The sequence below is a fragment of the Mesorhizobium sp. YC-39 genome (assembly GCF_025753795.1).
Taxonomy (GTDB): Bacteria; Pseudomonadota; Alphaproteobacteria; order Rhizobiales; family Rhizobiaceae; genus Mesorhizobium.
This window is the reverse complement of sequence record NZ_JAOWPS010000001.1, coordinates 1,656,355-1,887,040: the sequence shown is the minus strand read 5'-3', so window position 1 is coordinate 1,887,040 and position 230,686 is coordinate 1,656,355. Positions and strand designations below refer to the sequence as shown.

Below are 230,686 nucleotides of genomic sequence, written 5' to 3'. Positions count from 1 at the left end.
AGCCCGCAATCGGTCAGCATCACCGGCGATATCTCGCCGGTCCAGGCGCCGGCGTCTGCCCAGTGCATGTTCTGGGCGCCGACCTTGATCCGCGTCGGCGAGAGCGCCCGCTTGACCTCGCGGACCGCCGTGAACGGCGGAATGACGAACGGCTGGATACGATCGTCGAAGCCCGGCACGAAGCCGGCCAGTGCTTCAGCGAAGGCCAGCGCTTCAGCGAGCGTCTTGTTCATCTTCCAGCTTGTACCGACCCAGTAAACCACGCGTCTCTCACTCCCTGATCCTAGTCCTTGTTGTCGACAATCGTTAGCGAAACGCCGGCGGCATCCAGCGCCTCGCGCATGGGCGGCTCCAGTTGGCGACCGGTAAAGACGGTGTCAAACGCCTTGAGATCGGTCAGGAAATGCAGCGCCGTGCGACCGAACTTGCCGTGATCGACCAGCAGATATTTGCGCGCCGCGGCGGCCATCATCAGACGCTTGGTCTGGACCACTTCCTGGTCCTGATGGAAGGCGGAGGCGCCGTGGATGGCCGATGACGACAGGAAGGCCACATCGGCGCGCAGCGACTTCAACGTGTCCTCGGCAAGCAGGCCGAAAAAGCCGTGGAACTTCTTGCTGTACTGGCCGCCGAGCGCGATCAGCGTGATGCCGCCGACGCCGGCCAGCTCCTGGATGACGGCCAGATTGTTGGAAATCACCGTCAGCGGGCGCAGATCGGCCAAATATCCAGCAATGCCGCCCGCCGTCGAACCGTCATCGATGATCACCGTCTGGCCCGGCTCGATCATCATCACCGCCGCTACGGCCAGGCGTCTCTTCTCTTCGCCTGCCTGTTTCTGGCGGTAGCGAAAATCGCTCTCGAACAGGCCGCTCGGCTGGATCGAAGCCCCACCACGCACCTTGCGCAGGAAGCCGCTTTCCTCGAGCTCGTCGAGGTCGCGATGAACGGTCATCTTCGACACGCCGAAACGCGAGGCAAGGTCGTCGACACTCGCCGTTCCCGCGTCCATCAGAAAGTCCATGATGCCTTGCCGCCGGCCGTCGCTCTTCATGCGCAGCTTTCTCCGGGCGACCCTGTGCGCCTCGAATTCCTCACAGGGATTATAACACAGAAAATCGCAATCACATCAAAGTCTTTGTGATAATGTTATATTTATATGAGATATTATCGTTCTCCAGATCGCTTTCCTGTAACAAGAATTGCTCCGGCCGGGGTGTCCAAAGGTTGCGGTCCGGCGGAAATCCGGCCAGAAGCATCGGCGGGCCGAACGACGACCGGGCGGCTCGCAACCACAGGCCTGAAACCAGACACGGGAGACTATTGGGTGGCTCGCATCACATTGAGACAATTGCTCGACCATGCCGCTGAACACGGCTATGGCGTGCCCGCCTTCAACATGAACAACATGGAACAGGGCCTCGCCATTATGGAGGCCGCCGAGGAGACCAAGTCACCGGTCATCCTGCAGGCGAGCCGCGGGGCGCGGGCCTATGCCAATGACGTCGTGCTGGCCAAGCTGATCGATGCGCTCGTCGAAATCCACCCCGACATCCCGGTCTGCATGCATCTCGACCATGGCAACAACGAAGCCACCTGCGTCACCGCCATCCAGTACGGCTTCACCTCGGTGATGATGGACGGGTCGCTGAAGGAAGACGGCAAGACGCCGGCCGACTACGCCTATAATTCCGGCATCACGCGGCGCGTTGTCGACATGGCGCATTGGGGCGGCGTGTCCGTCGAAGGCGAGATTGGCGTGCTCGGTTCGCTGGAGATGGGCGGCGGTGAGCAGGAAGACGGCCATGGCGTCGAAGGCGCCGTCAGCCATGACCAGCTTTTGACCGATCCGGAACAAGCGGTGGAGTTCGTCAGGGACACGCATGTCGATGCGCTGGCGGTTGCCATGGGCACCAGCCATGGCGCCTACAAATTCTCACGCAAGCCGGACGGCGCGGTGCTGGCGATGAACGTGATCGAGGAGATCCACCGCCGCCTGCCGAACATGCACCTGGTCATGCACGGCTCGTCCTCGGTGCCGGAAGAGCTGCAGGAGATCATCAACAAATATGGCGGCCAGATGAAGCCGACCTGGGGCGTGCCGGTCGAGGAAATCCAGCGCGGCATCAAGCACGGCGTGCGCAAGATCAACATCGATACCGACAACCGCATGGCGCTGACCGGCGCCATCCGCAAGGTGCTGACCGAGAACCCGAGCGAGTTCGATCCACGCAAATATCTGACGCCGGCGATGGCGGCGATGCGCAAGCTCTGCAAGGAGCGCTTCGAGCAGTTCGGCACCGCCGGCAACGCGCCGAAGATCAAGCCGCTGCCGGTTTCGGAAATGGCCAAGCGCTACAAGTCTGGCAGCCTCGATCCGAAATTCGGCTGAGAGCTTTCTCGGGCAGGAGCTGTTTCGGCTCCCGCCCGATTATCCTGCTCGCGGCAGAATTGCGGCCCTGCCCGCGTCGATGAACGGCGCCCAGTAGTCGACCGACTCGCGGATCATGGCGACGACTTGGTGATCGACCGGCTCGCGCTCGCGAAACGACAATTCCAGGCAGATCTCATTGTCGGTGCCGCCGCCGCGCCGGACCGTCTCCAGGAATTTTTCCGGCGTGATGCGCCCATCCCTATTGTAGGCGGCGATGAATGGCCAATGGCCGCCCTTGTTCATCGACGACTGCTTGATGTGGATGATCGGCGACTCCCGTGGGAAGGCCCCGGCCCAGGCGTAAGGATCGATGTCGGCGGGGTTGCTCGAGGTCACGTCGCCATGATCGATGTCGACCATCATCTTCAGCGGAATGGCCATGCCGGCCGCCTCGATCTCCTTGTGCAATGCCCGGCAGCTCTCGATCGTGTGGCCGAATTCGCGGCCGACCGACATCGGCTCCCAGAACAGATAGGTCAGTCCGGCGGCTTTGGCGTGCTCAGCGACCCCGCGCCAGCATTCCATGGCGATGTCGAGAAGCCGGGCGCGGCGCTCGGCATCGTCATAGTCCCGGTGGGTGAAGATCGCGAATTGCGTGCCCATGCCGCCAGCGCCGAGTTCCGCCGAAATGTCGGCGAAGGTCTTGAACCAATCGATGTAGTAGCGGCGCACATCGGCGTCGGGATGGCCGAAATGATTGAGCCGGCCATAGGGGCCGGTCATGCCCGAAGTCACCCGGACGCCGGTGCGGTTGAGCGCACTGCGGAACAGCCGGATGAATTTCGCGATCGTCGCCGCCGGCCAGCCGGGATTGACGAATTCATGCGTCAGCTGCACGTCCCTGATGCCGATGTCGTAGGCGATCGTGTCGATCAGATCGTCCGGATCGGCAAAGCGGTTGACCAGCGGATTGGTGTTGAGGGACAGCGTGAAGCTCATCAACCTGCCTTTGCCAGCCGGCCGACGCACCAGTCCTCGAAGGCGGTTCTTTCCGCGGCCGACAGATGCAGGCCATGCTTGGTGCGCCGTTCCAGGATATCGGCTGATGTCAGCGCCCATTCGTGTTCGAACAGGTAATTGGCTTCGCGCTCGAAGAAATCCTTGCCGAAGCGCCGTCCGAGATCGGCAAGTGAACGCGCCGAGCCGACCAGAATACGCGTCCTCGTGCCATAGAGCCGGCCATAGTGCTTGACCAGGGATGCCGGCATCCAGGGATAGTCGCGACCGAGGTCGCCGAGGAATTGCTCGAAGTCGGCATTGGCGATGTCGCCGCCAGGCAGATGGCCTTTCGATGTCCAGGGCTTGCCCATCTTCGGAAAGAACGGAGCGATCCGGTCCAGCGCGTGTTCGGCCAGCTTGCGGAAGGTGGTGATCTTGCCGCCGAAGACGGAGAGCAGCGGCGCCTGCCCCGCCGATGCGTCGAGCTCGAAAATGTAGTCGCGGGTCACCGCGCTCGGATTGTCGGCGTTGTCGTCATAGAGTGGCCTGACCCCGGAAAACGAGTAGACGACATCCTCGCGGGCAAGCCCGCGCTTGAAGTAGCGATTGACGACCTTGATCAGGTAATCGATCTCGCTGGCGTCAGCCTTAACGTCTTCCGGTCGCCCGTCATAGGGAATGTCGGTGGTACCGATCAGGGCCAGGTCGTTCTGGTAGGGATTGATGAAGATCACCCGCTTGTCGCTGTTCTGGATGAGATAGGCCTGCCGTCCTTCCCAGAATTTCGGCACGACGATGTGGCTGCCCTTGACCAGGCGGACGTTGCGCCTGGAATTCTGGCCGGCCACGCGGTTGATGATATCGTTGACCCAGGGCCCGGCAGCATTGATCAGCCCTCGCGCTCGCACTGTGGTTTTGACACCGGTCCTGCCGTCGCGCATTTCCACCGACCACAGGCCGTTTTCACGGCGGGCGGCGGTGCAGGCGGTTCGAGTCAGGACCCTCGCACCTCGTTCCGCGGCGTCGAGCGCATTGAGGAGGACGAGGCGGGCGTCGTCGACCCAGCAATCCGAATATTCGAAGCCGCGTTTGAACGCATCCTTGATCGGCGCACCTTCGGGCGCGGTGTGCAAGTTCAGCGTGCGCGTGGCCGGCAGCCGCTTGCGGCCGCCGAGATGGTCGTAGAGAAACAGGCCGAGCCGAACCAGCCAGGCCGGCCGGTCATCAGGACTGTGCGGCAGCACGAAGCGCATCGGCCAGATGATGTGCGGCGCCGATTCCAGCAGAACTTCGCGCTCGATCAGCGCCTCGCGCACCAGGCGGAACTCGTAATATTCGAGATAGCGCAGGCCGCCATGGACGAGCTTGCCCGACCGCGAACTGGTGCCTTCGGCAAGATCGTCCTTTTCGCACAGGATGACGGAAAGGCCGCGGCCGGCGGCGTCGCGCGCGATGCCGGCACCGTTGACGCCGCCGCCGATGACGAAGAGGTCGACGATTTCGGTATCGCCGCTCATCTCACTAGGCCCTCGATGCGTAGCAAATACTTCATGACTCCTGCGGCTTTCAGCACGGATTGACCGGTGGCAGACCGGCGATGTAGCGGCGCACCTCCTCGGCGGCCTGTTCGGCGGCATAGGTGACGGTACGCACCGAGGCACCGGCGATGTGCGGCGTCAGGGTCACGTTCGGCAATTGCAGCAGCGGCCAGTCAGCCGGCACCGGCTCGACCGCGAAGGTCTCCAGCATGGCGCTGGCGATCTGACCGGACACCAATGCCTCGTACAGCGCGTCATAGTCGACCAGCGGCCCGCGCGCGGTGTTGATGAAGATCACTCCGGGCTTCATCCTGGCGATGGTGTCCCTGTTGATCAGGCCACGGGTTTCTTCGGTCACTCGCGGGTGGAGCGTAACCACGTCGGCGCGCGACAAGAGGTCGTCGAGCGCGACGAGCTCGACACCGGAGTTGTGGTCATCGGCGCTCAATTGCACGTAAGGGTCAGTAACCAGAACGCGGCAACCGAAGGCGCGCAACAGGCGGACGACCTTGGTGCCGATATTGCCGTAACCGATGACGCCGACGGTCATTTCGCTGAGCTCGCGGCCGGTGCGGTCGGCGCGGTAGAGATCGCCGCGCCATTCGCCCTTGCGCAAGGCTTCGTGCCCGACACGGATCAGCCTGGTCTCGGCAAGGATGGCCCCGATGGTGAACTCGGCCACCGCACTCGCATTGCGGCCCGGCACGTTGACCACGGTGATGCCGTGCGTTTTGGCCGCGCCCATGTCGATGTTGATCGGGCCGCCGCGCGACACTGCAACCAGCTTGAGGGCCGGCAAGCGCCGCATCATGGTTTCGGAGAGCGGCGATAGCTGAGTGACGAAGATTTCGGCGTCGCCGATGAAATCCACCACCTCGTTCGGGTCGCCAAAGTACTCCTTGACCTTGTCGAGGCCGAGGGCGGCGTTGCCGAACTGCATAGGCTCGTCAGGCCAGGCGGTCTCATGGGTGCGGATGTCGAGATTGTCGCCGCAGGCTTCCTCGATTTTTGCGCGGAACACTTCGGGAAGCATGAAACGGTCGCCAATGATCGCTATCTTACGCATACTCGACTTCTCAGTTCGTCAGGTCGGTTTTGGTCACGTCGGTTTTTGTTCTGGGCGCGGCCATCGAACGCCAGACCGGCCGCAGCGCCTCATGCGCCAATGTGTAGGATGGAACAAGCCGCTCGTAGATGGCGGCAAGTTTTTGGTCGCTCGGCTCGGCCGCGCCAAGCAGCGGCGTGACCCACTCGCCGACGCATTCATCCATCGATGCGTATTGGCCAACGCACACCGCCGCGATCATCGCGGCGCCCGCCGCGCCCGCCTCCTCGCGCTCGCTGGTGCGGATGTCGGCGCCGACCGCGGCGCCCAGGATCTTGCGCAGCGCCGGGCTTCTGGCCGCGCCGCCGGTCAAGCGGATCTCCTTGGGCAGCGGACCCATGGCGGCGTAGCAATCGCGGGCCGCGAAGGCCAGCCCCTCGAAAACGGCGCGGACCAGGTCGGCATAACCATGCCGGGACGAAATGCCGACGAAGCCGGCCCGGGCATTGGCATCGACGAACGGCCCGCGCTCGCCGGCTTCCGATACATAGGGCTGATAGAGCAGCGAGGCCGGCTCGGATACAGATATCCATTCGTCGACCAGCGCGATCATCTCGCCATTGCTGCGCGTGATGCCTTGTGAGGCGAGAATGCCGGAGGCAATGCCAAGCACCCAGTCGATGTTGAGCGTCGCCGCCATGTTCGACTGCATCTGCGCAAAGACGCCCGGCGCCGGCATGGTCATGGTGTAACCCGTCGCCGCCTCGTTCAGCAGCACTTCGTCCGGCGTCTCGGCCAGCCGCATGTGCATACCGGTAGAGCCGATAATGGAACAGCCGGGCTTGTGCTTTCGATCGAACAGGCCGGCACCGAGCGCCGTGCAGACCACGTCGACATAGGCGAGCACGACAGGCGTGCCGGTGATGAGCCCGGTGGCATCGGCCGTCGCTTGCGACAGGCCGGCACTATGCCTGGTGCCATCGACGATCGGCGGTAGCAGATGCCGGAGATCGGTGACGCCGAGCACGTCGAGCACCTCGTCGCTGTAACCGCGCGTGCGGAAGTCGCCGAAGGTAAAGGTCCCTTCTGACGGGTCGGTGGCGCGCTCGCCGGTCAGCCTGAAATAGAGCCAGTCCTTGCAGTGAAACGCCGTCGCCGCCTTGGCAAGGATTTCTGGCATGTTGCGCTTCATGAAGGCGAACTGCGATCCCTGCTGGCAAGCAGCGAGACCGCTGCCGGTCTTTTCGAAGCGCAATCGATCCTCAGGCCGGGCGCGGATTTCCTCGACGACCCTTGCGGCGCGCGCGTCGAGCCACAGCCAGCCCTTGGCGACCGGCTCGCCCTCCCTGTCGATCAGCCAGGTGCCATCGCCCTGCCCGGTTACGGCGATCGCAATGGTCCGGCTGGCGAGGTTGGGCACCTTGTCGGCGAGCTGGTGCAAGGTAGCAGCGGTATCGAGCCAGGTGCGCGCCAGATCCTGCTCGGCGCCGCCGCCCGGCAACGTCTCATATTTGTTCGGCAGCGCGGCGGCCGCGATCTGCCGGCCCGCCGTGTCGAAAGCGACGGACTTGATGACAGACGTGCCGGCGTCGATGCCGATCAGCACATCCCGCATCAGGCCAGCTCCATGCCATGCGAAATGGCGTTGCCGCTGGCCTGGTCGAAGACGTGCAGGTTCTTCGGATCGATGCTGACCTTGATCGGCGCGCCAAGCTCCAGGCGGGTTCGGTCATGTTCGACCAGCACCAGCGATCCGCCGGCGAAATCGGCGGCGATATGTGTCTGATCGCCGAGCCACTGGTTGGCCGAAACCGTGGCCGGCACACCGTCTTTCGAGCGGCGCACCGCATAGGGCCTGACACCGATCACCACTCGTTCGCGGTTGAGCAGCTCATCACGCACAGGGGCGCTGAAAGCCTCCTTGTCATAGTCGAGCGAGAGCCCGTCGGGGAGCCGCAGATTGATCTTGCCGGCAGTGGTGCCGACATAGGCTTCGAAGACATTCATCGGCGGCTCGCCGACAAAAGTGCCGGTGAACAGGTTCGCCGGCCGCTGCTTGATCCTGTCAGGCGTATCGAACTGCTGCAGCACGCCGCCTTCCATCACCGCGATGCGGTCGGCCAGCGCATTGGCCTCGGTCTGGTCGTGGGTGACCAGGATCGCGGTCAGCCCGCGTTCCTTGATGAAGTGCTTGATGCGGCCGCGCAGCACCGCGCGAAGCTGCGGCTCGAGCTGGCCCATCGGCTCGTCGAGCAGATGCAGATCGGCCTCGCGGATCAGCGCCCGGCCAAGGCTGGCGCGCTGTTGCTGGCCGCCCGAGATAGAGCTTGGATAACGCTCAAGGATGTCCTCGATCTCGAGCAGTTTGGCGATGCTGGCAACCTTGGCGTCGACCTCGCTTTTCGGCAGCCTGGCCGCCTTCAGCGCGAAGGCCATGTTCTCGCGCACCGTCAGCGGCGGATAAAGCGAATAGCCCTCGAAGGCCATCGCCACATTGCGCTTGACCGGCGGCAGCTTGTGCACCTGTCTGCCGGCAACCGAGATGCTGCCGCGCGAAACCTCCTCGAAGCCGGCAATCATGCGCAATGTCGAGGTCTTGCCGCAGCCCGACGAGCCAAGCAGTGCGACGATCTCGCCCTTGCCGATTTCCATCGTCAGGTTCTGGACGGCGTGCACGCCCCTGTCGATCGGGCCATAGAATTTGTCGACGCCGGAAATGATGAGTGCGCTGGCGCTCATGCCGCTTCTCCATTGCGCAGACTGACGACGTTCTTCGAACCTATCCGCTCGCCGCTTGCATGATCAAACAAAAGCGCGCTTTTGCTGTCGACGGCGATATGGGCCTTGCCCTCGGTCTCGCCCGGCGTTCCGGCCGGACGCGACACCAGGATCTCGCGCCCGCGCACGGTGCGCACCAGCGTGACGATCTTTTCGTTGAGCGGCGTCTCGGCCTCGACCGTCACGGGAATGGCGCCGGGTTCATTTTCGCCCACGAAATGCAATGCCTCCGGCCTGAGCCCGATAATGCAGTCACGGCCGATCGCGGTCTCAGGGGCTCCTGCCAAATGGACCTGTACATTCGATAGGCCGACATAGATTCCCCTGGCATCACGCGCGGGCTTGACGTCGAGCAGGTTGATGGTCGGGTCGCCGAACAGCCGCGCTATCTCTATGTTAGCCGGCTCGCGATAGATCTGCTCGGGCGTGCCGAGCTGCTTGACGACGCCTTGCGACATCACCGCGATGCGGTCGCCGAGGGCCATCGCCTCCTTGTAGTCCTGGGTGACGTAGACGACCGTGGCGCCACGGTCGGCCAGAAGCCTTGGCAGTTCGAGCCGCATCTCGAAGCGCAGTTTGGCATCGACGTTGCGCAAGGGATCGTCGAGCAACAGGAGCGGCGGCGCGCCGACCAGGGCGCGGGCGAGCGCGGTGCGCTGCTTCTGGCCGTTGGACAGCGCGCGCGGCTTGTGGCTGAGCACATGGCCGATCTTGAGCAGCTTGGCGACGCTCTCGACGCCCGCCTTGATCGTGCCTTGCGACGAGTGTCTGGCCTGCAGAGGCGTCGCAATGTTGTCGAAGGCGGTCATATGAGGGAACAGCGCGAAGTTCTGGAAGGCCATGCCGACGCCGCGGAACTCGGCGTCGACGTCGGTCATGTCCTCGCCGCCGATCAGGATCTTGCCTTCGTCGGGGTCGATGACGCCGGCCACCAGTCGCAGCAGCACGGTCTTGCCGGCTCCCGAGGGGCCGAACAGGACCAGTGTCTCGCCATCGGCGACGGTCAGCGACAGATTGTCGAGGACGGTCTGGCTCTTGTAGCGCTTGACGATGTTTTTCAGTTCAAGGCTTGCCATCGGACTATCCTTTCACCGCGCCGAGCGACAGGCCTTCGACGAGATAGCGCTGCGCGTAAAGCGCGAGCGCCAGCGTCGGCGTGATCGACAGCACGATCGCAGCCGAGATCTGTCCGTACTGGATGCCTGAAGAGGTGATGAAGGCGAGCGCGCCGACCGTCACCGGCTGCTTGTCGGCGGAGGCGAGCACCAGCGCAAAGACGAAATTGTTCCAGGCGAAGATGAAGGCGAGCAGGCCGGCAGCGGCGATACCGGGGCCAGCGAGCGGCAAAGCGATCTTGCGGAAGGTGGCGAACCAGGAATGGCCGGCGATGCGATAGGCGTATTCGATGTCGGCCGGAATGTCTTCGAAATAACCACGCACGATCCACAGGATCAGCGGCAGGCAGATCAGCTGGTAGACCCAGATCAGCCCGATATAGGTGTTGGCCAGCCCGAGCTTCTGGAAGTAGAGGGTTAGCGGCAACAGCACCAAGAGCGCCGGCGCGAAGCGGAATGACAACAGCGTGAAAGCGATGTCCTCCGAGCCGCGGAATTTGTGCCGCGCAAAGGCATAGGCCGCCGGAACGCCCAGCAGCAGGGCGACGGCGACCGAGGTGACCGACAGGAACACAGAATTCCACAGGTTGCGCATGAAGGCGATGTCGAGCGTGCCGGCCGCCGTCGTCAGCTTGCCGGTGATCAATGCCGTGTAGTTGGCGAGCGTCGGTTCGAAGACAAGCTGCGGCGGAATGCGCAGTATGGTCTCGTTGGTCTGGAACGACATCATGAAGATCCAGACGATCGGGAACATGAAGAAAATGACGACCAGCGTGAGTGCTATGCCGCGCAAGATGCGTTCGAGAAGCGAGGTGTGTTGCATCCCGGCCTCCTATGCCAGGCCACGGGCGCGCTCGCGCAGGCGCAGCCAGTTCTTGATGAAGATGTTGGACAGGAAATAGGTGATCGCCCACAGGATGATCATCAGCGCCGCCGAGCGGCCGACATTGGTCGACTGGAAGAAGTTGAGATAGGCCTCGACTTGGAAGACGGTCAGCGTGTCGCCAGGCCCGCCTTGAGTCATGGCGTAGATGATGTCGAACTGCTGGATGGAATCGAGCAGACGAAACAGCGTCGCCGTCAGGATATAGGGCGTCAGCATCGGCAGAGTGATGCGAAAGAACACGAAGCTCCTGGGCACGCCATCAAGTGCCGCCGCCTCGAAGGGCTGCGTCGGCAGGCTGCGCAACCCGGCAAGCAGCAGGATCATGATGAACGGCGTGTAGACCCAGATATCGACCAGCACGACGGTGAAAAGTGCGGTCGACGGCGACGAGGCCCAGCGGAAATCCTGCAGGCCGATGAGGCTGGCCAGATAGCTCAGCACGCCGAAGCCGGGATTGGTCATCAGCTTCCACATCAGGGCGGCAAGTGCGGGCGCCGTCATCAATGGCATCAACAGCATGATCGAGATGAAGTTGTTCAGCGTCGAGCGCTTCTGCAGCAGCATGGCGATGGCAAGGCCGAGCAGCAGTTCGAGCAGGACGGTGATGCCCGCATAGAGCAGCGAGACCTGGAGCGTGTTCCAGAACTTCGGATCGGTGAAGAAGGAGATGTAGTTGTCGCCCCAGTTGAACTGCCGCGCCCAGGGCTGGCTCAGCCGGTAGCGCTGGAACGAATAGACCACCGAGGTGAAGAACGGGATCAGGATGCCGATGCAGACGAGCAAGGCCGGCAGGCTGAGCACATAGGGCAGCACCCGCTTGCTGATCCTGAAGCCGGACGGTCTGTTTCTTTGCATTGTCGCCGCAGTCATCGTGGCTCACCCGTCATCCCTGTGCTTCGCCCTGCCGGCCGCCCAAGGGAGCAAGGCGGCCGGTCGGGCGAATGGCGGCGCCGCTCGGCACCGCGTCGCAACCATTCAACATCGTGAGGCTGGCCAGCAGGCAGGCCAGCCTCGCAGTGGCTTGTTGTTAATGCATGTCGTTGTCGCAAAAGCGCTGCGCACTTTTGCGCGACATGCATTAGCCGAGGCCGGCTTCCTTGAGCTGGCCGTTGATGCTCTCGGCCAGCTTGTCCAGGCCTTCGTCGACCGGCACTTCCTTGGCCACCATTTTCTGCAACGTCGCCGCCCATTCGGTGGTGAGGTCGAAGAACAGCGGCTGCGGCGTGAACTTGATGCTGGCGCCGGGCGCCGAGACGTCGAACATCTCGACATAGCCCGGGTAGCTCTTGTTCAGCTTCTCGCGGAACACCTCGTCCTTCCAGACCGACTGACGGACCGGATTGACGAAATCCATCTTGGTGGCGCCGAACAAGGCATGCTCTGGTCCGGATGCCCATTGCATGAAGTACCAGGTAGCGTCCTTGTCCTTGGAGAAGTTGGACATCGACAGCGACCAGATCCAGATGTTGGGCGTCGGCGCCTTGGCCGCGGGATTGGCCTTGAAGGCGGCGAAGGCCAGCTTGCCGGCCATCTTGTTGTCGCCGCCATTCATGAAGTAGCCGAGGATGTCGGCGTCGAAGATCATCGCCGAGGCGCCGGCGCCGAGATCGGTGCCGACCTGATACCAGGTGTAGGTCGACCAGTCCTTCGGGCCGCTTTCCTGGATCATCTGCACCCATTGCTTGTGGAAGGCCTTGGATTCGGTGGTGTTCATGGCAGCCGACAATTTGCCGTCGGCCGACAGGTTCAAATCCTTCTGGTCGAAATTGGCGTAGGCCGACAGGAAGCCCGGGTGGATCGTCGCCCAGGAGCGCGAGCCGCGCACGCCGATGCCGTAGACACCGCCACCGACGTCCTTGGTGAGCTTGGCCGCCGCGGCGACCATCTCGTCCATATTGCCGGGAACGGCGACGCCGGCCTTGTCGAACATGCCCTTGTTGTAGGTGATGTTGTTCTGTTCGAAGCCCCACGGAATGCACCACTGCTTGGCGTCCTCGGAACCGAGCGCGCCGCCAGGCTGGCCGTTCCAGGCGCAGGACTTCCTGACGCCGGGCAGGAAGTCGTCCCAGGCATAGTTCGGGTTGGTCTTGGCCGGGTCCTTGATCCACTCGTTGAGGTCGGTGATCCACCCGGCCGGGCCGTATGTCCAGGTCATGTAGGCGCCGGTCATGAACGCATCATATTCGGGCGAACTGGCCGATAGCGCGGCGGTGACCTTGTCGAAGTAGACGTCCTCCGGAAACACGTCATAGACGACTTCCATACCGGTCAACTTCTTGAAGTTTTCGAGGTTGGCGATCATCGCATCCGCATAAGGATGCTTGTTGAGCAAGAGCTTGATGGTCTTGCCCTTGTGCGCCTGCCAGTCGAAATCCGCGGCAAGCGCGCGGGTCTGCCCCAGATTGAGCAGCGTGCCGGCCGTGCCGGCGGCAAGGCCCATTGCGCCAAGGCCCTTGATCAGCCCACGACGATCGACTTGTCCGCGCAGGAACGCGTCGATCAGGTCTTTTTCTTTCTCATGCATTTTTCTTCTCCTCCACAGGGTAGTTTCAACTTGGATGTTGCCGGCTACCCGACCGGCGTTTCTCCCACGAGCGCTCGCGCCGTCCGCTCATCGGTGACCAGGCCCTTGAGATAGCGGCCCTCCAACACCGATTTGATGGCACGAACCTTCACCTTGCCGCCGGCAACGGCGACAATCCTGCGATTGCTGATATCTTCGCGCGCCAGCGCCAGCGCCCGGCTGGAAACCGTCGTTGCCACCGGCCTGCCGCCCTCGTCGAAGAAATGACCGAGCAGTTCGCCGACGGCTCCGTTGCGACGGGTCTCTTCCATCTCGCCCTTCTCGATCATGCCGGTGGCGACCAGCGAGGCCTCGCGCTCGGCGGTGCCGATGCCGGCAATGAGCAGGTCAGCCGATCTGGCGAGATCGAAGACCTCGCTGATGCCCTTCTGCCCGAGCAGCACGGCGCGATCCTCGACCGTGTTGGCGAACATCGGCACCGGCATGACATAGGCTTCCGCGCCGGTGCGTTCGGCCAAACGATGAATGACGTCGTGAGGGTTGGCCGAGAACTTGCGCGTCAAGCCGCCGAGCAGCGAAACGAAGCGGATCCCGTCGGCCGCTATGCGCGGCAGATATTCCACGCAGGCGGCCAGCGTGCGGCCATGGCCGACGCCGATCAACGTGTTCCCGCCGCGCTCGATCTCACGCTTGAGAAACTGCGCGCCGGCGATGCCGAGCGCCTTGAGCGGCAATTCTTCCGCATCGAAATCCGGGACGACTTCGCAATAGTCGAGGCCGTATCGTCCGGACAATTCGTCTTCGAGCGCGACGCATTCCGACACTTCGCCGTCGATATAGACTTTGACCAGGCCTTCCTGATTGGCCTTGGTGATGAGGCGATGCGCCTTGAGGCTGGTCAGACCGAGCCGCTTGGCGACCTCCGACTGGGTCAGCCCGCCGGCGTAATGAAGCCAGGCGGCCCGTGTCGCCATGCTGGTTTCATCGTCGCGCAGGAGACCGTTGCCAAAACCAACCATTTCCGCCCTATGATATTTTTATCAGTTAATGCAAAATTTTTCATAAGGTTTCGCTGAAGTCAAGCGCCGTGTGTGTGGCAAGCGGCTGGTTCCCTTCGCATACGTCGGGTTGAATTTGCCAAGCCACCCGAACGACGTCAGCCTGGCGGCCTTCCTTGCCGCAGGGAAGCCTAGCTGGTTGCCCGCTCGAGGATCGGCATCATCAGCGCAAAGAGCTCCGCCTGCGAGGACAGGCTGCACTTGTTGTAGAGCTGCTTGCGGAAGACCTTCACCGTCTGCGGGCTCACACCGAGATGCAGACCGATCGACGGCGAGGAGTGCCCCTGGAGAATGAGCAGTGCGACTTCCGCCTGGCGTTTGCTCAGCAACACGCCGTGGTGCCGGCGCATCGCGGCGATGAGACCGTCGGTGATCGACATGGAGCGCGCCTCGATCGCAGGCGGGGCCTCGGAAGCGACCCAATGGGCTCTCAGCAGCGACATGATCACTGGTTCATGCGATCGCAGACATTCCTCGACCTTCTGGGAAAAGACCTGGCCGGAAGAGCCGTCCTTACCCATCGAGATCGTGATCGTGGCGCTCTCGCCGATCGGCAGAACCACGGAAATCTCATCGGTTATGCCGATCCGTCCGTAATACCATTTGAAGTATCGGCTGCGGCGGAACTGATCGGGCGCGACATCAAGCAGGCGATAGAGCCCGGGCTCTCCGCGCCTCAGATGAAAATGGTAGATCGGGTCAAGCAGATAGGCTGCCGGCAAATATTGCTCGGCGAGGTAACGAAACACGTCCGGCCCGTAGATCTTCTTGTACAGCACGGCCGGCACGGCGGCGCCTGAGAAGACGATCACGATCACATTGTCGTAGTTGAGGCAACGGTGGAGGTACTCGGTGACGGCGGGATAGAAATCACGCTTGCCGATCGTGCCGATCACATGCGCCAGGCTTCCGAGAACGGTATTTGTCACCAATCATACCCCAATGGGGGTATATACCCCCGAGAAACGATACCAGTAGAGTAAATCAAAAAGAACAGGGGTATGATCAATTTGTCGAACTTGCCACGAAGAAGGTTGTGCCGACCGGCATCAATGCGGAGAAACCCGCAAGGATGAGGCGTCCGGTCGACCATGCCGCGATGACCGTCGTGGGATATACGGTGCCCTGGAGCGCGCCTGCGGGAATGCCGGTCAGCCTTCATCTTTCGTCGGCGGCACTTGTACGCAACGTGCGTATGGTTCGGCTGGATACGCCGGCGCCCCAATTCCTGGACTGGCGCCTGGAAGCGACCGCGGAAGCGCCCTGTCCGCGTGATTTCGAGCAGGGATCGTTCCTCAGGATCGCGGCTTCGGAGCTTGCCAAGGCCGCCCCGGTCAAGGGCATCGCCTTCGAAGTCTGCCTGACACGCAACGACGGCTTCAGGGTGCTCGTGGAAACCAGCGCCTTCCGGCTTGGCCTGCGGGACGGCAGCCTGACCTTCGAGCACGGCGGGCAACAGATTCCGATCGCCGAGACTTTGCCGGCAAACATCTGGTTGCAAATTGAGATCCTTTCGAATGGCGACGGGACCATTCTTCGCATCGAGGCGGATGATCTACTCGCGCCCTTGCGCATGGATCGTCAATTCGATCTGCCCTGGGAACATCTGACGGGCGACGTGCTCTTCGGAATGAGCGCGTCGAACGATATCAGGGCCTTGAACGCCAAGTTCTCGTCTATCGCCCTACAGACTGGAAACGGGCGGGTTGCCTGGACGTTTCCCACGCGCCTGCCGTCAGGTGCGCTCGCTTCCTCGGACGCGGACCTGCTCATGGAAGCGGTCAATCAGCCTGCTTTCTGCATGACTTCACGCCGCTGGGATGGATCAAGTTTCGATCCCAGGTTGGTGCCGTCGCATTACGATGCCGTCCATTGCCATGACGACGACATGGGACCGCTGCAATGGCCCGCCTCCTATAGCGTGCAGATACCCCCGGAGACGGAAGCCGGCGTCTATGCGTTCGAGGTCGAGTACGAGGGCGGAGCGGAGCGGATCGTCTTTTTCGTCGCTTCCTCCAAGCAGTGCTCGCCGCTGCTGTTCCTGGTGCCGACCGCCACCTATCTCGCCTATGCCGACGAGTTCCTGCCGGCGCATCTCTATGAATGGATGTGCGAGGATCGCGGTCACCGCTTCGTGATCGACAACAATCTGAAGTCGCTCTACGACTATCATAGCGATGTGAGCGGCGTATCGATTGCTTCCTACAAGAAGCCGAAGGCGACACTGCGAGACGACTACAATTATCCGCTCTGCGGCTGCCCGCACAATCTGCCGGTCGACCTGCATCTCCTCCGCTTCTGCCACAATAACGGTATCGCCTTCGACCTCGTCACCGATCACGATCTGCACGAACGCGGCCTCGCCGGCCTTGAGGGGTATGCTGCCGTCGTCACCGGCAGTCATCCGGAATACATGTCAGCCGAGATGGAGCATGCGCTGCGCCAGTTCGCAGCGCAGGGCGGCGGCATCGCCTATCTCGGCGGCAATGGTTTTGCCGGCAAGGTTGCGTTCCAGGACGATCTGATGGAACTGCGGCGCTCGCCGCTCGAAGCGGGCCGCACCTGGGACGGGCGCATCGCCGAACAGTCGCTGTCGATCACCAACGAGCCGGGCGGCCATCTTCGTGCCAGCGGGCTCGGCGAATTCTCGCTGACCGGCGTGGCCATCTCGCTGATGGGCTTCGACGGCGCGCGCCCCTTCACGCGCACGCCGCAGAGTTTTGAACCATCAGCGGCATGGTTGTTCGACGGCGTCACCAACGAAACCTTCGGCACCGAAGGCATCGTTCTGGGAGGCGCCGCGGGCTATGAGGTGGATGCCACCGACCCGCATCTGGGCACATCCCCGGATACGATCATCATCGCGCGCGCCACGGGCTTTCCCGACAGCTTCGTCCACGACGCGACGCGCTGGTATGAGGGCGGAGTGGCCGAGCGTGAGGGGCGTCGTTGCGCGGAGATGACATTGCGCTACCTGCCCTCTGGAGGGCTGATCTTTTCAGCGAGTTCGGTCGCCTGGTGCGGCGCGCTGCCAAGCGGCGGCGCCATGAACGACGTCGGAAGGATCACGTTGAATTTGCTGACGCATCTGGCGGCGGCAAAGAGCCAGCCGAACCCGGCTGGGCAACAACAACAAGACGGGAGCCACCCCGCGGCTACACCGGGTTCGACGGCGTAATTACAGTTCAGCAACGCACTATGGGAACAAGGATCAGTATCATGGGAATCATCAGAAACAGTTTCGTCGGCGCCGCAGCGCTGTTGGCCATTGCAACCGCGGCGCAGCCCGCCATGGCGCAGGACCTGCCGGTCGAGCCCGGCGTGTTCAAGCTCGCAATCTCGCCTTGGCTTGGCTACGGCATGTGGTACGTCGCGCAGGAAAAGGGCTTCTTCAAAGCCAACGGCCTGGAAGGCGTCGAACTGACCAACTTCGTCGAAGACAAGGACATGGGCGCGGCGATTGCCGCCGGACAGGTCAATGGCGGCAATGAATCGATCCAGCAACTGCTCGCCAAGGTGCAGGCCGGCCTTCCGGTCAAGGGCGTGCTGCTGCTCGATGCCAGCACCAAGGCCGATGCCATACTGGTCAACAGCGAGATCAAGACGGTGGCCGACCTGAAGGGCAAGCAGGTTGCCTTCGAACGGGGCTCAACCAGCGATCTTTTGTTGAACTACATCTTGCAGAAAAACGGCATGACCATCGATGACGTGAATGTGCTGCCGATGCCGGCCGCAAGTGCTGGAACGGCCATCATTTCCGGCACCGTGCCGGCGGCCGTAACCTATGAGCCGTACATTTCCGCAGCCGTCGCGGCCGACAAGACCATCAAGGTGCTGGCCGAAGCCGGCGAAGCGCCGGGCCTGATCAGCGACGTGCTCTCCATCCCCGACGAAACGCTCAAGACCAAGCCCGGCCAGGTGCAGGCCATGCTGAAAAGCTGGGACCAGGCTCTCGAATATTACCGAGCCCACACCGAGGAAGGCCGCGCTATCATCGCCAAGGGCGTCGGCGCCGAACCGGCGGATCTCGCGACTGCCTTCGACGGCGTGTCGTATTATTCGGTCGCCGAGAGCCAGGCGGCGCTGAACGGCGTGTTCAAGTCGGACACCTATCCCGGCATCGTCAAGGCAGCGCTGGCGGCCAAGCTGATCGAAAAGGACATACCCTACGAAGCCGCCATCGACGCGAGCGTGGCGAAGTAGCGGTTGCTCGATACGAGGCGGGCCTCCTCGGAGAAACGAGGCAGCCCGCCTTTTTAACAGCAACAGCAAGGATTCGGGACATGTCCGGCACCGAAGTTCACGTGGCGTTGACCTTCGATTTCGACGCTTATTCGACATGGATCGGCAGCCATCGGGCGACGTCGCCGAGCATGCTTTCGCGCGGCGAATTCGACCCGATCGGCGCCCGACGCATCCTCAAGCTTTTGGATCAGACCGGGATCGCGGCAACCTTCTTTGTGCCCGGCCACTCCGCTCTCGCCTTCCCGCCCGTCGTGCGCGCCTTTCACGATGGCGGCCACGAGATTGGCCATCACGGCTGGGTTCACGAAAACCCAGTGCTTTTATCGCGCGAAGAGGAGCGCACGGTGCTGCTGAGGGGCCTTGAGGCGCTGGACAAGGTCGCCGGCATACGGCCGTGCGGATACCGTTCGCCGGCCTGGGACAACAGCCCGTCCACCGTCGAACTCCTGCTCGAACTCGGCTTCGAATATGAAAGCTCGATGATGGGCAACGATCACGAACCCTATTGGTGCCGGGTCGGCGATGAATGGTCGACCACGGAGGAATTCCGCTTCGGCATCCCTGTCGATCTGGTCGAACTGCCGGTTGCCTGGCACCTCGACGACTTTCCCCAATTCGAGTTTCTGGCAACGGACAAGGGCTATCTGCCCGGCGGCCGCGCACCATCGACGGCGCTCGAAATCTGGAAGGCGGAATTCGACTTCCTCTACCAGCGGATCGGCAGCGGCGTCATGGTGGTGACGATGCATCCACAGATCATCGGGCGCGGTCACCGGCTGCTGATGCTGGAAGACTTCATCGGCCATGTCGCGTCGCATGAGCGCGCCGGTTTCACGACTTGCCGCGACTATGTGCGGCAATGGCGCAAGGGACGCTCGCCGTCGCTGCCGGCGGATGCAGGCCTCAACAGGTTGCAAGCCAAATGAAGACAGCAATCGTCACCGGTGCCGCCGGCGGGATCGGCGCGGCCATTGCCACGCAGTTTGCATCGACCGGGGCCACTGTGGTCGCTCTCGACCGGTCGTTCACCGGCATGAGCGAACAGGCCAGTGAAGCCGGCCATATCCTGTCGGCATCCTTCGATGTCTCCAACGAGGGGGATTGGGACAGGATCTCCCGCATGGTTTCCGAGAGATTCGGCCACATCGACGCGCTCGTGAACAATGCCGCGATTTTCAATCCGGTGCCGTTTCTGGACGAGAGCGTTGCCGGCTTCCAGGCTGTCACCGAGGTCAACCAGCTCGGCACTTTTCTCGGCATGCGCGCCGCCGTTCCGCTGATGCCGGCCAATGGCGGCGCCATCGTCAATGTCTGCTCGACCGGCGGGTTGCGCGGCTTCAGCGGTGCCTTCGCCTATTCGACGTCGAAATGGGCCATTCGCGGCATGACCAAGGTCGCGGCGCGCGAACTTGCCGGCCGCAAAATCCGGGTCAACGCCGTCCATCCCGGGCTGGTCGACACGCCGATGCTTGGCGAAAACACCGCGGAAAACCTGGCGGAGATGGCGGCCGCTGTGCCGCTGAACCGGCTCGCCAGACCGGAAGAGATCGCGCGGCTGGTGATGTTTCTGGCGTCCCCCGGCAGCGAATACATCACCGGATCGGAATTCACGATCGATGGCGGGCAGACGATATAGGCCCCGCCAGGGAGGTTAGCGATGGAACGGCGATTTCAGGGAAAGACCGCGGTCGTGACGGGCGCGGGCAACGGCATCGGCCTAGCCACCGCCACACGCTTGCAGGCGGAGGGCGCCGAGGTGCTTTTCGTCGACTGGAACGCGGATTACCTGGCTGATATCGCGGCGCCGAAATTGACGATCGATCTCGCCGCCGACGATGCGCCGGCCAGGGTTGCCGCGGCCGCCACAGCGCATTTCGGCACAGTCGACATATTGGTGAACAATGCCGGCGTCGCCGGCCCGAAGGCGCTCGCCGACAGCGATGACGATTTGATCGATCATGTCCTGGGCATCAACATCCGCGCTGTCATGCGCCTGACCCGGGACATGCTCCCACATATCTCGCGACCCGACGGCTCGATCGTGAATGTCTGTTCGGTGTTCGGCGAAGTCGGCTTTCCCAACACGGCCGCCTATGCGGCGTCCAAGGGGGCGCTCTCGCAGCTCACACGGCAACTGGCCGCCGACCTGTCGGCCGACGGTATTCGGGTCAATGGCGTGGCGCCCGGCGTCATCAACACGCCGATCGTCGCCGAACGGATCGCCGCGGATGCCTGGTACCGGCGCGCCATGATCGAAACCACGCCGATCCGACGCGTCGGCACGGCCGAGGACGTCGCCGGCGGCATCCTGTTCCTGTGCAGCGACGACGCCCGGTTCATCACCGGCCACATCCTCAACATCGACGGCGGCTGGCTTGCCGCACGCGTTTCGCCGTGAAGGCGATCGACTAGAAGACGAAGGATACAAAATGCCACCTGTCACGATCCACGAACTCGCCAGCATGTCGGCAGACGCACGAGCGCAATTGCTCGAGCGGACGGAGACGGATCTGACAGGCTTCAAGGAAAAGGTCGAACCCATCATCGCTGCCGTGCGGGAGCAAGGCGACAGCGCCCTGATCGACTTTGCGGCGCGATTTGACGGCGTGACCCTGACCGCCTTGAAGGTGCCCGCAAGCCAGATTGCCAATGCCGAGCAGGAACTCGATGCCGAGATCGTCGAAGCCATACGGCTTTCGGTGGCGCAGGTGACGCGCTTTCACCAGGCGCAGATGCCCGACCAGCTCTGGCTCAGCGAAGAGACGCAAGGGGCGCTGATCGGCGACCGCTGGACATCCATCGATTCCGTCGCCTGCTACGTGCCGCGCGGCAAGGGGTTTTTCCCGTCAAGCGCGATCATGACCGCGGTGCCGGCCAAGGTCGCCGGCGTGGCGCGCACGATCATCGTGACGCCGCCCGGGACCGACGGCACCGCCGACACCGCAACCCGGTTCATCGCTTCGCTGATCGGCATAGACGAGATCTATCTGTGCGGCGGCGCGCAAGCGGTGGCGGCTGTCGCCTACGGCACCGAGACCGTGCCGAAATGCGTGAAGATCGTCGGCCCGGGCAGCCCATGGGTGAGTGCGGCGCGCCAGCTTCTGTCCAACCGGATCGATCCGGGAAGCCCGGCGGGACCGAGCGAATTGCTGGTCTATGCCGACGGCTCGGTTCCCGCCGAACTTGCCGCACTCGAACTGGTGGTCGAATCGGAACATGGCGCCGACTCGTCGGCCTTCGTCGTGACGGCCGACCGCGCGCTGGCAAATGCCATTGCTGCCGCCGTGCCCGACATGTGGTCGACACTGGGAGACTACCGCGCGGGATTTTCGCGCGCCGTCCTGACCGGTCAGAAAGGCGGCATCGTGCTTGCTCCCTCGGTCAAGGCGGCCTTCGACTTCATCAACGACTATGCCGCCGAACATCTGGCGGTGCTGTCGACATCGGCTTTCGAATTGCTGCCGAGGATCCGCAACGCCGGCGAGATCCTGCTCGGTCCGCATTCGGCCATTCCGATCGCCAACTTCGTGCTGGGGCCGAGCCACGTCCTGCCGACCGGCGGTCGCGCCACCACCGCATCGCCGCTTTCGGTCTTCGACTTCATGAAACGTTCGTCGATAGCCTATCTTTCGCGCGCGGCCTATGAACGACTGGCGCCCGCCGCTCACGCCTTCGCCCGCTATGAAGGGTTTGTGGCGCACGCAAATTCGGTATCGGAGATGCGGGAGCGTATCCTGTCGAACAGCCCCACCAGCCCGTGAGCGAGATGACCATGACCACTCAAACGGCAGTCCCGAAACAGGCGCAACAGCGCAGGAGCAGCCGAGGATCGGTTCTCAGCATGGCCGCGGAGCTGTCCGGGCCGACCTATCTGTTGATCGCCGTATGCGCGTTCCTGCTCTTCCTCGCGGCCTGGTTTCTGGCGACAGGCCTTGGCCTGGCCAAACCCATCTTCCTGCCCTCGCCTTTTGCCGTCGTCGCCCGCCTTATGAAACTGGCGGCGGATGGGACGCTGGCCAGCGATATCGGCAACAGCGTCTACCGCATCATGGTCGGCTTCCTGATCGCTTCGGTGATGGCGCTGGCGACGGCAATCCTGATCGGCGCCTACCGCTTCTGGGAAGCGGCGATCGAGCCGTTCCTCGATTTCGTCCGTTACATGCCGGTCGTGGCTTTCGTCCCGTTGACGATCCTGTGGAGCGGTACCGGCGACGTGCAGAAATTCCTCATCATCTGGATCGGCACCTATTTCCAGCAGGCGCTGATGTTCAAGGACAACATCAAGCGCGTGCCCGCCGATTTCGTCGGCTTCGGTAGGACATTGGGGATGAGCGACTTTCGCGTGCTGATGCGCATCGTCGTGCCGTCGGCGATGCCGCAGATCTGGGACACGCTGCGCATCTCGCTTGGCTGGGCCTGGACCTGGGTGACGCTGGCCGAACTGGTGGCGGCCAATTCGGGGCTTGGCTACCGGATCACCGTCGCCCAGCGCTACCTGCAGACCGACATGGCCATCGGCTACATACTGGTGCTTGGCATATTGGGCCTGACGACCGACCAGATCATGCGTTTCCTCGGCCGGCAGTTCTTCAAATACGAGAGAAAATCCTGAGATGCAGACGCAGCCCAAGCTCAAGATCTCGAACCTGCACAAATCATTTTCGAATGGACGTTCGACGATCAAGGTGCTCGACGACATCAATATCGAGGTCGGCGACAATGAGTTCGTTTCGCTGGTCGGCGCATCCGGTTGTGGCAAGAGCACGCTGTTGTCGATCATCGCCGGGCTTCAGGATTTCGAGGAGGGCGAGGTGCTGGTCGATGGCGCGTCGATCACCGGACCCGGCCGAGACCGCGGCGTCGTCTTCCAGACCTATACTTTGCTGCCCTGGCTGACGGCGCTGCAGAATGTCGAGTTCGCGCTGCGCGAGACCGGGCACGATCCGAAGGAAATCACCGACGTCGCCCGCCGGCACCTCGACCTGGTGAAACTCTCGCGCTTCGCCAACAGCTTTCCGAGCCAGCTTTCCGGCGGCATGAAACAGCGCGTGGCGATTGCGCGCGCTCTGTCATACCGCCCGAAGATACTGTTGATGGACGAGCCTTTCGGGGCGCTCGATGCGCTGACGCGCGGTCAGATGCAGGAACTGCTCATGCAGATCTGGCAGGAGCACCGGCTGACGGTGATCTTCGTCACCCACGACGTGGAAGAAGCCGTCTATCTGTCCGACCGGGTCTTTGTCATGGGCCTCAATCCCGGACGCATCAAGGAATGTATTGCCGTGCCTTTCGCCAGGCCGAGACAGACCGGAATACAGCATGACCGCGGCGTGCTGGAGCTGCAGGCAAGGGTGCTCAAATCCATCCGCGAGGAAACCAGCCGCGCCGAATTCGAGTGAGCGATACAGTTCGTCGCACCGTATGCGATCGTCCTGACCGCGCAATGGCGATCGGGTTCTCAAACGTTTGACAAATAGCAGGCCGCGCCTATGGTCGATCCGTTACAGGAGCGACGCATGGCGAAGACAACCGGCTGTATTCTTGGCGGGTTTTCCCCACATTTGCCGGACGGTAGAAATCAGCCGCGACCGCTTTCGCAGCCCTTCCCTCTCCCGGCCGCGTGCCCGGGCTATTCGTGTCCTTGAGCCGCATGTCCCAGAGAATTGCCGAGCTTCTGTCGCGGCTGGAAAAGCGGCTGGACAGGTCCGCTGTCGTCTCGGCCGACGAGGCCGGGCCACGCTATCAGGAGGACCCCGACGGCAAGGCCGGCGCACGGCCGGAGTTCGTCCTGCGTCCGCGCACGACCGGCGAGGTGTCGGATATTTTGCGTCTGTGCAACGAGGCCGGGCAGCGGCTTGTCGTCCAGGGCGGCCGGACCGGGCTTGCCGGTGCGGCGCGCATCCAGCCCGGCGAAGCGGTGCTGTCGCTGGAGCGCATGACGGCGGTCGCGGCGCCCGACCGTGAGGCGGCAACGATCATTGCCGAGGCCGGCGCGCCGCTGCAGCTGGTGCAGGAGGCGGCGGACGCTGCCGGCTTGCTGTTCGGCGTCGACATCGGCGCGCGCGGCACATCCACCGTCGGCGGCAATATCGCCACCAATGCCGGCGGCATCCGCGTGCTGCGCTACGGCATGTACCGCGCGCAGGTGCTCGGGCTGGAAGCCGTACTTGTCGACGGCAGTATCCTCACGTCGCTCAAGGGCTTGCCGAAAGACAATTCCGGTTATGACCTCAACCAGCTCTTCATCGGCAGCGAAGGCACGCTCGGCGTCGTCACGCGCGCCTGCCTGCGGCTGCATCCGAAACCGGCCACCGAGGTCAACGCCTTCTGCGCGCTTGCCTCGCTCGATGCGGCCATCGCGCTGCTTGCGCTGCTCAGGCAGAAGCTCGGGCCGTTGCTGTCGGCCTATGAAGTGAATTTCGCGCCGCTCTACGGCGCCATGGTCGCCGGTATGGACGCGCCGGCGCCGCTGCCGGTCGGCTCGCCCGTCTATGTGCTCGCCGAGATACAGGGCAGCGAGCCCGACCGCGACGGCGAGCGTTTTGGCGCTGTGCTGATGCAGGCGGTCGAGGACGGTGTGATCGACGACGTGGTCGTCTCGCAGTCGCCGCGCGAATTCCGCGCGCTGTGGGCGGTGCGAGAAGACGCCAATCGTTTCCTGTTTTCGATTAAAGGCCTGATCGGCGTTGATATCAGCATCCCGCTGGCGCGGATGGGGACTTTCCTTCGCGAAGCGGAAGCCGCGATCCAGGCCATCGACCGCAACGCCGACATCTATGTCTTCGGCCATCTCGGCGACGGCAATCTGCACTATCAGGTCCGCACCGTAGATCCGGCGGCAGCGCACGCTATCGTCTATCGAGGCGTCGCTGCCGCCGGCGGCGGCGTCTCGGCCGAACATGGCATAGGCCTCGACAAGAAGCAGTGGCTGCGCCTGGCGCGCAGCGATGCCGAGATCACCGCCATGCGGCGCTTGAAAGCAGCCTTCGACCCGAACAATATCCTCAATGCCGGTCGCGTCTTCGACCTCGCCCCGGTGGATGTTGCGCGTGAAGGAGTGTCCCAATGACGGCTGCCGCTCTCCCGAAAAGCGGACGAGCGAATGCGGTTCCGGCCAGCCTTGACGACCGCTATGTTCTGGAACGCGGCCGCATCCTGGTCTCAGGCACGCAGGCGCTGGTGCGGCTGCCGCTGGTCCAGCGCCAGCGCGACCTTGCCGCAGGCCTCAATACCGCAGGCTATGTCTCGGGCTATCGCGGCTCGCCGCTGGCCGGCTTCGACCGCGAGATGCAGCGCGCCGGCAAATATCTGAGAGCCAACCATGTCGTCTTCCATCCCGGCCTCAACGAGGACATGGCCGCAACCGCGGTCTGGGGCACGCAGCAGACCGGCATGTTTCCCGGCTCGCGTTATGATGGCGTGTTTTCCATGTGGTACGGCAAGGGTCCGGGCGTCGACCGCACCATGGACGTCATCCGCCACGCCAATGCCGTCGGCACCAATCGCCATGGCGGCGTGCTGCTTTTGGTCGGCGACGACCACGGCGCCGTCTCCTCGACGCTGCCGCACCAGAGCGAGCACAATCTGATCTCGGCCATGGTGCCGCTGCTGTCGCCGGGCGGCGTCGGCGAATATATCGACTATGGCCTGCTCGGCTGGGCGATGAGCCGTTATTCCGGCGCCTGGATCGGCTTCAAGTGCCAGACCGAGATCGTCGAATGCACGGCCACCGTCGATGTCGACCCAATGCTGCTCGGCATCGTCATGCCGGAGCTGGCGCTGCCCGCCGACGGTCTGTCCCTGCGCTGGCCGGACGGTCCGCATGCGATGGAGCGCCGCATCGAACACAAGATGGCGGCGGTGCATGCCTTTGCCCACGCCAATGGCATCGACCGCATCCTGCATGGCGGCGGTAAGGCGCGGCTCGGCATCGTCTCGACCGGCAAGTCATGGCTCGACCTGTTTGGCGCGTTGGCGGCGCTGGGCATCGACGAGAAGCGCGCGGCCGAACTCGGCATCCGGCTTTACAAGGTCGGCATGGTCTGGCCGCTCGAGCCGCGAGGGCTCAGGGCTTTCAGCGAGGGACTGGAAGAAATCCTCGTCGTCGAGGAGAAGCGGCCGGTGCTCGAGGACCAGATCAAGGCGCTGCTGTTCAACGCGCCGGGTCGCCCGCGCGTCTTCGGCAAGACGGACGAGCGCGGCGCACCGCTGCTGCCTTCCATCGGCGAGATCAGCGTTGTTTCGGTCGCCCGCGCCATCGTCTCGCGGCTCGGTGAGCCGGACGCAGAGCTTGGCCGGCGCATCAAGACGATCGAGACCGTCGCGGCGTCGGCACCCGGCGAGGTGATCGCACTGAAGCGCGAGCCTTATTTCTGCTCCGGCTGCCCGCACTCGGTCTCCACCGTGGTGCCAGACGGCAGTCGCGCCTCGACCGGCATCGGCTGCCACATGATGGTCATCGGCATGGAGCGCGAGACCTCCACCTTCACCCAGATGGGCGGCGAAGGCGGCTCGTGGATCGGCCTGTCGCCTTTCACCGACGAGAAGCACATTTTCGTCAATATGGGCGACGGCACCTATTTCCATTCCGGACTGCTCGCCATCCGCGCCGCCATCGCCGCCAAGGTCAGCGCCACCTACAAGATCCTCTACAATGACGCCGTCGCCATGACCGGCGGCCAGCGGCATGACGGCGAGGTTTCGGTTCCCTCCATCGTCGAGCAGACGCTGGCGGAGGGCGCGAAACGCGTCGTCGTCGTTTCCGAAAAGCCCGAGGCCTGGGCGGGGCTCTTGCCGCGATCCGTGACCATCCACCACCGCGACGAGCTCGACGCCGTGCAGCGCGAGCTCAGGGAGATCGCGGGCGTGACGGTGCTGGTTTTCGACCAGGTCTGCGCCGCCGAAAAACGCCGCCGCCGCAAGCGCGGCGCCTATCCGGTCTCACCAAAACGCGCCTTCATTAACGAGCTGGTCTGCGAAGGCTGCGGCGATTGCTCGGCCGTCTCCAACTGCATTTCGATCGAGCCTGTGGAAACCGAGTTCGGCCGCAAGCGCAGGATCAACCAGTCGAGCTGTAACACCGACCTGTCCTGCATCAAGGGCTTTTGCCCGAGCTTCGTGACGGTGGAAGGCGGCACGATCCGCAAGCCGAAGGTGCGTGCGGTAGCGGCTGGCTCCGACGACCTGCCGATGCCGGCACTGCCGGCGCTCGATCGCCCCTACAACATGCTGCTGGCCGGCATTGGCGGCACCGGCGTCATCACGGTCAGCGCCATCCTGTCCCAGGCAGCGCATCTCGACGGGCTCGGCCTGCTAACCCTCGACCAGACCGGGCTGGCGCAGAAGAACGGCGCGGTGGTCTCGCATATCCGGCTGGCGCGCGATCCCGAGTTGCTCAACACAGTCAGGATCGGCCCCGGCGAGGCCGATCTTGTGCTTGGCTTCGACATCGTCGTGTCGGCGGCCGCAGCTTCGCTTGCGACCTTCGCGCAAGGCCGCACAAGAGCCGTGCTCGACGATCATTTCGCGCCGACCGCGTCCTTCGTGCAGAACACCGCGATCGACTTCGGCCAGGAGGCGACGCTGAAGCAATTGCGGCGGGCGGCCGGCGAGGAGGCGATCACGCTGATCCCGGCGACGCGGCTCGGCCTCGCGCTGTTGGGCGATGCGATTGCCGCCAACATGTTCCTGCTCGGCAATGCCTGGCAGCGCGGCCTGGTGCCGATCAGCCTCGCATCGATCGACAGGGCGATCGAGATGAACGGCGCCGGCGTAGCCATGAACCGCGCCGCCTTCGGCTGGGGCCGCCGCGCCGCGATCGACCTTGCGGCGGTGCTGGACGCTGCGCAAACAGGCAGCGTAGAAGCGCCGAAACCGGAGACGCTCGATGCCATGATCGCGCGCCGGATGGCATTCCTGACCGGCTACCAGGACGCCGCGTATGCGAACCGCTACCGCAAGCTGGTCGACACAGCCCGCGCGGCCGAAGCCAGGGTCTCGGCCGGCTCCGAGGACTTCGCCAAAGCCGTGGCAATGGGGGCGTTCAAGCTGATGGCCTACAAGGACGAATATGAGGTGGCGCGGCTGCATCGCGACCAATCATTTGGGAAAAAGCTGGCCGAACAGTTCGAGGGCGATTTCAAGATCAAGCATCATCTTGCGCCGCCGATGATTTCACGCATCGACCCGCGCACCGGCCATCCCGGCAAGATCGCCTTCGGCGCCTGGATCAATCCCGTCTTCGCGATGCTGGCGCGATTGAAGGGCCTGCGCGGAACACGTTTCGATCCATTCGGGCGCACCGAAGAGCGGCGGATGGAACGGCGGATGATCGCTGATTATGAAAACCTGATATCGGATCTTTCGGCGCGGCTGACGCAGGGCAATCATGCCGTGGCGACCGAGCTTGCCCGATTGCCGGAAGAGGTGCGCGGCTTCGGCCACGTCAAGGTGGCGGCGGTCGAACGCTTCGAGAAGAAGAAGGCGGCGCTTCTGGAAAGGCTGGGCAAGGAAAGCCGTCTGGAAACAGCGGCTTAGCGTTTCCACTTCAGAAGCAGATTCAAGGCGCAGCCGTGCCCTTTGGGCATCCTATCGAGTATTGTTGGCCGGGATCACCAATGCATCGAGAACGCAGGCGCCGTTCTCGAACACGACGACCGGATTGAGGTCGACGGCCTCGATCAGATGGCCGTAGCGGCTGGCGAAATTCGACAGCGCCATAATCGTCTCGACAAGCGCTTCCCGGTCGGCTGGCGGCGCGCCGCGATAACCCCCAAGCAGAGCGGCCAATCGCGTCCGGTCGATTAGCGCATCGGCAGCGTCGCGGTCGACCGGCAGCAGATCGAAAGCGGCGTCCTTGACCAGCTCGACCAGAACGCCGCCGACGCCGACGACGATCCCCAGGCCGAACGGCTCGTGCCGGACCAGGCCGACCAGCGCTTCGACGCCGCGCCCAGCCATTTCCTGCACCACGACGCCGCGCAATTCGGCATCCGGGGCGTGAGCGCGAGCACTTTGCATGATCGCCGTGAAGGCTTCAGCCGCTTCTGCGGCATTGGCTATGCCGAGCCGCACGCCGCCGGCTTCGGTCTTGTGGGGAATATCGGGCGATTCGATCTTGAGCACGACCGGAAAACCGATCGCCTCGGCCGCCTCGACTGCCTCTTGCGCGGTGACGGCCAGCCGCTCGCGGGTCACTCTCAGACCGTTGTCAGCCAGCCATTGCTTGGCCTCCCGTTCGGTCAAGTTCCCACCGGTGGCGAGGCGCTTTGACCAGGGATCGTTTTCGTCGGCTGGTTCGATCGCCGGGGCGTTCGGTATCGTGGCGCCGGTGGCGTCCAGCGCCCCTCGCACGGCATTGAGCGAAGCGCGCGTGCCGTTGAGCACCGGGACGCCGGCAAGGCGTTCACGGACCGCGGGATGATGCCCGGAGGACAGGTTGCTGATGAAGGCAACCGGAACGGTCGCGTGCTTCGCGTAGGAGGCGACAGCATCGGCAATGCCGACATATTCAGCAGCGCCATCAGCATCGAGGCCGACAGGCGCGTCCTGCGCGGCGACGATCAGGCCGACCGAGGCATCCTGCGCTAGGATGGCGAGCACGCTGCGATAGACCCCGCTATCGGCGAAAACCACGCCCGTGGTGTCGACCGGATTCTGCGGCGTCGCGAAAGGCGGCAGCAGGGCCTTCAGTCGCGCGATGGTATCTTGTGAAAATTCCGGCAGCTCGATGCCGACCTGCTCGGCGATGTCGGAGACATGGGCAACACCGCCACCGCTGACGCCGACAACAGCGACACCCTTGCGCGCCGGCCTCGCCTTCAGCGACAGGCAGAGCGTCGCGGTTTCGACGAACTCGTCCATGTCGGCGACCTCAATGATTCCAGTCCGCCGAAAGAAGGCTTCATAGGCCTCGTTCGCGGCAGCGAGCGAACCGGTATGCGCCGCGGCGGCTTCCGCGCCCTTGCTCGACTTGCCGGCGCGCAAGGCAATCACCTGCTTGCCCGCGACATGCCCCGCCTGCATCGCGGAGGTGAAGGCGGCGGGATCACGGATGGCTTCCACGACAAGTCCAATGACACGTGTCGCCTCGTCACCGGCGAGATAGGAGAGATAGTCGGGAAGATCGGTCGCCGCGCTGTTGCCGCAGGAGACGATGTGGCTCAAGCCGAAGCGCCCGCTATTGGCGAGTGCAATGGCGCTGGCGCCCGAATGCGACAGAATGGCGAGCGCGCCCCTCTTCAGGTTGGGCGACAGCGTCGAGGAATAAAGCGCTGCGCCGCTTTGCAGATTGAACAGGCCGAGGCAGTTTGGCCCGCAGATCGCCATGCCGTATTTTCGCGCGATCGCGACCAGCGCCTGCTGGCGCGCCTTGCCCTCCCCGTCGGTCTCGGCAAAGCCGCTGGCCAGCACGACAGCCGCCTTGACGCCGGCCTTGCCGGCATCTTCGAGCGCGGTCAGAACGTGCGCCGCGCCGATGCCGATCACCGCAACGTCCGCCGGCGCATCGAGCCGGTCGAGCGAGGGAATGGCGGGAATACCGAACACCGTTTCGGCCTTCGGATGTACCGGGACGATGGCGCCGGAAAATCCGAACGCCAACAGATTACGCATGACGTAGCTCGACGACGCATCGGCGCGTTCGGTCGCGCCGATGACGGCGACCGAGCGCGGCGCCATCAGCGCCCGCATCGCCTCGTGCGAAGCGGCAGAGCCGGTCACGGCTCAGTCGAGGCCCTTGAAAGGATCGTCGCGGAAAGCGAGATATTCCTTGAGGCTCATCTTGGCGAGATTGGCCATCCATTCGCGGCCTTGCCTGGTGACGTGCAGTGCCGCGATCGCCTCGATATTGTACTGGAAGGACGGCAGCAGCCCGGCCACCATCTGCTGGTTGTTGATCGACGCCTTGGTGAATTTCAACGCCGGCACCGGCATGCGCGCCAGCTTGCGGGCGAGGTTTTCGGTCTTTTTCTTCAACTGATCGGCCGGCACGATCCTGTTGATCAGATGCATGCGCAGCGCCTCCTCGGCGTCGACCAGGTCGCCTGTATACATCAGCCAGCGCACGTCGCGGGTGGCGAGCAGCCAGGGCATCATCAGCGCCGGCGGGCCGGAATTGTGGCGCACCTCGGGTTCGCCGAATTTTGCATTGTCGGCGGCGATCGCCAGGTCGCAGCACATCATCAATTCCAGCGCGCCGGCCAGCGCATAGCCGTTGACCGACGCGATGACCGGGATCGGCGCGCGCCAGATGTTGAGCAGCGCCTCGGCGTTCTCGCCCATGTCCGCGCGCCAGAAATCGATGTCGACATCGAAGTCGCCGCCCTGCAGGTCGTAGCCGGAGGAGAAGGCGCGGCCAGCGCCGGTGATCACCAGCGCGTTGACATCCGGATCGGCGACGGAGGCAGCGAGCGCCTTGTCGATCTCGCGGATCACCGTCTTGTTCATCGCATTGAGCTTGTCGGGACGATTGATGGTGATCGTCGCGAACTTGTCGGTTGCATCCTTCTCGTAAAGGATCGTCTCGTAGCTGGCCTGTGCGCTCATGCGGTTCTCCTGGGAACTTCGAAAATCAGAGGAAGTGGACCTCTACGCTGCCTCGCGCTTCGATTCCGCATGCGCCACGGCGATCCTGGCGGCGAGCGCGGCGTTGTTGCGGACCAGCGCGATGTTGGCCTTCAGGCTGCGGCCTTGCGAGAGCTCGTTGATGCGGGCGAGCAGGAACGGCGTCAATTCCTTGCGCCCGATGCCGCGTTGCTCGGCTTCCGCCACCGCAGCCGCGATCGTGCCGTCGATGAAGGCCGGGTCGAGCGCGTCAGCCTCCGGAATGGGATTGGCGACGAGGATGCCGGTGCCCGAGCCCATCTGCTCGTGCAGCAGCATGGCCTGCGCAATCTCTTCCGGCGTATCGAGGCGATGATCGGCCTTGAGCCCGCTGGATCGGGTATAGAAGGCCGGAAAATCGTCGCTCTGGTAAGCAATCACCGGCACGCGCTGGGTCTCCAGATATTCCAGCGTCTTGGCCATATCGAGGATCGATTTCACGCCGGCGCAGACGACGGTGGTGCCGGTCTGGCCGAGTTCGGTCAGGTCGGCCGAGATGTCGAAAGTGGCTTCGGCGCCGCGATGCACGCCGCCGACGCCGCCGGTGGCGAAAATGCCGATGCCGGCAAGGGCGGCAATCCGCATCGTTGCCGAGACCGTGGTTCCGGCCGAGCCGCCGCGCACCATGATGGCGGCGAGGTCACGCCCGGATGCCTTGACCACGTCCTTTGCCGCCGCCAGCTTTTCCAGCTCGGTGTCGTCGAGCCCTGCCTTGATCTTGCCCGCGACCACGGCGATCGTCGCTGGCACCGCGCCGTTCTCGCGCACCACGGCTTCGACGCCTCGCGCGGTCTCCAGATTTGCGGGATAAGGCATGCCGTGGGTGATGATCGTCGATTCCAGCGCCACCACCGCACGGCCCTCGCGAAGGGCTGCCGCAACCTCATCATTCAGGTAAACAAGGGAAGAAGGTTTCATGGTCTCGCTTTCAGGGTCGTCCCGCTTTCAGGCGGGGATGCGGTACATGCCGGCGGTGAGGAAGCGCGGCGACAGATCGGGATGAACACTGGATTCGCTCTCGGTGGTCAGCGTGGCGAGCAGCGCGCCGGTGCGCGCGGCATGCGGCACGGGATCTCCCGAAAGCACCTTGTACATAGTGCCGGCAATCATCGCATCACCGGCGCCAGTGATGTCGACAGCCCTGGCCGGAACGGAGCGCATCGTCGCCACGCCGCTCTCGGTCGCCACCGCAAATCCGTGCGCGCCCATGGTCACGATCACTTCAGCAGCACCTGCCGCGCGCAGCGCCGCTGCCGCCTCCTTCGGCTTCAGCCGCTTGTCGGCATCGGTGATGCCGAGCATCGAATTGGCCTCGTCGTGATTGGTGAACAACAGGTCGATGCCGGTCAGGTCCTTCGGCAAGCGCGCCGATTTCGGTGACGATACGGTGTCGACGGCGAGCTTGAAGCGCGCGCCCTGCTTGCGTGACATCAGCGCTTCGATGGTGGCTGCCGGCAGGTTGCAGTCGATGAACACCCAGGTCGCCGATGCCAGATGCGGCCAGAAGCGGTCGAGATAGGACGGCGAGAACAGATCGAAGATCTCCATGTCGGCAATGCCGAGCACGAGATCGTTGTTGAGATCGAGGATGGCCGCATATTCGGCCGTCGGCCGCTCCGTGGTGGTGATGACCTGGCTGACATCGGCGCCGAGGTCGCGCAGATGCCGCACCAGCGAGCGGCCGGTTTCGTCATCGCCGACAATCGAGACGAAGCTGACGTCGACGCCGAGGCGGACAAGGTTCTCGGCGACGTTGCGGGCGACGCCGCCGAAGCTGCGATAGCCGTCGACCGGGTTCGACGTCTCGAAGATCAGATCCTTCTTGGCGTGGTATTTGCGGTCCAGGACCGCGCCGCCGATGCAGATCATGCGCTTGGAGGCCGGCAACACGTAGCCGCGGCCGAGAATGTAGCCCTTGTTGACAAGTTGCACGATGTGGGCGGCGACGGTCGAGCGGGCGATGCCGAGCGCGGTTGCTATGTCCTGCTGGCCGGCGAACGGGTTCGCGGCGATGAGATCCAGAACCGCCTGTTCCTGTGCTCCAAGGTCGTCCATCGTCCCACCCGGCCCGTGCAAATTCGTGGCTGAATATTTTCGATATGGACAACAACAGATGATCTTGTCAACATTCGTTTGTAACGATAACGTTTCGTTCAACCGGCGTTTCCCCCGCCTCTTTCGAGGCCGGACAAGGCACAAGGGAAGGCATAGCGATGCGCATGCGAGGTCATCCGCCCTGCCCGCTTTCACTGCTTCAATACTCTGAAGCGGCCATGCCTGGTTTTCGCCTTCTGCGTATGACAGTTCCAACAGGAAGGTGATCGCGATCATGCAGCCCGCGCCTCAAGTCGAAGCAACAGATCAGGGAATTCCCGTCATCGATGTCGGGCCCTTCATTCGCGGCGAGGCCGGCGCCGACGCTGTCGTCAGGGCTATCGAGACCGCCTGCCGGGATACCGGTTTCTTCCTGGTCACCGGCCATGGCGTGTCGCCGGAAAGGACGATGCGGCTCTACAATCTGGCGCGCACCTTCTTCGATCTGCCCGAGGATTACAAGCGTAGCCATGGTCGCGGAACCGCCTTGGCCGGCGGGATGGCCTTTTCGCCGATCGCCGACGAGGCGCTGGCCGCCACCAAGGGCATCAAGACGCCCGGCGACTACAAGGAAAGCCTGAATTTCGGCCTGCGCCTCAAGGGCGACGCATGGCCGAACCAGCCCGAAGGCATCGAGAGCACCTTTCGCGACTATTTCTCCGAGATGGAGACGCTGGCGAAACATTTGCGCCGCATCTTCTGCCAGGCGATCGGCCTCGAACCCGACTATTTCGAGCCGGCCTTCGAGAACCATCTGTCGGCACTGCGGGTCATCAATTATCCCGAGCAAGATGTGGATCCCCTGCCCGGCCAGCTTCGCGCCGGCGTTCACACCGACTATGGTTTCATGACCATCCTGCGGTCGGAGGCCTCGTCCGGTGGCCTGCAGGTGCAGACCCGCGACGGCCGCTGGCTCGATGCGCCGTCGATCGACGGCGCCTACGTCGTCAACATCGCCGACGCCTTCATGCGCTGGAGCAACGACGAATGGGTGTCGACGCCGCACCGCGTCGCCAACCCGCCCCGCAACAAGAAAGGCAGCTCGCGCCGCCAGTCGATCCCGTTCTTCGTCAACCCCAGCAAGGAGACGCTGATCTCCTGCCTGGAGCCGTTCTGCGCGGATGGCAAGCAGGCCAAATACGAGCCGATCACCTATGGAGACTATATCGAGCTGAAGACCCGACAGGCTTTCGGCCGCTGACCGAAACCGGCGCGGGCGCAGATTTGCCCTCGCCAAATTCAGATGGAGGGCTTCGGCCGTCCCAAAGAACGAATTGATTGAAAGAAATCAACAAGGGGAATTGTGATGACGAAACTGACCAGACGACAGACGCTTGCCGGAATGGGCGCGCTCGGTGCCGCCGGGCTCATCGGAATGCCTGCTATCGCCCAGGAAAAGACGCTGATCGTGCCGACGCTCGGCGGGGTCTGGGAGCAGTTCTGGCGCTCGACCATCGCGCCAGCCTTCGAGAAGGCCTCCGGCGCCAAGGTGACGCTCGACGTCGGCAATGGCCGCGTCTTCGGCGCCAATCTGCGCGCCGCCGGCGTCGACAAGCCGCCCTATTCGATCATCATGACCAATGAGGTCTTCGCCTCCGGCCTGCGCAAGGAGGGCTTTTTCGAAAAGCTCGACCTGGCGAAGCTGCCGAACTACAACGACCTCTATCCGCTGGCCAAGATCGCCGATGGTTTCGGCGCCACCGGCGCCATCTCACCGATCGGCATTGGCTACCGCACCGATCTGGTGAAGACGCCGCCCAAGGCCTGGAAGGACCTTTGGAACAACGAGGAATTCAAGGGCAAGATCGGCCTCTACAATTTCGCCAACAGCGCCGGCAAGATGGAGCTGCTGCTGGCCTCGAAGATCTTCGGCAAGGACCAGTACGATGTCGACGCCGGCTTTGACGCCCTCGCCAAGCTGGGCCAAGTGATCCAGGTCGACTTCAACCTGTCCACGGCCCTGTCCTCGGGCGAGATCGTCGTCGCGCCGTTTGATTTCGGCGAGATCGCACGGCTGCGCAAGCAGGGCCTGCCGGTCGATTGCGTCGTTCCCGAGGAAGGCATGTTCATGTTCGACCAGACAGTCTCGATCCTGGCCAATGGCCCGGAAAAGGAGCTGGCCTATCAATATGCTGACTTTCTGCTGTCGCCGGAAACCCAGATGCTGATGGCGAAGGAATTCTTCGTGTCGCCGACGAACTCGAAGGTGATCATTCCCGACGACCTCAAGGCCGACGTGCCGGTGTCGGGCGAGGCAATGACCAAGATCCTCACCTGGGATTGGGATTTCGTCAACGAGAAGCAGGGCGAGCTGGCCGAGCGCTGGGCCAAGACGATCCTCTAAGGCTGATATTGAACCGGGATGGCGCGTCTCGCTTTTCAGGCGCGCCTCCGCCCGCCGCGCCGCAACTGCGGTGGCGGTCGATCGCCCGTGAAGTGGAGCATTCATGACCGAGGTTAGCATCGAGCGGCTGACCAAGACCTTCGGCAGCGCGCGCGCGGTCGACTGCATCTCGATCCGCATCGCCGATGGCGAATTCATTTCGCTGCTCGGTCCGTCGGGCTGCGGCAAGACGACGACGCTGAAGATGATCGCCGGCTTCGAGGAGGCGAGCGAAGGTGCGATCCGCTTCGACGGCAAGGATGTCGTCAACGTGCCGGCCGAAAAGCGCGACATCGGCATGGTGTTCCAGAATTACGCGCTTTTTCCGCATATGACGGTGGACCAGAACCTCGCCTTCGGGCTGGAGATGCGCAAGATCGCCAAGCCCGAGATGCGTGAGCGCATCGCCAAGGTGCTCGACATGGTGCAGCTCGGCGGCTATTCCGACCGCTATCCGAACCAGCTTTCCGGCGGCCAGCAGCAGCGTGTGGCGCTTGCCCGCGCGCTGGTCATCGAACCGAAGATCCTGCTGCTCGACGAGCCACTCGCCAATCTCGACGCCAAGCTGCGCGAGGAAATGCGCGTCTTCATCCGCGACCTGCAGCGGCGTGTCGGCATCACCACCGTCTATGTCACGCATGATCAGGCCGAGGCGATGACCATGTCCGACCGGGTCGTGGTCATGTTCGGCGGCCGCATCGCCCAGATCGGCGCGCCGTCCGACATCTATGAGCGTCCCGAGAACCTTGAGGTGGCGCAATTCGTCGGCCAGGTGAACCTGGTCAAGGGCACGATCACTGCGGCGGCCGGAGCCGGCAAGAGCCGCGTCGCATCCGTCTTTGGTGAAGTCGCCGTCGACAGCCGCACGGACCACGCGCCGGGCGCCACTGTCACGCTGTCGCTGCGCCCGGAGGCGATCGAGCTCAAAGCAGCGGGCCAAGGCGGAGCGCAGGGCAAGGTCACGGCGCGCTACTATTCCGGCAGCATCATCGACTATCGCATCGCGCTGGATTCGGGCGAGACGCTGCACGTCCAGACCTTTCCCAACATCAGGATTGCCGAGGGCGACCGTGTCAGTGTGCATGCGCCAGCCGACGGATTCTGGCTGCTCGGGGCGGCAAAATGACGGCGGCGCGCCGCAAGGGCCTTGGGCCGCTTGTCCTGATCGCGCCGGCGGCCGTGCTGCTCGGCGTATTCCTCGTTCTGCCCTATCTCAACATCGTGGTGATGAGCTTTCGCACGCCGGGGCAAGGCACGCCTTACGGTCCGGGCTTCACCACAGGCAACTACACAAAGTTCTTCGCCGACAGTTTCTACCTGCTGCAGGTCGCCAACACGCTGTGGATCGGCCTCATCACCACGGCCATCTGCCTCGTCGTCGGTTTCCCCGTCGCCTGGCAACTGGCCCGTGGCGCCATGCGCTTTCGCGCCCTGGCCTATGGGCTGGTGCTGTCGCCGCTGCTGGTCGGCATCGTCATCCGCTCCTATGGCTGGACGATTCTCCTGGGCAATGCCGGCCTCATCAACCGCACGCTGACCGGCATGGGCCTGATCGATCGCCCGCTGCCGCTGATGTACAATGCGCTCGGCATCGTCATCGCGCTGGTGCATGTCTTTTTGCCCTTCATGATCCTGCCGATCATGGCGGCGATCCAGGGCGTCGACCCGGCGCTGGAATCGGCGGCGCGCTCGCTCGGCGCATCGCGTTTCACCGCATTCCGCCGCATCGTGCTGCCGCTGTGCACACCAGGCATCCAGGCCGGCTGCATCCTCGTCTTCGTCTTGTCGCTCAGCGCCTATGTGACGCCGTCGCTGATCGGTGGTCTCAGGGTCAAGACCATGGCCGTCACCGTCGTCGACGCGCTGATCGACACGTTCCAGTGGCCGTGGGGCTCGGCGCTGGCGCTGATGCTGTCCGTCACCGGGGCGCTCTGCGTCGTCATCTTCGCACGGCTGACGCGCATGAAATGGAAGGTGGCGCGACCATGAAGCGGCCGGTGTTCACGCTCTACTGCCTGCTGGTCTACGCGTTTCTGCTGGCGCCCATCCTGGTGGTCGTCGGCGCCTCCTTCAATGCCGGCAATTTCCTGACATTCCCGCCACAGGGCCTGTCGCCGCGCTGGTATGTGACCTTCTTCCACAATGACGTGTTCATGCGCGCGATCCGCACCTCGCTGTGGGTGGCGGCTGTGGCAACCGTCATTTCCGGAACCATCGGCACCATGGCAGCGCTCTATTACGTCCAGCACGCCGGCCGCTGGAAGGAGGCGGTGCGCATCGCCATGCTGGCGCCGCTGCTGCTGCCGGAAGTGCTGACGGCGATCGCGCTGCTGTTCTTCGTCTATGCGATCGGCATCGGCACCACGACCATGATCGGCATGATCGCCGGCCATGTGCTGATCACTTTGCCCTTCGTCTTCATCAACGTCTCGGCCTCGCTGGAAAGCTTCGATCCGTCCTGGGACATGGCGGCGCGCTCGCTGGGCGCCGACCGCCTGACCCGCTTCCGCCGCATCATGCTGCCGCTGATCAAGCCCGGCGTCATCGGCGGCGCGCTGTTTGCCTTCATCATCTCCTTCGACACCTTCACCATCTCGTTCATGCTGAAGGGGATCGGCACGTCGACGCTGCCGATCCAGCTCTTCGACTACCTGCGCACCAATTTCACGCCCGAAGCCGCAGCCGTCTCGACCGTGTCGATTGTGCTGACGCTGGTGGTGGTGATCGTGTCGGAGAAGGTACTGGGGCTGCGCATCCACCGCTTCTGACGGAAACGCGCAGCGGCGCCAGCGGCGTTGAGCAGGGCAAAACTCACAGCGGCACTTGCGGGCGCGTTCGCCCTCTGATTCCTTGGTGGTGGGGAGCATGGCCTGATTCGCGCGCTAGCCGCATCGGATCCCGTACGGTTTTGGAAAGCATCTGATTGCTCGCAGCACCCGATATTTTCAATGGAGAGACGGCAGTGAACGTCAAGAAGAGGCCGGAAATCTCCGAGATGAGACCGAAGATAACGGTTATCGGCGTCGGCGGCGGCGGCGGCAACGCCGTCAACAACATGATCGCCGAAGGCCTGCAGGGCGCGGAGTTCATCGTCGCCAACACCGATGCCCAGGCGCTTACCATGTCCAAGTCATCCCGGCTGATCCAGCTGGGAGCCCATGTGACGGAGGGCTTGGGTGCCGGATCCCTGCCCGAGGTCGGCCGTGCGGCAGCCGAAGAAACGATCGACGAGATCATGGATCACCTTGCCGGAACGCATATGTGTTTCGTGACGGCCGGCATGGGCGGCGGAACCGGTACCGGCGCCGCACCTGTTATCGCGCACGCTGCACGGGCAGCAGGAATTCTGACGGTGGCGGTTGTCACCAAGCCCTTTACCTTCGAAGGGAAACGCCGGATGCAATCGGCCGACGAAGGCATCGAACGGCTGCGCGAGAGCGCCGATACGGTGATCGTCATCCCGAACCAGAATCTGTTCAGGGTCGCCGATGCCAAGACGACGTTCGCGGACGCGTTCATCATGGCGGACCGCGTCCTCTATGCCGGTGTCGGCTGCATCACCGACCTTATCGTCAAGGAAGGGCTGATCAATCTCGACTTCGCCGACGTGAAATCCGTGATGCGGGACATGGGCCGCGCGATGATGGGCACAGGCGAAGCCACGGGCGAAGACCGTGCCAAAAAAGCGGCCGAAGCGGCAATCGCCAACCCGCTTCTCGACGAGGCCTCCATGGCTGGGGCCAAGGGTGTGCTTGTCTCGATATCGGGGGGCACCGACATGACGCTGTTCGAGGTCGATGAAGCGGCTACCCGTATACGCGAGGAAGTCGACACCGACGCCGATATCATCGTCGGCGCCATTTTCGATAAGGCGCTGGCAGGAAAGTTCAGGGTCTCGGTCGTCGCGACGGGGTTGCGCCAGGGGGTGGAAGTGTTTCAGCAGGGGCGGATGACCGCCTGAACATTTGCGCCGTTGCGCACCGATTGCCTCGAGCCTGGCGATGCGACGCTACGAGGTTCGGTCCGCCTTCAGCACCGACACGGCCATTTCGCTGTTGTGGACATAGTCATTGGCGTCGGGTTGCTTTTGCACCAGCAGGATGAACAGCAGGTCGGTCAGCGTCAGCTGCGCATCGCGCGCGGTGATCGATGAGGAGCGCGCGCGCTCTTCGTCGGCGATGGTGTAGAGGCGGATGTCGGCGACGCGGCTCAGCGGATTGTCGTGCAGGCCGGTGACGGCGATCACCGTCGTGCCGCGCTTGCGCGCAAGCTCGGCAATGCGCAGGGTTTCGATGCTGGCGCCGGAATAGGAGAGCGCGAACAGCACGTCGCCGGGTCCGAGCGTCGAGACATTGGCCATCTGCACATGGCTGTCGCTGTCGTGCAGCACGTTGCGGCCGAGCTTCATCAGCTTGTAGGAGAAGTCGCGCGCCACCAGCGAGGACGCGCCGACGCCGACCAGATGGATGCGGCGCGCGCCATCCAGCATTTCCAGCGCCCTTGAGATGATCCGTTCGCTGTTGGCGGCGACGGTCTGCTGCATCGATAGAAGCTTGCTGCCGATCAGTTTCTTCAGAATGACCTGATAGCCGTCGCCGACCTCGATCGAGCCGTGGATCACGCCGACCGGCACCTGCCATTCCTGCGCCTTGGCCTCACTGACCGCGAGCTTGAGTTCCTGGTAGCTGGCATAGCCGAGCTTCTGGCTGAATTTGACGACGCTCGACTGGCTGCGGCCGATCTCGGCGGCGAGTGCGGCCGTCGACAGGCGCAGCATTTGGTCGGGATTGCCGACGATGTATTGGCCGATCTCGCGATCGCCGGGCGCCATCGTCTCGAGCTTGGCCTCGATCTTCTTCAGGACGGACATGCATTCCCCTGCGGCGTTGACGATGCCGGCTAATGGCCGGCGATCGGCGATGCGATTTTAAGGAATAAATTATTCCAAATCCAATTGACAGCCAAGAATGATCGATCGACTGTCAAGCGCGTGCAGGTTCGGTCAGGAATCGACATCGAAACTGCGCTTGGATTGAGCACGTCGGATCAGGTTCAGAGCCATGGACAAATTGCGGATTGTCGGCGGACGACGGCTTGAGGGCGCGGTTACGATCTCCGGCGCCAAGAATGCGGCGTTGCCGCAGATCGCGGCCGCCCTGCTCAGCCCCCTTCCGCTGGAACTGACCAACCTGCCTGACGTGACGGATGTCGCAAACATGCTTGGCGTGATCGGTCTTCACGGCGCCGTGGTCACCCGGTCGACCCATGCCGCGACGATTGACACCAGTACGGCCGTTTCCAAGGAGACAACTTACGACACCGTCAGAAAAATGCGTGCGACGGTGCTGGTGCTCGGGCCGCTGCTTGCCCGCTTCGGCCATGCCAGGGTCTCGCTGCCCGGCGGCTGCGCGATTGGTGCGCGGCCGGTCGACATGCATGTCGCGGCGCTCGCCGCGCTCGGCGCCGACATCGCTATTGAAAACGGATTGATCGTCGCTTCTGCTCCCGGCGGATTGCGAGGCGCGCGCATCGTGCTGAGCTCGCCATCAGTCGGGGCGACCGAGACCGCGATGATGGCGGCGACGACGGCAAAAGGCGAGACGGAGATCCTCAACGCGGCGCGCGAGCCGGAGGTAGCCGACCTTGCCGCTTGCCTCAACGCCATGGGGGCGCGGATCGAAGGCGCCGGCACGCACCGCATCCTGATCGAGGGTGGCTCGAGCTGGCGCGCCGCTACGCACCACATCATTCCAGACCGCATCGAGGCCGGCACCTACGCTGTCGCGGCTGCCATCACCGGCGGCCAACTCGAACTGACCCATGCGCGGCTCGAACACATGGCATCGGTGGTGCAGCTTCTCGAGGCGACCGGCGTGAAGATCTGGCCGAGTGATCGCGGCCTGATCGTGTCGAGGGATGGGCCGCTCAAGGCGGCCGACCTGACGACGGAACCCTATCCTGGTTTTCCGACCGATCTCCAGGCCCAGTTCATGGCCTTGATGTGCTGCGCCGAGGGCGCTTCGCTGCTGCGCGAGACGATCTTCGAAAACCGCTTCATGCATGTGCCGGAACTGATGCGGCTCGGCGCCAACATCAAGCTGCAGGGCACCACGGCGCTGGTGCGCGGCGGCGAGAGGCTGAAGGGCGCACAAGTGATGGCGACCGATCTGCGCGCCTCGGTCTCGCTGGTGCTGGCGGCACTGGTTTGCGAAGGCGAAACGACGATCAACCGGGTCTATCATCTCGACCGCGGCTATGAGCAGCTCGACCGCAAGCTGCGCCTCTGTGGCGCCGAGATCGAGCGGATCAGCGCATGAGCGACGCGGCATCCGCGCCCTATTTTCTCGGCGTCGATGGCGGCGGCACCGGCTGTCGCGCCCGCATCGAGGACGAGGCGGGCACCGTGCTTGGGCAAGGCCTGTCAGGCCCGGCAACGACACGGCTCGGCATCGACGCGGCCTGGGCGTCGGTTGCGAGAGCTTTCGGCGCGGCAATCGAGGAGGCAGGTTTCGGCAAGCGAGAGATCGCCCGGATCCACGCGGGCGTCGGTCTTGCCGGTATCGGCCGCAAAGGCGCGCTGGAGGCGTTCAAGGCGATCGCGCATCCCTTCGCCAGCATCGCCTTTGTCAGCGACGGCGTCGGCGCCTGCCTTGGCGCGCATTCTGGTCGCGACGGCGCCATCGTCATTGCCGGCACCGGCTCGATCGGCCTCGGCTTCGCCGACGGGCGCGATTTGCGTGTCGGCGGCTACGGCTTTCCAATCTCCGACGAGGGCAGTGGTGCCGATCTCGGCCTGAGGGCGGTGCAACTCGCTTTGCGCGCCCATGACGGAAGGCATGAGCGGACAGCGTTGCTGAGCGAAGTCATGCAGCGTTTCAAGGACGATCCGATGGAAGCCGTCGCCTGGATGGACCGCGCCACCGCCACCGACTACGCCGCCCTCGCCCCGATGGTGATCCGCCATGCCGACCAGGGCGATGCGGTCGGGCGGCGCATCGTGCAGAGCGCCGCCGAACACGTCGACACATTCGTACGGCTGTTGTTCGAGAAAGGCGCGCCACGGGTGACGCTGCTCGGCGGCCTTTCCAGCCCGCTCGAACCATGGCTTGCGCCCGACGTGCGCCGCCGGCTGAAGCCCGCCGACGGCGATGCCGTTTCCGGCGCGATCATCCTGGCCAAGAAGTCGCTTGATGCTACTTAGCGCCCATCAGCAATAGGAATATTTTATTCCAGTATCTCGTTGACACCATGAATATCCAATTCTAGAAAGTTAACGAGACGGAAACCAAACCGCCGGCACGAGAAGCCAATGTCTCGCCGGTACTGGTCAAGGTCGCGCTTTGCGTCACATTCCTGCTGACGGCATGAAGTTTGAAAGCAAGTGGATGAGCGAACAAGCGTTGATGTCGGAGCTGGAGCGGCTGGTTTCCGAAGACCGGAACCCAAGGACGATGGATATCGACCTGCTGCCGACCATCGACGTGCTGCGCAGGATCAATGACGAAGACAAAGGCGTTGCAGCCGCCGTCGAGAAGGTCATCCCGGAGATATCGGCAGCGGTGGACCGGATCGTGCTCGCGTTCCAGAAAGGCGCGCGGCTGATCTATCTGGGCGCAGGCACCAGCGGCCGGCTTGGCGTTCTCGACGCTTCGGAATGTCCGCCCACCTTCGGTGTGCCCGAGACCATGGTGGTGGGGCTGATCGCCGGCGGCTCCGAAGCGCTGATGCGGGCCGCGGAAGGCGCGGAGGACGATCCGAAACAAGGAGTCCGTGACCTGCAAGACATCAGGCTGACCGCCGACGACGTCGTGGTCGGCATCGCCGTCAGCGGCCGCACGCCCTATGTTATCGGCGGCCTGAATTATGCCAGAGAAGTCGGTGCGACGACCGTGGCGCTGTCCTGCAATCCGCGCTCGACCATCGCCGGCATTGCCGACATCGCCATCTCGCCGGTCGTCGGCCCCGAAGTCCTCACTGGCTCGACCCGGCTGAAGTCGGGCACAGCGCAGAAGCTGGTGCTCAACATGCTGACGACCGCCAGCATGATCCGCATCGGCAAGAGCTTTGAGAACCTGATGGTGGACCTGAACCCTTCCAACAAGAAGCTGGTCGCCAGGGCGGTCCGGATCGTCATGCAGACGAGCGGCTGCACGGCGCAACAGGCCCGCCATGCACTGGAAGTGACCGGCAAGGATGTGAAGCTGGCGATCCTGGTGCTCATCACTGGCATGGAGGTTGAGGAAGCGCGCGAGGCACTCGGCAAGGCTGGAGGGTTCCTGCGCAAGGCAATCGGCGAAAAGACGGTGTGAAGCCGCGCGGAAATTCTGGGCCGACATTCCGGGGTGCCGTGTCCCTGTGAAGCGGTCCGGGGAACTGCAAATCAAGTTCGACAAGAATGGGAGACGACAATGGTACAGCATCTCACGAGGAAACTGCTTTCCGGCATGGCGTTGCCTGGCATCGCCCTGGCGGCCATGCTCGGCATCGCCGCCGTTCCGGTCCAGGCAAGTGCCGCGACGCTGCACATGGCCTGGTCGCAGGACGCCACCGGGCTTGATCCGCACAAGCAGACGGCCTTTTCGTCGCTCAGGCTGCTGGAGCTCATCTACGAACCGCTGGTCAGGGTCGATGCCAGCCTGCAGATCGTGCCGGCCATCGCCACGTCCTGGCAGTTCTCTCCGGACGGCAAGGAATTGACCTTCAAGCTCGATCCGAAAGCCAAATTCCAGAATGGCGCCACCGTCACCTCGGCTGACGTCAAGGCCTCCTTCGAACGCATCCTCGATGAAAAGACAGGTGCGGCCGCCCGCGCCAATTTCCTGTCGATCGCCAGCATCGACACGCCCGATCCGGCCACCGTCGTCTTTCATTTGTCGCAGCCGGACGTGCCGATCCTGACGGCAATGAGCGACGTCAACGCGGCCATTGTTCCGGCCAGCGAAATCGCCGCCGGCTCGGTCGGCACCAAGGCGATCGGCTCAGGCCCGTTCAAGCTCGACAAATGGGATCCGAACGCCAAGGAGGTGCTCAGCGCCAACAAGGACTGGGCCGGCGGCGCGACCGGTGTCGACGGTATCGAAATCTCGGTGCTACCGGATGAAACGGCGATCCTGGCGGCGATGCGCACCAAGCAGATCGATTTCGCGCTGCTCAACGACCCGCTGGTCGCCACGCTGGTGCCGAAGGAGGCCAGCCTGCAGCTCAACCGCGTGCCGGTGCTTGCCTACCACGTTCTGCAGCTCAATCCGTCGCGCAAGCCGATGACCGAACTCAAGGTGCGGCAGGCGATCTCCTGTGCCATCGACCGGCAGGAAGTGCTGGACACCGCCTCGCTCGGCGAAGGCAAGGTGACGGGGCCGCTGACCATCCCATCGCTCGCCACCGATCCCAGCCAATTGTTCTGCTACAAGCGCGATGTCGAGAAGGCCAAGCAATTGATGTCTGAAGCCGGGTATGCCGACGGTTTTTCGGCGACGGTGATCGGTGCCACCGGCGAGCCGCCGACGGCGGCGGCGGAAGCCCAGGTGATCCAGTCGCAGCTCGCCGAAATCGGCGTCAAGCTCGACATCAAAATGATGGAGCTCAACGTCTATGTCGACGCCTGGCTGAAGGGCGATTTCGACATGGCCATCGCCTTGAATGGCGGCAGGGCCGACCCCTACACAATGTACAATCGTTACTGGACCAAAGCGGGCAATCTGCAGAAGGTGGCGAACTATATCGACGACACGCTGGACAGCCAGATGCAGCAGGGCCGCGCCGAAACCGACCCGGCCAAGCGCAAGGCGATCTTCGCCGATTTCGAAAAGCATCTCGCCGAGGTTTCACCGTGGATCTGGCTCTACACCTCCTACAGCTATACGGCGCAGCAGAAGAACGTCAGCGGATTCGTGCCGACGCCGACCGGCACGCTGTTCAGCCTGAGCAAGGTGACGATCCAGTAGCCGTTTCTGCCGCCAGACGGGAGGTGTTCTTCGCGTGACCTATCTGCTGCGACGCCTGGCGGTGTTTCCTCTCGTTCTGATCGGCGTCTCCATCGTCGTGTTCGTGGCGATCCGGATGGTTCCGGGCGATGCGATCACGGCGATGCTGGGGACCGAGGCCGGCCTGCTGACGCCGGCGCAGCGTGAGGCGCTCGCCGCCTATTTCGGCATCGACCAGCCCTGGTTCGTCCAGTACGGGCGCTGGCTCGCCGGCCTGCTGCACGGCAATCTCGGCATCTCCTCCACCTATGGCAAGCCGGTGCTCGACGTCATCCTTGAACGCTTCCCGCTGACGCTCGAGCTGGCGTTGCTGTCGATGATCATCGCGCTTGTCGTCGGCGTGCCGGCGGGCGTCTTTGCCGCCACGCACAATGAGAAATTCTCCGATCTCGGCGTGCGCGTTGCCGCCATGATCGGCCAGTCGACGCCGAACTTCGTGCTGGCGTTATTGATCATCTACACGCTGTCGGCAGGCTTTGGCGTGCTGCCGGCAATGGGGGAATTTTCGCCGCTATGGCAGGATCCCCTGCGCAATCTCGGCCAATTGATCCTGCCGGCCATCACGCTCGGCTTTGCCTTCGCCGCCTCGGTCACCCGCGTATCGCGTTCGGCCATGCTCGATGTGTTGAGCGACGACTATGTCCGCACCGCCCGCAGCAAGGGGGTCTCGGCACGCGGCGTGATCTGGCGCCACGCCTTGCCCAATGCGCTGATCCCCGTCGTCACGCTGAGCGGCATCGAGTTCGGCTATCTCCTGGGCGGCGCCGTCATCGTCGAGCAGATCTATGCGCTGCCGGGCCTCGGACGGCTGGTGCTGGACGCGATCCTGCAGCGTGACTATGCGCTGGTGCAGGGATGCGTGCTGTTCATTGCCTTCAACTTCATGATCGTCAATCTCCTGGTCGATCTCACCTACGTCGCGCTCGACCCGCGCATCCGGCTGGGGGAACAGTGATGCGCATGCTGCGGGCCGTCTTCGCGCATCCCAGCGGCCGCATCGGCGGCGTCATCGTCGCGCTCTATCTGCTGCTTGCCGTGCTTGGCCTGCTCGGGCTGACGCCGCACAACCCGCTGATGCAGTACCGCATCGACCGGCTGCATGCGCCTGACAGCACCTACTGGATGGGCACCGACCTGTTTGGCCGCGATGTGGCGAGCCGGCTAATGATGGGCATTGGCCAGTCCTTCACCGTGGCTTTCTTCTCGGTCGCCTTTGCCGCGCTCGCCGGGACTGTTTTGGGCCTCGCCGCGGCCTGGTTCGGACGCCGCTGGGATGGCGTCCTGATGCGCCTCATGGATGTGCTGCTCGCGTTCCCGGCGATCCTTCTGGCGCTGCTGATCGTCGCCGTCGCCGGGCCGGGAACCCGGACGAGCATTGTCGCCATCGCCATCGTCTACACGCCGATATTCACGCGCGTGGTGCGCGGCCCTGCTCTGTCGCTCAAAGCACGTGAATTCGTCGACGCCGCGCGCACTTTCGGCAGCAGTTCGAGCTATATCCTGACCAGGCATCTGCTGCTCAATCTGGTTGCGCCCTTGACCGTCCAAATTACGCTGGCGCTGGCCTGGGCGCTGCTGACCGAAGCCGGCTTGAGCTTTCTCGGGCTCGGGACGCAGCCGCCCGCGGCGTCGCTCGGACTGATGCTGAGCGACAGCCGCAACCTGATGGAAACGGCGCCCTGGCTGATGATCTTCCCCGGCGTGGCGATCATGATCAGCATCCTCGGCTTCAACCTGCTTGGCGATGCCTTGCGCGACATATTCGACCCCAGAATGCGGAGGGCGATCGCGTGATCCCGCTGCTTTCCGTATCCGATCTCAGCGTCGGTTTCGGCCGCACGCCGCAAGCCAACGAAGTGGTGCGCGGCGTCAGCTTCGAGCTTGCCGACGGCGAGACGCTGGCCATCGTCGGCGAAAGCGGTTCGGGCAAGTCGGTCACCGCGCTGTCGATCAACCGCCTCGTTGATTTTGGCGGTGGCCGCATCACCGGCGGCGCGATCAAACTCAAGCGCGCCGACGGCGGCGTCCTCGACCTGACGGCGGCGTCCGAGCCGCAGCTGACAAGGATCCGCGGCGCCGAGATCGGCATGATCTTCCAGGAGCCGATGACCTCGCTCAATCCAGTGCTGACCATCGGCACGCAGATCGAGGAATCGTTTCGGCTGCATCGCGGCCTGACCGGCCGGCAGGCGACCGCGGCGGCGAAGGACGCGCTCGACCGCGTCCGCATTCCCGATGCGGCGCGACGCCTGAAATACACGCCGAACCAGCTCTCCGGCGGCATGCTGCAGCGGGTGATGATCGCCACGGCGCTCGCCTGCAATCCGCGCCTGCTGATCGCCGACGAGCCGACGACCGCACTCGATGTCACGGTGCAGGCGCAGATCATGGCGCTGCTCGCCGAGCTGAAGCGTGAAACCGGCATGTCGATGATCTTCATCACCCACGATATCGGCCTCGTCGCCGGGATCGCCGACAAGATCATGGTGATGCAGAACGGCGAGGGCGTCGAGCAAGGCGAGCTGAACCAGATCCTCGACCAGCCGCAGCACCCTTACACCCAGCATTTGCTGCAGGACGTGCCGCATTTCGCCAGCGGCCGCGCCACGCGTTCGGACGGACGGCGCGACAAGGCGACTGACACCGAGCCGGCGCTGAAAGTGAACGACCTCGTGGTGCGGTTTCCCGTCAAGTCCGGTTTTTTCGGCCGCGCTACGGGCGCCGTGCACGCCGTCGATGGCGTGGATTTCGACCTGATGCAAGGCGAGACGCTGGCCATTGTCGGCGAGAGCGGTTCGGGAAAATCGACCACGGCGCGCGCGGTGCTTGGGCTGGTGCGCTCGACGCGTGGCAGCTTCTCGGCCAGTGTGCGCAAGGCGGCCGCCGGACAGAGCGCACTGCCGATCCAGATGGTGTTCCAGAACCCCTATGCCTCGCTCAATCCCAGGCTCACCATCGAGAGCATTCTCGCCGAGCCGGTGATCGCCACCGGCGGCCGCGTCGATGCGGCGACGCGGGCGAAGATGGCGACGCTGCTGAAGCGCGTCGGCCTGCCGGAAAACAGCCTCGAGCGCTATCCGCATCAATTCTCGGGGGGTCAGCGGCAAAGGCTGTGCATCGCGCGCGCGCTGATGCTCAACCCTTCCGTCGTCGTGCTGGACGAAGCGGTTTCGGCGCTCGACGTTTCGGTCCAGGCCCGGGTGCTGGAGCTGCTGGTCGACCTGCAGCGCGAGTTCGGGTTGGCTTATCTGTTCATCTCGCACGACATGGCGGTCGTGGAGCGCATCGCGCACCGGATCGCTGTCATCTATGCCGGCCAGATCGTCGAGATCGGCGATGCGAAATCCGTGCTGTCGGCGCCGAAGCATGCCTACACGAAGAAGCTTATCGCGGCTGTGCCGACCATCGATCGGAGGCGCGAGCATTTCGAGGTGGATACCCGGCAGGTGCCTTCGCTGGTGCGGCCGCTGGGATTCGAGCCGGGTCCGGCACGGTGGGAGCAGTTCGGGGCGGATCACAGAGTGAGGGTGGAGGCGTGATGCGTAATGCCGCCCAAACGTCTCCAAACTCGGCGGGACAGCACCCCCCTCTGTCCTGCCGGACATCTCCCCCGCAAGGGGGGAGATTGGCAGCTTTGCCGATGGCGCTCCTCCTGCAACGTGGGCGATTAGCGAAAGCGGTCGCGACAGCCGATCTCCCCCCTTGCGGGGGAGATGTCCGGCAGGACAGAGGGGGGTGGGAAGGATCGCCAGCTTTTCAGATTGATGACACGGGGAGTTGGAATTGACTGCCCTCACCCAACTCTTCGGCCGCGCCTTCGCCCCTCTCGAAGCGGCGGTGAACGAAGGCCGCATTCCCGGCGGCGTGCTAGGCATGGTCGAGCGCGGCGGTGCCTGCATCGTCCGGGCAATCGGCTCTGCCCAAATCGTGCCCAATGCCAGGCCGATGCATGAAGATACCTGGTTCGACCTGGCGTCGCTAACCAAAGTCATCTTCACCACGCCGCGCATCCTGGCATTGGCGGAAGAGGGCGTCATCGACCTCGATGCGCCGCTGATCTCGGTGCTGCCGGATCTTCGCCAGTATGACGAAAAGGCCTGGGAGCGGAAGGTGACGTTTCGCCAGTGCCTCGGCCACCAGACGCCCTTCCCCGCCGTCGCACCGATCTACACTTACGGGCGAGACGCGGATCTGCTGCGCGCCTTTATCCTGCAGCGCGAATGGCAGCGCGGTGAGCCGGTCTATTCCGACATCAACTTCATCCTGCTCGGCTTCGCGCTGGAGCGCCTGTCGGGAAAGACCCTTCGCGACATTGACCCCGGCCCGGGCTTTGCCTTCTCCGCCGAGCCGGATCAGGCGGCGGCAACGGAGGACTGCACCTGGCGCCACCGCGTGCTCTCAGGCGAAGTGCATGACGACAATTGCTCGGCTCTGCAGGGCGCCGGCCACGCCGGCCTATTCGGCACCGCAGCCTCTATCCTCGATTTCGCGCAAGGGCTGCTGGACGGAACCGGCGCCTCGCCGGCCTCGATCGCGCTGATGCGTACGCCGCTGTCGGCCACCCGCACCCATGGCTGGGAGCGCCCTTACGAAAACTGGTCCGGCGGCAGGCTGTGCAGCCCCGCCACGATCGGCCATACCGGCTTTACCGGCACCGGGCTATGGATCGATTTCGACAAGGGCAAGGCATGGACCTTACTCACCAACCGGATCCACCCGACACGTCATTTCAACAGCGGGATCGCTACGCTTCGCCAGGCGGTCGGCGATCTCGTCAATGGAGCTTAGGAGCTAGATGATGCAACCAATCTGGGCCGTCGGCCTGATGACCGGCACCGTGCTGGACGGCAATATCGACGTCGCGCTGATCAAGACCGATGGCGAGCGCATCGCGGATTTCGGCACCTATACGCTGGCGCCCTACCCGCAATCGATCCGCACCTTGCTGGAGGAGACGCTGCGCCAAGCAAGGGTCTGGAATTTCACCGGACCGGAGCCGGCGATCTTCCACGAGGCCGAGGACGCGCTCACGCGCGCGCAGTCCGCGGCGGTCAAGGACCTCGTCGAGAGCTACGGGCTGACCATGGCCCACATCGGTGTCGTCGGCTTCCATGGCCAGACCGTGCTGCATCGCGCGCCGCAGGCCGGCCGGCTTGGTGAGACCCGCCAGCTCGGCGACGGCGAGTTGATGCACGCCATCCTCGGCACCAAGGTCGCCTACGACTTCCGCTCGGCCGACATGCGCGCCGGCGGCCAAGGTGCGCCACTGGCGGCCGCCTATCACACCGCGCTCTTGCGTGCGGCGGACGCCAGCGGCGACATGGCGGTGCTCAATCTCGGCGGCGTCGCCAACATCACCTGGTGGGATGGCAAGGATAATGTGATCGCCTTCGACACCGGGCCGGCCAATGCGCCGCTCAACGATTTCATCAAGTCGAAAGGGCTTGGCGACATGGATCACAACGGCGAGCTGGCAAGCGCCGGCACGGTGGATGAGGCCCGGCTGGCCAAGCTGCTGCAACATCCTTACCTGACCAAGCCTTATCCGAAATCGCTCGACCGCTTCGACTTTGGCGCGGCGATGGCCGACGGCCTGAATGCAGAAGATGGTGCGGCAACGCTGACGGCCTTCACCGCCGCCGCTGTCGGCAAGGCGCTCGATCTTCTGCCGCATCGGCCCCGGAGATTGGTGGTCAGCGGTGGCGGCCGGCATAATCCGACGATGATGGCGATGCTCGCGAGCCGCGCCGGCGTGGAAGCCGTGCCGGCCGAGACGCTTGGCTGGAAAGGCGACGCGGTCGAGGCGGAGTGTTTTGCTTTCCTGGCGGTGCGTGTGCTGCGCGGCCTGCCGATCAGCTTCCCCAGCACCACCGGCGTGCCACAGCCAATGCGCGGCGGCCGGCTCGCCGGTTGATCAAGACAGCAGCTTCTTCTGCAGGAAGAGGCGGCCGCGGCCGACGGGGAAGTCGGGAAGAATGCCGAAGGGCCGATAGCCCTGGCGCTCATAGGCTTTGGCCGCCTTGGGATTGAACGTGTCGATCCAGGCACCATGGCAGCCGCGAGCGATCGCCTCCTGCTCGGCCGCGTCCAGCATCTGGCCTGCCATATGCTGGCCGCGCAGCCTTTCGTCGACCCAGAGCCATTGCACATAGAGCCAGCCCCAGGCGGTATAGCCCGAAATGCCGGCGACGACCTTGCCCTTCTCGTCGCGCACGAAGACGGCGAGTGCCTTCCTGCCCGATGCGCCGACATCGCTGTCGTTGAAGGATGAAAGGCGCTCGGCCAGAAAGGCGAGCTCTTCCGGCAGGGGATCTGCGGTGGTCTCAAGCGTCGTCTTCATCGCACCTCGGCTCGGTTGTCGGCCAAGCCTTATCCATGGACGGGATGAGGACGCAAGCTTTACGGCAGCACGGGTGGTGGCGAACGCCATGCCGCCGCCGAGGCCGAGACCAGCATCAGCAAGGCCGCTGCTATCGCGCAGGCGGCAAAACCAAAGCCGGTGTAAAGCGGTCCGAAGCCGGTCGTGCCGACAAAGACCGCAAGATAGGTCACCGAACTGTTCAGGCCCATGATGGTACCGCGACGCGACGGATCGAGCGCGGTAAGGCGCATCACCAGCACGTTCAGCCCGAAATGGTTGGCGAGGCCCCAGATGGCCACCATCGCCAGGGTCAGGCCGAAACTGGTGCTTGCGAGGGCCATCGCCACGTAGACGAGCGCCACCAGAAGATAGGCGAAGGGCATGACGCGCCGCGCGCCCAGGCGATCGATGACGCCATCAAGAAGTGCCGCCGCGCCGAAGCCTGCGCCATAGGCAAGTGCTGCCCACCCATTGGCACTGACGGGCTCGCCCAGGCCGCTATGGAGGTGATCGCCGAGATAGCCATAGACGCCATAAAACGCGGTCATGAAGGCAGCGCAGGCGATGAGGAGCGGCACGATGCCGAGAACGGCCAGGGCGCCGAGTGGCGTCGGCGCCGGGCCGTTCTTCCTGGCATCGCTCAGCGAGCTCAGTGACAGGCCGGCCACGGCAAGGGCAGCGAGCAGCGCGACAGCGGCGAAAACGGCGCGCCAATGCACCAGATCGGCAAGCACGGCCGACAGCGAGACGCCGGCCACCATGGAGAGCGTCCAGCCGGTCAGCACGACGCCGATGGTGCCGCTCTCGCGGCCAGGCGGCGCGATCGCCGCCGAGCTGGCGTATATGGCAGGCATGGCGACGCCGGCAGCGATGCCGGCGACGGACTGGGCGGCGACAAGCATGATCACCGTCGGCGCCAGCGCGCTGGCGACCAGCGCTATCGCCAGCAGCAGCAACGCGCCCTGGAGCATGCGCCGCGCTCCGACCCGGTCGATATAGCGGGCGAGGAACAGGGCGCTTGCCGAGGTGCCGAGGCCGAAGGCCGCGGACGCCGCCATGACAGCCGGGACGCTTGCTCCGAACGACGTCGCTACCGCCGGCGCAATCGGGCCGAGGACCAGCGAGTTCGAGCCGATCACGGCGATGCAGCCGGTCAGGAGGTAGGCGAGCGTCGGAATGGACGGCCTTGCTGCCAATGTTACGACTTGATCACTGTTCGACATACGACAATAATGGCCGTATCAAATTCCGTATCAATAAGGAATTTCAATATGGATGAAGAAACAGATGGCATTCCGCAGAACAGGCTAGCCACCCGCGACCTCGACGCGACCGACCGAAGGATATTAGGCGTCCTCGTCGACGACGCCACGATCAGCTATGCCGATCTCGGCGATCGCGTCGGCCTGTCGCCGCCAGCAGCGCATGAACGGGTGAAGCGGCTGCGGCGCAGCGGCGCCATCCGCAACACCGCCGCGATCATCGATCCCAAGGCGGTGAAGAAGCCGCTGCTTGCCTTCGTGCACATCGACACCAAGGGCTGGGGAAAGACGCCGGAACTGATGGCAATTTCCGAACACCCGGAAGTCGAGGAGATCCATTCGGTGGCCGGCGACACCTGCATGCTGATCAAGGTCCGCACAGAGGACACAAGGGCACTCGAAGGCCTGCTGTCGCGTCTCTACGAAACGCCCGGCGTCACCTCGACGCGAAGCTATGTGGTGCTGTCAACCTATCTCGAGCGGCCGGTGCAGCCCGGGATCACGACGGAATGGCCGACACCCCGGCACATGGCCAAGCCGTTGTATTAAGGGCCAATCGACATTCAGGGATCGAGGCCGGTAACTGTCCGGCATCAACCCCCGATGAACTGGGATCGATGCCGGATACAACAGGGCGCTTACTGAAGCTTCGCCTGGAGCGCGTTGACATCATCCGTGGTCATTTCGCCGTCGGTCGTCACCTTGCCGTCGACGATCTTCCACAGCCGGAACGGGCCCGTGATGTCACCATATTTGTCGAAGGCGACCGGACCGATGACGCCTTCGTAGCGGATCGGCTTGCCATCCTTGATCAGGCCGAGCGCCTTGGCGAACTCGTCCTTGCCGGCAAAGATCGGCGTGCCGGCCGGGTCGACGGCCTTGTACATCGCGTCCTTGATCTTGGCCGGATCCTCGGAGCCAGCGATGGCGATGGCCAGCCCGACGATGGCGCCGGCATCATAGGAGCGATCGGCCGCCGGGTTGGTCGGCTCGATGCCGGAAAATTCCTTGTAGTTCTTGGTGAAATACTCGGTCGATGCGGTCGGGCTGGTGCCAGAAGAGGTGCCATAGGCATCCTTCAGATAGTCGGCGCCGACGGATTCGATGAAGTCCGGGCTGTTCATGCCGTCATTGAGCAGGAATTTCTGCACGCCGCCCTGCGAAATCCAGGCGCGGGCGATGGTGGCGCCATCGACAGGCGTGCTGACGAGATAAAGCCCGTCCGGCTCGCCGGCCATGGCCGCGGTCACTTCCGACGCATAGCTCGACTGCTTTTCATTGTAGGGCGTGTCGGAGACGATGGTGCCGCCGAGCGCCTTATAGGCGCGCGAGAATTCCGCCACCATGTTGACGCCAAAGTCGTTGTTGACATGGATGACCGAGAGCTTCTTGAAACCCTTGTCGATGGCATATTTGGCGGCGGCGACGCCCTGCAGCGCATCCGAGGTGATGGTGCGGAAGAAGATGCCGTTGGTCTTGCCGTCACGGCCGAGCGCCGTCAGCGTCGGCGACGAGGAAGCCGGCGATACCTGGACGATCTTGGCCGGCGCTGTGACAGAGGTCAGGATCGGGATCGATACCGAGGAGATGATGCCGCCGATGATCACCGGCACCTTCTTGACCTGCACCAGTTGGGTCGCGGCGTCGACCGCAATGTTGCCCTGGCTCTGGCTGTCACGCGTGTCGGTGGCGAGATCGCAGCCGCGCACGCCGCCGGCTGCATTGATGTCGCGGAAGGCCATTTCGACTGACTTGGCGCCGGCCTGGCCGTATTCGCCGGCCGGACCGGTCAGTTCCATGACGAGGCCGACAGTGATCTTGCAATCGGCGGCTTGCGCAGCACCGGCTGCCGTCAGCAGAGCCAGCGCGGTGGTGATTTGAAGTATCGTCTTTGTCATTGTTGTTCCCCTTTCGTTAAACGACTCTCATTCACGTCTTGAGCCTGTTCAGCCTTCCGGCACCTGCAGCCAGGTTTCATGCAGATGTCGCCATTCAACGCCGTTGGGCGCCAATGAACTGGTGGTGAAAACGGCACTCGAGCGACGGCGACTGTGCTTGCCGGCGCGTTGCTGTGCTTCGATGTAGCTGACGACGATCGTGTCGCCGGTCTGCCAGCCTGGCCGGATATCCTCGATCGAGATGGCAAAGCCGTCGTCACAGGTGGCGCGGCTTTCCCGGACATGACCCACGACTGCGTCACGATCGAGGACCTGGCCGCTCGGTGCGATCATGCTGAAACCTTCGCCCATCACACGCTCGAAGCGGCCGAAATCCACTCTGTTCGCGCGCGCCTCGACGAACCAGTCGACGAAGAAGCGGTGGAGATCGACGACCTCGGCGCTCGCACGCGAAAACAGGGAGGGCTTTGCGCTCATATCCGGCCCGCGTTCAGATTGTAGTGCATGATCGAACCATGGCGGCCGTGACGGTCACGCTCCAGCGTGTAGACATCGCCAAGGGGGCCGCGGCTTTGCGCGATGACGGCGGCGATCCGCGCGCGGTCCTCGGCATCGAGCGCGACGTCCATGATCCTGGCATTGGCAAGGGCGTGCGCCTGGTTGCGGGCGCCGACGATGACGGCCGCCACTTGCGGCTGCTCCAGCACCCAGGCACTGGCGATGGTGGCGATGTCGACGCCGTGGCGGTCGCCGACCGCCTTCAGCGCTCTGAGCAACTCCTGGAAAAGCTCCCAGCCGCCGAAATCGTCGATGATCAGCTTGTATTTGACCAGCGACCGGTTTTCGAGCGGCGTCCGCGGCTCTGCGACATCAAGCCATTTGTTGCTGAGGAAGCCGCCTGCCACCGAACCATAGCAGAGGAAGCTGATGCCGTTCTGTTCGGCCAGCGCTGCAAGGCTGTTCGCCGGCCGCTGGTCGAGCACGGAATATTGCAGCTGCTGGCTGACCAGCGGCACGCCGGCCGCCAGAATCTCGGCCAAATGCTGTGTGTCGAAATTGGTGGTGCCGACATTGCGCACCTTGCCTTCCAGGCGAAGCTCGTTGAGCCAGCCCATCGCATCGACATAGCGGGGCAGCGCATAATCCCACCAGTGGAACTGCACGAGATCGAGCCGCTCGGTCTTCAGCCGCCGCAGCGACTGGTCGACGATGCCTCTGACATAGTCGCGGCTGATGTTGGAAAGCCGTTCGAGGTCGGGCACCAGCTTGGTATGCACCTTCATCCTGGCGGCGGCGTCGAGACCGCGCTCGTTGGCCAGCCGCAGCCGCGCCGCACCGATCAGTTCCTCGACGCCGGTATAGATATCGGCGCAATCATAGGTCCTGATGCCGGCGTCGAAGGTGGCGATCAGGTCGGTCACCGCCTGTTCGCGGTCGATGGCGCCATGTCCGCCGGCCAGCTGCCAGCCGCCGCGAATGACGCGCGAGATCGTATAGCCGGGGCTGAGTTCGAAAGTCTTGGCGGTCATGTCTCGTTCTGCTCCTTCGGCAGCGGCACCGCCGTGGTCTCGGCATGGCTGAACCGCCGCTTGCCGGTCCTGACGATCCGCAGGCGACTGGCGCAATTGGGATCGGGACAGGCGATCTCGGCGTCCGATGTCATCCAGTCGTTCCTGTGTGTCGGGCGCTGCTTGGCCGCCAGCAGCGGCAACACCGCCGCAATCGAGTAGATCGAAAAACCTTGCCCCGCTGGCATCGACAGCATCTCGCCCTTGAGCTCGAAATAGTCACCCGCCTTGGCGCCACAATAGATCGGCTTGCCCTCGGGGATGACCGCCTCGACACGAAGGTCGAAGAGTTCGAAACTGTCGTCGCTCTCAGCCATTCAGATCTCCACCCGGGTGAAGGTGATTTCGCAGGCGCCGTTGCGGCGGATCACGCCACAGGCTGCGGCGAACCGGTCGCGCTCCTCAGGCACCACCTGAGCGACCACGCTGCCGGCGAGCCAGCCGATCGGGAACAGCAGGCGCGCGCCAGGCCCGTAGTAGAGGCCGATGTCGAAGATCGCATTGGGATTGCCGCCCCACATGCGCGGCGGCACATAGGACAGGACGATATCGCCCGGCTGCGGCGTCAGCGTGGCGTTCTCCGCCGGCAGTGGTTTGGCATAGGCCTGGCCATCCAGATGTGCTGATGGAACCGGGCAGGAAATCTCAGGCCCGGTCCACATCGCATGGATGCCGGCAACGACGCGCGGCTGATCGAGATAGGCCAGCAGGAATGCAGCGTTGTCGGGCGCTTTTTCCGGCAACAGCAGCGCCGTCACGGACAGGTTCGAGCGCGGCTCGGTGATCCCTATGGCAGGCTTGGTCATATCGGGTCTTTCGCCGATTGGAGCTTGTCGCGCAGGAAGGCGAAGGGCCGGCTGATGTCGGCCACCAGCGCCTCACGCGCGGCTTGGGCATCCTGCTTGGCCAACGCTGCAACGATGCTGCGGTGGTAGTGGGCGGTATCGACCTCGCCGGCATCGGAAAACGCGTAGATGGCGACACGGATGCAGGGTCCGGATTGCAGCCAGAGGCTCTCGATCATCGGGATCAGCACGGCGGATCCGCAGCAGCGGTAGATCTCGAAATGGAAGCTCTGGTTGAGCGTCGCCTCGCGGTCGATGTCCTTCTTGTGCTTCAGCGCCCGCATCTCGTCCCATTCGGCAAGCATGGCTTCGACCGAAGCGATCTGGCGCGGGTTCATGCGCGTGGCGGCAAGCGCGATCGCTTCGCCCTCGATGAGGGAGCGGGCGCGCAGGAGATCATCGATACGCTCCAGCGTGATCGGCGGCACGCGCACGGAGCGGTTGGGAAGCGCCTCCAGCGCCTTTTCGGTAATCAGCCGTCCGAGTGCCTCACGCACCGGCATGGTGCTGGTGACCAGCGCATCGGCGAGGCCACGGATGGTCAGAACCTGGCTCGGCTCGAAAAGGCCGCCGATCAACGCCCGGCGCAGCTCCGAATAGACGCGATCCTGCACGGTCTCGCGGCCGACCGGCGTAAGCTGGGCTGCAATCACCTCATTGTTCTTTTCGATAGCAGCCTTCTGCATGACATTCCCGGTCGTCGCCGTTTGGCCTGTTTTCGGCTTGCGGAAGAAATTAAAGCCGAATAGCGTGATCAAAGCAAGTGTGATCACAAATCAAAAATCAGAAAGCGGCGACGATCGCTTTCGGCCAGAGGGATTGATGAGCGACACGACCGAACGGCAAGGGGAGATCGGCGCGCCGGTTCTGACGGCCAGGAATGTCGTCATACGCTTCGGCGGCCTCGTCGCGGTCAACAATGTCTCGTTCGACGTCCGGCCAGGAGAGATCCTCGGCCTCATCGGCCCGAACGGCGCCGGCAAGACGACGATGTTCGATCTGCTGGCCGGCAGCATCCTGCCTTCCAGCGGCGAGATCTTTCTCAACGGCACCTTGGTCTCGGGCGAAGCCGCGCACCGCCGCATCGGCCGCGGCCTCGGCCGCACCTTCCAGATTCCACGTCCGCTGCCCAATCTGACCCTGATCGAGAACGTCATGCTGGCCGCGCAGGGGCAGGCCGGAGAAAGACTGCTCGCCAATTTTCTGACGCCCTGGCGAGTCGCCGCCGAGGAGCGAGCTGCCCAGACGAGAGCCATCGAATTGCTCGAGCTGGTCGCGCTTGCCCACCTTGCGCATGAACCGGCGCGCGTGCTTTCCGGCGGCCAGCGCAAGCTGCTCGAACTCGCCCGGGTCATGATGGCCGATCCGGCGATCATCCTGCTCGATGAGCCGGCGGCCGGCGTCAACGCGACGCTGCTCGAAGTCATCATCGACCGCATCCGCGACATCAACGCGCGCGGCATCACCTTCCTGCTGATCGAGCACAATATCGACATGGTGACGCGGCTCTGCCACCGCGTGCTGGTCATGGCGAGCGGACAGCTCTTGTGCGAAGGCACCGCCGACCAGGTGGCGCGCGATCCGCGCGTCATCGAGGCCTATCTCGGAGGCGCGGCATGAGCCAGGCCGTTCTCGATGTCCGCGACCTCGAAGCCGGCTATGAGCCCGGCGTGCCGATCGTGCGCGGCGCCTCGATCATCGTCAACAAGGGCGAGATCGTTGTCGTGCTCGGCCCTAATGGGGCCGGCAAGTCGAGCCTGATCAAGGCCATCGCCGGGCTGGTGCCGATCACCCGCGGTACGGTGCTGCTGGACGGCAAGGACATCACCGCCGCACCCGCCCACACCATGGTCCGGCTCGGCCTTGCCTTCGTGCCGCAGACAGAAAACATCTTCCCGCTGATGTCGGTCGAGGACAATCTCAGGGTTGCCTGCGGCATCCTGAAACCGCGCGAGACCCCTGCCCGCATCGAGGAAATGTATGCGGCCTTCCCCGATCTCGCTCGCCAGCGCAAGACCGTTGCCGGAAATTTGTCGGGCGGCCAGCGGCAGATGCTGGCGGTGGCCCGGGCCTTGATCGTCCATCCCAAGGTGCTGGTGCTTGACGAACCCTCGGCCGGCCTGTCGCCGAAATTCGTGTCGACGGTGTTCGAGATGCTGGCCGGCATCCGCAAATCCGGCGTCACCATCCTGCTGGTCGAACAGAACGCCAGGGCCGCGCTTGCCATCGGCGATCGCGCCTATGTGCTTGTCGAGGGCAAGGACCGGCATGAGGGCGTCGCCTCCGAGCTCTGGAACGATCCGGTCGTCGCCGAACTCTATCTTGGCCAGCGCCGCCTCGATTCTGAAAGCAAAGGAAGCGCGGCATGAACCTGCAATTTGTCATCGACGGACTGCTGGCGGGTTCGATGATCGGCCTCGGCGCCATCGGCGTGACACTCACCTATTCGATCCTGCGCTTCTCGAACTTCGCCCATGGCGACTTCATGGCCTGGGGCGCCTATGCGACGCTCGCCGTCGTCGGCGCCATCGGCGCGATGTTCGGCAAGATCGCGCCGATCGCTCCGCTCTCCTTCGGCTGGCCGCTGATCGCCGCGCTCATCATCGGCATGGCGATCACCGGCCTGCTGGCGCTGCTGCTCGACCTGGTGCTGTTCGCGCGGCTGCGGGCCAAGGGTCAGGCGATCATCGTGGTGATGGCGAGCTTCGGCGCCTCGATGGCGCTGAGGAGCCTGCTCGAATTCGTCTTCACCTCGCGCCCGACCTATTTCAGCCGGGCGATCCAGATCGCCATGCCGGTCGGCTTCGGCATTCGCGTCACTCCCGACCAGATCGCCTTGCTGCTGCTGACCGCCGTTCTCGTGCTCGGCGTGCATTTTTTGATGACACGCACCCAGACCGGCCGCTCCATGCAGGCATTGAGCCAGAACGCGGCACTGGCCCGCATTGTCGGCATCGACGTCGCCAAGGTGGTGCGCGTCACCTGGATCATCGGCGGGGCGCTGGCCTGCGTCGCCGGCGTCATGATCGGCATTCTCATCCAGATCCGCCCGTTCATGGGGTTCGACATGCTGCTGCCGATGTTCGCGGCCGCCATCCTCGGCGGCATCGGCAGCGTGCCTGGCGCCGTTCTCGGCGGCTTGATCATTGGTCTCGCCGAAGCCGGCGCGGTGCAGCTGATCGGCGCCGAATGGCGCGCCGCCGTCTCCTTCATCATCCTGATGGCGGTGCTGTTCGTGCGGCCTATCGGCCTTTTCGGAGTGAGGGAACGCTGATGGATCTGCTCGGCTATGGCGCTTTCTTTCTGACCACCGCGCTGATCTTTTCGCTCGTCACGCTCGGGCTCAATCTCCAATGGGGGCTGACCGGGCTCTTCAATGTCGGGCTCGCCGGCTTCGTCGCCATCGGCGCCTACACCTCGGCGCTGCTGACCACGCCCGACGATGCCGCGCGCCTCGGCGGCTTCGGTCTGCCAATCCTTGTCGGCTGGCTCGGTGCCATGCTGGTGGGCGGTATCGCCGCCGCCATCACCGGCATCGCCACGCTGCGCCTGAGATCGGATTATCTGGCGATCACCACCTTCGGCGTCGCCGTCGTGGTACAACTGGTGGCGCTCAACGCCCAGAAGCTGACCGGCGGCCCGTTCGGCATCGGCTTCATTCCGCGTCCCTTCGGCGGCCTTGCCGAAACGCCATTGCTGTTCAACCTGTCGAACCTTGCCGTCGTCTCAGTGGTGACGCTGATCGCCTATCTCGCGCTGGAGCATCTGTCGCGCAGCCCGTGGGGGCGCGTGCTGAAGGCGCTTCGCGAGGATGAGCGAGCCGCGATATCCCTAGGCAAGAGCGCGCGTTTCTATCGCGTCCAGGCCTTTGCCGTCGGCGGCGCCATCATGGCGCTGGCCGGCGCGCTGCAGGCGCATTTCACCGGCTTCATCGCCCCGGACAATTATCTGCCGATCCTGACCTTCCAGGTCTGGGTGATGCTGATCGTCGGTGGTTCGGGCAGCAACATCGGCGCGGTCGTCGGCAGTGTGCTGGTCTGGGCGATATGGGCCGGATCGGGGACCTTGACCAGCGTCCTGTTCCCGCCCGAACAGCAGGCGCGCGCCGCCGCCCTGCAGATCGTCGCCATCGGCGTGATGCTCTGCATCATCCTCCTGGTCAGGCCGAACGGCCTCTTCGGCGACAGGCCGCGGCGTGCAAGGTTCGGCAAGGGGGCGAAAGTGGTTCCGGACGAGAGTGGAACAGGGTCATGAACAAAGGGAGCCGGCAGGAATCCCTCTGGCACGCGGTCGGCCGCAATCGCCGCGACCGGCCCGCCCTCGAGGGGGCACTCGATGTCGATCTCGCCATTATCGGCGGCGGATTTTCGGGCCTTTCAACCGCGCTACACACCGCCGAAAAAGGCCGCTCGGTCGCCGTTCTCGAAGCGGAAATCATCGCCTGGGGCGCAACCGGCAGGAATGCCGGCTTCGTGGTGCCGAATTTCGCAAAAAGGGACCCAGACGACATCCTTGCCCAGCTCGGGCCGGAACGCGGCGAACGCCTGGTCGATTTCGCGACCGGCAGTGCCGATCTCGTCTTCGGCCTGATCAAGCGGCATGGCATCGAATGCGATGCAGTCCAGAATGGATGGATACAACCAGCCCATTCGCAGGCCGCATTGGAGAAGACCAGGTCGCGCGCCGAACAATGGGCAAAGCGCGGAAAACCGACTGTTGCACTGGACAGGCAGGCGATCGAGGAGCTGACCGGCGTGCGCGGCTATCCCGGCGGCTGGGTGGACCGGTCGGGCGGCGTCCTCAATCCGGTGGAATATGCGCGCGGGCTCGCCGATGCAGCGGAAAAGGCCGGCGCGCGCATTTTCGAGCAGACGCGCGTCACATCGATCGATCGCATTGGGGATGGCTGGGTCTTGAGGACGGCATCGGGTTCGGTGCGTGCTGAAAAGGTCCTTATTGCCACCAACGCCTATGGCGGACCGCTGTTTCAGACGCTGCAGCGAACCTACTTCCCGCTGAAGATCTTCCAGATCGCGACGGCGCCGCTGCCGCGCGAAATACGCACCCGCCTGCTTCCCGGCGGGCAAGGTGTCGGCGACACCAGGCGCAATCTTTTCACCTTCCGCTTCGATGCCGAAAACAGGTTGATCACCGGTGGCATGCATATTGTTGACCCCGGCGCCGACACACGCGTGCCGCGGGCGATCTGGCGACGACTGGCAAAACATCTCGATCTCCCGCAAATCCCGCCGCTTGAATTTAGCTGGTCGGGAATGGCTGCCGTCGAGCCCGATTTCCTGCCGCGCCTCGTCGATCTCGGGCCTGGCCTAATCGCCGGCTTTGCTTGCAACGGGCGCGGCATCGCCATGACCACGGCCATGGGCAAGGTGCTCGCGGATTGGGCTGGTGGAGCGAAGCCCCGGGATTTGCCGCTGCCTTTTGGGCCGCCGTCGCCGATCCCGTTCCACGGCCTGATGCGGCATGCGCCAAACATGCTGCTCCCCCTAAGCATGCTGCGCGACCGACTGGATGCGGCAGGTTAGTCGGCGCTTCGTCGGCTGCCACCGTCTCAACCAAGCTCCAGGGTGGTTATCGCAAAGACCCCTGACTGCACGAGCTGCGGCGCTTTTCCCCGGTACATTCGAGCCGTTTCGAAACCCGGCTGCAGGCCCACCGACGACAGCCACGCTGCAAAATCCCCGCTGGTTTCGGGAACGTCGAGATGGATATTTTCGGGGCCGCAGAGACTGGCAAGTGCTGAAAAGAGATGAGTTGCCGCATCCAGCCGATCGGCATAGAGCGGGCCGATCTTGCAGCCGTCCCGGCACCGGCGCGCGACGCCATATCCTTCGATCGCGCCGTCGCTAACGATCGCAAGCGCCATGTGCGGCGGGCGCAGCCAGTGCTCCAGGAACGACCGTCTCGGTCCGGGAAAGAACCGGCGGTCATAGGCCACTATATCCGGCTCCGGCCCTATGGCGCGAATGCCACTGCCGGTATCCGCCATGCCATCGAGCGGCCCGTTGAACCGTATCGTCCGGTAGAGCGGCGCAAAACCCATGCTGCGGTAGTTGGCTTGCTGTTCGACAACGCCGTCCAGACCGATCGTGCGGTTGCCAAGCCGCGCCATGCCGGCGTCCCAGACCGCCTTGCCATGGCCCTCGCCACGCCTGTCAGGGCGACAGATATAGAGGCCGATGAAGCCGAAATCGTCGCCATAGGCGACCGCGGAAATGCCGGCCACCATCTCGCCATCGACGAAGGCGCCGATGAAACCTTCGGGATCCGCCGCCTGGAAAATTCTGGCATCGCCGAGACCGGGGTTCCAGCCTTCGGCTGCCGCCCAGTCGACAAGGGTTTCCACTTCATCAAGCGCGAGCGTTCGGATCGTTCGGGGCATTAGGATTCACTCGGCGGCGAGAGTACCGGGGGCGAAGGATTTCAATGCGCCACGATAGGGCTTTGCGATTGGGTTTGCATAGGCGCCACGCTTGGATGTCGACAGGCCAAGCGCGATCAGCGCCTCGGCCTGCTTGACCGCGGCGCCGACGCCGTCGATGACCGGAACGCCGAACTCCCGCTGCAGCTCGGCCGCAAGATCGGCCATGCCGGCGCAGCCGAGCACGATGGCTTCGGCGCGATCCTCCTCGATGGCGCGCGCGATCTCGCCCCGCAGCTTCAGAAGCGCATCCGATGCCGGGTCTTCGAGAGCAAGAACCGGAATGTCGGCGGCGCGCACGCGTGCCCGCCCCGCCATGCCATAGCGTTGCACAAGCCCTTCGACCGGCACGCGCGAGCGTTCGGTCGTGGTGACGACAGTGAGACGCTGGGCAATAAACGAAGCCATGCTGAGCGCAGCCTCGCAAATGCCGATAACCGGGATGTTGGCCATGGCACGCGCGGCATCGAGGCCGGTGTCGTCGAAACAGGCGATGATCGCGGCCTGCACGCCTGCGCGCTCGCCGGCGGCGATCTCGACCAGCAGGCCTGGCACGGCAAGCGCCTCGTCATAATAGCCTTCGATCGAAACCGGCCCCATCGACGAGGTGACGGCGACGATCTCCGTCCAGGCCCCGGCGACCGAGCGCGCAGCGGCGTCGATGGTTTCGGTCATGCTGGCCGTGGTGTTCGGATTGACAACGAGGATCTGCACGATGGCTCCGCTCACGCACGCGCCCGGCGGCGGCCGACATAGACGATGGCGCCGAGCGTCAGCAGTATCACCAGAAAGGAAAACACGGTCGTCACGGTGCCCAGCGCATAGAGCACCGGCGTCGTCACATTCGTCGTCATGCCGTAGATTTCCAGCGGCAGCGTGTTGAAGGTGCCCGATGTCATCAGTGTGCGGGCGAACTCGTCATAGGACAGGGTGAAGCCGAACAGACCGACGCCGATCAGGCTGGGCGCGATCATTGGCAGGACGACATGGGCGAAGGTCTGCCAGGATGACGCTCCGAGATCCCGCGCCGCTTCCTCATAGGCCGGCGAGAATCGGTTGAAGACGGCAAACATGATCAGCACGCCGAAGGGCAAGGTCCAGGTCAGATGCGCGCCGAAGGCGGACGTGTACCAGGCGGGGCGGAAGCCGATCTGCTGGAAGACGACGCCGATGCCGAGACTGATGATGATCGACGGCACGACGAGGCTGGCGACGGCGAGATAGAACAGTGCCGTTGCGCCGCGAAATTTTTGGCGGAAGGCCAGACCGGCGAGCAGCGACACTGCGACTGTGACGACCATCACCATCAGGCCGAGCAAAAAGGAGCGTTTGAAACTGCCGCCGAAATCGCCGACCGCCTGGCGCTCGAACAGATTGGCGAACCAGTGCAGCGAGACGCCGTTCAGCGGAAAGGTCAGCCCGCCGTTCTCACCTTGGAAGGAGAGGATCAGGATCGCCGAAAGCGGGCCGTAGAGAAACAGCACGAAAAGGGCGAAGAAGACCGCCAGCACGTAGAATTCGAGTGTGCGCTTTTCGTGGCTCACGTCACAGCTCCTTGCGGATGTCGACGATGCGCAGGATGCCGGCGACCATCAACAGCACCAGTGCCAGGAGCACGACCGCGTTGGCGGCCGCCGCCGGATATTGCAGCAGCGACATCTGGTTCTTCATCATCAATGCGACCGAGGCACTCTGCCCGCCCGACATCACCTGCACCGTCGAGAAGTCGGCCATCACCAGCGTGACGACGAAGATGGTGCCGATCGCCATGCCGGGCTTGGCGAGCGGGATGATGACGTTCCACAGGACCTGCCAACCGGAAGCGCCGGCGTCGCGAGCCGCCTCGATCAGCGACCTGTCGATGCGCATCAGCGTGTTGAAGATCGGCGTCACCATGAACAGCGTGTAGAGATGCACCATGGCGAGCACCACGGCGAACTCCGAATAGAGCAGCCATTCGATCGGTTTCGGGATCAGTCCGAGCTGAACCAATGTCGAGTTGACCAGGCCGTTGCGGCCAAGCACCGGAATCCACGAGATCATGCGGATGATGTTGGAGGTCAGGAACGGCACCGTGCAGACAAGAAACAGCACCATCTGCATGGCCGTGGTCCTGATATGGAATGCAAGGAAATAGGCGACCCAGAAGCCAATGAATAGCGTCAGCGCCCAGACGATCGCCGCGTATTTCAGCGTGTTCAGATAGGTCTTCCAGGTCACCCAGGAACCCAGCACGTCGGAATAATTGGTGGTCAGGAAATCCGGGTACATCGCCGCGAAATCGTAGTCCCAGAAGCTGACCACGGCGATCATCAGGATCGGCAGCAAAAGGAAGGCGCCAAGGATCAGCGCCAGTGGCGTCGCCTGCAGATAGGGCGCGATGGCGCCGAGAGAGAGACGGCGGCGTCTGGCGGGTTTTGCAGCAGTGACGGTTGCAGGCTGGTTGAGAGCCACGGTCATCTGGAACAGCCCTGGCGTGTCGCGGAGGGCCGACAATCTGGCAAGTTGTGATCCTTCGCGCCCCCCTCTGTCCTGCCGGACATCTCCCCCTCAAGGGGGGAGATTGGCAGCTCCGCCGATGGGTCTCCCATAACAGCGTTGGCAATTGGCGAAAGCAGAGATGACAGCGCAATCTCCCCCCTTGAGGGGGAGATGTCCGGCAGGACAGAGGGGGGCGCGAAGGAATGCAACATCTTAGCTATCGCCTGCTTTGCATCACGCCGCGATGAATTCGTTCCAGCGCTTCACCATGTAGCGGTCCTCGTCCATGACCGAGTTCCAGCAGGCGACCTTGCCCATGCGCTCGACGAAGGAGCCGCCGTCACGCACGGCGCCCGCCTTCTCCATGACCTTGCCGTCCGGCGCCAGTATGTCGCCCTTTGCCGGCTTGCCGTCGACCCAATAGCCCCATTCGTCCTCGGACATGAACTGCTTGGCCGTATCCATGGCGGCCGAGTAGTAGCCTTGGCGGTTGAGGTAGGCGCCGACCCAGCCGGACAGGTACCAGTCGATATATTCATAAGCGGCGTCGAGCTGGGCGCCCTCGAGATGCGCTGCCAGGCCAAGACCGCCACCCCACGAGCGATAGCCTTCCTTGAGCGGCTGGTATTTGCAGGCGATGCCCTTGGAGCGCACCGCCGCGACCGCCGGAGACCACATCGATTGAATGACCACTTCGCCTGACGCCATCAGGTTGACGCTTTCGTCGAACGATTTCCAGAACGCGCGGAACTGGCCGTCCTGCTTGGCCTTGATCAGGAAGTCGATCGTCTTGTCGATCTCCTCCTTGGTCATGTTGCCCTTGTCGGCATATTTGATGTTGCCCATGGCTTCCATGATCATCGCCGCATCCATGATGCCGATCGACGGGATGTTGAGGATGGCGGCCTTGCCCTTGAAGGCCGGATCCATGATGTCGGCCCAGGTGGTGATGTCGCGGCCGACGAGGTCGGGGCGGATGCCGAGCGTGTCGGCATTGTAGATGGTCGGAACCATCGTCATCCACTGGGTCGGTTCCTTGGCGAAGGTTTTGGAGTTCTGCGCCTCGACGAAGCCGACAGTGTGCGGCGCGGTGCCTTGGGCGATCACGCTGTCGGGCGTCAGCTTGCCGGTGATGAAAAGCGGTACGATCTTGTCGTAATATTTCAGCTTCTTGACATCCATCGGCTGCATCACGCCGGACGGATACACCTTCTTGGCGATCCAGTATTCGATGTCGGCGATGTCGTAGCTGTCGGGCTGCGTCACCGCGCGCTGGGCGGCGGCGTCGGAATCGGTCGCCGTCATCTCCAGCGTGATGCCGAGATCGGCCTTGCACTTGTCGGCGATGGCGTTGAGGTTGGACACGCCGGTGCCGAACTGGCGCAATGTGATGTTGGACTGCGCCCAGATGGTCGGAAAGCCTGATATGGCGCCCGAGCCGGCGGCAAAACCGACGGCGGCAGCACCTGTCTTGAGCAGCGAGCGGCGGGAAATTCCCGGCTTCTTGTCGGTGGTGTTGGTCATGGTCAGTTCCCCTGTTCTGGTTTGGTTGTCTTGGTTCAGGAATCGAGGCGGCCGAGGACGATCGCGTCCTCGGCATCCCAGGCGATCGGCACCGCGTCGCCGACGGCAACTGGCTTGGCGAAGAAGCTGGTGTCGTCGACGATCACCGTGAAATCCTCGATGCCGGCGCCATTGACCGAGAGCTTCACGGTCGAGCCGCGGTACTCGATGTTGGAAACGATGCCGGTGAAGCCCAGGCCCACGGCCGGCGCCTCGCCGATGCGCACATGGTCGGTACGGATGGCGATATCGATCGGCTCGCCGATCGCCCTGCCCTGCCCGCTGGCCGCAAGCGAGACGCCGCCTGGAACGTCGAAAACAACCATGCCGTCGCGGCTGCCGGTGACGCGGCCGGAGACGACGTTGTGGTCGCCCATGAAGCGGGCGACGAATGCGGTGGCCGGCCGCTCGAAGACAATGCGCGGATGCGCCGCCTGCTCGATGCGGCCGTCATTCATCACCACGATCAGGTCGGCGAGCGCCATGGCCTCCTCCTGGCTGTGGGTGACATGGACGAAGGTGATACCGAGCGACGTCTGCAGCTTCTTCAACTCGGCCCGCATGCGGATCTTCAGGAACGGATCGAGTGCCGACAGCGGTTCGTCGAGCAGCAGCGCCTCGGGGTCGGTGATAAGCGCGCGGGCGAGCGCGACGCGCTGCTGCTGTCCGCCCGAAAGCTGCGCCGGGCGGCGGCTGGCATAGGCTTCCATCTGCATCAGCTTCAGCATGTCGAGCGCCTTGGCGCGGCGCTCCTCCTTGCCGACACCCTTCATCTTGAGACTGAACGCAACATTGTCGATCAGGTCGAGATGCGGAAACAGCGCGTAGGACTGGAACATCATGGCGGTACCGCGCTTGGCCGGCGGCAGATCGGTGACCACAATGTTGCCCAGCCGCACATCGCCGCTGGATATGCTCTCGTGCCCGGCGATCATGCGCAGTGTCGAGGTCTTGCCGCAGCCGGACGGGCCGAGCAGGCAGCAATAGGTTCCCGCGGGGATTTTCAGGCTGATGTCTTCGACGGCAGTCGTTGCGCCATAGATTTTCGAAACGGACACGATGTCGATTTCGGCGGCTTTGGACATCAGGCTTCCCCTTTGGTCGAGATAACTAAAGCATCATACGTGCCAGTCGCGTGGCGTCGCCCCAAGCGATTGAATCCTTGAGAAAATCATCCTCGCAGTCGGATGCCTGGCGAAACGGCATGTTTGTGCAATGCACAAATTATGGGCGATTGTTTTCTATCCTCGCAAAAATCGTATGCAATATTTTCTCACCTCGTATCCACTTTAGCTCTCGTCCAAACGATCCGATTCAGGATAGAAAGGCGTAAGGATCCGCCGTGATGAACATAGCCGACCAGACTTTCCCTGCTGTCGACAGCGCCAATGAGGATCGCGCCCAAGCGATCCGCGACCAGTTGCGCGACGCGATCGTCGACCGTCGGTTGGCGCCAGGAACCAAGCTGTCCGAAGGCGAGGTCGGCACCCTGTTCGATGTCAGCCGCACCGTGGCGCGCGCGGCGTTGCAGATGCTGTCCTTCGAAGGATTGGTGCGAACAGAGCGCAATCGCGGCGCCTTCGTCGCCAATCCGTCGCCGGAGGAGGCGCGCCAAGTCTTCGCCTCACGCCGGCTCATCGAACCCGGCATCGCCATCGCTGCCGCTGGGCGCATGACATTGGCGCATGTCGTTGCATTCAAGACCCAGCTCGAGGAAGAGGGCCGCTTCATTGCCGAACGCGGACCGAGCGCGAGACGATCGGAGATCAAGGCCTCAGGTGATTTTCACCTGCTTCTGGCGTCGGTGGCGGGAAACGTGATCCTCCAGCGCTTCATGGAGGAACTGGTGGCGCGTTCGTCGCTGGTGATCGCGCTTTATGGCCGCTCCGGCGTCTCCAGTTGCGGCCATAGCGAGCATATGAAAATTCTGGAAGCGCTTGAAAACGGCAACTCCGAACGGGCCAGCGCCCTGATGCTGCATCACATCGATCATATCGAGGCTGACCTCGATCTCCGCGTCAGGAGTGGCCCGGCACTCAGGCAGGCCCTCGAGTTCTGAGCGCCTGCCGACCGGCGGGGCGTGGAGACTGCCCTGTCAAAGCCGCTCTGCCCGGATTTTCAGGATCTGGTACAGCATGTCGCGAACGCGCCACAGCCTCATCAACCATTTCCGGCTCATCTGCTTTCCAGTCCTGTTTGCCGCCTACCTGCGTTGATCGCCCTGCTCAGAAAGTTTGTGCCGCCATGGCCATTCCAACCAGCGAGGTGGCGATGCCTGCGGTGCGGACCGGCAGCGGCCAACGAGCCAGCTTGAGGACGGACACCACGCCGATCGCGTGCAGCATCGAGGTGCCGAGCATGAAACCCGCGGCGTAAGCAACGCCGCTGGCGCTCCAGGGCATCTCGAGGCCATGGGCGTTGCCATGGAAGAGGCCGAACAGGGCCGCCAGCGTCGCGGCGGCGGCAAGCGGCAGAGGCCTGGCAAGGCCGACCATGGCGCCGAAGACCACCAGCGACAGCGCGATGCCGGTTTCAAGGGAAGGCAGGCCGAGGCCGGTCATGCCGAGCAAGGCGCCGGCGACCATGGCCGAGACAAAAAACAGCGGCACACGGACAACGCTGCGCCCGCCGGTGCGAGCCCCAATCATGCCGACCGCGACCATGGCGAGCAGATGGTCCATGCCGAAGAGCGGATGTTCGAGACCAGCGAAAAAGCCGTGAACGTGTGGGCCGCCGCTATGGGCAGACGCCAGCGACGGCGTAAGGGCGGCGAGAGTTGAAAGGGTGCCAAGTCTTGCAAATGTTTTCATGATTGTACCTGTTCGATGAGAATGACTGGTTCGGCTTCTGGTTTCAGCCCTCGGGGACGGCGAATTGCGAAGCGGCGGAACGGTCCGCAAGGGCGCGCGCCGCGGCGAAGCCGAGTGGCTTTTGCTCGGTGCCATCGTGATAGATGAAGGCGAGGCGGCGGCGGTGCGACGTCAGGCGCGCCGGCAACGGGTGATAGGCAACGCCGGTACCGCCGACGAGCGGCATGACCGCGCCGACGTCGACCAGATCCTCGGTCTCGACGCGAAGCAGATGAAGCCGCACGCCGTCCGCCATCTCGCCGACAAACGGTATGCCGGCCAGTCGCAGGAAGCTGGACGGGTCCGGCGCCCGCGCAAAGCCTTCGAGGAAGGCGGTTTCGACAAGATCGAGGTCGACCGTCGCTGGATCAACCGGCGGCTCGTGCGCCTGGTCGGGCGGCAGATGCGGCGTCTGCCACTGCAGCGGCTTGCCCGCAGGTCCGTTGTGGCCGAGAGGATGATGGTCGTGATGGCCATCCGGCCCATGATGATGGTAGCCATGGTCATGACTGTGGTGATGATGATCGTCGTGCATGGTCAAAAACTCACCGGCTTGTCGATGATGGATTTGTGCTTGCCGAGATTGCCGTGGGCGACCATCGAGCCGAGCGCCTCGACGACGACCCGCACGCCGAACAGCGCCGTGATGTCCGACGTGTCGTAGGGCGGCGAAACCTCGACCACCTCCAGTCCGCAAATGCCGGGTGCCGTCACCAGTCCAAGCAGCTTGAGCGCCTCGCGCGGCAGGAACCCGCCCGGCTCCGGCCAGCCCGTGCCGGGCACGAAACCGCAATCGAGGCTGTCGACGTCGAAGGAGATATAGACGGCGTCGGTGTCTTTCCATGCGAGTTCGAGCGCGATTTCCGCCGCCTTCTCGAGACCCATCTGCTCGATGTCGGCAATGGTCAGCACGTTGGTGCCGCGCTTCCTCGCCTCGGCGACGCCGTAGCGGGGAACCTGCCAGCCGCCGATGCCGAGCTGCACGAGATTGGTCGCCGAGACATTCGGCAGGTTGGTCGCCCAATACCAGGGCGTGGTGTGCATGCGCTCGTCGAGATCCTTTTCCTGGATATCTATATGGCGGTCGAAATGGATGATGCCGATGCGCTTGGAGGTCACCTCGGCGATGCCGCGCACGCAAGGAAAGCCTATCGAATGGTCGCCGCCCAGCATGATCGGCAGCGCGCCCGACGAGGCGACATGGCTGACGCCCTTGGTGATCTGGTCGAAGCTCTTTTCGAGGTTGGCGGGAATGGTGAAGACGTCGCCGGCGTCGCACAGCGTCATCTGCTCGCGCAGGTCGACGCCGAGCTCGTAGTTGTACGGCGTGTAGAGCGCCGAGATGCGGCGAATGCCTTGCGGCCCGAAGCGGGTTCCCGGCCGGTAGGTAGTGCCGCTGTCGAAAGGGATGCCCATGACGGCGGCATCATATTTGCCGACATCGCGGACGTTCTCGACATAGGGCGCCTTGAGAAAGGTGTTGATGCCGGCGAAATGCGGCAACTCCCCGCGTGCGAATGTCGGGATCGACTTGTCGACGATCGACTCCGATCCCGGCAGGCCCATGTCGAGCGCCCATTGCTGCTCCTTGCGCCAGCCGCTTTCCGGCAGCTTTCCTTCGGCCTCGATCGACTTCCAGCCCTGCGTGCCGCGGGCGTCGAAATCCGGGTGGTGGAAGCGTTCCCTGGCCTCCCGGGCGACGAGCCCTGCCCGGCGGTGGCTGCGTTCGGGGATATTTCTGGACATTCAAACTCTCCGTTGCGACGCCGTCGTCGCGATCGCGCTATCCGGCCGGGCCGTCCCGACCATCGCGGCCACCTTGGCCACTTCCTGGGAAGAAGCCCGGTTCTTGCGGTCGAGCTTCAGATCGTAGGTAATCGTCGCGCCATAGGCGGACGGGAACTGCGGGTCGTGGCGCACCTTGTCGAAGACCAGCACGCGGGTGCCGAGCTTGAAGGCCTCGCCGATGTCGTGGGTGACCATCACCACCGTCATGCCGTGCTCGGTCCAGAGCTCGGTCAGCAGTTCGTGCATCTCGACGCGAATGCCGGGATCGAGCGCACCGAACGGCTCGTCGAGAAGCAGTATCTGCGGCCGGCCGAGCAAGGTCTGCGCAATCGCCAGCCGCTGCTGCATGCCGCCCGAGAGCGAGGCGGGATAGAGGTCGCGCGCATGGGCAAGGCCAACCCTCTCCAGCATGACTTCGGCCTCTTGCCTGGCGTTTCTGCGCCTGGCGCCGAAGACGCGGCCAAACGGCCCGCCCGAGCGAAAGTCCTCGACCAGCAGCAGGTTCTGGATGGCGGTCAGATGCGGAAACACCGAATAGCGCTGAAAGACGATGCCGCGCTGCGGCGTCGGCTCGGGCACGATCGGGCCGTCGCCGATGACAACCACACCGCCGCTCTGCTGCTCCTGGCCGAGCAGGATGCGCAGGAACGTCGATTTTCCGCAGCCGCTGGCGCCGACCAGCGACAGGAATTCGCCGGCCTCGGCGGTGACGTTGACCCGCTCGAGCACACGGGCATCGCCGTAGCTTTTTTCCAACCCGTGAACGACGATGCGGCTCATTTGGCCTCCACCGGATGCGCCCAAGGCGAAACCGCCTGGGAAAGCCGCACCAGCAGCCAGTCGGTGATGACGGCAAGCAGTGTGATCCAGGCGACGTAGGGCAGGATGACGTCCATCGACAAATAGCGGCGGACGAGGAAGATGCGGTAGCCCAGTCCTTCGGTCGAGGCGATGGCTTCGGCGGCGATCAGGAACAACCAGGCCGGTCCGAGCGCCAGCCGCACGCAGGTGATGAGGCGCGGCATGACCTGCGGCAGCACCAGCCGCAAAACCATGGTCCAGCTGTTGCCGCCAAGCGTTTGCGCCTTGGCCACCAGTTCGGTCGGCAACTCCATCACCCGGTTGGCGATGTCGCGCACCATCACCGGCGCGACGCCGATGGCGATCAGCGTGATCTTGGCTGTTTCGCCAAGGCCAAGCGCGATGAACAGGATCGGCAGCAGCGCCAGTGGTGGGATGACGCAGACGACGGTGACGAAAGGCAGCAGGAAGGCCCGCACCCGTGGGATGAAGCCGATGGCGATGCCAAGCGAAAGCGCGACGAACGTAGCCACGCCCACGCCCGCGAACAGCCTGACAAGACTGGCATAGGTATCGACCCACAGGATGAGGTCGCCGGAACGCTTATCCGGCACCGTCGCCAGGTCAAGGAAGGCCGACCACATCTGTGCCGGCGAAGGCAGCAGTTTGTCGCTGGGATTGACCGCCAATCTTTGCGCCGAAGCGATCAGATAGGCGATCGCCACGAACAGGAACGGCAGGCCGCCGAGGAACAAGGCGCCGCCGCGCGAGACCTTCGCATTGATCAGGCGAAGGCGCACCTTCGGCCTTGGCGGGGAAGGGCGCGTGCCCTCCCCGTCCGCCTCGGAGACTGCATTCATGGCGCTCATTCCCTCGACCAGCATATCGCGCCTGCGTCAGGGCGTTGCGGTTGCAGCCTCGGCCATGAAGGCTGGATCGAAACGCAGCTTGACGTTCTTGGCGTCGCCCAGCGTGGAACCGTCGGGAAAGCTCATGCCGACCACGTCGACACTCACCGCATTGGTGCCGAGGATGCCGTGGCTGAACAGGAAGTTGCGGACAAGATCCATCGTCTTCGGCAATTCTGTGCCGATGGTGAACTCGACCGCCTTGGCGGGATCGAAGAACATCGCTGTCGAGGCGAGCTGCGCGTCGAAGCCGGCGAGGTCCGTGCCGGACGCCTTGGCCATCTCTTCCTTGGCTGCCTTGCCTTCCGGCGTGTCCGAGGTCATCAGGTCCATCGCTTCGTACCACGCGCCGACAAGCGCCTTGCCCAGCGCAGGATTGTCCTTCAGCGTCTCGGTGTTGACGACCATCATGTCGATGATCTCGCCGGGAATCTGCGAGGAATCGAAAACCTTGTGCGCACCCGGCATGGCGACGATCTCGGAAACCAGCGGATTCCAGGTGACGACGGAGGTGACGTCGCTGGTGCCATAGGCGGCGACCATGTCGGCGTCGGACGTGTTGACGACGGTGATGTCCTTCTCGGCGAGCTTGACCGTGTCCAGCGCCCGCGCCAGCAGGTAGTGCGAGACGGAGAGCTCGACGAGATTGACCTTCTGGCCGGCAATGTCGGCCAGTGCGGCCTTGTCCTTGAGGATCACGGCATCGTTGCCGTTGGAGAAGTCGCCGATGATCACGGCGGTGGTATCGACGCCGCCGCCAGCGGGGATCGACAGCGCATCCATGTTGGTCATCGAGCAGCCGTCAAAGCCGCCGGCGGTGTACTGGTTGATGCTTTCGACATAGTCGTTGATGCGGGTGATCTCGACATTGATGCCGTATTTTTCGGCCCATTTCTTCATGATGCCGCTGTCGGAAAGATAGCCCCACGGCATCCAGCCGACATAGATCGACCAGCATATCTTGAAGTCTTTCTTGGGCGCCGCGTCGGCGGCGGAAATCGTGGGAAGGCTGAGTGATGCGGCTAGGATGATTGCGGCCAGCTTACGAAGCATTTGCGTACCCCTGTTCGCGATCCGGATGCGTCCGGACTTTTGTTGGGGTTCACGAGCGCGCATCCGGGAGAGGTTCGCGCCAGCAAACCCGTGCAGGGTTCTCCCGGGATTTTGGCCCGCCGTGTTCCGCCGGATGCCTCAGTGCACCCCTGGCGGTCGCATCTCTTGGACCAGCACCGCTCTGTCGCGGCCGGAACCCTAGACGCTCTGCACACCGTCAACGAAGCAAGGAGCATGCCAAAGCCGAATTGCACCAAAAGGCCGGCATTTGTGGACCTGTGCGGCTTCAAGCAGTCGCACGGATGACGCGAAAATCATCGCATCGCCGACGGATTGGGCAGTATTGGCCGGCAGCCGTAAGCGATCCGTAAGCGCCCGTGTTCGATGGTTGCGCCGTGGGCGGCGAGCGTCACCATGCGCGCAGGACCGCCGGAGGCGTCGCCATGCGAAAAGACCGTGCAGTGGCCCGAACTGATTTCGTCGGAACTCATCAGCCCCGGCGATGGTCCGTGCTGTCGGGTTTTTCTGCTCGCTGGAACATGCTGAGGGCAACGGCGATATTTCTCAGCCTGCTGCCGACCCCGGGGCTCGCTGGAGAGCGGACCCCCGGTTGGCGCCTGAGCGCCCGCATCGTCGCTGTCGGGCTGCCGGATGTGGCCGGCGTGCGCGAGGTGGGGCGCTTTCATGTCGGCGGACCTATACCGGGAAATCCAGAATTCCTTATGGCGACGCGCGAAGGGCGGGAGCTCGATCCGCTCAGGGTTCTGGTGGCCGTGGGCAGCAATTTCGGCGCACCGCCAGGCGATCCAGCACTTGAGGTCGGCGCGATCCTGTCCATCGATCCGCGGGGGGCCGTACCGGACAGCACCATCGTCGTTCCGGAAGACCTCACCGGCAACCGGGACAGCCGGGTCCAGCTCTATACCGCGCAGAGCGAACCATTTCTCAACAGGCATTACAATAGCGGCGCCCGAACAGCCCTTTTCGCAGCTGCATCCGGGCCGCGATACATTTCCATCAACAATGCCTTCGGCAGGCCCTGGATCGCGAACGCGCCGAACGGGATGGATGGCGAAGGCAGCGTCAGCGTTGTCGATCCAGACGGAGCCCCGCTTGCCAACGCGCCGAGCCGCGAGGCCGGCGGCGTGTTCTTTGGCCGGCTTACCGATCGTGAGCGCACGCCGAAAGCACAACCCAGCGGCTGGCTCGCCAAGCTCATGAACTACCGGACGAGTGGCCAGCTGACATCAGGCGGATTGCAGACCGGCGCGCTCGGAACCGCGTTTCTCGGTCCGTCACCGGACGGCAGCGGCTTTGCCGTGTTCGCCGCCGTCACGGCTGATGGCGGCGTGGTCCAGATCCATGTCCAGGACGGCGTCGACGGCCTGGCCGGCCCCGGCACGGTAAGCACCGGCCGGGGCATCGGCGACGATCCCGGCGTCATCGGCGTCGCCTTCAAGTGGAATCCGGACCGGGTCCTCTATGTCGCCGACCCCGGGCGCGACCGGCTGGTGCTGCTCGACCTCGATGACGACCGGCGGCATTTCACGGTCGCCCGGACCCGTACGATCGCGCTGCCGCAATTCGACCGTCCGGTCGACATCGCCCCGGCCATTCCCGAAATCGCCAATCCGCAATTCTCGAGCCACACGACGCTCGCCGGCGGCTCCGATCTCTTCGTCGCCAATCGCGGCGACGGCTCGCTGCTGCGGCTCAGCCAGGACGGCCGGCTTCTCGCCCGGGCGACGATCGAGATTCCCGGCCTCGGGCCTCTGGGACCCGATCGCCTCCGCGCGATCGCGACCTCGGCGGACGCACAGCGGATCTGGATAACAATAGGCGGCAAGCTTCCCGGATTTCCGGGTCGCGACGGCGCGCTCATCGAGATCCCCACCTTCGACGAGCACGGCGCATCGGTGACGACGCAACAGACGCAAAGCGCAACAGCCGACGCCGATCTCGCGGCGCGCGGCAAACAGCTGTTCCAGACCGATTTCACCCCGCAGACGGGTCTCGGTCCGTGGTTCAACGCAACGTCCTGCCTGGCCTGCCATCCCGGGCCTGGCGGCGCGAGCATCGATGAAAGCCATTTTGCGCGCCGGATAGCCCATATGGATCCGGGGTCCGGGCGCACGGCTGCGATCGATCATCCCAACAGCCCGGTCGCCAGGCGCTATGCGCTGGTCGACGGCAACTCGGCCGTGCCGGCGGCGATGCCGCGCCAGGCCAATGTGATCTCGCTGCGCATGCCGCCCGCTCTCTACGGTATCGCCAGGATCGACGAGATCCCCGACAGCGTCATCGAGGCACAGGCGGTGAGCAAGGGCGATGGCATCAAGGGCCGTGCGCATCATGTCGTCGACGCCAACGGGGCATCGCGGGTCGGCCGCTACGGCTGGAAGGCTGATATCGCCAACCTCGAAGAGATGGTGGCGGATGCTTTCGCCAGGGAACTCGGCGTCACCAGCGCGATCGCCACCGGCCTCGGGGCGCAGGCGCAGCCGGTCGAGCAGGATGCCGCGCAGATCGACGCGGTGGCTTCCTATCTGCGAATGCTCGGCCTGCCCGGGGAGGCCAAGCCATGAGCTTCGCCCTGACGCTCTCGGATGCGCCGGGAAAAGCGCGCCCGGTCTTGCCGGGCATCATCATTGCCGCCGCGCTCGCCCTTGCGGCCGGCTGGATCGCCGGTGGACTTGGCGAGCCACTGTCGCGCAATCCGGTGCTCGTCGCCATGCTCTTCGGCCTCCTGATCGGCAACAGTTTCGCCTGTCCGGACGCCTTGCGCCCGGGGCTCGACTTCACCAAGCGCTATCTGTTGCGGTTCGCCGTGGTGCTGGTCGGCTTCCGCATCACCACGCGGCTGTTCCTGGATCTCGGGTTCATGCCGCTCGCGGTGGCAGCCATCGAGCTGGTCCTGGTCCTGAGCCTGCTCTACGCCGTCGCGCGCAAGCTGTTCAGGCTCGACGCCGAGGTCGCGCTGCTTGTCGCTACCGGCAGCGCCGTCTGCGGCGCCGCGGCGATCCTTTCCATGGCCGCGCTGGTGCGCGCGCGCGACCAGAGCGCCGGCATCGCCATCGCCTTGATCACGCTGAGCGGCACGGTGGCATTGCTCGTCTATCCCGTCCTATTCCTGGGTGGTTGGCTGCCGCATCTCGACGACCGCCTCTATGGCGTGTTCGTCGGAGCGAGCATCTTCGAGCTGGCGCAGGTCTACGGCGCCTCCTTCGCCATCTCGGACGGGGCGCTGAACACCGCCACGCTGGTCAAGCTCAGCAAGGTGCTGATGCTCATCCCGCTGCTGCTCGCCGCCGGCCTGGTCCTTCGCGGCCGAAACAAGGGACAGGAGGCGGCGCCAATCCCGTTCCCGTGGTTCATCGCCGCGTTCGTTGGCGTCGTGCTCATCAATTCCGCGATCACCCTCGATCCGCAACTGCGCCGCGCGATCCTCGACGTCGACCAGTTCCTGTTCCTGATGGTGATGGTCGCGCTTGGGATCACCACACGCATCGGGCGGCTCGGGGAGGCCGGCGGCGCCTGGCGTCTGATTGGTGTCGGTTTTGTCGGGGTGGTTCTGTCGGCAGCGCTGGCCTATGGTGCGCTGATGCCCTTCTCGGCGGCCTTCCAGGCCGCAGCGCCTTCGTCGAGCGAAGGCGCGATGCTTGGCAGCCAGGGCGGAAGGCTCTTCGCCTCGACCGGTTGCGCCAAATGCCATGTGCCGGCGCTGGAGGGCGTCAAGGGCGAGGTCCGGCTCTACTCGGACCTGCTGCTGCACGACATGGGGCCGGCGCTCGACGACAAGATCGTCCAGGGCGACGCCATCGGCGCCGAATGGCGAACCGCACCACTCGTCGGCATACACCTTCGCGAACGCTATCTGCATGACGGCCGCGCCACCACGCTGCGTGACGCGGTTCTCGCCCATGGCGGGACTGCGCGGATCGTGCGCGACCGCTTCTTCGACCTTGGCGACGCCGACCGGCAGGCGATCCTCGATTTCGTGGCAAAGCTATGAATCGGCTGCCTCCCGCTGTTGCTGATCGGCCGAACCGCCATGTATGAGGCCGTCATCGCAGAGCTGGATGATCTCGACGGGGCTGACCTGCTGGCGCCACTAGTCACCGGGCTGTTTTGCGGAAATATCGCGCTCGTCTCCTCGTTCGGCGCGGAATCGGCGGTGCTGCTGCATATGGCCGCTTCGATCGATCGTTCGCTTCCCGTCATCACGCTCGACACGGGAAAGCTGTTTGCCGAGACGATCGCCTATCGCGCGCAACTGATAACGCTGCTCGGCCTGACCGATGTGCGCGTGGTGACGCCCAACGCGGATGCCTTGCGGGCGTTGGACGCTGCGGGATCGCTGCACTCCCGCAATCCGGACCGGTGCTGCCACATCCGCAAGGTTCTGCCGCTCGAAGGAGCCCTGGCCGGGTTCAAGGCCTGGATTTCCGGCCGCAAGCGATATCATGGCGGGCTGCGCACGGATGTGTCGACGCTTGAGGAAGATGACGGGCGCTTGAAGATCGACCCGCTCGCCCGCTTCACGCGCCCTGAGATCGAGGCCTATTTCGATCACCATCGCCTGCCCCGGCATTCGCTGCTCGAAAAAGGCTACTTCTCGATCGGTTGCGCGCCCTGCACGGTCGCGGGCGGCAGCGCGGACAACCCGCGCGTGGGCCGCTGGAGCGGATTGCCGAAGCTGGAATGCGGGATCCACCGGTCGCCCGCCGCCTCACGCAACCCGGCGCCATCCGCATCCTGATTCGCGGCTGCGTGGACATTGAGGTCCGTGCGTCGGATCGGCCATGCCGCTTCACCCTGCAAAGCCACTAGAATTGTCGCATGATTGCGTTACGCTGGGGAAAGATGTGGGCGGCGGAACGGTCCTGGCGGCACGACCGGCGTCCGAGGATTGGTCGAACGGGAGCCCCGATGACCCCCCTAGACGCCATCGAAGCCGATGCGAGGCGCCTGCTCCCGGCCACGGGCCGGATCGCCAAACTGGCAGCGCCGCGCAGCGCCAGGATACTGAGACGCAACCGTGTTCTCGAAGCGATCGACCGGAGGTCGCGATCGAGCGTGTGCTGGATAGCGGCGCCAGCGGGCTACGGCAAGACGACCGCGGTCATCGACTATCTCGAAAGCGTCGAGGCGCCGCATGTGTGGTTCCGTGTCGACGAGGGCGACCAGGACATTGCGCGCTTCTTTCAGTATCTGGCTCAATCCCTCAACTCGGCCACAGACATGCCGGTGTTCGGCGTCGAATATGCCGAGCAGCCAAAGGAGTTCGCCAGGCGCTTCTTCAGGGCCTATTTCGCGCGGCTGAAACCCGGCACCGTTCTGGTCCTCGACGATCTGCACGATGCCGATACGCCGGAGTTTCGTGGGGTGCTTTCGGTGATGTTCCGGGAGCTTCCGGACACGGTTCGGTGCATCTGCGCCTCGCGAACGCTGCCACGGGAGGAACTGGGCGACCTCGTCCTCAGAGGCCAGATGGCCGTCGTCGACAGGTCGGCGCTTGAATTCTCGACCGCGGAAGCGCGCGATCTCGTCCAACTGCGTTCAAAGAACGTCTCGGTCGATGTCGAAGCCGCGCGCGGCTGGGCAATCGGACTGGTCCTGCTCGCCGATCACGGCTCGACGGTCGGACCTGATGACGCGAACGTCCCAGGCGCGCAGAACGCACTGTTGGATGTTCTTGGCCGCCACTTCTTCCTTTCCCTCCCCGCCGCCGACCAGGACATGCTCCTGAAGCTCAACCTGCTGCCCGAAATCAGCGCCGGGCTGGCCGACGAGATGATCGGATCGGGCGAGGCGGGAAAGTTGCTTGAGCGACTCTACAGGCGTCAGTTGCTCGTCACGCGCACGGAAAGCAGCCGTGACGTCTTCTACCTGCACGACCTGTTGCGGGATTTCCTCGACCGGTGTTTCGCTGAGCGCGTGCCATGGGAAGAGCAGAGGTTGCTGAAACGAAAGGCGGCGACGATCCTCATCCAGGCAGGCCGTCTGGATGAAGCCATACCGCTTGCCTTGCAGGCCGAGGACTGGGGGCTTGCCGGCAAACTCATATTGAGCCGCGCGGAGGCTGTGCTGGCGCAAGGCGGCCGGGCGACTTTCATCGACTGGTGCGGCCGATTGCCGGAAGCGCTGATGAACGGCTGGCATTTCTATTGGCTGGGCGTGGCCCATGTGCCGGACGACGTCGCGGCGGAGCGCTGGCTGGCGAAGGCATGGCAGGCCTTTGGCGAGGCCGACGATCCGCGCGGCCTGTGTCTTACAGTGTCGCGCGCCGTCCTGGTCAAGACGGCCAGCTGGCGCACCTACGAAGGCCTTTCCGTATGGACCCGCCGGGCATTCGAGCTGATCCAACGCGGCCTGCCGGAACTGCCTGCCGAGGAAGCGATGCTGGTACGCATCGGCATGATGCGTGCGCTGAACTTCGCCGAGGATTACTATCGCAGCAGCCCGGCCGGACAAAAGCTGGAAACCGAACTGCTTGAACGGTTGACCAGGAATGCCAGGCAGGATCCGAGCGGATTGCGGTTGCTGGCGAGCGAAACGCTGATCGATCTTTCGGCGTCGACCATGCGCGCCGATCTGTTCGCCAAGGCCGTCGACAGCGTCATCGACGATTTGAGCAACAAGGACGCGCTGCCCTGGATTCTCGGCATGTGGCTGGTCGCCTTTGGCGCGGAGAGTGGCCGTTACTTCCCCTACAAAAGAAGGAATTTTCCCTATCCGTCGTCCGAAGCGGCGTTGCGGGCGGCGATCGCCATTGGCGAGCGTGAGTCGCTCAGGAGCGTGGAGTTCGGTGGGCTCTACCATCTCCAGATGCAGATGAAGGTCCGCAACGATTTTGCCGAGTTCCACCAGGTGGTCGCACGATTGGCCGAGATCGGCGACAGCCGCTTCACCACGCAGGTGGCCGTCGTCGCCGATTGCCACGCCGCGCTGCATGCAAGGCAAGGCGATTTCACAGCCGCCTATCAGGATTGCGAGCGCTTCATGGCGGCGATCGAGGCCGCCAACGAGCCCATGGTCGAGCGCTGGCCGCATTACATCACGAAGTTCCAGGTGCTGCTCGCCGACAGGAAGCCGCGCGAAGCCGCCACGCTTCTCGGCGAGCTGTTGCCCAAGCTGGACGGCGGCGCCCACAAGCGGAGCGAGATATGCATCCTGGCGGCCGAGGCGCTGGAAAGTTTGTGGGGCGACGATCCACATTATGGCGACCGGCTGAAGGCCTTCCTGGAGGCGCTGCGCGAAATCTCCTGGCCGATGGTGCTGCTCAACGTTCCGGAGCTGCTCGGCGAATTGCTTGGCGATGCGCTCGAGCGCGGCATCGAACCGGAGCTCTGCCGATCGCTGATCCGCGAACGCCGGCTGAACGTGCCGCAGCGGCGGCCCGCAGCCTGGCCCTGGCCGCTCAAGGTCCATGGTCTCGGCGGCTTCCGGCTCGAACTCGACGGCGAACCTCTGCCTCTCGGCGCCAAGCCACCGACCAAGGCGCTCGACATATTGCGGGTGCTGGCGATCGCGAAAGACAACACCTGTTCGCTGGAAACCCTGCAGGACTGGTTGTGGCCGGATCTTGACGGCGATCAGGCGCGGGCGGCGTGCGAGCAAGCGCTGCACCGGCTGCGCAAGCTGCTGGGGCGCACCGACCTCATCGCCCAGCGCGAAGGCAGGCTTCGCCTCGCATCGGACAAGGTCTGGGTCGACCTCGCCGCGTGGGATGCACGGCTCAAAGCAGTGGCGACGGCCAATGGCGGGACAGTCGGACTGCGCCCCGACGCGGAGGCACTCTTCCTCGCATTCCCCGGCGCATTGTTTCTGCACGAGCGAGCCAATTCCTGGTCGCTCGCCGCTTCCGAAAAAGTGCGTCGCGACCTGATCGATCTCGGCTTGCGGATCGGCCAGCGGCTGGAGGCGGCCGGCAACGCCGATCAAGCGCGTTCCGTCTATCTCAGAGCATTGGATTTTTATCCGGATGCCGGTCCGCTCTTCAAGGCGCTGATCAAGGAGCGGCTGTCGCGCCGTGATTTCGAAGGCGCGGTCGACGACTATGCACGCTACGAGCGGGCATTGCGTGCCGCTGGCGAAGGCGGGCCCGCGGCCGAAATACGCGCTCTGGTCGATCCGCATCTCGCGCGGCAGACGCGCTGACGAAAATTCCCAGCGCGGTCGCGCGAAACTCCGGGTCCTCGTGAGCCCGGCGATCACTCAAACGCCTTTCAGAATGTTTGCAGCCAAGACAAGCGCAGCGAGGATCAGAACAAGGCCCGCGACGATGTCCATCCGCTTGCGATGGATCGGGCGGTCGAAGCGGCGGGACAGGCTCAACCCGGCCAGGCTCCAGCCATAGAACTTGATTGCGGAAGCGGCGAGGAATCCGCCGGCGAAACCCGCCTGTTCCCCACTGCCGTAGCTGAACGAAAGCACGCCGACGAGAAACATCGCCTCGAGCCAGACCAGCGGATTGAGCCAGGTGGCGGCAAGCATCGAGCCGATCGCTTGGTATCGCGACTTGCGGCCTGCTGCGGCAATCTCCATGCCGGATGTCCGGTTGACCGCGCGCAAGGTGCGCGCGCCCCACCAGGCGAGAAATCCGGCGCATGCCGCCTGCAGCATGCCTGAGATTGCGGGATTGTGCGTCAGCAACGTTCCAAACCCGCCAATTCCCATGCTCACGAGGGCGATCTCCGAGACGTAGCCGGTGGAAGCGACCGCGAAAGGATGGCTGCGCGTCAATCCGGCCTGGATAAGCATGAGGTTCTGAGGCCCGAGGGAAAAGATCAGCCCGAGGCCGAACACGAAGCCGGAGACCATCGCCGGCGACAACAGGGCGTCGGCTGTCATGCGACGTCACCCGGCTTTTTCGAGCGTGCAATGTTGCGCATCTGCTGCCTCCCGCACGTGCAGTGTGGAAGGCAGTCACATATGGATCACTTACGCGACAAAGCCGGCAGTGCGGTTTTCAGGTCACGGCTTCGGAATTCAGCCGGACGCGGACCGGTTTTCTCAGACGGCTTGCGCGGCGCCTATCCAGTCCAGACGCGCGGCGGGGACAAGGCCGTAATTGTAGAAATTGATGCCGTCGACGTCGGGCGCCAGCGCCGGTTTGACTTTGGAGGCAAGCATGTCGGGACCTGTCATTTCCGGATAGAACAGCCGGTAGCCGGCGCCGAGGAATTTTTCCGCTCCGAGCACGGCGCGGCCGGCCGCCATCAGGCTTGCGACATTGCTGGCCTGCATGTCGTAGGCACACAGGATCGCCCCGTCGCAGACCTTGCCGAGCGCTGCCAGATCGCAGCCGCCGAGCCAGCCGTCTTTCAGGTCGATGACGACGACCTTCGTCGTGGGATGCGCCACCTCGCGCAGCTCGGCGACCAGGCTGGTCACCGGCTCGAAGCGCCAGATGAGATAGGCATGGAGTTCCGGCCAGGGCAGAAATGCGTCGAGGCCGCTGGCGGGAAAGTCGGGGAAGCGCCGTTCGGGCACCGCGTGCTCGCAGGTCTCGACGATCCATTGGCTGACGAGCCTGCGCGCCGCCTCGCCATCGACGCCGGCATGGGCCGCACGGGCGAGGCAGGACGGGCAAAAACACAGCGACAGCAGAAAGTCGTCTTCCGGCGTCAGTCCGACGCCATCCTTCTCGTGGTGGTACTCATGGGCAAAGCCCATGAAGGACGGGCTTTCAAGCTCGATCCTGTCCGGCCTATAGCTGTGCGTGACGTCGGCGACCAGCGCGCGGAGATAGGCGCGCGCATCCGGATGCGACGGACAGAGATTGTAGTAGTTGGCATCGCCGAAGGCATTGCGGGTGACGGCCTGCGGATGCAGCATGCCGAGGCGGGTGTTGTGCAGGCAGACCGTCCAGCAGGAAACCCCGAGCCCGCCCGCGTCGCGCCTGCGGACAAGTTCGCCAAGCACGTCGCCACCCTCGGTGATCACGTCCGCGACCTTGGGTTGGATGGCGAGACTGGCCCAGCGTGCAGCGGTTGGCTTGAAATAGATGGTGCCGTCTTCCGGAAAGTAGGCCTTCCGGCGCGGGCTGCGCGGCTGCAGGAAGCGGCCGGCATGATAGGAGGTGGCGAGGCTGATCATGTTGAGCCCGGCGCGTTCGACAAGATCGCGTTCGACCGTCTCCAGGCCCAGATCCTGAACATCCCAGGGATAGGTCCACATCGAAAGCTGCATGAATATCCTCAGTCTTCTGGATTGACGCTGCTGGTCGGTCGTTACCTGTTCGCGACGCGCATGAGGCGTTTCGGCGAATACAAGGCTTTCCCGGCAAGATCGAGCCGTTGTCGCAGCCAGGAATCGAGGAAGACTCCTGCCTTGATCGAAGGCGATTTGCAAGAAGCGCGGAAAAATGGCCGGGCTCGAATGCGGCCCGGCCAAGAAAGAAGGTTTACAACCTTCAGAGGGGAACACCGTTCAGCGGAATGGGAGGAAACCGCCGAACGATTCTACCTGTTTGAACTGATTTGGGCGCATTGGCGACGGAAAAAATTCCAAAACCTTAAGCAAAGATGAAATTCCCGTCCCACTCTCCCCGATTCAAACCGGTGCCGCACCGGTTGCAAGCAAGTCCGAATAGTGCTGGCGGGCCACGTCGGGATGGGAGCGCAGGCGGCTTTTCAGCACATTGGTCCCGACATCGCGAAACAGCGGATTGTCCGGGTCGCTCGCCGGCCCGCGTGTCTCGGCCGCCAGTTCCTCGGGCAAGGCAAGCAGCGGGATCGTCGCATCGAGGCGGGCGCTGAAGAAGAAGGGGACGGAAATCCGCTCGGCGCCGGCCGGCGGCGTCACGACACGATGGATCGTCGCCCTGAGATAGCCATTCGACGCCAGTTCGAGGAGCTCGCCGATATTGACCACCAGCGTTCCGGGGATCGGATCCACATTCACCCAGCTGCCATCATAGTCGACCTGCAGCCCCTTGTTCTCGTCCTGGAGCAGGAGCGTCAGAAAGCCACCATCCTTGTGCGCGCCGACGCCCTGGTCGTCGCCGGTCGAATGCCGGCCAGGATAGCGCACGATCTTCATGCGGTGGTTGGGCTCACCGCGGTAGATCGGATCGAACGCGTCCTCGCTCTGGTCGAGCGACAGCGCGAAGGCCTTCAGCAGGCGGATCGCCACCGCCGTCGCCTTGGTCTGCCATGCCAGCAGAGCCGGCTTCAGTTCCGGCAATGATTGAGGCCATTGGTTCGGCCCCTGCAGCCGCGTCCAGGCGGGAACGCCCGGTCCTTGCGGTATGGGCGGGCGCTCAACGCCGATATCGAGCTGTTCGCGCCAGTCGGCCTTGCCCTTGGTCAACTCACCGCCGGCGCGTGTATAGCCCCGGAATTGCGAGGACTTGACCATTTCGATCGCCAGCTTGTCGGCTTCGGCCAAGGCAAAGAACCGGCGCGAGGCATTGAGCACGTCCTCGATCTCCGCAGCCGATATGCCATGGCCGCTGAGATAGAAGAAACCGACATCGCGGGCGGCCATACGCAGGTCGAACAGAAAGGTCCGCTCCTCCGATGCGCCCTGTTCGAGACGGCTGAGATCGAGCACAGGTACAATCCTGGCCATGGTCAGGCTCCTTCCGCTTGGATCATACCCTTACGGTGGCATGCAGGACGCCGCGATCAAAGCAACGCCCGATCCAATCTCGACGCGAATGGAAGAAAGTCAGCGCTGTGTTTGGCGATGAGCAGGCAAATAATGTCCGAGCGAATGTTCACGACCTACGCGCGAACCGCCGCGGCCGAAGGTCAGAAAGTCTCAACCCATGGCCTGATTTCGAGCTCTGAGCTCCACGCGCTGCGATGCTGTCGATGGATGGCAAGATAGGTTTGCGCGATCGCGTCTGGAGACAGCCGGCGGTCGGATTCATCAGCCTGCCCCGACGGCGCAATCGCACCGTCGATGATGAAATGCGCGACATGGATGTTTTTCGGCGCCAGTTCGCGGGCCATGGATTGCGCCAGCCCGCGCAGGCCGAACTTTGGCATGGCAAAGCCGGCCGAACCCGAAAACCCCTTGACGCTCGCGGTGGCGCCGGTGAACAGGATCGAGCCCGAGCCGCGGGCAAGCAACCGGCGGGCCGCCTGCTGGCCGATCAGGAACCCGCCATAAGCGCCGACCAGCAATGCCTGCCTGACTGCTTCGGGGTCGAGGTCGGCGATCGACCCGCGAGTGCGGCCGCTGGCGTTGAACACCGCAAGCGACAGTGCACCGGCCTTGTCGGCCACGTCGAACAGATTTGCGACCGAAGCGGCATCGGCCACGTCCGTTTCGACCGCCACCGCGCCGGTCTCCTCGACCAGCGCGGCAAGCTTGCCGACATTGCGGGCAGCCAGGACCACCCGAAAGCCCTCCTTAGCGAGAAGGCGAGCGAGCGAACCGCTCAATCCCGGTCCTGCGCCCGCGATAACTGCAACGTCGGATGTCATGGAGCTTCTCCATTTTTGGATGGTGGCCAAGGCAAGGTCGCTCCTGGATGCCTGACAGGCAAGAAAAAGTATTCCTGCAAATCCTTGGCACCAGCGCAGCCTGCGAGCATCACCATGGCCGGGCGCCGTCGATGACTTCCACGGCGCGGGCGGCGAAGCGGCCGGCCAGCGGCGCAATTTCGGCCGCATTGGCCGCGGCCGCGCTGCCGACCTGTGCGCGGTCGGCAATACCGACGAAGATCACCGCGAAGCGAAACAGGGAGAAAACCAGATGGAACGGCAGCAGCGGCCCAGTGGGCACGGCACGGGCGAAATAGTGATCGAGGAACTCGCGCTGGCTCGGAATGCCGAGTGCGGCATGATCGAGGCCGAGGATGCCGCCATACTCATTCGGTGAAGAATGCCAGGGCATCAAGCAGAAGCCGAGATCGGCAAGCGGGTGGCCGAGCGTCGACAATTCCCAGTCGAGGATGCCGATCACCTCAGGCCGCTCGGGATGAAAGAGGAGATTGCCGAGGCGGAAGTCGCCATGCGCGATGGCGATGCGGCCATCGTCCGGCGGAAGATTTCGAGGCAACCATTCGGCCACGGCTTCGAGCGCCGCGATGCGGTCGCTCGGCGATTCCTGCAACTGCTTCGTCCAGCGCGCGATCTGCCGCTCAAAATAGTTTCCCGGCCGGCCGTAGTCGCCGAGCCCGACCTCTTCCGGCTGGATGGCGTGCAGTTTGGCCATGGCTTCGGCCATGCCGAGATAGATGCCGCGCCGCTCGTCGCCCGACAATCCCGGCAATGCGCAATCATGGAACACGCGGCCGTCGAGGCGTTCCATCAGATAGAAGGGTGTGCCGAGCAATTCGTCGCCGGTGTGATAAAGCACTGGCCGCGGCACCGGCACATTGGTTGGAGCGAGTGCCTCGATCACCCGGTATTCGCGATCGATGGCGTGGGCGCCGCGCAGGATCGGCCCGTTGGGCTTCTTGCGCAGTACCATGCGATGTCCGCCGTAGTCGACGAAATAGGTCGGGTTCGACTGGCCGCCGCCGATCCGCTGCAGCGACAGAAGGCCAGCGCCGAACTGGCTTTTGAGAAAATCCTCCAGCCGCGATGGGTCGAAATCCGGCCGCGTCACGCGTTCAGCGTCTTCCGGCATGGCTCGTTTCGCCCGCTTCGACATTCCAGCGCCAGAAGCCTGTGCCTTCCTCGTTGAGGAACCGGTTGAGCACCATCTTGTGGACCTCGTCGGCGCCATCGACCAGCCGGGCCTGGCGGGCATAGCGGTAGATCCATTCGAGCACCGTGTCCTTCGAATAGCCGCGCGCGCCGTTGATCTGGATCGCCACGTCGGCGGCGTCATGCAAGACATTGGCGACCTGGACCTTGGCCATGGAGACCTCCTTGCGGGCGAAGCCGCCGCGATCGAGCTCCCAGGCCGCCTTCATCACCAGCAGCCGGCCGATCTCGATGCGCATGGCAAGATCGCCGAGCATGAGCTGGATGCTCTCCCGGTCGGCCAGAAGCTTGCCAAAGCCATGGCGTTCGGCGGCATAGGCGCGAGCGATCTCGATGCAGCGCTTGGACAGTCCCAGCCAACGCATGCAGTGGGTGAGCCGCGCCGGACCGAGCCGGACCTGGGTGACCTTCAGCCCGCTGCCTTCGCCGGCGAGTACGTCCTCGACCGGCACTTCCAGCCCGTCGAATTCCAGTTCGCAATGGCCGCCATGCTCTTCCGGACCCATGATCTCGATGCGCCGCAGGATCCGCCAACCGGGCTGGTCCTTGTGGAACAGCAGGGCCGAAAGCCCGCGGCGCGGATCGTCCGAGGTGCGCGCGACGACAATGAAATGGCTGGCTTCGCCCGCGCCGGTGATGAACCATTTGCGGCCGCTGACCACATATTTGTCGCCGCGCCGCTCGGCCTTGGTCATGATCATCGACGGGTCGGAACCGCCACCCGGATGCGGCTCGGTCATCGCGAAGGCCGAACGGACCTTGCCCTCGACGATCGGCTGCAGCCATTTCTGTTTCTGCTCCTGCGTCCCCAGCGCTTCCAGCACCATCATGTTGCCGTCATCGGGCGCCGCGGAATTGAACACGACCGGACCGAAGATCGAGCGGTTCATCTCCTCATAGCAGACGGCCATCTCCACCTTGGAAAGGCCCGCCCCGCCGGTCTCGGGCTTCAGCTGCAAACACCAAAGGCCGGCCGCGCGCGCCTTGGCCCGCAGCGTCTCCAGCAGCGGCAGCGCGATGTTGCCATAGGCGTCGTAGGACGTTCTCTCAGCCTCCAGCGGCAGGATCTCGCGCGCGACGAAGTCGGCGATCTCAGCGCGGAAAGCTTCGGTGCGGGCGGGAATGTCGAAATTCATGAGCACTCACAAGGATGAAACGAGATGGCCGCCATCGACCTCGATGGTCGAGCCGGTAATGTAGCTGCCGGCATCGGATGCGAGCAACAGCAGCGCGCCCGCAAGTTCATCCGGCCGGCCCAGCCGGCGCTGCGGAATGCGCTTGATGAGCTGAAGGCCGGTTTCCGAGGTAAAGAAATCGCGATTGATGTCCGTTTCGATATAGCCGGGGCAAAGTGCGTTGACACGAATTCCATAACGCGCCCATTCCAGCGCCAGTGCCTTGGTCAACTGGATCACGCCCGCCTTTGAAGTGGAATAGGCACTGACATTGCCGGCGACACGATAGCCGAGGATCGAGGCGATGTTGACGATGGCGCCGCTGCTGCCCGAGGCCCGCATGCCGCGCGCCACCGCCTGGGCGACGACGAAGCTGCCCTTGAGGTTGGTGTCGATCACACTGTCCCAGCCGGCCTCGTCGAGATCGAGCGCTGGCGCGGTTCCGCTGACGCCGGCATTGTTGACCAGGATATCGAAAGGCGTGCCCGCTTGCGCGAGTGCCGCCGCCACCGAAGCGCTGTCGGCGACGTCCATCTCGACAGCGGCGGCGCTGCCGCCGGCCACACGTATTTTTTCCGCGGCTTCGCCGAGCGCCTGCTTTCGGCGCGCGGCCAGCGTGACCGAGACACCACGCCGGGCCAGAAGCTCGGCAAAATAGAGCCCGAGCCCGCCTGAGGCGCCGGTGACCAGCGCGGATTTGCCCTTGAGGTCCTGAAACATGACGGGGAGGTCTTGAACCATGACCAGCCGTCAGGCCGGCGTCGGGGCGTTCTCGCGGATCAGACCTTGCTTCTTCAGCGCCGCCCAGAATTCGACCGGAATGGGATGGCTGATGAGGGCGACGTTCTGGTCAAGATGCTTCCTGGTGCGGGTGCCCGGTATGTTCGTCGGGATCGACGGATGAGCCAGCACGAACTGTAGTGCGGCGGCCGCGAGCGGCACATTGAACTCGCGGCACACCGCCTCGATCTTGCTGACCTGCTGGAGGATCGGCTCCTCGGCTTCCCTGTAATTGTAATGCGCGCCCTTCACCGCGCCGGTGGCGAGGATGCCGCTGTTGAAGCCGCCACCAAGCACGATGGCGACGTCGCGCTCCTCGCAGAGCGGCAGGAACGTGTCGAGCGCGTCCTGTTCGAGCAGCGTGTAGCGGCCGGCTAGCAGGAAACAGTCGAAATCGCGCTCACGCAGTGCCGCCTCGCAAACCTGCCATTCATTGCAGCCGACACCGATGGCCGAAACCACCTTCTCGGAGCGCAGCTTCTCCAGCGCTTTGTAGCCGCTGTCCATGGCGGTGCGGAAATGCTGCTTCTGAAGATCGGGTCCGTGCGAGAAGACATCGATGTCATGGATGAAGAGGATGTCGATGCGCGACACGCCGAGCCGCTGCAGACTGTCCTCGAAGGAGCGCATGCAGCCGTCATAGCTGTAGTCGTGGACGACCTCGAAGGGTGGCATGTCGACCCAGAAGAAGGATTTCATCTCGCCCTTCGGCACCGGAGCGAGCAACCGTCCGACCTTGGTCGACAGAACATATTCGTCGCGCGGGAAGGCGCGTAGCCCCTCGCCCAGCCGGCGCTCGGACAGGCCATGGCCATACATCGGCGCCGTATCGAAATAGCGGAGCCCAGCATCCCACGCGCCTTTGATGACGTCGCGAACGTCCGCTTCCGGGACGGCGCGGAACTGGTTACCGAGCGGCGCCGTGCCGAAACCCATCGTGGTGACTTCGAGGCCGGTGCGGCCGAATTTCTTCTTGTCCGACGCGTTCATGAACAGACCCCTTCTGTCACTTGATGAAAAGATATTTCGAGCGGTCGATGGTGAGCGAGACCGCCAGGATGATGACGAAGCCCTTGACGATGTCCTGGGTGAAGCTGTTGACCTCCGTGACATCCATGCCGTTGGTCAGGATAGCAATGACGAGCACGCCGAGGAACGTCCGGTGTGGGCCGCCAATGCCGCCGGAAAGGGCCGTGCCGCCCATGACGACGGCGGCGATCGAATTGAGCAGCAGGCTGCTTCCAGCTGTGGGCGTGCCGGCGCCGACCTGGCCGGTCAGCATGACGCCGGCGAGGCCGCAAATGCCGCCGGCCAGCACGAAGGCGAGTATCTTATAGAAGGTGACCGGGACGCCCGCATGCGAGGCGACGATCTCGCCGCCGCCGAGCGCGTAAAGATAGCGGCCAAGCTTGGTGCGGAAGGCGACGACGGTGAGCACGGCGGTGGCGATCAGCGCGAACCAGATGACGTTGGGGACGCCGAGCACGAAGGAGCCGTTGACCAGATCCGGCAGCAGGCTGTCGGCGAACAGGATCGACTGGCCCTGCGAGATCTGGTTGGCGACACCGGAGAGGATCGACAGCATGCCGAGCGTGACCAGGAAGGACGGCACTTTGAGCATGGTGACGAGACTGCCATTGACCAGGCCGACAAGGGCGCCGACGCCGATTCCGACCAGCGTCGCGCCGGCGAGGCCGAACTGGTCGACGGTGAGCGCGGCAAGAATGCCGGTCAGCGTCACCAGCGCGCCGACCGAAAGGTCGATCGAGCCGATCAGGATGACCACGGTTCCGGCGAGCGCGACCATCAAAAGCACCGACGACTGCCGGCCGATGTTGAGCGCATTGGAGGCCGAGAAGAACAGCGGATTGACGTAGGAGAAATAGGCGACGAGCACAACGATCGCGATGATTGGCAAAACGATCGTGCGAAGATTGAAGTCGCCCTGCTTCTTGGCCACGGTGGCCGCAACTTCTGCCATTTCAACCCCTATAGCATTGCCGAAACCACGTCGACTTCGCGTGGCTTGGCGTCCTTCGGCGTCTCGACGATGGCGGAAACCACGCCATCGCGAAGCACCATTATCCGATTGGAGAGCCCGATCAGCTCGGGCAGATTGTCCGAGACCAGAAGCACGGCCGCGCCCTTGTCGGCGATCTCGCGCATCAGCGAATAGATGTCCTCCTTGGCGCCGACATCGAGGCCGCGGCCCGGATCGTCCAGGACCAGGATGCGAACGCCGCGCGCCAGCCATTTGGCGAAGACGATCTTCTGCTGGTTCCCGCCCGACAGCGTGCGGCAGGCTGCCGCCGGCCCGGGTGCGCGCACCTTGAGCCGCTGCATCCATTCGACGGTGAGCGCCCGGCTGCGCCGGGGCGAGATCAGGCCGAGGAAGCCGAGGGCAATCTGCTTCAGGTTCGGCAGCGTCAGGTTCCAGTCGACGGTATCGGTGCCGATGATGCCGGCGACGCTGCGCTCGGCGGGCACGAAGCCAATGCCATGGCGTATGGCGTCGCGGCGCGAGCCACGGCGCAGCGTGGCGCCCTCGACGACGACGTCGCCCTCGCCCTGCGCTTCGGCGCCGGCGATGATCCTGGCAAGCGTCGACTTGCCGGACCCCAGGACCCCGGCGATGCCGAGGATTTCGCCTTCGCGCAGATCAAGCGAGACGCCGCGCAGATGGCCTGGTTTGCTGATGCCGGTGGCGCGCAACGCGACGGTGGCGGACGGCTCGCGCTGGACCGCCTCGCGATAGTATTCGGCATTGCGCTGGCGGCCGACGATCAGTTCGTGCAGCGCCACCTCGTCGATGCTCTTGATCGGTCGCTGATCGACGACATGGCCGTCCTTCAAGGCGACGACCTCGTCGCATATGGCGAAGACGTCGGACAGGCGATGCGACACGAGCACGAAGGAGGCGCGCGAGCGCCAGCGGTTGATGCCGTCGAAAAGCTTGGCGGTTTCGTGGTCCGAAAGCGCGCTGGTCGGTTCGTCGAGAAGGATGATCGGCTCGACCGGATAGACGCGGCTGAGCGCGAAAGCCTTGGCGATCTCGACAAGCTGGCGCTGGCCGAAGGAGAGTGCGCCGGTGAGCGCCGTCGGGCTGACATCGACTTCGAGCTCTTCGAGCACCGCGCGCGCCTCGGCGATCATTGCCTTGCGCCTGAGACCGCCGGCCACGGTGAATTTGGTCTCGCGTCCGAGAAAGATGTTCTCGAAGACGGGGATGGTCGGGATCAGTCCTTGCTCCTGGAAGACGGTGGCGACGCCGTGGCGCGCGGCCTCCGTCGGATGGCCGAAGCGCACCGGATCGCCATTGATCGCTATGGTGCCGGTGTCCGGGCGGACGGTACCGTTGATGATCGACAGCAATGTCGATTTGCCGGCGCCGTTCTCACCGACCAGACCGAGCATCTGGTGGCGACGCAGGACGAAGCTTACCCCCGTCAGCGCGTTGGTGCCGGGGTAAGTCTTGGAGATATCGCGAAGCTCGAGCGCGGGTGCTGCGGCCGGCCGGCCGCCCGGAAGATCCGGACGACCGACCACGGTCAGGGAGGTCACTTGAACGGGCCGCTCTTGTAATGGTCGGCGTAGAGCTTGGTGACCGCGTCGAACTCGGCCTTCCATTTCGCCGCATCGCCATAGGCGGCGTTGAGCTTGTCCTGACCCTCCTGACCTGCCCACTGGGTGGCGGGATCGATCGGGTAGATGTTGTTTTGCGGATCCCAATTGTCGGGATTGAGGGTGCGGCTCATCTTGGCGAAATCGAACGGCAGCTCGGCGCCCTTGTAAACCTTCTCGTCAATCGAGGCGGCAGTTTTGGCGGTCGCGGTAAGCGAGCCGGTGTAGAGCAGCCGCTCGGCAAGCGTCGGCTTCCAGCCGTTCAATGCATCGAACAGCATGACCGCGGCAAAGCCGGCCTGGTAGGGCGCGAGCGAGGTGTTGGTGGCAACGAACTGCTCGCCCTTGGCGACCTCCTGCAGGCCTTCCGAAAGACCGTCGATACCGGCGATCTTGACGTTGGTCAGGTTGCGCTCCTTGAGCACCGAGAGCGCGCCCAGCGCCATGGAATCGTTTTGTGCAAAGACCGCCTTCATGTTCGGATAGGCGGTGACCATGCTGAGCATGACCGTGCGCGCTTTTTCGCGGACCCAGTCGCCGCGCAGACCGCCGACGACCTTGATGCCGGGGAATTCGGCCGCGGCCTTCATCATGCCGGCGGTGCGGGCGTCGTCGGTCGGCGTCGCCAGGCCCTTGATATGGACCACCTCGCCCTCGCCGCCAATTGAGGTGAACAGTTCCTTGCCGACCTGATAGCCGGCCTCGACGGAGTTGGCGGTCATGTAGGAGATGAAGTAGTCGCCGACATCGGACGGGGTGAACCAGGCGGGGATTTCCCAGATAGCCGAGTAGTAGACGCTGTTTTCCTGGCAGAGCTTGGCGATCATCGGCACCTCGCCGGCAGCGACAACCGTGTTGATCAGCATGTTGACGCCCTGGGTGGGCAGGCCGCGAACCTGGCTGATTTCTCGGGCCGCGTCATTGTCGTGATAGAGCTCGACCTGGTCGATCTTGAGCGCCGAGGACGTCGCCTTGAAGCCCTTGATGAAGGCTGCCCAATAGTCGTTGGCGAGCGTCGCCACGCAGGTCGCCGCCTTGCCTGGGGTTGCGGCGAAGGTCTGGTTTGCCCGCAGGCTCAGCGCCGTGCCCAACGGCAGGCTGATGCCGGCGGCGGTGGCGAGCTGCATGAACACGCGGCGCGACATCGGATCCTGAATTTGCGAGACCGTCCTGACAATATCTTCTTCACGAGACATGCTTCACTCCCTTTGGTTATTTCTCGACGTTTCTACAATCGATTGCTTTTTTGCGATGCGTTTCCCCTTTGCGCCGCATTTCCCTCACCCCTTTCCATCGACAGCCAGCATGTGCGAACGATGCTGCGCCGTCTGCATGTCATCGATCCGCCCCCCCAAAACGGGCCGGGCACGCTTATTGCCTGGTTCGTTGATTGACCTGAGACGCCCTCCCCGGCGCCCACATGACAGTTTGCAGTTCCGAGCCTCGGATCAAACCGCAAAATTTATCATTTTGAGACTTCAGCCGACGCCCTGCCCGATCCCGGCGCAGAGTGCCTGATGTGATGTCCATAGCATTTTTATGAACCGCTATGCCGGCCCTTGTCAATCGATTGCAGAAAATTGCCATGAGATCGGTATCCTCAAGCTCTGTTCGCCACACGACATCTGGGCGCCTTCAGGAAGAGGCGCGAACGATCAGGGAAGGCGTAAACAGCCGGCTTTCGAAGCGGTATGACGGATCGGCGATCAGGTTGCGCACGAGTTCACCGGCGTGGCGGCTGACCTCCTCGACCGGATAGTCCACAGTCGAAAGCGGCACGGCCAGTATCCGCGAAAGCTGCGTGTTGTTGAAGCCGACGATCGCGAGATCTTCGGGACAGCGAAGCCCGCGATGGCGCATGGCCTCGATGACGCCAAGCGCCAGCGCATCATTGTGGGCGAAGATCGCCGTCGGCCGCGGGCTGACCGCCAGCAGGGCGTCAAGCGCCCTTTTGCCGGCTCCCGAAGTCGCGGTCTCGGCAAAGATGCGCTGCGGCATTTCAACGATGGATCGTGAGGCGCAGACCTCCGAGAATCCAAGCGCCCGGTTCTTGAACGTCGCCGACAGTGGCGGCCCCTGGACCTGACAGACGATCTTGTGCCCCCGCTCGGCAAAATGCGTCGCCACCATCGCCCCTCCCGCCCTGTCGTCGCACAAAGCGGACGGGAAGACGGCGCCCGCAATGGCGCGGATTGCCAGCACCACAGGGACTTCGCGGGCGGCATCCTGCAGGATTGCGGTGTCGGCTTCTGTCGAAGCGAGCGAAATGATCGCGTCGACGCGCCGCGACAGGAATGTATGGATCAGACGGCGGGTGGCGTCGGGCTGGTCCAGCGTCTCGGCGATGAGCGGCGTGATCGAGGGCGCATCCGAACGCGCGTCGAGATGACGAAAAATGGTGCGAATGACATCGATGAAGGTCTCGTTGCCGAGATCGGATACCAGTATCCCGACCGTGTGCGAGCGGCCGCGGCGCAGCGTGGCGGCGGTGAGATCCGGCCGGTAGCCGGCGGCACCAGCCGCCTGGCGAATGCGTTCCCGCGTCGCCGGCGCGACAAGATGCGCCTTGTCGTTGCTGAGCGCGCGCGAGACAGTGGCGCGATCGACGCCAAGTTTGAGCGCGAGCTCTCGCATGTTCAAGCGCGCCATGGCCTCGCCCGCATCCTCGTTGTGCCGGCCAATCCCCTGATCTTGCTGGCAGGCCGGCCGATATTTGGCAAGCGATGGTTCGCCCCCGGCCTTCCCATGGTGACTATCGGAATGGCCAAATGGAAGATTCTTCGTCTCTCCACGATCGCTCGCCCCCTGTGCTCGGCCGTCGATTCCCAGCGACCGTTGGTCACATGACAACACTTTTTGCAATCGATTGACAAGAGGTTTTCAGGCGCTTACTCATTTGGCGACAAACCGGGAGGAAGTCATGAGAACGAAGATTGCTGCCGCCTTTGCGGCGTTGTTTGCCGTGGCGCTGGCATGGACGCCTGTCATGGCGCAGGAGGCCGACGGCAAGCTCGACGGCGAGGGCAAGGAGATCGTCGTCCTGATGCCCAGCCGCAGCAACGCCTATCTGGCGCAGTGGATCCGCGGCGCCGAGAAGAGCGCGGCCGAGGCCAACTACAAGATCACCATTATCGAAAACAATTTCGACCAGACCGAGCAGGACGCGCAGGCCCAGCAACGCATCGGCTCGCCGAACCAGCCGGCGGCCTATGTCTGGTGGCCGGCCGACAACCAGGCGGGTCTGGCGACGCTGCGCCGCCTCAGCCGCACCGGCGTGCCGGTCTTCCAGGTCAACCAGGCGCTGCGGCCGGAAGCCAAGGACCTCGTCGTCGCCTATGCCGGCGTCGACGATTTCTTCAACGGCCAGGTTGCCGGCAAGAACGCCATCGCGGCGCGTGACGCCTATGTCGCGGCCGGCAACAAGCTGGCCAGCGACGGCGGCAACCTGGTGATCCTGAAGTTCATTCCGGGATATTCGGCGGGCGACGATCGCGAGGCCGGCTTCGCGGACGCAACGAAGGACAAGCCGTTCAACGTGATCGCGTCGGAATATGCCGGCTTCGACAATGCCAGCGGCTACAAGGCGATGAGCCAGCTCATTCCGAGCATCCGCGGCAAAGGTATCAACTTCGTCTACGGCGCCTCGGACGGACCGGTGACCGGCGCCGTGCAGGCGCTTGAGGAAGTCGGCCTCGTGCCCGGCAAGGACGTCTATCTGATCAGCGCCACCTGCATCGCCGACATCTCGGCGATCCAGTCGGCGAAGGAATTCGCCACCGGCGTGCAGGCGGCCGGCCTCGAAGGCTGGTTCTCGCTCAACGTCGTGGCGCGCTACTTCGAATATGGCAAACAGGTGAAGGACGGCCAATACATCGCTCCCGACACCGCGGATGCCCGGCCCGAGTTCAATTTCGCGCCGAGCAAGATCAACATCATTCCGAACCCGCAGGTCGTGGTCGGCACCGACAAGGCCAAGGCCGGAGAGGTCCTGTCGAAGTTCAAGCTCTGGGGCGAGACCTTCTCGGACCATTGCGTGTATTGATCTGAAGGAGGCAGGCGCGGCAGCCTGCCAGACAAACCAGGGTGCTGGCGACTCCTGACTGTCGCCAGCCGCGGCCGGTGTTGCGAAATGCTTGAAATCAGTGGTCTGTCCAAATCCTATGGACCGGTGCACGCGCTGAGCGATGTGACGTTCAGCGTCGAGCCCGGCAAGGTGACGGCGCTGCTCGGCGAGAACGGCGCCGGCAAGTCGACGCTGGTCAAGATCCTCTCCGGCCTGGTCACGCCGACGGCCGGCGCCATCCGGGTCAACGGCGCGCCGGTCGATCTTTCCAGTCCCGAGCGCGCCAGCCGCTCGGGCGTCGCCGTGGTGCAGCAGGAGATCAGCGTGCTGCCCAATCTCAGCGTGGCGGAAAATTTCATGCTGACGCAGCCCTCCCGCTGGCTGCGACGGGGATCGGCCCCTGCCCTTTGCGCGCCATACCTCAACCGGCTGGGGCTCGGGCACGTCGATCCGGGTACCGCCGTCGGCGAGTTGACGATCGGCGAGCGGCAATTGGTCGAGATCGCCCGCATGCTCTCCCAGGATGCCCGCGTGCTGGTCCTCGATGAGCCTACCGCGGCGCTCGCCGACAGCGACATCGAGCTCGTACACAAGGCCGTGCTTCGCCTGGCAAGCGAGGGCAATGTCGTTCTCTACATCACCCACCGGCTCAACGAACTCGACGAGATTTGCGATGCGGCGGTCATCCTCCGCAACGGGCGGCTCGCCGACCAGTTCGAGACGAAGGATGCCAGCATGACCCGCATCGTGCATGCGATGATCGGACGCGAGCTCGACGAGCTTTATCCGAACGCGCCGGCGCGTGCGGGTGCGGCTCTCCCGGCGCCGGTGGTGCGGCTGAAGGATGTCCTTACCAGCGGCCTTGCGAGCCCGGTCGGCCTCGATCTGCGCCCGGGAGAAATCGTCGCCGCCTGTGGCCAGCTCGGCAGCGGTTTCGTCGAGCCGCTCCGGGCCATCGCCGGCGTCAGCCCGCTGTCGGGCGGAGCAATCGAATTCCAGGGCGCCACGGCTGCCAACGCCAAGGCGGAAGCTGTCGCCTATTGCTCGGACGACCGCCAGTTGGACGGCTTCTTTCGCGACCTGCCGGTGTGGGAGAGCATGAGCGCGCCGGGTCTCGCGCAGTCCGGCCTGTGGGGCCTGGTGCGGCCCTCGCGGCTTCGGCAATCCGTCGATGCCAACGCCGATCGCATGACCATCCTGCCGGCCTATCGCCAGCGTCCGGTGCACGCGCTTTCGGGCGGCAATGCGCAGAAGGTTTCGATCGGCAAATGGCTGTCGAGCAAGCCGCGGATCCTGTTGCTCGAGGAACCGACGCGCGGCGTCGATGTCGGCGCCCGCGCGGAAATCTACCGCTTGCTGCGCGCACTGGCCGATGATGGGCTGGCGATCCTGTTTGCCAGCACTGACCTTGACGAGGTGCTGGGCTTTGGCGAACGCGTGCTGGTCTTCCACGACAACAGGCTGGTGCACCAGGCGCCGTCGGCGCAACTGACCCGGGACCAACTGGCGACATGGATTACACATGGCAGTATCGACCGTGAGTGACATGGCCGCAAAGCAGCGGGACGCGACGGCCGAGCACAGCCCGCGCCGCGTCTGGCTGAGACGGCTTGGGCCTTTCCTGCCGATCGCGGCGCTGGCTGCAATCGCGGCGCTCACGGTCGACGGCTTCGGCACCACGCCCAATCTGATCGCCGTCGTCCAGGCCTCGGCCATCACCGGCATTGCGGCGATCGGTACCGCCGCCATCACCATCTCGGGCAAGTTCGTCAGCCTTGCCATCGAGCAGCAGGCGGTGACCGCGGCCTATGTCTTCGCGGCAACGGTGTCGGCGGGCCAGCCCGTTCTCCTGGCTCTCGTGCTGGCCTTCGCCGTGGCCATCATCCTTGGGCTGGTCCAGGGCTATCTGGTGTCGCGCGGGCTGAACCCGATCGTCACCACGCTGGCCTTCGGCTCGGCCCTGTTCGGCAGCGTCGTCATGCTCGCCGACAACAGAACGATCACGCTCAGCCCCAATCCGATCGCATGGCTGGGCGGCGGCACGACGTTCGGCATTCCCAACCAGGCGATCATCTTCGTCGTGCTCCTGGTGCTCGGCTCGCTGTTCCTGTCGCGGACGAAGCTCGGCCGCCAGATGGTGCTGACCGGGGCCAATCCGAAGGCGGCTGATCTCATCGGCGTGCCGACCCGCCGCATCGTCATGATCGCCTTCGTCGCCGCAGCTCTGACGGCGGCCCTGGTCGGCATCCTCGTGGTCGGCCAGGTGTCGCAGGCCAAGAGCGACATGTTCCGTGGCCTGACCATCGATGTCGTCGCCGCCATCCTGGTCGGCGGCATCGCCATCCAGGGCGGCGAAGGCCAGCTCTGGCGCGCCGGCTTCGGCGCGATCGTGCTGACCATGCTTGGCAACATCATGCTGCTGCTCGGCATCGATGCCGGCGTGCGCGACTTGCTGAAGGGATTGCTCGCGGCCGGCGTGCTTTTGTCGATGCGACTGCTGAAGGCGCGCGGCTCATGAGGAACGCACTCAAGCTCGATACCGGTTTCCAGGTGCGGCTCGCCATCTGCGTGGTGCTGCTGGTCGCCTTCTCGTTGACCATGCCGGGCTTCGCCTCCATCGCGAATGCCGCCTCCATTACCGAGAATATGGGCCTGATCGCCTTGGTCGGCACCGGCATCATGCTGACGATGGTGGTCGGCGAGCTCGACCTTGCCGTCGCTTCGGTCGCCGCCGTCGCAGCGATCATGGCGCTGTCGCTGGCCGAGACGTCGCTGGCGCTCGGCATAGCGGCAGCGCTGATCACCGCCGGCCTCTACGGCGCGGTCATCGGCTATGTCATCGAAAAGACCGGCGTGAATTCGCTGGTGCTGACGGTCTGCATGCTGATCGCGCTGCGTGGCCTGGCCCTGGTCATGGCGCCGCAGCGCCCGGCCATCCTGCCCGCGGACCTGTTCTGGGCCTCGGATGCGCTGGTCGCCCAGTTTGGCCCGGTGACGCTGCTTGGCGTGATCGGCTTTGTCGTCGTCATCATTGTCGGCCTGCTGATGCGCTACACCAGGCTCGGCCTTTCCATGTACGCGGTCGGCGGCAACCTCGAGCGTGCGCGCGGCTCCGGCGTTGCCACCTTGCCGGTCTATATGACTGCGTTCGCGGGGTCTGCCATGCTCGGCGCCAGCGCCGGCATCCTCGCGGCCCTGCGCTCGGGCTCGGCTTCCGGCATCGGCTTCGACAGTTTCCTGCTTTCGGGGATCACCGTTGCCGTCGTCGGCGGCGTGCCGCTAGAGGGTGGACGCGGTACCATCCTCAACGTGCTGCTTGGCGCGCTGATCATCCGCCTGATTTCGTCGGCCGTGTCGCTCGGCGGCATACCGGGTTCGTTCGAAAGCATCGTCATTGGCGGCATCCTGCTCGCCATGCTGCTGCTCGATTACTGGCTGCGCCGGCGCGAGCGAAAACTGCAACCGGCTCGGGCCTGAGCCCGTGCCGCAAGATTTCAAGAAGAGGAGATTTCGGGATGAGTGAAAACAACAAGGGCGGCGCCGTCGTCACGGGTGCCGCGCGAGGCATCGGCAGGGAAATCGCGACAGCGTTGCTTAGGGATGGCTACGGGGTGGTCATCGCCGATATCGATCCGGCCGTCGGCGAACAGACCGTCAAGGAACTGTCGAAGGACCATGCCGGGCGCGTCGTCTTCAGCAAGGTCGACGTCACCAAGCGCGACGAGGTCAAGGCGGCGGTCGCCGCCTGCTGCAAGGAATTCGGCGGCATCAACGTCATGATCAACAATGCCGGCTTCAACAAGCCGGAGCCTTTCCTTGAGGCAAGCGAAAAGACCTGGCATGCGATCATGGACGTCAACGCGCTTGGCGTACTGATCGGCATCCAGGAAGCCGCCAAGGCGATGATCGAGCGCGGGATCAAAGGCAAGATCATCAACACCGCTTCCATTGCCGGGCGCACCGGCTTTGCCGACTTTGCCCCCTACTCCGCCAGCAAGGCCGTCGTCATCAGCCTGACGCAGGCCGGCGCACGGGCGCTCGCCGGCAAGGGCATCACGGTCAATGCGTTCGGTCCAGGCGTCGTTGATACGCCGCTCTGGGAGAAGCTCGATGCCGACCTCCTGGCAATGGGCGCCAGCAAGGCGCCTGGCGAAGCAATGAATTCGCTGGCCAGCCAGATCCTGCTCGGCCGGGTCGCCAAGCCATCCGATGTCGTCGGCACGGTGCGTTTCCTGTGGTCGCCGCAATCCGACTACATGACCGGCCAGGTGCTGCTGATCGACGGCGGGATGATCCTGCAATGAGCGCGAAAACGGGAGTTTTGACCGGCGCTGCCGGTGGCATCGGACGAGCGACGGCCGAACGGCTTGCCGCTGACGGATGGTCGCTGGTGCTCGTCGACCAGTTCGACAATGTGGCTGACGTCGCCAAGGGGATAAAGGCCAAGGACGGGCAGAAGGTGATCGGCGTCGTCGCCGACATCACCAACCCCGACCAGTATGGCGCGATCGATGCCGCGATCGCCTCGATCGGGGCGCCGCTGAAGTTCCTCGGCCTGGTTGCCGGCGTGCTGCAGCAGGTCGGCTCGATCGAGACGCTCGACATTGCCGAATGGGACCGCGTCTTCAACGTCAACCTGCGCGCCAACGTATTCCTGATGAAGCATTTCATTCCCGCGTTGCGCGCGGCAAAGGGCGCCTCGATCGTCACGGTTTCGAGCTGGTACGGCAAAAGCGGCCACGGCTTTTTCGGCGCCTATTGCGCATCGAAGGCCGGGGTCATCTCGCTGACCCACACGGCGGCGGCCGAGCTGGCGGCCGACAACATAAGGGTCAATTCCGTGGCGCCCGGCAATGTCGCGACCTCGATGCATCTCGACGCCCTGCGCGAGGAGGCAGAGAAGCGCAGCGTGACCTTCGAGGAGATGAAGAAGACGGAGTGGGACAAGATCCCGCTTGGTCGCGCCGCCTATCCGTCGGAGATCGCCTCGGCGATCAGTTTCTTGGCCGGACCGGACGGCTCGTACCTGACCGGCGCCACCATCGACGTCAATGGCGGCTGCCTGTTCACATGAGCCTCTTTTCATGAGCATGGCGCGTCGGGAAAGTGTGGTTTCTGCGGTGTCTCCCATGCTGGAGACCACCGAGCTTGAAACCTATTTTCTCGACATGTGGCGCATCCGCCGCTTCGAGGAGCGGGCGGCGGAGCTGTTCAAATCGGGCGCCATCAAGGGTACGGCGCATTCCTGCGTCGGTCAGGAAGCGATCGCGGTCGGCGCCTGCGCGGTGCTCGGCGATGACGACTACATCGTCTCGCACCATCGTGGCCATGGCCATTGCATCGCCAAGGGCGCCGACACCGGCAAGATGATGGCCGAGCTGTTCGGCCGCGTCACCGGTTACGGCCATGGGCTCGGCGGCTCCATGCATATCGCAGCACTGGACCGCGGCATTCTCGGCGCCAACGGCATCGTCGGCGCAGGGCTCGGCATCGGCACGGGCGCGGCACTCTCGGCGACCATCCGCGGCACCAGACAGGTGTGCGTCGCCTTCTTCGGCGACGGTGCCGCCAATGAAGGGATTTTCCACGAATCCCTCAATCTCGCAGCACTTTGGAAGCTGCCGGTGATCTTCATCTGCGAGAACAATGGCTACGGGCTGTCGCTGGGGGTCGAACAGGCATCCGCCGTGCCACGGATTTCCACCCGCGCGGCCGCCTACGGCATGCCGGGCGAAACCATCGACGGCAACGACGCCGTCGTCGTGCGGGATGCCGTCGGCATCGCCGTGCAACGGGCACGCGCCGGCGAAGGTCCGAGCCTGATCGAAGCGATGACCTATCGTTCCGGCGACCATTCAATGCGCACCAATCTGCCGCGCTATCGTCCCGAGGCCGAGGAAGAAGCGTGGCGCCGGCGCGACCCGATCCTGAAGATGACGGTGCTGCTCAGGCAGCGGCAAGTGGACCAGAAGCGTATCGATGCCATCGCCGCCAAGGCCGACGCCGAGATTGAACAGGCGATCGCGGCTGCCGGGCAGGCGCCGGAGCCGGCGATGGACATCCTCTTTCCGGCGGTCATGGCGCCGTCATTGGCCGCCTCCCCCGAGCCGGAAGCCGGGTCACGCCAACTCGGCTATGTCGAGGCGGTGCGCGAGGCCATACACCAGGAAATGGCGCGCGACGAAAACGTCATCGTGCTCGGCGAGGATGTCGGCCGCATCGGCGGCCTGTTCCAGTGCACGGCAGGCTTGCAGCAGGCGTTCGGGGCCGGCCGCGTCAGGGACACGCCGATTTCGGAGAACGTGATCGCCAATGCCGCGGTCGGCGCGGCGCTGACCGGCTTGCGGCCGATCGTGGAAGTGCAGTTCTTCGACTTCATCACCCACATGATGGATGCGATCGTCAACCAGGCGGCGAAGCTGCGCTTCATGCTGGGTGGCGAGGCGCGCATCCCGCTGGTGATCCGTGGGCCGCAGGGCGGCGGCATCCGCCTCGGCGCCCAGCATTCGCAATCGCTGGAGACCTGGTTCGCGCATATTCCCGGGCTCGTGGTGCTGGCGCCCTCCAATCCCTACGATGCCAAGGGCTTGCTGACGGCGGCGATCCGCGATGACAATCCGGTCGTCTTCATCGAGCACAAGCTGCTCTATCAGCAAAGCCGTGGCCCGGTGCCGGAGGCGCCCTATGCCTTGCCGATCGGCAAGGCGGCCATCCGCCGACCGGGCAAGGACGTCACCATCGTCGCGACGATGGCGATGGTCGACGTCGCGCTTTCGGCGGCGCGCGATCTGGCGCGCGACGGCATCGAGGCCGAAGTGATCGACCCGCGCAGCCTGCGGCCGCTGGACAGCGAGACCATCCTTGCCTCGGTGCGCAAGACCAACCGTTGCGTCGTCGCTCATGAAGGCTGGACCACATACGGGTTCGGCGCCGAAATCTCGGCGCTGATCATGGAGAACGCCTTCGACTGGCTCGACGCGCCGGTGGTACGCGTCGGCATGGCCGATGTCCCGATGCCCTACAATTCCGCACTGGAACGCGAACTCATCCCCAACGCGGCACGGATCGCCGAAGCGGCACGTACCGTCTGCTATCGGAGCTGACGGAATATGCCTCGCGCTAAATTTCAACCCCAAATGCAATCGATTGACTAGCAGAGGAAATCTCATGACCAAACGAGTGGACGTCGAATTCAAGTCCGAGGGCACGACCGTGCGCGGCTGGCTGTATCTGGCCAACACATCGAAGCGCGCGCCGACCGTGGTGCTGGCCGGCGGCTGGTGCTATGTGCGCGAGATCGTCATGCCGACCTATGCCCAGGCATTCGCCGACGCGGGCATCAATGCGCTGATCTTCGACTATCGCAATCTGGGCGTCAGCGATGGCGACAACCGCCAGCATCTGGATCCCTGGCAGCAGATCCGCGACTATCAGAACGCCATCAGCTTCCTCGAACGTCATGATAATGTCGATCCCGACCGCATCGGCGTCTGGGGCATTTCCTACTCGGGTGGCCATGCTCTTATCCTCGCCGCCATCGACCCGCGCGTAAAAACCATCGTCAGCCAGATCCCGGTGATCGACGGCTACGAGAACATGCGGCGCGCCCACGGAACGATGGAGTACCGGGCGCTCTGGGATCTCGTGCTCAGGGATCGCAAGCTTCGCTATGAGAAGCCCGGCGAACAGCTCTACCTGCCGCATGCGACCGAAAATTCGGCCGCGGAGGTCTCGGCCTGGCCGTTCCCGGAAACCGTGCGCACCTTCATGGCTATCAAGGCCTCGGAGGCACCGCTTTACGAAAACCGCAGCACGGTGGAATCGGTCGATCTCCTGATGAATTACGATGTCGGACCATTCGTGAAGCGCATCTACAACACGCCGACGCTGATGATCGTGGCCGAGGGCGACGATCTGACATTGTGGGATCTCGAAATCGGCGCCTTCAACCAGATTCCATCGACGAAGAAGAAGCTGGAAGTGCTGCCGCACACTTCGCATATGACGCTTTATTCGGACCAGTCTAAGGTCAAGGTGGCGGCAGCCATGGCCCGTGACTGGTTCGTCGAGACGCTGAAGCCGTAGACTGTTTGGAAACTCTACTCCGGCGGCCATCTGATGGCGTTTTCTGCGCTTCCGGTGCTCACGGACCCAAACGTCCGCTGCGCTCCGGTTCTCGAAACCACCACCATATGACTCGCCGGAGCGACTTTCGAAACAGTCTCTTAGAGATGATCAGGACATGCAGGTAGAGCCGCATCTTTCGCGCCGGCCGGCGAATTTCCATCCGCTCACGCCGGCGGATTTCCTGGCGCGTGCCGTCGCAGTCCATCCGGACCGCCCGGCAATCGCCTGGAACGCGCGGCGCTGGAGCTACCGGCAATTCGGCGGTACCGCGGCGCGCCTTGCCGCCTGGCTTGGAAGGCAAGAGATCGGGGCTGGCGACGTGGTCAGCTTCATGTGCTCCAACCGGCCCGAGATGCTGGCCGCCCATTATGCGGTGCCCGCCGTCGGCGCGGTGCTCAACAGCATCAACACCCGCCTCGATGCCGATACCGTCGCCTACATACTCGACCATTCCGGCAGCCGCATCGTGGTGGCGGACCCTGGAAGCATCGGCGTAGCACGGCAAGCCGGGCGCATCGCCGGCGTCCGCGTCGTGCTGCTGGCGGAGAGCGAGGACGCCGGCGAGGACAGGCTCGATCTTTTGTCCGGAGACCCGGGCGAGGACCGCTTCGAAATCTCAGGGGTTGCCGACGAGTGGCAGCCGATCTGCCTCAATTACACGTCTGGCACGACCGGACGGCCCAAGGGCGTCGTCTACCACCACCGGGGCGCCTATCTCAACGCACTGGGCAATGTCATGGCGCTCGGCTTCGACCGCGACACGGTCTATCTCTGGACCTTGCCGATGTTCCATTGCAATGGCTGGTGCCACACCTGGGCGGTGACGGCGGCGGGCGGCCTGCATGTCTGCCTCGACCGGATCGATCCGGATCTGGTGTTCGGTGCGCTGAAGCAGCATGCGGTGACGCATTTTGCCTGCGCGCCGGTGGTTCTCTATATGCTGCTCAATCATCCCGGGCGCCCCGCCGGCGCGCTGGAAAAGCGCGTCACGGTCGCGACCGGCGGCGCATCGCCAACCAGCACCTTGATCGAACAGCTCGATGCACTGGGCGTCGACCTCGTCCATCTCTACGGCCTTACCGAATCCTACGGCCCAGCAACGCTGTGCGAACTGCCCGGCCGCCTGGCGACGGTGAGCGCTGGAGAAAAGGCCGCGTTCCTGGCACGCCAGGGCGTGCGTCACATCACGGCGAGCCAGATCCGGGTTGCCGACGAGCAGGGATCGCCTGTGGCGGCCGATGGCAAAACCATGGGCGAGATCCAGCTTGCAGGCAACACGCTTATGGCCGGCTACTATCGCGACGCGGCGGCGAGCGAGAGCGCATTCTCCGGGGGCTGGTTCCACACGGGCGACCTCGCCATCGTCCACCCGGACGACGCCATCGAGATCAAGGACCGGTTGAAGGACATCATCATTTCGGGCGGCGAGAACGTGTCCAGCCTCGAGATCGAGAATGTGCTCCACCAGCATCCCGCCATCCTGCTGGCAGCGGTCGTTGCCATGCCGGACGAGAAATGGGGCGAGGTGCCATGCGCCTTCATCGAGACCAAGGCGGGCAAAGAGGTCGGGACGCAGGAGCTGGTCGCATTCTGCCGCGCCAGATTGGCCGGCTACAAAATCCCGAAACGCTTTCTCTTCCGCGAATTGCCGAAGACGGCAACCGGCAAGATCCAGAAATTCATGCTGCGCCAAGACGCGCGCTGACTGGCTGACCGACAGCCAGCCGCGGCGGATGAGCTCTCACTGCCGATCGCGCAGCCGCTCGATGTTTTTTCGTTTTTTCGCCTTGGACATTCGACGCGTGTCCTAGTGGAAATAGATGCCGCCGCAGACGTTCAGCGCCTGCCCGGTGACGAAGGCCGATTGCTCAGAAGCGAAGAAGCACACCGGCCCGACAATGTCGTCGGGATAGCCGAGGCGCTTGAGTGCCGCGACCTCTTCCCAATGCCGGATGGCCTCGTCGCTGCCGAGATTGTTCTTGCCCATCTCGGTCAGGATGATGCCGGGGCAGATGGCGTTGACGGTGACGCCGTCCATGCCGACTTCCTGTGCCAGCACGCGGGTCAGTGTGATGACGGTCGCCTTGGTCGCGGCGTAATGGCCCTGCGTCGGCACGCCCTGGCGCCCGGCGATGGAAGCGATGTTGACGACGCGGCCGGATTTGCGCGACCGCATGTGCGGCAGCACCGCCTGGCACATCAACAGCACGCCCTTGGCGTTGACGTCGAAATGCGCATCCCACGAGGCCTCGTCCAGATCCTGCAACAGGCTGGGCTTCAAGATGCCGGCGTTGTTGACCAGCACGTCGATGCGGCCGGCATCCCTGAGCAGCGCCGCGGTGGTCGCCTCGACCTCTTTCTTGCTGCTGACGTCCATCGTGTAGACATAGGCCTTGCGGCCGGCGGCTTCGATCTCGGTGCGTGTGACGTCGAGCTCCTTCGCCTGCCCCGGCAGGTCGGTGATCGCGACATCGTAGCCGAACTTCGCCAGGCCGACGGCAAGCGCCCGGCCGATGCCGCGGCTGGCGCCGGTGACCAGCGCGACCGTGCCGACTTTTGAATTGCTCATGGAAATCGTCCTTTCGAAATGCTGCTGTCAGGCGTGGGCGGAGCTGCGCGCCGGCGCCTTGACCGGAAGGGAATTCATCGCCGCGATGGTGTCGTCGAAGGAGACGAGCTTGCCGTCCGAGCCGAGGCCCATCGCCACCTTGGCGGCGACCGCCGAGGCAAAACGCGCCGAGCGTTCGAGGTCCCAACCCCTAGCGATGCCGACGATGATGCCTGCGGTGAAACTGTCGCCGCAGCCGGTGGTGTCGACAACCTCGATGTCGAAGGCCGGCAGATGGAACGGCTTGCCGTTTTCCGGCGCGACATAGACGCCTTCGCCGCCAAGCGTGAGCAGGCAGTTCCTGACGCCCTTCGACTTGAAGTAGGCGGCAACCTTGGCCGGATCGCGCTCATGCGCCATTTCGCTGGCTTCATCGATGCTCGGCACGAAATAATCGATATAAGGCAGGCACGGTTCGACGAAGGCGATCGTTTCCGGCGTTGCCTGGATGAGATCGAAGGTGGTGGTGCGGCCGAGTTCCTTGGCGCGCCTGAGCAGGCGCACGGTCGGCTCGCCGTCGAAACTCTTGAGCAGGCCAGTGCCGCCGACATGGACGACGGTCGCGTCGAGCGCGGCGTCGAGATCCTCGTCGGCGACGCGGAACACCGTTGCCGTGCCCGGCACATGCAGGGCCGGCCTTTCGCCATTGGGGCGAACCGGCAGGATGGTGGACGAGGTCTGCACGCTGCCATCGCGGCGGACCAGGCCGCAGTCGAGACCGTATTTCTGCAATTTGGCGACGAACCAGTCGCCCATGTCGTCGGTGCCGAGCGTGGTCACGGCCTGTGTCTTCAGGCCGAGGATGGCGCAGTCCATTCCCGTCGCGCCAGCAGTGCCGGCGACGGTCATGCGGATCTCCTCGATATAATCGGCCCTGCCGCCTTCGGGGATGCGCGAGACCGGGCGGCCGAGAATGTCGAGCACGTAGAAGCCGACCGAACTGACATCGAAGCTGGGCATGGTGGAAAAATCCTTTGACGAAGAGGCGGAAAAATTACTGGCGCGCGCGGCGCAGGCCGAAGCTCACGGCGAGGACCAGGAAGACGAGCACACCGATGCCGACTTGCTGCCAGTAGAAATTCCAGCCGATGAGCAGCAGCCCGTTCTTGACCACTGCGAGCAGCAGCACGCCGAGCAGCGTGCCGATGACCGTCGGCCGGCGTTCGGCGCTGAGCGTGGTGCCGATGAACGTGGCGCCGATGGCGTCGAGCAGGAAGGCGTTCCCCGACAGCGGCACGTAGGATTTCACCGTCGCCGACAACAGGATGCCGGTGATGCCGCACAAAAGCGCGCAGCCGATATAGACCAGCGATTGCTGGCGCGGCACGGCGAGGCCCGAATACCAGGCGACGCCCGGTTGCGCGCCCATGGCCTGCACGGCGCGGCCGAAGACCGAGCGGTGCAGCAGGAGATAGACGACGACGATGCAGGCGATCAGCACCAGCACCGGCGTCGGGACGCCGAACAGCGAGGTTCTGGCTATGGCGTTGAACTGGTCGCCGGCATAGCCTGTGATCAGGTAGATCGGCTGGCCGCCGCTGGTTGCCAGTTGCTGCGTGCTCTGGCCGATGAACAACACGCCAAGCGTGGCGAGAAACGGGCTGATCTTCAGCCTGGTGATCAGGATGGCGTTGAGCACGCCGACGGCGACGGCCGCCAGCAGCCCGACGGTGACGCCGAAGACACCGCCATAGCCGGCCGCGAGCAGCATGACGAACACCATCGAGGCCATGTCGACGGAGACACCGACCGACAGGTCGATACCACCAGACGAGATGACGATGGTGAGCCCGAGCGCGACGATGGCCAGCATCACCACATTGTTGACCAGCACGTTGTAAAGGTTGGCGCCGGTCAGGAAGGTGGGGCTGGCAACAGCGAAGAACAGGCAGATCGCCAGGAAGGTGATGACCACGCTGTAGCTGGCGATGAAGCCGCCGAGCCTTTGCGCGCCGCTGGCGCTCGTCTCTTGCGAAACGCTCATCGTGATGCCTCCGGTCCGCGGGCGAATGAGGTGACGGCGACGACCAGCAGGATCAGCGCGCCCTGCACGCCATTGACCCAGTAGCTCGACACGTTGAGCAGCTGAAAGCCATTGGCGAGGAAGCCGATGAACAACACGCTGAGCAGCGTGCCGCCGATGGTCGGCACCAGGCGTCGGGAAAAGACGGTGCCGAGAAGGGCGGCGGCCAGCACCGACAAAAGCATCTCGCCGGAGCCGGGCGTGCTAGCGCTGAGCCGGGAGACAGCCAGCACGCTGGCGATGGCGGCGCAAAAGCCTGAGAACAGATAGGTGAAGCCGACATGCAGCGGCACGTTGATGCCGGCGGCGCGCGCCGCTTCCGGATGGCCGCCGACGGCGTAGAGCCGGAGGCCAAAGGTCGTCTTGTGGATGAAGACGAGCATGATGGCGGAAAACAGGATCAGGCACCAGGCAAGCGCCGAAATGCCGAGGAAGCTGCCCGATACAAGGAAGGCGAGCAGCGGCGAGGCGGCGCCGACCACGGTGTTCTGCGTCAGGGTCAGCTCGGCGCCGGCGGCGATGTTCATCACCGCCAGCGACGCCAGCAGCGGCAGTATACCGAGGCCGACGACGGCGATGGCATTCAGCGCGCCGACCGCAACGCCACAGGCGATGGCCGCAAGCAGCGCCACCGCATCTGGATAGCCGGCCTGCAGCACGGTGGCGAACACCGCGGCGCACAGGCCCATATTGGCCGCTATCGACAGGTCGATGCCGCCTTCGGTGACGTTCGAACCGCCGCCGATGATGACCACCGCCATGCCGAAGGCGAGCACGCCGAGGATCGCTGACTGTTCGACGACATTGATCAGGTTGAAAGAGGACAGGAAGCCCGGCGCAAACAGCGCGAAATAGATCAGGATGAGCGCGAAGGTGGCGATGGCGCCGAGCCGTACGGCGACCGCGCCGAGACGCTTGCCGGTGTTTTGCACGCGCGGCTGCTTCTCGCCTTGCGCGGCGGTGCCGGCGGCTCTCATTGTTGTTGCGGTCATGACGAGACCTCCGCTTTGGCGACGCGAGCGCCCGACGAGGCGGCAAGCAGCCTGTCGCCATCGAGCTCGGCGCCGGAGAACTCGCCCGCCAGCCGGCCGCGATAGACGACAAGCACGCGGTCACAGACACCGACCAGTTCGAGCAGGTCGGAGGACAAGAGCAAGATGGCTGCGCCCTCGCCGGCCAACCGGTTCAGCAGGTTGTAGATCTCTACCTTGGCGCCGACATCGACGGCGACCGTCGGCTCGTCGAGAATGTAGACGCGCGACTGGCAGCTCAGCCATTTGGCGATCGCCACTTTCTGCTGGTTGCCGCCGGAGAGCTGGCGCACCAGCGTGTCGCGACCGGGCGTCTTGATCGACAGTTCGCGGATCAGCCCGTCGATCGCCTGGTTCTCCTGCCGCCGCTTGACGAAGCCGCTGCCGCTGTAGCGGCCGAGGCTGGCGAGGCTGATATTCTCGCGCACCGACAGGTCGATCGCCACGCCATGGGCGCGGCGGTCCTCCGGCAGCATGGCGATGCCGCCCTGTACGGCGTGCACGGGCGTGGACAGCGACAGTCTCTTGCCTTCGACCTTGACCGAGCCGCGTTCGGCGCGATCCAGCCCGAACAGGCACTGCACGATCTCCTTGGCGCCGGAACCCAGCAGGCCAGTCAGCCCGACGATCTCGCCGCGGCGTACCGAGAATGAGATGTCCTCGAAACTGCCGGCCATGCCGAGATGCGAGACTTCGAGCACCGGCGCGCCAATTTCGACCGAGCGCTTGGGAAACATCTCGCCGACATCGCGCGCGATCATCATGGCGATGATCTCGTCGATCGGCGTCTGGGCCGGATCGACGGTGCCGACATCGGTGCCGTTGCGCATCACGGTGACGCGGTCGCAGAGCTGCTCGATCTCCTGCATGTAGTGCGAGATAAAGATCACGGCGATGCCGTCGTTGCGCAGCCGGCGCAGCACGGCAAACAGGCTGTCGACCTCGCGCTTGACAAGTGCGGCCGTCGGTTCGTCGAGCACCAGTACCGAGGCTTTCTGTGCCAGCGCGCGGGTGATCTGGACGATCTTCTGCTGCGCCGTCGTCAGGTCCTGCACCAGGATGCCGGCCGGCAATTCGAGATCGAAATAGCGCTTCAGGAGTTCGGCTGCGCGCCGGCTCATCGAACGACGGCTGACGAAGGGGCCGAAGCCGAGTTCATGACGCAGGAAGACCGCCTCGCCGACCGTGGCGGTCGGCACTAGCAGGCGGTCCTGATGAATGAAATGAACGCCGAGCCGTTCCACCGACGACGGGGTCAGGTTGCCGACGGTATCGCCATTGACCGATATCGTGCCGCTGTCGGGCTTCAATATGCCGGCCAGCACCTTGATGATCGTCGACTTGCCGGCGCCATTCTGACCGACGAGGCCATGGATGGTGCCGCGTGCCACCTGCAGATCGGCATCGTGGAGGGCCTGGACCGGACCAAAACGCTTGGAGATGCCGGTCATCGAGACGGCGATTTGAGCTGCGGACGGCTGCATGGTCATGCCCTGCTCCTTGCGCGGTACTCTTGCGCATGACGCCTGAAACCAGGATCGGTTGCATGCGCCGGTTTGAAAATACGGGAGCGCATTGTGCACGTCGAATCCGACACGTGGCGCCCTCAGGAGGCCGCGCCGCCGAAGCGGCGCGGCCCGAGCGGTACGAGGCTTGGGAGGCCTTACTTCACGCCGGCCTTTTCTGCTGCCTCGAGGAACGGCTTGCCGGTGACGGCGGCGTTCTCCTTGTTGATCAGCACGGCAGGCACGAAGGTGAACGGCGGTACCTTCTGGCCGGCCAGGTACTTGGCCACGTTCTGCACGGAGGTCTTGCCGATCTCGTAAGGTTGCTGGGCGGCAACCGCTGCGGCCGGCGATTTCGCGTCCATCACCATCTTGATGACTTCCGGGCTGCCGTCGATGCCATAGGTCTTCAGTTCCTGCCTACCGGCGGCTTCGGCGGCCTGGGTGGCGCCGATCTGCGGCACGTCCCAGCACGCCCAGACCGCGTTAAGCGAGCCTTTTTCCGGCGACTTGGTCAGCATGTCGGTGATGTTGGAATAGGCGGCCTGGACCGTGTTGGGGATGACGTCGCGCAGTTCGGGCTCGACGATCTTGACGTCCGGGAACGAGCCCAGCACGTATTTCATCTGGTCGTAGCGGATCTTGCAGACCGGCACGCTGTAGAAGCCGTTGAAGACCAGGACGTTGCCCTTGCCGCCCATGTCGGCGACCATCTGCAGCGCGATCTCGGCGCCGATATTATAGTTGTTCGAGGTCGTGTTGTTGATCGCGTGGGGCGTCGCCGTATCGACGGTGAACAGCGGAATGTCGGCCTCGCGGATCTTGGCCAGCCACGGGTTCAGCACTTCGAGATTGCCGAGCACCTCGACGATGGCGTCGGGTTTCTGGGCAATCAACGTCTGCAACTGTGCGATCTGCTGTTGGTCCTTGCGGCCGGCGTCGAGCGCGATCGCCTCGCCGCCAAGCGCCTTGATCTCGTCCTGGATGCCGCGGAACGCCATCAGATCCCAATAATGGTCGGTGCCGACGATGGAAACGCCGATGCGCTTGCCCTTGAGGGAAAGCTCTTGCGCCTGCGCGGCGGACAGGACGAACTGGAGACTGCACGCAGCCGCCAGCGCGATGGCCGCCGTCTTGAGAATGCCGTGTGACCTGCTTTGTTTGTTGGACATTGGTTTCCTCCACTTTGCCTTCAATAACCCTCAGAACCCGCTCTGAAGGACCTCACCGGTTCGATCCGGCAATTCGTTCGAAACACTCATGCGGCATCGGCATCGCGATGGCCGTAGCTGGCCATCCTGCCGATCACGTTCTCGATCTCCTCGTCCGAGAGCACAGGCGGCTCGCCGATCTGCAGACAGCCATGATATTGCCGCGCCAGCGTCTCGACCTCGACCGCCAGCCACATGGCGTTGTCGAGGGATGTGCCGACGGCAATCATGCCGTGATGCTCCAGAAGACAGGCCTTGCGGCCCTCGAGTGCCGTGACCGCGTTGACCGAAAGCTCGGCCGTGCCGAAAGTCGCGTAAGGGGCGCAGCGTATGTCGCTGCCGCCGGCAATGGCGATCATGTAGTGGATCGCCGGGATCTTCCGGCCCATGATCGCGATCGTCGTGCAATAATTGGGGTGGGCGTGGACGATCGCATTGACCTCCGGCCGCGCCTTGAGGATGTCGAGGTGGAAGCGCCATTCACTTGAAGCGTCGAGCCTGCCTTCGACGTCGCCGGCCCAGTTCATGAACACGATATCCTGCGGCTTCAGCGTCGCGTAAGGCGTGCTGGTCGGCGTGATCAGCATGCCTTCGCCATGGCGCACGCTGATGTTGCCTGAAGTGCCCTGGTTGATGCCAACCCTGTTCATCTCGATGCAGGCATCGATGATCGACTGGCGTATTTGCGTATCTGAGGCCGACATGTAGTTTCCCATTGCTTGCCGACCCGTCACCAGGCCGTATAACCGCCGTCGATCGACAGGATCGCGCCGGTGACGTAGCTCGAGGCTGGCGACGCCAGGAACAGGATCGCCGAGGCGATCTCCTGTGGCTCGCCGCAACGCGCCATCGGCGTCATGTCCATCCACACATTGAAGAGTTCGGGGCGGTCGCGCATTTTCAGCGTCATGTCGGTGGCGACATAGCCAGGGGCGAGCGCGTTGACGCGCACGCCCATCGGCGCCCATTCGACGGCGAGCGCCTTGGTCAGCATATGTACCGCGCCCTTGCTGACCATGTAGGACGCAGCACTTTGCGGACGGTTGACGATCAGGCCCGACATCGAGCCGAGATTGACGATGCTGCCCTTGCCCTTCGCCACCATATGGCGGCCGAAGGCGCGCGAGGCCCAGTAGACGCCGTTGACGTTGATGTCCATGACCAGCCGCCATTCCTCGTCGGGCGTGTCGAGCGCCGAATTGAGGCGGGCAATGCCGGCGCTGTTGACGAGAATGTCGATGCCGCCGAATTCGGCCACGAGATCGGTGGCGGCGGCCTCCAACGCATCCGGGTCGGTCACGTCGAGCGGCCTCGTCGAAACGCTGGTGACGCCAACATCGGAAAGCGCTGCAACCGCTGCGTCCAGCACGCCCTGATCGAGATCGATCAGCACGACATGCGCACCGCAGGAGCCAAGCGCCTTGGCCGCCTCGAAGCCGATGCCGCGTGCGCCGCCGGTGACCACGGCAACCTCGCCATCGAGATCCAGTTGACGCCTGTAATCCATGCACGTCCTCCACCTCGGAACATGGCTCCGCCTAGCGCAAGGCAACAGCTTTGCGTCGGTCGCCAGCCCTCGCGGCGACGCCTCAGACCCGATCTTCCGAAAACTCCTCCCGACACCCCTCGGGTGACGGTCTCCGCCCTCCTGGGATGACGAATTTCGTCACCCCAGGCATGGCGGCATGAGCAGACCGTAAGGTCGTTCCACGCTCATGTCAATCTGGTTATTACCAGAAATAATATTTCTGCAAGCCGGGCAAATCGGCAATGTGTTGCCTGGCAATCCCTATGCGTTGGTCGCGCTGCTCTGCTCGATGGACATGTGGATGCGCGCCACCGACGAGTTGTAGAGCGCCTGATAGTATTCGAGCGCGGCGCCATCGGCATCGTAGGCGATCGATTCGATCGAGATCAGCGGCGTGGTCGGCGCCACGCCCATCCGCTCCGCCTCCTCCAGCGTCGGCATTGCGGCCGTGAACCAGCGCTCGGCGCGCAGCACGGTCAGGCCATAGCGCTCCCTGATCGTCTGGAAGACCGACTGGTTCTCGATGTCGACGGTCTCCAGCCCCGGGACCTTGTGGCCGGGCAGGCTGATATGGGTGAGCGTGATCGGCGCGCCGTCGGTCATGTAGACGCGGCCGATGCGCACGACGCTGCCGGTCTCGGGTATGCCGAAGACGCTGCTTTCCTTTTCGCTGGGCGGGCAGCGGTAGAATTCGAAAGTGCGGGTCGAGACGACATGGCCCTTGGCCGTCAAATCCCCGAAGACGCTGAGGTTCGAGGTCATGAAGTCGACATGCTCGCGCGGCGCCGCCACGAACATGCCCTTGCGTGGCATCTTGATGACGCGGCCGCCATTGGACAGCGAACCGATGGCGGCCCGCACCACGGGGCGCGACACGCCGAAGAAATCACACAGCGCCTGTTCGGACGGAATGCGCGAATTGGCGGCCAGCACGCCGGTGTTGATCGCTTCCTCGATCTGGTTGCGCAGTTGCACCCAGAGCGGCGCGGCGTTGTCGCGGTTCAGCTGGATCTTCGCGCCGATATCGCGGAAGGCTTCCGCAGCCTCCGCGTCTTCCTGGTCGTAGCGCGGTCTTCCCCGGGTCTTCAGCATCCACCCACCTTGAACTCTCGGTCTCGGTCGGTAAACCGGGCACCGGCATCATCGTCGTGCCTGATACACTCAATCTTTGCGCGAGAAATCAAGCCCGGCCGTGAACCGTCCCTGTGAGCCTGCAAGGCGGACCGAACCTAGCGCTTGCCGCCGGCCATCTTCGCGGCCGCCGGCAGACGCCGCAGGGCAAGCATGGCCGCCGCACCGATGAATGGTCCCGGCACCAGCAGCAGGAAGGCCCAGCGCCAGCCGCCGAGCAGCGAAGCGACCTGTGGAACAAGCCAGATCACCAGCACGGTCAGCGCGAAGCCGAGCCCGAGCTGGACGGACAGCGCCGTGCCGACAAAGCGCCGGTCGCCGAGCTCGGTCACCGCCGCCGAAAACTGCGCCGAATCACCGATGATCGAAATGCCCCAGACAAGCGCGACCAGGATGAACAGCCAAAGCGGCCCATCGAAGACAAAACCGATCAGCAGCGCGCAAAGGCCGGAGACGATCATCAGCCCGGCGGTCGTCAAGCTGCGGCCCAGGCGGTCGGAAAGCACGCCGCCGAGCAGGCAGCCGCCGACACCGGCGGCGATTGCGGAGAACGTCAGCAGTGACGCCAGGGCCGGCGAGGCAAGCTGCTGCGCCGCAAGCGCGGCGCGGGCGTAGGCGAGCAGCCAGGCCCACATGGCGTAGAGCTCCCACATATGGCCGAGATAACCGATATTGACGAGGACCAGCGGCCTGTCGCGGAAGACCGCGCCGATCTGGCGCGGATCGAAGACCGCCTTGCCGAAGGGATACGGCCCCTCGCCGGCGAAGAACCAGAATATCGCAGCGCCGACGATAGTCGCCATGGTCGCGGCGACGACCACCAATTGCCAGTCGAGCGCGCCGCTCAGCGCCCGGAACAGATGCGGCAGCGACGAGCCCAGCGTCAGTGCGCCGATGACGGCGCCGAGCGCCAGCCCCCTGCCCCGCACGAACCATGTCGAGACAAGCTTCAGGGCCGGCGGATAGACGCCGGCCAGCGCGACCCCTGTGAAGATGCGTGCGCAGACCAGGCCGACCGGCCCCGGCTGCAGCAGCAGGCAGGCGTTGGCGACAGCGGCCAGCAGAGCCGAGAGCGCCATCAGCCGGTTCAGCCTGACGATATCGGGCAGATTGACCAGGCTCGACGCCAGCGCGCCGGCGACGAAGCCGATCTGCACGCCATTGATCAGCCAGGCCTCGATGGCGCCGGAGAGGTGCCACGCGGCTTTCAGCTCGGGCGTGATCGCGGTGGCCGAGAACCAGGTTGTCAGCGACAGCACCACGGCAAGACATAGTAGGGCAAGTACGCTCCAGCGGTGCGCATCGTCGGCTACGACGTCTTGCGCCGCGCCGGGAGTCTCTCGCCAGAGCGCCATTCCGGCCACTCAGGCCTTGGCCAGCGGAACGGTGAACACCGTCGCGGTGCCGGTCAGGCAGATGTCGCCGGCTTCGTTGCGCACCGAGGTCTCGATCTTGCAGATCGGTTTGTCCTGTCGCACCTCCTTGATCTCGACGCGGCCGGTGATCATCTCGTCGACGCCGACCGCCTTGACGAATTTCCAGCCGACTTCGAGGAACACCGTGCCCGGACCGGGAAGATCCTCGGCCACCAGCGCATTGAGGATGCCTGAGGTGACGCCGCCCTGGACGATGAGCTTGCCGAAGACGGACGCTTCGGCCAACGCCTTGTCGTAATGCAGCGGATTGCGGTCGCCGGTCATTTCGGTGAAGGCCTCGATGTCCTCCAGGCGGGTGCGCCGCGAACGCTCGGCGAAGGCACCGACTTGGGGCCGGCCTTTGATGACACCGATCCAGCCGTCCTTGGTCTCTGTGCTCATGGGCGTGTTCCCTGTGTGGTTGAGTGGTGTGATTGAACCGGCCGCGGCCAGCGGTTTGAAAGCAGGCAGCACGCGCCCGCCGATCCGCGTCGGCGCAAGCACAAGCGGCTGGCCGACGGCGCAGGCGGCCTCGTCAGCGACGATGAAGCTCAGCATGGTCGGGCCTTCGTCGAGCTCGACCAGGCCAACGACGTAAGGTGCCGCCGGCAGCCAGCCGGGATGGCCGGGCTTGTGCACAACCGAGAAGGATTTGAGCCGGCCGCGGCCCGACGCCTCGCACCAGGCAAGGTGATCGCTCCAGCAATGCGGGCAGATCGGCCGGGGATAGAAAACCGCCTTGCCGCAGGCCTCGCAGGACTGGATGAGCAGCCGTCCTTCGGCCGCCGCCTGCCAGAACGGCGCGGTCAGCGCGGTGATCGTCGGTCCCGGCGTCTTCAGGAGATCGAGATCGGCGCTCATTGGTCGGCTCCCAGCACAAGCGCGGTCGCTTCGCTCATCGTCGCACCATTGCCAGTGACGAGCGCCAGTTTTGCGTTGGCGATCTGCCGTCCTGTCGCATCACCACGCAGTTGCCGCACGGCTTCCACGACATGAGTCATGCCGCCGGCAAGGTCGGGCTGGCCGAAGCCGAGCTGGCCGCCATGCGGATTCAGCGGCGCATCGCCGGCGTGACCGAGATCATGGTCGCGGACCCAGCGGCCGAACTGCCCTGGAGCGCAGAGGCCGGCATCCTCGATCGTCGCCGCCACCATGATCGTGTAGCAATCGTAAAGTGACAAAAGGCTCATCTGGTCGGCACTGGTGCCGGACTGGACGAAGGCGCGCACTATTGCCGGCTTGAGCGGGCCGGAGGTCAGGCTCGGCGCCTGCGAGACGGCGCGGTGCGTCACCTTCTCGCCGGCGCCCAAAAGATGAACGGCGGGCTTTGCCAGTTGACGTGCGCGCTTGGCCGAGACGACGACCACTGCCTCGCCGCCGGCAACCGGCATGACGATCTCAAGCAGATGCAGTGGCGAGGCGACCATCGGCGAAGCCAGCACGTCGTCGACGCCGGCTGGCTTGCCGAAGAAGATCGCATCAGGATTGAGTTGCGCGTTGGCACGCGCCCACGCGGCGACCGCGGCGAAGTCCTCTGGCTTCGAACCGTGTTCCGCCATATGCGCCTGCATCAGCAGGGCATAGGAAATATTGGCGCCCGACGCGCCGAACGGCACGTCGAATTCGCGGATCGGGTTGCGGTTGGGCGAGCGCGCCGGCACCTCCTCGCGGGTGTTGGCCAGCACACACAGCACCGCCTCGCACATGCCGGCCTCGATCGCCGCCGCCGCCCGCCAGACCATGCCGGCGCCGGAGGCGCCGCCGAGATCGACGACATTGGCCATGTCAGGCTTGAGGCCGAGATATTCGGCGACCGTCGCCGGCACATGCTGCGGCGTCTCGCCGACCTGCGGTCCGACCAGCAGCCCGTCGATATGGCCAGGTTCGAGCCCGGCATCGAGGACGGCGAGCCTGGAGACTTCCGCGATCATCTCCAGCGTCGTGCGCCCCTCGGTGCGGCGCACCGGCTTCAGCTCGCCAATGCCGGCAATGGCGCCGCGTGACCTGGCCGCGCTCATGCCGCCTGGCTCCGGTCGAGGCGCCGGTATTCGTCAAGCGACTCCGGGTTGGCCAGCGACCCCAGATTCTTCACCACCTTGCCCTCGATCACCGTGCGGGCGGCGCCCTCCACCCGCTTGCCGTTCAGCGTGTAGGGAATGGCCGAGACGGCATGGATGCGATGCGGAACGTGACGCGGCGAAGCCTGCTCGCGAATGTGCTTGCGGATACGCCGAGCGAGTTCCGCCGTCAGCGCGCTGCCCTCCTTCAGCTTCAAGCAGAGCAGGATTTCCTCGTCGCCGGTGATCGGCGCGCCGAAGACCAGGCAGTCCTCGATCTCCGGGAATGTCTCGCAGGCCGCGTAGATTTCGGCGGTACCGATCCTGACGCCACCCGGTTTGAGTGTGGTGTCGGAGCGGCCGTGGACGATGGCCGAGCCATGCACCGTCATCTCGGCGATGTCGCCATGCGTCCAGATTTCGCGGCGCGCGGCAAAATAGGTGGCGTGATAGCGCTCGTCGCCAGCTTCGCCCCAGAAGGTCAGCGGCATCGATGGGAACGGCTCGGTGCAGACGAGGTCACCTTGGGTCGCGATGACCGGCGCGTTGCGCTCGTCCATCACCGCGACCGCCAGTCCGAGGCCCTTGACGGTCAGATGACCTCGGCGCACCGGATGCAGCGGCGAACCCAGCAGGAAGCAGCCGATGATCTCGGTGCCGCCCGAGATCGAAGCGAAGATCATGTCCGATTTGACGTTCTCATAGACCCAGTCGAACTGGCCTGATGATACCGGCGCGCCGGCCGACAGCAGCGAGCGCAGCGCCGACAAATCGTGTTTCGTGCCCGGCGCGTAATTCTCGTCGGCGAGCGTCGCCAGATATTTCGGGCTGATGCCGAAATGGGTGACGCCGGCGCTTTCGGCGACGCGCCAGAGCGGGCTCGGGTCGAGACCGCCTGGCGATTTCAAGATCGGCGCGCCGTCATAGAGCACGACCGTGGCATTGCAGGCTAGGCCGGAGATCAGCCAGTGATACATCATCCAGGCGGTGTTGGTGTACCAGCTCATGACATCGCCCGGCCTGACGTCGCCATGCAGCAGATGTTCCTTGACGTGCTGGAGCAGGACGCCGCCGGTGGAATGCACGATGGCCTTGGGAGCGCCCGTCGTGCCCGAGGTGTAGAGGATGTAGGCCGGGTGCGAGAACGGCACGCGTTCGGAGGCGAGGTCCCCTTCCCTGCCGAAGGACTCGAAGCCGATGCAGGAAACGCGGGCCGGGGCCTGCACCGTGGCTTGATCGCCGCAGATCACCAGCGTCGTCAGGCCGGGCATGCCGGCGGCGATCTCGCCAAGCCGGCCGGCAATATCGTGATCCTTGCCGCCATAGCGGTAGCGCGGCGTGGCGAACAGCACCTTCGGGGCGATCTGGCCGAGCCGGTCGAGAATGGCCGAGGCACCGAAATCCGGCGAGCAGGACGACCATACCGCGCCGATGGACAGCGTGGCGAGCAGCGCCGACAGCGCCTCGATGCGGTTCGGCAAGATGCCACCGACCCGGTCGCCGCGCCCGACGCCTGCCGCCTTCAGGCCATGCGCGGTGCGCGCGACCATGGTCCGCAATTCGCCGCGGCTGTAGTTGCGGAAATGCCTGGTCTCGTCGGCCTCGACGACGGCAAGTGCGTCGTCGTCGCCGCGCAACAGATTCTCGGCAAGGCTGAGGCTGGCTTCGGGAAAGAAGGCGCTGCCGGTCATCGGCGCCGCCGGATCGGCGCGGAACGCACTCGTGCCCGGCTCGCCGACGATGCCGGCAAAGTCCCAGACGGCGCGCCAGAAGGCGCCCTTTTCGCCAATCGACCAGCGATGCAGCGTTTCGTAGTCATGCGGGTCGAAGCCGTTTTCAGCGGCGAAACGCGCAAGGCCACAGTTCTTGAACGCGGCTGCCGCCGGCGTCCAAAGCACGCTGGATGTCATCAGATCCTCCCGGAAATTCGCTTGGCGTTTTCGCCCTTGGCGACACGCCTTACACCAGCTAGAATATTGGTTATAACCAGAATGTCAAGAAGCCCGAGACGGGGCGCTCTTCGTCTTGGCAAGGAGCCGGAGCATATGCAGGACGTGTTCATCGTCGCCGCCAGGCGCACGCCGATCGGCAAGCTCAACGGCGCCTTCGCCGGCATTGCCGCCGCTGACCTCGGCGCAGCGGTGATCGGCTCGCTGCTCGAAGAGACCGGCATCGAAGGCGATGCGATCTGCGAAGTCATCATGGGTCAGGTGCTGACCGGCGGCGCCGGCCAGAACCCTGCCCGGCAGGCGGCGCTGAAGGCCGGCATTCCGGTCGGGGTGCCGGCGATGACCGTCAACAAGGTCTGCGGCGCCGGCCAGAAGTCGATCCATCTCGCCGCCCAGGCGATACGCTGCGGCGATGCCGATATCGTCATTGCCGGCGGCCAGGACTCGATGACGGAGGCCCCGCATCTGATCTACGGCGCGCGCCGCGGCATCAGGATGGGCGACCATGAAATCAAGGATTCGATGATCGTCGACGGCCTGTGGGACGCGCCCAACCAGGTGCATATGGGGGTGACCGCGGAAGGCCTGGCGCGGCGCTATCAGGTCACACGTGACGAGCAGGACCGCTTCGCGCTGGCCTCACAGGAAAAAGCCGCCACTGCGATCGCCGCCGAGCGCTTCGCTGGCGAGATCGTGCCCGTCACTGTCACGGCGAAGCGCGAGCAACGCACCATCGCAACCGACGAGCATCCCAATCCGGCCTCGACGCTGGAAACCCTGTCCCATTTGCGGCCGGTCTTCGACGCGGACGGCACCGTCACAGCAGGCAATTCGTCAGGCCTCAACGACGGCGCCGCGGCGGTGATGGTGGTCTCGGAAAAGCGCATGTTGGAGCTCGGCCTGACGCCGCTGGCGCGCATTGCCGCCTACGCCTCGGCCGGCGTCGAACCGATGGAGATGGGGCTGGGGCCGGTGGCGGCATCGCGCAAGGCGCTGGACAAAGCCGGCTGGACGGCATCGGACCTCGACCTGCTTGAAATCAACGAGGCCTTTGCCGCGCAGGCGATTGCGGTCAATCGCGAGATGGGCTGGGATAGCAGCCTGATCAATGTCAATGGCGGCGCGATCGCGCTCGGCCACCCGCTGGCCGGCTCCGGCTGCCGCATCGTCGTGACGCTGTTGCACGAGATGCACAAGCGCGGCTCAAAGCGCGGCCTCGCTTCGCTCTGCATCGGCGGCGGGCTTGGCGTCGCCATCTGCCTGGAGGCGTTCAGGATTGCGGAAGGATGACGACGTTGTCGGAGTCCCAGAAAATTTCCGTCCTTTCACCCGGTTTCGGCAGGCTTGTGCGCGTGCCGCGCTGGACCTGGACACGAACGCGGACGCCGTCAGCGAGACAGATGGTGTAGAATGACCTGCTGCCTATGAAGATGACATCCTCGACCTTTCCGGTTGCCGATTGCGTGGTGTCATTGTCCCGGTTGAAACGGAAGGATTCCGGTCGAATCGAGACGATCACCTTGCCGCGCAATTCGCCGGCTGGAACGATAGAGCTACGAAGGCGCAACCCCGATCCGGTGACGGCTGTCATGCCGGAGGCATCATCGCTTGCCATTGCCGCCTCGAACAAATTGGTCTCGCCGAGGAATTTGGCGGCAAACAGCGATTTGGGCACCGCGTACATGGTTTCGGGCCGGTCGACCTGCACGATGCGGCCCTTCTCCATGAGGACGACACGGTCCGAAAGGATCATCGCTTCGTCCTGATCATGCGTGACGTAGACGAAGGTGGCGCCGGTCTCGGCATGAATGCGCTTCATCTCGACCAGCATGTGCTGGCGGATCTTCAGATCGAGCGCGGCGAGCGGCTCGTCGAGCAGCAGGACTTTCGGACCATTGACCAGCGCCCGGGCGAGCGCCACGCGCTGGCTCTGGCCGCCGCTCAATTCGTTGATGTAGCGGTTGGCGAAGCTGTCGAGTTGGACGATGTGCAGCATGCGCTGGACCCGCTCGCGGATTTCCGTCTTGGGCGTGCCCTTGACCTTGAGGCCGAAGGCGACGTTCTCGAACACATCGAGATGCGGAAAAAGCGCATAGCGCTGGAAGACCATGTTCACCGGCCGCCGCTCGGGCGGCTGGCCGGCGCAGTCCCTGCCGTCGATCCTGATGGTGCCGGCGGTCACCGTTTCGAAGCCGGCCAAGAGCCGCATCAGGGTTGTCTTGCCGCAACCGCTGGGACCGAGCAAGGTTACGATCTCGCCCTGTTCGATGGACAGGTTGATGTCGCTCAGCGCCTGGAAGGAGCCGAACATTTTCTGGGCCGCGGTGATCTCGATCACGGGCGGGCGAATTGTCATGCCTGTCGATCCTTATGACACGGTGCGGCCGGCGACCGCCGATCTTCTGCGCAGATGGCCGATGAGCCAGGCGATGAAGAGGATGGCGATCGAGAACACCAGAGCGAGGGTGGAGATGGCATTGATGAGCGGCGTGACGGTGCGGCGCATCATCGACCAGATATACATGGGCAACGTCGTCTCGGTGCCGGCGACGAAGGAGGTCACGACGAACTCGTCGAAAGACACCGCAAAGGCCAATATCGCCGAGGCGATCAATGTCGGCGCGATCAGTGGCAGCGTCACCTTGCCGAAGGTCTGCATCTGACTGGCTCCAAGGTCGCGCGATGCTTCCTCCAGCGATGGATCGAACAGAGCAAGCCTGGCGCGCATGGCGACGATCAGGATGGGCAGAGCCAGCACCACGTGCGAGATGACGATGGTGACGGTCGAGAGCTGGATTCGGGTCTGGGCGAACAGCACCAGAAGCGAGACGCCGACGAAGAGGCCGGGAAGTGCGATCGGCGTCAGGCACAGCACCTCCAGCACGGCGCGACCCCGAGGCCCCAGGCGAAGCCAGGCAAGCGAGGCGGCCGCCCCAAGGATCAGCGTGATCAGTGCGGTGAAGCCGGCGACGGTGAGGCTCTTGACCAGGGCCGAGCCGAGCTGCGCATTGCCGAGCACTTCGGCGTACCAGCGCAGGCTGAAGCCGGCAAAGGGAAACGACAGCGAGGGGCTCGCATGGAAAGAAAAGAGAACGATGATCACCAGCGGCATAAGCAAAAACGCCAGGATCGACCAGACCACTATTTTGAGGACCACGGCGTCAGACCCCTGCTCTCTTTGACGGCCGGCGCTTGACGATCAGGCCCGTTGCGCGCCCAAGCCCGATCACCGAGAGGTAGATGACGATCGACACCAGGAACATCAGGAAGGCCTGGGCAGCACCCAGCGGCCAGTTGCCGGTCTTCCGGAACTGGTCGGCGATCAGCAGTCCCGTCGTCTGGCCCGAGGAGCCGCCCAGCATCTGCGGCGTGACATAGTCGCCCGCAACCATGACGAAGGTCAGCATGAAAGCGCCGACCAGGCCGTTGGCGGCGTTGGGCGCGATGACGCGGAAGAAGGCGCCGAGCGGAGAGGCGCCAAGGTCGCGCGCGGCGTCGACAAGATCCTTCTTGATCTCGCTGAGCGAGGACACCACCAAAAGGATGCAGAACGGCAGGTAGATGTGGATCAGCGTGATGGCGACCGCAAAGCGGCTGAACAGGAACACCCCGACCGGCGTGTCGACGATGCCGGCCTGGATCAGAATGGTGTTGAGGACGCCGCTGGTGCCAAGCAAAGTGCGCCAGGCATAGATGCGGACCAGATAACTGGAGAACCAGGTGATCAGGATAAGATAGAGGATGACCTGCGAGCGGCTGACATAGACGAGGTAGTAACCGACCGGGATCGCCAGCACCAGCGTGATCGACGCTGTGACCAGCCCGATCAGGATGGCGTTGATCGTCACCGTCCAGAACAATGGCGACATCAGCGAATTCAGATAGTTCGAAAACACGAAGTCCGGCATGATCCTGTACGAGGCCGCCGTCCAGAAACTATAGACGAACAGGATCAGGCTCGGCACGACGAAAAACATGACCATGTACAGAACGGCCGGCGCGGCCAACAGGCCGCCCATCCTGATGTTTGGTGCCTTCATGAACGACCTATCCCACGCAAAGACCCGCTATCGGCGATCACGCCGATAGCCGTGTCTCATTTCAGCCTGTTGACACCGGGGAAGTCTACATCCCTGCCTTGAATTCCTGCCATGCGGCGATCCAGTCGTCATAAGTCGCATGGGTGTCGGACGCCCGCGGCGGGATGCCGGGCAGGCCGGCGGCGAAGATGCTGTCGATGGCATTGTAGTCGATGCGGCTGCGCGACTTCTCATCGAGCAGCGCGACCGCCTTTTTGGAAACCGGCGCCTGAACCACGGCCATGGCGACCTTGGCCTGTACGGCAGGATCGAGCGACTGGTTGATGAAGGCGTGAGCGGCCTCGATATTGTCCGCCGAAATCGGAATGAACCAGGCATCCACCCACAGGACCGGGCCTTCCTTCGGCATGGCCATCTCGATCTTCATGTTCTGCTGGTCCGTCTGCGTGATGATCGAGGGGTCGGCGCAAAGTGCTGCAACGACCTCGCCGGAAACCATGAGATTGACAAGCTCGCCCTGGTTGAGGGCGATGACCCGGGCCTGATCGCGATATTTGGAGAATTCCGCGAACGCCTTGCCAAGCTCGTCCTTGGTCAGCAGCGGATATTTCTCGCCAAGGCCGGCCACGCGCGCCGCGACGGGCCATGAGCTCACCGTGTCGTCCATGATGGCGATCTTGCCCTTCAGCGAGGGATCGAGCAGGTCGGCATAGGATGCCGGCTTGGCCAGCTTGTCGGCATTGAACAGGATGGTGTTGAAGCCCCAGATATAGGGCGACCCCCAATGCTGCCCGTCGGCGAACCAGGTCGGCTGGTCGTAGAACTGGCTGAAGAGATTGTCGGCGTTGTAGTTCGGCACTTTCGAGACATCGATCGGGCTTACGATCTTCATTTCCCTGATGTAGAGATCCGCATAGGCTTGGTTGTATTCGGCCAGATCGATCGGCGGCGGGTTGCCGGCGACGAACTTTGCCTGCACATCATCCTGATTGGCGATCGACGTGGTCTCCACCGTCACGCCGTTTGTCTTGCGCCAGTCGGCAAGCTCGCTGGTCAGGTCGTAGCCTTCCCAGGCCATGACCTGGAGTTCGCCGCCAGCCGCCGCCTGCGCCGGCAGCGAGGACAGCCTCAACAGGAACGCCCCGGCTCCCAGGCCGGCCATTCCGGAGAGAGCGGCTCTCCTGCTGATGGCCGATGTGAACAAGCTTGAGTTGGCTTCGTCTCCTGCTTTGCGCGTCATGGTGAGTTCCCCTTTTTGATGGTGACCTTCGGCAACCTTGCTTTACAGGATATTGGATACAATAACCATCGGAGTCAAACGAAATCGTCCTGCCGATTGGGCACGGCTCTGGATTTCCTTTTGAGGATTTCGCTGCGGATCGGGATATCGGCTGCTTTAGCCGCCGGCTGGCTTCGGCTCCGGATGGAGCTGGATTATTTCCCGGCTCCGCCAAGCAGGCCGCGCACAAATGCCTTTTGGAAGAGCAGATAGGTGACCATCACCGGAAGAAGCGAGATCAGCGTGGCCGCCATCAGCGGACCGTACTCGACCTGCAGACTGCTGGCGAAGCCGGCTATCGTCGCCGTGACCGGCGTCGCCTTGTCACTCGTCGTCAGGGTGATGGCGAAAAGCAGGTCGTTCCAGATGGCGCGGCTCTGGATGATCGCAAGCGCGGCGAGACCTGATCCCGATGCCGGAAGCAGAAGCCGCCAGAAATAACCTGCCGGAGTGCAACCATCGATCAGCGCCGCCTCGTACATGGACCTCGGCACCGAGGCGAAGAAATTGCGCATGAAGAAGGTGCAGAAGGGAACGCTGTAGGCGGTGTGCACCAGCCACATGCCGGGAATACTATCGTAAAGACCGATCGACCTGATCAGAAAGAACAAGGGAATCTGGACGATCTGGAACGGCACGATCATGCCCGTCAGCAGGAAGAAATAGACCGCCCGGCCGCCGGCCCCGCGCATATAGGCAAGCGGATAGCCTGAGATCGCGCCGACCAGCAGCGACAGGATCACCGACGGCACCGTAATCGCAATCGAGTTCAGGAAGCTTCGCCCCATCCGATCGTAAGCGATGGCGTAGTTCTGGAAGTAGAGTTCATTCGGTAACGCGATAACCCGCGTTATTTCGGATGGCGATTTGAGCGACGTCAGCAACGCGACGACCAAGGGCGCGGCGAAGATCACCGCTGCCACCACCAGGATCGAAAAGGGTAGCGCCGTGCGCCTGGCAGCCGCTGTGTTCATCCTATTCCGCCTCGGCTTCCTGGACGCGTTTTGCCAGTTGGTGGATGTAGGGCATGATGATGAGGCCGGCGATGACGAGGAGGTAGACCGAGATCGCACTGGCGCGGCCCATTTCGAACCTGCCGAAGGCAGTATCGTACATCTGTGTGGCGAGCACCTCGGATGCGTATGCGGGGCCGCCATTGGTCATCGCCCAGACGATGTCGAACAGGCGCATCGCATCGACCGCCGCCATGCCGAGGACGACGATTGTCGAGGGCCACAGAAGCGGGAAGCTGACCTTCCAGAACACCTGCCAGGGCGTCGCCCCCTCGATCCTCGCGGCCTCTATGTATTCCACCGGGATATTGCGAAGGCCGGCGAAGAATACCAGGAAGGCAAAACCGGTCGTCCACCACAACATCGAGCCCATGAGCGCGAAATTGACGATCGATGGGTCGCCCAGCCAGTTCTGGGCCAGGCTGCCCAGCCCAATCGACTGGAGGATCGTCGTCAGCAGACCGCTGGTCGGCTCATACATCCAGCGCCAGATCGCGGCCACGGCAACGGCCGGGATGGTGAAGGGCAGGAAGAAGACGACCCGGAAAACCGACTGGCCTTTCATCCCCCTGTCAAGCAAGGCCGCCAGGAGCAGGCCGAGGCTTGTCGGTCCAAGCAGCAGGAAGACGAGCCAGGAAATGTTGTTCAGGACGGCGTGGTAGAAGCGCGACTGGTGAGCCAGCACGATGTAGTTCTGCAGCCCGACATATTTCGGCGTGGGCGAGAAACCATCCCAACTGTGCAGCGACAAATTGAATGTGGAGATGATGGGATAGACATAAAAAACCGCAAAGAGGGTGACGGGGAGCGACAGGAAGATTGCGTGCGTCATCCCCGCGGTCTGAAACTTCCGGCGCATGAATTGGAAGCTGGGCATGTCGAATTGTTCTCTTGTGAGCCGATGCCTGCAACCGCGCGGTCAAAGGCCTGGAGCGGCGGACTTTTCAAGTCGAATGTACCGCCACTCCAGCTTTTATTCGAGCATCGGATTTCCAGGGGTTCGGGCCAACATGCGCCGGCCCGAACACGGGATCACCACTTCAAATAAGCGCCCTCTGCCTGGGCTTCTTGCCGGAGGCTCTCAAGCGTCGAGATCAACTCGCTCTCGTTTGTATCGGAAGGGTCGATCGCGAATTTCTCGAGCTGGACGCCAAGCTCGGTGCCGACCTTCGTCGGCAGCAGGAAGAACAGGTTCGGCAGCACAGCGTTGGCCTTCGACGCATCCGCCAGCTGCTTGGCGAATTTGGCACCGACGGCATCATAGATCGACGGATCGACGGTCACGTTCGGCGCAAGCGAGCCTTTTGGAACGGCAAAGGTCGACTGGCCTTCGGCAGATGCCGCGGAGATGACAAATTTCTCGGCGGTTTCGAGCGTGTCGGCCGGACCTTCCGGAACGGCAAAGGCATCCATCTGGAAAATGGCCTTGCCCTCCGTGCCGGGCGCTGGAAACACGTCGAACTTCTCGACGGGTGCGAAACCCGCCTGTTTGAAATAGGCCGCCGCCCAGGCGCCCATCATGAACATCCCGGTATTGCCGTTGACCACATCGTCGGCCGTCTGGGTCCAAGTCTTGCCGCTCCAGTTCTTGGCGTAGCACTTGACCATCGTATCGCGGTAGAGCTCGAGGGCCTTGCGAAATTCCGGGGTGTCGAAGCCGAGCTCGCCGCTCGCGATCTTGTAGTAGCCCTCGGTCCCCACGGTGGAGACGAGCGGCGCATAGAAATTATACAGGCTCCAGAATGGCCCTCCGGCATTGCCCAGAGGTTCGACACCGGCAGCGCGCAGCTTGTCGCAAACGGCCACCAGGCCTTCGTAGTCCTTGGGAGGCTGAAGTCCGGCCTTTTCGAAGATCGCCTTGCTGTAGAAGATGTTGTTGATCAGCGACAAATCATAGGGAATGCCATAGGGCTTGCCGCCGACCTTGACGACGCGCTGCACGCCCTCCGGGAAAATCTCGTCGCCCTTGATTTTCGCCCAGGTCTCCGAGAGATCATGCAGCTTGCCGCTGTCGACGAAGGTCTTGAGCTCGAAGGCCATCGAGCTCTGATATGCGGCTGGTGGCGTGTTTCCCATGAACGCGGTCTGCAATTGGCGACGCATTTCAACCGCGTTGCCCGGGATTACCTTGCCGACGATCTGGTTGTCGGGATTCTGTTTGTTGGCGAAAGCGATCAGGGCTTCGATACCAGCCTTTTCCGACCCGGCCGCGTAGTAGTGCCAAAGCTCCTTCGGACCGTCGGCCCTGGCCGCTGATGCGCTCGCGAGCACGCCAAGCGCCACGCCGATCCACTTCAAGTTACGCATTGTTCTACCCTCTGTTGAGCCGAGCGTTGGTGTCCTCGGCATATATTCTGTAAACAAGAAAAACCTACCTCCAAAAAACCACAGGCGTCAACAGATTGCGCGCAAAATATCCGCCTCGGTGAATGCGATCGACCGATGATTTCGCATAACAAATTGTTTTTTATCATTTTTTTAGAAAACGGCGAATTCGACACCCATCCACCGATTGACAATGCTACTGATCTCCTCGTATCAATTATTCTCATAACAAGAAAAATATCGGAGCGAGGCTTGAGCAAGTCGTACATCAGGCATTTCAATGCCAATGCGATCTTTCACAGGATACGCATCGAGCCCAATGTTTCACAGCGCGACATCGTCGCAAGGACGGGCATAGACAAGTCGGTCGTTTCCTCAATCATCAATCAATTCAGTGAGTTGGGCCTGGTCGAACGCAACCCTGTGGCGACCAGCAACAAACCCGGCCGCCCCATGGAAGGTCTTACCATCTCTCCTGAAAGCGGCCTGATCGTCGGCGTCCAGATCGAGGCGGACACAATCGGCTATGTCGCTGCCGCGCTCGACGGAATCCCCCTGTGCTCCAGGGCCCAGGCCTTCGACGGGAAGCTCGACGGGGTCGCCGATCTCGTCGCCCGGGGAGTCAAGGACATCGTCAGTGAATGCGGCCGCACCGGCGACACGCTCGGTGTCGGCATTTCGCTTCCGGGCCTGCTCACCGATGAGGGCGTGCTGCTTCACGCACCTGTCCTTGGATGGCGCGGGGTCCCGGTGGTGGACATGTTCTCCGCCGCGCTCGATGCGCCCGTTTTCGCGGGCAATGACGGCAAGGCCGCCGCGATGGCGGAATACATGTTCGGTGAATGCATCGACATCAAGGATTTCATCTACCTGTTTTCCGGCTCGGGTGTCGGCGGCGCCTTGTTCCTGGACGGCGACATTTACCGCGGCGCCAGCGGACTGGCAGGAGAACTCGGACACATCAAGGTTGTCCCGCAGGGCCGCTATTGTTCGTGCGGCGGCTCGGGCTGCCTTTCGCCTTACCTTTCCGAGCCTGGGCTGGCAGAGGAGATCGGCAGGCTGACCGGCAATCGGCCGTCCTCATTCAAGGACATAATGGAGCGCGCCGGCGCCAATGATGAAGTGGTTGTCGGCGTGCTCGACAATGCCGGCGCCGTCCTCGGCTCGGCGATTTCCAGCCTCGTGAATATCTTCAATCCGCCGCTGGTTTGTCTCGGCGGCGATATGGCGAGCGCCGAGCCTTACCTGCGGCCGGCGGTCGAACGTGCCATGCAACGACTGGCGCATCCTTCGATGTCGGTTCAGACCAAGGTCATTTTCTCGCAATTGTCGACCGTCAGCCCGTTTCTCGGCGGGGTTGCGCTGGCGCTCGACGGCGTCACCGGTCTCGATTCTCCCCACGTTCTTCCGTGAATTCAGCTCAGATCAGTTCGAAAGTCAGAGAATGCGCATCGCTATTGTCGGCCTCTCCATCGAGATCATGCTCGCCTCGCCGGTCCCGACCACATGGGACGCAATACAACACTACACCGGCAAGGACATGTCCGAAGGCGATGTCTGGATGGTCCGAGGCATGCTGGCGCGCATGGCGGAGGAGGACGACATCGAGGCGGTCCCGTTGTACTGGGCCACTGCACTGCCCGGCGGCCCGCTCGAATTGTCGGCATATCGAGAGGTCAAGGACAAGACGCTCGCGCTCATCGGCGAACACGGTCCGTTCGATGGGATGCTGATCGCCAATCATGGCGCGTTGGAAGTCCAGGGGCTGGACGTCGACGCGGACACCGATTTCATCCGTGCCATCAGGAATGCGCTTGGGCCGGATGTTCCGATCGGACTGTCGCTGGATCTCCATGGCGATATGACTCCGGACCTTCTCGACGCAGCAACGGTCATCAGCGTCTTGCGCACCGCGCCGCATCGAGACGACAGACAGACGGGATACCGGACGGCAGACCAGCTTATCCGGGTCATTCGAACCGGGATAACGCCCAAGAAATCTGTCGTCAGCCTGCCAATCCTTGTCCCAGGCGAGACTGCGGTCACGGCACTGGAGCCCGCCAGAAGCCTCTACGGCGCACTGCCGGAATATGACAATGTGCCGGGCATGATGGAGGCAAACATCCTTGTCGGGTTCGCGTGGAACGACAGGCCTTGGACCGCCGTGTCGGCGATTGCGGTAAGCGACGGCGATGCCGAGGTCGCGCGTGCGCAGGCGAAACGGTTGGCGCAGGCGATATGGGCGAGACGCGCCGACTTCAATCTCAAGATGGAAACCGCGGAGGTTCGCCAAGGGCTGCGGCTCGCAGTCGAATGCCCGGAGCGTCCCGTTTTCGTATCCGACTCCGGAGACAACACGACGGCGGGAGCGGCCGGAGACCTGACCCTTGTATTGCAGGCCGCGCTTGAAGACGAGCAGGTCCGCGATATCGTTGTGGCGGGCATCACGGCTCCCGAAACCGTTCGCAGGCTTGTCCAGGCCGGGGTCGGTTCGACGGTCGAGATCGAGTTGGGAGGCGAGCACCGTTCCCGGCCGAAGACGGCGTATCGCGTGAAGGTGCTCGTTGAGGCATGCGGAGAAGAATTGCTGCTGCCGGGGTTCCAGCCATACCGGTCCAGGGAAGGCGCCTGGGCCAAGGTTCGCAGCGGCAATGTCATTGCAACATTCCACGCCAATGCCATCGGCATAACCACGCCGCACCATTTCCTGGCAATGAACATCGAGCCGACCAGGCACAAGGCGTATGTCGTCAAGCTCGGCTATCTCCACCCGCAACTCGAGGACATCTCGGCCCGGCATATCCTTTTGCTCAGCGACGGCACTTCGCAATTGGACATGACGCGGCTGCAATGGAACCTCTTGCCGCGCCCAACCTACCCTCTCGACAAGGATTTTGCCTGGGACGCGCAGGCCCGGATCTACGGCGATTGATCTGCCTCGCAGTCGATTTTCGCTGCTCTTTCACCGACACGAACAAAAGGACGTCAAATGACCATTTCCCTCACCTCCGTTCGATTGCCGGACTTCGGTTCCCTCGGCGAAAAACCGGACATTCCCGTTGAGATTTACGATGCCCGCGCCCGCGCCGCCTACGACAGGGCGGGATGCGACTGGCTGGCCGTCTATGCCGACCGGGAGCATTTCGGCAACATCGCTTTCCTGAGCGGTTTCGAGCCGCGCTTCGAAGAAGCCTTCCTGCTGCTTGGGCCAAACGACAAGCGCGTGCTTATGACGGGCAACGAGTGCGAGAGCTACGCTCCGCTCGCGCGCCTGCCCGGGATGAGCGTGCTTCTGGCCCAGACTTTGAGCCTCATGGCGCAGGACCGCTCCCGTTTCCCTCGCTTTTCAGATCGTCTCGGCGACGCTGGAATAAAAACGGGTGACACTGTCGGGCTGGTGGGCTGGAAATATCTCGAACCATTCGAGGACGAAGCTCCCGAAACCGCCTTTTTCGTTCCCGCGGTCCACGTGCAGGCGTTCCAGCGAGCAGTCGGCGCTTCCGGCGGATTGCGGGACGTGACCCATGTCCTAATGCATCCCGAGAACGGCCTCGCCGTCACCATCGATGCCGATCAGATCGCCGCGTTCGAATGGGCCGCGACACGCAGCTCGCTGGCCATGTGGAGGATTGTTTCGGGAGTGCGCGAGGGCGACAGCGAGTTCGATGCCGTTTCGCGCATGGGCTATGCCGGAGACCCACTGAACGTCCACACCATGCTCGCGTCCGCCAGCAAGGGCGAGCCGGTGATTGGCCTGCGAAGCGCAACAGGCCGCAAGCTCAGGCGTGGCGACGGCGTGACGACCGCGGTCGGACATTGGGGCGGTCTTTCCTCCCGAGCCGGTCTTCTCGATGTTGCCAACGACGAATTTCTCGCTATCGCCAAGGGCTACTTCCAGGGCCTGATCTCCTGGTACGAGACGGCCGCGATCGGTGTCGAGGGCGGCACTCTCCATGAGACCGTGGTTTCGACGCTGGCGAAATCGAAGCTGAGGCCGGCGCTCAACCCGGGGCATCTCGGCGGCTACGAGGAATGGACACACAGCCCGGTCCGGCCAGGATCCACGGATCGCATCCGCTCAGGCATGCATTTCCAGGTCGATATCATCCCGACGCCGATCGCCGATGGCTGGGCGCTAAACTGCGAGGACGCGGTCGTCTTTGCCGATGAGGCTCTGCGGGCCGAGCTGGAGAGCAAGCATCCGGCGGTCTTCAAGCGCATGGCGGCACGCCGCGACTTCATGAAAGACAAGCTTGGCGTTGAGCTGCGGCCGGACATCCTGCCGCTTTCCTCGACACCGCTCTATTTCGCACCATTCTGGCTCGAGAGCGACAGCGTCCTCGTCCGCGATAGATAGTCGCCGAGTTCCAGCACCGGAGGGTCCGATGGCCGCCATCGAGCTGAACAAAGTCGTGAAGGCCTATGGAGACGTTCAAACCGTCCACGGGATCGATCTCTCGATCAAGGACCACGAGTTCGTGGTCCTTGTCGGTCCCTCCGGTTGTGGAAAGTCCACCACGCTGCGCATGATCGCGGGGCTGGAGACGATAACGGACGGCGAGATCAAGATCGGGGAACGGCGGGTCAACGACCTCTTGCCGGGAGAACGCGACATCGCCATGGTTTTCCAGAATTACGCGCTCTACCCGCATCTGTCGGTCGAGGACAATATTACGTTCGGGTTGCGTCTGAAGAAGACGCCGCGCGGCGAGATCCAGAAGAGACTGGCCGAGACGGCGCGGATCCTGGACATCGAACATTTGCTCAAGCGCAAACCAAGGCAACTCTCTGGCGGACAGCGCCAACGCGTTGCCATGGGGCGCGCCATGATCAGGAATCCGGCGGTCTTTCTTTTCGACGAGCCGCTCTCAAACCTCGACGCCAAACTCCGCGTCCAGATGCGCGCAGAGATCAAACAGATCCACGAAACGGTGCCGACCACGACCGTCTATGTCACGCATGATCAGATCGAGGCGATGACGCTTGCCGACAGGGTTGTCGTGATGAATGCCGGCAAGATCGAGCAGATCGCGCCGCCTCAGGAACTATATCTGAGGCCCGCAACCAAGTTCGTGGCTGGGTTCATCGGATCGCCGGGCATGAATTTCATCGCCGCAACGCTCGTACGAACTGACGATCAATTCAGCGGCGTCCTATCCGATGGCACACGCCTCGAACTGCCGAGCGACACCTCCAGGTTCGCCGATGTGGCGGGACAGGTTGTTGACCTCGGCATCCGGCCCGAACATCTGTCGCCCGGCCCAAAAGATGGCCGATCTGGAAACAGGATCAGCGCCACCGCGGAGCTCGTCGAACCGCTTGGAATGGACACGCTCGTTCACTTCACCATCGCTGGCACGAAGGCCGTGGCGCGCGTGCCGCCCGACGGTTCCCCGCGACGGGGAAGCGAACTTCCCCTCTTTGTCGACCCGCAGGACATCTATGTCTTCGACCGCCAGAGCGGCAGTACCCTGCAGGGTGAATAAGAGAACTGTGAACGGGCCGGAACAGAAAATCCGGGACAGGATCAGACGGCTGCCTCGCCGCGCTTTAGCTGGCTGACGATCTCTTCGGCCGCGTCGGCGACATGCTTCTTGAGCAGCCGCGAGGTTTCGACCGCGTCGCGCAGGCGATAGGCCTCGAAGATGTCGCGATGCTCCTGCAGCGCCTTAGTCTGGGCCTTCAGCGGCTCGATCTGCAGGCGCAGATAGCGGTCCGCCGAACTGTAGAGCGTTTGCAGCACCGCCATCGAACGCGGCCGCATGGACGGCTCGAGCAGCGCCGTGTGGAAGGCCCAGTTGAGACGGCTGAGCTCCTTCGGGTCGCCCCTGGCGATAGCAGCCTCATAATCCTGAAGCGCGCGCTCGGCATTGGCAATGTCCTGGTTGGACATGCGCGCGATGGCCTTCTTGACGAGGAAGGGCTCCAGCAGGAGCCGTGCGTCGAAAAGGTCTATCGCATCGTCCGCCGACAGATCGGAAACGACCGCGCCGCGATGCGTCCTGATGACGACAAGACCTTCCGCTTCCAATTGCAGAAGCGCCTCGCGCACTGGGATCCGGCTGACACCCAGCTCGGCCGCTATCGCCTCCTGGCGGATCTGATGGCCGCCCGGATAATCGCCGCCGATGATCTTGGCGGCGATATATTCCGCGACCATCGCGGTGACGGTCTGGCGCTGCAACAGAGGCTTGGGCGAAGTCGACATGGCAGGCATTTCCAGAATCGCTTTATTTATCTGGCGATCGTATCCAATATTTCATTCCGATCCAATCCAGCCTTCCGATTTGCGGTCAGCCTTTGTCATGCATGTCGTGATCCCAAAACCGATGCACACCCTCGGTTCAAGCCCGAGCGCATGCTTTTGGGCGACATGCGTCAGCCCCGATCCGCGTAATCGACAATCTGTGGCGGCAGCGGCGCGCGCCCGCGCACGCGGTCGACAAGCTTTTCCGCAATCATCATCGTCGGGCAGTGCAAATTGCCGCTGGTGATGCGCGGCATGACCGACGCATCGATGACACGCAGCCCCTCGGTATCGTGCACCTTGCCGTCGGCGTCGACGACCGACATGTCATCGACGCCCATCCGGCACGTCGAGCAAGGGTGGTATTGCGTACCGAGATTCTCCTTCAGCCAGGCAAGCACTTCGGCGTCGGGCATTGTTCTCAGCCCCGGCGTCAAGGCTTCGCCGCGCATGCCGTCCCAGGCGCGCTGCTGGATGATCTCGTCGGTGTGGCGTACGCCGTCGATCAGATCCCGCCGGTCCTGCGGATGGGCGAGATAGTTGGAAACGATGGAGGGATGGGAGCGCGGATCGGCCGATTTCAACGTAACAGCGCCCCGGCTCTTCGGCCGCATCAGGCAGGTCTGGTACTGGAATCCCTCCTCGATGTTGACCTTGCCATGCATCAATTCGCCCAGCATCGGCAGAAACTCGTGCTGGATGTTGACATAGTCGGCGGTCGCGCTGCTTTTGAAGAACGTGCCGACTTCCCAAAGGTTGGTCACGCCGAGGCCGGAGCGCAGGAACAGCCATTTCGCCCCGATCAGGCCCATCTTGAACATGTTCAGGTCCATGGCGGGGGAAACGCCCGGGCGCGACGCTCGGTAGCGCACTGAAACGGCGACGTGGTCGACGAGGCCCTTGCCCACGCCCGGTACATCCGCAACCGATTTGACGCCAAGTGCGCGCAGCTCTTCGGAGGGACCGACGCCCGACAAAAGCAGGAGCTGCGGCGAGTTGAAGGCGCCGCCGCACAGCACCACTTCGCGTCCGGCCTCGACGGTGTGGATCGCGCCGTCAACCTCATAGATCACGCCGACCGCGCGCTTGCCGTCAAAGTCGATGCGGTGCACCAGCGCGTTCAGCTTGAGGTCGACATTGCCCTTGCGCAGCGCGGGCCTGAGATAGGCCCTGCCGCCGCTTGCCCGCACGCCCCTGTCGATATTCGCCTGGTAGATATGGACGCCTTCCTGACGGTAGGCATTGTAGTCAGGATTGAGCGGATGACCCGCCTGTTGGCCAGCCTCGAGAAACGCCTCAAAGACCGGCAGATCGCCTTTCAGCGTCGTGATCGCAATCGGCCCATCACCGCCGCGATAGGTGTTGGCGCCCTTGTCGTAGGTTTCCAGCCGCTTGAAGTAGGGCAGGCAATGGGCGAACGACCAGCCAGGCAAGCCGTCCTTGGCCCACGCATCGAAGTCGCGCGGATTGCCGCGCACATAGACCATGCCGTTGAGCGAGCCGGAGCCGCCCAGCATCTTGCCCCTGACATGCGTGATCATGCGCCCACCGAGCGCTTCTTCAGGTCCCGTCTCGAAGCTCCATGTCCGGCGCTGGTCGGTCAGCGGGTAGGACATGGCGGCCGGCATGCGCACATAGATGGAATTGTCGCTCGGGCCGGCTTCCAGGACGAGAATGCGAACGCTCTTGTCCTCGCCAAGCCTGGCGGCGACGATCGAACCGGCGGCGCCCGCTCCGACGACGATGTAGTCATACGCCTTGGATGCCATATCGAAACTTACCTTCACTTGTGCCCGGCCGAATACGTCCAGGCAGCTTTTATGTCGCCCACCAGATGCTTTTGGTCCGGGAATATTGGTCGAGTGAATGAATGCCCTTGTCCTTGCCGCCAAAGCCGGAGGTCTTGAAGCCGCCGAACGGTGTGCTGAAATCGCCTTCGCAGAAAGCGTTGATCGCTACGAAACCCGCATCGAGCGCAGTGGATGCCTCGCGAATGGCATCCGGATCCCCGCCGAAGATATAGGCGCTGAGGCCGTATTGCGTGTCGTTGGCGCTGCGGATGGCACTGCTTAGATCGTCGTAGAACCTGACCGAGAGTACCGGGCCGAAAACTTCCTCTGTCCAGGCATCGGCGCTTTCGGCGACGTTGAAGAACACGACCGGCTCGACCAGGCGTGGCGATGCGCCCGTCGTTTCGGCTGCCGAGGCGCTGAAATCATTGTTGCGATGCTTCTCGGTGTCGATGGCGCGATTGACCTTGGCCGCGTGGGCGTCGCTGACCAGCGGCCCGATGCGCGTGGCCGGATCGAACGGATCGCCGATCGGCCATTGCTTCATCTTGGCGGCGAGCATGTCGCGAAGACCGCCTTCCAGCGCGCGCGGCGCGAGCACCCTCGATATGGATGAACAGAGCTGGCCGGAATTCATCAGGAAACCGGTCGAGATGTCATCGGCGAAACGGTCGAGCGACTTGACGTCGGGCAGGATGATGGCGGGATTCTTGCCGCCGCATTCCAGCGAAATTTCCTTCAGGTTCGAATCGGCGGAATAGTGCAGGAAGCGCCGTCCGGTGGCGGTCGAGCCGGTAAAGTTGATCGCCGAAACATGATCATGCAGACCCAGCGCCTTTCCGGCAACCGCGCCGGTGCCCGGTATGACGTTGATGACGCCGGCCGGGAACCCCGCTTCGATCGCGAGCTCGGCCAGCCGCAGCGTAGTCAGCGGTGTATCGTCGGCCGGCTTGCAGACGACGGTGTTGCCGGCGGCCAGCGCCGGACCGATCTTCAGCGCCAGCGTGGTCAGCGGGTAGTTCCAAGGCAGGACGATGCCGACCACGCCTTGCGGCTCGCGCACGATCTGGCTGAGCACGCCCTTGCGGCGTGCAGGGCTGAGATCATAGGCGGTCTCCGTCAGGCTGGCATACCAGCGCAGCACGCCGACCGTCGTCGGCACATCGTCATTATAGGAATGCAGGATCGGCTTGCCGACATCGAGGCTTTCGAGAAGCGCCAGTTCGAGCCGATTCTTTTCGACGGCGTCCGCCAGCGCACGGATCAACGCCGCGCGTCCTTCGTGCCCCATCGTGCCCCAATCCGCCTTCAGCGCCGCGCGGGCGGCCTGCACGGCAAGATCCACTTGCCTTTCGCTGGCAAAGGCGACTTCGCTGATCGTCTCGCCGTCGAAGGGAGACATGATGTCTCTTACGTCGGAGCCGCTGTCGCGGGAAAAGCCGCCGCCGATCCAGGCCGAATCCAGCCGCCGCGCCGTCTCGCGGACCTGCTTCAGGTCGGACGCGCCGAATGTGGGAATTCTATGCATGCAATCCGTCCCTAGAGCCTGTTCCATCCCGATTGAATCGGGGCTCTATCCCTTGTTTGAGCATGATCTTTTCCGAAAACCGGATTCCACTTTTCGGGATCATGCTCTGGCGCATCCGCCGGCGGCGACCTCTCGAAAGCGCAACCGGCGATGCGGATTTTCCGGTGGTAACCTGAGCATCCCTCGGATCAGGCAGCCCGGCGCGATTGCGTCTGCTTGAGCTCTGCGATCGTCGCCTTGATGGTGGCGATGACGCGCTCGCGTTCCTCACCAGCCAGCGGCAATCGCGGCGCCCGGGTCCATTCAGGCGCGCCGTAGACAAGGTGCTCGGCCATCTTGATGTACTGCACCAGCTTCACATGCGTATCGAGGTGGAAGGACGGCGTCAGGATGCGGTAGAGGTCGCGCGCCTTGGCGAAGTTGCCGGCCGCGCACAGGTTGAAGAGCTGAACGCATTCCTTCGGCCAGGCATTGGTCATGCCCGAAACCCAGCCGGTAGCGCCGAGCGACATGCTTTCGACGATCTGGTCGTCGACGCCGCAGAAGATATCGAAGCGATTGCCCAGTGCGATGAACATGTCGGTGACGCGGCGCACGTCACCGGTCTCTTCCTTGACCGCCACGATGGTCGGGCAATCGGCCAGCATCTTGAGGATGGCGGGCGTGACGTCGACGCCATAGGCGATCGGGTTGTTGTAGATCATGATCGGCAGGTCGCTGGCGCCGGCGATCGCCTTGTACCATTCGGCCGTCTCGCGCGGGTCGGTCTTGTAGCCGAGGCTCGGGAATACCATCAGGCCTTCGGCACCGTGATCCTGGAAGGCGCGCGCGCCGGCAACCGCACCTGCGGTCGATATCTCGGCAAGGCCGGAGAGAAGCGGCACGCGCCCGGCGACGGCTTCCCTGGCGGCGCGGATGACGGCTTCCTTCTCCCACGGCAGCAACGAGGCATTCTCGCCCAGCATCGGCAGGACGATGATGCCCGAAACGCCGTTGTCGATCAGTCGGTTGATGCTTGCCTGTGTCGCTTCGAGATTGATCGAACCGTCCTGGTCGAGTTTGGTCGTAACCGCCGGGAATACCCCCTGCCAATGCGTCATCGTCTGGTCTCTCCTTGGACTGGCTTTCGCAATAATGTATCCAATCTACAATATTCTATCCAAAAGTCCATCGTGAAATCCGCCTTGCCCCCGACACCACAAATGCAGCGAGGTCATGCGGGAATGACCGGACTTCCCTGGAAAAATGGCACCGGCACGCGCAGTCCCTCTTGCGCCGAGCGTCTCACCGCCAGTGCCGTTGCCAGCGAGGCAACCCCGTCCCAACCCGTCGCCGCCGGTTGTTCGCCATGAAGCACTGCCGCGTTGAATCGGGCGATCGTTGCGGCGTAGAGGTTGGCAGGTTCGACCGGGATTTCCGTCATCTCCATGCCGCGGCGAAGATAGACACGACCAACCGGCGCCTCATCCAGAATGCCCCGGCCATAGATCGACCCTTCGGTGCCATGGACCTCGAGCGCCGTTTCGTGATGGGCAAAGACCTGGCCCTCATGCATGTAGGCGATCAGCCCGGACGCAAAACGGACGATGGACTGCACCTGGTCCTCAACGCCATTCTCGCCGATCAGGCTGCTCGCCTTCATCGACATGACCTCGACCGGTTCGTCCGCAAGGATGAAGCGCAGGACATCGACATTGTGCACTGTCAGGTCATAGATGACGCCGCCCTGTTCCTTATCCTTCGTACGCCAGGTCTGCAGTTCCTTGGGCAAGTACTCGCAATACATCGCGCGCGCGGCGAGCGGCCGGCCGATCCGACCTGTCAGCACCAGGTCGCGGATCGCCCTGTGCGTCGCCGCGCCACGCATATGATGGTTCGTTGCCAGGACGACGCCGGCGCGGTCGCAGGCCCTGGCCATCTTGACGGCGTCGGCTAGCGTCAACCCGAGCGGCTTTTCGCAAAGCACATGCAGGCCCGCCGCCGCAGCCTCGAGCGTGTCGTCGCAATGCCTGTCATTGTTGGTCGAGACGTAGACTGCATCGATCGCGGTTTCGGCGAGAAGCGATTTGAGGCTGGTCGCGGATACTGGTATCCCGAGACCGTCGGCGAATGCACGGCCACGAGCAGCACTCCGGCTGACGATCGCCACCAGTTCCGCATCCGGCACGGACTGGATCGCCTTGGCGACCCAAGAGCGCGCGATCTGGCTTGCTCCCACGATTGCCCAGCGGACCTTGCCCGCATCTCGACGCGCGCGGCCCGCGGCCGGCATCGCTTGGGGCGCCTCAGTCATGGAGTTCCCTCGAAATCGCCGGGCCGACCGAAAAATCGCTGAACGTGACCTCGAAGCCCTCGCGTTGCGGCGAGCAGCACATCATGCCGACATCGACCGTTTTCGAGGGCGGGAAATAGGCAAGCCGCACCGGCTTCCAGTGGCCGTCGGAGACGTCCAGATACTGGACGCGGATCGCTTCGGCGTGGCGGGTCAAGCGGATCCTGATGCCGTCCGGACTGGCCGGAATGCTGACCAGCGACCAGTCGGACGCGTCGTTGGTGACGACGACGGAGAAATACATCAGCCCGTCGGTGTATTCGATGCCGGCCTTGACCCAGTGCGTCTCGCTCAGCCGGATCATCAATCCGGCCTGGTCGTAGAGCACCTTGTAGTCGCCCTTGACCGTGACCTCGGCGCTGAAGTCGCCCTCGACCGGGCGATAGAGGAAGTGGCCGTTGTCGCGCCAGAAATCGTAGAATGTCTCGCGCCAGAAATCGGTCTCCCTGCCGGTGCGCACATACAGCGTGCTGTCGGAGAACGCGTGGTGCGGCGGCGGGTTGAGCCAGGTCAGATCGGTATTCGGTGCTGTCGTCATCGGCTTGCTTGCCTGTCCGGTTCGTGTTGCGTGATCGGTCTTGCGCGGTCTGATTAGCCGACTAAATGCGTCGGCGGTTGCCTACATCTGCGGCTACCTGAACCAGGTGTCCGACAGGCGGTAGCCCTCGGGGAAGGGATCCTCCGGATCCACCCCGTAGTGGCTCACTCCGGTCAGCCAGGCGCGCCCGGAAACCTCGGTAACCACCGCGGGCACATTGCCGGCCACGGCCGTCTCGACGATGCAGCAATCGAAGACGGTGTCGAGTATCGAGGTGTGCCGGAACTTCTCGCCCACAGCGAGATCGCCGCGCGCATGCAGCAAGGCCATCCGCGCGGAGGTTCCCGTGCCGCAGGGGCAGCGGTCGAGCCGGCCGGGAGAAACGACCACGGCGTTCTTCGAGGTCTTCACACCATCGATGATCCGCAACGGGCCGGCGAATTCCGTCTGGTTGATGGTGTTGATCGACGGGTTTTCCGGATGGATCGAGGGAAGCTGTTCGGCAGCGGCGGCCTTGATGCGCTCGCCCAGTTCGATCAGGTCGCGCGCCTCGTCGCGGGCCAGCGTCACGCCGACATCCTCGGCATCGACAATGCAGTAGATCATGCCGCCATAGGCGACACCGACCCGCAATGACCCGATCCCGGGCACCTCGACCATCCGGTCGCGATGCATGACGAAGGACGGGATGTTGCGGAATGTGATGCGGCGGCACTTGCCGCCGCTGCAATCCGCCTCGACCTCGACCAGGCCGGCCGGCGTGTCCACCCTGACGATGGTCTTGGCGCCACGCATCGGGATCATGCCTGCCTCGAGGGCGACCGTGACCGTGCAGATCAGGTTCGAACCCGACATCGGCACGAAGTAGTCCGACTCCATGACGATCATGCCGATATCGGCATCGGCGCGTATGGGCGGCGTAATCAGGTTGACGGCCGCGTTGACGCTGCCGCGCGGATCGAACAGCAGCATGTTGCGCAGCCATGCGCTGTCGCGTTCCAGATTCTCCATGCGCTCGAACATCGTCGCCCCACGTGGCGGCAGGACACCGCCGGTTATCACCCGGCCCACCTCGCCCTCGGCATGGGCTCCGACGACGGTAATGACGCGATCCAGGTTCATCGGCGGGCATCCTCAGATTTACGACGCGGATGTCGGTGGTCATGACCCGAGCAAGTTCTTTGCCAGCGAGCCCGCCGCCATCACATCGTGCCGACGTTTCGCCATGCAAGGGTTTTCAAATTGCATCCAATATACGGATTAATGGCGCACTGGTTTTTTGTCAACATCCATCCAACAGCGTTTTCGGCCGGCCGGGTGATCGCCGGAAGGAGGCGAGATTGGACAACCGGACGAGGCGACCGTCCGGCGCGGCAATCTGCGCGCGTATTTACCGACTCCTGCTCCGAGAATTGATCAAACAACAGGCACATCTACCCGATTGACAAAATTCTAAACAGGCGACCAAGATCATATGACCATCAACGATCTTGGTCCCGAGGTTGCCCCTCGGCATTGGCGTAAAGGAGAGCCAGATGCCCGTTCAGCAGAGAGTGACCCATCGTTCAAAACAAAGCCCCGCCGTCCTTGCTACCGCGCTGCTCAGCCTGAGCCTGATCACGCTACCCGGCATCGCCCATGCCGACGGGATCATCCTCAAGGTTTTCGGCGGTTCGGCCCTCGACCAGCTCGCTCCGCGGCAACCGCCGGACGAGCAGAAGAAGATCCAGCAAGAGGTCATTGACGGTTTCCTCAAAGCCAATCCCGATGTCGCGGCGGTGGAGTGGGACGCGCAGGGGCCGCAGACCGATTCCATCCAGCGGCTGATGACCGCCAAGCTTGCCAACCAGGAAATGGACCTGATCGCCTGCCCGGCTTTCTACACCAATGGCGCCTATGCCAGGCGCAAGCTGGTGATGCCGATCACCGACAAGATCAAGCCGTTCCAGGACAGGATCGATGCCGCAGCACTTGGCGCCTTCACGATCAATGGCCAGGTCTACGGCGTTCCCATCTCCACCCTGTCGACATCGACGATCTTCTACAATGTCGACCTCTTTCAGAAGCTTGGCATCGAGGTGCCACCGACCTATGCGGACCTGAAGGCGGCGGTGCCGAAGTTCAAGGACGCGGGCGTGATCCCGCTGCTGCATCAGGGCTCGAACACCGTGATGTGGCCGATGTGGTATTTCGAGACCTTTTCGCAGGCCTCGGGCGATCCGATCGGCAAGACCCAGAAGAACCTGGAAGGCACGGCGAAATTCACCGATGCGCCTGATGTCGAAGGATTCAAGCTGATCAAGCAATGGGTCGATGACGGCATCCTCTCCAAGGATTCGCTATCCGTCGACCAGGACGGCATGCGCGCGGCCTTCGCCGCCGGCAAGAGCGCCATGTATTATGGCGGCACCTGGGAAATTCCGTCGCTCCAGACGAGCGTCAAGGACTTCAAATGGGGCGTCTTCGCCTTTCCGAAAATGGAGGGAACGCCGGGCGCGCCAGGCCATGGCGGCGGCGCCGACAACGGTATCTGCGTGGCCTCGTCGATCCCGCCCGAGAAACTCGATGCGGCCATCAAATTCATCGACTATCTGACCCGGCCCGAGGTTGCGACGCTCTATCTTGCGCCGGAGCAGCCGATCGCGGCCTCGATCAAGGGCGTGCCGCAGGTCGAAGATGCCTATGCCGTCGAGCTGCGCAAGGAAGCCTTCCCGAGCACGATCAAGTTCCTCGACTGGATCTGGCCATCGGAAGTCGCGACAGCCACCGCCTCGGCAATCGCCGGCATCGTCGGCGGCACGACGACGCCAGAGGATGCCGCGGCCTCGATCCAGACCACCTTCGACGACCTCAAGGCTCAGGGCAACTGGCCACCCAAGTGAGCTCGCCTGCAGGCGAGTGCGCGCATCCGCCCGAGCTGATGCGCCAGGTATGAGAAACAGAGGTTGCCCCGTCTCGGGCTGCCTCCCTTACCGGAGACAGGGACATGACGAAAAATCGCGCTGAGCGGCAGCGCTTCTCGATCGGCTATCACCTCAACAGCTGGGACCTGACCGGCCTTCCGCTCAGGCCGGCCATCAAGTTCCTGGCCGATCAGGGTTTCGGCTGGTTCGAGATCCTCGCCTTCACCAGCCTCTCGGACCAATACGCCCGCAAATACATGCAGCTCGGCAACCAGGCACCGATGGGGGTCACCACCGATACCGACATATTGCGGCGCTACGCGCTGCTTTCGGAAGGCCAGAGCGAGTACGGCATCAAGCTCTCCTCCTTCTATGTCAACGCGATCTTCACCAACCCTGTCGCCTGGCCCTATGAGCGCGATGTGCTTGTCGCACTGACCAGGATGCTGAAGGGCTTCGGCTCACCGGTGCTGGTTCTGGGCGGCGGTCCATCGGAAGCCATTGCCGGGCCTCACACGGCCGACGACTACCGCGCCTTTTGCCGCGCGCTCGAGGATATCGGCAGACGGACCAAGGACCTCGGCATCGAAACGGTCTATCATCCCCATCTCGATACCTTCATCGAACGCCGCGACCAGCTCGACCGGATGATGGATGAACTGGATACTGACCTTGCCGGCCTCTGCATCGATCCGGCGCATCTTGCTCATACCAATTCCGATCCGGTCGATGCGGTCAGGACCTACATCTCGGCCGTGCGCTACATGCATTTCAAGGACACCAAGGTCGATCCGGCGCTGAAAGGCTATGACCGCTACGGCGCCTTTTGCGAGCTCGGTGCAGGTGTCGTCGACCTTGCCGGCATCGTCGATGTGCTGCTCGACGCGAACTATGATGGGCTGGCCATCATCGAACTGGATGCTTCGAAGAAGACGGCCGAGCAGAGCACGCTGGAAAGCATCGCCTATATCAGCAACACGCTCGGGCTTGTGCTGACGCCGAAGACCGCGAAGAAATCCGCCGCATGAGCACGCGACCGCAAGAGGCGGCTCCTTCCGCGAGCCGTTTCGGGCGCTTCCTTGCAGGCGATGGCGCGGTCGCCTTCGTCATGATCCTGCCTGCCGCGATCCTCTTTTGTCTGTTCTACCTCTGGCCCTTCGTCAACGGTTTCTGGCTCAGCCTGCACAATTGGGACGGGTTTTCCGACCCGACCTGGGCAGGCTTCTCGAACTATCAGCGCCTCGCGTATGACCGCATCTTCCTCGGCGCGCTGCGCAACAATCTGATTTTCGTCGTCGCCGTTGTCGTGCTCAAAAACGTGCTGGGCCTCGGACTGGCGCTGCTTCTCAACCGGGCGCTCGTCGGCCGCACCTTCTTTCGCGCCGCCGCCTTCATCCCGGTGACGATGTCCTTCGTCGCTGTCGGACTGCTCTGGTCCTGGATCTACAATCCGGTCTTCGGGCTGCTCAACGGGGCGCTCGATCTGTTCGGTCTCGGCGGGCTGAAGCAATCATGGCTCGGCGACGCCAATATCGCGCTCTACTCAATCATCGTCGTCGACGTCTGGAAATGGCTCGGCTTCCACGCCGTGATCTATCTCGCGGGCCTGCAGACGATTCCGTCGGAACTCTACGAATCCGCGAAGATGGACGGCGCGGGACCGGTCCAGCGCTTCTGGCATGTCACTTTGCCGATGATGATGCCGATCGTCTTCATCAACACCATTCTCGGTCTTTCGGGCGCCTTTGTGCGCAACTTCGACATCGTCTATGTCCTGACCAAAGGCGGCCCAAACCACGCCACCGAGGTCGTGCTCACCTATATGATGAGCAAGGCCTTCCAGGACGGCGCCATGAGTTATGCCGCGGCGATCGGCTATGTGCTCTTCCTGATCGTCGGACTGGCCAGCGTCGGACTGCTCGCCTTGATGCGGCGGCAAAGGCTTGACGTCTGATGAGCGGCGCGGCCAACCCTTCTCTTTCCCTCGGCAGTGGCATGGCCAGCCATCGTCGCCGCCTCGGCGCGCGCGGCATTCTCGAACTTGTGGGCATCTATGCCGCGCTCGTGCTTGTGCTCTTGGAGACGATCTACCCGCTGCTTTGGGTGTTGTTCGGCTCGCTCAAGACCAAGCAGGAAATGCTGAGCAACATCTGGGGACCGCCATCGAGCCTGGTGTTTCAGAACTATGTCGATGCCTGGCGCATCGCCGGCATGGGATCGCGCATCGTCAGCAGTGTTTTCGTCACCGGTTCGGCATTGATCATCCTGGTGGCCGTGGCGACACCCTGCGCCTATGCGCTGGCGCGCCTTCGTTTTCCCGGACGCGGCCTTGTGCTGGCAGTGGCCGTGGCGGCCATGCTGGTGCCGCCGCAAGTCATGGCCATTCCGTTGTTCATGGTGGCGCGCGATCTCGGCCTGATCAACAACCGGCTCGGCATTGCCTTCGTCTACGCCGCGACGTCATTGCCGCTGTCGGTCTTCATCCTGCGCAGCTTCTTCATAACGCTTCCGGCCGACCTCGAAGACGCCGCGCGCGTGGATGGCGCCAGCCGGTTGGCGATCCTGATCCATATCATGCTGCCGCTGATCCGGCCGGGCGTGGCGCTGATCCTGATCTTCGGCTTCATCGAGATCTGGAACGATTTCTTCCTCGCCTTCCTCTTGCTGCGCGACCCGTCCGTGCAGACTATTCCGCTCGGGCTCGTCAGCTTCTTCCAGCAATATGACTCGCTCTGGACGCTCTATTTCGCAGCGTTGACGATCACGACACTGCCGGTGATCGTCGTCTTCATCGCCATGCAACGGCAGTTCATCGCCGGCCTGACGGCCGGCGCGGTTAAGGGTTGACATGCAGGATCGCGTTATTGGCGTCGGCGTTATCGGTTGCGGCGAGATCGCCCAGTTGATGCACTTGCCTTATCTCCAGGAATTGCCGGCGTTTCGCATCGCCGCGCTGTGCGACATCTCGCCCGGCACGGTCGACAAGGTCGGCGAGCATTATGGTGTCGCGGCTCGTTACACCGACCATCGCGCGCTGCTTGCTGACCCGAATGTCGATGCCGTGGTGATCTGCACCTACGACCATGGCGAGATGGTTGCCGACGCCATCCGCGCCGGCAAGCATCTGATTGTCGAAAAGCCGCTAGCCTTCACACCCGAAGAGGCACGCCCGCTGGTCGAACAGGCCGAACGCAGCGGCCTCGTCGCTCTTGTCGGCTATATGAAATTTTACGATCCCGGCTATGAGGTCGGCCTCGAGCGCATCGCCGCCATCGGCAGGCCGAAGTCGATCCATGTCCATGATTTCGCCGGCCGCTTCGACCGCTACGGCAAGCTCTACACGCAGACCCGCATCGCCGACGTGCCGGCCGATCTGCTCGCAGCGGGGCGAGATGCCGTCGCACGGCGTGTCGAGGCGGCGCTGGGGCCGGACCATGCCGGCTACCGCGACCTCTATCTGCTGCTGCTCGGCCTCAGCAGCCACGATCTCGCCGTCATGCGTGGTGCCTTCGGCACGCCGAGCCGCGTCGTGCACGCACAGCAGACCGGCCCGAACCAGTTGCTCGCCGTGCTCGACTATGACGGCATTCCCTGCCTCTTCGACATGGCGCTCGCCCAATATGAATGGTGGGACGAATGGATCCATGTCCATGGTGAGCGCGAGGAGGTGCGGATCGATTTCCAGAACCCCTATTTCCGCAACGCCTCGGCCATCGTGCGGGTGCGCGAAGCGGCCGGCGAGACGGCATCCGAACGCGTGCTGCCGGGCATTCCCGACACTGCGTTCCGGCGCGAATGGCTGCATTTCGCCGACTGCATCCGGACCGGCGCAAAACTGCGAACGCCGCTTTCGGGCGGTCTCGCCGATCTAGACCTTGCCGTCCAGATCATCCAGGCAATGCCGCCGAAGAGGCTCTAAGTGTTTGTTTTTAAGCAATTCCGGACGGAAAACCGCTACGCACTTTTCCTGGAATTGCTTTAGCGAAATTTCGGAAACGCGCCGCCAGCCGGCGCGTTGGCCCAGCTCTGCAAGGTCTGGCCGCCGTCGATCAGCCAATCCACGCCGGTGACATGCCAGGCCTCGTCGGAGGCGAGGAAGGCCACGGCCGCGGCGACATCGTCGGGTTGGCCGATGCGGCGCAGCGGGATGCGGTCGGCGAAATGCTGAACGCTGCTCTTGAAATCGCCATCGCCACTTGCGGGCACGCCTAGCGTCGTCTCGATCACGCCCGGACAGATGGCGTTCACCCGTATGCCGTAGGGCGCGGCATCGAGCGCGGCGACCCGCGTCAGCCCGACCACGCCATGCTTGGAGGCGACATAGCCGGCGCCGCCCGCAAGCACGTCCCAGCCGGCCATGGACGAACCCATGTTGACGATCGAGCCGCCATTGCCGGCCTCGATCATTGCCCGAAGCGATGCCTGCAGGACGAGGAACATGCCACGCAGATTGATGCGGATGATGGTGTCCCAGTCCTCGACAGGCAGTTCGTGAACAGGAGCGACGACTCCGGAAATGCCGGCATTGTTGAACACGGCATCAAGCCCGCCGAAGACCTCGACGGTCGTTTCGACGGCGCGCCGCACGTCTGCCTCATCGGTCACATCGGCTTCGATGGCGATTGCGTGCTGACCGAGAGACTCGGCCAGCCTCTGCGCCGCCGCCCCGTTGCGGTCGACAATGGCGACCCGTGCGCCTTCGTCGAGGAAACGCCCTACCGCCGCACTGCCGATCGCCCCTGCGCCGCCGGTGACGAGCACGCATTTTTCGTCGAATCGCTTCATTTTCCAGACTCCGGCTGGGGATAGGAGCGCCACGAATGGCTTGCCTCGAAACCGATCGTTTCGCGCGCATGGACTATATCGAGCACGGCGCCATGGTCGGCGATCGGCCGCGATAGCGGGACGTCCGGGTAGACCCGGCGCAGCAGCGGCCCGGTTTCCTCTTCCATGAAAGTGTCGGCGGCGCTGAGCAGGACGCGGAGATGGCCCTCGCCTTTCCATTCCAACGCCTGCAGGAAGCCCTGCCCCGCGTCGCGCGCATCGAGATAGGCCCACAGGTCTCGGGCACTGTCGGCGGTGGCACGGCGTGGGCCGACGCCGGCAAAGAAGGTTTCCGGCGTCTGAATCCAGGGCATGCGGATGCTGATGGCTGAAAAAGCGCCGCGGCGCACGGCGGCGTCGACAATCTCCTCGCCGAGCCATTTCGACAGGGCGTAAGGATCCTGCGCGCCGACGGGATGGTTCATGTCGACCGGCAGATAGGGTGGACGCACGGTCTTCTCGAAGAAAGGATAGCCGAAAACGCTGAAGGAAGATGCGTAGACGAAGCGCCTGGCACCGGCCATGGCAGCCGCCTCGACGACATTGTAGGCGGTCGCGATATTGGTCTTGAACACCTCGCCGCCGGCCCGCCCGGTCGGGCGCGGGATGGCCGCGACATGGATCACCGCGTCGCAATCGCGCACCAATTGCAGCGTTGAGCCAAGATCGGTCAAGTCCGCGGTTACATGCCGCCATGCCACTTTATCAGGTGCAACGGCATCGATGCCCGTCACATCACGACCAGCTGCGACAAGCACCGCCGCGACATGACGGCCAAGCAGGCCGCTCGATCCGGTAACGATTGTCCTCATGTCTCAGCCCTCGGCCCGGCAAGTCCGGCGAATTTGAATATCATTGATGGTCATACAAATCGAACACATGATCGCATCCCCTTGTCAACGCCATTTTCGCGGCGGAAATCGGCGTAAGCCCTTGTCGGCACGGCTTGCGCAGATTCGGCAACCGGCTTTGCTTTGAACGGGATTGACTTGGCATCCGCAACGGTTTTTTGTATGAGTATCAACGATCGACCAAAGGAGCTCGCCATGCCCGTGGACGTCTTTTCCTCGCATCGGCACGATGACGCGATGCGCCTTGATCCGCAACGCGCAGCGATTATCGTCATCGACATGGTCAATGAATTCTGCAAGCCCGGCGGCGCGATGGTGTTGCCGGGATATGAGGTGCTGGTCGCGCCGCAACTGGCGATCATCGAGGCCGCGCGCGCCGGCGGCGTGCCGGTGATCTGGGTGCACGATACCCACCGGGCCGGCATGCGCCGCGAACGCGAATGGGTGAAGCGCACGCCACATTGCCTCGAGGGCACTTGGGGCCCTGAAATCATCGAGGATCTCGGCGCCCGCGACGATGAAATCCACTTGATCAAGCGACGCTACTCGGCGTTTTTCCAGACCGACCTTGACCTGACGCTCAAAGACATGCAGGTCAATCAACTGGTCATCTTCGGCGTGGTCACCAATATCTGCGTGCGCTCGACCGTCCATGACGCCTTTTTCCAGGGCTATGAAGTGGTGGTGCCCAGCGATTGCTGTGCGGCGACGGGACCGCGCGAGCAGGAGAGTTCGCTTTACGACATAGCAACGCATTTCGGCGTGGTCAGCGATTCGGCAAGCGTCGTCGCGGCCCTTCGCGACGGGGCGTCGCTTCAACCGACTGAAGTCGCGGCTTGAACGTCTTTCGAGCCTGCGGCATCCGAGACAGCGGCGACAGGAGTGCGGCGTGAAGACTGAAATCGAATCGCAACCCGAAAGCGGAGCAGCGGCGCCCAAGGGATCGGGCGACGACGCCAAGCCGCTGAGCCGCGAGCAGGTGCTGCAGCGATACGCCAAGACCGGCTACGAACTGGATCGTCATCCGGCGCACGTGATCCGTCGGGCGCATCAGCGCGCGACGCTGCGCTTCCAGCAGGTGATGGCCGGCGAAGACCTTTCGCCAACGCAATTCGCGGCACTCGCCACGATCCTCAAGCAGGGCGAGGTCTCGCAGAACCATTTGGGACGGCTGACCGCGATGGACCCGTCGACCATCAGCATCGTTGTGCGCAAGCTTCTCAAGCATGGGCTGATCACCCGCAGCGCTTCCGACACCGACCAGCGCCTGTCGATGATCGCGCTGACCGAGTTGGGAACCAAATACACGCTCGACCGGCTCGAACGCAGCGTCGAGGTCGGACGGCGGTTTCTGTCGCCGCTTTCGCCGGCCGAACAGGCGACGCTGCTTCGCCTGCTCAACCGCATCAATGACGACGATCCGTCGAATGGCGACGGCGGGAAATAATTCGCGTCCCAACGACTTCCAGGAATAACAGACGAGGTGCCGATGTCGCCCGACCCGAAACCCAACACGCTTGTCGTGCGCAATATCGGCCTTATGCTTTCCGGCGATCTCGGCCGGCCGATCCTTGACGCCGACACGATCGTCGCCGTCGATGGCAAGATCACCGCCCTCGGCAAAGCCGACGCGCTTGACATCGGCGCGGCCGACACCGTCATCGATGCCGGCGGCTCGGCGGTCGTCCCCGGACTGATAGACAATCACGTCCATCCGGTGGCGGGCGACTGGACGCCGCGGCAGAACCAGATCGGCTGGATGGATTCGACCGTGCATGGCGGTGTCACCACCATGATCTCGGCGGGCGAGGTTCATACGCCTGGCCGGCCGCGCGACCTGGTCGGGTTGAAGGCGCTGGCCATTGCGGCGCAGCGAACCTTCTCGAACTTTCGTCCGAACGGCATGAAGATCCTGGCCGGTGCGCCAATCCTGGAACCCGGCCTGACAGAAGAGGATTTTCGCTACCTTGCCGAGGCCGGGGTGGCACTTATCGGCGAGGTTGGTCTTGGTGGCGTCAAGGACGGGCCGACCGGCCGACAGATGATCGCCTGGGCACGCAAATACGGCATGACCTCGATGACCCATACCGGCGGGCCGTCGCTGCCCGGCTCCGGCCGCATCGGCGCCGATACCGTGCTTGAGGTCGATGCCGACATTGTCGCCCACGTCAACGGCGGACCAACGGCCCTGCCCGAAGCGGAAATCCGACAGATCTGCGAGAAGGGCTCGCGGGCGCTGGAAATCGTCCACAACGGCAATCTGCGCACCGGCCTGTTCGTGCTGGACCTTGCCAAAGAGCGCGGCGAACTTTCGCGCATCGTGCTTGGTACCGACAGCCCGGCCGGATCCGGCGTGCAGCCGCTCGGCATATTGCGGACCCTGACCATGCTGGCGTCGCTGGGCGGCGTCGCGCCGGAAGTGGCATTCTGCTTTGCCAGCGGCAACACGGCGCGCGTGCGCGGACTGCATGATCGCGGCATGATCGAGGTCGGCCGCGCCGCCGACCTGGTCTTCATGGATCAGGCGATCGGCGGCGCCGGCGACGGACTGCTCGACAGCGTGGCGCAGGGCAACCTTCCGGGCATTGGAATGGTCGTCATCGACGGCGTGGCGCGAACCGGCCGGAGTCGCAACACCCCACCGGCAATGCGCGTGCCCGAAGTCATCCCTGGGTGACGGAAGTCATCCCTGGGTGACCGGAGGTCATCCCTGGGTGACCGGAGGTTCATCCCGGGGTGACGAAATTCTGTCGTGGTGAAGCTTATTCTTGCCTGTCAACACGCTGCAGGATCGCGCGATAACGGCTGCACACTGCGGGATCCTCATAGTAGTCCACTTCCGCATCAACGATCTCGTCAAGGCGTAGTCCGGGATAATGTGCCTTGACTTTTGCCAGGGTGTCTTGCGCTTGCTTGATTTCGCCGAGTTCGGAATGGCAGACGATAAGACGAACGAGCGACCACCGCGGTACAGCAGCCATTTTCGCGTAGCAGGCAATTGCCTCGCGATATCGTCCAGCCGTGGTCAGTATGATGCCGCGAAAGTCGTCATACCATCCCACAGCGTATGGGTCGCGGCGCTGGGCTTCGGTTATTTCAACAAGCGCCTCATCCGGCCTGTCCGTGTAATTGAGGAAAAGCGCACGGATACTAAGAATGAACGGATCATTCGGATTGAGGGCAACCGCACGGTCAAGACTGATTTCAGCCTGCCTGAATTGGCGCAAGTACAAGAGAGCAAAGCCGGTCGCGAGATGGCCGTACGCCTCGTCGGGGTCGAGCTGCAACGCGGTTTTTGCCATCTCCAGTGCGGGATGCAGATAATCTGGATTGTAGTAGACCCAGAAGAACTTGAGGGTCTCGACAACGCCGAGCATGGCGTGGGCAGCAGCAAACCGCGGATCGAGCTTTACCGCCTGGCGCAGAAACGGTTCCGCTTCGTGCGCCGCGTCATAGACGGCCGCCAGTTGCAGGGCTCGCAAGTAGAATTCATAGGCCGACATGTTGTCCGTCGGCCGGTCCCTGGCGCGCGATGCAATCGCGGTTCTGGCCTGCCGGGCCAGGCGGGCTGCAATCATCTGGGTGATTTCGTCCTGGATCGCGAAAATGTCATCGAGTTCACGGTCGTAGTGCTCGCCCCAGATGTGAGCTGTTGAAGATGCGTCGATCAGCTGCACGGTGACCCGCACCCGGTTGCCGATCTTCCGCACGCTGCCTTCGACGACGTACTGGACGCCAAGTTTTTTCGCCACCTCGGCCACGTCATTCGCCTTGCCACGGAACTGGAAAGAAGAGTTCCGCGCAATGACCAGAAACTCCCGGAACTTGCCAAGCTGGGTGATGATGTCTTCGGTTATCCCGTCGCTGAAATAGTCCTGTTCCTGGTCGCCGCTCATGTTGTCGAAGGGAAGAACGGCGATGGACGCTCTGGACGGTGCTGTAGCCTCTGCCATAGCCACAAAGGGCCTGGGACCAGCATATTTATAGCCGCGACCATGCACGGTTGCGATCATCTCGGCGGACAGCAGCTTTCGGAGCGCCGAAATGTGGACCTGCAGCGTGTTCTCCTCCACCACCACGCCGGGCCAGACCGCATCGAAAAGTTCGGTCTTGCCAATCACCTCATCTGGCCTATCGAGCAACATTGCAAGGATGTCGAAGGAACGAGCCGAAAGCTCCACCGGCCCTTTCGGCCCCAGCAGCAGCCGCTCGGCTCGTTTCAGACGATAGTTCCCAAACTCCAAGTCCATTGGCCCAAGAACCCATCCCTCGCGGGCAAGATAATCCAAGACGGTCCTGAAGGCGAACTTCAGGGTCGTTCAGGACTCTTCAGGTCCGAGCCAAGGACCTGAGTGGGAAGCGGTGTCATTCTGACCGTCACAGGAGGACACGATGGCTGACGTCTCCACCACCACCCCGATCCGACGCCTTAACCTGCCGCGGCTAAGCTTTCCGAGGCTTGCAATCGGCCCAACACTCAACGCCATATGCGGTGTGATGGGCGACGCATTCAAAATGGCCTATCTGGCCCCCTGCACCAGTCTCCGTGGCCAGCCGCAGGTCGTCCCGGACGATGATCTCGAAGGCCGAGATCCCAGCTGGTGACCTGCAAGTCCTCGCCGAGTGGTTCAGTGCAAGTTTCTAGTCACCGTGGGATATCTGCTTTGGCGCCGTAAAGCGCGTCGCGTTTGACCGGCCTCATGCGACGCGCTTCAGGTCGTTGTCTTACGCATATCGTTATCGCAAAACCGCTGCACACCCTCGGGTCAAGCCCGAGGGCATGCTTTTGCGCGACATGCATTAGCTGATGCCGTCCTTGCCGACGATCTTGTCCTTGGTCAGTCCGCCGACGCGCGGATGCGGCCGGCCGGAATCGGTCACGGCGATGGCGACGACGATCTCGTCGGCACGCGGCGCGTCGGGCACGCGAACCTCCATGCCGTCGAAATGGCTGCGCACGCGCGCCGCATCCTTGTGGCCGAGCGGGATGTCGAGCGGCACGCCGAGGCCGCCCCGCTTCTTCGACGAGGGAATGAGCGCCGCGCCCTTGCCGAGCACGTCGCGGAACGGAGCGCCGAGCTTGGGATGAAGGATGGCGGCGGCATGTTCCAGCTCACCGTCGGCGCCGACCGCGGCTGCCTTGCCGAAGCTTTCGACCCGATCGCCGGGAATGCCGAGGGCCGCGACCGCGCGCTTCGGCAAAATCTCGCCCAGTTCTTCGCCGATGTCGCTCAACGCGGATAAGTCTTCGACGTAGTTGCCCACATAGGGGTTGCGGATCACCGCAATAGCCGCCGCACGGCGGGTCGGCGGATCGACGGGACGGCCGCCTTCGCTCAGGGTTTCCTCGACGATGGTGATGATCCGGCGGATTTCTGCGCTCATCGCAATCCGTCCTCGCCCTTGATGTCGGCGGCGGCGAGGCCACCCACCCGCGCGTGAACGCGTGCACCGGTCGTCATCGCCAGGATGACCGCCATTTCGTCCGCGCGCGGCGCGTCGGTGATGCCGACCTCGATCGCATCGAAATGGCTGCGCACATAAGAGGCATTGATGTGCGTGATCGGGATGTCGATCCGGGTGCCGGGGCCGCCGACCTTCTTGGTCGAGGGCACGATCGCCCTGGCGTTTCCGAGCAGCTCGCGCATCGCGTAGCCGCCCGGATTGTGCCAGAGCGCGCCGTGTTCGAGTTCGCCGGCAGCACCGACAATGGCGCCCTTGCCATAGCCTTCGATAGCCGAGGCGCCGTCGCCGATGGCGTCGATCAGGCGTCGAGCCATATCGAGACCGAGCGGCTTCAGATCGTCCATGAAGCCGGTGATCTCTTCGACATAGCGCCCGGCAAAGGGGTTGGCGATGACGGCGACGACCGCGCCGCGTTTGAGTGGCCGCACAGCAACCGGGCCGCCCTCATGAAATATCTCCTCGACCTGAACCAGAAATTTCCTGACGACCACAGCCGGCATGTTCGCTCTCTCTTCCCGTCATTTGCTAACTCGTTAGAGTATCAACAATTATCCCCGGCCGCCATTTGTCAAGCTTCGACATCAGGCAAGCGAAAAAAGGCACAACGAAACTGCCTCATAGGGCGATTGACAGCCTGCCGGGCCGCTCATAAACTCATATGACCATCAACGAAAATAGCCGCTGTCTCGGCACTATGCGCGGATGGTCAAGGCGTGGCTTCAAAAGCTGAAAAAAGCTGAAGGGGAATGACATGAAAAGGGCGCTCAAGAGTTTATTCATGGCCGGCACGATGCTTGCCATCTCGTTCGGATCCGCCGCGGCACAGGACAAGGTGTCCATCGCCGCGATCTCGGGATATTTCGCACAGGGCTTTGGTGTTTCCATCGTCAACGGTCTCAACAAGGCCAAGACCGATTTCGGCATCGACCTCAAACTGGTCGACACCGGCAACCGCGCACTCGACTACGAAGAGCAATTCGAGAACCTCGCCAAGGCCAAGCAGTACGACCTCATTTTCGTGATGGGCTGGGAACTGGTGGATTCGCTGCAGAAGGTCGCCAAGGAATATCCCGACCAGCGCTTCGTGTTCATCGACGGCGTGCTCGACAATCCCAGCATGATCTATGCCAATTTCGCGGAAGAACAGGGATCCTTCGTCGCCGGCGCGCTGGCCAGCATGATCGAGGCCAAGGGCAGCGAGTTTCCCAAGATCGGTGACGGCAAGGCGATCGGCTTCGTCGGCGGCCGCGACATTCCCGTGATCCGCAACTTCCTCGGCGGCTACGAGCAAGGCGCCAAATATGCCGCGCCCGATGTGAAGGTGAATTCGGTCTTCGCCGGCACCTTCGACGATCCGGCCAAGGGCAGCGAGCTTGCCCAGGCGCTTTACGGCCAGGGCGCCGACATCGTCTACAACGTCGCCGGCCCGACGGGCGAAGGTGTCATGCAGGCGAGCGCGGCGGCCGACAAATATTCGATCGGCGTCGACATCGACATGTGCGGCTCGGCTCCCGGGAACGTGCTCGCAAGCATGCTGAAGCGCGGCGATATCGCCGTCTACACGCTGATCAAGGACGAGGTCGAGGGCCGTAAGGTCACCGCCGGCACCCGCACCTTCGACCTCGCTTCGGGCGGCGTCGAGGTCAAGGTCTGCGATGACATCGCTCCGACGATCCCGGCCGACGTGACGACCAAGCTGGACGAGATCAAGAAGGGCATCCTCGACGGCAAGATCGAGATCGCCAAGGCGAAGTAAGACGACAACAGCGCATCCTCCCAAGAAAGCGCCAGGCTGGTCTGCTGCGACTTGCGGTGGATCAGCCTTCAATCTGCGAGAGCCATGGTGTCGAACGCGCTGGGGTCGCCGACCCTTCACATGAAAGCCGAGATGGCCGTCGCGCTGACGGGCATCACCAAGCGTTTCGGCGCGTTTGTTGCCAATAACGCCATCGACCTTGCCGTGCGCCGGGGCGAGATCCACGCCATCATCGGCGAGAACGGCGCCGGCAAGACGACGCTGATGAACATCCTGTTCGGCCTGCTGCAACCCGATGAAGGCTCAATCCGACTGAATGGCGAGGAGACGGTGGTCACAGATCCAGCCGTCGCCATCAAGGCCGGCCTTGGCATGGTGCATCAGCATTTCAAGCTGGTTCCCTCGCTCTCGGTCGCCGACAACGTCTTTCTCGGCATGGAGATCCGCCGCCATGGGCTGATCGACCACGCCGCGCAGATCGCGCGCACGCGCGAACTGTCCAAGCGGTTCGGGCTGCAGGTCGATCCGACCGAGCGCGTCGGACTGCTCTCGGTCGGCATCGAGCAGCGCATCGAAATCCTGAAGGTGCTGGTGCGCGGCGCGCGCACCATCATTCTCGACGAGCCGACCGCGGTGCTGACGCCACAAGAGAGCCGCGAACTGTTCCAGACGCTGCGCAGCTTCGTGGCGGAAGGCATGACGGTGATCTTCATTTCGCACCATCTGGAAGAGGTGATGGAGGTCTCTGATACCGTGACGGTGCTGCGCAATGGCAAGAAGGTGGCGACGCGCCCGACGGCCGAGCTCAGCAAGGACGAGTTGGTGCGCATGATGGTCGGCCGCGAGGTCAGCTTCGACCGCCGGCCGCGTGCGCCGTCGCGAGGCGACGTGGTGCTCCAAGTCGAGGACTTGTGGGCGCGCGATGACCGGCGGCTGCCGGCGCTGCGCAATGTCAGCTTCACGGTCCGCTCCGGCGAGGTCGTGGGGATCGCCGGCGTGGCCGGCAATGGCCAGACGGAACTGGCGGAGGTGCTTTCGGGACTCAGGCCGGCAAGCCATGGCGCGGCCCGGCTGAAGGGCCAGAACCTTGCCGCGCTTTCGCCCAGGGAAATCCGCGAAGCCGGTCTTGCCCATGTTCCAGGCGACCGGATGGTGCGCGGTGTCGACCGCAACGCATCGATTGCGGCAAACATGCTGATGGGCCGGCAGCACCGTGCACCATGGAGCAGCAGCGGCGTGCTCAACTGGACCGCCATCAGCGAGAATGCCTCCAGGCTGATCAAGGATTTCGATATTCGCGCGCAGGGACCGGGCGATGCCGTGAAGCGGCTTTCAGGCGGCAACATCCAGAAGGTCGTGCTGGCACGCGAATTCACCAACGGCGCCGATTTCCTGCTGATCGATCAGCCGACGCGCGGCGTCGACATCGGCGCACAGGAGGCCATCCATGACGAGATCATGCGCCAGCGTGCCGCCGGCCGCGCCATCCTTTTGATATCGGTGCAGCTCGACGAACTTGCCGCCCTTGCCGACCGCATCCTGGTGATGTTCAACGGGCGGATCATGGGCGAGGTCGCCGGCGATGGCGCCGACGAGGATCGCATCGGCATGATGATGGCAGGCGTGGCCGCGCCCGAACGCGCTGCGGAGCCGGCATGATCAGGGATCGCTTGCGTGAGGTTTCCGGCCAGATCATCGCCATCGCCGTGGCGCTGATCCTGGGTGCGATCATCATTCTTCTCGTCGGCGAAAGCCCGGTGCGTGTCTTGATGACGCTGCTGCGCGGCGCCTTCGGCGACCAGGAGAAGATCGCCGGCACCTTGCTGCAGACGACGCCGATCCTGATCTGCGGCGTGGCGGCCTGCATCGGCCTGCGCGGCGGCATGTTCAATGTCGGCATCGAGGGCCAGCTTTTCCTCGGCGGCTTCGCTGCCGCCTGGGTTGGCTTCGCGTTTGCCCTGCCTCCCGGCATTCACATGCTGGCGGCTTTGGCGCTTGCGGTCGTGGCGGGTGCTGCCTGGGTCGCGATCCCCGCCTATTTCCGCGCCCGCTACAACACCAATGAGGTCGTCTCGACGATCCTGTCGAACTACGTCGCGGTGCTGCTCACCTCCTATTTCACCATCTTCCTATTCAAGCGGCCAGGTGGCTGGTCGGAGACGCCGCCGATCCTGGCGACCGCCTATCTGCCGGAACTCTTCAGCTTTTCGCGGCTGAACTGGGGGCTGGTCATCGGTCTGGTGCTGGCGCTCGGCGCGGCCCTGATCTTCCGCTACACCAGTTGGGGCTACGGCGTGACGATGGTCGGCTCGGCGCCGAAATTCGCCGAATATGGCGGCGTCAACGTGAAACGACAGGGTTTTGTCGTCCTGCTCCTTTCGGGCGCCGTTGGCGGCCTGGCCGGCGGCATCGAAACGCTCGGCGTCCATCACCGGTTCATGGAGGGCTTCGCTCCCGGTTTCGGTTTCGATGGATTGATCGCCGCGCTGCTCGCCAACGGCTCGCCGGTCGCCACCATCTTCACCGCGCTGTTCTTCGGCGCGCTACGCAGCGGATCGCTGTTGCTCGAGGTCGATACCAGCGCGTCGCGCGAGATCATCACCGTGATCCAGGCGCTGATCATCCTCAGCGTGTCGGCGCAGGTTCTGGTCAAGCGCCGCGGCGACAGCCAGGCCGGGGAGCGGCGATGGAAATTCTAGACAAGCTCGTCAATGTCGCGCTGATCGCGGCGACGCTGCGGACCACCGCGCCCATTCTTCTGGTCGCGCTCGGCGGCTCGTTCACCACCAAGGCAGGCATCTTCAACATCGGGCTCGAAGGCCAGATGCTTGCCGGCGCCTTCTTCGCCGTCATCGGCTCGATCTGGACGGGTTCGGCATTCGCCGGCGTGGCCTGCGGCGTCGCGGCCGCGCTCGCCTTCGCCCTGGTCTTCGCCGTCCTGGTGGTGAGTTTCCGGGCCAATGAAGTGGTGGTCGGGCTGGCGCTCAACATCCTTGCCGGCGGCATGACGATCTCGCTGATGAAGGCGATCTTCGGCACGCGCGGCTCAATCGTCGGCCACGGTATCGTCGGCCTGCCGAAAGTCCAGCTGCCCGGCGCCCGCGCCGTTCTCGGCTCATGGGCGCCACTGATCTCCGGCTTCACGCCGATCGTCTATGTCGCCTTCATCGCGGTGCCGCTGCTGGTGCTGTTCTACAACCGCACCCGTCTCGGGCTCTATATCCGCGTCGTCGGCGAAAAACCCGAAGCCGCCGAGGCGCTCGGCATCTCGATCACGCGTGTCCGTTATACCGCCTCGCTGCTGTGCGGATTGCTGGCGGGCCTTGCCGGCGCGCATCTGTCGCTTGGCTATATCACCATGTTCACCGAAAATATGTCTTCGGGCCGCGGTTTCATGGCGGTCGCCATCCTGATCTTCTCCAATGGCGATCCGCTGAAGGTGCTGTGGGGTTGCCTGCTGTTCGGCTTCGCCGATGCCTTTTCGCTGCGCCTGCAGACATTCGGCTATCCGTCCTATCTGGTTCTCACCGTGCCCTATGTCGTGGCGCTCACGGCGCTGTTCGCGCTGTCCTACCGCGCGCGACCAAAAATCATCACCGAGACGCTGGCTTCGATGCAGAGATTGCTGTCGACCGACAAGAATATCGAGCCAGGCGGCAAACATCCCTCATGAAGGAACTCTCCATGGAACGCATAATCCTCGACGTGGATTCTGCCGGCGACGACATTCTCGCCGTGCTGTTTGCCGCGGCGAATCCAAACCTGCGGCTAGAGGGCGTGACCACCGTGACCGGCGCCGCCGGCCCGATCGAGCAGGTCACCAATGTCGTCCTCAACACGCTGACGCTTGCAGGGCGTGATGACATCCCGGTTCACGCCGGCGCGTGGCGGCCGATCGTCGGCAACGCCAAGGCCGACATGGAGGCGCCGGTCCATTTCGAAAAACGCCTCATCGCCCGTTTCGGCGACCGGCTGAAGAAGTTCAATCCGCCGGCGCCAGCCCCGTCCCGTCAGGCAACGACGGGGCATGCCGTAGACTTCATCATCGACACGGTGATGGCCAATCCCGGCGAGATCACGCTGGTGACGACAGGCCCGCTGACCAATGCGGCGATGGCGCTGCTGCAGGAGCCCCGGCTTACGGGCGCGCTCAAGCGCCTGCTGGTGCTCGGCGGCAATTTCCAGACGCCCGGCAACATGACACCACTGTCCGAGTACAACATCTGGGCCGACCCCGAGGCCTCGCGCATCGTGCTGAACGCCGACGTCGACAAGATCCTTGTCCCGCTCGACATCTGCGAGGACAACCGCGTCGCCGCCTCCATGCTGACGCGCGACGACATCGCCGACATGCAGGCGCTTGCCAGGGACAATCCCGTTTTCAACATGATCGCAGACAGCTTCCCGATCTACATCGACATCTGGCGCGAGTTCTTCGACCTGGTCGGCTTCCCGATGGACGACGTGATCACGGTGGCGCTGGCCTTCGATCCCGGCCTTGCCACCATGACCGAGCCTCTGTTCGTCGATGTCGTGCTGGACGGGCGTATCGCGCGCGGGCAGACCGTTGCCCATCGCGGCCGGCAATTGCTGCCCGGTGGCGGGCCGACGACCACGCGCATCTGCACCGATCTCGACGGCCGGCGCTTCCTCAACATGTTCAAGCAGACTGTCGCGCGGTACGAGCGAGCAGCGTGAAGGACGGTACCATGACCATTGCAACTCCCATCCTGTTCGATTGCGACCCCGGCCATGACGATGCCATTGCGCTGGTCATGGCGCACCGCTCGCCGGCCATCAAACTGCTCGGCGTCACCACCACCTGCGGCAACGCCGAGGTCGAGAAGACGACGGCCAATACGCTGCGCATCCTCGAATTCATCGGCGCCGGCGACGTGCCGGTGGCGCAGGGCTGTCATCGTCCGTTGGCCAGGCCGCTGGTGCTCGGCACCGCCGACGGACCGAGCGGGCTCGAAGGCTCGCCCTATCTGCCGCAGGCCACCATCAAGCCGGTCAAGCAACATGCGGTCGATTTCCTCGCCGATGCGCTGCGCGCTTCGCCCGAGCCGATCCTGGTGGTCGCCACCGGACCGCTGAGCAATATCGGCCTTTTGATCCTCAAGCATCGCGACGTGCTGCCCAAGATCAAGGAACTGATCTGGATGGGCGGCGTGTTCTACCGCAAGAGCGAGATCATCACGCCGACCGAGTTCAATGCCTTCTGCGATCCGGAGGCGCTGAAGATCGTGCTGGACAGCGGCGTGCCGCTGCTGATGGTCGGCCTCGATGTCACCATGCAGGTGCTGATCGAGGCGCCGCAATATGCCGAACTCGCGACCATCGACACGCCGCTTGGCCGGCTCGTCAACGATTGGCTGCTGTTCTACGAGAAGCTGCATCGCAACTCGATGGGCGTCGGCGGGGCGATGCACGATCCGCTGGTGCTGGCGCTGGCGATCGATCCGACGCTGGTGCGCACACGTCCCGCCCATATCGGCGTCGACCTGTCCGGCAGCTACGCATTCGGCGCGACGGTCGCCGATTTCTGGGGCGAGCGCGGCCAGAAGGACAATGCCCGTATCGCGCATGAGGTCGATGCGGGCCGTTTCTTCAAACTGATGTTCGACCTGCTGCGGGATTAAGCCGAAGCGACACGGCACCTCCTGATCATTACGTGGATCGCTAAACGGCGCGACTGAAGGGCGGTGTGCGGCAGGCTGTGCAAGAACTCGGCTCGCAGCAGCCGAACACGGTCGCCGCGAAGCGGGGCTGAGGCTCAGCTCGGCCTGATCGCCGCAATGCTGAAGGCGTTCACGGCATGGAGTATGTTGAAGGCGAGGATTGAGAGTGCCGCTTCGGCTTTCACCGCCCTAAGCTCTCTTCCACCGCCCGTCCACTGAAAGCGTCGCCGGCGACCTGTTGCGCATCAGTCGCGCGATACAGACAGCCCCGCGAGAAGCGGAGCGTACGCGGCGAGCCTGCGGGATACGAACTCCGTGAAGAGCCGCACGCGCTTCGTCTTGCGTGTCTCGCCCTGTGTGAGAAGCCAGACCGTTCCGTACATGTGCAGGTCGGTGCCCGGCACCCTCACCAGCAGGGGGTCGGCATCTCCGACGAAGCACGGCAGCGTCGTGATCCCGAGCCCTTGCCGTACAGCAACGATCTCCGCTGCGGCGTCCGTGGTCCTGAACGGAACCCCCGTGGTGCGAACCTCACCCTCGCTGGCCCACTCTGGAATGCCATGCATGCCTATGACGATCCACCGGATGGGATCAGGCGCGCCCGCACGCCATGCGGCTAGTCGATCGCGGGATATGTAGACGCCGCCGAACAGCTCCGGTCCCTTCAGGCCGTGAAGATTGAGCGGCAGGGTTTTGCGGTCGTAGACGACGCGGATCGCGACGTCGGCCTCGCGCTTGGTCAGATTTGCCAGCTCGCCGGACGACAGGATTTCCATCTCGATGTCCGGATGCAGACGCGCGAAATCGGCGAAGTCCGGGATGAGCAGGTGTGTCGCGAGGATCGGTGTCAACGTCACCCGCAGAAGCCCGCGCACGCTCTGGTCGCGCCCGAAGACGCGCGTCTCCAACTGGTGCGACAACGCTTCCATCTGGTTCGCGAGCTCGAGGACCTCCTCGCCCGCAGCCGTCAGGCGGTAGCCCGAAGGCAGCTTTTCGAACATCTGCGCCCCGAGGCGTTCCTCGAGCTGAGCGATGCGTCGCAGCGCGGTCGAGTGATTCACCCCAAGGCGCTCGGCGCCAGCTCGCAGTGAGCCTCCGCGCGCGACGGCAAGAAAGTAGCGAACGTCATCCCAGTCAATCATGGTGCAATCCGGCACCGAGCGGTGCGCCTGCAAAGCCCGTATCTAACGCATCGTATAGCAGTACGGCCGGTCATTATAGCCTGCGTCAACGAGCGCGGCCCAGTTCCGAACGGCGGATACCGATCGTCGCGGCTGGCGTCAGTCGTCCAACCGGATCGATTTTGCACCACCGATGTGCGCGCTTCCGCACTCAACAACTGACGCCGGCGGACCCATTTCGAGGTTCTCGGAGGCAGATGCTGTCTCGACACCACGAAAAGGAGAAGTCATGGGAAAGCTTGACGGTAAGGTTGCAGTTATCACGGGTGGATCGAGCGGCATGGCGCTGGCGAGCGCCAAGCGGTTCGTTGAAGAAGGCGCCTATGTTTTCATCACGGGCCGGAGGCAAGAGGCGCTGGACGGGGCCGTCAAGCTGATCGGCCGGAACGTGACCGGCGTGCGCGGCGACGCGTCCAATCTCGACGACCTCGACCGCCTGTTCGATACAGTCAAGCGGGAAAAGGGCAAGATCGACGTCCTGTACGCGAGCGCCGGCACGGGCGAAGCCGTCCCGCTGGGCGAGATTACCGAGCAGCATTTCGATGCGACCTTCGGCCTGAATACGCGTGGCACGCTGTTTACGGTTCAGAAGGCGTTGCCGCTGTTCAACGATGGCGGATCGATCTTCATGACCGGGTCAGTTGCTTCGATCAAAGGTTTTCCTGGTTACAGCGTGTATGCGGCGAGCAAGGCGGCGCTGCACGCATTCGCACGCGGGTGGCTCAACGAACTCAAGGGCAGGAATATCCGGGTGAACGTGTTGCACCCGGGGCCGATCGCCACACCGATGCAGGACCAAGTTCTCACCGAGGAGGCGAAGCAGATGTTCGAATCCCTGATCCCGCGGGGAAAGATGGGGCGTCCTGATGAAGTTGCGGCGGCCGCGCTGTTTCTTGCTTCAGACGATTCGAGCTTCGTGAATGGGGTGGAGTTGTCTGTCGACGGCGGCTTCTCGGCCATCTGAAATCGCGCCGGATCGCCGGAGGTGGCTGACCGTCCGGCCGCGAGGAAGTCGTTCACGGCAGGACGTCTACGCGTCAATTCAGGAATTCGAACCGATGACGCGCATCGCTTGGGGTGGCGGTCCGAGGATCTCGCGAAGGTCGCCACGCAGCGAAACGGATAACCCCGCGCCGTTGAGGGCCGGGAATCAATATCTACACGGATTGGAGAAGTATTATGAGCTATGCGATTGTAGGATTCGGTAAGATAGGCCAGGCCCTCGCCCACGCCTTCGCCCGTAAAAACATCGACGTGACCGTCGCGAGCCGCCGGCCGCCCGAGGCGTTGGCGCCGCAGGCTCGGGCGATTGGACCCACGGTCGTCGCCAAGTCGCTGCGGGAAGCACTCGAGGCCGACACAATCATCTTGGCGGTCCCTTTCGGCGAGCATCGCGAGGTTGCGAAAGCCCTGCCGAGTTGGAAAGGCAAGACGGTCATCGATGCGATGAACGCGTTTCCTGTCCCTGAGGAGCTGGACGGCCTCCCCTCCTCCGCCTTCGTCGCGACGTCGTTCACCGGCGCCAAATTCGTAAAAGGTTTCAATCACCTGATTGCGGCCACCCTGGCTGCCGATCCGGTCGTCAAGGGCGGCCACCGGGTCGTCTTTCTGTCGAGCGACGACGAGGACGCGACCGCTCCCGTAGCGGCTTTGGCCAAACAACTCGGGTTCGCACCCATCAAGCTGGGAAAGCTCAACGAGGGTGGCGCGCTGGTGCACGCACGCGGCCACACTTGGGGCCAGCTCATCTTCCAGGATTTGTTCAAGAAGGAGCAGTAACGGATTTACTGTCCACTGTCAGAGGTGCTGCTTGCTCGGGCCCGTCCATGAGAGTCAACGCGGGCTAAGTCATAATCCGAGGTCCGGAAGCGGCGGGGGCTTCGACGTCCCCTTCCCACCGCCAAGCGAATTTCAGAAGGTCGGCTTACCAGACAGCGGCCGCGGCGACGCCATCTCCTGATCAGGTTTTTACACGGTCTGCGCACACCTGCCGACGGCGTGCTATTCGGACGCCGTCGGCGGCTTCCTGTGCCTCACCCCAGTGCCCCTGTTCCTTCGGATCAGGAAGGCGTGGATGGATCTTGGGGGATCTTCCACGCTGCGAAACCAATTCTATGCGTGCCGGTAGGCCCGCAAATCGGTGCCATCACCCATTTTTGGGCGGCCGGTTCCCCAGTTTTCGCGAGCTCTAACTCTTTGTTTTGACGCAATTCCGGACAGAAAACCGTTTCACACTTTTCCTGGAATTGCTCTAGATCCTTGTTTTTTCGCCTGATCTTGTCCGAAAAGTCTGCAACTTTTTGCTTCGCCGACCTTCGGTTCGGGGTCATGCTCTAGCTTTCGCGGGCTTGCAATGCGTCTGCCGGCGGCAAAAGCCAGGGCTCGCCGCGAAGGCGCAGTAGAATTTCCATCCGGTTTGTTGCGCTGAATTTGCCGAGCACGGCGGAAACCTGGTGCTCGATTGTCCGCGGTGAGCGCGACAGGCGTCGTGCCGCCTCCTTGTTGCCTAAACCTTGAGCAATCATCGTGAGCACCTGTTGTTCTTGCCTCGTCAGACCTAGCGGATGCTGCCTGGCCACGGTGTACGGCCCCCGGCGCTGCTTCGGGAGTTGACCGGCGGCTCCGATGCGTTGCGCCAGCTTTCGCGCCAGCACTGCGGCGGGGCGCGCTTCGAGGCCCTCCAATGTCGTCACGGCGCGACCCAGTGCCTCGCCGGCATCGCTTCCGCGGACCTGCATGAGAGCGAGCGCCGACTCATAGGGAAGACCCAGACGGGACCATTCGGCCGAGGCCGCCATCGGATCGCCGCGAAGTTCCAATGCTCGCGGCAAGGGAATGCCGGCGACCGGCACCGGCAGCAATCCCGCCATTCCGCAGCGCTGCCACCAGACTGCCAGTTCGCCGACATCCCAGGGGCGGAAATTGTCTAGGTCCATTTCGGCGAGGGCCGTCAGCTGCTTGCGGCCGGCGCCGGGCTCCTCGGCAAGCCAAGCGGCCTCGGCCAGCGCCAAGCGAACCGGTATGACGCGTTGAGCCTCGCCGGTCGACAGACCCTCCTGGAGTGCCTGCTCCAGCAGGGCCGCGCCACCGGCCTCACCCAGCCGGATCCGCGCCCTGCCGAGTTCCGTAAGAGCCGGCAGGTGCATCACCATCGGCAGGCGCTCGAGATTCATGACGCCCTGGGCAATCGTCTCGGCCTCGCGAAAGCGACCCTGCTCAGTCCGAAGCTGTGCTTGCCGGCCGAGCAGGTATTGCGCCGCCGAATCGAGGTCGTGCCTGGCGCAATACGCAATCCCTTCCGCGAGCAGCCGTTCGGCCAGGACGAAATCCTTGGACACCACCGCGCCTTCGGCGAAGTTCGTATAGGCTCGCGACGCATGGTCGTGAAACCCATGTTCGAGTGCCAGCGCGAGGCTCTCCTCCAGCCGTTCGCGACCGCCTGGGCGATCAGCGAACAGGAGAGAGGTGCCGACATTGTTCAAAGCGTGGACGCGTGTTTCGACTTCGCCAAATTGATCGGCCAGCGCGATCGCGCGCGAGCCCCAATCGATTGCCTCATCAAAGCGATAATGCAGCATGTGAAGCTGCGAGCGCGTGCTGTAGGCCATCGCCAGTTCCGGTCCAGGCGGCAGAGTCTCCACTTCGCGGACCGCCTGGTCGGCGTGGTCTTCAGCCTCCTGACCCTCTCCACGGCGCCAGTGGAGGCGCGACAACCAGCGCAGATTGGCACCGACCTTGTCGATGCGTCCAAGCTGCCGCCAGATCGCAATGGCGCGATGCCGCGCTTCGATGATTTCGTCATAGACGAACTGTGACAGGCCCGCCTCGTAGGCCCAGTCTTCATAAAGCTGGGCTGCCTGCGCCGATGGCGCCTCTGAAACGTATCTGAGCGCGGTCGCCAGATGTGAAGCCGCCTCGCGATGCGCGCCCAGACGCGCGGCCTGCCGGGCGGCCTGCGGCGCAAGCTCCAGTACGCGTTCGCCATTGTCGGCGCCCCCGGCATGGTGCACCCGTCGCGAAAGCAGGGCGCTTGCCTGCGCAGCCGGAAGCTCGGAGAGTGCTGCTTCGACTTTCGCATGAAGCGACCGTTGGAGAGACGGAGCGAGGCGGTCGAGCGTGGCTTCCCTGGCAAGCTCATGGCGAAACGTCAGCGCACCCTGACCGTCCCGCCGCAGCAATCCACGCCCCACGCACCGGTCCACGAGAGCTTCGGTCTCGTCCCCGAGAAGCGACCGGATCAGCCAAGGTTCAACGCTGCCCGGCATGATGCTCATGACCTCCAGCACCTCGCGCTCTCCAGGGGTCAGGCGTGACAGGCGCGACCAGACCGCGTCGCGTATGGAATCGGGCACGCGCCCCAGGTCGGCCTCACTGCTGGACAGAAGCTCGGTGACGAAAAAGGGATTACCCTCGGTAATGCGATAAAGCTGGTCGGCGGAGCGGCCGGCCTGCTCGGCCAGCACAGTCACTGCCTGGGAAGACAGCGGTTCCAGCGTCAGGCGGCGCACCGAGGCGGACGGAAGGTCGCCGAGCACGTGGGTCAGAGGATGATCGGCACTTATCTCGTCTCTGCGCATGCTGAGCACCAGCATCGTGCGAAGCAGGGAGACGCGGCGACCGAGGTATCTTACCAGGTCAAGTGTCGCATTATCAGCCCAATGCATATCCTCGAAGATAAGCACCGTCGTGCCCTTGGTGTGCTGAAGCGCATTCAACAGCGCCGGGAAAAGCCGCTCCGGCGCCGCTGTCTCCTCGAGCAGCGCCGCCACACGAGGGTCCAGCAGATGCGCCATGTCCTGAAGAGGACCGAGCGGGCGTGGCGTGAAGAGCGCCTCGCACCAGCCCCACAGCACCCGGCAATTCCCATCGGTCTCCTCCGCGAATTCGCGCAGGAGGGACGTCTTGCCGACGCCCGCTTCGCCGTCCACCAGCACGGTTCCGCCGTGTCCGGCCGCGGCTCTCTCGGCCCGGGCCAACAATATTCCAAGCGGCCCCTCTCGCTCAAGCAGCATAAGAGCTCACACCTCCACAACCTTTGAAGGTACAGCACTAAGCCTTGAGTGCAACAACGTCATTTCACCTGGGTGATCGGACTGGCGATCGCATCATGCATATCACTGGCCGCCAGCCGCACTCGGACGCTGGTACCGGCGTCGAGGAATATCCCGCCAGTTTCAGGCTCAGCTGGCCGTGCTCTACCAGACGCCCTCGTGCAATTTCGCGGCCTCCTCGACCAGCATCGGCCCGATGACCTCGACGGTGCGCTGACCGGCTTCGAAGACCACGCGGCAGGGCAGGTCGAGGGTCGGGTTTTCCGGATGATTGCCGGTGATCGCCTTCAGCTCACTTTCGCCGAGTCCATAGACGACCCGGCCAATGCCTGCCCAATAGGCAGCGCCCGCGCACATCGCACAAGGTTCGGCTGACGTGTACATGGTGCATTGGCGCAGGAAAGCAGGCTCGTAGCCTTGCGAAGCCCGGGTCATCAGCACGCGCTCGGCATGACCGGTCATGTCGCGGGTCGGATTGAAGGCGTTCTCCTGTTCCATCAGCACGGCACCGTCCGGCCCGACCAGGATCGCGCCGAAGGGATGATTGCCGGTTTCCTGAGCTCGGATTGCGACCTTGAAGGCCTGGCGCAGGTGATGTTCGTGGTCGATGGGCATGGCCTTGGTCATCGATTGGTCTCCCTGTTCGCAGCGTATAGACTGCGTGGTCGGGCGACCAGTGACAAGATTCACGATGGCGCCGTGCCGTTCAGGATGTCCACCCCCGTTGCCAGCCGCCAGTGGCGGCTGCCAGGGCCGCAAGGCGGGATCAGTGTCCCCCCTCTCCCTCGATCCGACGGTCAACATGGAGAAGCGCTGCGCAAGGCGGCCTTGCTAATGGCGTTCGCCGGAACTTGGCCTGGCCTTCGCCGCTTCGATCTGTGATGCGGCGAATTGGCGGGCATGCAAGGCGATCGCGCCGCCGTCGGTCCACAGATCCCGCCAGATCGCCAAATCGTGCGACAGCCCAGGCGCCACCACCGCCGATGAGAAGGATTCGAACGTTATCGGCCCGTGGTAGCGAATGTCGTCGAGCGCATGGAAGAAGCCGGTGAAGTCGATATGGCCGGAGCCGAGCAGACCGCGATGGTTCTCGCCGATATGAACATAGCCGAGCCGGTCGCCAACCAAATGCAACGGGCGCACCAAGTCGTCCTCCTCGATGTTCATGTGATAGGTGTCGAGGTGGATCATGATGTTGTCGGCGCCGATGTCGTCGGTTCGAGGGCCTGTCTTGCCGTATTGACAACGTTTGTCTCGTAGCGATTGCAGACCTCCAGGCCAAGCACGACGTCGACTGCCGAGGCAGCCCTGGCAAGGTCGCGGAGGACGGATACAGCATTGGCGCGACCGCGGGCGCTTACCGGATAGCCGTATTTGCCGAGGGCGCTGTAGAGCGCGCCGGTGAGCACGCGGCCACCGAGACCCGCCGTCGCATCGAGCGATGCCTTGAGCAATTGCGCGCCGCGTTCCACCACCGCGGTGTTCTCGTTGGACACGTCCGCATCAAAGGCGAGCCCGCGCGAGCAGGCGACTTGGAGCCCGGCATTGTGCAGCAAGGTTTTGGCATGAGCGACGTCCAGCCGATCAAGATCGTGTAGCGACAGTTCGAGAAGGTCGAAACCCGACTCCGAGGTGCGGGCAACGGCGCGTTCGATCGACTGACGCGACGTGTCGCCAACCCACACCAGAGCATGAACACCCAGTGGATTTGAGGTAGTTCTCTTGGTCACAAAGGTGCTCCGTTGGTTGCAGAATTCCAGGCCCGGTGCCCGTCAGGACGCAAGTATAAACCATATGGAAAGAAATTTGACATGTGGAAAGAAATTTGATTGCAAGATGCAACAAATTTCCTTCCCGACACGCGCTCGCTGTGCGCGACCGCAGACGCCGAGCATGCCGCCGATCAGCAGGCGAAGGAGCCGCTTCAAGAACCGGAGACGCTCCTCAAGCGCTCCTTGGTGTCTTCCGAGAGCCGGAGGGGCGGGCTCGCGCCGACATGTTCAGTGCCACGGCGGCGCGAACGAGCGCCTTCAACGCCTCTTCATCGATCGTATCGCCTTCATGGAAATCGATGGCGCGCCTGGTGTTGCCTTCAAGGCTGGAGTTGAAGAGACCTGAAGGATCCTCCAGCGAGGCGCCCTTGGCAAAGGTCATCTTCACGACATTCTTGTAGGTTTCGCCGGTGCAGATGATTCCGGCATGCGACCACACCGGAACCCCTCTCCACTTCCACTCCTCGATCGCTTCGGGATCGGCCTGCTTGATGAGAAGCCGAACCCGGGCGAGCGTCTCGCCCCGCCAATCACCCAGCTCCGTGATTCTCGCATCTATCAACTGGGAGGGAGAGGCTGCTCCTTCTCCTTCATCCGACCCGCTCTTCTTCATGGCTGTTCTCGCTGTTTCATGGTTGCTGTCGCTCTTCCTCCGCTCACATCCGCTCGCCGGGCAATTGGCTGGCTTGCTTCACCCAGGCGGCGAACTGGGCTTCGTCGAGCTGGTCATGCTCATGGATGTCGAGATAGCGCACTTCCTTTTGCTTGGACTGGCCGGGAGGAACAGGCTGCAACGACGTGCCGCGGAAGAATGCCACCTTGACGTATCTCGTGAAGCAATGGATGCCGAGGAACCAGCCCTCCCCCTCGATGCCATAGAGGGGCGAGTTCCATTTGACCGCCTTGTATACATTTGGAACAGCACGCGCGATGAGCGCGTCGAGGCGGCGCCCGAGGTCGCTTTTCCAGCCCGGCATGGCCGCGATGTAGGCCTGCACGGGGGCATCTCCATAGGCCTTCGCGATCTGGGGGTTGCCGCCCGAGAGGAGGGCCGGCTTCGCAGCGGCCTGCTGAGCAGCGGTCACCTTGGCGATCTTAGCCGGCTTCTTGGATGTCTTGGCCATTGTTCACTCCAGCACGTGTTCACTCCACTACGCTGGCGCCTCGCCCGCTGCGCCATTTGGTGGCATAGGGCAGCACGAACATGTACAGGCCGGTAAACAGCAGCAAGGCGAGCGGCAGCAGCGGCGAGTAAACCACCCAGAGAGGAGGTTCTCCCCGTGCCATGGCGACGAAATTGGCGATGACGGTCACCGTAAAGGCAATCGACAGCCAGCGGTGGATCTGCCTGACCCAATTGTTCCAATTCAATTCACACCTCCTCTGAAAGACAAACCGAAGTGACCCGCCTTACGGCGACCTTCTTCGTAACCTGGCAGACTTCAATCCAACCGCGCCAAGACCTGTTCCAGGTTCGCGAAGAATTTCCGCCACCCAACCGTTGCGCCCTTGTAATAGGGTCGCTGGTCCGACCGGAAGCCCGACTGTTCCATGCGCAGATGGGTCCCCGTGCTCGTCGGAGTGAGCGTCCAGGTGACGACACTCCTGAGATCCTTGGTGTCCCATGTATAAGACAGCGTTTTGGCCGGCTCGACCGCCTGGACCTGACAGTCTACGGCGCCCCAGTCTGCGCTAACATTGAAACGGTGGCCCTCGTCCGGCTTGAAATCGTTCTTCATCATCAGCCACTCCTCAATCAGGTGTGATTGCGTGAGCGCGCGCCAGATCTTTTCCGGCGGATAAGGAATTTCACGCTCGACAACGACGGAACGCGTTTCGGCCGTTGTTTCATTCATTGGTCCATCCTTTTCAGCAAGTCTTCGAGGTGGTCGAACCGGGCTTCCCAAAACCCGGCCATCTCGCTTGTCCAGTCCATCAAGGGGGCAAGCGCGCCGGGCTGTGCGCTGTAATGGGTCTGTCGTCCTTCATGACGGTCGCGCACGAGCCCGGCCTGCCTCAGAAGGCCGAGATGCTTCGAGACGGCCGGCTGCGAGATCCCGGCCTGAGCAGTCAGGGCGCCCACGGTCTGCTCTCCTTCGCGACACAGCCGTTCGAAGATAGCGCGCCGCGTCGGATCGGCGAGCGTCCTGAAGAGCACATCGTGAGCGTTCGCCATGTGGATCGATAGTCCTCGTCTTACCAGCGCACCAGCTGGGTGATTTGAACAAGGTTGCCGCAAGTGTCGTTCAGCTGGGCGATGGTCGAGCCGGTCACCTCGGTCGGCGGCATGGTGAACTCGGCGCCGCGCGCCTTGATGCGCTCATAGTCGCCTTTGACGTCGTCGGTGAAGAACATGACCGCGGGCTGGCCCTGCTGGAATATGGCTTGCTGGTAGGCCTTGGCCGCCGGGTTATCGTTGAGCGCGAGTTGCAGCTCGGTTCCATCCGGCTCGTCGGGCGAGGTCACGGTCAGCCAGCGATACGGCCCGTTGCTGAAATCGGTCTTCTTGGCAAGGCCGAGCACCTCGGTGTAGACGCGCAGGGCTCTTTCCTGGTTGTCCACATACACGCTGGTCAATTTGAGCTTCATTTTGCACTGTCTCCGTTTGTCACGTTCGCGGGGTGCGCCGCGTCACTTCATCGATATATAACCAAATGGCTATTGATTGATGTATAACCACGGAGATATGTATTCGTCAAGCGGGAAGGTGGCGCGGGTCTTCGCCATGGGAGCCACCAGCGATGCGGGGCCGCCTCGTCGGGTTCGGCAGGCTACGCGATGGCACTTGGTTCGTGCTCGGCTACATTGACGTCGCCAATCACTGGGCCTTGGGCTTGATCAGCACATTGTCCCACCAATTGTCGACGATGTGAGGCAATTCGACCGCAGGCTCCCGGCCCAGCAAAAGCGCCAGCACGCGTGGTGGCGTGAGCGGCGTTTGCTGCACCCGGCACCCCGTCGCGCGCGCGACGGCACAGGCGACCGCGGCAGGGGGATTCATGATCGGTACTTCGCCGGCGCCTTTCGCGCCCAACGGCCCAATGGATGGTGCGCCTTCATAAAGATCGATCTCGACAGGCACGGTGTCGAGCGCCAGCGGTACACGATATGTCTCAAGGCTGTCTTGCCTGATACAACCATCCTCGCCGATCGTATGTTCCTCATGCAGTGCGTAGCCCAACCCTTGCGTGACCCCGCCCTGGATCTGTCCGTGGATGGCGCGTGGGTTGAGCGCCCGGCCGACATCCTGCACCACCTTGTAGCTCAGGACCTCGACATGACCGGTCTCGGCGTCCACGGCGACCTCGCAGTCGTGGACGTTGAAGACGGGAATATCGATGGCGTCGATGAAATGGCCTGCGGCGCAGCCGGGCATCGCCGGCACGCCGGGATTGGTGAACGAGCCACTGCCGACCACAGGGCCTGTAACCTGATGCGCGCGCTGGACGACCTTGGCGATGGTCGTTCCCGACCCCTCGATCCCGGCAATCTCGACCCGCCCGTTGCGCAATACCAGCCGGTCCGGCCGGGTCTGAAGCAATTCGCTTGCCGTAGTCAGGATCCTGTTGCGCACGTCCGCTGCAGCGGCGACGCTCGCCGCACCGACCGAGACGGTTGTCCGTCCTCCGCCAACGCCGAGATCGAAGCCGGCCGCATCCGTGTCGGCGTTGCGGACGATGACATCATCCGGGTGGATGCCGAGTTCGTGGGCGACGATCTGCGGCAATGCCTGCACCATCGTGCCCTGGCCCAACTCGACGCCGGCAGTGATGAGCGTCGCGCTGCCGTCGGCATTGAGGTTGATGGTCGCCGTCGAGGGACCGACAAAGACGAACCAGGTCCCCACCACGGTGGCGCGGCCGTACAGGCGATCGCCCGCCAGATGTTTCTTCGAGGGCGACGTTTCACGCAGACGTTCCATTCGGTCGAGCATCGGTCCGAGCACGTCGCCCTCGAAGACCTGACCTGTCGCGCCGAGGTCGCCGTCGCCCAACACGTTCCGTCGCTTGAATTCGAGCGGGTCCATGCCGATGGCGTCGCAGATTTCGTCGGTATGGCACTCCAATGCAAAGGTGTTGTAGACGCCATTGCAGGCGCGAAAGGCGCCATTGGGCGCGGTGTTGGTATAGATGGCGCGTGTCGCCAGCTTGATCGACCCGAGCTTGTAGTTGCCGCCGAGCGTGTGCGCCGTCATCGTGGTCAGGAATATCTGCTCGCCGCCATAGGCGCCGCAATCCATCAGCACAACAGCTTCACGACCGACGATCTCGCCTTCCTTGGTGACCGCCGAACGAATTTTGATGTCGGCATTCTCGCGGCAGAGGCAGGTCAGCATCTCCTCCTGCCTGGAATAGACGAGGCGCACCGGCTGCCCGGACTTGCGCGCCAGGATTGCGGCGTAAGGTTCGAGCGTGCAGTCGAATTTCTGGCCGAAGGCACCGCCCACCGGCGGCACCGTGACATGCACCTGGGAGGCTGGAACGCCGAGGAGCTTCGCGGTCATGTTGCGCACTGTCCACGGCACTTGTGTCGACGTCTCGATGTGGTAGCGCCCGTCCTCATAGGTGGCGACGACGGCCCGGGCTTCGAGCGAAACATGGTTCTGCCGGCCGACCCGAAAGCAGCTCTCGACAATGACGACGTCGTCTCGCGCGAATGCCACGTCCGTGTCTCCCCGGATCACCGTCGCCTCCCAGGCGACATTGCCGCCGCGCGCAGCGCCTTCGAACAGAACTTCGTAGCTCTTCCAATCCGGATGAACCAAGGGCGCGCCAGGCGCCAGCGCATCGGCCATGGTGAGCACGGGAGGGAGAGGTTCAAGCTCGACCTCGATCGCGCGCGCTGCCGCTTGAGCCTGCTCATAGGTGTCGGCGGCGACCGCGGCGATCTGCTCGCCATGGAAACGGATGACGCCCGAGGCGAAGAGCGGATGGTCGGCGATGCCGATACCGTGCATTCCAGGAGCGTCTTCGGCAAGGGCTATGGCGCGCACGCCCGGCATCCGCCTGGCGCGTGTGGTGTCGATCCTTATGATACGCGCCGACGCGACCTCCGAGCGAAGCACCGCCGCGTGGAGCATCCGTGGAGACATACGGTCGACAGTATAGCGCGTGCGGCCGAGCAACTTGTCGCGCGCGTCCCGGCGCGGCAGGTTCATCACGACGCTTGATGGGTCAGCGGTGGCCATCTTTTCAACTCCGCCTAGCCAATGCAGCGGCCGCGTCGACCAGACGCTCATAGCCTGTACACCGGCAGATATTGCCGACGAGCGCCGCCTTGATATCGTCTCTTTCGGCGTGCGGGCGCTCTTGGAAGAAACTCGTGAGCACCATCAGGATGCCGGGAAAGCACATGCCACATTGGACAACGTCGTGCTCTTCCATGATCTGCTGCAGAGGCGACGGCTCGCCGGCCGCCGCAAGGGACTCGACCGTGCGCACGTCCCGTCCCTCGACTGTAGCGAGCGGCACCAGGCAGGATACGACTGGCCGTCCATCGAGATGCACGGTGCAAGCGCCACAGATCCCTTCCCGGCACGCCACCTTGGCGCCGGTAAGAAAGAATTCATCGCGCAGCACATCGATGAGCGGCGTCATCGAACCGCGGGTCGAGATCCGGTCTTCGCCGTTGATCACCAGGTTTGTCGGCATGGCTGTTCGCTTTCAAATTCATCTCTGTTGCCGCGCGGCAAGAGCGGCTTGCGCCGCCCGCCGCACGAGGGTCGGCAGGACCTGCACCCGATACCATCCCGGCGCTTCGACGCTCTCACGCCCGGCGAAGACGCCCACGCCGGCCTTGGCCAGCTCATACGCCTTGGCCGGGTCCAGTGGGTGCCCCAAAAGCTGCGCCTCCAATTGCGGCCAGCGTCGCGCCGAAGCTTCGACGGAACCCACCGCTACTTTGATGTCTTCGATCAGACCGTCCGACCCAAGTGCTACAGCCATGCTGACGATCGCCACGGGGTAGTCGCCGGCCTTGCGCAGTGGCAGCCGGGAATGGCCGGTCTGCACGGGCTTGCGCGCGATCACCACGCCGGTCACCAGTGTTCCCGGTTCGAGCGTGCGGCGGATATCCAGCAGGCGGCCGAGCGGCACGCGCTCCTGGCCGCTTGGCGTGCGAAGCTCCACCGATGCGTCGAGGCACAGCAGAGCAGGCGAGAGATCGGAAGCTGGGAAGTCCGACGTGCAGAGATTGCCGCCCACGGTCGCCATCTGCCGCACGGCCGGGTTCGCGGCTCCGCCGGCGGCAGCCACCAGCCCGTCGCATCCCTCGACACCGGCCAGTGCCGCGATCAGGTCGGCATGGGTGACGCAGGCGCCAATATGGATTTCGTCGTCCGTCATTTCGACTGAACGCAACTCAGCGATCCCGCCGATGCCGACATAGGACGAGCGCAGCTCTTCACGCCGGATCGGCGCCCGCATGATCCATGTGGCGCCGGCAAGCGGTGCGCCGGCCGGCCCGCGATCGGCCAACGCCGCGACGGCGTCGGCGAGCGACGTTGCGACGTAGAGGCGCTCCCCTGTGCTGGCTGGCATGCGGCGAAGTCCTTCCTGCGGCATCTGCGGAGACCGCCGGCCCAGGGGTCGGCGATGAGCCCGCGATATCGATCAGAGGCTGCCGCCGGGCTGACCGCCGGAAAGCCGCCACGTCATCGGCAGCACGGCCGCGGCAAGCGCGAGCTTGAGCAGATCGCCGAGGACGAACGGATACAGCCCCCAGGCAAGAACCGGCTTGTCCCATCCGACGATGGTACCGAGCCAGGACAGACCGAAGGCGTAGATCACGACAGTCCCTAAAAGCATGGAAAGCGCCATTGTCGCGATCCTGCGGTCCCAGCCGCGGCTGGCGAGGAAGCCGCAAAGGGCCGCGGCGGGCAGATAGCCGAGCAGGTAGCCGCCGGTCGGGCCGACCATATAGGCAAGGCCGATGCCCTTTTCCGGCGTTCCGGCGAAAACCGGAAGTCCGAGCGCGCCTTCAGCGAGGTAAAGGGCCACCGTCGCGGCGCCGAGGCGCCATCCGAAGGCCGTTCCGATAACGAGGACGACGAAAGTCTGCATAGTCATCGGCACCGGATAGAACGGAACCTGCAGCTTGGCCGACAGCCACAGCGCCAGCGATCCGCCGACGACCAGCGCCGCATTGCGCAATGCGGTGTTGGACCCAGAGAAAGTCCTGTCGGCCAGTGTGGGGTAAAGCGTCGTGGAAGACATGTCTCGTTCCTTTCTGGTATTGGGCGGATTGCCGTCAGCGGCTGCCGACCAGCATGCGATAGCGGACCTGATCGAGGATGACGGCGAGCACGAGCAGCGACCCCAGCAGCACCATCTGCAGGTAGGAGCCGATCTGCGCGATGTTCATGCCATTCTGGAGAAGCACGATGAAGAACGCGCCGAGCACCACATTCTCGACACGGCCGATGCCGCCGCGCAGCGACACGCCGGCAATGACGCAGGCGGCGATGGATTCAAGCGCAATGGTGCCGCCGAGATTGGTCTCGCCGGATTCGACCCGCGCCGTCATCAGCACGCCGGCAAGAGAGGCAAGCAGCGCACAAAGGGCGTAGGAGAAGAACAGTACCTTCCTGGTGTTGACGCCCGACAGATTGGCCGCCTTGACGTTGCCGCCTACCGCATAGACATGGGCGCCAAAGATTGTGCGGTTCATGATCAGCCACATGACGATGATGGCGACGATGGCGAACAGCACCGGGACCGGCACGCCGAGAACCCGGCCGAAGCCGAAGAAATTGCCGAAATCAAACGGCAATCCCGATACCGGCACGCCGCCCGTCAGGAACAGGGCAATGCCCGCGCCGATCGATTGCAACCCGAGCGTCATGATGAAGGGCGACACGCCGAACTGGGCGATGCCAAGCCCGTTGAGGCAGCCGACAAGCAATGCGGCGCCGAAGCCGGCGAACGCGCCAAGAAGGATCGCCACCCAGACGAGGTCGGGCATTGCGGCGACAAGCGCGACCATGGTGAGCGCCGACACGACCGATGTCAGCGCGATCGCCGTGCCGACCGAGAGATCGAAGCCGCCGGTGATCAGCACCAGCATCTGCCCGAGCGAAACCAGGACGAGGTAGACCGACTGGCGCGCGACATTGGTCAGGTTCTGGATCGACAGGAACTGCGCCGAGACCAGAGCGAACACGACCAGCGTGGCGGCAAGAAAGAACGGCAGCACGCCGATCCTCAGGAACAGGCCGCGGATGGCCGCGAGCACAAGATTTCGTTTCGGCGCCTCGGTTTCCGTCAGGACCGGTGAGCCTTGGGAGACGGTCATGCCGGAACCCTCGTGTCAGCGAAGAAGTGTTTGAGGACATTCTCTTCCGAGATGGCGGCGCCGGCCAGTTCGGCGGCGACCCGACCCTTGGAGAAGACGACCAGGCGATGGGCCAGATGCATGACTTCCGTCAGGTCGGACGAGACGACGACGACGGCCTTGCCGGCCTCCGCGATTTCCTTGATGAGCCGGTAGAGCGCCGACCTGGTGCCCATGTCGACGCCCACGGTCGGCTCGTCGAAAATATAGATGTCGTGCTCCTTGGCGAAGCCCTTGCCGAAAAGCACCTTCTGCTGGTTGCCGCCGGACAGCTTGGATACGGAGCGGTTCAGATAAGATGGTGAAATATCGACGCGCGCGGCGATGCCGTCGGCAAGTTCGCGGCTGCGGCGCGGCGAAATGAAGCCGATCCGGTTCGAGACATCGTCGCGGCCGAGCAGCGAAAGCGCGATGTTGTCGCGCGCCGTCGCGGCCAGCTGCAGGCCTTCGGTCTTGCGGTCGGGCGGCAGGTAGAACACGCCGCCGCGCAGCAGCTCGCGCGTCACCTTGCCGGTCACGTCCCTGCCCTTCAGCATGACGCGGCCTGCTCTGATCGGCTGGAGGCCAAGCACGCTACGCCAGAGCCGCGACTTGCCGCTGCCAACGAGGCCGGCGACGCCGAGGACCTCGCCGGCACGCACGTCGACGGAAACGCCATGCACGCCGGCGCTGACGATATTGGTCAGGGACAGCACGGTTTCCCCGTCAGGGCTGCGCGCGATCTCGGGATAGATCTGGTCGATCGCGCGACCGGTCATCAGTTCGACCAGCGCGTGTTCGGAAGTCTCCTTGGCGGAGACCGTGCCGATCATCCTGCCGTCACGCAGCACGCTGATCTGGTCGGCGATCTCGGCGAATTCCTGGATGCGGTGGGAAATATAGATGATGCCGACGCCCTCGGCCCTTGCCCTGGCGATGAAGCCGAACAGTTTGCGCGTCTCCTTTTCGGTCAGCGACGCGGTCGGTTCATCGAGGATTAGAACACGCGCCTTGGCCAGGAAAGCCTTGGCGATCTCGACCATCTGCTGCTCGGCCCGCGAGAGAGCAGAGACGGGACGTCGGACGTCGATCTCGAAGTCCAGTTCGTTGAAGAGATTTTGCGCGCCCGCGATCATGGCGCGACGGTCGAGGAACAGGCCGCGCCTGGGCTCACGCCCGAGATAGACATTCTCATAGACCCGCAGTGTCGGCACCAGCGAGAATTCCTGGAACACTGTGCCGATGCCGAATTTCGCGGCATCATGGACCGATTGCAGTTCGACCTCCTGGCCGTCGATCCTGAGCGAGCCCGATGTCTGCTTGTAGACCCCGGACAGTATCGAGATCAGCGTCGACTTGCCGGCGCCGTTCTCGCCGAACAGCACATGCACTTCTCCAGGCAGAAGCCGGAAGTCGACGTTGCTGAGCGCCTTGACGCTCAGGAACGTCTTGGTAATTCCGGTCATCTCGACAAGAGGCGGCATTGGGGGCGGCATCAGCGCATCCATCGGTTTCCACCGGAAGACCGGCCCCGCAGGCGGGGCCGGGCCGGTTTCGGATCATTCCACGTTGAAGATCGGTTTGTAACCTTCCGGCGGCAGGATGTTGGTCTGCGGAACATCGTTGACGTTGGCGGAGTCGACCACGAAGATCTTGGGGCCGACATGCTTGATGTATTCCTTCTTCTCCAGGATGCGGACGGCCTGGTCGATCGCGATACGGCCCTGGATCACCATCGAGTCGGCAGGCGCCGCCAGGATGAGGCCGCGCTTGATGCCTTCATAGACGCCCGGCGTCATGTAGAAGGCCAAAAGATCCACCTTACCTTGCAGCCCTTGCTCACGGATGATGCCTTGCGCGGCTTCGGCGGTGACCGCGGTTCCAGCGATGTAGCGGATCTTCGGATTGGCTTGCAGCTCGTCCTCGACGAGCTTGAGCTGCACTTCCTTGCCGGTGTCGCCGAACTTCGGCTCAAGGACCTTCACCGCCGAACCCTTCACCGCATCGAGGAAACCCTTGTTGGCGGCTTCGACCCAACCCGCTCCCGCCGGTCCTGGGAACCAGCCGACCTCTACCTCCTCGCCGCCGGCCGGATGTTTCTTGGCCAGATACTCGCCGGCCGACGATCCCATCGTGTAGAACGAGACCAGCGACTTCGCCGACACATCCGGCGATGAGATGCCGTTGATGACGTCGATGACCGGGATGCCCTTCTTGTGGATCTCGGAGACGAGATTGTTGAGGCCGTCGAAGGAGATCGCGCCGATGACGACGGCCTGCGCGCCGCTCGCCACGCAGTCCTCGATCTGCGAGATCTGTTTGTTGAGCTCGGTGTAACCGCCGGCTTCGACCAGATTCATCTTCACGCCGAGACGCTTGGCTTCCTCGGCAACGCCATAGTCGACGCCAAGCCAGTAGGCGTCTTTCATGTGCGGGAACGAAACGCAGATCTTCCAGGGTTGCGAAGCCTTGTCCAGCGCCACGTAGGAGACGTCCATCGGCTTGCCGTCGGCGGCGAAGGGCGGTTCGATCTTCTCGGCGTCATAGGGCGACCAGTCGGCGGCATAAGCGGTGCCTCCGGCGATCAAGACCGCCGTCGTCACCAGCATCATTTTCCCGAGATTTCTCATGTCATTCCCCTTTCTTGTTATCGGCCGCCGCCTTCCGGGCGGTTCGGCCGCACTTCCCAAATGTCAGTTGCCTTCTCTCAGGCGAAAACGCTCCTGATCCTGTCGAGCAATGCTGCCCGGTCGGCGCGGGCTTTCAGCGCGCCGTCCATATCGACCTTGACGAATCTGGTGGGCGTGTTCGGCTGCAACTGGCCGATCAGATCCATGTCCGCCGAAACAACCGTGCCGACCATGAAGTAGCCGCCGCCCGAGACAGCGTCGCGATGCAGGATGATCGGCTCGGTGCCGCCCGGCACCTGGATGGAGCCGTAGGGGTAGCAGCTGTCGACGATATTCGATGGGTCCGATCCCGCGCCAAACGGCTGGTCGCGCTCGACGAATTGCAAGGGACGGCCACCGCGGAAGCGATAGCCCATGCGATCGGCCTCGGGCGCCACCTTCCACTGGTCGTCGAAGAAATTCCGGTGCGTTTCCTCGGTGACACGGTGCCAATAGAGGCCGGGCAGAACCCGCAGTTCGGCCGGCATTCCAGGTCGCCGGCGCAGGGCTTCCGGAATGCTGCGCCCTTCCCTGCCGCCAGCGGCATTGCCGACGGGCAACTCGTCATCCTTGGCGATGGCACGGCCCTTGAAGCCGCCCAGCGCGCCGATCGGGTAGGTCGAGCGGCTGCCGAGCGCGAGCGGCACGTCGATACCGCCGGCAATTGCGATGTAGATGCGTGCGCCGGTCTGCAGGAAGCCGAAGCTCAGCACCTGGCCTGCCCTGACCTTCAGCGCGGTCCAGGACGGCTTCTCCTCGCCATCGAGCTTGATCGGCATGTCGGCGCCGGTCACCGCGATCAGTGCGTCGCGGGTGAATTCGAGCTGCGGTCCGACGAACACCGCCTCGAGGCCGGCAGCGCCCTCGTCATTGCCGACGATCAGATTGGCGGCGCGCAGCGCCAGCCTGTCCATGGCGCCGCCGATCGGGATGCCAAGGTGAAAGTAGCCGGGACGGCCGAGATCCTGAACCGTGGTCGAAAGCCCCGGATTGAGTACTCTAACGACCATTGATCATGCCCTCCAGCCTGGCGTTGTAGCCGTCAATGTCCTTCTGGAATTCGCGCAGGTCGAAAGTGACGTCGCTGATTGCGGGGGTGAACCGGCCAGCGGCGACTTGCTCTACGGTGTGGTCGTATTCTTCGCGGCCGATCGGCTTGAACTTGACGATGTCGCCGGGACGGAAGAACACCATGAAGTCGCGGAGATAGCTGGTCTTCTGCTCCGGATCGAAGATCGGCATCGGCGTGATGCCGAACATCTGGTAGCCGCCAGCGCCGCGGACCGAATAGATGCAGGAAAAGCAGCCGCCATAGCCGATGGTGAGCTTGGGCGTGTCGGTGCGCGGCCTGAGGTATTTCGGCACCTGGATCTGCCGCGGCCGGTCGACCATCTGATACATGAACGGCAGTCCGGCGACGAAGCCGACCATCGACACGAACCATGGCGACCCGGCATGGGCAGCGATGAAGTCGTCGACCGTCGCGTAGTTGTTGATGCGGGCGGCGTATTCGAGATCGGTGGCCTTGGGATCCTGGTGCCGCTCGCGGAAACGCATCAGCGTCTCGTGCGTCCAGGGATCCTGGTAGAATACCGGAATCTCGATGATCCTGGTGGCGATCACCGGATCGGTTTTGCTGGCGGCACTTTCAATGGCCTGCACTTCGCGCAGCATGTCGTCGGGCCGGATCATGTCGGGATTGAACTTGATCTGGAACGAGGCATTTGCCGGGCAGATCTCGGTCACGCCCTTGATCTGGCTGTCGCGCACGGCGTTGGTCATCGAGAGGCTCTTGAAAAAGGCCTCCAGCGACATGCTCTCGTCGCATTCGACAAAGAGATGCTCATCGCCACCGAATGAATAGCGGTTCTTCATCAGGCCACCTCCCTCGCGCCGCTCGGCGAAGCGGCGAATTTCGTTTCCAGCCAATCCTCGAGAAAACGCGTATGGAAGCGCCCGGCCGCCACGTCGGCATCGGCGGCGAGCGCCTCGTGCAGCGGCACGGTCGTCGGAATGCCAGTGATCTTGAGACCGGCAAGAGCGGTGCGCAGTTTGGCCAGGCAGGCGACGCGATCGGCGCCGTGCACGATCAGCTTTCCTAAAAGCGAATCGTAGAAAGGCGGCACTGCGTAGCCGGCAAAGAGCATGGTGTCGAAACGGATACCCTCGCCCTCGGGGACGCTAAGTGCTTCGACGGTGCCCGGACCGGGCATGAAACCCTTGTACGGGTCCTCGGCATTGATCCGGCACTCGATCGCGTGGCCGGTAATGGAAATGTCTTCCTGCCTGACCGACAGCGGCTGGCCGCCGGCGATGCGCAGCATCTCCTGGACGAGGTCGAGCCCGCTGATCATCTCGGTCACCGGGTGCTCGACCTGGATGCGAGTGTTGACTTCGATGAAGTAGAAATCGCGGCTGACGTCGTCGTAGAGATATTCGACCGTTCCCGCACCGCTATAGCCGACCGAGCGAGCCAGGGCGACGGCACTGTCGCACAGGCTTTTGCGCACCTCGGCCGGCAGGCCGACGGCCGGCGCTTCTTCCCAGACCTTTTGCCGGCGGCGTTGCAGCGAGCACTCGCGCTCGAAGCAATGAACGAAGTTTTTGCCGTCACCGAGGATCTGCACCTCGATATGGCGCGCCTTCTCAATCACCTTCTCGATGTAGAGACCGCCATCGCCAAAAGCGGCTGCGGCTTCCGCCGAGGCCTGCGGGAAATGACGCTCGAATTCCTCGAGCGTATGAGCGATGCGGATGCCCCTGCCGCCGCCGCCGGCCGCCGCCTTGATCATCACAGGCAAGCCGATGCGCGAGACGATCGCCGCCGCCTCGGCGATATCGGACACCCGTCCGTCGCTGCCCGGCACCGTCGGCACGCCGGCCTTGGCCGCCACCTGGCGCGCCGCGACCTTGTCGCCAAGCAGCCGGATCGCCGCCGCGTCCGGCCCGACGAACTTCATTCCCGCCGCAACCACCGCCTGGGCAAAATCGGCATTCTCCGACAGGAAGCCGTAGCCGGGATGGACGGCGTCGACCTTGGCTGCCTTGGCCGCGGCGATCACTGCCTCGACATTGAGATAGGATTTCTTCGCTGCCGGCGGCCCGATGTCGATCGCCTCGTCGGCCAGTTGCACCGCCAGCGAACCGGCATCGGCCTGGCTGTGCACCTGCACTGTCCTCAAACCCAGGGCTTTCGCCGCGCGGATGATCCGCACCGCGATCTCGCCCCGATTGGCTATCAGGACGGAATGGATGGTCATGCCTCGACCTCGGCAAGAGCCTGGCCAGCCATCACCGCGTCGGCGTCGTCGACCAGGAAGCGGATCGCCTTGCCGTCGATGCCGGCGGTCACTTCATGAAATGACTTCATCACCTCGACGACGCCGATCACATCGGCTGCGGAAACGCTATCGCCATCGTTCTTGAAGGGCGCGCTGTCGGGCGACGGCCTGCGGTAGAACATGCCGGGCAGCGGCGATTTGATTTCGGCTTTGCTCATTTTGATCCCCTGATGGCATAGGCCTGTTGGGCGGACACTTCAGACACCGGCGCGATCCGGATCCCGTTCGCGACCAGCGCCGAACGCATGTTGCCGGCGATCTCCAGGCAACCTGGCGTGTCGGAATGAAAGCAGATCGATTCGAAATCGATGTCGATATCGGCGCCGTCGACGGTGCGGACCTTGCCTTCGAGACAGGCGCGCACGACCTTGTCGGCGATTGCGGCCGGATCGAGTTTGCCGACGTGGCGCGTGAAGACGATCGAGCCAGAGCGGTCGTAGTCCCTGTCGGCGTAGAATTCCCTTATAACCGGCTGACCGGCTTCGATGGCGGTGCGATAGGTCTGCGACATCCCCATGCAAAAGACGAAGGCGTTAGGCGCTACGGTGCGCATCAGCTTGATGAAGGATCGCGATAGCGCCTCGTTGGCGGCAAGTTCCATGTAGAGCGCGCCGTGCGGCTTGACGTGCTGCAGAACGGCGCCGTGACGACGGGCAAACTCGCGCAGCGCACCGATCTGGTAGACGATATCGTTGATGATCTCGTCGTCATTGCCGTTGATCTTGCGGCGGCCGAAGCCTTGCAGGTCCCGGTAGCCGGGATGCACGCCGATGCCGACGCCATGCTGGGTCGCAAGCCGCACGGTGGTGTCCATCAGATTGGGATCGCCGGCATGGAAACCGGCGGCAATGTTGGCGGAGCTGATCAGCTCCATCAGCCTGGCATCGTCGGTGTCGCTCAGCCGCCATTGGCCAAACGCCTCACCCATATCGCAATTGATGTCGACAATCGTGACCGGCACGTTGCTCCCTTTGCAATTCAGGCGCTGATTGACAGCGCGGTTCCCGTCTTCTTTTTTTCGAACGTTAGCGCGGAAGCACGGCATTGAAAAATTCTATTCTCAGAATTTGACATTCTGATTTTCAGATACCTATTTTGGGCGCATCCGGAAAGAAAAGCACCAGATACCGGCAGAAACACGCCTGTTTGTTGCGACGCAAAAAGGCCGTCGGTGCTCAAAGAAATTGCGTGTATCGTATTTTCAGAGAATATTAGCCTCCAGTATCAGATAAACGGAAAGCTACTTCCTTGCCAATCAGCCTGCGTCAAATCCGCTATTTTGTCTCGACCGCCGAGCAGGGCCAGATCTCGCAGGCGGCGGTCGACCTCGCAATTTCGCAGTCGGCGATCACCACCGCGATCAAGGAACTGGAACGCGTGATCGGCGCCGATCTGTTCGTCCGCTCCCCCCAGGGCATGGAGCTTACCGCGGCCGGGCGCCAATTCCTGTTCCACGCCTACGACATCCTCAACAAGGTGCAGGAAGCGACCAGCCTGAACGTACCGGCCAATAATCTCGAAGGCAGCCTCACGGTGGCGGCCACCTATACGGTGATCGGCTATTTCCTGCCCAACCATCTGGAAAAGCTGAAGCGCAATTTCCCGAAGCTCGACATCCAGCTCTTCGAACTCAACCGCGAGGCGATCGAAGAGGGCCTTCTGTCCAACCGCTACGACATTGCCGTCCTGCTTACCTCCAACGTGCTCAATCCGGACCTGACAACCGAAACGCTGTTGGGCTCCCGGCGCCGGCTCTGGGTCGCATCCAAGCACCATTTGCTGCAGCGGGAATCCGTCGGCCTGAAGGAAATTTCGCAGGAGCCTTACATCATGCTGACCGTCGACGAGGCGGCGCACACCTCACTGAAGTACTGGAGCAAGACGCCCTATCAGCCGTCCGTGACGCTGCGCACATCGTCCGTCGAGGCAGTGCGCTCGATGGTTGCCAACGGGCAAGGTGTGGCAATTCTTTCGGACATGGTCCTGCGGCCGTGGTCACTGGAAGGCAAGCGCATCGAGACGCTGGTGCCCAGCGACCCTATCCCGGCGATGGATGTCGGTCTGGCCTGGCGCCGCAACGCCCAGTTCACCTCCGCCATGGAGGCGTTTCGATCCTATTTTCGACAGACCTTCTATATCCCGAACAGTCGCTAGCGCTTGCTGTGCGGAACGCTGAGGCGAGCAAAAGATCAACCGCCAAATCTCGGTTCTGGTGTTCCGATCACGCCAAGGCCGGTGATCGCGAAAAGGCTGCCGCGCAGGACGCTGTCGCCGGGAAAGCGCGGCAGCGGCGGCTTGGCCATTGAGGTGACGTAGAGGATGTCCAGCTTCGGCCCGCCGAACATGACGCTGGTGATCTTTTTCACCGGCATGTCGATGATGCGATCGATGCCGCCGTCGGGCGCATAGCGCACCAGCCGACCGTCATAGACCAGCGCATTCCAAAGGAAGCCTTCAGCGTCGACCGTCGACCCATCGGCTGCCCCGCCGCGGCTGGTATCGACACGAGTGAAGGTGCGCCGGTTCGTCGCGGCACCCGTGGCGATGTCGTAGTCATAGGCCCAGATCTCGCCGGTCCAGGTGTCGGCGAAATAGAAGGTGCGGTCGTCGGGGCTCCAGCACGGGCCGTTCGAGCAGATGATGCCGGAATCGATCCTGGTGACAGAAAAATCCGGATCGAGCCTGTAGAGACCGCCGGACGGCCCTTCTTCCATCGTGTCCATGGAGCCGGCGAAGAAGCGGCCGCGCCGGTCGACCTTGCCGTCGTTGAGACGGTTCATCGGCCTGTCCGGCTCCGGATCGTGGATCAAAGTCACATCGCCGGTGGCGAAATCGAGCAGATGGAAACCACGCTGCAACGATACCACCGCGCCGCTGCCGTCCTTGCGCAGGGCCATCGAGCCGATCTTCATCGGCACGTCCCATGACCGGATCTCGCGTCCGTCAGCGGTGGCGCGAAACACGCGCCCGTCGAAACTGTCGATCCAGTAGAGACGCTCCTGCTCGACGTCCCATAAGGGTCCCTCGCCCAGCGTGGTCTTCACGTCCACCACGACTTCGATCTTCATGCCTTCCTCCTTTGTTAGGCCCGCGCAGCGAGTGGCTAGAAAGCGACCTTGTCGCCGCCCTTCAGTGACAATATCTCGCGCGCCTCATCGGGCGTCGCCACCTCCATGCCGAGCCCCTCGATGATCTTGCGGGCAAGCAGCACCTGCTCGGCATTCGACTTCGCCAGTTTGCCCTTGCCGGCCCAGAGACTGTCCTCCAGCCCGACGCGGATGTTGCCGCCAAGGGCAGCCGACTGGGCGGCTATGCGAAGCTGGCTGGCACCGGCGCCCAGCACCGACCAGCGGAACTGGTCGCCGAACAGCCGGTCGGCGGTGCGCTTCATATGGGCGACATCTTCGGGATGCGTGCCGATGCCGCCGAGCAGCCCGAACACCGACTGCACGAAGAACGGCGGCCTCACCAGCCCGCGGTCGGCGAAATGCGCGAGGTTATAGAGATGGGCGATGTCATAGCACTCGAACTCGAAGCGCGTGCCGTTGTCGTAGCAGGTCGCCAGGATATACTCGATATCCCTGAAGGAGTTGCGGAAGACGAGGTCGCGCGTCGCTTCCAGATGCGGCTTCTCCCAGTCGAACTTGAAGGTCTCGTATTTGTCGGCGAGATGATAGAGCCCGAAATTGATCGAACCCATGTTGAGCGAGGCGACCTCAGGTTTGAACTGTGCGGCAGGCCGCACGCGCTCCTCGACCTTCATGTAAGGGCTGCCGCCGGTGGTGATGTTGATGGCGGCGTTGGTGTCTTGCTTGATGCGCGGCAGGAAACGGCCAAAGGCCTCGGGCGTCTGGTCGGGCTTGCCGGTCTCCGGGTCGCGGGCATGCAGGTGCAGGATCGCGGCGCCGGCTTCGGCCGCGGCGATCGCTTCGGAGGCGATCTGATCCGGCGTGATCGGCAGATAGGGCGACATGGTCGGCGTATGGATCGCCCCCGTCACCGCGCAGGTGATGATGACCTTGCCGCTGGTCTGCGAGGCGCCGGGCTTGCGGCTTGTCTGCGTCATTTTCCAAACTCCCGATCCGATTTTTTCTTGTGCGCCGCCAGTGCCATCAGCCGGCGGTCGCGCCACACCTGCCGCTCGCCGAGGCTCTCCTGTGGCAGGCGCTTGCGGCGGCCGGCCTCGACCGTCGTCATCACCTCGCCCGCCCAGTCGACGCGCCGCAGCATCTGCGGGAAGATGTTCGAATAGATCGTCTGGTAGCGTTCGACATAGTCGCGCACGCCGCCGGGCGCATTGAGGTCGATCGTCTCGAACGGCCCCATGAACGACCAGCGCAACGCCAGCCCGTCGCGGATGCCGATGTCGACGTCCTCGACGCTGGCATAGCCGTCGGCGACGAGCCGGAACGCCTCCTCCAGCAGCGCGCCCTGCAAACGGTTCATGATGAAGCCATCGAGTTCGCGCTTCATCACAAGCGGCGCATGGCCGGCGTCGACGAGGAAGGCACTCGTCCTTTCGATCGTCTCAGCGGAAGTCCATGGCGCCGGCACGACTTCCGCCGCCGGAATGAGATAGGGCGGATTGATCGGATGCACGACAAGGCAGCGGTGCCGTCCTTTGAGATGGTCGGTGAATTTCGACGGCAGCAGCGCCGAGGTGGAACTGGCGATCACCGCTTGCGGACCGGCAAGCGCGTCGAGCAGGGAAAACACCTCACGCTTGACGTCGAGGTTTTCCGGCGTGTTCTCCTGGATATGAACGGCCTCGGCCAGCGCCTCCTCGAGCTCGGCGGCGACGGCGATGCGATCAAGCACGGCATCGACCGGCTGCCCGCGCAGCAGGTCGTTCGATGCGAGGTCGCCCAGCACACCGCTGATATAGTCGCGGGCGCCGCCTGTCGCGGCCGGCGACTGATCCCACATGCGCACATCATGGCCGGCGCGCGCGAAGCTGATCGCCCAGGCCCGCCCGATGAAGCCACTGCCGACAATCGCTACCTTTGCCATCGATCGGTTCCTCACAGTGTTTCGACATTGCCGTCGACGCCGAGCGACTGGCCGGAAATGTTGACGCCGGCGTCGGAGAGCAGGAAGGCGACCATTGCGGCGACGTCGTAGGGGCTGGTCATGCGGCGCAGCGAGATGCTCTGGAGATAGCGCCCCGTCATCTCCTCATGGCTGATGCCGACCTGCCTGGCGCGCGCCGCAATGACGCTTTCGATGCGCGGGCCCTCGATGATGCCGGGCAGGATGGCGTTGACCCTGATGCCGTGCGGCCCGAGTTCCTTGGCGAGGCTCTGCGTGAAGCCGATGACGCCGAACTTGGCCGCCGAATAGGGCGTGCGGAACGCGTAGCCATGGCGGCCCGCCGCCGACGACATCGAGACGATCGAACCGCCGCCCGCCGCCTTGATCAGCGGCACGGCACGCCTGGCGCAGAGGAACTGACCGGTAAGGCAGATGTCGATGCAGCGCCGCCAATCCGCCGGATCGATCTCGTCGACACCGCCGGTCGGCCCGGCGATGCCGGCATTGTTGATCAGCGCGTCGAGCCCGCCGAGCTTTTTCTCGACCGCCTCGAACAGCCGGTCGACATCGGCCTCACGCGAGACGTCAGCCTTGACCGCATCGACGAGCGTGATCTTGCCGGGTGCGGCGGCCAGCGCCTCCTCGGAAACGTCGCAGACAACGATGCGGGCGCCGAGCCGCGACAGCGTGTCGGCGATGGCCAGGCCGATGCCGCCGGCGCCCGCCGTCACCAGCACACGCTGTCCCTTCAGCCCGCCCAGAAATTCGTCCGCCGTTTCAGGCGCCTTTGCACTCATCGTCCTGTCCTTCTCATTGCAGTCGACGTTCGCGCAACGCCATGACGGCGCCCAGAACGACCAACCCGTAAAGAATTGCCCTTGTGGCGTAGGGAAGCGTGGTGCCGGCCAGCAGCATCTGCAATGCCGTCAGCAACAGCACACCGCCGAGCATGCCGAGATAGTGGCCGCGCCCGCCAGTGATCAGCGCACCACCGACCACCACCACGGCGATCGACGGCAAGAGATAGTCGTCGCCCATGCCGAGGCTCGCCTGGCCTGAAAAGCCGGTCAGCATGATGCCGACGAGAGCGGCACAGACGGCTGAAAGCATGTAGACCAGGATCAGCGTGCGCTCGACGCCGATCCCTGACAATCGCGCCGCGCGCAGGCCGTTGCCGATGCCGTAGACCCGGCGTCCGAACGGCGTGCGCCCAAGCAACAGCACCGCCGCCACAACGAAGACGACCATCAACAGAACGACCGGCGTCACCAGACCGAGCCTGGCCGTCATGAACCAACGCAGCATCGGCGAGGAAAACCCGGCCGGCGTTCCCTGCGAATAGAGCAGCGCGCAGCCTTGCAGAATGCCGTTGGTGGCGAGCGTCATGACGATCGGTGAAATGCCGAGATAGACGATACCGAAACCATTGGCGAAGCCGATGGCGCAAGCGATCAGGAGCACAGTCGGCAGGGCATAGACGAGCGCCACATCGGAGCCGTTGACCATGCCGGCCAGGACGATGCCGGAAATGCCGATCGTCCACGGCACGGAGAGGTCGAGGCCTCCAGTCAGGATGACGGTTCCCTGCCCGAGCGCCAGGACGGCAAGGAAGGTCGACAGCACGAGCAGCGAGTTCCAGTAACCCGGATTGAGGATGGTGCGGCCAAGCCATATCTGCGTGACCACCACGATGATGATGAGGCAGACATAGGCGGGCAGCGCATAGCGCAGCGTCTCGGCGTTGCGCAAATGGAAGGCGGGGCGCGGCGATGCCTGGCTACGTTGGTCTTGCAGTGGCCGGGCGATCTTGAGACGCCGGTCCACGCGCTCGAGCTGCGAGGGCAATATGCCGGCGCGCCAGGCGGCAAGCCTGGCTCGCGCAGCACGCAGTTGCACCGCAAGCACCGAAGCGTGGGAGATCGAGCCGGCAAGAGCAGCCAGCACGAGTATGGTGCCTTCGGCGATCGTGGAATAGTAGGCCGATACGTTGAGCACCAGCAGGATGTTCACCACGATCATCAGGATATAGGCGCCGAAGACGGTGCCCACCGGGCCGCCCTGCCCGCCGCCGAGACGCGTGCCGCCGACGACGACCGCGGCGAACATCGACAGCAGCAGCGGATTGCCGACCAGCGGATCGCCGCTGCCGGTCTGGGCGCTGATGAACACGCCGGCAAGGCCGTAGCAGCCGCCGGCGATCACATAGACAGCAAAGCGCACGAGCACGACGTTGATGCCGACCGCCGCGGCTGAATCCGCGTCGCTGCCGACGGCATAAAGCGCCGTGCCGAAGCGAGTTCCCTTCAGCCAGAACCAGGCGAGAAGGACCATACCTATCACCACCAGCGGCATCGGCAGCCAGCCGGTGATCGCGTCGCCGAGATAGAAGGTGCCGAGATCGGGCGACACGAAGCCGCCAGGCTTGTCCATCACCAGCAGCGTGACGCCTTGCAGGATGAACATGGTGGACAGCGTCACCACGATGGGCTGCATGCGCAGCACCGCGATGAAGAAGCCATTGAAGGCGCCCACCGCCATGCCGACGCCGATGCCGACCGCCGTCCACAGCATGATGCTGGCGCCAGGCGCCATCGGGTCCATGCTCGATGCCAGCACGACATTGACCAGTGATATCACCGCACCGGCTGAGAGGTCGAAGCCGCCCGACAGGATCACGATGGTCTGGCCGATTGCCGCCAGCGCCGAGGTCGCTCCGCCGCTCGACAGGAACGACACGTCGAAATAGGTGAGCGGCCCAGCACTGACCCAGTCGACGATGAAAAGCAGGATCGCAAGGACGATCGCGGCGATCAACGCGCCACGATTTCGCACCAGCGCGCGGCGCAGCCCCACGCCTCCGGAAACGGGGGATGAAAGGGTTGCGCTGCTCATGCGGCGATTTCCCCGGCATGCCCGAGCGCCGGGCGCATGATGGCCGGTTCGGTAATGGCGTCGCCTTCGAGTTCGGCCGCGATGCGCCCGTCATAGAGAACCAGGACCCGGTCGCATTGGTGGACCAGTTCGGGAATCTCGGTCGAGTGCAGCAGGATCGAGCCGCCGGCGGCCACGTAGTTTCGCATCATCACATAGAGTTCGTGCTTGGTACCGACATCGATGCCGCGGGTGGGATCGAACAGAAGCAGGACGCGGCTCTGCGCCACCAGCCATTTGGCAATGGCGATCTTTTGCTGATTGCCGCCGGAAAACGCGCCCGCCCGCGTCCACAGCGCGCGGCGGTCGACTTCGACAGTGGCGAACGCCTCCTCGACGGCGCGCGTCTCGGCTTGGGCGTCGACGAGGCCGAGACGTGTGAAGCGCGACACCACTGGCAGCGTGGCGTTCTCACTGCCCGACAATTTCAGGAACAGACCTTCGGACTTGCGGTCCTCAGGCACCAGGCCGATCGCCATGTTGGGCCGCAGCGCATCCGCAGGCGAACCAAGCCATACCTTACGGCCGTCGACCAGGATGTCACCCCGGGTGATTTCGGCCATGCCGAAGCAGGCCAGAAACAGGTCCTGCTGGCCCATGCCCTGCAGCCCTGCGACGCCGAGGATCTCGCCCTTGCGCAGGTCGAAGCCGACGCCGTCGAGCTTGCGCCCGACCTTCAGGTCGCGAACGCCCAGAACCGGCGGCCCGAAAGCCTGGGCGCCGTCGGGCTTGGGCGGAAAGGTCTGCTCGATGCTGCGGCCGATGATCTTTTCGATCACGTCGGCGTCCGAAACATCGGCGACCGGGGCGGTGACGATATGGCGGCCGTTTCTGAGAATTGTCAGCTTCTCGCAGAAGGCACGGACCTCGCGCATGCGATGGGTGATGAAGACGATGGTCGTGCCTTCCGCTTTCAACCTGGCGATGATCTCGCCCAGCCAGTCGACATCGCGGCCGGCAAGCGTCGAGGTCGGCTCGTCGAGCAGCAGGATGCGTGGCTTGCGATAGACGGCGCGCGCGATCTCGATCTTCTGGCGCACCGATAGCTCGAGCTCGCCCACCTCGGCATCGAGATCGACGGAAAAACCGAGATCGTCGATGTGGCGGTGGACCACCTTGCGTGCGGCAGCGCGGCGGATCAGACCGGAGACGCCGACCGGGGCATAGGGCAGCAGCATGTTGTCGAGGACGGTGAGATCGCGCACCAGGGTCATCTCCTGGAACGCGGTCTGCACACCCAGCGCGTGCGCGGCGCGCGGCGCGCCGTAGCCGATCTCCTTGCCGAAGACACGGACATGGCCTTCGCTCGGCCGCACTAGCCCCGACAGGAGTTTCACCAGCGTCGACTTGCCGGCTCCATTTTCCCCCAGCAGCGCATGGACGCTGCCGGGCGCGATCCGAAACGACACGCGGTCGAGCGCGACGGTCGGGCCGAAGGCCTTGCTGATGCCGTCGATCTCGACGGCGGGAAGCTCGGGGTGTTCTGTCATTGTCCTCGATCGCTAGCCTTTGCCCAGATCGACGATGCACGGAAGCAATGTCCGTGCATCGTCACGATCGCCTTGGGAGGCTATTCTTCCGGCTGGCCGACGAGGGCAGCCGCGAGGCCGATCTCGGGCGTCTGATCCGAGAAGATCGAGGCGAACCAGCCGGGATTGGAGACGAGCGACGGCTTGAAGGCGTTGCAGCCGGCCTTCATTTCCGCCCAGGTGCCTTCGTCGCACAGCTTGATCGTCTCACTGGTGACAACCGGCAGCGGCAGGATCGTGGTTTTCGGCACATCCTTGCCTTCAATCGCTTCGACGGCCAGCTTCAAGGCGAGTGCCCCGGAATAAGGCGGCGAGGCGTAGGAAATGCGTTGCGCGCCAAGCGGTGCATAGGGAGACGCCGCACCTTCGACCTCGGTCCCTTCCGGCAGCATCTGGATGCGGCCGCCATTGGAGCCTTCGCCGGCGCATGGCAGGAGTTCGCTGGTCTTCTTGCCGGCCTCAAGCTGCATCGAGTTGGCGGTGAAGCAGCCGACCTGCATCCACAGACCGTTGATGTCGTCCCAGTTGCGGGTGGCCAGGATCTTAGAAAGCTCGGTGCGGGCAACCGCCTGGCTCCACATGCCGACAGCCTCGCCAACGATCTTGATGTCAGGATATTTGGCGAAGACTTCCTTGGCTGCCTTTGTCCGTTGATCGTCGACGGATGTGCCGGGAACACCGGTGATGGCGATGATGTTACCCTTGCCATTGAGCTTCTTTGCAAGCCATTCGGCGGTCACCCTGCCCGCTTCCAACTGATCGATATGGACGTTGTAGGCACAGGGCTCGGTGATCTCGGCGTCGTAGGCAAAGACCTTCACACCTTTGTCGCAGGCATTCTTCACGACCTGATTGAGCGCGGTCGGCGAGATCGGGTAGACGACGATCGCCTCGGCGCCGCTTTGCACCATTGCGTTGATCTGCTGGATCTGGCGTTGCGCGTTCGGTCCGGCTACCTGGACCTGCAGGTCGACCTTGTCGGCCAAGCTCTTGTGAGCGGCCATGGCCTTGACCATGTTGGCCGCCTCCGCCTGCCAATCGTTGCCGATATAGCTCATGCTGAGAAATATCTTGTGCTTTTCAGCCGCCTGCGCGGCGGACAGGCCAAAAGCGCATGCAGCCATGCCGGCCAGCAGCGTGAGCCGCCGGACTTTCAATCCGATACCCATGAATTCCTCCCAATCCGAACGACCGAATGCCTCCCAAAGGCACGAAACGTAACCCTTGTCATTCGATGCCATCGACCGTATCATGATTTGATCAAAGATCAATGATGAAATCTCTTGATATCAAAACGCTGGTCGAGGCCGCTTGACGCAGCAATCCGAACCTTGCATTCCGGACACAGCGGTAGCGTCGCCCTCGGGCGGGAAGGTTGATGGGAGATGGCTGGATCGGCGTTCAGGAAGCCGGGAGTCGAGATCACACCCCTGTCCAGGGAAACCCTGCAGGACAGGGTTTATCGCCATGTCACCGAATTGATCCTCGACGGCAGCATCGTGCCGGGCGAGATGGTTACGGTTCAGAGCCTTGCCGATGCTTTCGGCGTCAGCCCGATGCCGGTCAGGGAGGCGCTACGGCGCCTGACCGCCGCCAATGCGCTCATGGTGGTTTCGGGCCGATCGATCGGCATTCCGGCGCTCAGCCGCGCCCGCCTCATCGATCTCAGGAATGTCCGGTACGAGATCGAAGCGATCGCCGCCGCATGGGCCGCGGAGCGCATGGACGACCAGGGCGTGGCGCTGCTGCGCCAACATCTCGATGCGCTCGAACAGGCCAACGCCGCCGGCGACGTCAAATCCTATCTCAGGGCCAACTACGCCTTTCATTTCTCGATCTATCGGGCGGCCGGCTCCGAGAACATGCTCAACATCATCGAAAACCTGTGGCTGCAGATCAGCCCGTATTTCAACATGCTGCACGATTCCGGGAACTATTCGACCGCCAACGAGCACCATCAGGCGATGTTTGCGGCGCTGCGCGACCGGGATGCGGAAGCGGTTCGGGCCGCGGTCCGCGCCGACATCGATGCGGCCTTCGACGTGCTGGTCGGTTTGCTGGGGTAACCAACACCGATCCAGGTCGTACTACCAGACCCGCAAGAAACGATTCAGCTTACGATCTTGACGCACATCGGCGTGCCGATCTCGATGGCCCCTCCGGTGTCGGTCAGCGTGCCGCTGTCGGCGTCGCGGGCAAAGATCGAAATGCGGTCGGCATTTTGATTGGCTGAGAAGAGATGACCGCCGGACGGGGTCAGCGCGAGATTGCGCGGCGTCGAACCCCCACAAGGGACGTAATCGACCAGGCTCAATGCCCCGGTCTGCTGGTCGACGGCCATGACGACGATGCTGTCGTGACCACGGTTGGAGCCATAGACAAAACGGCCGTCCGGCGAGATCTGGATATCGGCGCAATGGTTGCTGTCGCGCGCCTCGGCCGGCACCGCCGGCCTGGCGTCGATGACCGAGAGCTTGCCGCTGGCTTCGTCCAGCGCCATCGAAACGATGGTCGAGTCCAGTTCGTTCATGACGAAGACAAAGCGTCCGTTGGGGTGCAAGGCAAGATGACGTGGGCCGGCACCTGGCGGAAGAGCGGATTCGGCGAGCTTTTTCAGGCTCCCATCCGGCTCGATCCGATAGGAGACCAGCCGGTCGATGCCGAGGTCCGCGACAACAGCTGTTCCACCGCCAACGGTTTCCGTCACGCTGTGGGCGTGAGAGCGCTCCTGCCGTACCGCGTTCGGGCCGGTGCCTTTATGCGATACGCTGGCCAGCGGCGCCGACAGTGCGCCGTTCTCCTCGAAACCATAGACAGCCACTGCCCGGTCCGGTCCACCCTCGCCCATGCCGTAATTCGCCACCAAAAGCTTCGTTCCGTCGCGGGTGATGGTGTTGTGCGCGGTGATACTGCCCAGCGAAGGCTGCTTGTTCAGATAGCTTAGCGTAGCCGTCGCGCGATCGAAGCTGTAGGCGGAGACAGTTCCTTCCCGCCAGGCGAAGACTTCCGAGTTGGCGTAGATACGCGCGCCGTCCGGGGTCACCGACAGGAATGTCGGATTGTCGATGTCATTGGTCTCGGCCAGTTTTCGCGTTTCCAGCGTCTCTTCGTCGAAGCCGTAGACGCTGAGGCCGACACCGCGCGCGCCCTGAAAATACGGCGCCTCGCGGTTCAGGCTGCCGATGAAGACCAGACAGGTATTCCGCATGATTTCCTCCCCTGCCCGCCAGCGCTTCGGCGCGCGGGAACAGCCAAAATTTCGCCTGTTCACGCTTGCAACGCAACCCCATATGTGAAAATACTATTTACAAAAGAAGATTGACGGGAGGAGACGCCGTGCTTTTCGACGCTTTGCTGCATGTTCAAGCGGTCGTGCGGTTCCGCGCCCTGGGCTGGCGGAGCCGGACATGAACGACTTTGCACCAACTGTCGGCGTCGCCTCGACGCATCCTGCCAATATGCCTGAGGAGCACGCCGCGCTGCCGGTGTGGAACGCGGAAAACTGGTTCTATGAAGATTGGCCGGTCGGCCAGAAAATCCGGTCTTTGCGCCGCACGATGGCGGAGGGCGACAGCCACCTTTTCAATACGCTGGTGCTCGATATCCACCCTTATGTGCAGGACCAGATGTTTGCCGAGAGCGAAGGCATTTTCGGCAAGCGGCTGATCGCCGGCGCCTTTGTCTTCTCGGCGGGGCTGGGGCTGGTCGCCACCAATTGCATCAATGCCTTTTCCTATGGCTACGACAGACTGCGTTTCATAAAGCCTGTCTTCATTGGTGATACGATCTATTCGATCCGCTCCAACCTCGACAAGAAGCCTCGCTACAAGGAGATGGGGCTGATCCGCGCCAGCTATGAAGTGTTCAAGGGCGAAGGCGAGCTGGTTCTCTATTGCGAGCACCTGCAGACGGTGAAGTACCGCAACCCTGCCGATTTCGTCGGCAAGACGGAGAAATAACGATGCCGGCAGCAGCCGAATTGCCGCTTGCCGGTCTCGTCGTCGTCGATATGAGCCAGTTCCTGTCCGGACCCTATTGTTCGCTCCGGCTGCTCGACCTTGGCGCCCGCGTCATCAAGATCGAACGTCCGGATGGCGGCGACCTGTCGCGCCGGCTCTACCTCAGCGACACCGAGATCGGTGGCGATTCCACGATCTTCCATGCCATCAACCGAGCCAAGGAAAGCCTCGCCATCGACCTCAAGAACGAGGCCGATCTCAAGGCGCTGCGCGGGCTTCTGGCCAAGGCCGATGTGCTGATCCAGAATTTCCGGCCGGGCGTCATCGAGCGGCTCGGCTTGGACTACGAGTCCGTCCGCGAGATCAACCCGCGCCTGGTCTATGCCTCGATCAGCGGCTATGGCGAGGATGGCCCATGGGTCAAGCGACCCGGCCAGGATCTGCTGGCGCAAGCGCGCTCCGGTGTGATGTGGCTGAACGGCGACGAAGACCAGGGACCGGTGCCGTTCGGCCTCGCCATCGGCGACATGCTGGCGGGCGCGGCCTGCGCGCAAGGCATCCTGGCAGCACTGGTGCGGCGTGGCATCACCGGCCAGGGAAGCCATATCGAAACCAGCCTGCTGGAAGCACTGATCGACTTCCAGTTCGAGGTGCTGACCACGCATCTCAATGACGGCCGCCGCCTGCCCAGGCGCTCCAGTTTCCGCAGCGCGCATGCCTATCTGTCGGCGCCTTATGGCGTGTACCCCGCCAAGGACGGCTACCTCGCTGTCGCCATGACGCCGATCCCCAAGTTGGCCGATCTTCTGTCGCTTGGCGAACTGGCACCCTATCGCGACAGACCGGCATCGTGGTTCACCGCGCGCGACGACATCAAGGCGATCATTGCGCAGAGGATCGCCACCGGGACGATCGACGAATGGCTGGCCATTCTGGAACCGGCCGACATCTGGTGCGCCAAGGTGCTGACCTGGCCGGAGATGCTGGCAAGCGAGGGGTTCCAGTCGCTCGGCATGCTGCAGACCGTGACGCGCGAGGACGACGTCTCGATCCTCACCACCAGTTCGCCGCTCAGGGTCGATGGCATCAGAGCCAAGGTCGATCGGGCAGCACCCCGCATCGGCGAGCACAGCACCAGAATCCGCGAGGAATTCGGCCTGTGAATACGCACACGCTCAAAGGCATGACCTGGAGCCATCCGCGCGGATTCGATCCCATGGTCGCCTGCTCTTCCCTTTGGGAGCAGAAAACCGGTGTTGCCATCGCATGGGACAAGCGCTCGCTGCAGGATTTCGAATCCTTCCCGGTCGAGGAACTGGCGCGGGCCTATGATTTGATCGTCATCGACCACCCGCATGTCGGCCAGATCACGGCGGAGCGCTGCCTCGAGGCGCTGGATGTCGCGGGCCGCGAGGCGGAGCTTGCGGCCCTGGCCTCGGGCAGCGTCGGCCAATCCTATCCGAGCTATAACTGGCAGGGGCGGCAATGGGCCTTTCCGATCGATGCGGCGAGCCAGGTCCAGGCCTGGCGGCCGGACGCGCTTGATCGCCCGCCTGCGCGCTGGAGCGAGGTGCTCGATCTCGCCCGGCAAGGCCGCGTGCTGCTGCCGCTGCGCCCGCCCCATTGCCTGATGGCGTTCTTCACGCTTGCCGGCAATCTCGGTCATCCCTGCGCGACCGATCCATCAGTTGATCTCATCGATAGCGGGGCCGGCGGTAACGTCTTCGAGACGATGCGCGAGATCGCGGCGCTGGTCGACCCGGCCTGCATCGAGATGGATCCGATCGCCGTTTCGGAACGCATGGCGGAGGCCGATTCCAGGATCGTCTGCGCGCCGCTGATTTATGGCTATGTCTCCTATGCGATGACTGGTTTTCGCGCGAACCGGTTGGCCTTTGCCGACATTCCGCTGATCGGCTCCGGCGGCCCGATCGGTTCGGCGCTTGGCGGCACGGGCATAGCGGTCTCTGCCTTCTCCAGGGCGAAAGATGCCGCGATCGATTTCGCCTATTGGGTCGCCAGCGGCGAAGTCCAGCGCGGCACCTACGCCGCCTCTGGCGGCCAGCCGGGCCATGCGGCAGCGTGGGAGGACCAGACCGTCAATGCCGCGACCGGCAATTTCTACAGCGATACGCGCGCGACGCTGGAAGGCGCATGGGTGCGGCCGCGCCATGACGGCTACATGGCGTTCCAGCAGGCGGCATCCGACTGCATCATTTCCGGCATGACCTCCGGGCGCCAAGCCGCCCGGGTCGTTGCCGATCTCAATCGCCTGTTTCGGGACAGTGTCCCGGCGCAGGTGTCCGGCGCTGCCGGTGGAGGAGCCTGAGCGAAACCGAATGGAGGAGAACAAGATGACAGGAATGATCCGCGGCCTGCTGGCCGCAACCGCCCTTGCCTCGATTGCAACCACTGCCCTGGCACAGGACGTGCAAGGCGTCATCGGCGGGCTGCCGACCGAACTCAAGGCGCAATACGACGGCGCGCCGCAGAAGGTGCTGCCCTCGGCCTGGGATAATTTCACACCGCCGCCGAAGCCCTGGAAGTGGTGCCACTCGGAGTCCTATCAGGGCAACCCATGGCGCGTCACGGTGACCAAGGAGTTGAAGCGTCTGGTCGACGGGCTGATTGCCGACGGCACCGTCTCCAGCTTCGAAGTTTCCGATTCCAATAATGATGCCAGCCAACAGATCAATCAGATCCGCGCCTTCATCGACAAGAAGTGCTCGATCATCACGTCGATCCCGGGTTCGGCGACGGCGCTCGACGATGCCATCGACGCGGCCGCCAAGGCCGGCATCCCGTTCGTCACGGCGGCCGGTTCGGTGACCAGCTCGAACGCGATCAATGTCGATTCCAACTATGCGCGCTGGGGCTATGACATGATGACGGCGATCGGCAAGGCGCAGCCGGACGGCGCCAGCATCCTTCTGGTCGAAGGCATTGCCGGCCACCCGATCGTGGTGCAGGAGCGCCAGGGCGCGAACAAGGCGCTGGCCGAAAATCCGAAGCTGAAGATCGCGCGCAACGTCAATGGCAACTGGACGGCCAACGTCACCAAGACCGTGGTGTTGCAGGCGATCGCCACCAATCCGGCCCCGATCGATGCTGTGTGGACGACAGGCAGCGAAAGCCGCGTCGTTGCCGAGGCCTTCGCCGAGGCCGGACGGTCGGCGCCGCTGATCACCGGCTCGATCACCGGCGATGCGCTGGGCTACTGGAAGGCCAACCCCGACAAGTACCGCTTCGAGGGCCATGCCGTGCTGCCGCACTGGACCGCCGAGACGCTGTTCCGCGTCGGCGAACGCATGCTCGACGGCCAGAAGCCGAAGCTGAACACGCTGCTCATCCCGATCCCGCCGGTTCACAGCGCCGATCTCGGCGCATGGTACAAGGACTGCATGACGACGGATGCGGTGTCGATCTTCCCGGTGCCGCCAACGGACCCGATGCCGGAAGAGTGGCTCGACGCCTATTTCTCGAACCCGGCGCCGACCAAGGGCTGGGATTATTCGAAGGTGCCGGATGCCTGCGCAAAGTGACGCCTGTGCAAATGGCGCCTGCGCAAATGACGCCGGCGCCAAATAAGGTCTCGGCTGGTCGGTTCCTTCCGGGAGCCGGCCAGCCAGCATCGAAACAAGACATGCTTGAAATCCAGAACATATCCAAACGCTATGGCGAGACGGTCGCTCTTGCCGCCGCCTCGATCATGTTCAGGGCGGGGACCATCCACACCATTCTGGGTGAGAACGGTTCGGGCAAGAGCACGATGGTCAAGCTCCTGTCCGGCATCGTCCAGCCGGACAGTGGCGCGATCCTGCTGCAAGGCAAGCCGTTCTCCGGCGCCAGCCCCTCGGCGTTCCAGGCGCAAGGTTTCGCGACGGTCTTCCAGGAGGTGCTGGTCGCACCGGATCGCAGCGTGACGGACAACATCCTGCTTGGCCTCGACGGGCTGGTCCGGCGCACCGTTCCCCGCAACCAGCGCCGCGACAGGGCCGCGCTGGCGCTGAAGCGCTTCGCGGTCACCGACGTTCCCCTTGACGTACCCGCTGGCCTGTTGCCGCTTGCCGCGCAGCAATTGGTCGTTCTCGCTCGTGCGATCGTGCGCAACCCCAGGATCCTTATTCTCGATGAGGTCACCGCCGCGCTCGACTTCGCCGACCGCGAGTCAGTTTTTTCACTGATGCGCGCCCTTGCCGGGGAAGGTTGCCTCATCCTGTTCATCACGCATCGCATGGATGAGGTGATGTCGCTGTCGGATCGTATTTCGATCCTGCGTGGCGGTAGCGTGGTGCGCACCGAAGAGCGTGGTGCCTCGACACCGGCTGAACTTCTCAAGGCAATGGCGCCACGCACCGCGGCAGAGCTGGCGCATGGCTGATCGCGCTGTCCCCGACTTTCGTGGCCCTGACTTTCGCGGCCCCGATTTTCGTGGTCTCGCCATTCGCGACCTCGTCATCGCGCCTGGCGCCAGCCCGATCACACAGGCGATTGCTCCCGGCGAGATCGTCGGCCTTGCCGGCCTCGACGGACATGGTCAGGAGCTGTTCCTCAAGATGCTCGCTGGCCTTGCGCCACCGCTTGGCGGCTCGATCGTGCTCGACCTGCCTAGCGGAGGCGGCAATATCACAGGGTTCCGCAAGGCGGTCGCCAGCGGCATCGCCTATCTGCCGCGCGACAGGCGTGCGAACGGCATTTTCCCGACCCAGTCGGTGCTCGACAATTTCGCCGTCTCGACGCTCTCGCGCGATACGCGCTTCGGCCTGATCAGTCCGGCGACGCGCAAGGCGCGCTACGATATCTATCGCGAAAAACTGTCGATCGTCGCGCCCCGGCCCGATGCGCCGATCACCACCCTGTCGGGTGGCAACCAGCAGAAGGTGCTGCTGGCACGAGCGCTGGCCCTGGAACCCGCGATCCTGCTGCTCAATGACCCGACGCGTGGCGTCGATGTCGCAACACGGCATGTGCTCTACGACGTCTTTCGCGGCCTGGCGTCCGACGGCATGGGACTTGTCATCCTCTCCAGCGAGATCGAGGAGATCCTGCTCTTGTGCCATCGTGTGCTGGTGTTCAGGGAAAACGAGGTTGCGGCTGAGATCGCAGGCCAGGCGCTAACCACCGACACCGTGATATCAGCCATGTTCGGACGTGCGGCATGAGCCTGACCAAACGCTTCCCGGCTCTCTGGCGAAGTGTCGGCTTCGCGGCGGTGCTGCTGGTCGTCCTGCTTGCGGTCAATCTCACCCTCAGTCCGGCGCGGTTCCAGCCAGGGTCCTGGGGCGCATTGGTCGGACTGGCCGCGCCCTTGATCGGCGCGGCCATCGCCTCAACGCCCGTGATCCTCGCCGGCCGTGGCGGCATCGACATCTCGGTCGGACCGTTGATGGGTTTCGTCAACGCCATGGTGATCCAGGTGCTTTTCCTTGAAGCCGGCATCTCTTCACCGCTGATCCTCGTACCTGCCGCGCTGCTCGTAGGCGCGCTGGTCGGCGCGGCGAACGGCTTTCTGGCGACGATCGTGCGCATCCAGCCGATCGTTGCCACGCTCGGCACCTATCTGATCCTCACCGGCGTCACGCTGACGATCCTGCCGGCGCCGATCGGCCCCGCACCAGCCTGGCTCAAGGCCTTATCCGGCTCGTTGTCCATGCTGCCGCTGGCGGTGATGTTCATTGCCTGGTGGCTGGTGCGGCGCACCCCTTACTACGACCAGTTGATGGCGGTCGGCAGCGACGATCGCGCCGCTTACACCGCCGGTGTCGATGTCACGCGCGTGCGCTTCATCGCCTATGTCATGACTGGTCTTCTCAGCGGATGCGCCGGGCTGATGCTGACCGCGCTGATCGGTTCCGCCGATCCCAATATCGGCCCGACCTACACGCTGATCGCGATCGCCGCCGTCGCTCTCGGCGGCGTCAGCCTGGCCGGCGGCCGCGGTGGTGTGGCGGGCGCGGCGATCGGCGCCATCGACATCTTCCTCCTACAAAGCGTGCTGACGACATTCAATGTCTCGACCTTCGTCCTACAGATAGCCTATGGCGCGATACTGGTGCTGGCCGTGATGCTGACCGCGCTGCAGGAACGTCTAGCCATGAGGAGGCTGACATGAGCTTCGGCCGAAACCTGTTTGCGACGACCAACGCCCGCGTCGTCGGTGCTTTCTGCGTCGCTGCCCTTCTGCACGCAGTCGGCACCGCCCTCATTCCGGGCTACTCGACGCCGTTTGCCGTGCGCGCCATGTTGGTGCTCGCCTCGCTGCTTGCCGTCGCCTCGATCGGGCAGACACTGGTCGTGATCATGGGTGGCATCGACCTGTCCATTCCCTTCGTCATCGGCTTCGCCAATGTCGTGGCGGCGCAGCTCTATGGCGATGGCTGGAATTTTGTCCTGGTCTGTGGCCTCGTCGGCGTGCTCGCTCTTATCATAGGCGGACTGAACGGGCTGATCTCGCGCAGCCTCGACATCCAACCGCTCATCGTCACGCTCGGCATTGGCATGGTCGTACAAGGGCTGGTGCTTTTGTGGACAGCCGGCTTCCCGTCAGGCTCCGCGCCTCAAGCCGTTTCCAGTTTCGTGTCGATCGGCGGCTCGGTTGGGCCGTTGCCGGTGCCGTGGCTGGTGCCCAGCCTCGTCGTGCTGACGGCTTGCGTCGTTCTGGTGCTGGAGCGAACACCCTACGGACGCCGGCTCTATGCGCTGGGCAGCAATCCGGGTGCGGCACCGCTGGCGCTGATCGACCCGGTTCGCATGTGGGTCGTCACCTATGCGGCAAGCGCCTTCTTCGCCGCCGCGGCGGGGGTGCTGCTGCTCGGCTTCACGGGTTCGGCCTATGGCGATGTCGGCCAGCCCTATCTGTTCCAGACCATTGCGGCCGTCGTCGTCGGTGGCGCGGCGCTGGTTGGTGGCCGAGGCAGCTATCTCGGCACGATCGCCGGTGTTCTGGTACTGACCGAGATCAACACGCTGCTGATCGGCCTCGGCTTCCAGCCCTCGGCGGTTCAGGCCGCGCTTGGCCTCATCATCGTGCTGCTGGTCTCACTCTACGGCCGCGAACGGCACGTATCGGCAACGATCTGAGGTGACGCCGGACAGGACGCCTATGCCAGCCGCCAGAGCTTGCGGGCATTCACGGACAGCAGCCTGTCGCGCTCCGCAACGCTGCAGCCCGAAAGCAGCGCGTGGGTCGACGCCACCCAGGTCGATAAGCCGCCACCAAGCGTGCAGACGGGCCAATCGCTGCCCCAGACGACACGGTCCCAGCCGAATTCACCGATCGTGTGTTCGACAAAAGGCCGCAATGTCTCGACCGTCCAGCTGCCGGGATCGGCATAGGCAACGACGCCGGAAATCTTGGCCATGACATTCGGGCGTCGCGCGATGTCGCTCATGTGTTTGCGCCATGGATGCTCGGCGTTGCCCTTGATGTCGGGGACGCCGCAGTGGTCGAGGACGAATTGCACATCGGGCGCCATGTCGGCAAGGGCGATCGCTTGCGGAATCTGATGCGGCAGCACGACAAGATCGAAGGTCAGGCCGGTGCCGTGGAGCCGCTTGATGTTGTCACGAAACAACTTGCCTTCCGATAGGTCGTCGGGCACGACATGGAGGACACGTCGGAACCCTTTGACGAAAGGATTTGCACGCTGGCGTTCGAGATAGGCCGGAAAATCCGCCTCCTCAGGCCGGCAGGAGGCGATCGCCCCGACCAGCAGGCTGCCGGGCTGTCGCGAAAGCCCTTCGACACGACCGGTCTCGGCCTCGATGTCGGCCGGATCGACATCCACTTCCATATGCAGCACGCGATCGACGCCGACACGGTGAGCCTCCAAGGCGTATTCCTCGTAGGAAAAGTCGCGGTTGAGGGCCGGCACACCGGCCAGCCAGGGATAGCGCAGCACCGAACGGTCTATGAGATGCAGATGGGTATCGACGATCATGGTGGCGTATCCTCTATGCTCGCACACTATCTCGCTGAAAAATTCATTATTCAAATAAGAAATTACGACGATTGTGGCACGTCGGAGCCGGCCAATCGCGACAGCCGGGTCGCCGCACCCTGCAGCAACTGGATCGTCAGTGTGATGTCAGGCGCGGCCGCCGCATTGACGAGGGTGATATAGGGAATGGTGAGCGCCGCGATGGCGCGGCCATCCGGTCCCAGCACCGGGGCCGACAGATTATAGACGCCCGCAGTCTGCATTGAAGCCATCATCTCGTAACCACGGTCGCGGATCTGGTCGAGCCTGGCGAAGAACTCGGCCGGCTGCGCCGCCTTGTCGGTGCTGCGGACGTGCTCGGAGATCATCATCTGCCGTTCTTCCTGTGAACGGAAGGCCAGCAGAACATGTCCCGAACCCGTGTCGAACAGGCTGATGTGGGAGCCGACCCGGATCGAGATGCCCCAATAGTTCGGAGCCTCCTGCTGGGCGATGACGACGGCGGAACCGCGATCAAAAACAACAAGTTGGTTGGCCTGCTGCGAGGTTTCGGCAAGTTCGCGCATCACCGGCGTCGCGTAGGAAACCAGCCGCCGCACCGGGGCGTGCAATTGCGCCAGGCCGAACAGCTTCAGCGTCAGCGAATAACGGTCTCCGTCCAGCCTGGTGACGTAGCCGCGGCGCACCAGCCGGTCGAGCATGCGGTAGAATTCGTTGGGGCTGCGATCGAGCTTCTTGGCGATTTCGGCCTGGGTGAGACCACCGTCCACCCCGGCCAGCAGCTCCAGGATGTCGAGCCCCTTGTCGAGTGCCGGGGCGCGATAGCGCTCGTCTTCGCTGTCATCCATAGCCCATCCCTCCAGTGAATTTGATTCTTCATATACGCAGGAACGCGGACATCGGAAACAAATTTCGCCTTGACGTATGTATGAATGTTTTGTTTGTATATGAATGTAGCACTTCTTGTCACGCGGACAAGTTGCGGTCGCCACTGAGGCGCACCCAGGGAGGAAACCAATGAACAGACTGCTTTCCGGCGTTTCCGCCGGCGCATTGGTGCTTGCATTCGGCGCAGGCACTGCCATTGCCGGCGACCTGCCCGGCAAATTCGAAGGCGTGACCGTCGACGTGAAGCTGATCGGCGGCCAGCAATATGAAAAGCTCTACGAGCGGATACCCGAATGGGAGAAGGCCACCGGCGCCAAGGTCAACATCCTGACCAAGAAGAACGGCTTCGACATCGACAAGGAGCTCAAGTCCGACATCGCCTCGGGCAGCACCAACTGGTGCGTCGGCTGGAACCATTCGTCGTTCGCGCCGCAGTATACGAGCCTCTACACCGACCTCGGCAAACTGCTGCCCAAGGAAGAAATCGACGCCTTCGTGCCTTCGACGATCCAGGCGGCAACCATCGACGGCAAGCTGATGATGCTGCCGCGCGCGCAGTTCGACGTTTCGGCGCTGTACTACCAGAAGAGCCTGTACGAGAACGCCGACAACAAGACCAAGTTCAAGGCGAAATACGGTTATGACCTGGTGCCGCCAGACACCTGGAAGGAAGTCACCGACCAGGCCGAGTTCTTCGCCAACCCGCCTAATTTCTACGGCACGCAGTTCGCCGGCAAGGAAGAGGCCATCAACGGCCGCTTCTACGAGATGGTCGTCGCCGAAGGCGGCGAGTATCTCGACAAGGACGGCAAGCCCGTCTTCAACTCCGAAGCCGGCATCCGAGCGCTCGACTGGTTCGTCAATCTTTACAAGGCAAAGGCCGTGCCGGCGGGAACCACCAACTATCTGTGGGACGATCTCGGCCAGGGCTTTGCCTCCGGCACAGTCGCCATCAATCTCGACTGGCCGGGCTGGGCAGGCTTCTTCAACGATCCGAAGTCGTCGAAGGTCGCCGGCAATGTCGGCGTCAAGGTTGCGCCGAAGGGATCCTCGGGCAAGCGCACCGGCTGGTCCGGTTTCCACGGTTTCTCGGTGACCGAGAATTGCCCGAACAAGGAGGCCGCGGCCTCTCTGGTGTGGTGGCTGACCAACGAGGACAGCCAGAAGCTCGAAGCCGCCGCAGGCCCGTTGCCGACCCGCACCGCGGTCTGGGACTGGGACCTGAAGCAGGCCGAGAACGATCCCTACAAGAAGGAAGTCCTTGCCGCCTTCCAGGAAGAAGCCAAGCACGCCTTTGCCGTGCCGCAGACGCCCGAGTGGATCGAGATCTCGAATGCCGTCTATCCCGAGCTGCAGGCGGCGATCCTCGGCGACAAGACGTCCAAGCAGGCACTGGATGAAGCCGCCGCCAAGGCGACGCAGATCCTCGAAGACGCCGGCAAGCTCTAGAAACTGCTACCAAGGCCGCCTCCCCCCACGACAATTGGGGGAGGCGATCGCGCCTGGTCGGCGCTGGGCGATCAGCGGCGCGCCCATAGTTGAATACAAAACCCCAGGGATCCTGATGAAGGGCTTCAAGCCATCTGCACCGTTCCTGCTGCTGCTTCCAGCCATGATCGTGCTGGCGGCGGTGGTCGTGGTGCCATTGCTTTTGTCGCTCTATTCCAGCTTCACCCCGTTCCGCCTGACGCGGCCTGAGACCTTCTTCGTCTTTGTCGGCTTTCGGAACTATCTCTCGATCCTGTCCAACGCCGATTTCTGGTGGGCCTTCGGCCGCACCGTTCTCTTGCTGACCATCGCGCTCAATCTCGAGATGCTGCTTGGCCTTGGCCTGGCGATGCTAGTCGAGAAGGCGACGCGCGGCCAGCGCATCCTGCGCACGCTTATGATGTTTCCGATGATGTTCTCGCCGATCCTCGTCGGCTTCCAGTTCAAATTCATGTTCAACGACAATATCGGCCTGGTGAACAATGCCTTGCAGTCGCTCGGCATCACCCAGGACGCCATACCTTGGCTGATCGAAGGCCATCTCGCCTTCATCGCCATTTCGATTGCCGAGATCTGGTCGTCGACAGCGATCTTCGCGATCCTGATCCTCGCCGGTCTGCTGGCCATGCCCAAGGAACCGATCGAGGCGGCGCGGGTCGACGGCTGCACGCCGTGGCAGACATTCCGCTATGTGACGTGGCCGTTCGTGATGCCTTTCGCCTACATCGCCATGACCATCCGCTCGCTCGACGTCGCGCGCGCCTATGACATCGTGAAGATCATGACCGATGGCGGACCTGCGGGCCGCACCGAGCTCCTGTGGACGCTGGTGGCGCGCACCGCCTATAGCGACGGGCGCATGGGAATGGCCAACGCCATGGCCTATTTCTCGATCCTGCTGTCGATCGCCTTCACCGTCTATTTCTTCAACAAGCTCGCCGCGGCGCGCACGCAGATCGGTGCTGAGTGGTGAGGCCTGGGTGGTGAGAATGGACGAGAATTCTTCCGCCCGCCTGAAGCGCCGGCTGCTTGGGATCGTCTATCGCATCGGCCTGTTCCTGGCGATGCTGACGATCTGCCTGCCTGGTCTGTGGATCGTCATCTCGTCCTTGCGGCCAACCGTCGAGATCATGGCCAAGCCGCCGGTGTGGATTCCGCAGGAGATTTCGTTCGACGCCTATGTCGCCATGTTCAGCGGCATCGGCAAGGGCGGCATCCCGGTGATCGAGTATTTCCGCAACTCGCTGATCATCTCGGTAACCTCGACCGTCATTGCGGTGGCCATCGGCATGGCTGGCGGCTACGCCTTCGCGCGCTACCGCTTCCGCGGCAAATCGAGCGTCTTCCTGGGCCTGATGCTAACGCGCACGGTGCCTGGCATCGCATTGTCGCTGCCGCTGTTCTTCCTCTATGTGCGGCTTGGCATCATCGACACGCATTTCGGGCTGATCCTTGCCTATGTCGCGCTCAATGTGCCGTTCACGATCTGGCTGATCGACGGCTTCTTCCGTCAGGTGCCAAAAGATCTCGCGGAGGCCGCGCAGATCGACGGCTGCACGCGCTGGCAGGCCTTCTGGCAGGTCGAGTTTCCGCTTGCGGGGCCGGGCATCGCTTCGGCGGCGATCTTCGCCTTCCTGACCTGCTGGAACGAGTTCGCGCTTGCCTCGCAACTGACCCGCTCCGTCAGCGCCAAGACGCTGCCGGTCGGCCTTCTCGACTACACCGCCGAATTCACCATCGACTGGCGCGGCATGTGCGCGCTCGCCGTGGTGATGATCATCCCGGCGCTGACCCTCACCTATATCGTCCAGAAGCACCTTGTCGGCGGCCTGACCTCCGGCGCGGTGAAAGGCTGATCCAATGGCAACCGTTTCCCTCACCAAGCTGACCAAGCGCTACGGCAATATCGAGATCGTGCATGGCATCGATCTCGATATCACTGATCGCGAATTCATCGCGCTGGTCGGTCCCTCCGGCTGCGGCAAGTCGACGACGCTGCGCATGATCGCCGGGCTCGAGGAGATCAGCTATGGCTCGATCGAGATCGGCGGACGCATCGTCAACGACCTGCCGCCGCGCTCGCGCAACATCTCGATGGTGTTCCAGTCCTATGCGCTCTATCCGCATATGACGGTGCGCGAGAATCTCGGCTTCTCCCTGAAAATCGCCGGCGCCGCCAGGGAAGACATGGATCGCCGCGTCGCCGAGGCCTCGGCCATCCTCGGTCTCGACACGCTGCTGGAGCGCCGGCCCTCGCAATTGTCCGGCGGCCAGCGCCAACGCGTCGCCATGGGCCGCGCCATCGTGCGCGATCCAGATGTGTTCCTGTTCGACGAGCCGCTTTCCAATCTTGACGCCAAGCTGCGCACGCAGATGCGCACCGAGATCAAGAAACTGCATGCCAAGGTGCAGTCGACGGTGATCTACGTCACCCATGACCAGGTCGAGGCAATGACGCTGGCCGACCGCATCGTCATCATGCGCGACGGCTATATCGAGCAGGTCGGCACGCCCGACGAGGTGTTCCGGCGGCCGGCGACGCGCTTCGTCGCCGGCTTCATCGGCTCACCGCCGATGAACCTGCACGAGGCCACCATAGATGATGGCAAGATGGTTTTTGCCACCGGCGAAAAACTGCCGCTGCCCGGCCAGTTCAAGGCCAATGTCGCTACCGGCGACAAGGTTGTGTTCGGGCTGCGGCCGGACGACATCTATCCGACCGGGCATGGCATCAGTTCCGGCGGTGCGGCGGACGTCCACCAGATCGAACTGCCGATCACGGTCACCGAACCGCTCGGCAACGAGACACTGGTGTTCGTCGAATTCAACGGCACAGACTGGGTTTCGCGCATGCTGAACCCCAGACCGCTGAGGTCGGGCGAGCGGGTCGCCATGAGTCTCGACATGTCGCAGGCGCATCTGTTTGCCGCCGACACTGGAAAGACGTTGCGGAGCTGAAGGCATGGCCAGGATCGAGAAAGTCGAACTGCGGATGGTGGACCTTGTGCCCAAGGTCAAGCGCACCGACGCGATCCAGAGTTTCGTCAGCCAGGAAACGCCAATCGTGACAATCACCGATAGCGATGGCGCGGTCGGCACCGGCTACAGCTACACGATCGGCACCGGCGGCTCCTCGGTGATGCGGCTGCTCTCGGACCATCTGGTGCCGCGCCTGATCGACCGCGATGCCGACATGATCGAGGCGATCTGGCACGATCTCGAATTTGCCACGCATGCCACCACGATCGGTGCAATCACGGCCATAGCGATCGCGGCAATCGATACCGCACTTTGGGATCTGCGGGCGAAGAAACAGGGCCTGCCGCTGTGGAAACTGGCCGGCGGCGCCAAGGATCGCTGCCCGCTCTACACCACCGAAGGCGGCTGGCTGCACATCGAGACGCAAGCGCTGGTCGACGATGCGCTGGCAGCCAAGGCCAAGGGGTTTCGTGGCTCGAAGGTCAAGATCGGCAAGCCGCATGGCGCCGAGGATCTGGCGCGGCTGTCGGCCGTGCGCAAGGCGGTTGGCGACGGCTACGAGATCATGACCGACGCCAATCAAGGCTTTTCGGTCGACGAGGCGATCCGGCGCGCGGCCAGGCTGCGCGAACTCGACCTCGCCTGGATCGAGGAGCCGCTGCCGGCCGACGACATTGACGGGCATGTGCGGTTGTCGAACTCGACGCCGACGCCGATTGCCATCGGTGAGTCGCTCTACTCCATCCGTCATTTCCGCGAATATATGCAGAAAGGCGCCTGCTCGATCGTGCAGGTCGATGTCGGTCGCATCGGTGGCATCACGCCGTGGCTCAAGATCGCCCATGCGGCGGAGGCCTTCGACATCCCGATCTGCCCGCATTTTCTGATGGAACTGCATGTCAGCCTGACCTGCGCTGTTCAGAACGGCAGATATGTCGAGTACATTCCGCAACTCGACCAGTTGACCGGAAAGCATATGCGCATCGAGGATGGCCAGGCGCTGGCGCCCGACGAGCCAGGCATCGGCATCGACTGGGACTGGGACGCGGTGAAGGCCATGAGCGTCGCCGAATTCACCACGGCGATTACCAGATAGGGAGACGGGGCATGCAGCGGATGGGGATGGTGCTGGGGCTGAAGCCGGAAAAGGTCGAGGAGTATGTCCGCCTTCACGCCGCCGTCTGGCCGGATGTGCTGACCATGATTTCGGCCTGCAACATCAAGAACTACTCGATCTACCTGAAGCGGCCGGAGAACCTGCTGTTTTCCTATTTCGAATACCATGGCACCGACTATGCGGCCGACATGGCCAAAATGGCGGCCGACCCGAAAACCCAGGAATGGTGGGCCGTCTGCATGCCTTGCCAGGAGCCCTTGGCGACGCGCAAGGAAGGCGAATGGTGGGCTGACATGGACGAGGTCTTCCATCATGATTGACGGCGGTTTCGACCCTGCCTCACTCGTCCAGGCCTGGCCCAGACCCTCAGTGCCCCGTCCGATCGTCACCTTCGGCGCCGGGTCGATCGTCGGCGACGCGCATTTCCCGGCCTACCGGAAGGCCGGCTTTCCGGTCGCCGGACTCTACGATCCTGATCATGCCAGGGCGACGCGGCTGGCGGAGCAATGGGGCGTGACAGCCTTTCGCTCGTTGGACGAAGCCGCCGCTGTCGACGGCGCGATCTTCGATCTCGCCACGCCGCCATCCCGCCATGCCGGTGTGCTGAAGGCATTACCTGATGGCGCCGTGGTGTTGATCCAGAAGCCGATGGGCAGCAATCTCGCCGAAGCGACTGCGATCCTCGAGATCTGCCACGCCAAAAAGCTCCGCGCAGCCGTGAACTTCCAGCTCCGCTTCGCGCCGATGATGCTGGCACTGAAGGACGCGATCGCCAAAGGTTGGCTCGGCGAGATCGTCGACTTCGACGCCTGGCTGGCGCTGGCGACGCCGTGGGAGCTCTGGGAGTTCCTGCTCAAGGCGCCGCGTGTCGAGATCGCCATGCATTCGATCCACTATCTCGACCTGATCCGGCAATTGCTCGGCGACCCCAGAGGCGTCCACGCCAAGACGCTTGGCCATCCCAACCATGCGGTGGCGCAGACGCGCACCAGCGCCATTCTCGACTATGGCGACAGCGTGCGTTGCGCGCTCTCGATCAATCACGACCACAAGTTCGGCCGCCGGCACCAGGCCTGCGAGTTCCGCATCTGCGGCACCGAGGGTGCTGCCTATCTCAAGCTCGGCCTCAATCTCGACTATCCGCGCGGCGAGCCGGATGTGCTGGAGATCTATCCGAAAGGCGGGACGGACTGGGTCGCCGTGCCATTGGCCGGCGAGTGGTTTCCCGATGCCTTCGTCGGCCGCATGGCCAATGTCCAGCGGTTTGCGGCCGGCGAGGACGCGACGCTGATCAGCCCGGTCGAGGATGCCTGGAGCACAATGGCGCTGGTCGAGGCTGCCTATCAGTCGAGCGCGGCGCCGGCGACGCCGATCGCGGAAAGACCCTGATGGAACAGATCCAGTATTTCGAAGACTATGAGATCGGTTCGTCGCGCCTGACCAGCGGCCGTACCATCACCGAGACGGACTTCGTCGTCCATGCCGGCCACACCGGTGATTTCTTCCCGCACCACATGGACGCCGAGTTCATGAAGACGACGCCATTCGGCCAGCGCATCGCTCATGGTACGCTGGTGTTCTCGGTCGGCGTCGGGCTGACGGCAAGCGTCGTCAACCCGGTCGCCTTTTCCTATGGCTACGACCGACTGCGTTTCATCAAGCCGGTGTTCATCGGCGACACGATCCGCACGCGCACCACCATTGCCGCCAAGGAAGACGATCCCAAGCGGCCAGGTTCAGGACGGGTGATCGAGCGCTGCGAGGTGATCAACCAGCATGGCAATGTCGTCCTGGCGGCCGACCATATCTACATCGTCGAACGCCGCGACAGGCCGAAGCAGGCTTGAATGCGAACTTCTCTCGACATGCGGCTTCTATCCGGGCAGTCCGGAGGACCTGATGCTGTTTGCACCAGAAAGCGCAGCGATGACCGCAGCGGTCACTTCGGCAGTGCTCGCCGCTCCACCCAGGTCCGGACTGAGATATTCTCCTCGATCGGTAACGGTTTCAATTGCAACGATGAGACGTCGCGACGCAGCCGGCTCGCCCAGATGATCAAGCATCAGGCTTGCCGTCCAGAACGCGCCTAGTGGATTGGCCACGCCTTTGCCGGTGATGTCGAAGGCCGAGCCGTGGATGGGTTCGAACATGGATGGACGGCTGCGCGATGGATCGATGTTCGCTGTCGAGCCGATGCCGAGCGAACCGCCAAGCGCGGCGGCCAGATCGGACAGGATGTCGGCATGGAGGTTGGTCGCCAAAACCGTGTCGATGCTGCCTGGCTTGTTGACCATGCGCTGAGTCATGGCGTCGACCAGCATCCAGTCGACGGTTAGATCCGGGTAGTCATGAACCACTTCGCGCACGACTTCGTCCCAGAGCACCATGCCGTGGCGCTGTGCGTTCGACTTCGTAACGACCGTCAACAACTTGCGGGGACGCGACAGGGCAAGATCGCTGGCAAAACGGGCGATCCGTTCAATGCCAGCGCGGGTAAAGACGGCGACATCCATGCCGACCTCGATCGGCAGGCCGCGATGAGCGCGCCCGCCGACGCCGGCATATTCGCCTTCGCTGTTTTCGCGCACAATCACCCAGTCTATCTGCTTGCCGAGCTCGGGCCGCAGCGGGCCGGTCAGTCCAGGCAGGAGGCGCGTCGGCCGCACATTGGCGTACTGGTCAAACCCCTGGCAGATGGCCAGGCGCAGACCCCACAACGTGATATCGTCGGGAAGGTTCGGGTCGCCGACCGAGCCGAAATAGATGGCATCGAAACCCTCGATCTGCGCCAGGCCATCCTGCGGCATCATGCGGCCGTTGCGGCGATAATAGTCGGAGCCCCAGTCGAAGCGCTTGAACTCGAAGGCAAGACCCGGCTCGACGGCAGCCAAGGCTTCCAGCACTTTCACGCCGGCATCGACGACCTCCGGGCCAATACCGTCACCGCCGATGACAGCGATCCTATGCGAGGACATTTTCGGCTTCCTTCTCGATGGCAGCGACGATGGCGCTGGTCATTCCTTCGGTGTCGGTGTTTCCGCGTGTCGCTCGTTCGCCCGTTCGCCCTCTGCGGACCTACGAGACTATGATCAACCTCATTGGCAACACGACCAACGGAGGTGGTCTCGTTGTGCGCGTCCGACTCGACCCACCTTTTTGCGCGCTATTCTACGCTGGAGCACTACGCCTTCGGAACCGACTTTACGTCGTCCTGAAAGTGGGCGCAGATCGGCTTGCAACGCAGAGATAGAGAACGCCAGCTAAGCGCGAGTGAGATGCGAACTAGAACGACAATTGCGGCATGGCGAAAATTGCCTCCGGACATACGCCATTGCCGCAGTTTGCCCCTTACTCCCACCCGGCTTTGGAGACCAGCGCCAAGGCGGTCTCGACAATCGCTTCATCGTTTCCTGCAAGAAACACTGGCAATTCGAAGTGGAGCCGACAGGCGCATCTACCCGATGCACCTGACTGCTCGCATCATCGCGAGCCTCCGTCCAGATTGCGTCAGAGCCAAATCTGCACCGCATTACAGCGGTCAGGGCGTGATCTCCACCAGTGAGCCGTCCGGTGTTCGCGCGACCGCTTCATAGAAGCCATCTCCGGTCATGCGCGGCTGCGAGACCAGCAGGCCGTCTTCATCAAGTCGACTGGCGAGGGCATCTACGGCTTCATTTGAACCGACGGAGACGGCGATATGCGCCCAGCCTGGGACTTCCGCCCTGGCGCGCGCCATGCCATCGGCAACCCACGGGCCGGTCATCAATTCGATGGATGGTCCACCGTCCAATTCCACGAAGCGAGATGCGAAGCCTTGGCGCCGCCGACTTTCATAGCGCTCGCCGATCGTGGCATCGAAATAGCGTGACCAGAAAGCGGCGGATGTTTCCAGGTCGGCGGTCCAAAGTGCCGCATGCGCAACCTTCGCACTCATGCGATTGCCAACCACGCCGACGATCCGGACCGGGACATTTTGACCACATCTGACCTGTCGCGCCCGATCGTCACGACGATCGAGCACGGTTTATTGGAGGGCATCACTGTTGGTTTCCACATTTCGTACCGCGTCGGCCAGCCGGTGTTCAGGCAAATCTCCCGATCGGACCGCCGTAACGATGTGCATGGCAACCTCGTCTGCCCTGCCTGCCGGAAGAAGGATGAGATCGGCACCCGCTTTGACAGCGGCGACCGCGGTTTCACCGTCGGAGAGGCCACGCAGCGTCGCAACGGCATCGATGTCGTCACTGACGATGATGCCAGCAAAGCCAAAATCGTGACGTAACATGTTTATGGTCTTCTCCGAGCGTGAGGACGGGTATTGTGGATCGACGGCGGGCACCAGCGCCGGGCCTGTCATGATCGCGCGTATGCCGGCCTCGATCGCCGAGCGGAACACGCCAAATCCGGGGAGAAGATCTTCTGCTGTCCCTCGAACATCCGCGAGTTCGACTGCCGGGTCACCCGTGATGTCATGATGGCCGGGAAAGTGTTTGGCCGTCGCCACAATGCCGGCACTCTGGACGCCGCCGATGAACGCCTTCGCGATGCGAGCGACTTGACGCGCATCCGTGTCAAGGGTTCGTCCCTGCAGCCAGGAATTGCGACCGGTGAGGACATCGACCACGGGACCGAGGAACATTCCGACCCCTAGTTCCTTGGCCTTCCGGCCGATGTCGTGCGCCCGTTGGCGAATGGCCTCATCCTGCATCGAGAGCAGTTCCGCCCGATCGCCAAAGCTTGGCACGAGTCCATGTAGACGCTCGATTCCGGTTGGTTCCTGGTCGAGCGCGATCATTACCCTGTCGGCGCGGCTGGCGACTTCGTCAGCCAGACGGCGGAAATCCTGCGCTCTTTCAGAGGCGCGTCTGGCATCGCTCATTCGACGCGAAACATATTCGGCCCGTGTCTCGCCGAGCAGCAGGCATCGTCCACCTTCGTCGAAGTAGCGTTTCAGATCATCGGTCAATTCCAGACCGTCGATAGCCGGAAGGAGGACCGCGCGCGCGTTGCGTTCGATGCTGTCCACGGTCTTGTCCTTTGCGATGTGTTCAAACAAGACCACGGCCGATGCGGAGGAAAGTGCTTCGGCCTGGAGCTTGGATCACGATCTTCTGATGTTCTGCGGCAGCCGCTTCTCGCGCTTACTCCGCGTCGACGGGCGCTTGGCAAAGTTGCTCGCTATACGCATGGGATACTTCGGAATACGCCACGCACTTGATCCTGGATAACTCGACGTTCTCCTGATTTGTGCGGTTTATGAAAGCCACGATGTTTCCCCCGAAAAAATATGACCCCATCAACGACAATAATATCAGGCCCGCCAGAGCTGTGATTGGAATTGAGGGCCTTTTTCGGGTTCGATTCAACATTGGCTTTCCATGCAATTGGCAGAACACGGCCCTTACCGGCGCCGGGACAGCCACTTAGGAAATCGGGTGCAACTCGATAGCCAACCAGATCGAGTCCGTGTCCGCATAATAGCGATGCCACGGATACTCCCACCGGTTCTTGCCGGCGACGCGGCAGAATGGGTCATGCGTGTAGCCAACCGGCATCATAATATCCTCATAGAGCGCGGACTGCTCCCGCTCATGGAATTTCTGCATGCGGCCGAGGCCATGGATCTGGGTATGCACTTCGAGGAACGGGTGCTCATTGTGGATGAAGCAGTCGGTCTCTCCCGGCGACCACCACAGGTTCAGCTTCAACTCGAACTCCTGATTTGCCGCGACGGCCGGGTTCTCGTTGGTGAAGGCGAGAGGATTGGTTGTCACGGTGCCGATCGTGTCCTGCGCCGAGATGTAGAGGGGCGTGTCGCGCGGAAAGCTCTTGATCCGGTTGCCGAGCCAGTCCCAGCCGCGCAGGGCGACGCCGCCGAGGTTGGTGGTCTTGTTCATCTTCAGCACTGCCGCACGCTCTGCGCTGACGATCTTCGCCCCCTTCAGCGCGGTCGACTTCCAGGCTGGCACTATGCCGGGGACGGCCGATCCCGACGTCACCATCGGCTTTGGCGAAAGGTTGACGACGACACCGTCCTCGACGGCGAAGTCGCGCACATTGTCGACCAATGCCGCCGAGATGAAATCGTCGGCAAAAGCCAGATTGCGACGCGCGTTTTCTTGATGGGCCATCGGTGTCCTAATTCCATTCGTCCAACTCTGGCGGATGGAACCACGCTCCAGATCACCGTTCAATTTCGCGGAGAGCGTATTACTGACGCATCAGTAAGCAAATTATGCGCCAGTTTGCGTCAAGTCCACCTATGTGGACGGGTCGCGCCGGCACCCAGTGTGATGACGACAAGGGCAACGACCACCACCCACAGACTGGCGCGCAGCGAGGTGGCCTGGGCCAGCATACCGATGAAGGCCGGGCCGACGAGCAGGCCGGCATAGCCGAGCGTGGCGACCAGCGACATCGCAGAGCCCGCCGCGTGGCCGCCGATCCGGCCGGCTGCGGCAAACAATAACGGCACCACATTGGCGATGCCGAAGCCGCACAGGATGAGCGCCAGGAAGATGACCGGCACCGTCGAGATGCCAAGGATCATCGTCAGCGCAAGAGCGCTTGCGGCGGCGCCGAGCCGCAACAGCCGTACCGGCCCGAACGCATTGGCCATCGCGTCGCCGACCAGGCGACCGACCGCCATCATGCCGGCAAAAACCGCAAAGCCGAAGGCGCCCGTGCTCTCCAACGCACCGGCATTGCCGACCAGATAGACGGCCGTCCAGTCCATCAGCGCCCCTTCCGAAAACAGTGCCAGGAACGCAATCACACCGACGAGCAACAGCCGTCGCCGCTGGACGGGGTCAAGCGGCGCCAAGCCTTGGTTCGAACTCTTGCGGACTGATATGTGCGGTTCGCTCAGCCAACAACCGGCCGCGCCGAACAGGATCACTCCCATCCCAGTGACGCCGAGGCACGCCTGCACATTGCCGCCAGCAGATAGAATCAACCCACAGACGCCCGCGCCACCCAGATTGCCGACGCTGAACAATGCGTGGAAGGACGACATGATATGGCGGCCGACACGTCGCTCCAGGAAGGCCGCGTCCGTATTCATCAACACGTCGAGCGCTCCGAACGCAGCACCCGCGAAGGCGACGACGAGCCCCAACGACGTCACGCTTGGCGCATGCGGTGCAACGATCAACGCCAACCCGAAGCCGGTACAGGCGATAAGGCATAGGATGCGCGTGCCGAACCGCGGCACCAGCCGGCCGACATTGGTCATGGTCAGGATGGCGCCGGCTGCGAAGCAGAGCAGCACGAAGCCCAGCGTGCCCTTGTCGATCTGCAGTCCCGCACTGATGGACGGCAGGCTGGCGGCCCATGCGCCGATACCAATGCCGCCCGCAAGAAAAACCATGAAGGAGGCCAGGCGTGACGGCTTTTTCTCGGCGGCAATCATTTTGAATCCTGCTTGCCGGCGGGCCGGCCGGTTGTTGGCGGCATGGTCTGCGGATGAGAGGCTGGCCGGTCGACAGATGCACCTGCGATGGGCATCGATCCTCGCCGGGATCGAAGCCTACTCGTGACGTTTGACGGCAGCCGCCCTGCCGTTCGCGGCAGCCTTTCCCACGGCTTCAGCGCCGGCGAGCGCCGCCAGCCCGTCGCGTCCGGTGGCACGAGGGCTGCCAGTCCCGGCGATGGCATTCAGGAATTGCTCGATCGTATCCGCGTAGAGATCGTTGGCCCGCAGCGGGATCGATTCGTTGCGCCCATTCACCCGCCGCGTCAGCGTTCCCGTGGAACGCTGCGCCAGTGTGCCGGCCGCGATCAGCGCCCCATCCGAGCCGAGCGCCACGACCTGGCTTTCCACGTCGGGCGTGACGAAGCTCTCATGCACCTGAACGAAGGTGCCACCGCTCATCTTCAGGACGTACATCGCATGATCGTGGACGGCTTTGGAACCGAGCGCCACGCCTGCACCCAACGCGACCGCTGTCACCGGCGTCTGCTCCAGCAGGAACGAAGCCAGGTCAATGTCGTGGACACTAAGATCAAGGTAGATGCCGCCCTCGGCCGCGTCCTTGATCCGCCACGATTGCAGAACGGGCCTGAGATAGCCGGCATGGACGATCATCAGCGAACGGACGGCACCTATCTCGCCGGCCGCGATCATCCGCTGCATCGTCTGGTGCACCGGTGACGATCGCAGATGGTGGTTGACGGCAAGCACCACGCCGGCCTTCTCGCAGGCACGCACCATCTTCAGCGCATCTGCAGAGCGTGTGGCCAGCGGTTTGTCGCACAGCACATGTTTGCCGGCCGCCGCCGCGGCCAGCACCTGATGCCGGTGCTGCGTGTTGGTTGAGCTGATGTAGACCGCGCCGATCCGCCGGTCGGCGAGCAGCACGTCGAGATCGGAGCAGGAGTCGGGAATGTCGAGGTCGCGCGCGAAGCCGGCGGCGTGCGCGCCGTCATGGCTCATCACGCTAAGCGGCCGGCCGCCGCTGCGGCGGATCGCGTCGACCATGTATTCGCGCGCGATGGTGCTGGCGCCGATGAGACCCCAGCCGAACCCATCGAGGGCCTCGATGGCGATCGTCGGGGCGCGCGGCATGGCCGGGGCCAAACCGGCATGGATGGAGTTCTTCGCTCTGCGCAGGGCCATCGAAACACTTCCAGTCAGGGGATCGAGACCCATTGGCGAAGCCGCGAGGAATCGAGACAGGCGTCGACGATCTGGGTGATGTGGTGGCCGCTCTCGAAGGTCGGCCACATTTGCTCGCCGGTGATGATGGAGCGCACCACCTCGGCGATCTCGATCTGCTTGGATTCATTGTAGCCGAGCGCGAAGTTCGCGATCGGCAGGAACGCGGCATAGGTAGCGTTCTCCGGCCCGACGTCGATCTCGCGAAAACCCCGTCGGCCGACGCGGTCGTCGTTGGTGTAGAAGCGCAGGCGGTTCACCTCGTCATAGTCATAGGCGATGCTGCCCCTCGTGCCGTAGATCTCATAAGTCTGCTTGAACTTGCGGCCGGTCGCGACGCGGCTGAAATCGACGATGCCCATTGCGCCGTTCTTAAAACGGCAGAGCAGGTTCGTGGCGTCGGTGTTGGTCACTTCGGCCATGTCCTCTTTGCCGGTAAGCGCGGCGCCGCTGCCATAGTTGAACCCGGCGACGATGGGGCGCTTGTGTGTGACGATCGCGCAATCGGCGATCAGTTCGGACACCCGCCCGACCAGCCGCTCCATGAAGGAAAAGACGTGGCTCCCGGTATCGCCGACGATGCCCGTCGGCGCGAGCTTGCCGTCCGCGCGCCACATGAAGGGTGCGTTCGGATCGCCCAGCACATCGACATGCTGGCACGCCCTGAACAGCTTGACGTCACCGATCTCGCCGGAATCGATGATGTCCTTGGCAACGTCGTGGATCGGATTGCGCGGGAACGCGTGGCCGACGCGTGTGATGACGCCCTTCTCGGCCGCGATGTCGGCGAGCTCGCGCGCCTCGGTCGCCGTGTTGGCAAGCGGCTTCTCGCAATAGACATGCTTTCCCTGGAGAAGCGCCGCCTTGGCGACCTCGTGATGCAGACTGTCAGGAAGGCAGATATCGACCAGCTCCACTGACGGATCGGCCACCGCTGCGCGCCAGTCGGTCGACAGTTTCGCATTCGGGACCAGCTTGCCGGCCTTCTCCAGTGCCTGCCCGCTTCCGTCGACCAGCCAGGCAATTTCGGCCGTGCCTTTGTCCGAGCCAAAGATGAACGGGATGTTCTGGTAGGACATTGTGTGGACCTTGCCCATCCAGCCGCAGGCGCCCAGAATGGCCACTTTCACGGATCTGCTCATTGGTCCTCTCCTGTCCACTCGAATTACCGGACCAGCTCGGCGCGCAGCTTTGACGCAGCGCGCAGTGTCACGGCGACGATAGTCAGCGCCGGATTCACCGCGGCCGAGGTCGGCAGCACGCTTGCGTCCATGATGTAAAGGTTCTCGACGTCATGCGATCGGCAATGCGTATCGACGACCGAGGTCGCGCCATCAGTGCCCATCTTGGCTGTGCCGCACTGATGTGATGGCGTGCGACGATCGAAAGCGCGCGACAGCACGATCGGAAAGCCGGCCGCCTTGAACACGCCACGCACCCGCTCGACCAGCGTCCTGTGACCGAGCATGTTGGAGCGCTGCCAGTCGAGCACGATCGCCGACCCGTCAACCATGACCCGGCTTTCCGGATTGGGCAGATCCTCGCTCATGACGTACCAGTCGAAGGAATAGCGGGCGATCAGCCCCGTAACGAACTCCGGCACGCTGGGCATGTTGGCCTTGAAAATCGGTCCCGATATCTTGCCGAGCAGTTGCACGTTGCCGAGTGGAAAACCCGTCTTGGAATCGTGCAGATAGAAGTCGTTGAAGCCGAAGGTCTTGGAATGGACCGCGGTGTTGCGCAAGCGTGGATCGAGCGTGATCATCGCCGAGCAATTGTGGTTCATGAAGTTGCGACCGACCTGGTCGGAGCCGTTGGCGAGACCGTTCGGATGCTGCCCGTTCGCCGAGCGCAGCAGGAGTGCCGCGGAATTGACCGCACCTGCCGCCAGGATGAAGCGATTGGCGCGCACCGTCACCTCCTGCCCCTGGTGGCGGATCATTGCTTGCTTGATCGTCTTGCCCGAAGCGTCGGTGTCGAGGTGCAGCACGTCCGCGCCGGTCAGGAGCTCGACATTGTCGTGCGCGAGTGCTGCTGCGAGCGGACCGGTCTCCGCGTCAATCTTCCCGGTAAAGGTGTCGGGAAAGGCATCCCATGGTGTCTGTGCGCGCTTCAGCCATGCGACATGATCGATCGCGATCGGTAGCGAACTCGTATGGATGCCGATCTTCTTCAGCCGCTGGCGGGCCTTGCCGATCGAGGGCTCGTCCGGAACGGCCGGAAAATCGTAGCGGGTCGAATGCGGCGGTTCCGTCGGATCGTCGCCCAGTTCGCCGCGGACGCAAAACAACCGCTCGGCCTGACCATACCACGGCTCGATCTCTTCATAGGAAAACGGCCAGCCCGGCGTCGAGCCCTCCATATGCTGCTGCGGGGCGAAATCCTGCGCGCGGTTGCGGTACATGATCGCGCCATAGAATTTTGAATTGCCGCCGACATTGTAGAAATTGCCGGGGCTGAACGGCGTCCGCGTGCCGTCGAGCCAGGATTCCTTGGTGCGGAAATGCTGCCGCTGGAAGATTGCGCGCTCGTCGCGCGTCTCGGGCGTATCCTTAAGCCGCTCGCCGCGTTCAAGGATAAGGATTCGCGCCCCCGTGTCGGCAAGCACGGAAGCAGCCGTCGCGCCGCCGATGCCCGATCCGATGATGACGATGTCGGCGGAAAGTTCCGTCACTGCGTATGCCTCGTGGGTGCTCGCCGCATGCTGGTCACGCCGCCTCGACCGCCTGCCCGTAGCCGACATTCTTGCGCGCGAAGCGGCGTACCCGGACATTCGCCTGCTCGGCATGGCCGGCGAAGCCTTCCATGATGCAAAGCCGCGAGCAGCGCTCGCCAATCATCGCCGAAGCCTCGTCGGTCATGATTCTCTGGTAGGTGCAGGTCTTCAGGAACTTGCCGACCCAGAGGCCGCCCGTGTAGCGCGCCGCAGTCTTGGTCGGCAGCGTGTGATTGGTGCCAATCACCTTGTCGCCATAAGCCACGGTCGTGCGATGACCGAGGAACAACGCGCCGTAATTGGTCATGTTGGCGAGGAAGTAGTCAGGATCGGCCGTCATCACCTGGACATGCTCGGAAGCCATGCGGTCGGCCTCTTGCACCATCTCTTCCAGCGTGTCGCAGACGATCACCTCGCCGCAGTCTTCCCAGGCCTTGCCGGCAATGGCCGCGGTCGGCAGGATCTTCAGCAGCCGCTCGATCTCGCGCATCGTGTCACGGGCGAGCTTTTCGGAATTGGTCAAGAGCACCGCCGGCGAATTCACGCCATGCTCGGCCTGGCCGAGCAAATCTGTGGCGCACAGTTCACCGTCGGCCGTATCGTCGGCGATGACCAGTGTTTCAGTCGGCCCGGCGAAAAGGTCGATGCCCACCTGACCGAACAGGAGGCGCTTGGCCTCCGCGACATAGGCGTTGCCCGGTCCGGCCAGCATGTCGACCGGCCTGATGGTCTGGGTGCCGTAGGCCATTGCGCCGATCGCCTGGACACCACCCATGCAATAGATCTCGTCGGCGCCGGCAAGATGCTGCGCGGCAACGATCAGCGGTGCCGGGCGGCCCTTGAACGGCGGCGCACAGGTGATGACGCGGTCGCAGCCGGCGACTTTCGCCGTTAGAACCGACATGTGCGCGGAGGCCAGCAGCGGATACTGTCCACCAGGCACGTAGCAGCCGACATTCTCGACCGGGATGTGCCGATGGCCAAGGATCACGCCGGGCAGCGTCTCGACTTCGATGTCGAGCAAGGAATCGCGCTGCGCCTGTGCAAAGTTTCGCACCTGGTCCTGGGCAAAGCCGATGTCGTCGCGCTCCTGAACCGTAAGGCTGTCGACGCAGGCCTGGATTTCGGCGTCGGTCAGCCTGTAGGACGACCGGTCAAGCCCGTCGAACTTGGTCGACAGTTCGCGTACCGCCGCGTCGCCGCGCGCTGCGACATCGGCCAGCAGCGCTTCCACAGTCGCCGTCAACGGGGCGTCCTGCGCAAATCCGGTGGCAGCCTTCGACGATTTCAGTCGTCTGATCATGTCTGGACCTTTTGCCGAGGCGTTTCGTTGCCCCTTCATTCAAGGGCGAAGCCGGAGCGGCGCCTTTTGGGAAGGCAGCCGCTCTTCGAACTCACATATGCTGTTCGAGTTCGCGGCCGGCGGCGTATTCGGCCTGCTCCTTCTCGTAATAGGCAGGCGACGGGAAATCCCACCAGCCGGTGACGAACGGCCCGGCCGCATCGCGTGAGGTGGTCACCTCGACCAGTGCGGGTGTGCCGCAATCGAGCGCCGCCTTCAGCGTCTTTTCCAGATCGGCCGAGTCCTCGACCTTCCAGGCCTCCATGCCAAAGTTTTTGGCCACTTCGGCAATGTTGGCGGTGTAGGGTTCGCCATTGCCCTTGTGGTGGTTGAACTCGCTGCCGACATGGCGCCCCATGAACTTGCGCTGGCCGCCACGGATCGACATGTAGCCACGGTTGTTCTGGACCAGGAACACGGCCGGGATGTTGTTCATGACGGCTGTGCCCATCTCCGGCAGAGACATCATGAAATCGCCGTCCCCGACCACTGCAACCACCTGGCGGTCAGGCTGCGCGAGCTTTGCGCCGAGTGCCGCCGGCACCGCCCATCCCATCGGCGAGAATGAACCCGAAGTGAGATGCGTTCGCGGTTCATAGACCGGGAACGTCTGCTTGACCGCGCCCTGGGTGTTACCCGACCCGGCCAGGATGATGCCCGAGCGGTCCATCACCTTGCGCAGCGCGCCGAGCGGCCGCTGCGACGTGAACGGGCTTTCACTCGAGTCGCGGCGCGGCGCCAACATCTCTTCCCATTCGGCCTTGGCCTTACGGATATCGGCGTGGAAGCGGTCACGCCGGCCGAGCGCGCGGCTCGACTGCTGGTCCGAGATCAGCGCCAGCATCGCCTCGAGCGTGGCGCGAGCATCGGCGACGATGC

General features: G+C 63.5%; 212 protein-coding genes (2 of these 212 running past the window's edge). 87 read left to right on the top strand and 125 right to left on the bottom strand.

Annotated elements, in window-relative coordinates; all coding sequences use genetic code 11:
- Positions 1–263, bottom strand: partial view of a triose-phosphate isomerase gene (locus OHD62_RS08845; protein ID WP_263782123.1) — the start only. 496 nt of this gene lie to the left of the window's left edge; 263 of the gene's 759 nt are visible here — the first part of the coding sequence; its start codon is at positions 261–263; its stop codon lies beyond the left edge, outside the window.
- A 20-nt stretch (positions 264–283) separates the two neighbouring features.
- Positions 284–1,054, bottom strand: coding sequence for a DeoR/GlpR family DNA-binding transcription regulator (locus OHD62_RS08840; RefSeq protein ID WP_263782122.1), 771 nt, complete (start codon positions 1,052–1,054; stop codon positions 284–286).
- Positions 1,055–1,327: 273 nt separating this feature from the next.
- Here OHD62_RS08840 and fba point away from each other — a divergent pair, with 273 nt between their 5' ends.
- On the top strand, positions 1,328–2,392 hold the full coding sequence (fba, locus tag OHD62_RS08835) for a class II fructose-bisphosphate aldolase (RefSeq protein WP_263782121.1): 1,065 nt from the start codon (positions 1,328–1,330) through the stop codon (positions 2,390–2,392).
- 39 nt (positions 2,393–2,431) lie between these two features.
- Here fba and OHD62_RS08830 read toward each other — a convergent pair whose 3' ends face one another.
- The 11 genes from OHD62_RS08830 to OHD62_RS08780 all read right to left on the bottom strand — a co-directional run bounded on the left by OHD62_RS08830 (position 2,432) and on the right by OHD62_RS08780 (position 15,246).
- Positions 2,432–3,373 (bottom strand): sugar phosphate isomerase/epimerase family protein, encoded by a 942-nt coding sequence (locus OHD62_RS08830; RefSeq protein WP_263782120.1) that lies wholly within the window; start codon positions 3,371–3,373, stop codon positions 2,432–2,434.
- On the bottom strand, positions 3,373–4,890 hold the full coding sequence (locus OHD62_RS08825; RefSeq protein WP_263782119.1) for a glycerol-3-phosphate dehydrogenase: 1,518 nt from the start codon (positions 4,888–4,890) through the stop codon (positions 3,373–3,375). Before OHD62_RS08825 ends, OHD62_RS08830 begins: the two co-directional genes overlap by 1 nt.
- A 49-nt stretch (positions 4,891–4,939) precedes the next feature.
- On the bottom strand, positions 4,940–5,977 hold the full coding sequence (locus OHD62_RS08820) for a 2-hydroxyacid dehydrogenase (RefSeq protein WP_263782118.1): 1,038 nt from the start codon (positions 5,975–5,977) through the stop codon (positions 4,940–4,942).
- 10 nt (positions 5,978–5,987) lie between these two features.
- Entirely contained in the window at positions 5,988–7,571 is a 1,584-nt protein-coding gene (locus OHD62_RS08815) for an FGGY-family carbohydrate kinase (protein ID WP_263782117.1), read from the bottom strand.
- Positions 7,571–8,695 (bottom strand): ABC transporter ATP-binding protein, encoded by a 1,125-nt coding sequence (locus tag OHD62_RS08810; protein ID WP_263782116.1) that lies wholly within the window; start codon positions 8,693–8,695, stop codon positions 7,571–7,573. Before OHD62_RS08810 ends, OHD62_RS08815 begins: the two co-directional genes overlap by 1 nt.
- Positions 8,692–9,810 carry an ABC transporter ATP-binding protein gene (locus OHD62_RS08805; protein ID WP_263782115.1) on the bottom strand — a complete coding sequence of 373 codons (1,119 nt, stop codon included), beginning with the start codon at positions 9,808–9,810 and terminating at the stop codon, positions 8,692–8,694. The genes OHD62_RS08810 and OHD62_RS08805 overlap by 4 nt, the downstream gene beginning before the upstream one ends.
- Before the next feature lie 4 nt (positions 9,811–9,814).
- A complete protein-coding gene (locus tag OHD62_RS08800; RefSeq protein WP_263782114.1) occupies positions 9,815–10,672 on the bottom strand; it encodes a carbohydrate ABC transporter permease in 858 nt (285 codons plus the stop codon).
- A gap of 9 nt (positions 10,673–10,681) precedes the next feature.
- A complete protein-coding gene (locus tag OHD62_RS08795; RefSeq protein ID WP_263782113.1) occupies positions 10,682–11,605 on the bottom strand; it encodes a carbohydrate ABC transporter permease in 924 nt (307 codons plus the stop codon).
- 208 nt (positions 11,606–11,813) lie between these two features.
- Positions 11,814–13,259: an ABC transporter substrate-binding protein gene (locus OHD62_RS08790; RefSeq protein ID WP_263782112.1), complete on the bottom strand. Its 1,446-nt coding sequence runs from the start codon at positions 13,257–13,259 to the stop codon at positions 11,814–11,816.
- A gap of 44 nt (positions 13,260–13,303) precedes the next feature.
- Positions 13,304–14,278, bottom strand: coding sequence for a sugar-binding transcriptional regulator (locus OHD62_RS08785; protein WP_263782111.1), 975 nt, complete (start codon positions 14,276–14,278; stop codon positions 13,304–13,306).
- A gap of 170 nt (positions 14,279–14,448) precedes the next feature.
- Complete coding sequence (locus OHD62_RS08780; protein ID WP_263782110.1) at positions 14,449–15,246, bottom strand: helix-turn-helix transcriptional regulator; 798 nt, start codon at positions 15,244–15,246, stop codon at positions 14,449–14,451.
- Positions 15,247–15,389: 143 nt separating this feature from the next.
- On the opposite strand from OHD62_RS08780, the gene OHD62_RS08775 reads away from it, so the two are divergent.
- The 10 genes from OHD62_RS08775 (at position 15,390) to OHD62_RS08730 (ending at position 29,098) form a co-directional block, all read left to right on the top strand.
- On the top strand, positions 15,390–17,495 hold the full coding sequence (locus OHD62_RS08775; protein ID WP_263782109.1) for a N,N-dimethylformamidase beta subunit family domain-containing protein: 2,106 nt from the start codon (positions 15,390–15,392) through the stop codon (positions 17,493–17,495).
- A 41-nt stretch (positions 17,496–17,536) separates the two neighbouring features.
- Positions 17,537–18,520: an ABC transporter substrate-binding protein gene (locus OHD62_RS08770; RefSeq protein WP_263782107.1), complete on the top strand. Its 984-nt coding sequence runs from the start codon at positions 17,537–17,539 to the stop codon at positions 18,518–18,520.
- An 80-nt stretch (positions 18,521–18,600) separates the two neighbouring features.
- The gene (locus tag OHD62_RS08765; RefSeq protein WP_263782106.1) at positions 18,601–19,488 is read left to right on the top strand and encodes a polysaccharide deacetylase family protein; all 888 of its coding nucleotides are present in this window, start codon (positions 18,601–18,603) and stop codon (positions 19,486–19,488) included.
- Complete coding sequence (locus tag OHD62_RS08760) at positions 19,485–20,198, top strand: SDR family NAD(P)-dependent oxidoreductase (protein ID WP_263782105.1); 714 nt, start codon at positions 19,485–19,487, stop codon at positions 20,196–20,198. Before OHD62_RS08765 ends, OHD62_RS08760 begins: the two co-directional genes overlap by 4 nt.
- 21 nt (positions 20,199–20,219) lie before the next feature.
- A complete protein-coding gene (locus OHD62_RS08755) occupies positions 20,220–20,960 on the top strand; it encodes an SDR family NAD(P)-dependent oxidoreductase (protein WP_263782104.1) in 741 nt (246 codons plus the stop codon).
- A 31-nt stretch (positions 20,961–20,991) separates the two neighbouring features.
- Complete coding sequence (hisD, locus tag OHD62_RS08750; protein ID WP_263782103.1) at positions 20,992–22,323, top strand: histidinol dehydrogenase; 1,332 nt, start codon at positions 20,992–20,994, stop codon at positions 22,321–22,323.
- 80 nt (positions 22,324–22,403) lie between these two features.
- A complete protein-coding gene (locus OHD62_RS08745; protein WP_263782102.1) occupies positions 22,404–23,174 on the top strand; it encodes an ABC transporter permease in 771 nt (256 codons plus the stop codon).
- Between the two features lies 1 nt (position 23,175).
- On the top strand, positions 23,176–23,961 hold the full coding sequence (locus OHD62_RS08740; protein WP_263782101.1) for an ABC transporter ATP-binding protein: 786 nt from the start codon (positions 23,176–23,178) through the stop codon (positions 23,959–23,961).
- Positions 23,962–24,212: 251 nt separating this feature from the next.
- Positions 24,213–25,631, top strand: coding sequence for an FAD-binding oxidoreductase (locus tag OHD62_RS08735; RefSeq protein WP_263782100.1), 1,419 nt, complete (start codon positions 24,213–24,215; stop codon positions 25,629–25,631).
- Positions 25,628–29,098, top strand: a complete 3,471-nt coding sequence (locus OHD62_RS08730; protein WP_263782099.1) for an indolepyruvate ferredoxin oxidoreductase family protein — start codon at positions 25,628–25,630, stop codon at positions 29,096–29,098. The genes OHD62_RS08735 and OHD62_RS08730 overlap by 4 nt, the downstream gene beginning before the upstream one ends.
- Positions 29,099–29,149: 51 nt before the next feature.
- Here OHD62_RS08730 and OHD62_RS08725 read toward each other — a convergent pair whose 3' ends face one another.
- From OHD62_RS08725 to OHD62_RS08710, 4 genes are read right to left on the bottom strand one after another with little or no spacing between them, the layout of a single operon-like run.
- Positions 29,150–31,282 (bottom strand): acetate--CoA ligase family protein, encoded by a 2,133-nt coding sequence (locus tag OHD62_RS08725; RefSeq protein WP_263782097.1) that lies wholly within the window; start codon positions 31,280–31,282, stop codon positions 29,150–29,152.
- A gap of 3 nt (positions 31,283–31,285) precedes the next feature.
- On the bottom strand, positions 31,286–32,107 hold the full coding sequence (locus OHD62_RS08720) for an enoyl-CoA hydratase/isomerase family protein (protein ID WP_263782096.1): 822 nt from the start codon (positions 32,105–32,107) through the stop codon (positions 31,286–31,288).
- A gap of 42 nt (positions 32,108–32,149) precedes the next feature.
- Complete coding sequence (locus tag OHD62_RS08715; RefSeq protein WP_263782095.1) at positions 32,150–33,082, bottom strand: pseudouridine-5'-phosphate glycosidase; 933 nt, start codon at positions 33,080–33,082, stop codon at positions 32,150–32,152.
- Positions 33,083–33,109: 27 nt separating this feature from the next.
- Positions 33,110–34,219 carry a carbohydrate kinase gene (locus OHD62_RS08710; protein ID WP_263782094.1) on the bottom strand — a complete coding sequence of 370 codons (1,110 nt, stop codon included), beginning with the start codon at positions 34,217–34,219 and terminating at the stop codon, positions 33,110–33,112.
- 274 nt (positions 34,220–34,493) lie between these two features.
- Here OHD62_RS08710 and OHD62_RS08705 point away from each other — a divergent pair, with 274 nt between their 5' ends.
- The 6 genes from OHD62_RS08705 (at position 34,494) to ftsZ (ending at position 40,602) form a co-directional block, all read left to right on the top strand.
- Positions 34,494–35,459 (top strand): isopenicillin N synthase family dioxygenase, encoded by a 966-nt coding sequence (locus OHD62_RS08705; RefSeq protein WP_263782093.1) that lies wholly within the window; start codon positions 34,494–34,496, stop codon positions 35,457–35,459.
- 105 nt (positions 35,460–35,564) lie between these two features.
- A complete protein-coding gene (locus tag OHD62_RS08700; protein WP_107648781.1) occupies positions 35,565–36,602 on the top strand; it encodes an ABC transporter substrate-binding protein in 1,038 nt (345 codons plus the stop codon).
- Positions 36,603–36,705: 103 nt separating this feature from the next.
- On the top strand, positions 36,706–37,767 hold the full coding sequence (locus OHD62_RS08695; RefSeq protein WP_263782092.1) for an ABC transporter ATP-binding protein: 1,062 nt from the start codon (positions 36,706–36,708) through the stop codon (positions 37,765–37,767).
- Positions 37,764–38,630: an ABC transporter permease gene (locus OHD62_RS08690; protein WP_263782091.1), complete on the top strand. Its 867-nt coding sequence runs from the start codon at positions 37,764–37,766 to the stop codon at positions 38,628–38,630. The genes OHD62_RS08695 and OHD62_RS08690 overlap by 4 nt, the downstream gene beginning before the upstream one ends.
- A complete protein-coding gene (locus OHD62_RS08685; RefSeq protein WP_263782090.1) occupies positions 38,627–39,409 on the top strand; it encodes an ABC transporter permease in 783 nt (260 codons plus the stop codon). The genes OHD62_RS08690 and OHD62_RS08685 overlap by 4 nt, the downstream gene beginning before the upstream one ends.
- Positions 39,410–39,636: 227 nt before the next feature.
- Positions 39,637–40,602, top strand: coding sequence for a cell division protein FtsZ (gene ftsZ / locus OHD62_RS08680; protein WP_412177348.1), 966 nt, complete (start codon positions 39,637–39,639; stop codon positions 40,600–40,602).
- A gap of 48 nt (positions 40,603–40,650) precedes the next feature.
- Here the strand turns inward: ftsZ and OHD62_RS08675 are convergent, their stop codons facing one another.
- Entirely contained in the window at positions 40,651–41,511 is an 861-nt protein-coding gene (locus OHD62_RS08675) for a MurR/RpiR family transcriptional regulator (RefSeq protein WP_263782088.1), read from the bottom strand.
- Positions 41,512–41,701: 190 nt separating this feature from the next.
- Between OHD62_RS08675 and murA the strand changes: the two genes are divergently transcribed.
- From murA to OHD62_RS08630, 9 genes are all read left to right on the top strand, one after another.
- Entirely contained in the window at positions 41,702–42,958 is a 1,257-nt protein-coding gene (murA, locus tag OHD62_RS08670; protein WP_263782087.1) for a UDP-N-acetylglucosamine 1-carboxyvinyltransferase, read from the top strand.
- Entirely contained in the window at positions 42,955–43,842 is an 888-nt protein-coding gene (locus OHD62_RS08665; RefSeq protein WP_263782086.1) for an N-acetylglucosamine kinase, read from the top strand. Before murA ends, OHD62_RS08665 begins: the two co-directional genes overlap by 4 nt.
- Positions 43,843–44,026: 184 nt before the next feature.
- Entirely contained in the window at positions 44,027–44,950 is a 924-nt protein-coding gene (gene murQ / locus OHD62_RS08660; RefSeq protein WP_263782085.1) for an N-acetylmuramic acid 6-phosphate etherase, read from the top strand.
- A 99-nt stretch (positions 44,951–45,049) separates the two neighbouring features.
- Positions 45,050–46,585: an ABC transporter substrate-binding protein gene (locus OHD62_RS08655; RefSeq protein WP_263782084.1), complete on the top strand. Its 1,536-nt coding sequence runs from the start codon at positions 45,050–45,052 to the stop codon at positions 46,583–46,585.
- 34 nt (positions 46,586–46,619) lie between these two features.
- Positions 46,620–47,579, top strand: coding sequence for an ABC transporter permease (locus tag OHD62_RS08650; protein WP_263782083.1), 960 nt, complete (start codon positions 46,620–46,622; stop codon positions 47,577–47,579).
- Entirely contained in the window at positions 47,579–48,418 is an 840-nt protein-coding gene (locus OHD62_RS08645; RefSeq protein WP_263782081.1) for an ABC transporter permease, read from the top strand. Before OHD62_RS08650 ends, OHD62_RS08645 begins: the two co-directional genes overlap by 1 nt.
- Entirely contained in the window at positions 48,415–50,163 is a 1,749-nt protein-coding gene (locus OHD62_RS08640; protein WP_263782080.1) for an ABC transporter ATP-binding protein, read from the top strand. The genes OHD62_RS08645 and OHD62_RS08640 overlap by 4 nt, the downstream gene beginning before the upstream one ends.
- 244 nt (positions 50,164–50,407) lie before the next feature.
- Positions 50,408–51,412 carry a serine hydrolase domain-containing protein gene (locus OHD62_RS08635; RefSeq protein WP_263782079.1) on the top strand — a complete coding sequence of 335 codons (1,005 nt, stop codon included), beginning with the start codon at positions 50,408–50,410 and terminating at the stop codon, positions 51,410–51,412.
- A 10-nt stretch (positions 51,413–51,422) separates the two neighbouring features.
- Positions 51,423–52,538: an anhydro-N-acetylmuramic acid kinase gene (locus OHD62_RS08630; RefSeq protein ID WP_263782077.1), complete on the top strand. Its 1,116-nt coding sequence runs from the start codon at positions 51,423–51,425 to the stop codon at positions 52,536–52,538.
- Here OHD62_RS08630 and OHD62_RS08625 read toward each other — a convergent pair whose 3' ends face one another.
- Together OHD62_RS08625 and OHD62_RS08620 are read right to left on the bottom strand one after the other, a co-directional pair.
- The gene (locus OHD62_RS08625) at positions 52,539–52,964 is read right to left on the bottom strand and encodes a GNAT family N-acetyltransferase (RefSeq protein ID WP_263782076.1); all 426 of its coding nucleotides are present in this window, start codon (positions 52,962–52,964) and stop codon (positions 52,539–52,541) included. It abuts the gene before it with no gap.
- A 59-nt stretch (positions 52,965–53,023) separates the two neighbouring features.
- Complete coding sequence (locus tag OHD62_RS08620) at positions 53,024–54,208, bottom strand: MFS transporter (protein ID WP_263782074.1); 1,185 nt, start codon at positions 54,206–54,208, stop codon at positions 53,024–53,026.
- Positions 54,209–54,256: 48 nt separating this feature from the next.
- On the opposite strand from OHD62_RS08620, the gene OHD62_RS08615 reads away from it, so the two are divergent.
- Positions 54,257–54,796 carry an Lrp/AsnC family transcriptional regulator gene (locus OHD62_RS08615; protein ID WP_263782073.1) on the top strand — a complete coding sequence of 180 codons (540 nt, stop codon included), beginning with the start codon at positions 54,257–54,259 and terminating at the stop codon, positions 54,794–54,796.
- 89 nt (positions 54,797–54,885) lie between these two features.
- Here OHD62_RS08615 and OHD62_RS08610 read toward each other — a convergent pair whose 3' ends face one another.
- The 6 genes from OHD62_RS08610 to OHD62_RS08585 are packed head-to-tail and all read right to left on the bottom strand — an operon-like array spanning position 54,886 to position 59,244.
- Positions 54,886–56,145: an ABC transporter substrate-binding protein gene (locus OHD62_RS08610; protein WP_263782072.1), complete on the bottom strand. Its 1,260-nt coding sequence runs from the start codon at positions 56,143–56,145 to the stop codon at positions 54,886–54,888.
- A gap of 48 nt (positions 56,146–56,193) precedes the next feature.
- Positions 56,194–56,622 (bottom strand): DUF4440 domain-containing protein, encoded by a 429-nt coding sequence (locus OHD62_RS08605; RefSeq protein ID WP_263782070.1) that lies wholly within the window; start codon positions 56,620–56,622, stop codon positions 56,194–56,196.
- A complete protein-coding gene (locus OHD62_RS08600) occupies positions 56,619–57,674 on the bottom strand; it encodes an aldo/keto reductase (RefSeq protein WP_263782069.1) in 1,056 nt (351 codons plus the stop codon). Before OHD62_RS08600 ends, OHD62_RS08605 begins: the two co-directional genes overlap by 4 nt.
- Positions 57,671–58,030, bottom strand: coding sequence for a TIGR04076 family protein (locus tag OHD62_RS08595; RefSeq protein WP_263782068.1), 360 nt, complete (start codon positions 58,028–58,030; stop codon positions 57,671–57,673). The genes OHD62_RS08600 and OHD62_RS08595 overlap by 4 nt, the downstream gene beginning before the upstream one ends.
- Entirely contained in the window at positions 58,031–58,519 is a 489-nt protein-coding gene (locus OHD62_RS08590; protein WP_263782067.1) for a DUF3830 family protein, read from the bottom strand.
- A complete protein-coding gene (locus OHD62_RS08585) occupies positions 58,516–59,244 on the bottom strand; it encodes a GntR family transcriptional regulator (protein WP_263782066.1) in 729 nt (242 codons plus the stop codon). Before OHD62_RS08585 ends, OHD62_RS08590 begins: the two co-directional genes overlap by 4 nt.
- Positions 59,245–59,380: 136 nt before the next feature.
- Here OHD62_RS08585 and OHD62_RS08580 point away from each other — a divergent pair, with 136 nt between their 5' ends.
- Genes OHD62_RS08580 through OHD62_RS08560 form a run of 5 tightly spaced genes read left to right on the top strand, consistent with a single transcriptional unit; the run spans position 59,381 to position 64,101 of the window.
- Positions 59,381–60,178 carry an ABC transporter ATP-binding protein gene (locus OHD62_RS08580; RefSeq protein WP_263782065.1) on the top strand — a complete coding sequence of 266 codons (798 nt, stop codon included), beginning with the start codon at positions 59,381–59,383 and terminating at the stop codon, positions 60,176–60,178.
- Entirely contained in the window at positions 60,175–60,927 is a 753-nt protein-coding gene (locus OHD62_RS08575; RefSeq protein ID WP_263782064.1) for an ABC transporter ATP-binding protein, read from the top strand. Before OHD62_RS08580 ends, OHD62_RS08575 begins: the two co-directional genes overlap by 4 nt.
- Positions 60,924–61,832, top strand: a complete 909-nt coding sequence (locus OHD62_RS08570; protein WP_263782062.1) for a branched-chain amino acid ABC transporter permease — start codon at positions 60,924–60,926, stop codon at positions 61,830–61,832. The genes OHD62_RS08575 and OHD62_RS08570 overlap by 4 nt, the downstream gene beginning before the upstream one ends.
- A complete protein-coding gene (locus OHD62_RS08565) occupies positions 61,829–62,812 on the top strand; it encodes a branched-chain amino acid ABC transporter permease (RefSeq protein ID WP_263782334.1) in 984 nt (327 codons plus the stop codon). Before OHD62_RS08570 ends, OHD62_RS08565 begins: the two co-directional genes overlap by 4 nt.
- The gene (locus OHD62_RS08560) at positions 62,809–64,101 is read left to right on the top strand and encodes an NAD(P)/FAD-dependent oxidoreductase (protein ID WP_263782061.1); all 1,293 of its coding nucleotides are present in this window, start codon (positions 62,809–62,811) and stop codon (positions 64,099–64,101) included. The genes OHD62_RS08565 and OHD62_RS08560 overlap by 4 nt, the downstream gene beginning before the upstream one ends.
- 26 nt (positions 64,102–64,127) lie before the next feature.
- Here OHD62_RS08560 and OHD62_RS08555 read toward each other — a convergent pair whose 3' ends face one another.
- From OHD62_RS08555 to OHD62_RS08530, 6 genes are all read right to left on the bottom strand, one after another.
- A complete protein-coding gene (locus OHD62_RS08555) occupies positions 64,128–64,958 on the bottom strand; it encodes a GNAT family N-acetyltransferase (protein WP_263782059.1) in 831 nt (276 codons plus the stop codon).
- Positions 64,959–64,964: 6 nt separating this feature from the next.
- The gene (locus tag OHD62_RS08550; protein WP_263782058.1) at positions 64,965–65,711 is read right to left on the bottom strand and encodes an aspartate/glutamate racemase family protein; all 747 of its coding nucleotides are present in this window, start codon (positions 65,709–65,711) and stop codon (positions 64,965–64,967) included.
- A gap of 11 nt (positions 65,712–65,722) precedes the next feature.
- Positions 65,723–66,541 (bottom strand): ABC transporter permease, encoded by an 819-nt coding sequence (locus tag OHD62_RS08545; RefSeq protein ID WP_263782057.1) that lies wholly within the window; start codon positions 66,539–66,541, stop codon positions 65,723–65,725.
- 1 nt (position 66,542) lies between these two features.
- Entirely contained in the window at positions 66,543–67,457 is a 915-nt protein-coding gene (locus OHD62_RS08540) for an ABC transporter permease (protein ID WP_263782056.1), read from the bottom strand.
- Between the two features lie 255 nt (positions 67,458–67,712).
- Positions 67,713–69,002 (bottom strand): ABC transporter substrate-binding protein, encoded by a 1,290-nt coding sequence (locus OHD62_RS08535; RefSeq protein ID WP_263782054.1) that lies wholly within the window; start codon positions 69,000–69,002, stop codon positions 67,713–67,715.
- 35 nt (positions 69,003–69,037) lie between these two features.
- Entirely contained in the window at positions 69,038–70,126 is a 1,089-nt protein-coding gene (locus OHD62_RS08530; protein WP_263782053.1) for an ABC transporter ATP-binding protein, read from the bottom strand.
- Between the two features lie 260 nt (positions 70,127–70,386).
- On the opposite strand from OHD62_RS08530, the gene OHD62_RS08525 reads away from it, so the two are divergent.
- Positions 70,387–71,100, top strand: coding sequence for a GntR family transcriptional regulator (locus tag OHD62_RS08525; RefSeq protein WP_263782052.1), 714 nt, complete (start codon positions 70,387–70,389; stop codon positions 71,098–71,100).
- A gap of 166 nt (positions 71,101–71,266) precedes the next feature.
- On the opposite strand, the gene OHD62_RS08520 is transcribed toward OHD62_RS08525, so the two are convergent.
- From OHD62_RS08520 to OHD62_RS08495, 6 genes are read right to left on the bottom strand one after another with little or no spacing between them, the layout of a single operon-like run.
- Complete coding sequence (locus OHD62_RS08520; protein ID WP_263782051.1) at positions 71,267–71,851, bottom strand: HupE/UreJ family protein; 585 nt, start codon at positions 71,849–71,851, stop codon at positions 71,267–71,269.
- A gap of 43 nt (positions 71,852–71,894) precedes the next feature.
- Entirely contained in the window at positions 71,895–72,425 is a 531-nt protein-coding gene (locus tag OHD62_RS08515; RefSeq protein WP_263782050.1) for a hypothetical protein, read from the bottom strand.
- 2 nt (positions 72,426–72,427) lie between these two features.
- Positions 72,428–73,636, bottom strand: coding sequence for an agmatinase family protein (locus tag OHD62_RS08510; RefSeq protein WP_263782049.1), 1,209 nt, complete (start codon positions 73,634–73,636; stop codon positions 72,428–72,430).
- Complete coding sequence (locus OHD62_RS08505; RefSeq protein WP_263782047.1) at positions 73,637–74,458, bottom strand: ATP-binding cassette domain-containing protein; 822 nt, start codon at positions 74,456–74,458, stop codon at positions 73,637–73,639.
- Positions 74,455–75,339, bottom strand: coding sequence for an ABC transporter permease (locus OHD62_RS08500; RefSeq protein ID WP_263782046.1), 885 nt, complete (start codon positions 75,337–75,339; stop codon positions 74,455–74,457). The genes OHD62_RS08505 and OHD62_RS08500 overlap by 4 nt, the downstream gene beginning before the upstream one ends.
- Positions 75,340–75,375: 36 nt before the next feature.
- Complete coding sequence (locus OHD62_RS08495) at positions 75,376–76,440, bottom strand: putative urea ABC transporter substrate-binding protein (protein WP_263782045.1); 1,065 nt, start codon at positions 76,438–76,440, stop codon at positions 75,376–75,378.
- 443 nt (positions 76,441–76,883) lie between these two features.
- Here OHD62_RS08495 and OHD62_RS08490 point away from each other — a divergent pair, with 443 nt between their 5' ends.
- The 4 genes from OHD62_RS08490 (at position 76,884) to OHD62_RS08475 (ending at position 84,600) form a co-directional block, all read left to right on the top strand.
- Positions 76,884–79,025, top strand: coding sequence for a di-heme oxidoredictase family protein (locus OHD62_RS08490; protein WP_263782044.1), 2,142 nt, complete (start codon positions 76,884–76,886; stop codon positions 79,023–79,025).
- Positions 79,022–80,452 (top strand): putative sulfate exporter family transporter, encoded by a 1,431-nt coding sequence (locus OHD62_RS08485; RefSeq protein ID WP_263782043.1) that lies wholly within the window; start codon positions 79,022–79,024, stop codon positions 80,450–80,452. Before OHD62_RS08490 ends, OHD62_RS08485 begins: the two co-directional genes overlap by 4 nt.
- A 39-nt stretch (positions 80,453–80,491) precedes the next feature.
- Positions 80,492–81,199: a phosphoadenylyl-sulfate reductase gene (locus OHD62_RS08480; protein WP_263782042.1), complete on the top strand. Its 708-nt coding sequence runs from the start codon at positions 80,492–80,494 to the stop codon at positions 81,197–81,199.
- A 170-nt stretch (positions 81,200–81,369) separates the two neighbouring features.
- The gene (locus OHD62_RS08475) at positions 81,370–84,600 is read left to right on the top strand and encodes a hypothetical protein (protein WP_263782041.1); all 3,231 of its coding nucleotides are present in this window, start codon (positions 81,370–81,372) and stop codon (positions 84,598–84,600) included.
- A 57-nt stretch (positions 84,601–84,657) separates the two neighbouring features.
- Here the strand turns inward: OHD62_RS08475 and OHD62_RS08470 are convergent, their stop codons facing one another.
- Positions 84,658–85,293: a LysE/ArgO family amino acid transporter gene (locus tag OHD62_RS08470; RefSeq protein WP_263782040.1), complete on the bottom strand. Its 636-nt coding sequence runs from the start codon at positions 85,291–85,293 to the stop codon at positions 84,658–84,660.
- A 162-nt stretch (positions 85,294–85,455) separates the two neighbouring features.
- Positions 85,456–86,634, bottom strand: a complete 1,179-nt coding sequence (locus tag OHD62_RS08465) for a hypothetical protein (RefSeq protein ID WP_263782039.1) — start codon at positions 86,632–86,634, stop codon at positions 85,456–85,458.
- A gap of 21 nt (positions 86,635–86,655) precedes the next feature.
- Between OHD62_RS08465 and OHD62_RS08460 the strand changes: the two genes are divergently transcribed.
- Positions 86,656–86,973: a hypothetical protein gene (locus OHD62_RS08460; protein ID WP_263782038.1), complete on the top strand. Its 318-nt coding sequence runs from the start codon at positions 86,656–86,658 to the stop codon at positions 86,971–86,973.
- Positions 86,974–86,997: 24 nt separating this feature from the next.
- On the opposite strand, the gene OHD62_RS08455 is transcribed toward OHD62_RS08460, so the two are convergent.
- From OHD62_RS08455 to OHD62_RS08410, 10 genes are all read right to left on the bottom strand, one after another.
- Positions 86,998–88,017, bottom strand: coding sequence for an isopenicillin N synthase family dioxygenase (locus OHD62_RS08455; protein WP_263782036.1), 1,020 nt, complete (start codon positions 88,015–88,017; stop codon positions 86,998–87,000).
- A gap of 182 nt (positions 88,018–88,199) precedes the next feature.
- On the bottom strand, positions 88,200–88,880 hold the full coding sequence (locus OHD62_RS08450; protein WP_263782035.1) for an SDR family NAD(P)-dependent oxidoreductase: 681 nt from the start codon (positions 88,878–88,880) through the stop codon (positions 88,200–88,202).
- A 109-nt stretch (positions 88,881–88,989) separates the two neighbouring features.
- Positions 88,990–90,030 (bottom strand): phosphotransferase family protein, encoded by a 1,041-nt coding sequence (locus OHD62_RS08445; protein WP_263782034.1) that lies wholly within the window; start codon positions 90,028–90,030, stop codon positions 88,990–88,992.
- The gene (locus tag OHD62_RS08440; protein WP_263782033.1) at positions 90,014–91,246 is read right to left on the bottom strand and encodes an acyl-CoA dehydrogenase family protein; all 1,233 of its coding nucleotides are present in this window, start codon (positions 91,244–91,246) and stop codon (positions 90,014–90,016) included. The genes OHD62_RS08445 and OHD62_RS08440 overlap by 17 nt, the downstream gene beginning before the upstream one ends.
- A gap of 6 nt (positions 91,247–91,252) precedes the next feature.
- Positions 91,253–92,026 carry an SDR family NAD(P)-dependent oxidoreductase gene (locus tag OHD62_RS08435; protein WP_263782032.1) on the bottom strand — a complete coding sequence of 258 codons (774 nt, stop codon included), beginning with the start codon at positions 92,024–92,026 and terminating at the stop codon, positions 91,253–91,255.
- Positions 92,027–92,035: 9 nt separating this feature from the next.
- A complete protein-coding gene (locus OHD62_RS08430) occupies positions 92,036–93,055 on the bottom strand; it encodes an aldo/keto reductase (protein ID WP_263782031.1) in 1,020 nt (339 codons plus the stop codon).
- A 16-nt stretch (positions 93,056–93,071) separates the two neighbouring features.
- Positions 93,072–94,046: an ABC transporter permease gene (locus OHD62_RS08425; RefSeq protein ID WP_263782030.1), complete on the bottom strand. Its 975-nt coding sequence runs from the start codon at positions 94,044–94,046 to the stop codon at positions 93,072–93,074.
- Positions 94,047–94,054: 8 nt separating this feature from the next.
- A complete protein-coding gene (locus OHD62_RS08420; RefSeq protein ID WP_263782029.1) occupies positions 94,055–95,626 on the bottom strand; it encodes a sugar ABC transporter ATP-binding protein in 1,572 nt (523 codons plus the stop codon).
- Positions 95,623–96,882 (bottom strand): sugar ABC transporter substrate-binding protein, encoded by a 1,260-nt coding sequence (locus OHD62_RS08415; RefSeq protein ID WP_263782028.1) that lies wholly within the window; start codon positions 96,880–96,882, stop codon positions 95,623–95,625. The genes OHD62_RS08420 and OHD62_RS08415 overlap by 4 nt, the downstream gene beginning before the upstream one ends.
- 439 nt (positions 96,883–97,321) lie before the next feature.
- Entirely contained in the window at positions 97,322–98,335 is a 1,014-nt protein-coding gene (locus tag OHD62_RS08410) for a LacI family DNA-binding transcriptional regulator (RefSeq protein ID WP_263782027.1), read from the bottom strand.
- A gap of 271 nt (positions 98,336–98,606) precedes the next feature.
- Between OHD62_RS08410 and OHD62_RS08405 the strand changes: the two genes are divergently transcribed.
- The 9 genes from OHD62_RS08405 to OHD62_RS08365 all read left to right on the top strand — a co-directional run bounded on the left by OHD62_RS08405 (position 98,607) and on the right by OHD62_RS08365 (position 109,581).
- Positions 98,607–99,728 (top strand): sugar ABC transporter substrate-binding protein, encoded by a 1,122-nt coding sequence (locus tag OHD62_RS08405; RefSeq protein ID WP_263782026.1) that lies wholly within the window; start codon positions 98,607–98,609, stop codon positions 99,726–99,728.
- An 87-nt stretch (positions 99,729–99,815) separates the two neighbouring features.
- Positions 99,816–101,294: a sugar ABC transporter ATP-binding protein gene (locus OHD62_RS08400; protein WP_263782025.1), complete on the top strand. Its 1,479-nt coding sequence runs from the start codon at positions 99,816–99,818 to the stop codon at positions 101,292–101,294.
- Entirely contained in the window at positions 101,272–102,267 is a 996-nt protein-coding gene (locus tag OHD62_RS08395; protein WP_263782024.1) for an ABC transporter permease, read from the top strand. Before OHD62_RS08400 ends, OHD62_RS08395 begins: the two co-directional genes overlap by 23 nt.
- A complete protein-coding gene (locus tag OHD62_RS08390) occupies positions 102,264–103,226 on the top strand; it encodes an ABC transporter permease (protein ID WP_263782023.1) in 963 nt (320 codons plus the stop codon). The genes OHD62_RS08395 and OHD62_RS08390 overlap by 4 nt, the downstream gene beginning before the upstream one ends.
- Positions 103,227–103,264: 38 nt before the next feature.
- Complete coding sequence (locus tag OHD62_RS08385; protein WP_263782022.1) at positions 103,265–104,053, top strand: SDR family NAD(P)-dependent oxidoreductase; 789 nt, start codon at positions 103,265–103,267, stop codon at positions 104,051–104,053.
- Positions 104,050–104,823: an SDR family NAD(P)-dependent oxidoreductase gene (locus tag OHD62_RS08380; RefSeq protein WP_263782021.1), complete on the top strand. Its 774-nt coding sequence runs from the start codon at positions 104,050–104,052 to the stop codon at positions 104,821–104,823. The genes OHD62_RS08385 and OHD62_RS08380 overlap by 4 nt, the downstream gene beginning before the upstream one ends.
- A 55-nt stretch (positions 104,824–104,878) precedes the next feature.
- Complete coding sequence (locus tag OHD62_RS08375) at positions 104,879–106,852, top strand: dehydrogenase E1 component subunit alpha/beta (protein ID WP_263782020.1); 1,974 nt, start codon at positions 104,879–104,881, stop codon at positions 106,850–106,852.
- Positions 106,853–106,916: 64 nt separating this feature from the next.
- Positions 106,917–107,834, top strand: coding sequence for an alpha/beta hydrolase (locus OHD62_RS08370; RefSeq protein WP_263782019.1), 918 nt, complete (start codon positions 106,917–106,919; stop codon positions 107,832–107,834).
- 157 nt (positions 107,835–107,991) lie between these two features.
- Positions 107,992–109,581: an AMP-binding protein gene (locus OHD62_RS08365; protein WP_263782018.1), complete on the top strand. Its 1,590-nt coding sequence runs from the start codon at positions 107,992–107,994 to the stop codon at positions 109,579–109,581.
- A gap of 102 nt (positions 109,582–109,683) precedes the next feature.
- On the opposite strand, the gene OHD62_RS08360 is transcribed toward OHD62_RS08365, so the two are convergent.
- The 13 genes from OHD62_RS08360 to OHD62_RS08300 all read right to left on the bottom strand — a co-directional run bounded on the left by OHD62_RS08360 (position 109,684) and on the right by OHD62_RS08300 (position 124,295).
- Positions 109,684–110,445, bottom strand: coding sequence for an SDR family NAD(P)-dependent oxidoreductase (locus OHD62_RS08360; RefSeq protein WP_263782017.1), 762 nt, complete (start codon positions 110,443–110,445; stop codon positions 109,684–109,686).
- Between the two features lie 27 nt (positions 110,446–110,472).
- A complete protein-coding gene (locus OHD62_RS08355) occupies positions 110,473–111,444 on the bottom strand; it encodes a carbohydrate kinase family protein (protein ID WP_263782016.1) in 972 nt (323 codons plus the stop codon).
- 34 nt (positions 111,445–111,478) lie between these two features.
- Complete coding sequence (locus tag OHD62_RS08350) at positions 111,479–112,468, bottom strand: ABC transporter permease (protein WP_263782015.1); 990 nt, start codon at positions 112,466–112,468, stop codon at positions 111,479–111,481.
- On the bottom strand, positions 112,465–113,499 hold the full coding sequence (locus OHD62_RS08345; protein WP_263782014.1) for an ABC transporter permease: 1,035 nt from the start codon (positions 113,497–113,499) through the stop codon (positions 112,465–112,467). The genes OHD62_RS08350 and OHD62_RS08345 overlap by 4 nt, the downstream gene beginning before the upstream one ends.
- A complete protein-coding gene (locus tag OHD62_RS08340; protein WP_263782013.1) occupies positions 113,496–115,028 on the bottom strand; it encodes a sugar ABC transporter ATP-binding protein in 1,533 nt (510 codons plus the stop codon). Before OHD62_RS08340 ends, OHD62_RS08345 begins: the two co-directional genes overlap by 4 nt.
- 173 nt (positions 115,029–115,201) lie before the next feature.
- Positions 115,202–116,215, bottom strand: a complete 1,014-nt coding sequence (locus OHD62_RS08335) for a sugar ABC transporter substrate-binding protein (RefSeq protein ID WP_263782011.1) — start codon at positions 116,213–116,215, stop codon at positions 115,202–115,204.
- Positions 116,216–116,301: 86 nt separating this feature from the next.
- The gene (locus OHD62_RS08330; RefSeq protein WP_263782010.1) at positions 116,302–116,958 is read right to left on the bottom strand and encodes an L-fuculose-phosphate aldolase; all 657 of its coding nucleotides are present in this window, start codon (positions 116,956–116,958) and stop codon (positions 116,302–116,304) included.
- Positions 116,959–116,984: 26 nt separating this feature from the next.
- Positions 116,985–117,761: an SDR family NAD(P)-dependent oxidoreductase gene (locus tag OHD62_RS08325; RefSeq protein WP_263782009.1), complete on the bottom strand. Its 777-nt coding sequence runs from the start codon at positions 117,759–117,761 to the stop codon at positions 116,985–116,987.
- 282 nt (positions 117,762–118,043) lie between these two features.
- The gene (locus OHD62_RS08320) at positions 118,044–118,874 is read right to left on the bottom strand and encodes a GntR family transcriptional regulator (RefSeq protein ID WP_107648710.1); all 831 of its coding nucleotides are present in this window, start codon (positions 118,872–118,874) and stop codon (positions 118,044–118,046) included.
- A gap of 137 nt (positions 118,875–119,011) precedes the next feature.
- Positions 119,012–120,268: an MFS transporter gene (locus OHD62_RS08315; protein WP_263782006.1), complete on the bottom strand. Its 1,257-nt coding sequence runs from the start codon at positions 120,266–120,268 to the stop codon at positions 119,012–119,014.
- Between the two features lie 9 nt (positions 120,269–120,277).
- Entirely contained in the window at positions 120,278–121,189 is a 912-nt protein-coding gene (locus OHD62_RS08310; RefSeq protein ID WP_263782004.1) for an OB-fold domain-containing protein, read from the bottom strand.
- The gene (locus tag OHD62_RS08305) at positions 121,186–122,346 is read right to left on the bottom strand and encodes a thiolase family protein (RefSeq protein WP_263782002.1); all 1,161 of its coding nucleotides are present in this window, start codon (positions 122,344–122,346) and stop codon (positions 121,186–121,188) included. Before OHD62_RS08305 ends, OHD62_RS08310 begins: the two co-directional genes overlap by 4 nt.
- Entirely contained in the window at positions 122,343–124,295 is a 1,953-nt protein-coding gene (locus OHD62_RS08300) for an acetoacetate--CoA ligase (RefSeq protein WP_263782001.1), read from the bottom strand. The genes OHD62_RS08305 and OHD62_RS08300 overlap by 4 nt, the downstream gene beginning before the upstream one ends.
- Positions 124,296–124,430: 135 nt before the next feature.
- Between OHD62_RS08300 and OHD62_RS08295 the strand changes: the two genes are divergently transcribed.
- The gene (locus OHD62_RS08295; protein ID WP_263782000.1) at positions 124,431–125,624 is read left to right on the top strand and encodes an acetyl-CoA C-acetyltransferase; all 1,194 of its coding nucleotides are present in this window, start codon (positions 124,431–124,433) and stop codon (positions 125,622–125,624) included.
- On the opposite strand, the gene OHD62_RS08290 is transcribed toward OHD62_RS08295, so the two are convergent.
- From OHD62_RS08290 to OHD62_RS08260, 7 genes are all read right to left on the bottom strand, one after another.
- Positions 125,605–126,690, bottom strand: coding sequence for an ABC transporter ATP-binding protein (locus tag OHD62_RS08290; protein ID WP_263781999.1), 1,086 nt, complete (start codon positions 126,688–126,690; stop codon positions 125,605–125,607). The two genes, OHD62_RS08295 and OHD62_RS08290, sit on opposite strands and share 20 nt — an antisense overlap.
- A 12-nt stretch (positions 126,691–126,702) precedes the next feature.
- Positions 126,703–127,491 carry an ABC transporter permease gene (locus OHD62_RS08285; protein ID WP_263781998.1) on the bottom strand — a complete coding sequence of 263 codons (789 nt, stop codon included), beginning with the start codon at positions 127,489–127,491 and terminating at the stop codon, positions 126,703–126,705.
- A 4-nt stretch (positions 127,492–127,495) separates the two neighbouring features.
- The gene (locus tag OHD62_RS08280) at positions 127,496–128,374 is read right to left on the bottom strand and encodes an ABC transporter permease (protein WP_263781997.1); all 879 of its coding nucleotides are present in this window, start codon (positions 128,372–128,374) and stop codon (positions 127,496–127,498) included.
- A gap of 85 nt (positions 128,375–128,459) precedes the next feature.
- Positions 128,460–129,614, bottom strand: coding sequence for an ABC transporter substrate-binding protein (locus OHD62_RS08275; RefSeq protein ID WP_263781996.1), 1,155 nt, complete (start codon positions 129,612–129,614; stop codon positions 128,460–128,462).
- 194 nt (positions 129,615–129,808) lie between these two features.
- Positions 129,809–130,627: a carbohydrate ABC transporter permease gene (locus tag OHD62_RS08270; protein ID WP_263781994.1), complete on the bottom strand. Its 819-nt coding sequence runs from the start codon at positions 130,625–130,627 to the stop codon at positions 129,809–129,811.
- Between the two features lies 1 nt (position 130,628).
- A complete protein-coding gene (locus OHD62_RS08265; protein ID WP_263781993.1) occupies positions 130,629–131,498 on the bottom strand; it encodes a carbohydrate ABC transporter permease in 870 nt (289 codons plus the stop codon).
- Positions 131,499–131,698: 200 nt separating this feature from the next.
- Positions 131,699–132,973, bottom strand: a complete 1,275-nt coding sequence (locus tag OHD62_RS08260; RefSeq protein WP_263781992.1) for an ABC transporter substrate-binding protein — start codon at positions 132,971–132,973, stop codon at positions 131,699–131,701.
- Between the two features lie 270 nt (positions 132,974–133,243).
- On the opposite strand from OHD62_RS08260, the gene OHD62_RS08255 reads away from it, so the two are divergent.
- From OHD62_RS08255 to OHD62_RS08240, 4 genes are read left to right on the top strand one after another with little or no spacing between them, the layout of a single operon-like run.
- Positions 133,244–134,404 carry an ROK family transcriptional regulator gene (locus OHD62_RS08255; RefSeq protein WP_263781991.1) on the top strand — a complete coding sequence of 387 codons (1,161 nt, stop codon included), beginning with the start codon at positions 133,244–133,246 and terminating at the stop codon, positions 134,402–134,404.
- A gap of 31 nt (positions 134,405–134,435) precedes the next feature.
- Positions 134,436–135,923, top strand: a complete 1,488-nt coding sequence (locus OHD62_RS08250; RefSeq protein WP_263781990.1) for a M81 family metallopeptidase — start codon at positions 134,436–134,438, stop codon at positions 135,921–135,923.
- 57 nt (positions 135,924–135,980) lie between these two features.
- Positions 135,981–137,348, top strand: coding sequence for a Xaa-Pro aminopeptidase (locus OHD62_RS08245; RefSeq protein WP_263781989.1), 1,368 nt, complete (start codon positions 135,981–135,983; stop codon positions 137,346–137,348).
- Positions 137,349–137,376: 28 nt separating this feature from the next.
- A complete protein-coding gene (locus OHD62_RS08240) occupies positions 137,377–138,477 on the top strand; it encodes an ABC transporter ATP-binding protein (protein ID WP_263781988.1) in 1,101 nt (366 codons plus the stop codon).
- A 41-nt stretch (positions 138,478–138,518) separates the two neighbouring features.
- Here the strand turns inward: OHD62_RS08240 and OHD62_RS08235 are convergent, their stop codons facing one another.
- The 7 genes from OHD62_RS08235 to OHD62_RS08205 all read right to left on the bottom strand — a co-directional run bounded on the left by OHD62_RS08235 (position 138,519) and on the right by OHD62_RS08205 (position 146,548).
- Positions 138,519–139,199, bottom strand: a complete 681-nt coding sequence (locus tag OHD62_RS08235) for a GntR family transcriptional regulator (RefSeq protein WP_263781987.1) — start codon at positions 139,197–139,199, stop codon at positions 138,519–138,521.
- A 170-nt stretch (positions 139,200–139,369) separates the two neighbouring features.
- Complete coding sequence (locus OHD62_RS08230; RefSeq protein ID WP_263781986.1) at positions 139,370–141,007, bottom strand: choline dehydrogenase; 1,638 nt, start codon at positions 141,005–141,007, stop codon at positions 139,370–139,372.
- Between the two features lie 49 nt (positions 141,008–141,056).
- Entirely contained in the window at positions 141,057–142,556 is a 1,500-nt protein-coding gene (locus OHD62_RS08225; protein WP_263781985.1) for an aldehyde dehydrogenase family protein, read from the bottom strand.
- A gap of 188 nt (positions 142,557–142,744) precedes the next feature.
- Positions 142,745–143,656 (bottom strand): dihydrodipicolinate synthase family protein, encoded by a 912-nt coding sequence (locus tag OHD62_RS08220; protein ID WP_263781984.1) that lies wholly within the window; start codon positions 143,654–143,656, stop codon positions 142,745–142,747.
- A 113-nt stretch (positions 143,657–143,769) separates the two neighbouring features.
- Complete coding sequence (locus OHD62_RS08215) at positions 143,770–144,849, bottom strand: Gfo/Idh/MocA family protein (RefSeq protein WP_263781982.1); 1,080 nt, start codon at positions 144,847–144,849, stop codon at positions 143,770–143,772.
- Positions 144,842–145,426 (bottom strand): DUF1349 domain-containing protein, encoded by a 585-nt coding sequence (locus OHD62_RS08210; RefSeq protein ID WP_263781981.1) that lies wholly within the window; start codon positions 145,424–145,426, stop codon positions 144,842–144,844. Before OHD62_RS08210 ends, OHD62_RS08215 begins: the two co-directional genes overlap by 8 nt.
- Before the next feature lie 93 nt (positions 145,427–145,519).
- On the bottom strand, positions 145,520–146,548 hold the full coding sequence (locus OHD62_RS08205; protein ID WP_263781980.1) for a proline racemase family protein: 1,029 nt from the start codon (positions 146,546–146,548) through the stop codon (positions 145,520–145,522).
- A 413-nt stretch (positions 146,549–146,961) separates the two neighbouring features.
- Between OHD62_RS08205 and OHD62_RS08200 the strand changes: the two genes are divergently transcribed.
- The 5 genes from OHD62_RS08200 (at position 146,962) to OHD62_RS08180 (ending at position 152,248) form a co-directional block, all read left to right on the top strand.
- Entirely contained in the window at positions 146,962–148,308 is a 1,347-nt protein-coding gene (locus tag OHD62_RS08200; RefSeq protein ID WP_263781979.1) for an extracellular solute-binding protein, read from the top strand.
- 104 nt (positions 148,309–148,412) lie between these two features.
- Positions 148,413–149,357 (top strand): sugar phosphate isomerase/epimerase family protein, encoded by a 945-nt coding sequence (locus OHD62_RS08195; RefSeq protein WP_263781978.1) that lies wholly within the window; start codon positions 148,413–148,415, stop codon positions 149,355–149,357.
- Positions 149,354–150,283 carry a carbohydrate ABC transporter permease gene (locus OHD62_RS08190; RefSeq protein ID WP_263781976.1) on the top strand — a complete coding sequence of 310 codons (930 nt, stop codon included), beginning with the start codon at positions 149,354–149,356 and terminating at the stop codon, positions 150,281–150,283. Before OHD62_RS08195 ends, OHD62_RS08190 begins: the two co-directional genes overlap by 4 nt.
- Positions 150,284–150,324: 41 nt before the next feature.
- Complete coding sequence (locus tag OHD62_RS08185; protein ID WP_263781975.1) at positions 150,325–151,176, top strand: carbohydrate ABC transporter permease; 852 nt, start codon at positions 150,325–150,327, stop codon at positions 151,174–151,176.
- A gap of 1 nt (position 151,177) precedes the next feature.
- A complete protein-coding gene (locus OHD62_RS08180) occupies positions 151,178–152,248 on the top strand; it encodes a Gfo/Idh/MocA family protein (protein WP_263781974.1) in 1,071 nt (356 codons plus the stop codon).
- A 59-nt stretch (positions 152,249–152,307) separates the two neighbouring features.
- Here OHD62_RS08180 and OHD62_RS08175 read toward each other — a convergent pair whose 3' ends face one another.
- On the bottom strand, positions 152,308–153,114 hold the full coding sequence (locus tag OHD62_RS08175) for an SDR family NAD(P)-dependent oxidoreductase (protein WP_263781972.1): 807 nt from the start codon (positions 153,112–153,114) through the stop codon (positions 152,308–152,310).
- Positions 153,111–153,965, bottom strand: coding sequence for an NAD-dependent epimerase/dehydratase family protein (locus OHD62_RS08170; RefSeq protein ID WP_263781971.1), 855 nt, complete (start codon positions 153,963–153,965; stop codon positions 153,111–153,113). The genes OHD62_RS08175 and OHD62_RS08170 overlap by 4 nt, the downstream gene beginning before the upstream one ends.
- Positions 153,966–154,199: 234 nt before the next feature.
- Here OHD62_RS08170 and OHD62_RS08165 point away from each other — a divergent pair, with 234 nt between their 5' ends.
- From OHD62_RS08165 to OHD62_RS08155, 3 genes are read left to right on the top strand one after another with little or no spacing between them, the layout of a single operon-like run.
- On the top strand, positions 154,200–154,844 hold the full coding sequence (locus OHD62_RS08165; RefSeq protein ID WP_263781970.1) for a cysteine hydrolase family protein: 645 nt from the start codon (positions 154,200–154,202) through the stop codon (positions 154,842–154,844).
- A 49-nt stretch (positions 154,845–154,893) separates the two neighbouring features.
- Complete coding sequence (locus OHD62_RS08160; RefSeq protein ID WP_263781968.1) at positions 154,894–155,451, top strand: MarR family winged helix-turn-helix transcriptional regulator; 558 nt, start codon at positions 154,894–154,896, stop codon at positions 155,449–155,451.
- A 42-nt stretch (positions 155,452–155,493) separates the two neighbouring features.
- On the top strand, positions 155,494–156,681 hold the full coding sequence (locus OHD62_RS08155; protein ID WP_263781967.1) for an amidohydrolase family protein: 1,188 nt from the start codon (positions 155,494–155,496) through the stop codon (positions 156,679–156,681).
- Between the two features lie 85 nt (positions 156,682–156,766).
- Here OHD62_RS08155 and OHD62_RS08150 read toward each other — a convergent pair whose 3' ends face one another.
- Positions 156,767–158,293, bottom strand: a complete 1,527-nt coding sequence (locus OHD62_RS08150; protein WP_263781966.1) for a winged helix-turn-helix domain-containing tetratricopeptide repeat protein — start codon at positions 158,291–158,293, stop codon at positions 156,767–156,769.
- A 103-nt stretch (positions 158,294–158,396) separates the two neighbouring features.
- Here OHD62_RS08150 and OHD62_RS08145 point away from each other — a divergent pair, with 103 nt between their 5' ends.
- Positions 158,397–158,609, top strand: coding sequence for a hypothetical protein (locus tag OHD62_RS08145; protein ID WP_263781965.1), 213 nt, complete (start codon positions 158,397–158,399; stop codon positions 158,607–158,609).
- Positions 158,610–158,804: 195 nt separating this feature from the next.
- Here the strand turns inward: OHD62_RS08145 and OHD62_RS08140 are convergent, their stop codons facing one another.
- On the bottom strand, positions 158,805–159,389 hold the full coding sequence (locus OHD62_RS08140) for an amino acid synthesis family protein (RefSeq protein WP_263781964.1): 585 nt from the start codon (positions 159,387–159,389) through the stop codon (positions 158,805–158,807).
- The gene (locus tag OHD62_RS08135; RefSeq protein WP_263781963.1) at positions 159,386–159,970 is read right to left on the bottom strand and encodes an amino acid synthesis family protein; all 585 of its coding nucleotides are present in this window, start codon (positions 159,968–159,970) and stop codon (positions 159,386–159,388) included. The genes OHD62_RS08140 and OHD62_RS08135 overlap by 4 nt, the downstream gene beginning before the upstream one ends.
- Before the next feature lie 251 nt (positions 159,971–160,221).
- On the opposite strand from OHD62_RS08135, the gene OHD62_RS08130 reads away from it, so the two are divergent.
- The 6 genes from OHD62_RS08130 to OHD62_RS08105 all read left to right on the top strand — a co-directional run bounded on the left by OHD62_RS08130 (position 160,222) and on the right by OHD62_RS08105 (position 166,868).
- Complete coding sequence (locus OHD62_RS08130; protein ID WP_263781962.1) at positions 160,222–161,226, top strand: BMP family lipoprotein; 1,005 nt, start codon at positions 160,222–160,224, stop codon at positions 161,224–161,226.
- A gap of 84 nt (positions 161,227–161,310) precedes the next feature.
- Positions 161,311–162,885 (top strand): ABC transporter ATP-binding protein, encoded by a 1,575-nt coding sequence (locus OHD62_RS08125; RefSeq protein WP_263781961.1) that lies wholly within the window; start codon positions 161,311–161,313, stop codon positions 162,883–162,885.
- Positions 162,882–163,925 carry an ABC transporter permease gene (locus OHD62_RS08120; protein WP_263781960.1) on the top strand — a complete coding sequence of 348 codons (1,044 nt, stop codon included), beginning with the start codon at positions 162,882–162,884 and terminating at the stop codon, positions 163,923–163,925. Before OHD62_RS08125 ends, OHD62_RS08120 begins: the two co-directional genes overlap by 4 nt.
- Positions 163,913–164,899, top strand: a complete 987-nt coding sequence (locus OHD62_RS08115; protein ID WP_263781959.1) for an ABC transporter permease — start codon at positions 163,913–163,915, stop codon at positions 164,897–164,899. The genes OHD62_RS08120 and OHD62_RS08115 overlap by 13 nt, the downstream gene beginning before the upstream one ends.
- A gap of 11 nt (positions 164,900–164,910) precedes the next feature.
- A complete protein-coding gene (locus OHD62_RS08110) occupies positions 164,911–165,924 on the top strand; it encodes a nucleoside hydrolase (RefSeq protein ID WP_263781958.1) in 1,014 nt (337 codons plus the stop codon).
- 11 nt (positions 165,925–165,935) lie between these two features.
- Positions 165,936–166,868, top strand: a complete 933-nt coding sequence (locus OHD62_RS08105; protein WP_263781957.1) for a nucleoside hydrolase — start codon at positions 165,936–165,938, stop codon at positions 166,866–166,868.
- Between the two features lie 284 nt (positions 166,869–167,152).
- On the opposite strand, the gene OHD62_RS08100 is transcribed toward OHD62_RS08105, so the two are convergent.
- Positions 167,153–168,049 carry a LysR family transcriptional regulator gene (locus OHD62_RS08100; protein ID WP_263781956.1) on the bottom strand — a complete coding sequence of 299 codons (897 nt, stop codon included), beginning with the start codon at positions 168,047–168,049 and terminating at the stop codon, positions 167,153–167,155.
- A 268-nt stretch (positions 168,050–168,317) separates the two neighbouring features.
- Between OHD62_RS08100 and OHD62_RS08095 the strand changes: the two genes are divergently transcribed.
- On the top strand, positions 168,318–169,052 hold the full coding sequence (locus OHD62_RS08095; protein WP_263781955.1) for an SDR family NAD(P)-dependent oxidoreductase: 735 nt from the start codon (positions 168,318–168,320) through the stop codon (positions 169,050–169,052).
- Between the two features lie 215 nt (positions 169,053–169,267).
- On the top strand, positions 169,268–169,867 hold the full coding sequence (locus OHD62_RS08090; RefSeq protein ID WP_263781953.1) for an NADPH-dependent F420 reductase: 600 nt from the start codon (positions 169,268–169,270) through the stop codon (positions 169,865–169,867).
- A 554-nt stretch (positions 169,868–170,421) separates the two neighbouring features.
- Here the strand turns inward: OHD62_RS08090 and OHD62_RS08085 are convergent.
- The 22 genes from OHD62_RS08085 to OHD62_RS07980 all read right to left on the bottom strand — a co-directional run bounded on the left by OHD62_RS08085 (position 170,422) and on the right by OHD62_RS07980 (position 190,192).
- Positions 170,422–173,100 (bottom strand): ATP-binding protein, encoded by a 2,679-nt coding sequence (locus OHD62_RS08085; protein WP_263781952.1) that lies wholly within the window; start codon positions 173,098–173,100, stop codon positions 170,422–170,424.
- A gap of 183 nt (positions 173,101–173,283) precedes the next feature.
- Positions 173,284–173,754 (bottom strand): nucleoside deaminase, encoded by a 471-nt coding sequence (locus OHD62_RS08080; protein WP_412177360.1) that lies wholly within the window; start codon positions 173,752–173,754, stop codon positions 173,284–173,286.
- 216 nt (positions 173,755–173,970) lie between these two features.
- On the bottom strand, positions 173,971–174,330 hold the full coding sequence (locus OHD62_RS08075; protein WP_263781950.1) for a sugar phosphate isomerase/epimerase family protein: 360 nt from the start codon (positions 174,328–174,330) through the stop codon (positions 173,971–173,973).
- The gene (locus tag OHD62_RS08070; RefSeq protein ID WP_263781948.1) at positions 174,327–174,869 is read right to left on the bottom strand and encodes a sugar phosphate isomerase/epimerase family protein; all 543 of its coding nucleotides are present in this window, start codon (positions 174,867–174,869) and stop codon (positions 174,327–174,329) included. Before OHD62_RS08070 ends, OHD62_RS08075 begins: the two co-directional genes overlap by 4 nt.
- A gap of 214 nt (positions 174,870–175,083) precedes the next feature.
- The gene (locus tag OHD62_RS08065) at positions 175,084–175,524 is read right to left on the bottom strand and encodes a DUF1801 domain-containing protein (RefSeq protein ID WP_263781947.1); all 441 of its coding nucleotides are present in this window, start codon (positions 175,522–175,524) and stop codon (positions 175,084–175,086) included.
- A 43-nt stretch (positions 175,525–175,567) separates the two neighbouring features.
- Positions 175,568–176,035: a DUF1801 domain-containing protein gene (locus OHD62_RS08060; RefSeq protein ID WP_263781946.1), complete on the bottom strand. Its 468-nt coding sequence runs from the start codon at positions 176,033–176,035 to the stop codon at positions 175,568–175,570.
- Between the two features lie 19 nt (positions 176,036–176,054).
- Positions 176,055–176,282: a hypothetical protein gene (locus tag OHD62_RS08055; RefSeq protein ID WP_263781945.1), complete on the bottom strand. Its 228-nt coding sequence runs from the start codon at positions 176,280–176,282 to the stop codon at positions 176,055–176,057.
- A 71-nt stretch (positions 176,283–176,353) separates the two neighbouring features.
- On the bottom strand, positions 176,354–176,767 hold the full coding sequence (locus OHD62_RS08050) for an SRPBCC family protein (protein ID WP_263781944.1): 414 nt from the start codon (positions 176,765–176,767) through the stop codon (positions 176,354–176,356).
- Positions 176,764–177,087 (bottom strand): ArsR/SmtB family transcription factor, encoded by a 324-nt coding sequence (locus OHD62_RS08045; RefSeq protein ID WP_263781942.1) that lies wholly within the window; start codon positions 177,085–177,087, stop codon positions 176,764–176,766. The genes OHD62_RS08050 and OHD62_RS08045 overlap by 4 nt, the downstream gene beginning before the upstream one ends.
- 20 nt (positions 177,088–177,107) lie before the next feature.
- Positions 177,108–177,500, bottom strand: a complete 393-nt coding sequence (locus tag OHD62_RS08040) for a VOC family protein (RefSeq protein WP_263781941.1) — start codon at positions 177,498–177,500, stop codon at positions 177,108–177,110.
- A gap of 229 nt (positions 177,501–177,729) precedes the next feature.
- Positions 177,730–180,099 carry a xanthine dehydrogenase family protein molybdopterin-binding subunit gene (locus tag OHD62_RS08035; protein ID WP_263781940.1) on the bottom strand — a complete coding sequence of 790 codons (2,370 nt, stop codon included), beginning with the start codon at positions 180,097–180,099 and terminating at the stop codon, positions 177,730–177,732.
- Between the two features lie 4 nt (positions 180,100–180,103).
- Positions 180,104–180,562 (bottom strand): (2Fe-2S)-binding protein, encoded by a 459-nt coding sequence (locus OHD62_RS08030; RefSeq protein WP_263781939.1) that lies wholly within the window; start codon positions 180,560–180,562, stop codon positions 180,104–180,106.
- Positions 180,563–180,580: 18 nt separating this feature from the next.
- Positions 180,581–181,450 carry an FAD binding domain-containing protein gene (locus OHD62_RS08025; protein ID WP_263781938.1) on the bottom strand — a complete coding sequence of 290 codons (870 nt, stop codon included), beginning with the start codon at positions 181,448–181,450 and terminating at the stop codon, positions 180,581–180,583.
- Positions 181,451–181,522: 72 nt separating this feature from the next.
- Positions 181,523–182,125, bottom strand: a complete 603-nt coding sequence (locus tag OHD62_RS08020) for a biotin transporter BioY (protein ID WP_263781937.1) — start codon at positions 182,123–182,125, stop codon at positions 181,523–181,525.
- 34 nt (positions 182,126–182,159) lie between these two features.
- Positions 182,160–183,203 (bottom strand): ABC transporter permease, encoded by a 1,044-nt coding sequence (locus OHD62_RS08015; protein ID WP_263781936.1) that lies wholly within the window; start codon positions 183,201–183,203, stop codon positions 182,160–182,162.
- A complete protein-coding gene (locus OHD62_RS08010; RefSeq protein ID WP_263781935.1) occupies positions 183,200–184,717 on the bottom strand; it encodes a sugar ABC transporter ATP-binding protein in 1,518 nt (505 codons plus the stop codon). Before OHD62_RS08010 ends, OHD62_RS08015 begins: the two co-directional genes overlap by 4 nt.
- Before the next feature lie 63 nt (positions 184,718–184,780).
- On the bottom strand, positions 184,781–185,851 hold the full coding sequence (gene torT / locus OHD62_RS08005) for a TMAO reductase system periplasmic protein TorT (RefSeq protein ID WP_263781934.1): 1,071 nt from the start codon (positions 185,849–185,851) through the stop codon (positions 184,781–184,783).
- A 77-nt stretch (positions 185,852–185,928) separates the two neighbouring features.
- The gene (locus OHD62_RS08000) at positions 185,929–186,900 is read right to left on the bottom strand and encodes a biotin-dependent carboxyltransferase family protein (protein ID WP_263781931.1); all 972 of its coding nucleotides are present in this window, start codon (positions 186,898–186,900) and stop codon (positions 185,929–185,931) included.
- Positions 186,890–187,765: a 5-oxoprolinase subunit B family protein gene (locus tag OHD62_RS07995; protein ID WP_263781930.1), complete on the bottom strand. Its 876-nt coding sequence runs from the start codon at positions 187,763–187,765 to the stop codon at positions 186,890–186,892. Before OHD62_RS07995 ends, OHD62_RS08000 begins: the two co-directional genes overlap by 11 nt.
- On the bottom strand, positions 187,765–189,150 hold the full coding sequence (locus tag OHD62_RS07990; protein WP_263781929.1) for an acetyl-CoA carboxylase biotin carboxylase subunit: 1,386 nt from the start codon (positions 189,148–189,150) through the stop codon (positions 187,765–187,767). The genes OHD62_RS07995 and OHD62_RS07990 overlap by 1 nt, the downstream gene beginning before the upstream one ends.
- A complete protein-coding gene (locus OHD62_RS07985; protein WP_263781928.1) occupies positions 189,147–189,389 on the bottom strand; it encodes an acetyl-CoA carboxylase in 243 nt (80 codons plus the stop codon). Before OHD62_RS07985 ends, OHD62_RS07990 begins: the two co-directional genes overlap by 4 nt.
- The gene (locus tag OHD62_RS07980) at positions 189,386–190,192 is read right to left on the bottom strand and encodes a 5-oxoprolinase subunit PxpA (protein ID WP_263781927.1); all 807 of its coding nucleotides are present in this window, start codon (positions 190,190–190,192) and stop codon (positions 189,386–189,388) included. The genes OHD62_RS07985 and OHD62_RS07980 overlap by 4 nt, the downstream gene beginning before the upstream one ends.
- A 287-nt stretch (positions 190,193–190,479) precedes the next feature.
- Between OHD62_RS07980 and OHD62_RS07975 the strand changes: the two genes are divergently transcribed.
- On the top strand, positions 190,480–191,385 hold the full coding sequence (locus OHD62_RS07975; protein WP_263781926.1) for a LysR family transcriptional regulator: 906 nt from the start codon (positions 190,480–190,482) through the stop codon (positions 191,383–191,385).
- A 35-nt stretch (positions 191,386–191,420) separates the two neighbouring features.
- Here OHD62_RS07975 and OHD62_RS07970 read toward each other — a convergent pair whose 3' ends face one another.
- The 7 genes from OHD62_RS07970 to OHD62_RS07940 all read right to left on the bottom strand — a co-directional run bounded on the left by OHD62_RS07970 (position 191,421) and on the right by OHD62_RS07940 (position 199,891).
- The gene (locus OHD62_RS07970; RefSeq protein ID WP_263781925.1) at positions 191,421–192,299 is read right to left on the bottom strand and encodes an SMP-30/gluconolactonase/LRE family protein; all 879 of its coding nucleotides are present in this window, start codon (positions 192,297–192,299) and stop codon (positions 191,421–191,423) included.
- Between the two features lie 35 nt (positions 192,300–192,334).
- Positions 192,335–193,297, bottom strand: a complete 963-nt coding sequence (locus tag OHD62_RS07965; RefSeq protein ID WP_263781924.1) for a 3-keto-5-aminohexanoate cleavage protein — start codon at positions 193,295–193,297, stop codon at positions 192,335–192,337.
- Positions 193,294–194,241, bottom strand: coding sequence for a 3-hydroxyacyl-CoA dehydrogenase (locus tag OHD62_RS07960; RefSeq protein WP_263781923.1), 948 nt, complete (start codon positions 194,239–194,241; stop codon positions 193,294–193,296). Before OHD62_RS07960 ends, OHD62_RS07965 begins: the two co-directional genes overlap by 4 nt.
- 11 nt (positions 194,242–194,252) lie before the next feature.
- On the bottom strand, positions 194,253–195,059 hold the full coding sequence (locus OHD62_RS07955) for an SDR family oxidoreductase (protein WP_263781922.1): 807 nt from the start codon (positions 195,057–195,059) through the stop codon (positions 194,253–194,255).
- A 13-nt stretch (positions 195,060–195,072) separates the two neighbouring features.
- Entirely contained in the window at positions 195,073–197,154 is a 2,082-nt protein-coding gene (locus OHD62_RS07950) for an ABC transporter permease (protein ID WP_263781921.1), read from the bottom strand.
- Entirely contained in the window at positions 197,151–198,683 is a 1,533-nt protein-coding gene (locus tag OHD62_RS07945; RefSeq protein WP_263781920.1) for a sugar ABC transporter ATP-binding protein, read from the bottom strand. Before OHD62_RS07945 ends, OHD62_RS07950 begins: the two co-directional genes overlap by 4 nt.
- Positions 198,684–198,763: 80 nt before the next feature.
- The gene (locus tag OHD62_RS07940; protein WP_263781918.1) at positions 198,764–199,891 is read right to left on the bottom strand and encodes a sugar ABC transporter substrate-binding protein; all 1,128 of its coding nucleotides are present in this window, start codon (positions 199,889–199,891) and stop codon (positions 198,764–198,766) included.
- Positions 199,892–200,107: 216 nt separating this feature from the next.
- Here OHD62_RS07940 and OHD62_RS07935 point away from each other — a divergent pair, with 216 nt between their 5' ends.
- Complete coding sequence (locus OHD62_RS07935) at positions 200,108–200,788, top strand: GntR family transcriptional regulator (protein WP_263781917.1); 681 nt, start codon at positions 200,108–200,110, stop codon at positions 200,786–200,788.
- Between the two features lie 44 nt (positions 200,789–200,832).
- On the opposite strand, the gene OHD62_RS07930 is transcribed toward OHD62_RS07935, so the two are convergent.
- Positions 200,833–201,930, bottom strand: a complete 1,098-nt coding sequence (locus OHD62_RS07930) for a lactonase family protein (RefSeq protein WP_263781916.1) — start codon at positions 201,928–201,930, stop codon at positions 200,833–200,835.
- 199 nt (positions 201,931–202,129) lie between these two features.
- Here OHD62_RS07930 and OHD62_RS07925 point away from each other — a divergent pair, with 199 nt between their 5' ends.
- From OHD62_RS07925 to OHD62_RS07890, 8 genes are all read left to right on the top strand, one after another.
- The gene (locus OHD62_RS07925) at positions 202,130–202,681 is read left to right on the top strand and encodes a MaoC family dehydratase (RefSeq protein WP_263781915.1); all 552 of its coding nucleotides are present in this window, start codon (positions 202,130–202,132) and stop codon (positions 202,679–202,681) included.
- A gap of 2 nt (positions 202,682–202,683) precedes the next feature.
- Entirely contained in the window at positions 202,684–203,844 is a 1,161-nt protein-coding gene (locus OHD62_RS07920) for a CaiB/BaiF CoA transferase family protein (protein WP_263781914.1), read from the top strand.
- Complete coding sequence (locus tag OHD62_RS07915; RefSeq protein ID WP_263781913.1) at positions 203,841–205,010, top strand: extracellular solute-binding protein; 1,170 nt, start codon at positions 203,841–203,843, stop codon at positions 205,008–205,010. Before OHD62_RS07920 ends, OHD62_RS07915 begins: the two co-directional genes overlap by 4 nt.
- 25 nt (positions 205,011–205,035) lie before the next feature.
- Positions 205,036–206,223, top strand: coding sequence for an ABC transporter substrate-binding protein (locus tag OHD62_RS07910; protein ID WP_263781912.1), 1,188 nt, complete (start codon positions 205,036–205,038; stop codon positions 206,221–206,223).
- Positions 206,224–206,324: 101 nt separating this feature from the next.
- Positions 206,325–207,062 carry an ATP-binding cassette domain-containing protein gene (locus OHD62_RS07905; protein ID WP_263781911.1) on the top strand — a complete coding sequence of 246 codons (738 nt, stop codon included), beginning with the start codon at positions 206,325–206,327 and terminating at the stop codon, positions 207,060–207,062.
- On the top strand, positions 207,055–207,843 hold the full coding sequence (locus OHD62_RS07900; RefSeq protein WP_263781910.1) for an ATP-binding cassette domain-containing protein: 789 nt from the start codon (positions 207,055–207,057) through the stop codon (positions 207,841–207,843). Before OHD62_RS07905 ends, OHD62_RS07900 begins: the two co-directional genes overlap by 8 nt.
- Positions 207,840–208,793, top strand: a complete 954-nt coding sequence (locus tag OHD62_RS07895) for an ABC transporter permease (protein WP_263781909.1) — start codon at positions 207,840–207,842, stop codon at positions 208,791–208,793. Before OHD62_RS07900 ends, OHD62_RS07895 begins: the two co-directional genes overlap by 4 nt.
- A complete protein-coding gene (locus OHD62_RS07890; protein ID WP_263781908.1) occupies positions 208,790–209,761 on the top strand; it encodes an ABC transporter permease in 972 nt (323 codons plus the stop codon). Before OHD62_RS07895 ends, OHD62_RS07890 begins: the two co-directional genes overlap by 4 nt.
- Before the next feature lie 20 nt (positions 209,762–209,781).
- Here OHD62_RS07890 and OHD62_RS07885 read toward each other — a convergent pair whose 3' ends face one another.
- Positions 209,782–210,621, bottom strand: a complete 840-nt coding sequence (locus OHD62_RS07885) for an amidohydrolase family protein (RefSeq protein ID WP_263781907.1) — start codon at positions 210,619–210,621, stop codon at positions 209,782–209,784.
- Between the two features lie 62 nt (positions 210,622–210,683).
- Positions 210,684–211,469, bottom strand: coding sequence for an IclR family transcriptional regulator (locus OHD62_RS07880; RefSeq protein WP_263781906.1), 786 nt, complete (start codon positions 211,467–211,469; stop codon positions 210,684–210,686).
- 169 nt (positions 211,470–211,638) lie between these two features.
- On the opposite strand from OHD62_RS07880, the gene OHD62_RS07875 reads away from it, so the two are divergent.
- The 8 genes from OHD62_RS07875 (at position 211,639) to OHD62_RS07840 (ending at position 218,940) form a co-directional block, all read left to right on the top strand.
- Positions 211,639–212,958, top strand: coding sequence for an ABC transporter substrate-binding protein (locus OHD62_RS07875; RefSeq protein ID WP_263781905.1), 1,320 nt, complete (start codon positions 211,639–211,641; stop codon positions 212,956–212,958).
- A 115-nt stretch (positions 212,959–213,073) separates the two neighbouring features.
- Positions 213,074–213,970 carry a carbohydrate ABC transporter permease gene (locus OHD62_RS07870; protein ID WP_263781904.1) on the top strand — a complete coding sequence of 299 codons (897 nt, stop codon included), beginning with the start codon at positions 213,074–213,076 and terminating at the stop codon, positions 213,968–213,970.
- Positions 213,971–213,986: 16 nt separating this feature from the next.
- The gene (locus OHD62_RS07865) at positions 213,987–214,853 is read left to right on the top strand and encodes a carbohydrate ABC transporter permease (protein ID WP_263781903.1); all 867 of its coding nucleotides are present in this window, start codon (positions 213,987–213,989) and stop codon (positions 214,851–214,853) included.
- Between the two features lie 4 nt (positions 214,854–214,857).
- Positions 214,858–215,955, top strand: coding sequence for an ABC transporter ATP-binding protein (locus OHD62_RS07860; RefSeq protein ID WP_263781902.1), 1,098 nt, complete (start codon positions 214,858–214,860; stop codon positions 215,953–215,955).
- Between the two features lie 4 nt (positions 215,956–215,959).
- Positions 215,960–217,072 carry a mandelate racemase/muconate lactonizing enzyme family protein gene (locus OHD62_RS07855; RefSeq protein ID WP_263781901.1) on the top strand — a complete coding sequence of 371 codons (1,113 nt, stop codon included), beginning with the start codon at positions 215,960–215,962 and terminating at the stop codon, positions 217,070–217,072.
- 11 nt (positions 217,073–217,083) lie between these two features.
- A complete protein-coding gene (locus OHD62_RS07850; protein WP_263781900.1) occupies positions 217,084–217,413 on the top strand; it encodes an L-rhamnose mutarotase in 330 nt (109 codons plus the stop codon).
- A complete protein-coding gene (locus tag OHD62_RS07845; protein ID WP_263782331.1) occupies positions 217,409–218,482 on the top strand; it encodes a Gfo/Idh/MocA family protein in 1,074 nt (357 codons plus the stop codon). Before OHD62_RS07850 ends, OHD62_RS07845 begins: the two co-directional genes overlap by 5 nt.
- Complete coding sequence (locus tag OHD62_RS07840; protein WP_263782330.1) at positions 218,479–218,940, top strand: MaoC/PaaZ C-terminal domain-containing protein; 462 nt, start codon at positions 218,479–218,481, stop codon at positions 218,938–218,940. The genes OHD62_RS07845 and OHD62_RS07840 overlap by 4 nt, the downstream gene beginning before the upstream one ends.
- 27 nt (positions 218,941–218,967) lie before the next feature.
- Here OHD62_RS07840 and OHD62_RS07835 read toward each other — a convergent pair whose 3' ends face one another.
- From OHD62_RS07835 to OHD62_RS07790, 10 genes are all read right to left on the bottom strand, one after another.
- Positions 218,968–220,068, bottom strand: coding sequence for a tartrate dehydrogenase (locus tag OHD62_RS07835; protein ID WP_263781899.1), 1,101 nt, complete (start codon positions 220,066–220,068; stop codon positions 218,968–218,970).
- Positions 220,069–220,631: 563 nt separating this feature from the next.
- Entirely contained in the window at positions 220,632–221,027 is a 396-nt protein-coding gene (locus OHD62_RS07830) for a VOC family protein (RefSeq protein WP_263781897.1), read from the bottom strand.
- A gap of 90 nt (positions 221,028–221,117) precedes the next feature.
- Entirely contained in the window at positions 221,118–222,119 is a 1,002-nt protein-coding gene (locus OHD62_RS07825; RefSeq protein WP_263781896.1) for a glycoside hydrolase family 3 N-terminal domain-containing protein, read from the bottom strand.
- 397 nt (positions 222,120–222,516) lie between these two features.
- Positions 222,517–223,224 carry a hypothetical protein gene (locus tag OHD62_RS07820; RefSeq protein ID WP_263781895.1) on the bottom strand — a complete coding sequence of 236 codons (708 nt, stop codon included), beginning with the start codon at positions 223,222–223,224 and terminating at the stop codon, positions 222,517–222,519.
- A 119-nt stretch (positions 223,225–223,343) separates the two neighbouring features.
- Complete coding sequence (locus OHD62_RS07815) at positions 223,344–224,504, bottom strand: MFS transporter (protein ID WP_263781894.1); 1,161 nt, start codon at positions 224,502–224,504, stop codon at positions 223,344–223,346.
- 117 nt (positions 224,505–224,621) lie between these two features.
- Positions 224,622–225,710: a Gfo/Idh/MocA family protein gene (locus tag OHD62_RS07810; protein ID WP_263781893.1), complete on the bottom strand. Its 1,089-nt coding sequence runs from the start codon at positions 225,708–225,710 to the stop codon at positions 224,622–224,624.
- 14 nt (positions 225,711–225,724) lie between these two features.
- Positions 225,725–226,891 carry a Gfo/Idh/MocA family protein gene (locus OHD62_RS07805; RefSeq protein ID WP_263781892.1) on the bottom strand — a complete coding sequence of 389 codons (1,167 nt, stop codon included), beginning with the start codon at positions 226,889–226,891 and terminating at the stop codon, positions 225,725–225,727.
- Positions 226,892–226,914: 23 nt separating this feature from the next.
- Positions 226,915–228,423: a GMC oxidoreductase gene (locus OHD62_RS07800; RefSeq protein WP_263781891.1), complete on the bottom strand. Its 1,509-nt coding sequence runs from the start codon at positions 228,421–228,423 to the stop codon at positions 226,915–226,917.
- Between the two features lie 34 nt (positions 228,424–228,457).
- Complete coding sequence (gene hisD / locus OHD62_RS07795; RefSeq protein WP_263781889.1) at positions 228,458–229,768, bottom strand: histidinol dehydrogenase; 1,311 nt, start codon at positions 229,766–229,768, stop codon at positions 228,458–228,460.
- A gap of 91 nt (positions 229,769–229,859) precedes the next feature.
- A protein-coding gene (locus tag OHD62_RS07790) for a thiamine pyrophosphate-binding protein (RefSeq protein WP_263781888.1) crosses the window boundary here: on the bottom strand, positions 229,860–230,686 show its 3' portion. The gene runs 976 nt beyond the window's last position; only the last 827 of its 1,803 coding nucleotides appear in the window; the start codon falls outside the window, past its right edge — the gene reads right to left on this strand; the stop codon is at positions 229,860–229,862.

Bases quoted from the DNA above. Each gene is read 5' to 3' on its own strand.
- OHD62_RS07935 (WP_263781917.1), top strand. From the start codon at position 200,108: ATGGCTGGATCGGCGTTCAGGAAGCCGGGAGTCGAGATCACACCCCTG.
- OHD62_RS08610 (WP_263782072.1), bottom strand. From the start codon at position 56,145: ATGACAAAGACGATACTTCAAATCACCACCGCGCTGGCTCTGCTGACG.
- OHD62_RS08035 (WP_263781940.1), bottom strand. From the start codon at position 180,099: ATGGCCACCGCTGACCCATCAAGCGTCGTGATGAACCTGCCGCGCCGG.
- OHD62_RS08075 (WP_263781950.1), bottom strand. From the start codon at position 174,330: ATGATCCACCTCGACACCTATCACATGAACATCGAGGAGGACGACTTG.
- OHD62_RS08620 (WP_263782074.1), bottom strand. From the start codon at position 54,208: ATGTCGAACAGTGATCAAGTCGTAACATTGGCAGCAAGGCCGTCCATT.
- OHD62_RS07890 (WP_263781908.1), top strand. From the start codon at position 208,790: ATGAGCTTCGGCCGAAACCTGTTTGCGACGACCAACGCCCGCGTCGTC.
- OHD62_RS08350 (WP_263782015.1), bottom strand. From the start codon at position 112,468: ATGAGCGTTTCGCAAGAGACGAGCGCCAGCGGCGCGCAAAGGCTCGGC.
- OHD62_RS08520 (WP_263782051.1), bottom strand. From the start codon at position 71,851: ATGAAAACATTTGCAAGACTTGGCACCCTTTCAACTCTCGCCGCCCTT.
- OHD62_RS08720 (WP_263782096.1), bottom strand. From the start codon at position 32,107: ATGAGCGCACAGGCCAGCTACGAGACGATCCTTTACGAGAAGGATGCA.
- OHD62_RS08800 (WP_263782114.1), bottom strand. From the start codon at position 10,672: ATGCAACACACCTCGCTTCTCGAACGCATCTTGCGCGGCATAGCACTC.
- OHD62_RS08330 (WP_263782010.1), bottom strand. From the start codon at position 116,958: ATGTCGGCCTCAGATACGCAAATACGCCAGTCGATCATCGATGCCTGC.
- OHD62_RS08605 (WP_263782070.1), bottom strand. From the start codon at position 56,622: ATGAGCGCAAAGCCCTCCCTGTTTTCGCGTGCGAGCGCCGAGGTCGTC.
- OHD62_RS08340 (WP_263782013.1), bottom strand. From the start codon at position 115,028: ATGACCATGCAGCCGTCCGCAGCTCAAATCGCCGTCTCGATGACCGGC.
- OHD62_RS08755 (WP_263782104.1), top strand. From the start codon at position 20,220: ATGGAACGGCGATTTCAGGGAAAGACCGCGGTCGTGACGGGCGCGGGC.
- OHD62_RS08215 (WP_263781982.1), bottom strand. From the start codon at position 144,849: ATGACTGAGGCGCCCCAAGCGATGCCGGCCGCGGGCCGCGCGCGTCGA.
- hisD (WP_263782103.1), top strand. From the start codon at position 20,992: ATGCCACCTGTCACGATCCACGAACTCGCCAGCATGTCGGCAGACGCA.
- OHD62_RS08575 (WP_263782064.1), top strand. From the start codon at position 60,175: ATGAGCCAGGCCGTTCTCGATGTCCGCGACCTCGAAGCCGGCTATGAG.
- OHD62_RS08180 (WP_263781974.1), top strand. From the start codon at position 151,178: ATGCAGGATCGCGTTATTGGCGTCGGCGTTATCGGTTGCGGCGAGATC.
- OHD62_RS07900 (WP_263781910.1), top strand. From the start codon at position 207,055: ATGGCTGATCGCGCTGTCCCCGACTTTCGTGGCCCTGACTTTCGCGGC.
- OHD62_RS08595 (WP_263782068.1), bottom strand. From the start codon at position 58,030: ATGGCTGAGAGCGACGACAGTTTCGAACTCTTCGACCTTCGTGTCGAG.
- OHD62_RS08375 (WP_263782020.1), top strand. From the start codon at position 104,879: ATGCTGGAGACCACCGAGCTTGAAACCTATTTTCTCGACATGTGGCGC.
- OHD62_RS08735 (WP_263782100.1), top strand. From the start codon at position 24,213: ATGTCCCAGAGAATTGCCGAGCTTCTGTCGCGGCTGGAAAAGCGGCTG.
- OHD62_RS08125 (WP_263781961.1), top strand. From the start codon at position 161,311: ATGGTGTCGAACGCGCTGGGGTCGCCGACCCTTCACATGAAAGCCGAG.
- OHD62_RS08810 (WP_263782116.1), bottom strand. From the start codon at position 8,695: ATGAGCGCCAGCGCACTCATCATTTCCGGCGTCGACAAATTCTATGGC.
- OHD62_RS08040 (WP_263781941.1), bottom strand. From the start codon at position 177,500: ATGAAGCTCAAATTGACCAGCGTGTATGTGGACAACCAGGAAAGAGCC.
- OHD62_RS07835 (WP_263781899.1), bottom strand. From the start codon at position 220,068: ATGTCCTCGCATAGGATCGCTGTCATCGGCGGTGACGGTATTGGCCCG.
- OHD62_RS08415 (WP_263782028.1), bottom strand. From the start codon at position 96,882: ATGTCTCGTGAAGAAGATATTGTCAGGACGGTCTCGCAAATTCAGGAT.
- OHD62_RS08155 (WP_263781967.1), top strand. From the start codon at position 155,494: ATGTCGCCCGACCCGAAACCCAACACGCTTGTCGTGCGCAATATCGGC.
- OHD62_RS08535 (WP_263782054.1), bottom strand. From the start codon at position 69,002: ATGACCAACACCACCGACAAGAAGCCGGGAATTTCCCGCCGCTCGCTG.
- OHD62_RS07905 (WP_263781911.1), top strand. From the start codon at position 206,325: ATGCTTGAAATCCAGAACATATCCAAACGCTATGGCGAGACGGTCGCT.
- OHD62_RS08275 (WP_263781996.1), bottom strand. From the start codon at position 129,614: ATGACGCGCAAAGCAGGAGACGAAGCCAACTCAAGCTTGTTCACATCG.
- OHD62_RS08695 (WP_263782092.1), top strand. From the start codon at position 36,706: ATGACCGAGGTTAGCATCGAGCGGCTGACCAAGACCTTCGGCAGCGCG.
- OHD62_RS08295 (WP_263782000.1), top strand. From the start codon at position 124,431: ATGCAGGACGTGTTCATCGTCGCCGCCAGGCGCACGCCGATCGGCAAG.
- OHD62_RS07925 (WP_263781915.1), top strand. From the start codon at position 202,130: ATGAACGACTTTGCACCAACTGTCGGCGTCGCCTCGACGCATCCTGCC.
- OHD62_RS08745 (WP_263782102.1), top strand. From the start codon at position 22,404: ATGGCCGCGGAGCTGTCCGGGCCGACCTATCTGTTGATCGCCGTATGC.
- OHD62_RS07885 (WP_263781907.1), bottom strand. From the start codon at position 210,621: ATGATCGTCGATACCCATCTGCATCTCATAGACCGTTCGGTGCTGCGC.
- OHD62_RS08205 (WP_263781980.1), bottom strand. From the start codon at position 146,548: ATGAACCTGGATCGCGTCATTACCGTCGTCGGAGCCCATGCCGAGGGC.
- OHD62_RS08645 (WP_263782081.1), top strand. From the start codon at position 47,579: ATGCGCATGCTGCGGGCCGTCTTCGCGCATCCCAGCGGCCGCATCGGC.
- OHD62_RS08200 (WP_263781979.1), top strand. From the start codon at position 146,962: ATGCCCGTTCAGCAGAGAGTGACCCATCGTTCAAAACAAAGCCCCGCC.
- OHD62_RS08705 (WP_263782093.1), top strand. From the start codon at position 34,494: ATGCAGCCCGCGCCTCAAGTCGAAGCAACAGATCAGGGAATTCCCGTC.
- OHD62_RS07965 (WP_263781924.1), bottom strand. From the start codon at position 193,297: ATGACGCAGACAAGCCGCAAGCCCGGCGCCTCGCAGACCAGCGGCAAG.
- OHD62_RS08665 (WP_263782086.1), top strand. From the start codon at position 42,955: ATGAGCGACGCGGCATCCGCGCCCTATTTTCTCGGCGTCGATGGCGGC.
- OHD62_RS08120 (WP_263781960.1), top strand. From the start codon at position 162,882: ATGATCAGGGATCGCTTGCGTGAGGTTTCCGGCCAGATCATCGCCATC.
- OHD62_RS07850 (WP_263781900.1), top strand. From the start codon at position 217,084: ATGCAGCGGATGGGGATGGTGCTGGGGCTGAAGCCGGAAAAGGTCGAG.
- OHD62_RS08115 (WP_263781959.1), top strand. From the start codon at position 163,913: ATGGAAATTCTAGACAAGCTCGTCAATGTCGCGCTGATCGCGGCGACG.
- OHD62_RS08395 (WP_263782024.1), top strand. From the start codon at position 101,272: ATGGCAGTATCGACCGTGAGTGACATGGCCGCAAAGCAGCGGGACGCG.
- OHD62_RS07920 (WP_263781914.1), top strand. From the start codon at position 202,684: ATGCCGGCAGCAGCCGAATTGCCGCTTGCCGGTCTCGTCGTCGTCGAT.
- OHD62_RS08655 (WP_263782084.1), top strand. From the start codon at position 45,050: ATGGTACAGCATCTCACGAGGAAACTGCTTTCCGGCATGGCGTTGCCT.
- OHD62_RS08555 (WP_263782059.1), bottom strand. From the start codon at position 64,958: ATGCCCCGAACGATCCGAACGCTCGCGCTTGATGAAGTGGAAACCCTT.
- OHD62_RS08185 (WP_263781975.1), top strand. From the start codon at position 150,325: ATGGCCAGCCATCGTCGCCGCCTCGGCGCGCGCGGCATTCTCGAACTT.
- OHD62_RS08195 (WP_263781978.1), top strand. From the start codon at position 148,413: ATGACGAAAAATCGCGCTGAGCGGCAGCGCTTCTCGATCGGCTATCAC.
- OHD62_RS08085 (WP_263781952.1), bottom strand. From the start codon at position 173,100: ATGCTGCTTGAGCGAGAGGGGCCGCTTGGAATATTGTTGGCCCGGGCC.
- OHD62_RS07820 (WP_263781895.1), bottom strand. From the start codon at position 223,224: ATGGCCCATCAAGAAAACGCGCGTCGCAATCTGGCTTTTGCCGACGAT.
- OHD62_RS08590 (WP_263782067.1), bottom strand. From the start codon at position 58,519: ATGACCAAGCCTGCCATAGGGATCACCGAGCCGCGCTCGAACCTGTCC.
- OHD62_RS08580 (WP_263782065.1), top strand. From the start codon at position 59,381: ATGAGCGACACGACCGAACGGCAAGGGGAGATCGGCGCGCCGGTTCTG.
- OHD62_RS07995 (WP_263781930.1), bottom strand. From the start codon at position 187,765: ATGAAGAACCGCTATTCATTCGGTGGCGATGAGCATCTCTTTGTCGAA.
- OHD62_RS08770 (WP_263782107.1), top strand. From the start codon at position 17,537: ATGGGAATCATCAGAAACAGTTTCGTCGGCGCCGCAGCGCTGTTGGCC.
- OHD62_RS07950 (WP_263781921.1), bottom strand. From the start codon at position 197,154: ATGAGCAGCGCAACCCTTTCATCCCCCGTTTCCGGAGGCGTGGGGCTG.
- OHD62_RS08025 (WP_263781938.1), bottom strand. From the start codon at position 181,450: ATGCCAGCCAGCACAGGGGAGCGCCTCTACGTCGCAACGTCGCTCGCC.
- OHD62_RS08165 (WP_263781970.1), top strand. From the start codon at position 154,200: ATGCCCGTGGACGTCTTTTCCTCGCATCGGCACGATGACGCGATGCGC.
- OHD62_RS08310 (WP_263782004.1), bottom strand. From the start codon at position 121,189: ATGAGCGCCGATCTCGATCTCCTGAAGACGCCGGGACCGACGATCACC.
- OHD62_RS08820 (WP_263782118.1), bottom strand. From the start codon at position 5,977: ATGCGTAAGATAGCGATCATTGGCGACCGTTTCATGCTTCCCGAAGTG.
- OHD62_RS08530 (WP_263782053.1), bottom strand. From the start codon at position 70,126: ATGTCCAAAGCCGCCGAAATCGACATCGTGTCCGTTTCGAAAATCTAT.
- OHD62_RS08230 (WP_263781986.1), bottom strand. From the start codon at position 141,007: ATGGCATCCAAGGCGTATGACTACATCGTCGTCGGAGCGGGCGCCGCC.
- OHD62_RS08585 (WP_263782066.1), bottom strand. From the start codon at position 59,244: ATGCAGAAGGCTGCTATCGAAAAGAACAATGAGGTGATTGCAGCCCAG.
- OHD62_RS08445 (WP_263782034.1), bottom strand. From the start codon at position 90,030: ATGCCGGAAGACGCTGAACGCGTGACGCGGCCGGATTTCGACCCATCG.
- OHD62_RS08235 (WP_263781987.1), bottom strand. From the start codon at position 139,199: ATGTCGACTTCGCCCAAGCCTCTGTTGCAGCGCCAGACCGTCACCGCG.
- OHD62_RS08615 (WP_263782073.1), top strand. From the start codon at position 54,257: ATGGATGAAGAAACAGATGGCATTCCGCAGAACAGGCTAGCCACCCGC.
- OHD62_RS07930 (WP_263781916.1), bottom strand. From the start codon at position 201,930: ATGCGGAATACCTGTCTGGTCTTCATCGGCAGCCTGAACCGCGAGGCG.
- OHD62_RS08045 (WP_263781942.1), bottom strand. From the start codon at position 177,087: ATGGCGAACGCTCACGATGTGCTCTTCAGGACGCTCGCCGATCCGACG.
- OHD62_RS07810 (WP_263781893.1), bottom strand. From the start codon at position 225,710: ATGGCCCTGCGCAGAGCGAAGAACTCCATCCATGCCGGTTTGGCCCCG.
- OHD62_RS07955 (WP_263781922.1), bottom strand. From the start codon at position 195,059: ATGAGTGCAAAGGCGCCTGAAACGGCGGACGAATTTCTGGGCGGGCTG.
- OHD62_RS08815 (WP_263782117.1), bottom strand. From the start codon at position 7,571: ATGCGGGATGTGCTGATCGGCATCGACGCCGGCACGTCTGTCATCAAG.
- OHD62_RS08625 (WP_263782076.1), bottom strand. From the start codon at position 52,964: ATGAAGACGACGCTTGAGACCACCGCAGATCCCCTGCCGGAAGAGCTC.
- torT (WP_263781934.1), bottom strand. From the start codon at position 185,851: ATGAGAAATCTCGGGAAAATGATGCTGGTGACGACGGCGGTCTTGATC.
- OHD62_RS08515 (WP_263782050.1), bottom strand. From the start codon at position 72,425: ATGCACGACGATCATCATCACCACAGTCATGACCATGGCTACCATCAT.
- OHD62_RS07940 (WP_263781918.1), bottom strand. From the start codon at position 199,891: ATGGGTATCGGATTGAAAGTCCGGCGGCTCACGCTGCTGGCCGGCATG.
- OHD62_RS08380 (WP_263782021.1), top strand. From the start codon at position 104,050: ATGAGCGCGAAAACGGGAGTTTTGACCGGCGCTGCCGGTGGCATCGGA.
- OHD62_RS08360 (WP_263782017.1), bottom strand. From the start codon at position 110,445: ATGAGCAATTCAAAAGTCGGCACGGTCGCGCTGGTCACCGGCGCCAGC.
- OHD62_RS08320 (WP_107648710.1), bottom strand. From the start codon at position 118,874: ATGCTGAAGACCCGGGGAAGACCGCGCTACGACCAGGAAGACGCGGAG.
- OHD62_RS08740 (WP_263782101.1), top strand. From the start codon at position 23,176: ATGCAGACGCAGCCCAAGCTCAAGATCTCGAACCTGCACAAATCATTT.
- OHD62_RS08430 (WP_263782031.1), bottom strand. From the start codon at position 93,055: ATGAACGCGTCGGACAAGAAGAAATTCGGCCGCACCGGCCTCGAAGTC.
- OHD62_RS08100 (WP_263781956.1), bottom strand. From the start codon at position 168,049: ATGATTGACTGGGATGACGTTCGCTACTTTCTTGCCGTCGCGCGCGGA.
- OHD62_RS07945 (WP_263781920.1), bottom strand. From the start codon at position 198,683: ATGACAGAACACCCCGAGCTTCCCGCCGTCGAGATCGACGGCATCAGC.
- OHD62_RS08345 (WP_263782014.1), bottom strand. From the start codon at position 113,499: ATGACCGCAACAACAATGAGAGCCGCCGGCACCGCCGCGCAAGGCGAG.
- OHD62_RS08325 (WP_263782009.1), bottom strand. From the start codon at position 117,761: ATGGATTACAGGCGTCAACTGGATCTCGATGGCGAGGTTGCCGTGGTC.
- OHD62_RS08700 (WP_107648781.1), top strand. From the start codon at position 35,565: ATGACGAAACTGACCAGACGACAGACGCTTGCCGGAATGGGCGCGCTC.
- OHD62_RS08840 (WP_263782122.1), bottom strand. From the start codon at position 1,054: ATGAAGAGCGACGGCCGGCGGCAAGGCATCATGGACTTTCTGATGGAC.
- OHD62_RS08440 (WP_263782033.1), bottom strand. From the start codon at position 91,246: ATGAATTTCGACATTCCCGCCCGCACCGAAGCTTTCCGCGCTGAGATC.
- OHD62_RS07990 (WP_263781929.1), bottom strand. From the start codon at position 189,150: ATGACCATCCATTCCGTCCTGATAGCCAATCGGGGCGAGATCGCGGTG.
- OHD62_RS08225 (WP_263781985.1), bottom strand. From the start codon at position 142,556: ATGCATAGAATTCCCACATTCGGCGCGTCCGACCTGAAGCAGGTCCGC.
- OHD62_RS08145 (WP_263781965.1), top strand. From the start codon at position 158,397: ATGGCTGACGTCTCCACCACCACCCCGATCCGACGCCTTAACCTGCCG.
- OHD62_RS08450 (WP_263782035.1), bottom strand. From the start codon at position 88,880: ATGACATCCGACGTTGCAGTTATCGCGGGCGCAGGACCGGGATTGAGC.
- OHD62_RS08020 (WP_263781937.1), bottom strand. From the start codon at position 182,125: ATGTCTTCCACGACGCTTTACCCCACACTGGCCGACAGGACTTTCTCT.
- OHD62_RS08300 (WP_263782001.1), bottom strand. From the start codon at position 124,295: ATGACATCCAGCGTGCTTTGGACGCCGGCGGCAGCCGCGTTCAAGAAC.
- OHD62_RS08250 (WP_263781990.1), top strand. From the start codon at position 134,436: ATGCGCATCGCTATTGTCGGCCTCTCCATCGAGATCATGCTCGCCTCG.
- OHD62_RS08505 (WP_263782047.1), bottom strand. From the start codon at position 74,458: ATGAGCCGCATCGTCGTTCACGGGTTGGAAAAAAGCTACGGCGATGCC.
- OHD62_RS08220 (WP_263781984.1), bottom strand. From the start codon at position 143,656: ATGACGCATTGGCAGGGGGTATTCCCGGCGGTTACGACCAAACTCGAC.
- murA (WP_263782087.1), top strand. From the start codon at position 41,702: ATGGACAAATTGCGGATTGTCGGCGGACGACGGCTTGAGGGCGCGGTT.
- OHD62_RS08175 (WP_263781972.1), bottom strand. From the start codon at position 153,114: ATGAAGCGATTCGACGAAAAATGCGTGCTCGTCACCGGCGGCGCAGGG.
- OHD62_RS08090 (WP_263781953.1), top strand. From the start codon at position 169,268: ATGAGCTATGCGATTGTAGGATTCGGTAAGATAGGCCAGGCCCTCGCC.
- OHD62_RS07985 (WP_263781928.1), bottom strand. From the start codon at position 189,389: ATGAGCAAAGCCGAAATCAAATCGCCGCTGCCCGGCATGTTCTACCGC.
- OHD62_RS08710 (WP_263782094.1), bottom strand. From the start codon at position 34,219: ATGGACGACCTTGGAGCACAGGAACAGGCGGTTCTGGATCTCATCGCC.
- OHD62_RS08335 (WP_263782011.1), bottom strand. From the start codon at position 116,215: ATGTCCAACAAACAAAGCAGGTCACACGGCATTCTCAAGACGGCGGCC.
- OHD62_RS08355 (WP_263782016.1), bottom strand. From the start codon at position 111,444: ATGCCCAGCTTCGATGTCAGTTCGGTCGGCTTCTACGTGCTCGACATT.
- OHD62_RS08470 (WP_263782040.1), bottom strand. From the start codon at position 85,293: ATGACAGCCGACGCCCTGTTGTCGCCGGCGATGGTCTCCGGCTTCGTG.
- ftsZ (WP_412177348.1), top strand. From the start codon at position 39,637: ATGAGACCGAAGATAACGGTTATCGGCGTCGGCGGCGGCGGCGGCAAC.
- OHD62_RS08465 (WP_263782039.1), bottom strand. From the start codon at position 86,634: ATGCAGCTTTCGATGTGGACCTATCCCTGGGATGTTCAGGATCTGGGC.
- OHD62_RS08265 (WP_263781993.1), bottom strand. From the start codon at position 131,498: ATGACGCACGCAATCTTCCTGTCGCTCCCCGTCACCCTCTTTGCGGTT.
- OHD62_RS08715 (WP_263782095.1), bottom strand. From the start codon at position 33,082: ATGAAACCTTCTTCCCTTGTTTACCTGAATGATGAGGTTGCGGCAGCC.
- OHD62_RS08060 (WP_263781946.1), bottom strand. From the start codon at position 176,035: ATGGCCAAGACATCCAAGAAGCCGGCTAAGATCGCCAAGGTGACCGCT.
- OHD62_RS07880 (WP_263781906.1), bottom strand. From the start codon at position 211,469: ATGGATGACAGCGAAGACGAGCGCTATCGCGCCCCGGCACTCGACAAG.
- OHD62_RS08690 (WP_263782091.1), top strand. From the start codon at position 37,764: ATGACGGCGGCGCGCCGCAAGGGCCTTGGGCCGCTTGTCCTGATCGCG.
- OHD62_RS08560 (WP_263782061.1), top strand. From the start codon at position 62,809: ATGAACAAAGGGAGCCGGCAGGAATCCCTCTGGCACGCGGTCGGCCGC.
- OHD62_RS07960 (WP_263781923.1), bottom strand. From the start codon at position 194,241: ATGGCAAAGGTAGCGATTGTCGGCAGTGGCTTCATCGGGCGGGCCTGG.
- OHD62_RS08280 (WP_263781997.1), bottom strand. From the start codon at position 128,374: ATGAAGGCACCAAACATCAGGATGGGCGGCCTGTTGGCCGCGCCGGCC.
- OHD62_RS07895 (WP_263781909.1), top strand. From the start codon at position 207,840: ATGAGCCTGACCAAACGCTTCCCGGCTCTCTGGCGAAGTGTCGGCTTC.
- OHD62_RS08600 (WP_263782069.1), bottom strand. From the start codon at position 57,674: ATGACCGCCAAGACTTTCGAACTCAGCCCCGGCTATACGATCTCGCGC.
- OHD62_RS08410 (WP_263782027.1), bottom strand. From the start codon at position 98,335: ATGGCGCGCTTGAACATGCGAGAGCTCGCGCTCAAACTTGGCGTCGAT.
- OHD62_RS08105 (WP_263781957.1), top strand. From the start codon at position 165,936: ATGACCATTGCAACTCCCATCCTGTTCGATTGCGACCCCGGCCATGAC.
- OHD62_RS08435 (WP_263782032.1), bottom strand. From the start codon at position 92,026: ATGGTTCAAGACCTCCCCGTCATGTTTCAGGACCTCAAGGGCAAATCC.
- OHD62_RS08190 (WP_263781976.1), top strand. From the start codon at position 149,354: ATGAGCACGCGACCGCAAGAGGCGGCTCCTTCCGCGAGCCGTTTCGGG.
- OHD62_RS08790 (WP_263782112.1), bottom strand. From the start codon at position 13,259: ATGCATGAGAAAGAAAAAGACCTGATCGACGCGTTCCTGCGCGGACAA.
- OHD62_RS08405 (WP_263782026.1), top strand. From the start codon at position 98,607: ATGAGAACGAAGATTGCTGCCGCCTTTGCGGCGTTGTTTGCCGTGGCG.
- OHD62_RS08785 (WP_263782111.1), bottom strand. From the start codon at position 14,278: ATGGTTGGTTTTGGCAACGGTCTCCTGCGCGACGATGAAACCAGCATG.
- OHD62_RS08290 (WP_263781999.1), bottom strand. From the start codon at position 126,690: ATGACAATTCGCCCGCCCGTGATCGAGATCACCGCGGCCCAGAAAATG.
- OHD62_RS08675 (WP_263782088.1), bottom strand. From the start codon at position 41,511: ATGTCCGTCCTGAAGAAGATCGAGGCCAAGCTCGAGACGATGGCGCCC.
- OHD62_RS08365 (WP_263782018.1), top strand. From the start codon at position 107,992: ATGCAGGTAGAGCCGCATCTTTCGCGCCGGCCGGCGAATTTCCATCCG.
- OHD62_RS07910 (WP_263781912.1), top strand. From the start codon at position 205,036: ATGACAGGAATGATCCGCGGCCTGCTGGCCGCAACCGCCCTTGCCTCG.
- OHD62_RS08765 (WP_263782106.1), top strand. From the start codon at position 18,601: ATGTCCGGCACCGAAGTTCACGTGGCGTTGACCTTCGATTTCGACGCT.
- OHD62_RS07855 (WP_263781901.1), top strand. From the start codon at position 215,960: ATGGCCAGGATCGAGAAAGTCGAACTGCGGATGGTGGACCTTGTGCCC.
- OHD62_RS08010 (WP_263781935.1), bottom strand. From the start codon at position 184,717: ATGCCGCCCCCAATGCCGCCTCTTGTCGAGATGACCGGAATTACCAAG.
- OHD62_RS07860 (WP_263781902.1), top strand. From the start codon at position 214,858: ATGGCAACCGTTTCCCTCACCAAGCTGACCAAGCGCTACGGCAATATC.
- OHD62_RS07875 (WP_263781905.1), top strand. From the start codon at position 211,639: ATGAACAGACTGCTTTCCGGCGTTTCCGCCGGCGCATTGGTGCTTGCA.
- OHD62_RS08760 (WP_263782105.1), top strand. From the start codon at position 19,485: ATGAAGACAGCAATCGTCACCGGTGCCGCCGGCGGGATCGGCGCGGCC.
- OHD62_RS08795 (WP_263782113.1), bottom strand. From the start codon at position 11,605: ATGACTGCGGCGACAATGCAAAGAAACAGACCGTCCGGCTTCAGGATC.
- OHD62_RS08500 (WP_263782046.1), bottom strand. From the start codon at position 75,339: ATGAATGCAGTCTCCGAGGCGGACGGGGAGGGCACGCGCCCTTCCCCG.
- OHD62_RS08685 (WP_263782090.1), top strand. From the start codon at position 38,627: ATGAAGCGGCCGGTGTTCACGCTCTACTGCCTGCTGGTCTACGCGTTT.
- OHD62_RS08260 (WP_263781992.1), bottom strand. From the start codon at position 132,973: ATGCGTAACTTGAAGTGGATCGGCGTGGCGCTTGGCGTGCTCGCGAGC.
- OHD62_RS08805 (WP_263782115.1), bottom strand. From the start codon at position 9,810: ATGGCAAGCCTTGAACTGAAAAACATCGTCAAGCGCTACAAGAGCCAG.
- OHD62_RS08080 (WP_412177360.1), bottom strand. From the start codon at position 173,754: ATGCCCATCGACCACGAACATCACCTGCGCCAGGCCTTCAAGGTCGCA.
- OHD62_RS08065 (WP_263781947.1), bottom strand. From the start codon at position 175,524: ATGAAGAAGAGCGGGTCGGATGAAGGAGAAGGAGCAGCCTCTCCCTCC.
- OHD62_RS07830 (WP_263781897.1), bottom strand. From the start codon at position 221,027: ATGAGTGCGAAGGTTGCGCATGCGGCACTTTGGACCGCCGACCTGGAA.
- OHD62_RS08570 (WP_263782062.1), top strand. From the start codon at position 60,924: ATGAACCTGCAATTTGTCATCGACGGACTGCTGGCGGGTTCGATGATC.
- OHD62_RS07865 (WP_263781903.1), top strand. From the start codon at position 213,987: ATGGACGAGAATTCTTCCGCCCGCCTGAAGCGCCGGCTGCTTGGGATC.
- OHD62_RS08315 (WP_263782006.1), bottom strand. From the start codon at position 120,268: ATGGCGCTCTGGCGAGAGACTCCCGGCGCGGCGCAAGACGTCGTAGCC.
- OHD62_RS08130 (WP_263781962.1), top strand. From the start codon at position 160,222: ATGAAAAGGGCGCTCAAGAGTTTATTCATGGCCGGCACGATGCTTGCC.
- OHD62_RS08270 (WP_263781994.1), bottom strand. From the start codon at position 130,627: ATGAACACAGCGGCTGCCAGGCGCACGGCGCTACCCTTTTCGATCCTG.
- OHD62_RS07970 (WP_263781925.1), bottom strand. From the start codon at position 192,299: ATGAAGATCGAAGTCGTGGTGGACGTGAAGACCACGCTGGGCGAGGGA.
- OHD62_RS08015 (WP_263781936.1), bottom strand. From the start codon at position 183,203: ATGACCGTCTCCCAAGGCTCACCGGTCCTGACGGAAACCGAGGCGCCG.
- OHD62_RS08400 (WP_263782025.1), top strand. From the start codon at position 99,816: ATGCTTGAAATCAGTGGTCTGTCCAAATCCTATGGACCGGTGCACGCG.
- OHD62_RS08630 (WP_263782077.1), top strand. From the start codon at position 51,423: ATGCAACCAATCTGGGCCGTCGGCCTGATGACCGGCACCGTGCTGGAC.
- OHD62_RS08135 (WP_263781963.1), bottom strand. From the start codon at position 159,970: ATGCCGGCTGTGGTCGTCAGGAAATTTCTGGTTCAGGTCGAGGAGATA.
- OHD62_RS07815 (WP_263781894.1), bottom strand. From the start codon at position 224,504: ATGATTGCCGCCGAGAAAAAGCCGTCACGCCTGGCCTCCTTCATGGTT.
- OHD62_RS08245 (WP_263781989.1), top strand. From the start codon at position 135,981: ATGACCATTTCCCTCACCTCCGTTCGATTGCCGGACTTCGGTTCCCTC.
- murQ (WP_263782085.1), top strand. From the start codon at position 44,027: ATGAGCGAACAAGCGTTGATGTCGGAGCTGGAGCGGCTGGTTTCCGAA.
- OHD62_RS08240 (WP_263781988.1), top strand. From the start codon at position 137,377: ATGGCCGCCATCGAGCTGAACAAAGTCGTGAAGGCCTATGGAGACGTT.
- OHD62_RS08030 (WP_263781939.1), bottom strand. From the start codon at position 180,562: ATGCCGACAAACCTGGTGATCAACGGCGAAGACCGGATCTCGACCCGC.
- OHD62_RS08485 (WP_263782043.1), top strand. From the start codon at position 79,022: ATGAGCTTCGCCCTGACGCTCTCGGATGCGCCGGGAAAAGCGCGCCCG.
- OHD62_RS08170 (WP_263781971.1), bottom strand. From the start codon at position 153,965: ATGAGGACAATCGTTACCGGATCGAGCGGCCTGCTTGGCCGTCATGTC.
- OHD62_RS08525 (WP_263782052.1), top strand. From the start codon at position 70,387: ATGAACATAGCCGACCAGACTTTCCCTGCTGTCGACAGCGCCAATGAG.
- OHD62_RS08730 (WP_263782099.1), top strand. From the start codon at position 25,628: ATGACGGCTGCCGCTCTCCCGAAAAGCGGACGAGCGAATGCGGTTCCG.
- OHD62_RS08210 (WP_263781981.1), bottom strand. From the start codon at position 145,426: ATGACGACAGCACCGAATACCGATCTGACCTGGCTCAACCCGCCGCCG.
- OHD62_RS08385 (WP_263782022.1), top strand. From the start codon at position 103,265: ATGAGTGAAAACAACAAGGGCGGCGCCGTCGTCACGGGTGCCGCGCGA.
- OHD62_RS08495 (WP_263782045.1), bottom strand. From the start codon at position 76,440: ATGCTTCGTAAGCTGGCCGCAATCATCCTAGCCGCATCACTCAGCCTT.
- OHD62_RS07805 (WP_263781892.1), bottom strand. From the start codon at position 226,891: ATGAGCAGATCCGTGAAAGTGGCCATTCTGGGCGCCTGCGGCTGGATG.
- OHD62_RS08825 (WP_263782119.1), bottom strand. From the start codon at position 4,890: ATGAGCGGCGATACCGAAATCGTCGACCTCTTCGTCATCGGCGGCGGC.
- OHD62_RS08540 (WP_263782056.1), bottom strand. From the start codon at position 67,457: ATGACCGTGGCTCTCAACCAGCCTGCAACCGTCACTGCTGCAAAACCC.
- OHD62_RS08775 (WP_263782109.1), top strand. From the start codon at position 15,390: ATGAGGCGTCCGGTCGACCATGCCGCGATGACCGTCGTGGGATATACG.
- OHD62_RS08370 (WP_263782019.1), top strand. From the start codon at position 106,917: ATGACCAAACGAGTGGACGTCGAATTCAAGTCCGAGGGCACGACCGTG.
- OHD62_RS08050 (WP_263781944.1), bottom strand. From the start codon at position 176,767: ATGAATGAAACAACGGCCGAAACGCGTTCCGTCGTTGTCGAGCGTGAA.
- OHD62_RS08475 (WP_263782041.1), top strand. From the start codon at position 81,370: ATGACCCCCCTAGACGCCATCGAAGCCGATGCGAGGCGCCTGCTCCCG.
- OHD62_RS08000 (WP_263781931.1), bottom strand. From the start codon at position 186,900: ATGGTCGTTAGAGTACTCAATCCGGGGCTTTCGACCACGGTTCAGGAT.
- OHD62_RS08110 (WP_263781958.1), top strand. From the start codon at position 164,911: ATGGAACGCATAATCCTCGACGTGGATTCTGCCGGCGACGACATTCTC.
- OHD62_RS08095 (WP_263781955.1), top strand. From the start codon at position 168,318: ATGGGAAAGCTTGACGGTAAGGTTGCAGTTATCACGGGTGGATCGAGC.
- OHD62_RS08425 (WP_263782030.1), bottom strand. From the start codon at position 94,046: ATGGCAGAAGTTGCGGCCACCGTGGCCAAGAAGCAGGGCGACTTCAAT.
- OHD62_RS08510 (WP_263782049.1), bottom strand. From the start codon at position 73,636: ATGTCCAGAAATATCCCCGAACGCAGCCACCGCCGGGCAGGGCTCGTC.
- OHD62_RS08490 (WP_263782044.1), top strand. From the start codon at position 76,884: ATGCGAAAAGACCGTGCAGTGGCCCGAACTGATTTCGTCGGAACTCAT.
- OHD62_RS08480 (WP_263782042.1), top strand. From the start codon at position 80,492: ATGTATGAGGCCGTCATCGCAGAGCTGGATGATCTCGACGGGGCTGAC.
- OHD62_RS08390 (WP_263782023.1), top strand. From the start codon at position 102,264: ATGAGGAACGCACTCAAGCTCGATACCGGTTTCCAGGTGCGGCTCGCC.
- OHD62_RS08455 (WP_263782036.1), bottom strand. From the start codon at position 88,017: ATGGCCAGGATTGTACCTGTGCTCGATCTCAGCCGTCTCGAACAGGGC.
- OHD62_RS08305 (WP_263782002.1), bottom strand. From the start codon at position 122,346: ATGAGCGCGGCCAGGTCACGCGGCGCCATTGCCGGCATTGGCGAGCTG.
- OHD62_RS07870 (WP_263781904.1), top strand. From the start codon at position 213,074: ATGAAGGGCTTCAAGCCATCTGCACCGTTCCTGCTGCTGCTTCCAGCC.
- OHD62_RS08830 (WP_263782120.1), bottom strand. From the start codon at position 3,373: ATGAGCTTCACGCTGTCCCTCAACACCAATCCGCTGGTCAACCGCTTT.
- hisD (WP_263781889.1), bottom strand. From the start codon at position 229,768: ATGATCAGACGACTGAAATCGTCGAAGGCTGCCACCGGATTTGCGCAG.
- OHD62_RS08140 (WP_263781964.1), bottom strand. From the start codon at position 159,389: ATGAGCGCAGAAATCCGCCGGATCATCACCATCGTCGAGGAAACCCTG.